General features: G+C 47.3%; 235 protein-coding genes, 8 pseudogenes and 3 riboswitches (2 of these 246 cut by a window edge). Of the genes and pseudogenes, 174 read left to right on the top strand and 69 right to left on the bottom strand.

From position 1 onward, the window contains the following. The 20 genes and pseudogenes from AC2CGA_RS10775 to AC2CGA_RS10680 form a co-directional block, all read left to right on the top strand. Positions 1–6,171: the 3' portion of a DNRLRE domain-containing protein gene (locus AC2CGA_RS10775; RefSeq protein WP_349686197.1), read on the top strand. The gene continues 858 nt to the left of window position 1, outside the view; only the last 6,171 of its 7,029 coding nucleotides appear in the window; its start codon lies beyond the left edge, outside the window; its stop codon occupies positions 6,169–6,171. A 52-nt stretch (positions 6,172–6,223) separates the two neighbouring features. After that, entirely contained in the window at positions 6,224–7,072 is an 849-nt protein-coding gene (locus AC2CGA_RS10770; protein WP_044052783.1) for a hypothetical protein, read from the top strand. Continuing rightward, positions 7,065–7,619 (top strand): DUF4240 domain-containing protein, encoded by a 555-nt coding sequence (locus AC2CGA_RS10765; RefSeq protein WP_025853670.1) that lies wholly within the window; start codon positions 7,065–7,067, stop codon positions 7,617–7,619. Before AC2CGA_RS10770 ends, AC2CGA_RS10765 begins: the two co-directional genes overlap by 8 nt. A 143-nt stretch (positions 7,620–7,762) precedes the next feature. Next, a pseudogene (locus AC2CGA_RS10760) lies at positions 7,763–8,193 on the top strand (YxiF family protein). 72 nt (positions 8,194–8,265) lie between these two features. Next, positions 8,266–8,489 (top strand): annotated as a pseudogene (locus AC2CGA_RS10755) (hypothetical protein); the annotation flags it as partial. A 61-nt stretch (positions 8,490–8,550) separates the two neighbouring features. Further along, positions 8,551–8,997: a hypothetical protein gene (locus AC2CGA_RS10750; protein ID WP_044052784.1), complete on the top strand. Its 447-nt coding sequence runs from the start codon at positions 8,551–8,553 to the stop codon at positions 8,995–8,997. A gap of 163 nt (positions 8,998–9,160) precedes the next feature. Then, positions 9,161–9,559: a WapI family immunity protein gene (locus AC2CGA_RS10745; RefSeq protein ID WP_117614728.1), complete on the top strand. Its 399-nt coding sequence runs from the start codon at positions 9,161–9,163 to the stop codon at positions 9,557–9,559. Between the two features lie 15 nt (positions 9,560–9,574). Next, complete coding sequence (locus AC2CGA_RS10740) at positions 9,575–9,982, top strand: YxiG family protein (protein ID WP_025853667.1); 408 nt, start codon at positions 9,575–9,577, stop codon at positions 9,980–9,982. Between the two features lie 236 nt (positions 9,983–10,218). Beyond that, positions 10,219–10,530, top strand: a complete 312-nt coding sequence (locus tag AC2CGA_RS10735) for a hypothetical protein (protein WP_223151813.1) — start codon at positions 10,219–10,221, stop codon at positions 10,528–10,530. Positions 10,531–10,572: 42 nt separating this feature from the next. After that, positions 10,573–11,391 (top strand): hypothetical protein, encoded by an 819-nt coding sequence (locus AC2CGA_RS10730; RefSeq protein ID WP_484480190.1) that lies wholly within the window; start codon positions 10,573–10,575, stop codon positions 11,389–11,391. A 61-nt stretch (positions 11,392–11,452) separates the two neighbouring features. Further along, on the top strand, positions 11,453–11,962 hold the full coding sequence (locus AC2CGA_RS10725) for a YxiF family protein (protein ID WP_003150746.1): 510 nt from the start codon (positions 11,453–11,455) through the stop codon (positions 11,960–11,962). Further along, positions 11,944–12,549: a hypothetical protein gene (locus AC2CGA_RS10720; protein ID WP_003150748.1), complete on the top strand. Its 606-nt coding sequence runs from the start codon at positions 11,944–11,946 to the stop codon at positions 12,547–12,549. The genes AC2CGA_RS10725 and AC2CGA_RS10720 overlap by 19 nt, the downstream gene beginning before the upstream one ends. A 1-nt stretch (position 12,550) precedes the next feature. Beyond that, on the top strand, positions 12,551–12,712 hold the full coding sequence (locus AC2CGA_RS10715; RefSeq protein WP_003150751.1) for a hypothetical protein: 162 nt from the start codon (positions 12,551–12,553) through the stop codon (positions 12,710–12,712). Next, positions 12,706–13,086, top strand: a complete 381-nt coding sequence (locus AC2CGA_RS10710) for a YxiJ family protein (protein ID WP_014306112.1) — start codon at positions 12,706–12,708, stop codon at positions 13,084–13,086. The genes AC2CGA_RS10715 and AC2CGA_RS10710 overlap by 7 nt, the downstream gene beginning before the upstream one ends. Then, a complete protein-coding gene (locus AC2CGA_RS10705; protein WP_015387502.1) occupies positions 13,083–13,361 on the top strand; it encodes a hypothetical protein in 279 nt (92 codons plus the stop codon). The genes AC2CGA_RS10710 and AC2CGA_RS10705 overlap by 4 nt, the downstream gene beginning before the upstream one ends. After that, complete coding sequence (locus tag AC2CGA_RS10700; protein WP_015387503.1) at positions 13,349–13,726, top strand: DUF2716 domain-containing protein; 378 nt, start codon at positions 13,349–13,351, stop codon at positions 13,724–13,726. Before AC2CGA_RS10705 ends, AC2CGA_RS10700 begins: the two co-directional genes overlap by 13 nt. A gap of 49 nt (positions 13,727–13,775) precedes the next feature. Beyond that, positions 13,776–14,141, top strand: coding sequence for an SMI1/KNR4 family protein (locus tag AC2CGA_RS10695; protein WP_003150757.1), 366 nt, complete (start codon positions 13,776–13,778; stop codon positions 14,139–14,141). Then, entirely contained in the window at positions 14,128–14,472 is a 345-nt protein-coding gene (locus AC2CGA_RS10690) for a hypothetical protein (RefSeq protein ID WP_015387504.1), read from the top strand. The genes AC2CGA_RS10695 and AC2CGA_RS10690 overlap by 14 nt, the downstream gene beginning before the upstream one ends. After that, positions 14,453–14,827: a hypothetical protein gene (locus AC2CGA_RS10685; protein ID WP_046560151.1), complete on the top strand. Its 375-nt coding sequence runs from the start codon at positions 14,453–14,455 to the stop codon at positions 14,825–14,827. The genes AC2CGA_RS10690 and AC2CGA_RS10685 overlap by 20 nt, the downstream gene beginning before the upstream one ends. 54 nt (positions 14,828–14,881) lie before the next feature. Continuing rightward, positions 14,882–16,321: a DEAD/DEAH box helicase gene (locus AC2CGA_RS10680; protein WP_014306105.1), complete on the top strand. Its 1,440-nt coding sequence runs from the start codon at positions 14,882–14,884 to the stop codon at positions 16,319–16,321. Positions 16,322–16,351: 30 nt separating this feature from the next. Here AC2CGA_RS10680 and AC2CGA_RS10675 read toward each other — a convergent pair whose 3' ends face one another. Further along, positions 16,352–17,602: an MFS transporter gene (locus AC2CGA_RS10675; RefSeq protein ID WP_103695219.1), complete on the bottom strand. Its 1,251-nt coding sequence runs from the start codon at positions 17,600–17,602 to the stop codon at positions 16,352–16,354. Positions 17,603–17,773: 171 nt separating this feature from the next. Here AC2CGA_RS10675 and licT point away from each other — a divergent pair. Together licT and bglS are read left to right on the top strand one after the other, a co-directional pair. Next, positions 17,774–18,569 (top strand): annotated as a pseudogene (gene licT, locus AC2CGA_RS10670) (BglG family transcription antiterminator LicT). 247 nt (positions 18,570–18,816) lie between these two features. Beyond that, on the top strand, positions 18,817–19,548 hold the full coding sequence (gene bglS, locus AC2CGA_RS10665; protein ID WP_003150769.1) for a beta-glucanase: 732 nt from the start codon (positions 18,817–18,819) through the stop codon (positions 19,546–19,548). 41 nt (positions 19,549–19,589) lie between these two features. Here the strand turns inward: bglS and citH are convergent, their stop codons facing one another. Next, a complete protein-coding gene (citH, locus tag AC2CGA_RS10660; RefSeq protein WP_003150770.1) occupies positions 19,590–20,870 on the bottom strand; it encodes a citrate transporter CitH in 1,281 nt (426 codons plus the stop codon). A 200-nt stretch (positions 20,871–21,070) separates the two neighbouring features. Here citH and AC2CGA_RS10655 point away from each other — a divergent pair, with 200 nt between their 5' ends. The 3 genes from AC2CGA_RS10655 to AC2CGA_RS10645 all read left to right on the top strand — a co-directional run bounded on the left by AC2CGA_RS10655 (position 21,071) and on the right by AC2CGA_RS10645 (position 24,471). Beyond that, positions 21,071–23,122: a catalase gene (locus AC2CGA_RS10655; protein ID WP_032857206.1), complete on the top strand. Its 2,052-nt coding sequence runs from the start codon at positions 21,071–21,073 to the stop codon at positions 23,120–23,122. A 286-nt stretch (positions 23,123–23,408) separates the two neighbouring features. Next, on the top strand, positions 23,409–23,657 hold the full coding sequence (locus tag AC2CGA_RS10650) for a hypothetical protein (protein WP_046376745.1): 249 nt from the start codon (positions 23,409–23,411) through the stop codon (positions 23,655–23,657). A 139-nt stretch (positions 23,658–23,796) separates the two neighbouring features. After that, positions 23,797–24,471 carry a DUF3298 and DUF4163 domain-containing protein gene (locus AC2CGA_RS10645; RefSeq protein WP_003150773.1) on the top strand — a complete coding sequence of 225 codons (675 nt, stop codon included), beginning with the start codon at positions 23,797–23,799 and terminating at the stop codon, positions 24,469–24,471. Between the two features lie 47 nt (positions 24,472–24,518). Here the strand turns inward: AC2CGA_RS10645 and AC2CGA_RS10640 are convergent, their stop codons facing one another. Continuing rightward, a complete protein-coding gene (locus AC2CGA_RS10640; RefSeq protein ID WP_139885492.1) occupies positions 24,519–25,712 on the bottom strand; it encodes a NupC/NupG family nucleoside CNT transporter in 1,194 nt (397 codons plus the stop codon). A 139-nt stretch (positions 25,713–25,851) separates the two neighbouring features. Next, positions 25,852–25,952: riboswitch (purine riboswitch) on the bottom strand. Between the two features lie 362 nt (positions 25,953–26,314). Between AC2CGA_RS10640 and AC2CGA_RS10635 the strand changes: the two genes are divergently transcribed. After that, positions 26,315–27,196, top strand: coding sequence for a methyltransferase domain-containing protein (locus tag AC2CGA_RS10635; RefSeq protein WP_139885491.1), 882 nt, complete (start codon positions 26,315–26,317; stop codon positions 27,194–27,196). 33 nt (positions 27,197–27,229) lie between these two features. Here the strand turns inward: AC2CGA_RS10635 and AC2CGA_RS10630 are convergent, their stop codons facing one another. The 4 genes from AC2CGA_RS10630 to pepT form a co-directional block, all read right to left on the bottom strand. Continuing rightward, a complete protein-coding gene (locus AC2CGA_RS10630) occupies positions 27,230–28,366 on the bottom strand; it encodes a 5-methyltetrahydropteroyltriglutamate--homocysteine S-methyltransferase (protein WP_139885490.1) in 1,137 nt (378 codons plus the stop codon). Between the two features lie 78 nt (positions 28,367–28,444). Continuing rightward, positions 28,445–28,531: riboswitch (SAM riboswitch) on the bottom strand. Positions 28,532–28,615: 84 nt separating this feature from the next. Further along, a complete protein-coding gene (locus AC2CGA_RS10625) occupies positions 28,616–29,092 on the bottom strand; it encodes an LURP-one-related/scramblase family protein (protein WP_003150780.1) in 477 nt (158 codons plus the stop codon). Positions 29,093–29,194: 102 nt separating this feature from the next. After that, positions 29,195–29,362, bottom strand: a complete 168-nt coding sequence (locus AC2CGA_RS10620) for a hypothetical protein (RefSeq protein ID WP_003150808.1) — start codon at positions 29,360–29,362, stop codon at positions 29,195–29,197. A gap of 576 nt (positions 29,363–29,938) precedes the next feature. Beyond that, positions 29,939–31,171 (bottom strand): peptidase T, encoded by a 1,233-nt coding sequence (pepT, locus tag AC2CGA_RS10615; RefSeq protein WP_003150810.1) that lies wholly within the window; start codon positions 31,169–31,171, stop codon positions 29,939–29,941. A 210-nt stretch (positions 31,172–31,381) separates the two neighbouring features. On the opposite strand from pepT, the gene galE reads away from it, so the two are divergent. Continuing rightward, a complete protein-coding gene (gene galE, locus AC2CGA_RS10610) occupies positions 31,382–32,398 on the top strand; it encodes a UDP-glucose 4-epimerase GalE (RefSeq protein ID WP_003150811.1) in 1,017 nt (338 codons plus the stop codon). Between the two features lie 46 nt (positions 32,399–32,444). Here galE and AC2CGA_RS10605 read toward each other — a convergent pair whose 3' ends face one another. Next, on the bottom strand, positions 32,445–32,984 hold the full coding sequence (locus AC2CGA_RS10605; protein WP_119834765.1) for a DUF4352 domain-containing protein: 540 nt from the start codon (positions 32,982–32,984) through the stop codon (positions 32,445–32,447). Between the two features lie 346 nt (positions 32,985–33,330). After that, positions 33,331–33,432: riboswitch (guanidine-I (ykkC/yxkD leader) on the top strand. Positions 33,433–33,497: 65 nt separating this feature from the next. Between AC2CGA_RS10605 and AC2CGA_RS10600 the strand changes: the two genes are divergently transcribed. The 4 genes from AC2CGA_RS10600 (at position 33,498) to AC2CGA_RS10585 (ending at position 37,553) form a co-directional block, all read left to right on the top strand. Continuing rightward, the gene (locus AC2CGA_RS10600) at positions 33,498–34,334 is read left to right on the top strand and encodes a YitT family protein (RefSeq protein WP_003150818.1); all 837 of its coding nucleotides are present in this window, start codon (positions 33,498–33,500) and stop codon (positions 34,332–34,334) included. 165 nt (positions 34,335–34,499) lie between these two features. Continuing rightward, on the top strand, positions 34,500–35,393 hold the full coding sequence (locus AC2CGA_RS10595) for a PucR family transcriptional regulator (RefSeq protein WP_201489118.1): 894 nt from the start codon (positions 34,500–34,502) through the stop codon (positions 35,391–35,393). A 117-nt stretch (positions 35,394–35,510) separates the two neighbouring features. Then, positions 35,511–36,611, top strand: a complete 1,101-nt coding sequence (locus AC2CGA_RS10590) for an ABC transporter ATP-binding protein (protein ID WP_014306096.1) — start codon at positions 35,511–35,513, stop codon at positions 36,609–36,611. A gap of 99 nt (positions 36,612–36,710) precedes the next feature. Further along, on the top strand, positions 36,711–37,553 hold the full coding sequence (locus AC2CGA_RS10585) for a polysaccharide deacetylase family protein (protein WP_014306095.1): 843 nt from the start codon (positions 36,711–36,713) through the stop codon (positions 37,551–37,553). A 35-nt stretch (positions 37,554–37,588) separates the two neighbouring features. On the opposite strand, the gene cimH is transcribed toward AC2CGA_RS10585, so the two are convergent. Continuing rightward, the gene (cimH, locus tag AC2CGA_RS10580) at positions 37,589–38,932 is read right to left on the bottom strand and encodes a citrate/malate transporter CimH (RefSeq protein WP_320291681.1); all 1,344 of its coding nucleotides are present in this window, start codon (positions 38,930–38,932) and stop codon (positions 37,589–37,591) included. Positions 38,933–39,434: 502 nt separating this feature from the next. Here cimH and AC2CGA_RS10575 point away from each other — a divergent pair. From AC2CGA_RS10575 to AC2CGA_RS10555, 5 genes are all read left to right on the top strand, one after another. After that, complete coding sequence (locus AC2CGA_RS10575; RefSeq protein WP_014306093.1) at positions 39,435–40,841, top strand: cytochrome ubiquinol oxidase subunit I; 1,407 nt, start codon at positions 39,435–39,437, stop codon at positions 40,839–40,841. Then, positions 40,825–41,841 carry a cytochrome d ubiquinol oxidase subunit II gene (cydB, locus tag AC2CGA_RS10570; protein WP_015387513.1) on the top strand — a complete coding sequence of 339 codons (1,017 nt, stop codon included), beginning with the start codon at positions 40,825–40,827 and terminating at the stop codon, positions 41,839–41,841. Before AC2CGA_RS10575 ends, cydB begins: the two co-directional genes overlap by 17 nt. Then, positions 41,841–43,544, top strand: coding sequence for a thiol reductant ABC exporter subunit CydD (cydD, locus tag AC2CGA_RS10565; protein WP_024085966.1), 1,704 nt, complete (start codon positions 41,841–41,843; stop codon positions 43,542–43,544). Before cydB ends, cydD begins: the two co-directional genes overlap by 1 nt. Continuing rightward, complete coding sequence (gene cydC / locus AC2CGA_RS10560; protein ID WP_003150835.1) at positions 43,541–45,271, top strand: thiol reductant ABC exporter subunit CydC; 1,731 nt, start codon at positions 43,541–43,543, stop codon at positions 45,269–45,271. The genes cydD and cydC overlap by 4 nt, the downstream gene beginning before the upstream one ends. Before the next feature lie 90 nt (positions 45,272–45,361). Next, positions 45,362–46,192, top strand: a complete 831-nt coding sequence (locus AC2CGA_RS10555) for an NAD(P)H-hydrate dehydratase (RefSeq protein WP_044052793.1) — start codon at positions 45,362–45,364, stop codon at positions 46,190–46,192. 13 nt (positions 46,193–46,205) lie between these two features. Here AC2CGA_RS10555 and AC2CGA_RS10550 read toward each other — a convergent pair whose 3' ends face one another. Next, positions 46,206–47,564 (bottom strand): purine-cytosine permease family protein, encoded by a 1,359-nt coding sequence (locus AC2CGA_RS10550; protein WP_014306090.1) that lies wholly within the window; start codon positions 47,562–47,564, stop codon positions 46,206–46,208. A gap of 316 nt (positions 47,565–47,880) precedes the next feature. Between AC2CGA_RS10550 and AC2CGA_RS10545 the strand changes: the two genes are divergently transcribed. After that, the gene (locus AC2CGA_RS10545; RefSeq protein WP_139885488.1) at positions 47,881–48,867 is read left to right on the top strand and encodes a choloylglycine hydrolase family protein; all 987 of its coding nucleotides are present in this window, start codon (positions 47,881–47,883) and stop codon (positions 48,865–48,867) included. A 39-nt stretch (positions 48,868–48,906) separates the two neighbouring features. Here the strand turns inward: AC2CGA_RS10545 and katX are convergent, their stop codons facing one another. The 13 genes from katX to AC2CGA_RS10480 form a co-directional block, all read right to left on the bottom strand. Further along, positions 48,907–50,520, bottom strand: a complete 1,614-nt coding sequence (katX, locus tag AC2CGA_RS10540) for a catalase KatX (protein WP_117614722.1) — start codon at positions 50,518–50,520, stop codon at positions 48,907–48,909. Between the two features lie 77 nt (positions 50,521–50,597). Beyond that, positions 50,598–51,680, bottom strand: a complete 1,083-nt coding sequence (locus AC2CGA_RS10535) for a glycosyl hydrolase (protein WP_014306088.1) — start codon at positions 51,678–51,680, stop codon at positions 50,598–50,600. Positions 51,681–51,699: 19 nt separating this feature from the next. Further along, positions 51,700–52,644, bottom strand: a complete 945-nt coding sequence (manA, locus tag AC2CGA_RS10530; protein ID WP_072588355.1) for a mannose-6-phosphate isomerase, class I — start codon at positions 52,642–52,644, stop codon at positions 51,700–51,702. Next, the gene (locus tag AC2CGA_RS10525; protein ID WP_014306086.1) at positions 52,641–53,522 is read right to left on the bottom strand and encodes an ROK family protein; all 882 of its coding nucleotides are present in this window, start codon (positions 53,520–53,522) and stop codon (positions 52,641–52,643) included. The genes manA and AC2CGA_RS10525 overlap by 4 nt, the downstream gene beginning before the upstream one ends. Positions 53,523–53,541: 19 nt before the next feature. Beyond that, positions 53,542–54,942, bottom strand: coding sequence for a glycoside hydrolase family 1 protein (locus AC2CGA_RS10520; RefSeq protein WP_139885486.1), 1,401 nt, complete (start codon positions 54,940–54,942; stop codon positions 53,542–53,544). Between the two features lie 29 nt (positions 54,943–54,971). Then, entirely contained in the window at positions 54,972–56,291 is a 1,320-nt protein-coding gene (celB, locus tag AC2CGA_RS10515) for a PTS cellobiose transporter subunit IIC (RefSeq protein ID WP_015387520.1), read from the bottom strand. An 18-nt stretch (positions 56,292–56,309) separates the two neighbouring features. Next, on the bottom strand, positions 56,310–56,627 hold the full coding sequence (locus AC2CGA_RS10510; RefSeq protein ID WP_014306083.1) for a PTS lactose/cellobiose transporter subunit IIA: 318 nt from the start codon (positions 56,625–56,627) through the stop codon (positions 56,310–56,312). A gap of 14 nt (positions 56,628–56,641) precedes the next feature. Continuing rightward, positions 56,642–56,953: a PTS sugar transporter subunit IIB gene (locus tag AC2CGA_RS10505; protein ID WP_015387522.1), complete on the bottom strand. Its 312-nt coding sequence runs from the start codon at positions 56,951–56,953 to the stop codon at positions 56,642–56,644. Positions 56,954–57,106: 153 nt separating this feature from the next. Continuing rightward, complete coding sequence (locus tag AC2CGA_RS10500; protein WP_014306082.1) at positions 57,107–58,405, bottom strand: arsenical efflux pump membrane protein ArsB; 1,299 nt, start codon at positions 58,403–58,405, stop codon at positions 57,107–57,109. A gap of 13 nt (positions 58,406–58,418) precedes the next feature. Continuing rightward, positions 58,419–58,769, bottom strand: a complete 351-nt coding sequence (locus AC2CGA_RS10495; RefSeq protein ID WP_484480189.1) for an ArsR/SmtB family transcription factor — start codon at positions 58,767–58,769, stop codon at positions 58,419–58,421. 100 nt (positions 58,770–58,869) lie between these two features. Beyond that, on the bottom strand, positions 58,870–59,766 hold the full coding sequence (locus AC2CGA_RS10490; protein WP_014306080.1) for an ABC transporter substrate-binding protein: 897 nt from the start codon (positions 59,764–59,766) through the stop codon (positions 58,870–58,872). Between the two features lie 16 nt (positions 59,767–59,782). Continuing rightward, entirely contained in the window at positions 59,783–60,796 is a 1,014-nt protein-coding gene (locus AC2CGA_RS10485) for a FecCD family ABC transporter permease (RefSeq protein ID WP_025853649.1), read from the bottom strand. Beyond that, complete coding sequence (locus tag AC2CGA_RS10480; protein ID WP_042635747.1) at positions 60,797–61,795, bottom strand: FecCD family ABC transporter permease; 999 nt, start codon at positions 61,793–61,795, stop codon at positions 60,797–60,799. A gap of 241 nt (positions 61,796–62,036) precedes the next feature. Between AC2CGA_RS10480 and AC2CGA_RS10475 the strand changes: the two genes are divergently transcribed. From AC2CGA_RS10475 to licH, 7 genes are all read left to right on the top strand, one after another. Further along, positions 62,037–62,627, top strand: a complete 591-nt coding sequence (locus AC2CGA_RS10475; RefSeq protein ID WP_003150858.1) for a DNA-3-methyladenine glycosylase — start codon at positions 62,037–62,039, stop codon at positions 62,625–62,627. Positions 62,628–62,678: 51 nt separating this feature from the next. Beyond that, a complete protein-coding gene (locus AC2CGA_RS10470) occupies positions 62,679–62,813 on the top strand; it encodes a hypothetical protein (protein WP_369719122.1) in 135 nt (44 codons plus the stop codon). Positions 62,814–62,959: 146 nt separating this feature from the next. Further along, a complete protein-coding gene (licR, locus tag AC2CGA_RS10465; protein WP_003150860.1) occupies positions 62,960–64,915 on the top strand; it encodes a transcriptional regulator LicR in 1,956 nt (651 codons plus the stop codon). Between the two features lie 98 nt (positions 64,916–65,013). Continuing rightward, the gene (gene licB, locus AC2CGA_RS10460; protein WP_003150863.1) at positions 65,014–65,322 is read left to right on the top strand and encodes a PTS lichenan transporter subunit IIB; all 309 of its coding nucleotides are present in this window, start codon (positions 65,014–65,016) and stop codon (positions 65,320–65,322) included. 15 nt (positions 65,323–65,337) lie between these two features. Further along, positions 65,338–66,696, top strand: coding sequence for a PTS cellobiose transporter subunit IIC (celB, locus tag AC2CGA_RS10455; RefSeq protein WP_003150865.1), 1,359 nt, complete (start codon positions 65,338–65,340; stop codon positions 66,694–66,696). An 18-nt stretch (positions 66,697–66,714) separates the two neighbouring features. Beyond that, positions 66,715–67,047, top strand: a complete 333-nt coding sequence (gene licA / locus AC2CGA_RS10450; RefSeq protein WP_003150867.1) for a PTS lichenan transporter subunit IIA — start codon at positions 66,715–66,717, stop codon at positions 67,045–67,047. Then, a complete protein-coding gene (licH, locus tag AC2CGA_RS10445) occupies positions 67,044–68,372 on the top strand; it encodes a 6-phospho-beta-glucosidase LicH (protein ID WP_014419213.1) in 1,329 nt (442 codons plus the stop codon). The genes licA and licH overlap by 4 nt, the downstream gene beginning before the upstream one ends. A gap of 41 nt (positions 68,373–68,413) precedes the next feature. Here the strand turns inward: licH and AC2CGA_RS10440 are convergent, their stop codons facing one another. From AC2CGA_RS10440 to AC2CGA_RS10415, 6 genes are all read right to left on the bottom strand, one after another. Next, positions 68,414–69,505, bottom strand: a complete 1,092-nt coding sequence (locus tag AC2CGA_RS10440) for a branched-chain amino acid aminotransferase (protein WP_032857213.1) — start codon at positions 69,503–69,505, stop codon at positions 68,414–68,416. 183 nt (positions 69,506–69,688) lie between these two features. Further along, entirely contained in the window at positions 69,689–70,867 is a 1,179-nt protein-coding gene (gene dltD / locus AC2CGA_RS10435) for a D-alanyl-lipoteichoic acid biosynthesis protein DltD (RefSeq protein WP_484480188.1), read from the bottom strand. Continuing rightward, positions 70,868–71,104, bottom strand: coding sequence for a D-alanine--poly(phosphoribitol) ligase subunit 2 (dltC, locus tag AC2CGA_RS10430; protein WP_003150875.1), 237 nt, complete (start codon positions 71,102–71,104; stop codon positions 70,868–70,870). It abuts the gene before it with no gap. A 16-nt stretch (positions 71,105–71,120) separates the two neighbouring features. Next, positions 71,121–72,302, bottom strand: coding sequence for a D-alanyl-lipoteichoic acid biosynthesis protein DltB (gene dltB, locus AC2CGA_RS10425; RefSeq protein WP_003150877.1), 1,182 nt, complete (start codon positions 72,300–72,302; stop codon positions 71,121–71,123). Next, positions 72,299–73,810 carry a D-alanine--poly(phosphoribitol) ligase subunit DltA gene (gene dltA, locus AC2CGA_RS10420; protein WP_003150879.1) on the bottom strand — a complete coding sequence of 504 codons (1,512 nt, stop codon included), beginning with the start codon at positions 73,808–73,810 and terminating at the stop codon, positions 72,299–72,301. The genes dltB and dltA overlap by 4 nt, the downstream gene beginning before the upstream one ends. A gap of 15 nt (positions 73,811–73,825) precedes the next feature. Further along, positions 73,826–73,975 carry a teichoic acid D-Ala incorporation-associated protein DltX gene (locus tag AC2CGA_RS10415; RefSeq protein ID WP_003150882.1) on the bottom strand — a complete coding sequence of 50 codons (150 nt, stop codon included), beginning with the start codon at positions 73,973–73,975 and terminating at the stop codon, positions 73,826–73,828. Positions 73,976–74,418: 443 nt separating this feature from the next. On the opposite strand from AC2CGA_RS10415, the gene AC2CGA_RS10410 reads away from it, so the two are divergent. From AC2CGA_RS10410 to AC2CGA_RS10400, 3 genes are all read left to right on the top strand, one after another. Beyond that, entirely contained in the window at positions 74,419–75,354 is a 936-nt protein-coding gene (locus AC2CGA_RS10410; protein WP_003150884.1) for a 1,4-dihydroxy-2-naphthoate polyprenyltransferase, read from the top strand. 131 nt (positions 75,355–75,485) lie between these two features. After that, positions 75,486–76,118, top strand: a complete 633-nt coding sequence (ywaC, locus tag AC2CGA_RS10405; protein ID WP_003150885.1) for a GTP pyrophosphokinase YwaC — start codon at positions 75,486–75,488, stop codon at positions 76,116–76,118. Between the two features lie 259 nt (positions 76,119–76,377). Then, positions 76,378–77,238 (top strand): glycosyltransferase family 8 protein, encoded by an 861-nt coding sequence (locus tag AC2CGA_RS10400; protein WP_003150888.1) that lies wholly within the window; start codon positions 76,378–76,380, stop codon positions 77,236–77,238. Between the two features lie 57 nt (positions 77,239–77,295). Here the strand turns inward: AC2CGA_RS10400 and AC2CGA_RS10395 are convergent, their stop codons facing one another. Continuing rightward, positions 77,296–79,041: a S8 family peptidase gene (locus AC2CGA_RS10395; protein ID WP_048367921.1), complete on the bottom strand. Its 1,746-nt coding sequence runs from the start codon at positions 79,039–79,041 to the stop codon at positions 77,296–77,298. 161 nt (positions 79,042–79,202) lie between these two features. On the opposite strand from AC2CGA_RS10395, the gene celB (AC2CGA_RS10390) reads away from it, so the two are divergent. Continuing rightward, positions 79,203–80,537, top strand: coding sequence for a PTS cellobiose transporter subunit IIC (gene celB / locus AC2CGA_RS10390; RefSeq protein ID WP_003150892.1), 1,335 nt, complete (start codon positions 79,203–79,205; stop codon positions 80,535–80,537). Between the two features lie 27 nt (positions 80,538–80,564). Here the strand turns inward: celB (AC2CGA_RS10390) and glxA are convergent, their stop codons facing one another. Beyond that, on the bottom strand, positions 80,565–80,948 hold the full coding sequence (glxA, locus tag AC2CGA_RS10385) for a glyoxalase GlxA (RefSeq protein ID WP_003150894.1): 384 nt from the start codon (positions 80,946–80,948) through the stop codon (positions 80,565–80,567). Positions 80,949–81,042: 94 nt separating this feature from the next. On the opposite strand from glxA, the gene AC2CGA_RS10380 reads away from it, so the two are divergent. After that, complete coding sequence (locus AC2CGA_RS10380) at positions 81,043–82,230, top strand: class I SAM-dependent rRNA methyltransferase (protein WP_003150896.1); 1,188 nt, start codon at positions 81,043–81,045, stop codon at positions 82,228–82,230. 184 nt (positions 82,231–82,414) lie between these two features. On the opposite strand, the gene AC2CGA_RS10375 is transcribed toward AC2CGA_RS10380, so the two are convergent. From AC2CGA_RS10375 to AC2CGA_RS10360, 4 genes are all read right to left on the bottom strand, one after another. After that, positions 82,415–83,176, bottom strand: a complete 762-nt coding sequence (locus tag AC2CGA_RS10375; RefSeq protein WP_484480187.1) for a MerR family transcriptional regulator — start codon at positions 83,174–83,176, stop codon at positions 82,415–82,417. Positions 83,177–83,331: 155 nt separating this feature from the next. Next, on the bottom strand, positions 83,332–83,526 hold the full coding sequence (locus AC2CGA_RS10370) for a YwbE family protein (RefSeq protein ID WP_003150901.1): 195 nt from the start codon (positions 83,524–83,526) through the stop codon (positions 83,332–83,334). Positions 83,527–83,655: 129 nt separating this feature from the next. Beyond that, the gene (locus AC2CGA_RS10365; RefSeq protein WP_014306070.1) at positions 83,656–84,336 is read right to left on the bottom strand and encodes a CidB/LrgB family autolysis modulator; all 681 of its coding nucleotides are present in this window, start codon (positions 84,334–84,336) and stop codon (positions 83,656–83,658) included. After that, positions 84,318–84,704: a CidA/LrgA family holin-like protein gene (locus AC2CGA_RS10360; RefSeq protein ID WP_003150907.1), complete on the bottom strand. Its 387-nt coding sequence runs from the start codon at positions 84,702–84,704 to the stop codon at positions 84,318–84,320. Before AC2CGA_RS10360 ends, AC2CGA_RS10365 begins: the two co-directional genes overlap by 19 nt. A 106-nt stretch (positions 84,705–84,810) precedes the next feature. On the opposite strand from AC2CGA_RS10360, the gene cidR reads away from it, so the two are divergent. The 6 genes and pseudogenes from cidR (at position 84,811) to AC2CGA_RS10330 (ending at position 89,561) form a co-directional block, all read left to right on the top strand. Continuing rightward, complete coding sequence (gene cidR, locus AC2CGA_RS10355; RefSeq protein WP_003150908.1) at positions 84,811–85,719, top strand: cidABC operon transcriptional activator CidR; 909 nt, start codon at positions 84,811–84,813, stop codon at positions 85,717–85,719. 2 nt (positions 85,720–85,721) lie between these two features. Continuing rightward, the gene (gene thiM, locus AC2CGA_RS10350; protein ID WP_032857184.1) at positions 85,722–86,540 is read left to right on the top strand and encodes a hydroxyethylthiazole kinase; all 819 of its coding nucleotides are present in this window, start codon (positions 85,722–85,724) and stop codon (positions 86,538–86,540) included. Further along, the gene (gene thiE / locus AC2CGA_RS10345; RefSeq protein ID WP_014306068.1) at positions 86,537–87,211 is read left to right on the top strand and encodes a thiamine phosphate synthase; all 675 of its coding nucleotides are present in this window, start codon (positions 86,537–86,539) and stop codon (positions 87,209–87,211) included. The genes thiM and thiE overlap by 4 nt, the downstream gene beginning before the upstream one ends. A gap of 63 nt (positions 87,212–87,274) precedes the next feature. Then, positions 87,275–87,596: pseudogene (locus tag AC2CGA_RS10340) on the top strand (Efem/EfeO family lipoprotein); the annotation flags it as partial. An 18-nt stretch (positions 87,597–87,614) separates the two neighbouring features. Next, a complete protein-coding gene (gene efeB / locus AC2CGA_RS10335) occupies positions 87,615–88,871 on the top strand; it encodes an iron uptake transporter deferrochelatase/peroxidase subunit (RefSeq protein ID WP_003150912.1) in 1,257 nt (418 codons plus the stop codon). Positions 88,872–88,958: 87 nt separating this feature from the next. Further along, complete coding sequence (locus tag AC2CGA_RS10330) at positions 88,959–89,561, top strand: DsbA family oxidoreductase (protein WP_003150913.1); 603 nt, start codon at positions 88,959–88,961, stop codon at positions 89,559–89,561. A 20-nt stretch (positions 89,562–89,581) separates the two neighbouring features. Here AC2CGA_RS10330 and AC2CGA_RS10325 read toward each other — a convergent pair whose 3' ends face one another. The 3 genes from AC2CGA_RS10325 to AC2CGA_RS10315 all read right to left on the bottom strand — a co-directional run bounded on the left by AC2CGA_RS10325 (position 89,582) and on the right by AC2CGA_RS10315 (position 91,315). Beyond that, positions 89,582–90,256, bottom strand: a complete 675-nt coding sequence (locus AC2CGA_RS10325; protein WP_024085947.1) for a glycosyltransferase family protein — start codon at positions 90,254–90,256, stop codon at positions 89,582–89,584. Continuing rightward, positions 90,256–90,936, bottom strand: a complete 681-nt coding sequence (locus AC2CGA_RS10320) for a class I SAM-dependent methyltransferase (RefSeq protein ID WP_044052801.1) — start codon at positions 90,934–90,936, stop codon at positions 90,256–90,258. The genes AC2CGA_RS10325 and AC2CGA_RS10320 overlap by 1 nt, the downstream gene beginning before the upstream one ends. Before the next feature lie 217 nt (positions 90,937–91,153). Further along, entirely contained in the window at positions 91,154–91,315 is a 162-nt protein-coding gene (locus AC2CGA_RS10315; RefSeq protein ID WP_003150917.1) for an anti-repressor SinI family protein, read from the bottom strand. A gap of 335 nt (positions 91,316–91,650) precedes the next feature. Here AC2CGA_RS10315 and AC2CGA_RS10310 point away from each other — a divergent pair, with 335 nt between their 5' ends. The 5 genes and pseudogenes from AC2CGA_RS10310 to galT all read left to right on the top strand — a co-directional run bounded on the left by AC2CGA_RS10310 (position 91,651) and on the right by galT (position 94,530). After that, positions 91,651–92,274: a TetR/AcrR family transcriptional regulator gene (locus AC2CGA_RS10310; RefSeq protein ID WP_003150919.1), complete on the top strand. Its 624-nt coding sequence runs from the start codon at positions 91,651–91,653 to the stop codon at positions 92,272–92,274. A gap of 79 nt (positions 92,275–92,353) precedes the next feature. Next, on the top strand, positions 92,354–92,740 hold the full coding sequence (locus tag AC2CGA_RS10305) for a GtrA family protein (RefSeq protein ID WP_032857211.1): 387 nt from the start codon (positions 92,354–92,356) through the stop codon (positions 92,738–92,740). A gap of 47 nt (positions 92,741–92,787) precedes the next feature. Further along, a pseudogene (locus AC2CGA_RS10300) lies at positions 92,788–92,898 on the top strand (galactokinase family protein); the annotation flags it as partial. Beyond that, positions 92,898–92,999: pseudogene (locus AC2CGA_RS10295) on the top strand (hypothetical protein); the annotation flags it as partial. The pseudogenes AC2CGA_RS10300 and AC2CGA_RS10295, both read left to right, overlap by 1 nt. Next, positions 92,989–94,530 carry a UDP-glucose--hexose-1-phosphate uridylyltransferase gene (gene galT, locus AC2CGA_RS10290; protein ID WP_003150925.1) on the top strand — a complete coding sequence of 514 codons (1,542 nt, stop codon included), beginning with the start codon at positions 92,989–92,991 and terminating at the stop codon, positions 94,528–94,530. The pseudogene AC2CGA_RS10295 and the gene galT, both read left to right, overlap by 11 nt. 16 nt (positions 94,531–94,546) lie before the next feature. Here the strand turns inward: galT and AC2CGA_RS10285 are convergent, their stop codons facing one another. Further along, on the bottom strand, positions 94,547–94,792 hold the full coding sequence (locus AC2CGA_RS10285; RefSeq protein ID WP_003150926.1) for a GlsB/YeaQ/YmgE family stress response membrane protein: 246 nt from the start codon (positions 94,790–94,792) through the stop codon (positions 94,547–94,549). Between the two features lie 502 nt (positions 94,793–95,294). Here AC2CGA_RS10285 and qoxA point away from each other — a divergent pair. From qoxA to qoxD, 4 genes are read left to right on the top strand one after another with little or no spacing between them, the layout of a single operon-like run. After that, positions 95,295–96,260, top strand: coding sequence for a cytochrome aa3 quinol oxidase subunit II (gene qoxA, locus AC2CGA_RS10280; RefSeq protein WP_014306059.1), 966 nt, complete (start codon positions 95,295–95,297; stop codon positions 96,258–96,260). Positions 96,261–96,287: 27 nt separating this feature from the next. Continuing rightward, positions 96,288–98,237, top strand: a complete 1,950-nt coding sequence (qoxB, locus tag AC2CGA_RS10275) for a cytochrome aa3 quinol oxidase subunit I (protein WP_012118743.1) — start codon at positions 96,288–96,290, stop codon at positions 98,235–98,237. A gap of 14 nt (positions 98,238–98,251) precedes the next feature. Further along, positions 98,252–98,866 carry a cytochrome aa3 quinol oxidase subunit III gene (gene qoxC / locus AC2CGA_RS10270; RefSeq protein WP_003150930.1) on the top strand — a complete coding sequence of 205 codons (615 nt, stop codon included), beginning with the start codon at positions 98,252–98,254 and terminating at the stop codon, positions 98,864–98,866. A gap of 1 nt (position 98,867) precedes the next feature. Further along, entirely contained in the window at positions 98,868–99,236 is a 369-nt protein-coding gene (gene qoxD / locus AC2CGA_RS10265; RefSeq protein ID WP_003150932.1) for a cytochrome aa3 quinol oxidase subunit IV, read from the top strand. A gap of 43 nt (positions 99,237–99,279) precedes the next feature. On the opposite strand, the gene ywcE is transcribed toward qoxD, so the two are convergent. Further along, the gene (gene ywcE / locus AC2CGA_RS10260) at positions 99,280–99,540 is read right to left on the bottom strand and encodes a spore morphogenesis/germination protein YwcE (protein WP_003150937.1); all 261 of its coding nucleotides are present in this window, start codon (positions 99,538–99,540) and stop codon (positions 99,280–99,282) included. Between the two features lie 293 nt (positions 99,541–99,833). Here ywcE and AC2CGA_RS10255 point away from each other — a divergent pair, with 293 nt between their 5' ends. The 4 genes from AC2CGA_RS10255 to AC2CGA_RS10240 all read left to right on the top strand — a co-directional run bounded on the left by AC2CGA_RS10255 (position 99,834) and on the right by AC2CGA_RS10240 (position 103,699). Then, the gene (locus tag AC2CGA_RS10255) at positions 99,834–100,292 is read left to right on the top strand and encodes a GNAT family N-acetyltransferase (RefSeq protein ID WP_024085944.1); all 459 of its coding nucleotides are present in this window, start codon (positions 99,834–99,836) and stop codon (positions 100,290–100,292) included. A 201-nt stretch (positions 100,293–100,493) separates the two neighbouring features. Beyond that, positions 100,494–101,681, top strand: a complete 1,188-nt coding sequence (locus AC2CGA_RS10250; RefSeq protein WP_007614568.1) for an FtsW/RodA/SpoVE family cell cycle protein — start codon at positions 100,494–100,496, stop codon at positions 101,679–101,681. A 103-nt stretch (positions 101,682–101,784) separates the two neighbouring features. Then, positions 101,785–102,534 carry an oxygen-insensitive NADPH nitroreductase gene (gene nfsA / locus AC2CGA_RS10245; RefSeq protein ID WP_003150944.1) on the top strand — a complete coding sequence of 250 codons (750 nt, stop codon included), beginning with the start codon at positions 101,785–101,787 and terminating at the stop codon, positions 102,532–102,534. A 163-nt stretch (positions 102,535–102,697) separates the two neighbouring features. Then, positions 102,698–103,699: an LLM class flavin-dependent oxidoreductase gene (locus AC2CGA_RS10240; protein WP_015387532.1), complete on the top strand. Its 1,002-nt coding sequence runs from the start codon at positions 102,698–102,700 to the stop codon at positions 103,697–103,699. A gap of 41 nt (positions 103,700–103,740) precedes the next feature. On the opposite strand, the gene AC2CGA_RS10235 is transcribed toward AC2CGA_RS10240, so the two are convergent. Continuing rightward, positions 103,741–106,152 (bottom strand): S8 family peptidase, encoded by a 2,412-nt coding sequence (locus AC2CGA_RS10235; RefSeq protein WP_484480186.1) that lies wholly within the window; start codon positions 106,150–106,152, stop codon positions 103,741–103,743. A gap of 525 nt (positions 106,153–106,677) precedes the next feature. Here AC2CGA_RS10235 and AC2CGA_RS10230 point away from each other — a divergent pair. From AC2CGA_RS10230 to AC2CGA_RS10210, 5 genes are all read left to right on the top strand, one after another. Beyond that, positions 106,678–106,992, top strand: a complete 315-nt coding sequence (locus AC2CGA_RS10230; RefSeq protein WP_003150952.1) for a hypothetical protein — start codon at positions 106,678–106,680, stop codon at positions 106,990–106,992. Between the two features lie 23 nt (positions 106,993–107,015). Further along, a complete protein-coding gene (locus tag AC2CGA_RS10225; RefSeq protein WP_024085942.1) occupies positions 107,016–107,846 on the top strand; it encodes a PRD domain-containing protein in 831 nt (276 codons plus the stop codon). Between the two features lie 217 nt (positions 107,847–108,063). Continuing rightward, the gene (locus AC2CGA_RS10220; protein ID WP_003150956.1) at positions 108,064–109,446 is read left to right on the top strand and encodes a sucrose-specific PTS transporter subunit IIBC; all 1,383 of its coding nucleotides are present in this window, start codon (positions 108,064–108,066) and stop codon (positions 109,444–109,446) included. Continuing rightward, entirely contained in the window at positions 109,443–110,882 is a 1,440-nt protein-coding gene (locus tag AC2CGA_RS10215) for a sucrose-6-phosphate hydrolase (protein WP_024085941.1), read from the top strand. The genes AC2CGA_RS10220 and AC2CGA_RS10215 overlap by 4 nt, the downstream gene beginning before the upstream one ends. 63 nt (positions 110,883–110,945) lie before the next feature. Beyond that, positions 110,946–111,221: an LOG family protein gene (locus AC2CGA_RS10210; RefSeq protein WP_046341456.1), complete on the top strand. Its 276-nt coding sequence runs from the start codon at positions 110,946–110,948 to the stop codon at positions 111,219–111,221. A gap of 35 nt (positions 111,222–111,256) precedes the next feature. On the opposite strand, the gene AC2CGA_RS10205 is transcribed toward AC2CGA_RS10210, so the two are convergent. Beyond that, positions 111,257–112,069, bottom strand: coding sequence for a bifunctional hydroxymethylpyrimidine kinase/phosphomethylpyrimidine kinase (locus tag AC2CGA_RS10205; RefSeq protein ID WP_095318324.1), 813 nt, complete (start codon positions 112,067–112,069; stop codon positions 111,257–111,259). Between the two features lie 149 nt (positions 112,070–112,218). Between AC2CGA_RS10205 and AC2CGA_RS10200 the strand changes: the two genes are divergently transcribed. The 8 genes from AC2CGA_RS10200 to AC2CGA_RS10165 all read left to right on the top strand — a co-directional run bounded on the left by AC2CGA_RS10200 (position 112,219) and on the right by AC2CGA_RS10165 (position 117,600). After that, positions 112,219–112,557 (top strand): PadR family transcriptional regulator, encoded by a 339-nt coding sequence (locus AC2CGA_RS10200; RefSeq protein WP_326233392.1) that lies wholly within the window; start codon positions 112,219–112,221, stop codon positions 112,555–112,557. Continuing rightward, positions 112,550–113,185 carry a permease prefix domain 1-containing protein gene (locus AC2CGA_RS10195; RefSeq protein WP_326233410.1) on the top strand — a complete coding sequence of 212 codons (636 nt, stop codon included), beginning with the start codon at positions 112,550–112,552 and terminating at the stop codon, positions 113,183–113,185. The genes AC2CGA_RS10200 and AC2CGA_RS10195 overlap by 8 nt, the downstream gene beginning before the upstream one ends. Positions 113,186–113,229: 44 nt before the next feature. Next, positions 113,230–113,757, top strand: a complete 528-nt coding sequence (locus AC2CGA_RS10190) for a hypothetical protein (protein WP_003150962.1) — start codon at positions 113,230–113,232, stop codon at positions 113,755–113,757. An 84-nt stretch (positions 113,758–113,841) separates the two neighbouring features. Further along, positions 113,842–114,648, top strand: coding sequence for a glycosyltransferase family 2 protein (locus AC2CGA_RS10185; RefSeq protein ID WP_014306052.1), 807 nt, complete (start codon positions 113,842–113,844; stop codon positions 114,646–114,648). A gap of 14 nt (positions 114,649–114,662) precedes the next feature. Beyond that, the gene (locus tag AC2CGA_RS10180) at positions 114,663–115,346 is read left to right on the top strand and encodes a uracil-DNA glycosylase (RefSeq protein ID WP_003150965.1); all 684 of its coding nucleotides are present in this window, start codon (positions 114,663–114,665) and stop codon (positions 115,344–115,346) included. Between the two features lie 58 nt (positions 115,347–115,404). Then, a complete protein-coding gene (locus tag AC2CGA_RS10175) occupies positions 115,405–115,827 on the top strand; it encodes a YwdI family protein (protein WP_003150966.1) in 423 nt (140 codons plus the stop codon). An 18-nt stretch (positions 115,828–115,845) separates the two neighbouring features. Next, complete coding sequence (locus tag AC2CGA_RS10170) at positions 115,846–117,165, top strand: purine/pyrimidine permease (protein ID WP_003150968.1); 1,320 nt, start codon at positions 115,846–115,848, stop codon at positions 117,163–117,165. 63 nt (positions 117,166–117,228) lie between these two features. Beyond that, entirely contained in the window at positions 117,229–117,600 is a 372-nt protein-coding gene (locus tag AC2CGA_RS10165) for a DUF423 domain-containing protein (protein WP_003150969.1), read from the top strand. A gap of 46 nt (positions 117,601–117,646) precedes the next feature. Here the strand turns inward: AC2CGA_RS10165 and gerQ are convergent, their stop codons facing one another. Next, a complete protein-coding gene (gene gerQ, locus AC2CGA_RS10160) occupies positions 117,647–118,189 on the bottom strand; it encodes a spore coat protein GerQ (RefSeq protein WP_043867528.1) in 543 nt (180 codons plus the stop codon). Between the two features lie 280 nt (positions 118,190–118,469). Here gerQ and AC2CGA_RS10155 point away from each other — a divergent pair, with 280 nt between their 5' ends. The 16 genes from AC2CGA_RS10155 to AC2CGA_RS10080 all read left to right on the top strand — a co-directional run bounded on the left by AC2CGA_RS10155 (position 118,470) and on the right by AC2CGA_RS10080 (position 135,722). Further along, on the top strand, positions 118,470–119,240 hold the full coding sequence (locus AC2CGA_RS10155) for a glycosyltransferase family 2 protein (RefSeq protein WP_484480185.1): 771 nt from the start codon (positions 118,470–118,472) through the stop codon (positions 119,238–119,240). A 4-nt stretch (positions 119,241–119,244) separates the two neighbouring features. Continuing rightward, positions 119,245–120,669, top strand: a complete 1,425-nt coding sequence (locus AC2CGA_RS10150; protein WP_484480184.1) for a capsular polysaccharide export protein, LipB/KpsS family — start codon at positions 119,245–119,247, stop codon at positions 120,667–120,669. 22 nt (positions 120,670–120,691) lie between these two features. After that, positions 120,692–121,861, top strand: a complete 1,170-nt coding sequence (locus tag AC2CGA_RS10145; protein ID WP_003150976.1) for a DegT/DnrJ/EryC1/StrS family aminotransferase — start codon at positions 120,692–120,694, stop codon at positions 121,859–121,861. Continuing rightward, positions 121,862–122,725, top strand: a complete 864-nt coding sequence (locus tag AC2CGA_RS10140) for a GNAT family N-acetyltransferase (RefSeq protein WP_283002458.1) — start codon at positions 121,862–121,864, stop codon at positions 122,723–122,725. Continuing rightward, the gene (locus AC2CGA_RS10135; protein WP_024085936.1) at positions 122,725–123,846 is read left to right on the top strand and encodes an N-acetylneuraminate synthase family protein; all 1,122 of its coding nucleotides are present in this window, start codon (positions 122,725–122,727) and stop codon (positions 123,844–123,846) included. The genes AC2CGA_RS10140 and AC2CGA_RS10135 overlap by 1 nt, the downstream gene beginning before the upstream one ends. Continuing rightward, the gene (locus AC2CGA_RS10130; RefSeq protein ID WP_015387540.1) at positions 123,839–124,579 is read left to right on the top strand and encodes a cytidylyltransferase domain-containing protein; all 741 of its coding nucleotides are present in this window, start codon (positions 123,839–123,841) and stop codon (positions 124,577–124,579) included. Before AC2CGA_RS10135 ends, AC2CGA_RS10130 begins: the two co-directional genes overlap by 8 nt. A gap of 1 nt (position 124,580) precedes the next feature. Further along, positions 124,581–125,585 (top strand): PseG/SpsG family protein, encoded by a 1,005-nt coding sequence (locus AC2CGA_RS10125; protein WP_024085935.1) that lies wholly within the window; start codon positions 124,581–124,583, stop codon positions 125,583–125,585. Between the two features lie 27 nt (positions 125,586–125,612). After that, positions 125,613–126,350 (top strand): sugar phosphate nucleotidyltransferase, encoded by a 738-nt coding sequence (locus AC2CGA_RS10120; RefSeq protein ID WP_015387542.1) that lies wholly within the window; start codon positions 125,613–125,615, stop codon positions 126,348–126,350. A 2-nt stretch (positions 126,351–126,352) separates the two neighbouring features. After that, positions 126,353–127,300 (top strand): dTDP-glucose 4,6-dehydratase, encoded by a 948-nt coding sequence (gene rfbB, locus AC2CGA_RS10115; protein ID WP_014306044.1) that lies wholly within the window; start codon positions 126,353–126,355, stop codon positions 127,298–127,300. A gap of 20 nt (positions 127,301–127,320) precedes the next feature. Further along, a complete protein-coding gene (gene rfbD, locus AC2CGA_RS10110) occupies positions 127,321–128,169 on the top strand; it encodes a dTDP-4-dehydrorhamnose reductase (protein ID WP_069449083.1) in 849 nt (282 codons plus the stop codon). After that, entirely contained in the window at positions 128,166–128,621 is a 456-nt protein-coding gene (locus AC2CGA_RS10105; RefSeq protein WP_015387544.1) for a dTDP-4-dehydrorhamnose 3,5-epimerase family protein, read from the top strand. The genes rfbD and AC2CGA_RS10105 overlap by 4 nt, the downstream gene beginning before the upstream one ends. 215 nt (positions 128,622–128,836) lie before the next feature. Continuing rightward, entirely contained in the window at positions 128,837–129,298 is a 462-nt protein-coding gene (gene bslB / locus AC2CGA_RS10100) for a biofilm surface layer hydrophobin BslB (RefSeq protein ID WP_024085933.1), read from the top strand. Positions 129,299–129,483: 185 nt separating this feature from the next. Next, on the top strand, positions 129,484–130,770 hold the full coding sequence (locus tag AC2CGA_RS10095; protein ID WP_015387545.1) for a Glu/Leu/Phe/Val family dehydrogenase: 1,287 nt from the start codon (positions 129,484–129,486) through the stop codon (positions 130,768–130,770). Between the two features lie 207 nt (positions 130,771–130,977). Further along, complete coding sequence (gene pruA / locus AC2CGA_RS10090; protein ID WP_003150992.1) at positions 130,978–132,525, top strand: L-glutamate gamma-semialdehyde dehydrogenase; 1,548 nt, start codon at positions 130,978–130,980, stop codon at positions 132,523–132,525. A gap of 71 nt (positions 132,526–132,596) precedes the next feature. Continuing rightward, entirely contained in the window at positions 132,597–134,279 is a 1,683-nt protein-coding gene (locus AC2CGA_RS10085) for a M20 family metallopeptidase (protein ID WP_255764075.1), read from the top strand. Positions 134,280–134,303: 24 nt separating this feature from the next. Then, positions 134,304–135,722 (top strand): amino acid permease, encoded by a 1,419-nt coding sequence (locus AC2CGA_RS10080; protein ID WP_014306038.1) that lies wholly within the window; start codon positions 134,304–134,306, stop codon positions 135,720–135,722. Positions 135,723–135,754: 32 nt separating this feature from the next. Here the strand turns inward: AC2CGA_RS10080 and AC2CGA_RS10075 are convergent, their stop codons facing one another. After that, on the bottom strand, positions 135,755–136,957 hold the full coding sequence (locus AC2CGA_RS10075; RefSeq protein ID WP_069473630.1) for a multidrug effflux MFS transporter: 1,203 nt from the start codon (positions 136,955–136,957) through the stop codon (positions 135,755–135,757). Between the two features lie 222 nt (positions 136,958–137,179). Between AC2CGA_RS10075 and AC2CGA_RS10070 the strand changes: the two genes are divergently transcribed. From AC2CGA_RS10070 to bacF, 7 genes are all read left to right on the top strand, one after another. Then, positions 137,180–138,418: an MFS transporter gene (locus AC2CGA_RS10070; protein ID WP_044052810.1), complete on the top strand. Its 1,239-nt coding sequence runs from the start codon at positions 137,180–137,182 to the stop codon at positions 138,416–138,418. Between the two features lie 161 nt (positions 138,419–138,579). Further along, entirely contained in the window at positions 138,580–139,194 is a 615-nt protein-coding gene (locus tag AC2CGA_RS10065) for a bacilysin biosynthesis protein BacA (RefSeq protein ID WP_003150997.1), read from the top strand. Then, positions 139,184–139,894, top strand: a complete 711-nt coding sequence (gene bacB / locus AC2CGA_RS10060; protein ID WP_003151000.1) for a 3-((4R)-4-hydroxycyclohexa-1,5-dien-1-yl)-2-oxopropanoate isomerase — start codon at positions 139,184–139,186, stop codon at positions 139,892–139,894. The genes AC2CGA_RS10065 and bacB overlap by 11 nt, the downstream gene beginning before the upstream one ends. Continuing rightward, positions 139,891–140,652, top strand: a complete 762-nt coding sequence (bacC, locus tag AC2CGA_RS10055; RefSeq protein WP_003151003.1) for a dihydroanticapsin 7-dehydrogenase — start codon at positions 139,891–139,893, stop codon at positions 140,650–140,652. Before bacB ends, bacC begins: the two co-directional genes overlap by 4 nt. 17 nt (positions 140,653–140,669) lie before the next feature. Then, positions 140,670–142,088 carry an alanine--anticapsin ligase gene (gene bacD, locus AC2CGA_RS10050; protein WP_014306034.1) on the top strand — a complete coding sequence of 473 codons (1,419 nt, stop codon included), beginning with the start codon at positions 140,670–140,672 and terminating at the stop codon, positions 142,086–142,088. Continuing rightward, complete coding sequence (bacE, locus tag AC2CGA_RS10045; RefSeq protein ID WP_107994190.1) at positions 142,085–143,266, top strand: bacilysin exporter BacE; 1,182 nt, start codon at positions 142,085–142,087, stop codon at positions 143,264–143,266. Before bacD ends, bacE begins: the two co-directional genes overlap by 4 nt. Positions 143,267–143,278: 12 nt before the next feature. After that, on the top strand, positions 143,279–144,478 hold the full coding sequence (gene bacF, locus AC2CGA_RS10040; RefSeq protein WP_208557954.1) for a transaminase BacF: 1,200 nt from the start codon (positions 143,279–143,281) through the stop codon (positions 144,476–144,478). 16 nt (positions 144,479–144,494) lie between these two features. Here bacF and bacG read toward each other — a convergent pair whose 3' ends face one another. Both bacG and hemQ read right to left on the bottom strand, forming a co-directional pair. Further along, positions 144,495–145,274, bottom strand: a complete 780-nt coding sequence (bacG, locus tag AC2CGA_RS10035; protein WP_484480183.1) for an NADPH-dependent reductase BacG — start codon at positions 145,272–145,274, stop codon at positions 144,495–144,497. A 119-nt stretch (positions 145,275–145,393) separates the two neighbouring features. Continuing rightward, positions 145,394–146,158: a hydrogen peroxide-dependent heme synthase gene (hemQ, locus tag AC2CGA_RS10030; protein WP_003151011.1), complete on the bottom strand. Its 765-nt coding sequence runs from the start codon at positions 146,156–146,158 to the stop codon at positions 145,394–145,396. A 262-nt stretch (positions 146,159–146,420) separates the two neighbouring features. Here hemQ and pta point away from each other — a divergent pair, with 262 nt between their 5' ends. Continuing rightward, positions 146,421–147,392 (top strand): phosphate acetyltransferase, encoded by a 972-nt coding sequence (pta, locus tag AC2CGA_RS10025; RefSeq protein WP_003151012.1) that lies wholly within the window; start codon positions 146,421–146,423, stop codon positions 147,390–147,392. 36 nt (positions 147,393–147,428) lie between these two features. On the opposite strand, the gene AC2CGA_RS10020 is transcribed toward pta, so the two are convergent. Further along, a complete protein-coding gene (locus AC2CGA_RS10020; protein WP_182275219.1) occupies positions 147,429–148,406 on the bottom strand; it encodes a YeiH family protein in 978 nt (325 codons plus the stop codon). Positions 148,407–148,521: 115 nt separating this feature from the next. Between AC2CGA_RS10020 and cysL the strand changes: the two genes are divergently transcribed. Together cysL and lipL are read left to right on the top strand one after the other, a co-directional pair. Next, the gene (gene cysL, locus AC2CGA_RS10015) at positions 148,522–149,421 is read left to right on the top strand and encodes a cysJI operon transcriptional regulator CysL (RefSeq protein WP_003151014.1); all 900 of its coding nucleotides are present in this window, start codon (positions 148,522–148,524) and stop codon (positions 149,419–149,421) included. A 46-nt stretch (positions 149,422–149,467) separates the two neighbouring features. Further along, positions 149,468–150,331, top strand: a complete 864-nt coding sequence (gene lipL / locus AC2CGA_RS10010; protein WP_057080302.1) for an octanoyl-[GcvH]:protein N-octanoyltransferase — start codon at positions 149,468–149,470, stop codon at positions 150,329–150,331. Here the strand turns inward: lipL and AC2CGA_RS10005 are convergent. From AC2CGA_RS10005 to AC2CGA_RS09990, 4 genes and pseudogenes are all read right to left on the bottom strand, one after another. Next, positions 150,312–150,599, bottom strand: a pseudogene (locus tag AC2CGA_RS10005) (ATP-binding cassette domain-containing protein); the annotation flags it as partial. The gene lipL and the pseudogene AC2CGA_RS10005 overlap by 20 nt on opposite strands. Positions 150,600–150,696: 97 nt before the next feature. Next, on the bottom strand, positions 150,697–151,251 hold the full coding sequence (locus tag AC2CGA_RS10000; RefSeq protein ID WP_139885475.1) for an HAAS signaling domain-containing protein: 555 nt from the start codon (positions 151,249–151,251) through the stop codon (positions 150,697–150,699). After that, on the bottom strand, positions 151,252–151,566 hold the full coding sequence (locus AC2CGA_RS09995; protein WP_014306027.1) for a PadR family transcriptional regulator: 315 nt from the start codon (positions 151,564–151,566) through the stop codon (positions 151,252–151,254). 261 nt (positions 151,567–151,827) lie between these two features. Beyond that, positions 151,828–152,601, bottom strand: a complete 774-nt coding sequence (locus tag AC2CGA_RS09990; protein ID WP_032857136.1) for an RsfA family transcriptional regulator — start codon at positions 152,599–152,601, stop codon at positions 151,828–151,830. A gap of 204 nt (positions 152,602–152,805) precedes the next feature. Here AC2CGA_RS09990 and AC2CGA_RS09985 point away from each other — a divergent pair, with 204 nt between their 5' ends. The 3 genes from AC2CGA_RS09985 (at position 152,806) to AC2CGA_RS09975 (ending at position 155,032) form a co-directional block, all read left to right on the top strand. Further along, a complete protein-coding gene (locus tag AC2CGA_RS09985) occupies positions 152,806–153,030 on the top strand; it encodes a YuzB family protein (RefSeq protein ID WP_003151034.1) in 225 nt (74 codons plus the stop codon). A gap of 160 nt (positions 153,031–153,190) precedes the next feature. Beyond that, positions 153,191–154,492: an HD domain-containing protein gene (locus tag AC2CGA_RS09980; RefSeq protein ID WP_003151035.1), complete on the top strand. Its 1,302-nt coding sequence runs from the start codon at positions 153,191–153,193 to the stop codon at positions 154,490–154,492. A 39-nt stretch (positions 154,493–154,531) separates the two neighbouring features. Further along, positions 154,532–155,032, top strand: a complete 501-nt coding sequence (locus tag AC2CGA_RS09975) for a YwgA family protein (RefSeq protein ID WP_003151036.1) — start codon at positions 154,532–154,534, stop codon at positions 155,030–155,032. A 63-nt stretch (positions 155,033–155,095) separates the two neighbouring features. Here the strand turns inward: AC2CGA_RS09975 and AC2CGA_RS09970 are convergent, their stop codons facing one another. Further along, positions 155,096–156,475, bottom strand: a complete 1,380-nt coding sequence (locus AC2CGA_RS09970) for an amino acid permease (RefSeq protein WP_003151037.1) — start codon at positions 156,473–156,475, stop codon at positions 155,096–155,098. Between the two features lie 400 nt (positions 156,476–156,875). On the opposite strand from AC2CGA_RS09970, the gene AC2CGA_RS09965 reads away from it, so the two are divergent. After that, the gene (locus AC2CGA_RS09965) at positions 156,876–157,295 is read left to right on the top strand and encodes a MarR family transcriptional regulator (RefSeq protein ID WP_003151040.1); all 420 of its coding nucleotides are present in this window, start codon (positions 156,876–156,878) and stop codon (positions 157,293–157,295) included. Positions 157,296–157,332: 37 nt separating this feature from the next. On the opposite strand, the gene AC2CGA_RS09960 is transcribed toward AC2CGA_RS09965, so the two are convergent. Continuing rightward, entirely contained in the window at positions 157,333–157,521 is a 189-nt protein-coding gene (locus tag AC2CGA_RS09960; protein WP_003151042.1) for a 2-hydroxymuconate tautomerase, read from the bottom strand. 105 nt (positions 157,522–157,626) lie between these two features. Between AC2CGA_RS09960 and AC2CGA_RS09955 the strand changes: the two genes are divergently transcribed. From AC2CGA_RS09955 to AC2CGA_RS09945, 3 genes are all read left to right on the top strand, one after another. Then, on the top strand, positions 157,627–158,286 hold the full coding sequence (locus tag AC2CGA_RS09955; protein WP_003151043.1) for a site-2 protease family protein: 660 nt from the start codon (positions 157,627–157,629) through the stop codon (positions 158,284–158,286). Between the two features lie 12 nt (positions 158,287–158,298). Continuing rightward, positions 158,299–158,817 (top strand): YwhD family protein, encoded by a 519-nt coding sequence (locus AC2CGA_RS09950; protein WP_003151045.1) that lies wholly within the window; start codon positions 158,299–158,301, stop codon positions 158,815–158,817. Between the two features lie 143 nt (positions 158,818–158,960). Next, positions 158,961–159,392, top strand: coding sequence for a hypothetical protein (locus AC2CGA_RS09945; protein ID WP_103695198.1), 432 nt, complete (start codon positions 158,961–158,963; stop codon positions 159,390–159,392). 23 nt (positions 159,393–159,415) lie between these two features. Here AC2CGA_RS09945 and AC2CGA_RS09940 read toward each other — a convergent pair whose 3' ends face one another. Beyond that, positions 159,416–161,488 (bottom strand): transglycosylase domain-containing protein, encoded by a 2,073-nt coding sequence (locus AC2CGA_RS09940; protein WP_048367772.1) that lies wholly within the window; start codon positions 161,486–161,488, stop codon positions 159,416–159,418. Positions 161,489–161,687: 199 nt separating this feature from the next. Between AC2CGA_RS09940 and speE the strand changes: the two genes are divergently transcribed. The 3 genes from speE to AC2CGA_RS09925 all read left to right on the top strand — a co-directional run bounded on the left by speE (position 161,688) and on the right by AC2CGA_RS09925 (position 163,838). Further along, complete coding sequence (gene speE / locus AC2CGA_RS09935; protein ID WP_003151052.1) at positions 161,688–162,518, top strand: spermidine synthase; 831 nt, start codon at positions 161,688–161,690, stop codon at positions 162,516–162,518. Between the two features lie 59 nt (positions 162,519–162,577). Next, positions 162,578–163,450: an agmatinase gene (gene speB / locus AC2CGA_RS09930; protein WP_484480182.1), complete on the top strand. Its 873-nt coding sequence runs from the start codon at positions 162,578–162,580 to the stop codon at positions 163,448–163,450. Positions 163,451–163,619: 169 nt separating this feature from the next. Beyond that, entirely contained in the window at positions 163,620–163,838 is a 219-nt protein-coding gene (locus tag AC2CGA_RS09925; protein ID WP_003151056.1) for a helix-turn-helix transcriptional regulator, read from the top strand. 590 nt (positions 163,839–164,428) lie between these two features. Here AC2CGA_RS09925 and AC2CGA_RS09920 read toward each other — a convergent pair. From AC2CGA_RS09920 to AC2CGA_RS09895, 6 genes are all read right to left on the bottom strand, one after another. Then, positions 164,429–164,941: a stage II sporulation protein M gene (locus tag AC2CGA_RS09920; RefSeq protein WP_032859656.1), complete on the bottom strand. Its 513-nt coding sequence runs from the start codon at positions 164,939–164,941 to the stop codon at positions 164,429–164,431. 43 nt (positions 164,942–164,984) lie between these two features. Continuing rightward, complete coding sequence (locus tag AC2CGA_RS09915; protein WP_003151060.1) at positions 164,985–165,266, bottom strand: hypothetical protein; 282 nt, start codon at positions 165,264–165,266, stop codon at positions 164,985–164,987. Positions 165,267–165,674: 408 nt separating this feature from the next. Then, positions 165,675–165,878: a hypothetical protein gene (locus AC2CGA_RS09910; RefSeq protein WP_003151062.1), complete on the bottom strand. Its 204-nt coding sequence runs from the start codon at positions 165,876–165,878 to the stop codon at positions 165,675–165,677. Between the two features lie 13 nt (positions 165,879–165,891). After that, positions 165,892–166,095, bottom strand: coding sequence for a helix-turn-helix transcriptional regulator (locus AC2CGA_RS09905; RefSeq protein WP_003151064.1), 204 nt, complete (start codon positions 166,093–166,095; stop codon positions 165,892–165,894). Between the two features lie 198 nt (positions 166,096–166,293). After that, positions 166,294–166,413: a PhrC/PhrF family phosphatase-inhibitory pheromone gene (locus AC2CGA_RS09900; RefSeq protein ID WP_003151066.1), complete on the bottom strand. Its 120-nt coding sequence runs from the start codon at positions 166,411–166,413 to the stop codon at positions 166,294–166,296. After that, positions 166,397–167,542 (bottom strand): response regulator aspartate phosphatase, encoded by a 1,146-nt coding sequence (locus AC2CGA_RS09895; RefSeq protein ID WP_484480181.1) that lies wholly within the window; start codon positions 167,540–167,542, stop codon positions 166,397–166,399. The genes AC2CGA_RS09900 and AC2CGA_RS09895 overlap by 17 nt, the downstream gene beginning before the upstream one ends. 291 nt (positions 167,543–167,833) lie before the next feature. Here AC2CGA_RS09895 and AC2CGA_RS09890 point away from each other — a divergent pair, with 291 nt between their 5' ends. The 4 genes from AC2CGA_RS09890 (at position 167,834) to fnr (ending at position 172,068) form a co-directional block, all read left to right on the top strand. After that, the gene (locus AC2CGA_RS09890) at positions 167,834–168,262 is read left to right on the top strand and encodes a YwiB family protein (RefSeq protein ID WP_003151069.1); all 429 of its coding nucleotides are present in this window, start codon (positions 167,834–167,836) and stop codon (positions 168,260–168,262) included. Next, complete coding sequence (argS, locus tag AC2CGA_RS09885) at positions 168,259–169,929, top strand: arginine--tRNA ligase (protein WP_003151071.1); 1,671 nt, start codon at positions 168,259–168,261, stop codon at positions 169,927–169,929. Before AC2CGA_RS09890 ends, argS begins: the two co-directional genes overlap by 4 nt. Positions 169,930–170,063: 134 nt before the next feature. Further along, positions 170,064–171,254 carry a nitrate transporter NarK gene (narK, locus tag AC2CGA_RS09880; protein WP_345759035.1) on the top strand — a complete coding sequence of 397 codons (1,191 nt, stop codon included), beginning with the start codon at positions 170,064–170,066 and terminating at the stop codon, positions 171,252–171,254. 97 nt (positions 171,255–171,351) lie between these two features. Continuing rightward, entirely contained in the window at positions 171,352–172,068 is a 717-nt protein-coding gene (gene fnr, locus AC2CGA_RS09875) for a fumarate/nitrate reduction transcriptional regulator Fnr (RefSeq protein WP_014306017.1), read from the top strand. 31 nt (positions 172,069–172,099) lie between these two features. Here the strand turns inward: fnr and AC2CGA_RS09870 are convergent, their stop codons facing one another. Further along, a complete protein-coding gene (locus tag AC2CGA_RS09870; RefSeq protein ID WP_003151076.1) occupies positions 172,100–172,819 on the bottom strand; it encodes a YwiC-like family protein in 720 nt (239 codons plus the stop codon). 142 nt (positions 172,820–172,961) lie between these two features. Between AC2CGA_RS09870 and AC2CGA_RS09865 the strand changes: the two genes are divergently transcribed. The 8 genes from AC2CGA_RS09865 (at position 172,962) to AC2CGA_RS09830 (ending at position 184,179) form a co-directional block, all read left to right on the top strand. Beyond that, on the top strand, positions 172,962–173,438 hold the full coding sequence (locus AC2CGA_RS09865; protein WP_060658338.1) for a cyclic nucleotide-binding domain-containing protein: 477 nt from the start codon (positions 172,962–172,964) through the stop codon (positions 173,436–173,438). A gap of 176 nt (positions 173,439–173,614) precedes the next feature. Beyond that, on the top strand, positions 173,615–177,301 hold the full coding sequence (locus AC2CGA_RS09860; RefSeq protein WP_073982075.1) for a nitrate reductase subunit alpha: 3,687 nt from the start codon (positions 173,615–173,617) through the stop codon (positions 177,299–177,301). Then, on the top strand, positions 177,291–178,754 hold the full coding sequence (narH, locus tag AC2CGA_RS09855; RefSeq protein ID WP_073982076.1) for a nitrate reductase subunit beta: 1,464 nt from the start codon (positions 177,291–177,293) through the stop codon (positions 178,752–178,754). The genes AC2CGA_RS09860 and narH overlap by 11 nt, the downstream gene beginning before the upstream one ends. Before the next feature lie 25 nt (positions 178,755–178,779). Continuing rightward, the gene (gene narJ, locus AC2CGA_RS09850) at positions 178,780–179,337 is read left to right on the top strand and encodes a nitrate reductase molybdenum cofactor assembly chaperone (protein WP_046560128.1); all 558 of its coding nucleotides are present in this window, start codon (positions 178,780–178,782) and stop codon (positions 179,335–179,337) included. Continuing rightward, on the top strand, positions 179,334–180,005 hold the full coding sequence (gene narI, locus AC2CGA_RS09845) for a respiratory nitrate reductase subunit gamma (RefSeq protein WP_024085917.1): 672 nt from the start codon (positions 179,334–179,336) through the stop codon (positions 180,003–180,005). The genes narJ and narI overlap by 4 nt, the downstream gene beginning before the upstream one ends. 138 nt (positions 180,006–180,143) lie before the next feature. Then, on the top strand, positions 180,144–180,773 hold the full coding sequence (locus tag AC2CGA_RS09840) for a YitT family protein (RefSeq protein ID WP_003151082.1): 630 nt from the start codon (positions 180,144–180,146) through the stop codon (positions 180,771–180,773). Between the two features lie 95 nt (positions 180,774–180,868). Next, the gene (gene cls / locus AC2CGA_RS09835) at positions 180,869–182,371 is read left to right on the top strand and encodes a cardiolipin synthase (protein ID WP_043867509.1); all 1,503 of its coding nucleotides are present in this window, start codon (positions 180,869–180,871) and stop codon (positions 182,369–182,371) included. A gap of 80 nt (positions 182,372–182,451) precedes the next feature. After that, positions 182,452–184,179, top strand: a complete 1,728-nt coding sequence (locus AC2CGA_RS09830; RefSeq protein WP_484480180.1) for an ABC transporter ATP-binding protein — start codon at positions 182,452–182,454, stop codon at positions 184,177–184,179. Positions 184,180–184,246: 67 nt separating this feature from the next. Here the strand turns inward: AC2CGA_RS09830 and AC2CGA_RS09825 are convergent, their stop codons facing one another. The 3 genes from AC2CGA_RS09825 to cls (AC2CGA_RS09815) form a co-directional block, all read right to left on the bottom strand. Beyond that, positions 184,247–184,519 carry a hypothetical protein gene (locus AC2CGA_RS09825; RefSeq protein WP_003151087.1) on the bottom strand — a complete coding sequence of 91 codons (273 nt, stop codon included), beginning with the start codon at positions 184,517–184,519 and terminating at the stop codon, positions 184,247–184,249. A gap of 68 nt (positions 184,520–184,587) precedes the next feature. Continuing rightward, positions 184,588–185,550: a UV DNA damage repair endonuclease UvsE gene (gene uvsE / locus AC2CGA_RS09820; protein WP_017418723.1), complete on the bottom strand. Its 963-nt coding sequence runs from the start codon at positions 185,548–185,550 to the stop codon at positions 184,588–184,590. Between the two features lie 12 nt (positions 185,551–185,562). Beyond that, a complete protein-coding gene (cls, locus tag AC2CGA_RS09815; protein WP_043867508.1) occupies positions 185,563–186,762 on the bottom strand; it encodes a cardiolipin synthase in 1,200 nt (399 codons plus the stop codon). Positions 186,763–186,900: 138 nt separating this feature from the next. Here cls (AC2CGA_RS09815) and AC2CGA_RS09810 point away from each other — a divergent pair, with 138 nt between their 5' ends. The 3 genes from AC2CGA_RS09810 (at position 186,901) to pyrG (ending at position 191,612) form a co-directional block, all read left to right on the top strand. Further along, complete coding sequence (locus AC2CGA_RS09810) at positions 186,901–189,009, top strand: (Fe-S)-binding protein (protein ID WP_043867507.1); 2,109 nt, start codon at positions 186,901–186,903, stop codon at positions 189,007–189,009. 227 nt (positions 189,010–189,236) lie between these two features. Then, a complete protein-coding gene (gene rpoE, locus AC2CGA_RS09805; RefSeq protein ID WP_015387570.1) occupies positions 189,237–189,764 on the top strand; it encodes a DNA-directed RNA polymerase subunit delta in 528 nt (175 codons plus the stop codon). 240 nt (positions 189,765–190,004) lie between these two features. Beyond that, positions 190,005–191,612, top strand: coding sequence for a glutamine hydrolyzing CTP synthase (gene pyrG, locus AC2CGA_RS09800; RefSeq protein ID WP_003151098.1), 1,608 nt, complete (start codon positions 190,005–190,007; stop codon positions 191,610–191,612). Positions 191,613–191,659: 47 nt separating this feature from the next. On the opposite strand, the gene AC2CGA_RS09795 is transcribed toward pyrG, so the two are convergent. After that, positions 191,660–192,181, bottom strand: a complete 522-nt coding sequence (locus tag AC2CGA_RS09795; protein WP_014306009.1) for a DUF2529 domain-containing protein — start codon at positions 192,179–192,181, stop codon at positions 191,660–191,662. A 164-nt stretch (positions 192,182–192,345) separates the two neighbouring features. Between AC2CGA_RS09795 and spo0F the strand changes: the two genes are divergently transcribed. The 11 genes and pseudogenes from spo0F to AC2CGA_RS09740 all read left to right on the top strand — a co-directional run bounded on the left by spo0F (position 192,346) and on the right by AC2CGA_RS09740 (position 202,817). Beyond that, a complete protein-coding gene (gene spo0F, locus AC2CGA_RS09790) occupies positions 192,346–192,720 on the top strand; it encodes a sporulation initiation phosphotransferase Spo0F (RefSeq protein WP_012118670.1) in 375 nt (124 codons plus the stop codon). A gap of 175 nt (positions 192,721–192,895) precedes the next feature. Further along, positions 192,896–193,753, top strand: a complete 858-nt coding sequence (locus tag AC2CGA_RS09785) for a class II fructose-bisphosphate aldolase (protein WP_003151102.1) — start codon at positions 192,896–192,898, stop codon at positions 193,751–193,753. Positions 193,754–193,871: 118 nt separating this feature from the next. Beyond that, the gene (gene fsa / locus AC2CGA_RS09780; RefSeq protein WP_003151103.1) at positions 193,872–194,510 is read left to right on the top strand and encodes a fructose-6-phosphate aldolase; all 639 of its coding nucleotides are present in this window, start codon (positions 193,872–193,874) and stop codon (positions 194,508–194,510) included. A 310-nt stretch (positions 194,511–194,820) separates the two neighbouring features. Continuing rightward, positions 194,821–196,110, top strand: coding sequence for a UDP-N-acetylglucosamine 1-carboxyvinyltransferase (locus AC2CGA_RS09775; RefSeq protein WP_015387571.1), 1,290 nt, complete (start codon positions 194,821–194,823; stop codon positions 196,108–196,110). Between the two features lie 33 nt (positions 196,111–196,143). Next, positions 196,144–197,109 (top strand): class II fructose-bisphosphatase, encoded by a 966-nt coding sequence (gene glpX, locus AC2CGA_RS09770; protein ID WP_003151105.1) that lies wholly within the window; start codon positions 196,144–196,146, stop codon positions 197,107–197,109. A 201-nt stretch (positions 197,110–197,310) separates the two neighbouring features. Further along, positions 197,311–197,519: pseudogene (locus AC2CGA_RS09765) on the top strand (hypothetical protein). Beyond that, positions 197,516–198,802 (top strand): transcription termination factor Rho, encoded by a 1,287-nt coding sequence (gene rho, locus AC2CGA_RS09760; protein WP_003151107.1) that lies wholly within the window; start codon positions 197,516–197,518, stop codon positions 198,800–198,802. The pseudogene AC2CGA_RS09765 and the gene rho overlap by 4 nt, the downstream one beginning before the upstream one ends. A 122-nt stretch (positions 198,803–198,924) precedes the next feature. Continuing rightward, a complete protein-coding gene (rpmE, locus tag AC2CGA_RS09755; RefSeq protein WP_003151132.1) occupies positions 198,925–199,125 on the top strand; it encodes a 50S ribosomal protein L31 in 201 nt (66 codons plus the stop codon). An 84-nt stretch (positions 199,126–199,209) separates the two neighbouring features. Next, positions 199,210–199,800 (top strand): thymidine kinase, encoded by a 591-nt coding sequence (locus tag AC2CGA_RS09750; protein WP_014306007.1) that lies wholly within the window; start codon positions 199,210–199,212, stop codon positions 199,798–199,800. 276 nt (positions 199,801–200,076) lie between these two features. After that, positions 200,077–201,774 (top strand): oxaloacetate-decarboxylating malate dehydrogenase, encoded by a 1,698-nt coding sequence (malS, locus tag AC2CGA_RS09745; protein WP_003151135.1) that lies wholly within the window; start codon positions 200,077–200,079, stop codon positions 201,772–201,774. A gap of 86 nt (positions 201,775–201,860) precedes the next feature. After that, the gene (locus AC2CGA_RS09740; protein ID WP_003151136.1) at positions 201,861–202,817 is read left to right on the top strand and encodes an AEC family transporter; all 957 of its coding nucleotides are present in this window, start codon (positions 201,861–201,863) and stop codon (positions 202,815–202,817) included. A 33-nt stretch (positions 202,818–202,850) separates the two neighbouring features. Here AC2CGA_RS09740 and racA read toward each other — a convergent pair whose 3' ends face one another. Further along, the gene (gene racA, locus AC2CGA_RS09735) at positions 202,851–203,414 is read right to left on the bottom strand and encodes a chromosome-anchoring protein RacA (protein WP_003151137.1); all 564 of its coding nucleotides are present in this window, start codon (positions 203,412–203,414) and stop codon (positions 202,851–202,853) included. A 110-nt stretch (positions 203,415–203,524) separates the two neighbouring features. After that, positions 203,525–203,908 (bottom strand): SMU1112c/YaeR family gloxylase I-like metalloprotein, encoded by a 384-nt coding sequence (gloA2, locus tag AC2CGA_RS09730; RefSeq protein WP_139885467.1) that lies wholly within the window; start codon positions 203,906–203,908, stop codon positions 203,525–203,527. A 111-nt stretch (positions 203,909–204,019) separates the two neighbouring features. Here gloA2 and prfA point away from each other — a divergent pair, with 111 nt between their 5' ends. The 3 genes from prfA to AC2CGA_RS09715 all read left to right on the top strand — a co-directional run bounded on the left by prfA (position 204,020) and on the right by AC2CGA_RS09715 (position 206,301). Further along, positions 204,020–205,090 (top strand): peptide chain release factor 1, encoded by a 1,071-nt coding sequence (gene prfA / locus AC2CGA_RS09725; protein WP_003151139.1) that lies wholly within the window; start codon positions 204,020–204,022, stop codon positions 205,088–205,090. Between the two features lies 1 nt (position 205,091). Next, positions 205,092–205,952: a peptide chain release factor N(5)-glutamine methyltransferase gene (prmC, locus tag AC2CGA_RS09720; RefSeq protein WP_003151141.1), complete on the top strand. Its 861-nt coding sequence runs from the start codon at positions 205,092–205,094 to the stop codon at positions 205,950–205,952. 70 nt (positions 205,953–206,022) lie between these two features. Next, complete coding sequence (locus AC2CGA_RS09715; protein ID WP_021734081.1) at positions 206,023–206,301, top strand: DUF5316 family protein; 279 nt, start codon at positions 206,023–206,025, stop codon at positions 206,299–206,301. On the opposite strand, the gene AC2CGA_RS09710 is transcribed toward AC2CGA_RS09715, so the two are convergent. Next, complete coding sequence (locus AC2CGA_RS09710) at positions 206,288–206,662, bottom strand: UPF0715 family protein (protein WP_003151143.1); 375 nt, start codon at positions 206,660–206,662, stop codon at positions 206,288–206,290. The two genes, AC2CGA_RS09715 and AC2CGA_RS09710, sit on opposite strands and share 14 nt — an antisense overlap. Before the next feature lie 160 nt (positions 206,663–206,822). Between AC2CGA_RS09710 and spoIIR the strand changes: the two genes are divergently transcribed. The 18 genes from spoIIR to AC2CGA_RS09620 all read left to right on the top strand — a co-directional run bounded on the left by spoIIR (position 206,823) and on the right by AC2CGA_RS09620 (position 221,000). After that, a complete protein-coding gene (spoIIR, locus tag AC2CGA_RS09705) occupies positions 206,823–207,503 on the top strand; it encodes a stage II sporulation protein R (RefSeq protein WP_003151144.1) in 681 nt (226 codons plus the stop codon). A 70-nt stretch (positions 207,504–207,573) separates the two neighbouring features. Then, positions 207,574–208,017 carry a GNAT family N-acetyltransferase gene (locus AC2CGA_RS09700; protein ID WP_117614710.1) on the top strand — a complete coding sequence of 148 codons (444 nt, stop codon included), beginning with the start codon at positions 207,574–207,576 and terminating at the stop codon, positions 208,015–208,017. Positions 208,018–208,173: 156 nt separating this feature from the next. After that, positions 208,174–209,214 carry an L-threonylcarbamoyladenylate synthase gene (locus AC2CGA_RS09695; RefSeq protein WP_003151146.1) on the top strand — a complete coding sequence of 347 codons (1,041 nt, stop codon included), beginning with the start codon at positions 208,174–208,176 and terminating at the stop codon, positions 209,212–209,214. A gap of 68 nt (positions 209,215–209,282) precedes the next feature. Beyond that, the gene (locus AC2CGA_RS09690; RefSeq protein WP_003151147.1) at positions 209,283–209,840 is read left to right on the top strand and encodes a manganese efflux pump MntP; all 558 of its coding nucleotides are present in this window, start codon (positions 209,283–209,285) and stop codon (positions 209,838–209,840) included. Positions 209,841–209,913: 73 nt separating this feature from the next. Further along, positions 209,914–210,369, top strand: a complete 456-nt coding sequence (locus AC2CGA_RS09685) for a low molecular weight protein arginine phosphatase (protein WP_029325731.1) — start codon at positions 209,914–209,916, stop codon at positions 210,367–210,369. Positions 210,370–210,502: 133 nt separating this feature from the next. Continuing rightward, positions 210,503–210,952 (top strand): ribose 5-phosphate isomerase B, encoded by a 450-nt coding sequence (gene rpiB, locus AC2CGA_RS09680; protein ID WP_003151149.1) that lies wholly within the window; start codon positions 210,503–210,505, stop codon positions 210,950–210,952. A 13-nt stretch (positions 210,953–210,965) separates the two neighbouring features. Further along, positions 210,966–211,508, top strand: coding sequence for a TIGR01440 family protein (locus AC2CGA_RS09675; RefSeq protein WP_003151151.1), 543 nt, complete (start codon positions 210,966–210,968; stop codon positions 211,506–211,508). 146 nt (positions 211,509–211,654) lie between these two features. Then, complete coding sequence (glyA, locus tag AC2CGA_RS09670) at positions 211,655–212,902, top strand: serine hydroxymethyltransferase (protein ID WP_003151153.1); 1,248 nt, start codon at positions 211,655–211,657, stop codon at positions 212,900–212,902. A gap of 134 nt (positions 212,903–213,036) precedes the next feature. Continuing rightward, positions 213,037–213,666, top strand: a complete 630-nt coding sequence (upp, locus tag AC2CGA_RS09665) for a uracil phosphoribosyltransferase (RefSeq protein ID WP_015387576.1) — start codon at positions 213,037–213,039, stop codon at positions 213,664–213,666. Positions 213,667–214,086: 420 nt separating this feature from the next. Continuing rightward, entirely contained in the window at positions 214,087–214,470 is a 384-nt protein-coding gene (gene atpI / locus AC2CGA_RS09660) for an ATP synthase subunit I (RefSeq protein WP_003151155.1), read from the top strand. Between the two features lie 7 nt (positions 214,471–214,477). Continuing rightward, entirely contained in the window at positions 214,478–215,212 is a 735-nt protein-coding gene (gene atpB / locus AC2CGA_RS09655) for a F0F1 ATP synthase subunit A (RefSeq protein ID WP_003151158.1), read from the top strand. A gap of 45 nt (positions 215,213–215,257) precedes the next feature. After that, positions 215,258–215,470, top strand: coding sequence for a F0F1 ATP synthase subunit C (gene atpE / locus AC2CGA_RS09650; RefSeq protein ID WP_003151167.1), 213 nt, complete (start codon positions 215,258–215,260; stop codon positions 215,468–215,470). Positions 215,471–215,612: 142 nt separating this feature from the next. Continuing rightward, entirely contained in the window at positions 215,613–216,125 is a 513-nt protein-coding gene (gene atpF / locus AC2CGA_RS09645) for a F0F1 ATP synthase subunit B (protein WP_003151168.1), read from the top strand. After that, positions 216,122–216,667 carry a F0F1 ATP synthase subunit delta gene (locus tag AC2CGA_RS09640; protein ID WP_003151169.1) on the top strand — a complete coding sequence of 182 codons (546 nt, stop codon included), beginning with the start codon at positions 216,122–216,124 and terminating at the stop codon, positions 216,665–216,667. The genes atpF and AC2CGA_RS09640 overlap by 4 nt, the downstream gene beginning before the upstream one ends. A gap of 16 nt (positions 216,668–216,683) precedes the next feature. Continuing rightward, positions 216,684–218,192, top strand: coding sequence for a F0F1 ATP synthase subunit alpha (gene atpA, locus AC2CGA_RS09635; RefSeq protein ID WP_003151170.1), 1,509 nt, complete (start codon positions 216,684–216,686; stop codon positions 218,190–218,192). 75 nt (positions 218,193–218,267) lie between these two features. Next, complete coding sequence (gene atpG / locus AC2CGA_RS09630) at positions 218,268–219,131, top strand: ATP synthase F1 subunit gamma (protein ID WP_003151172.1); 864 nt, start codon at positions 218,268–218,270, stop codon at positions 219,129–219,131. Positions 219,132–219,156: 25 nt separating this feature from the next. Further along, positions 219,157–220,578, top strand: coding sequence for a F0F1 ATP synthase subunit beta (gene atpD / locus AC2CGA_RS09625; RefSeq protein WP_003151173.1), 1,422 nt, complete (start codon positions 219,157–219,159; stop codon positions 220,576–220,578). A gap of 23 nt (positions 220,579–220,601) precedes the next feature. Next, positions 220,602–221,000 (top strand): F0F1 ATP synthase subunit epsilon, encoded by a 399-nt coding sequence (locus AC2CGA_RS09620; protein ID WP_003151176.1) that lies wholly within the window; start codon positions 220,602–220,604, stop codon positions 220,998–221,000. A 44-nt stretch (positions 221,001–221,044) separates the two neighbouring features. Here AC2CGA_RS09620 and AC2CGA_RS09615 read toward each other — a convergent pair whose 3' ends face one another. Beyond that, the gene (locus AC2CGA_RS09615; protein WP_003151179.1) at positions 221,045–221,515 is read right to left on the bottom strand and encodes a hypothetical protein; all 471 of its coding nucleotides are present in this window, start codon (positions 221,513–221,515) and stop codon (positions 221,045–221,047) included. 172 nt (positions 221,516–221,687) lie between these two features. Between AC2CGA_RS09615 and AC2CGA_RS09610 the strand changes: the two genes are divergently transcribed. From AC2CGA_RS09610 to AC2CGA_RS09565, 10 genes are all read left to right on the top strand, one after another. After that, positions 221,688–221,918 carry a DUF1146 family protein gene (locus AC2CGA_RS09610; RefSeq protein WP_003151181.1) on the top strand — a complete coding sequence of 77 codons (231 nt, stop codon included), beginning with the start codon at positions 221,688–221,690 and terminating at the stop codon, positions 221,916–221,918. 141 nt (positions 221,919–222,059) lie between these two features. Further along, the gene (locus tag AC2CGA_RS09605) at positions 222,060–222,800 is read left to right on the top strand and encodes a YwmB family TATA-box binding protein (protein WP_003151183.1); all 741 of its coding nucleotides are present in this window, start codon (positions 222,060–222,062) and stop codon (positions 222,798–222,800) included. 33 nt (positions 222,801–222,833) lie between these two features. Next, a complete protein-coding gene (gene murA / locus AC2CGA_RS09600; protein ID WP_003151185.1) occupies positions 222,834–224,144 on the top strand; it encodes a UDP-N-acetylglucosamine 1-carboxyvinyltransferase in 1,311 nt (436 codons plus the stop codon). A 200-nt stretch (positions 224,145–224,344) separates the two neighbouring features. After that, positions 224,345–225,376 carry a stage II sporulation protein D gene (spoIID, locus tag AC2CGA_RS09595; RefSeq protein ID WP_014306003.1) on the top strand — a complete coding sequence of 344 codons (1,032 nt, stop codon included), beginning with the start codon at positions 224,345–224,347 and terminating at the stop codon, positions 225,374–225,376. A 264-nt stretch (positions 225,377–225,640) separates the two neighbouring features. Further along, a complete protein-coding gene (locus AC2CGA_RS09590) occupies positions 225,641–226,327 on the top strand; it encodes a VWA domain-containing protein (protein ID WP_003151188.1) in 687 nt (228 codons plus the stop codon). Between the two features lie 309 nt (positions 226,328–226,636). Further along, positions 226,637–227,317 carry a VWA domain-containing protein gene (locus AC2CGA_RS09585; protein ID WP_015387578.1) on the top strand — a complete coding sequence of 227 codons (681 nt, stop codon included), beginning with the start codon at positions 226,637–226,639 and terminating at the stop codon, positions 227,315–227,317. 86 nt (positions 227,318–227,403) lie between these two features. After that, positions 227,404–227,568, top strand: coding sequence for a hypothetical protein (locus AC2CGA_RS09580; RefSeq protein ID WP_003151191.1), 165 nt, complete (start codon positions 227,404–227,406; stop codon positions 227,566–227,568). 94 nt (positions 227,569–227,662) lie between these two features. Beyond that, the gene (fdhD, locus tag AC2CGA_RS09575; RefSeq protein WP_014306001.1) at positions 227,663–228,451 is read left to right on the top strand and encodes a formate dehydrogenase accessory sulfurtransferase FdhD; all 789 of its coding nucleotides are present in this window, start codon (positions 227,663–227,665) and stop codon (positions 228,449–228,451) included. Positions 228,452–228,468: 17 nt separating this feature from the next. Beyond that, positions 228,469–229,494: a GTP 3',8-cyclase MoaA gene (moaA, locus tag AC2CGA_RS09570; protein ID WP_015387579.1), complete on the top strand. Its 1,026-nt coding sequence runs from the start codon at positions 228,469–228,471 to the stop codon at positions 229,492–229,494. A gap of 190 nt (positions 229,495–229,684) precedes the next feature. After that, positions 229,685–230,686, top strand: the 5' portion of a protein-coding gene (locus AC2CGA_RS09565) for a response regulator aspartate phosphatase (protein ID WP_003151195.1). 129 nt of this gene lie beyond the right edge of the window; 1,002 of the gene's 1,131 nt are visible here — the first part of the coding sequence; it begins with the start codon at positions 229,685–229,687; the stop codon falls past the right edge of the window.

Here is a 230,686-nt window from a genome sequence, read left to right as displayed (position 1 = left end):
AGCGAAGGCTACTTGCTGCATGTAACGGCCGATGAAAAATGGCTGAAAGATCCCAAGCGGGTTTATCCGGTATCTATTGATCCTTCCACATCAGTATCCGTGTCATCCGATACCTTTGTCATGAGTGCGTACCCGACGACAAACTACTCTGCCGCGTCGCAGAAATGGGACGCCGGATTGAAAGCGTACGTGCTGAAAACAGGTTATTATGACGGCACAACCGGAACGAACTACGCATTTATGAAGTTTGATAATCTAAAGCCGATCAAAAACATGACGGTGACAAAAGCGACGCTTAAAGCATACACAGCCCACTCCTATTACGGATCAAAGGCGACGGGGCTTTGGCTCGACACCGTAAACAGCAATTACGACAATGCCAAGATCACGTGGAAAAACAAGCCGGGCTCCAAAAACATCGGCAAAGCCGAGGTCTATAAAGGCCAATGGGCAAGCTTCGATGTCACATCCGCAGTCAAGTCGTGGAACAGCGGCGGCGCCAATTACGGCTTTAAGCTTCACACAAACGGCAACGGAAAAGAATATTGGAAGAAGCTGATGTCATCAGCAAACTCTGCTAAAAAACCATACATTGAAGTGACATACACGATTCCGAAGGCGGACACGCCGTCTGTCAAAGCGTATCATAACGGAGATTCGACAGGATTTTTCAATATCAGCTGGAAAAAAGCTGAAGGCGCCAAAAGCTATAAAGTGTGGCTTTATAACGGGAAAGAATATCAGGCCATTTCTGTCGGCAATGCAACCTCTTGGAGCACAAAAGGAAAAAACATCTGGCCGACAAAAGCGGAAATCGACTCCGGCAAATATAAGCTGCATACAGACGGAAAAGGCGGAACTGAATTAGCGCTTAATCCTTCGCCGGTCTATAAAAACGCCGGCGGCAGCTATCCGGCAAGTAAAAATTACTGGGTCGCGGTCAGCGCGGTGTTTGACCAGGGAGAGGGCGCCATGTCTGCGGCCGCCAAGCCCGTCATTCCGAATATTGGCAGAGTTCAGAAACCAAGCACGAAAGGCTTTAATAACAACAACGCCACAGGCTGGTTTGATCTTTCCTGGAAAGCCGTATCAGGCGCAGCCGGGTATAAAATGCAAGTCTTTAACGGCAAAAGCTTTGAAACGCTTGACCTCGGAAATAAAACATCCTGGTCCACAAAAGATCAAAACATCTGGCCGACAAAGGCGGAAATCAGCGCCGGAAAATATGCGCTTCACCTGAAAGACAAAAAAGGCGCGGAATTGCCGATCAACCCGGGCCCCGTTTATAAAAACGCCGGCGGAGATGCGAACCGGAAAACCTACGGATTTAAAGTCATTGCTTATAACAAAGACGGAGAAGCGATCGCCTCACCGGAATCAAGTCCGGCGCTGCCTGATATCGCAAAGCCGAAAAACCTGACAGGCTACGTCTATACGAACACGAAATCGAGCCAAACGGGTTATGTCAATCTCATATGGGATAAAGTCAAAAAAGCCAAAGGCTACAAAATCAACATCTACAACGGAAAAGACTATCAATCATTCGATGTCGGGGATACCGATCATTGGACGACCCAAAACAAACACATCTGGCCGTCAGCCGATGAAGTGAAAGCGGGAAAATTCCAGCTTCACACGGACGGAAAGGGCGGCGAACTGGCGCTTGACCCTTCACCTGTTTACGAAAACGCAAACGGCAATTACAAAGGGAAGAAGAACTATTCCTTTACGCTGACCGCCTATGACGCAAACGGTGACAGCATATCGACGGCACCTTTTAACCCTGTTTTCCATGAAGGTGCGGAATTCCTCGGAACGGAAGAATTCTGGTCTATTATCGACATTCCGGACGGACAGCTGAACGGCGCGACGGGAAATGTCATCGTCAATGAAGAAGATATGTCAATCGACGGACGCGGACCGGGGCTCGGACTCTCCCGGACCTTTAACAGCCTTGACAGCTCTGACCATATGTTCGGCCAAGGCTGGTATGCCGATGCGGAAACGTCGATTCTTTCTGAAGACGGCAGAGCCGTTTATATTGATGAGGACGCGACAACACATGTCTTCACGAAAAAATCTGACGGCACGTATCAGCCGCCGACGGGTGTTTATCTCGAACTGACAGAAACAAGCGACCAATTTGTATTAAAAACAAAGGATCAGACGAACGCTTATTTCAGCAAAAAAGGCGGCAAGCTTCAAAAAGTCGTTGACGGACACAACAACACAACCGTATACGAATATAACGACAGCAATCAGCTGACCGCCATAACAGACGCATCAGGGCGCAAGCTGACATTTACCTATGATGAAAACGGCCATGTCACATCTCTTACAGGGCCGAAAAACAAAAAGATTTCGTATTCATATGACAAAGACCTTCTCAAAAAGGTGACGGATACTGACGGCAGCGTCACAAGCTATGACTATGATGCCGAAGGGCGCCTCGTCAAGCAGTATTCCGCAAACAGCACGGAGGACAAACCGCTGTTCACTGAATACCAATACAGCGGCCACCGTCTGACCAAAGCCGTCAATGCGAAAAAAGAAACGTACGACTACAGCTATGACGCGGACAAAAAAACGCTGCTCATGACGCAGCCGAACGGCCGCAAAGTGCAGTACGGCTATAATGAGGCGGGCAACCCGATTCAGCTGATCGATGATGCCGAAGGGCTGAAAATTACGACCAACACTGTATACGAAGGCAACAACGTCATTCAGGACACCGATCCGAACGACGCGGATGCGGGCAAAGCGACAGAAAGCTATCAATATGATAAAGACGGCAACGTCACAGCCGTAAAAGACAACTACGGCACCGAAACGTATCAGTACAACAAAAACAATGACGTAACGAAAATGAAGGATACCGAGGGGAATATCACTGATATTGCGTACGACGGACTGGATGCCGTTTCTGAAACGGATCAAAGCGGAAAATCCTCATCGGCCGCCGTGTATGACAAATACGGTAATCTTATTCAATCAAGCAAAGAGCTGGCAGCTTCGGCAAGCCTGCTGAAAGACGGCAGCTTTGAAGGAACAAAGCTGGGCTGGAATCTCACCGCTACGAGAGACAGCGGAAGCATCGCGTCTGTAAAAGCAAGAAGCGGCGCGCTGTCCGGACAAAAAGCACTGGAGATCACCTCACAATCCGCTTCAGCCGGAACAGAGCACGGCCATGCGTCCGCAACGCAGGAAGTGCAGCTTGAGCCGAATACGACGTATACACTCAGCGGCCAGATCAAAACGGATCTGACAAAGGCGAGAGCGTATTTCAACATTGATCTGCGTGACAAAGACCAAAAACGCATTCAATGGATTCACAATGAATCAGGCGCATTAGCCGGAAAGAATGACTGGACGAAACGGCAGATTACCTTTACAACACCGGCCAATGCAGGAAAAGCCATCGTCTATATGGAAGTGGATCATAAAGACAAGGACGGCAAAGGAAAAGCGTGGTTTGATCAGGTTCAGCTGGAAAAAGGCGAAGTCTCTTCAAGCTATAACCCGGTTCAAAACAGCAGTTTCACGGCTAAAGCAGATGGCTGGAGCACAAGCGGAGCCGCCGCTGACCTTGATGAAGGCTTCGATGATGACAGCTCATTAAAAGCGTCCCGCACAAATGCATCACAAGCCAATGCGGCCGCAAAACAAACCGTTACATTAGGCCAAAGCGCGGACGATAAGCCGGTATATATCACGCTGACAGGGATGTCCAAGGCTGACGGCGTAAAATTAACGAACGACAATGATTACGCGCTTCAAGCCGGCGTCACCTATGCGGACGGCACGACAGGCGTCTACACCGCCAAATTCCCGCAGGGGACACAGGAATGGAACCGGGCGGCGGCAGTCATTCCGAAAACAAAGCCGATCAATAAAATCGAAATCAGCATTCTATTCCAAAAAAGCGCCACGGGAACGGCGTGGTTTGATGACATCCGATTAATCGAAGGAAGCATCCTGACGAAAAACACCTATGACGAAAAAGGAAACTACGTCACAAAAGAAGAAGACGAACTAGGTTATGCAAGCACTGCTTCATATGACGAGACTGGCAAGAAAATGTCTGAAACCGACGCGAAAGGCGAAACAACCGCCTACGAATACGATCAGGCCGACCAGCTGACAAAGCTGACCCTGTCAAACGGCACATCCATCCTTCACAGCTATGACAAGGAAGGAAATGAGCTGACAAAAACGATTCGGGCCGGCGCAGACCAGACCTATCAATATGAATATGACGTCATGGGCAAGCTCGTCAAAACAACCGACCCGCTCGGCAATGTACTGAAGAGTGAATATGACGCCAACAGCAACCTGACGAAAACCGTTTCCGCCAACGGCAATGAAGTGTCGCTGACCTATGACGGCACCGACCGGGTTAAGTCAAAAGCGTATAACGGCACTGAAAAATACAACTTTACCTATGACAAAAACGGCAATGAAACGTCAGTCACAAACAAAGAACAAAATACAACGAAAAAACGCACCTTTGACAACAAAAACCGCCTGACCGAATTAACCGACCGCGGCGGCAGCCAAAGCTGGACGTATCCGGCTGATTCAGATAAGCTGAAAACTTTCTCATGGAGCCACGGCGGCCAAAAAGGAACAAACAGCTTTACGTACAACAAACTTGATCAAATGATTGAAATGAAAGACGGCACTTCAGCCTATACATTTGATTATGATGAAAACGGCAATGTCCAGACATTCATCAGCGGCAATGAAGTCGGCACGAGCTTCTCGTATGATGAGCGGAATCTCGTCAGTTCTCTTCATATCGGAGCCAAAAACGGCGGCAGCATCTTCCGGGAAAGCTATGAATACGACGCCAACGGCAACCGCACGGTCATCGACAGCTCAGCCGGCGGAAAGGTGCAGTACGAATACGGCAAGCTCAACCAGCTCGTCAAAGAAACTCATGAAGACGGCACTGTCATTCAATATACGTACGACGGCTTCGGCAACCGGACAAACGTCACCACCACAAAGGACGGCGCAAGCAAATCAGTCAACGCATCATTCAATATCATGAACCAGCTGACGAAGGTGAATGACGAAGACCTGTCCTATGATAAAAACGGCAACCGCACATCTGACGGCAAATACACATATACGTGGGACGCGGAAGACAACCTGACCGCCGTTACAAAAAAAGGCGAAGACAAGCCGTTCGCAACATACAAATACGATGAAAAAGGAAACAGAATCCAAAAAACCGTCAACGGAAACGTTACGAACTACTTCTATGACGGAGACAGCTTGAACGTTCTGTATGAAACAGACGCCGACAACAACGTCACAAAATCATACACGTATGGTGACAGCGGCCAGCTGTTATCCTATACAGAGAACGGCAAGAAATATTTCTATCACTACAACGCACACGGCGACGTCATCGCCATCTCAGACAGCACGGGAAAAACCGTTGCCAAATATCAGTACGATGCGTGGGGAAATCCGACAAAAACCGAAGCAAGCGACGAAGTAAAAGACAACCGCTACCGCTACGCAGGCTACCAATACGACGAAGAAACCGGCCTGTACTATCTCATGGCCCGCTACTACGAACCAAGAAACGGTGTATTCTTATCACTAGACCCAGACCCGGGCAGCGATGGGGATTCTTTAGATCAGAATGGATATGCATACGGAAACAACAACCCGGTGATGAATGTTGATCCAGATGGGCATTGGGTGTGGCTAGCCATTAACGCCGGCTTTGCGGCTTATGACGGATATAAGGCATATAAATCAGGTAAAGGATGGAGAGGTGCAGCCTGGGCAGCGGCTTCGAACTTTGGTCCTGGGAAGTTATTTAAGGGTGCTAAAAGGGTTTATAGGTTTGCTAATAAGGCAAAAAGAGGTTGGTTTAATAAAGAGTCTTGGCATCATATAAAAGATAGACACGGTCCAAAGCGTTCCGATAAAAAGTATGGAAACAAAGGGAAATTTAAGAGTAACAGAGCTTTAAAAAGAACAACAAGAAGTACATTAAGGTCAGGGAAAGCGCGTAAAGGAAAATATGGACGTACAGTTTACGAAAAGACTTTTAAAAGATATGTTGGAGTGAATGGTAATAAAAGAAAAACTAAACGTGTTAGAGTTATTAGAGATAGGAATGGAAGAATAGTAACAAGTTTTCCATATTAAGTTGTGATAGAACTGCTTTTAATGGCAGTTCTTAACGTACTAGGGGGATATAATGAAAAAATTAATAATGAACAAGATAAAAAAAGAAGTAAATGAAGGTTGTTTTTTTCATGTGGATAATCATGAACGCATGTACATCGGGAAAAAGGGTAAAACAGGAATTATAATTTCGATCTTTGATTTGTCCGGCGATATCCGGAGATTTGAAACCAATGAACAAATCCTGTGCGAGGATATTATATTGTTTCAACAGAGTTCGGATGACCGTTATGTATTTGTTTACTCTAAGCTGCATGAGTATAAAGTTAAGGTGTTTTCAGCAAATGGAAAAGAACAAAGTGTATTTTCTCTGCCTTCAGGGGCTTCATGCAGTCTTCTGGATGAGAAACAAAACCTATGGGTTGGTTTAAGTGATGAAGGCATTTATGATGATGAAAACTCAAATGGTCAAAGTGTGCTGTGCTTCACTTTAGATGGACAATTAAAGGAAACGCATATTGATCAACAGCTTTCAGAAATATATGCGCCCGTTGTAGATGACTGCTATGCGCTTGCAGAAAAAGATGGACTCATCTACATGCTGTATTACGCTTATACAATCATTGCTGCGTTTGATGAAACCGACGTGAAACGAGTTTGGATTGTTTCTGATAAAGCATATTCCGGGGTTTACGACCAGCTAGCGATTTCAGATGACGGGTTTTGGATATGCAAAGATGAACAATCACTGTCCCTCATACCGGCTGATGTCAGTCTGCCGATGCAAGAGGTGAAGTGCTGTGATCCAGACGGGCGAGAGCTCTCGATACAACAGCTGAAACTAACAAGTAATGCTATTTATGCAATATCAGACTCGGGGATCTATAAGAGGGATATCCGAGGGGGAAAATCAAATGAATGAATCATCTTTTTGGCAGCTTATTGACCAAGCTGCCAACCAGGAAGAACCTAACGAGTGGCTGTGTAATATATTATCGGAAAAAGATACCAATGAGATCCTTGATTTTGAGTTTATGATTCAGACTTTGATTCAAAAAAGCTACCAGTCTTCCCTATGGGCAGCTGCATACATTCTCATGGACGGTTGCTCAGACGATACGTTTGATTATTTTCGCGGCTGGCTAATTGCTCAGGGAAAAGAAACTTTTGAAAAAGTACTTGATGATCATGAGTATTTGGCAGCCTACATCACAGAAGAGAAGCTTGACGAGGAAGGCCATCCGCAAAATGAAGACTTGCTGTCAGTGGCAATCAAGGCGTTGACATATAAGAAGACTAGTGACGATGAATGGAATGATAAAGTACACGACGATCTTTTAGATGCACTTGAACAAAAGGGACTTGCCGAATCGGACGGTATTGAATTGGATTGGGAAGAAGAAGATTTGACTGATAGGTTTCCAAAACTGTGGGAGCGTTTTGGGGATAATCCGCTGGGTGATTTTTAAATAGTAGAATATGAAAGCTTGTATCAATAAGCGATACAAGCTCTTTTTAGATCAAATCTGAAGGGTGAATGACAAAGAAAACAAGAGAATGGATAATCAATTTAAAAGAACTTGAGAAAGTGCCGGCGGAGGGTATGCAGCTCATTCAAAAAAGATTAATCGAAAAACTCGCCGATTGAAGAGCCAAATCAAAGAATAACTAGTCCCTTGTGCAAAAGTTATCGCTTTATTGATCTGGTCAAAGCAAGCAATTGCTTGAGCTGGTTTTATCAAATTCAATACCAGCCGACATCCGTGAGGTTGATGCTCCCGGAAAAATGGAAGCGAACATCTGATCTTGAAAACAACTCAGCAATATGTTGCTTGTGATGACCGGGACGTCCTGCTATTTCATCAACACTGTAGCGAAGTTTGTGCTTTTGGAAAATGTCTCGAGCACCTTGAGGGCTTATTGGAATGTATTGAGTTCGACGAAGGTTTTCCCAATCATAGTTTTATCTTGGTTGAGCCTGAGTGTCAGTTTGGTTTATGTATATTGCACACGGAATATGGGTGCGATCTTGTATATTGGTAGATTGCTTTCCTAGGAGGAAATCTTTGTGGAAAAGCTTCAATATTATAGGGTGCTTTGTATACTAGAAACAAATTAGAATATGTGGTGATCAAATTGAGCGAGCCAAAGCTAATAGAATGCACAAATAAAATCAAAAGTGTCTTAAATGATCAAACAACAAGATAAGAAGTGTCAGATTGGTTTATGCGGATAACCCCGGAATAGAAGATGATAGAGTCTGGGATATGTTAATCCTTCAATACGGGACTGATTTTAAATACTCTCCTGAAACTTATTTGCATAAACAGATGATTTAATGGAAAAGGGGCAGTCACAATGGCGGTTTACAGTGTATAAAAGATAGAAGGAGAGAATTAAATGTACTATTTTTATGAAATATCAACTCTCAATGACTATGATTGGGTTGAAAAAGAGTATAAAACAATAGAGGATTTAATATTTGTTATATTAAAAAATATGGAAAATAAACAATATGCAATGTATTCTTACTCTCTTTCAAATAAAGATACTGATGATTGTATTTTCTCAGCGAGCTTAAAAACAAATACTTTGTTTAATAAAAAAGTCTCTTTTATGAAAACTTCAGCAGAAGATTACAAAAATACAATAGTTGCACATGAAATTATAATCTTATTGGAAAAAGGTGTTGAGTTAAAAGATATATTTAAAGGAGCCCGTTTAGCAGAAAAAACAATCATTAAAGATTTACTGGACTATGTTCTTTATCATATAGAAATAACAGATTCTGAGACAATCAGAATAGGATCTAGACATAGAGAAAATATTATAAATATTATTAAATAACGACATTAAGTAAAAAATAGATGAGCCTGTTGAGTAAGTGGATAGGGATTAGAACCGAGACAGTAAAACGTGAACAATCGGTAGAACTTAGCTTGAATTCCAGAGCGCTATTCAAATCATTACTAATAAATTAGAACTTTTGAGTGGAGTACGAGGAGACAGCATGGCCAGAATTGGAGACGGCTGTCTGGAACTTGAAATAACACCGAGAAGGTATTACGAGGCGGAGGATGATCCTTTTATCTCAACAATGTTTGAACTGTTGGAACCTAATAAAGTAATCGCCCGCGATTACTCTGCCGTTTTATTAGAAAGTGAATATAAAATGCTGACATCAGGGATTGAAGCATTATTAGCGGGGAATCAAGACAGGATACGTTTAGAAACAATTGAACCATTTTTTATTTTGAGTATTGATAAAGAAAACGAATATTACAGATTTATCATTAGATTTGTGGAAAATCACTTAAATACGACTTTCTATAAAGTGAACTGTAATGAAGAGAAGCTAGAACTTTTCGTGAAGACTTTAAAATCAGATCTCAAAGACTCCAAAACGTAATTGGGGAGATAAACGATGTACAAAACAATTAATGAATGGGTAGATTACATAGATGGGGGGTGCGCTGTCCTTCATTTTGATTTTCAAGTGTTTAAAAAAGAACTTTCACTTAAGATTCAGGTCGTTGAAAATAAAGCCGAATATACGCATAACATTCTTTTTCAAAATGCAGCATCTGTTTATTTTAGTGCAGATATTGGTGATATGAGATTAGAAAAAATAGATCCCGAAGAATACAATTGGCAAGTATTTGAGATGAGTTACCACCCGGAAGGAATCGGTAATCTATCAAATGCTGTAATTCCGGAGTATCAATCAAATGCTAATTTTCTCATTGACATGAACAGAATGCTGATTGCTATAGAAGCTGAAACAGTTCGCTTTGACGACCAATCATTTTATGCGTATCATTCGAAATCATAAATAAACAAATAAGAGAGGTTCCCAGCCTCTCTTTTCTTACATAACGAAATCGTTCGCGGAGGCAAACATGAACACTCCTTTAAATTTACAAAAAGAATCATTGAGGGCTATAGGGAATCTGGATGTGATTAATCCGCTTAAATACAATTCGATTTATTCATGTGATCTAGTGAGTAAAGATACTTTTTCTCAAATTAATGAATGACTTAGAGTTCGAAACAGCTCTAATAGAAGTAATGGCATTCCCTTCTTTTATTGAAGAATGGAAGAAGAAGGTTGAAAAGAAAATGATAAATATGAATACTGTATCGAAAAAGTTCATTCATATTGAATGTGTCCTAACCAAAGAAGAATTGATGGCAGATTACTTATTAGATGAATTATATTTTTTAGCATCGATCAATGATTTTGTTGTTATAATAGCAAACCCTGCCAAAAATAAGTCCTGCATGAACCTGAACACTCAAAAGGTTGATGTAACTACTGAAAGTAATGAAAAAATCATTTGGTTTGAATACGATGCAGCAGATTTATATATCATTGATTAATTTAATATAAATTTCAGGTTCCTATTCAACGGAGTGTTGCTGATGTTAAAACTTACCGCGGAGCGTGTTGGGTCATATGAAAGGGAAAATATCATTTATTTCAATGCGGATCGGGATGATCAAGTATTTATTGTGTCGGTGCACGATCACAAAGTAATATTGGAGGTTATGAAAGGCAGCTCTCTTTTAATCAAAAAAGAGTTACACGGATTTTCTGAAGATGCCCATTTCTATCTGATTGATTCGTATGATGACACTATCGTGATCGTTTACCTGGAGAATCATACGTGTCAATTGGCTGCATACTGCGTAAACAGTAATAAAATCAATCCGATTTGTTCTTTTCTATTAAGCGCCAATGTATTTCATCTGGGTGAGGATGGATTATTATGGATCGGATTAACGGACGAGGGTATGTATGATGAGAGAAATCCTCAAGGAAAAGCGATATTTGCTTTTCATGCAGAAGACAGAACGTTTTATTTTGAAGACGATTTTAAAGAAATGATGCACGAATGCTATGCCGTACAATCGATCAAATCTGATTTGTATGTATGTTTCGAGGGAGAGGATTGCTGTGTCATCGGGCATTATCAGATTGGACGGGACAGAATTCGTACTGTTGCAGAATATGTGCTGGACGGCGATCAATACTCCTATTGTGATCAGCTATCCGTTTCGAAAAAAAGGGTGCTGCTGATTCAGAGTCACGATGATACCCTATTTGCATTTCATGAAGAGCACAAAGAGACTGACGTCATGATACACGGTATTGATAGAAAAGGAGAAACAACGTACAGAGCCGTACAGGATCGCATGTTTATCTTTAGTGATAACGATTTATATCTGGTGAAGTATTGATTACTTCTATGCAGCATACATGCCGGCAGAATGAAAATATCCTGTAAGGAAGTGTTCAGTGATGAGAGAAAAGTTAATTGACAAGCTTGAGGAAAACAAGAGGCATTTTTTAATGAAACAGGTGCGTGCCTCGCTAAGATCTTGTGAAGAATCAGGGTTTGTTTATCAATTAGCTGAGGCAGAACAAAGCAGGCAGATATTTGAGACTATATTATCGAATTCTTTCCCAAGTGCAGTGCGTGAAGTTGATATAAGCGACAAGGAGACAGCCATATCGCTTATTTTAGAAAACATTGCGGATACGGGGGTTGAACGGATGAATGATATTGTTTATCTGTTTCATCCGTATAGTAATGAAGTCGGTGCTATCAAATGTGCGCTGAAGGATTGTGCAAGTCATCTGCACTGTCTCATGGATTTTATAGATTTTGAAGGCCGGCTGCTTTCTAACAGCTGTATTTTAGTGGAGCCGTCCTTCTCATTTTCTGTCTGTTTATTTCACACAGAATACGGCTGTGAGCTTGTGTGTAAACCGCCGAAAAGAGGTACAAGATGCATCCCTTTTTTATAAAGAACACAAAGGAATCGGCAGTCTTTCAATTTCAAATATATTCTTTATTTCATGAAGACAAAGCGTTGCCCGAACAAGTTTTTAAACAACGAAAACATTATTATCTATTCGAAGAATTCCACTGGGTCTTGTCTGAAGAAGGCTGGGAAATGCTCAAAAGTTTGGCGCATCATCATCACGATGAATTTATCTTAATGGCTGTTCTGACACAACCGGATGATATGAATCGGTTTTACGAGGAATTCGGATATTTTAACTGGTTAAAGATTCCTTTAAATATAACCGAAGATGAATATCTTTCAATCTTAACTGATTATCCAAAGCACAGTAAAAATGACAGCATAATGAATATTGCATCCCGCGTCGTATGGGCTTCACCGACTTTAAAGTGGGCGATTTACGGAGAGAGAGATTTTGAAATCTGTATTCTAGGTATTGATCAGGAGATTGCGGGAAAAACGTTAGGGTCATGGAGGCCCTTAGACGACCGTGTTTTAGACTGGGTATCTGTTGTATTCCCGGATCAGATTGTTTCGGATGAATTTCAAAAAAAGCTCGCGGCGCATTATAAATACAAGGGGCAATGACATGAAAATAAAAATGAACAAGATACATGACGAATCAATAAAAGGACGTTTCTTCCATTTTGATAACTGCGGGCATCTGTATCTCGGACGGCATCAGAATGACGGGCTTTCGTTTACGATTATCGATGAATTAGGTGATATTCGAGTGATTCTGAGATGTTAAGATCCAACAGATATTCTTTAAATGATGACGTCATCCAAAACCTGAAATTACACAAAAAAGAATTAGAGGGTCCGCTGCCTTCGGATGCTGGGAGATTCGAAGAAGACTTTGAGGGGGCTGCCTGCGCGGGGGATTTTTATGAGTATTTCGCGCTTGTCTGCGGCAGCTTAGATTTTGTTTTGGCGAATAAACAAATGCCTAAGCGCCAGCGTAAAGCCTTATATAAATCCTTTTTTGAGCTGTATCCGCAATATGCGCAGCTGAAAAACGCTTTAACAGATTATCCGGAGCTCAGCCGGGAAATCGGGCGGCACGAACGGGTAAGAGGGCTGTTGGTCAGCATTTTAAACAAGAAAGGCAGGCTTCTGACGTGAAAGAACCCACAATAGCAGAATGTCTGAAGAAGGCTGATCTGATCCTGAACGGTCAAGCGGCGAGGGAAGAAGTGTCGGATTGGGCATGCGAGTACGTGGCTGCAGATGATCCGGAGGTTGAGGATGAAAACGTTTGGGAGATGCTCGTGTATTTGAGCGGGTTTGATCTGAAAGATTCGCCTGATTCGTATCTGCATACGATTGAAGAATTAAAAGATTGGGTGCAGGGTTATATGAAAACGCATGAAGAAAGGGTGCGTTCATGTCGGAATTAGTCTTTACAAAAATCAATACAAAAATAAACACAAGCGACCCAATCATTCTGACCATGAATGCAGTGGAACTCATCGTACTGCAGATACTAAAGGCACTTCAATCTTGTACCTTAAAGCAAGAGTTTATATATGCGCTGGACTGGCAGCATGAATGTTATCTATTTAATCCTCATGCGCCAATTGATAAAGATGAATTCGGTGAATGGCTGGTCTCCGTTATTCCAAATGGAGACTATTGTTTCTTTATTCATCAGGACTTCCAGTGGGGGCTGCTGGGGGATCCGCGGCAGCAAACCATTACGGTTTTTGGCTCACCGCTAATAAGGGCGATAGAAAGAAACTCTCCTGTCTTATTTCAAAAGTGAAGACCGCTTGCAAATGAATCTCATGTTTTTACGGGGGAGGAATAACAGGATGACAGAAGAAGAGTTCAGGGCTGCGGAAAAAAGCTTGAGAGCGTCTTTTCCGAAAGCGTATAAACGGCTGCTTCATAAAAAGAACCCTGCGGAGATCGGAGAGTGGATTTTTTTCGCTATCCGTGAACAAAGCCGTTTGCAGAAAACCTGGGATGATGTGATCAGGCAAAACAGTGTGTGCAGAGAAGAGAGTATGCCCGACGATTTGATCGTAATTGCCGACAACGGAACCGGGGATAAGCTGTGCTTGAAAAAGACGGACAGTGTAATGGAGGAGACTGTCTATCTGTGGGATCATGAGACTGCCGATGTTGAGTTGTATGCCGCTTCTATAGGAGAATTTATAGAAAATGAAAAAGAATAAGTGGCTGATTCAGGAGCTTTTAGAATTCCGCCTCCTTCGGGGACGAGAGATTTCTGTAATTGAGCTGGCGTTTTCCTCTGAGTATGAACATCAGCTCATTCGTGTAAGGCTCACATGCAAAGACGTTTCTTCCGTTCAAATAAAAGAAATGGAGAGTCAAACGGCTGGCTCAGGCATTGTAGCAATTGATCCTGCTGACGGAGATGATGGACAGCATTTTCTCGTGGAGGAGTGGGAGAACCAAACGTTCCGTTTTTACTGCCGTCAATATGAAGCAGCAGAGAAGAAGGTGTTAAGTAAGGAGGCGCAAAATGGAATGGCACAAACATGAGAAAGCAGTTCTGCCGGGGCCGGGTTCGCCGGGTTGTTTTGAATTGACGGAGTTTACGTTCTATACCGGGTATAACGAGTATTATGATAAAATCCCGGTGTTTGAGCTGAAGCTGACTGACGGACAGTATGATGCCGTACTGCGGTTTGAGGATGTGAGGTCTGCCCGGCTGGATGATCTTGAAAGCATCACCGACATCCATCTGGATATCAGCCCGGTCGACGGCGGCTGGGAATCGATCCGCTACTATGTCGATGACGGGGAAGGAAGCATGAGCTTTTATTGCGCCAAATGGGTCGTGCTCGACATGAAGAAAAAGCAGTCCCCCGAACGGCCCGGCAAAACGTCAGGGTAAAGCGGCGGCATTTCGCGTATAATGAGGGGAGCCGGACAGAGAAGGAGTTTAGTCATGAATGAGTTTAATGAATATGCGATCAGCCCCGAGATCCGACGGGCGCTGAATGGCTTGCAATACACCGAGCCGACTGAAGTGCAGCGGCGCGTCATCCCCGCCGCGCTGCAAAAAAAAGACCTCGTTGTCAAATCGCAGACGGGCAGCGGCAAAACCGCAGCTTTCGGCATTCCGATCTGCGAGCTTGCGGAATGGGAGGAAAACAAACCGCAGGCGCTGATTTTAACGCCGACCCGCGAGCTTGCGGCGCAGATTAAAGAAGATATCACGAATATCGGCCGTTTCAAACGGATAAAAGCCACGGCGGTTTTCGGAAAAGCTTCTTTTGACAAACAGAAAACCGAACTGAAGCAAAAAAGCCACGTCGTTGCCGGAACGCCGGGACGTGTGCTTGATCATATAGAAAAAGGGACGCTGCCGCTCGAACGGCTGGCGTATGTGGTGATTGACGAAGCGGATGAAATGCTGAATATGGGATTTATTGAACAGGTGGAAGCCATCATTCAGCATCTGCCGAAAAACAGAGTCACCATGTTGTTTTCAGCGACGCTGCCGGATGACGTCGAGAAGCTGAGCCGCACATATATGAAAGACCCTGAATTGATTGAAGTAAAAGCGGAAGGCCTGACGACAAAAGACATTGAGCATTTTGTCACCAGAACAGAAGAAGAGGATAAATCATCTTTGCTGCGTGATGTCCTGATCACCGAAAACCCGGACAGCTGCATCATATTCTGCCGGACAAAAGAAAGAGTTATCCAGTTAACCGATGAGCTGGACAGGCTGGGCTACCCTTGCGATAAAATTCACGGCGGAATGGTGCAGGAAGACCGCTTTGACGTCATGAATGAATTCAAGCGCGGCGAGTTCCGCTATCTCATTGCGACCGACGTTGCCGCCAGAGGAATTGATATCGAAAACATCAGCCTCGTCATCAATTATGATATTCCGCTTGAAAAAGAAAGCTATGTGCACCGCACCGGCAGAACGGGGCGCGCCGGACACCGCGGACTGGCCGTTACGTTTGTGACGCCTTCTGAATCGCGTTTTCTGAATGACATTGAGACATATATCGGTTTCCGCATCCAAAAGCGGGAGGCGCCGTCCGAGAAAGAAACAGCGGAACGGAAAGCGGCTTTTGCGGAAAAACTGAACGCCCGCCCCGATGTCAAAACAGACAAAAGCGAACAGTTAAACAAAGACATCATGAAACTGTACTTTAACGGCGGGAAAAAGAAGAAACTCAGAGCGGTCGATTTTGTCGGAACGATCGCGAAAATCGACGGCGTTTCAGCCGATGATATCGGGATTATCACGATTCTGGACAACGCATCATACGTCGAAATTCTGAACGGAAAAGGCCCGCACGTTCTTGACATCATGAAAAATACGACGGTCAAAGGCAAAAAACTGAAAGTCCATAAAGCCAAGAAATAAAATAGAAAGCCTGCCGCGCGCAGGCTTTTTTTACGCCGTTTCCTCAGGCACAAACGCAAGGATGGCAATGCCGATCACAAATAACAAAATCAGGCTGAACACCGCGGCTGACGAATTTCCGGTCAGCTGGGCGGTGACGGCAATCAAAAGCGGGCCGATAATTGAAGCGAACTTGCCGAAGATATTATAAAAGCCGAAAAACTCATTGGCGTTCTGTTTAGGGACAAGCTTGGCAAAGTAAGAACGGCTCAGCGCCTGAATACCGCCTTGGGAAGTGGCGACAAGCATAGCCAAAACCCAGAAATCAAAAGCGGAATCCATAAAATAAGCATACGTGCAGACAATCATATACACGCCGATCCCGGCATAAAGCATCGTTTTTCCCTTAAACCGTTCGGCCAGCCGCCCGTACAAAATTGAAAAAGGGGCGGCGACGACCTGAGTGACAAATAAAACAATCAGCAGATTTGCCGCGCTGATACCGAGGTCAGCCCCGTATGACGTGGACATCGTAATGATGGTGCCGACCCCGTCGATGTAGAAGAAATAGGCGAGCAGAAACAAAAACAGCGCCCGGTGCTTCCTGATCTGCTTCAGCGTGCCGGCCAGCCGTATAAAACTGCTGATCACAAGCCGCGGCTCCCTCTCGATATAATAGCGCTGGCGGACGCGGAGAAGGAGCGGAATCGAAAACAGTCCCCACCATGCCGCCGTAATCAAAAAGGCAATGCGGCCCGCAGTCTTGGCGGACAGCGGAATCACCTCCGCTTGTGCTGACAGAATCACGGCAATGCTGAGGAGAAAAGGGATTGTACTGCCGATATAGCCCAGTCCAAACCCCCTGGCGGACACCATATTCATCCGCTCCTTTGCGGCCACATCAACGAGAAACGCATCATAAAACACATTAGATCCGGCAAAGCCGATCGTGGAAATCGTATAACAAATTAATAACAGCATCCAAGATTCGCCGGGAATCAAAGCCAGCGCGGCGGTGCCCGCCACACCGATCAGAAAAAAGAAGGCAAAAAACCGTTTCTTGCATCCTTTGTAGTCGGCAATCGTTCCTAAGACGGGGCTGAGCATCGCCAAAATAAAAGTCGCGGCGGCAATCGTATAGCCCAAATAAGCGGTGGAATCAGCTGCGCTGACGCCGTTTTCCGCCGCCGCCGCTTTAAAAAACAAGGGGAACACCGCCGTCATAATAATGACCGAATAAGCTGAATTGGCCCAATCATACAGCATCCAGCTGCTTTCTTCTTTCGAAAACCGTTTCATCACACACGCTCCTTCCCAAAAACCGGTTCTCTGCATTATATGCGCCTCTGCCTCATCGTTGGACAATGATTTCTGAACGGCGTTTTCTGATTGACCTGGAGATATTGACCTGGTACAAAAAGGATGTACAATCAAGGTGTAGCAGGTAAATGGTCAGGCGGGAGGGAGACGGAATTGAAGATTGCGAAAGTCATTAATAATAATGTCGTCAGTGTGCTCAAAGAAGGCAATCAGGAATTGGTCATCATGGGCCGGGGCATTGCTTTTCAAAAGAAAACGGGAGATCCGGCAGATGAAGCCCGCATTGAGAAAGTGCTCACCCTCGATAACAAAGATGTATCCGAAGTTCAAAACCCTTTTGTATGATATTCCGATCGAGTATATGGAAGTATCCGAGGAGATTATCAGCTATGCGAAATTACAGCTTGGCAAAAAGCTCAACGACAGCATCTATGTGTCGCTGACCGACCATATTAACTTTGCCATTCAGCGCAATAAGAAAGGGCTGGATATCAAAAACGCCTTGCTGTGGGAAACGAAGCGGCTCTACAAAGACGAATTTGCAATCGGAAAAGAATCGCTGATCATGGTAAAAAACAAGACTGGCGTGTCTCTGCCGGAGGATGAAGCAGGTTTTATTGCGCTGCATATTGTAAATGAGGAGATGCCCAATATCATCAGCATTACAAAAGTCATGCAAGAGATTTTGAGTATCGTAAAATACCATTTTAAGATTGAATTCAACGAAGAATCGCTTCACTATTATCGGCTTGTCACCCACTTAAAGTTTTTCGCGCAGCGTCTTTTTAACGGCACACATCGACTTTTTGCTGGAGAAAAATACCGTCGGGCGTATGAATGCACGAAGAAAATCCAAACTTGCATTGAGAGGGCGTATGAGCACAAGCTCACCAGTGACGAGCTGCTGTATTTAACGATTCACATAGAAAGGGTAGTCAAACAAGCATAATGAAAGCGTTGGCATTATTGTTCTTGGATTCATTTTTTCTTACATTCACATATGATCTTGTTAGGATTGTTGCTGATAAGCATGCAAAACCTAAATTACAATGAGCGCGGATCATTTCTGTTTGTGCTGATGGTAATTTAGGTTTTTTTAAGATTCGTTATTATCATTATTCTGACCGATGTTCCCTTTTAACAGAATCATGTATGATCGATAAAGAAATCGCTCTCAAAGAAAGGGGAATGCCGACATGTTTTATCGTATGAAACGAGTGCTGCTCATTCTTGTCACTGGATTGTTTTTGAGTTTGTGTGCGATCACTTCTGCTGCATCAGCTCAAACAGGCGGATCGTTTTTTGAACCTTTTAACAGCTATAACTCCGGTTTCTGGCAAAAAGCAAATGGTTACTCCAATGGAGATATGTTCAACTGCACTTGGCGTGCAAATAATGTATCCGTGACGTCATCAGGTGAAATGCGTTTGGCGCTGACAAGCCCGTCTTATAACAAGTTTGACTGCGGGGAGAACCGCTCCGCTCAAACCTATGGCTATGGACTTTATGAAGTCAGAATGAAACCGGCTAAAAACACGGGGATCGTTTCATCGTTCTTCACTTATACAGGTCCAACGGATGGTACCCCTTGGGATGAGATTGATATCGAATTTTTAGGAAAAGACACGACAAAGGTTCAATTTAATTATTATACAAATGGCGCGGGAAACCATGAGAAGGTTGCGGATCTCGGATTTGACGCGGCCAATGCCTATCATACGTATGCGTTCGATTGGCAGCCGAACTCTATAAAATGGTATGTCGATGGGCAATTAAAACATACTGCGACAAGCCAAATCCCGACAACACCGGGAAAGATCATGATGAACTTGTGGAATGGGATAGGTGTCGATGACTGGCTCGGTTCCTACAATGGTGTAAATCCGCTATACGCTCATTATGACTGGGTGCGCTATACAAAAAAATAATGTACAGAAAAGGATTTCCGCCAGCGGAAATCCTTTTTTAATTAAAACGAAATAATCCCAATCAAAAGCGCCGCAATCGTCATCACAATCGTTGTCCCCACGGCCCATTTAATAGTGAATTTTTGATGGTCGCCAAAGCTGACGCCTGCCATTCCGACCAATAGATAGGTGGATGGCACAAGCGGGCTGAGCAGATGCACAGGCTGTCCCAGCAAGGAGGCTCTTCCGATTTCAGCGGCGTCTATTCCGTAAGCGGAAGCGGCTTCGGCGATGATGGGAAGAACACCGAAGTAAAAGGCGTCATTCGACATGAAAAAGGTGAAAGGCATGCTGGCAATCGCCGTGATCAACGGCAGATGCGGACCCATGGCATCAGGGATGAGGGAAACGAGAGAATGCGCCATCGCATCGACCATTTTTGTGCCTGAGAGAATGCCTGTAAATATGCCTGCCGCAAACACCATTGAGACAACGTTTAACGCATTACCCGCATGCGCCGAAATCCGTTTCTGCTGCTCTTTGACATTTGGATAGTTAATCATCAAGGCGATGGCGAACGCGATCATAAAAAGAACAGGGATGGGAAGCAGGCTGGTGATCAGCGCGGCCATCAGAGCGACAGTCAGCAGCAGGTTAAACCACTGGAGAGCGGGACGCTTCAGCGGCGCCGCCTCCGGATCAGAAGACGGCGCGTGTTCAATCGAAATGATGCCGAGACGCTTCCGTTCTTTTTTTCCAAGGAGATAAGCAACGGCGATCACCCAGAGAACGCCGGCGATCATAGCGGGAATCAGCGGCGTAAAAACTTCTGACGTGTCCAATTTCAAGGAAGCCAAAACCCTCGCCGTCGGTCCGCCCCACGGAATAATATTCATGACGCCCGAACCGAGCATCGCAATCCCCGCCAGCACCAAACGGTTCATGCCGAGCCGTTTGTAAAGGGGCAGCATTGCCGCAATCGTAATCATATACGTTGTTGTCCCATCTCCGTCCAGCGAAATGGTCATCGTCAGAACCGCTGTGCCTACGGCGATTTTTAACGGGTCTCCTTTGACAAACGATAAGATTTTGGCAATGAGAGGATCAAACAGGCCTGAGTCGATCATAATGCCGAAATACAGGATGGCGAATAACAGCATAATCCCGGTAGGAGCGAGGTCTGTAACACCCTGAATCATCATCCCGCCAAGATCTTTGCCAAATCCGCTGATCAGGGCAAACACAACAGGAACGACAATCAAAGCAATAAGTGCGGAAAGCCGGTTAGACATAATAAGGTACATAAAAACAATCATCATCACAAAACCGAGTATGGCAAGCATGATATGACCTCCCCTGTTCAACAGCTGTTTTGGTAAGCGCTTTCACTTTTTGTTTCTGTGAAAATGGCTTATTTCAAAATGTGTATGACCGCATATGTAAATACAGACCTAAAATCCTAATGAGCGGATCAGCAGTTTATTTAAAGAACGCCGCGGGTAAATGTGCTGTAGAATGTTTCGTTTTAGAAGGGGGAACTGACATGAGTGATGATCAAAACAAACGAGTAAATGAACACTCAAAGGACGAACAGCTTGAGCAGTACCGATCTGATAACAGCGGCAAAAAAATGACGACCAATCAGGGGCTTCGCGTGTCTGAGGATGAGCATTCTTTAAAAGCGGGCGTCCGCGGCCCCACGCTGATGGAGGATTTTCATTTTCGTGAAAAAATGACGCACTTTGACCACGAGCGGATTCCGGAACGGGTTGTTCATGCACGCGGGTACGGCGTTCATGGGCATTTTCAGGTGTACGAACCGATGACGGAATATACACGGGCGAAATTTTTGCAGGACCCGTCTGTCAAAACACCTGTTTTCGTCCGTTTCTCAACAGTGGCAGGCTCCAAGGGGTCAGCCGACACCGTCCGTGACGCCAGGGGATTTGCGACGAAGTTTTATACTGAAGAAGGGAACTATGACCTCGTCGGAAACAATATTCCGGTGTTCTTCATTCAGGACGCGATCAAATTCCCGGATCTCGTTCACGCCATAAAACCGGAACCGCACAATGAAATGCCGCAGGCTGCGACGGCTCATGATACGTTCTGGGATTTTGTCGCAAACAATCCTGAATCCGCGCACATGGTCATGTGGACGATGTCTGACCGCGGCATCCCGCGAAGCTATCGGATGATGGAGGGCTTCGGTGTGCATACGTTCCGTTTCGTCAACGAGGAAGGAAAAGCGCGCTTTGTCAAATTCCACTGGAAACCCGTGCTCGGCGTTCATTCCCTCGTATGGGATGAAGCGCAGAAAATTGCCGGGAAAGATCCCGATTTCAACCGCCGCGACCTGTGGGAAACGATTGAAAACGGCGGCAAAGTCGAGTATGAGCTCGGTGTTCAGATGATTGACGAAGAAGATGAATTTAAATTTGATTTCGATATCCTTGATCCGACGAAGCTGTGGCCGGAGGAGTTGGTTCCCGTCAAGCTGATCGGAAAAATGACCCTCGACCGCAATCAGGACAATGTCTTTGCGGAAACGGAACAGGTCGCCTTTCACCCGGGAAATGTCGTGCCGGGCATTGATTTCACCAATGATCCGCTTCTTCAAGGCCGGCTTTTCTCTTATACAGATACACAGCTCATCCGTCTTGGCGGGCCGAATTTTCACGAGATTCCGATCAATCGGCCGGTCTGCCCGTTCCATAACAACCAATACGACGGCTACCACCGGATGACGATTAATAAGGGTCCTGTCGCCTATCATAAAAATTCCCTGCAGAACAATGATCCGTCGCCGGCCTCAGAAGAAGAAGGCGGATACGTTCATTACCAGGAAAAAGTAGAAGGCAGAAAAATCCGCCAGCGCAGTGAGAGCTTCAATGACTATTTTTCTCAGGCCAAGATGTTCTGGAACAGCATGTCTCCCGCCGAGAAAGAACATATCATCTCCGCATTCTGTTTTGAAGTCGGAAAAGTGAACAGCAAGGATGTGCAGCAGCAGGTGGTTGATGTCTTCAGTCACGTCGACGCCGGGCTTGCCGAGCGTGTTGCGAAAGGAATCGGGGTGAACCCGCCGCCGAAGGACCGTGAATCTGATGAAACGTTCACTTCCCCGGCCTTAAGCCAGGAAAACACGGTGAAGACGGCAGCGACAAGGCAGGTTGCGGTTTTAACCGACTACGGGTTTTCTGATGAGAAAGTCAAACAAGTGCTTGACGCATGCAAACAGGCGGGAGTCAGAGCCGATATCATCAGTCCTGTGCTTGGAACCGTCAAGGGAGAAAACGGCACGGAGCTCGAAGCGTCAGCCACGTTCCTGACAGCGGATTCCGTCCTGTACGACGCTGTTTTCATTCCGGGCGGAAAACAAAGCACAGACAGCCTCAAAGCCCAAAAATCGGCCAGAGACTTCGTCAACGAAGCTTTCAGCCATTACAAAGCGATCGGCGCCTCCGGTGAAGGAAAAGAACTTCTCGCCCTCGCCGCCGGAACAGAAAGCGGCCCCGGTCTTGTTCCGGACGGAAACCATGAACAATTTCTGAAAGCCGTGGCTGAGCATCGGCATTGGGACAGAAACATATAAGAATGAAAAAGCGCCTTTTTATGAGAGGGGCGCTTTTTTCTTGTGAAAGAATATTGGGAGAAAACGAAATTGCTACCGTGCAAATCCGTACCTTCCGCTGTCCGGGACAGTCAGGGCATTGCATTATTTAAAGCAGGCGGGTTGATGAAATAATATGTTTCACCCTCTTTGGTTTACTTCCGCTCTGTGTTTGTGTATCTTAGGGGTAGATTTTCTGGAGGAGCGATTGATAGTGAAGCCGTTTACCGAAAAACAACTCGAAGAATATTACCGGCGTGACGAAAACATGATGATTTTGGTGTTTGCCCAATGGTGCGTCAATCATGACCTTGATCCGATGGCCATTTACAGCAAAGCTTACCCCGGACAGCCTTTAAACAAAGAGCTGCGAAAAACGGCTGAAGAGCTTGTCGTGCCGAAGGAGGAATCAGAACCGATTCCTGATCAAACCGTCATCGGCGTTTTGGAGATGTTCGGCAACTCCGATTTGGCGGAAGCCGTTTATGAAGCCATTGCGCAAAGACCTTCACGGTAAAAGAGGCGTGGATTATCCATGTCTCTTTTTTCATGGAGAAAATGTGAAAGAAGGCCCAGAAACAATTTGCTGATCTGCGCTGTCTATAGAGTGTAAACCGTTTTCAAAAAGGGAACGGTAATGAAAAGGAGGAGTTGTGATGAAAAAAGCATTCAAAATGATGGCGGCCGTGCTCTTAACCGTGCTGACAGCCGCGCCGTTCGGAGGTTTCGCGCCTTCAGCCGAGGCCGCGCAAACCGCAAAGCCCGTCGTCAAAAGCCAGACGTATAAGCATGTAAAGCAGCTGACGTACCCCGAGGTCACAAATACGGGAAATGCATCTTTTGAAAAGAAAATCAATCAGGACTTCAAACGCTATATTGAAAACTCGTACAAAGAATATGTAAAAAACAAAAAAGACGGTGAAAAACAAGGCTACAAAGCGGAATACCAGGCAGATTTCAAGGTGAAGTATAATCAAGGCGGCAAGCTCAGCATTCAGACGGAAAACTACAGTTACACAGGCGGCGCACACGGGCTGACAGCCGTTCAGACCTTTAATTACGACCTGGCCGCAAAAAAACGGGTCACACTCAATGATGTGCTGAATACAAAAACGAAAGCCAACAAAACGAGAGACTATCTTTACGGCTACATTAAGAAACATAACGATCTGTTTGACCAGGACGTCAAAAAACAAGAGATCATCCTCAATAACGAAAGACCTTTCTTCTTTACGAAAAACGGCATTGCCGTTGTGTTCGGACAATATGATCTCGGACCGTACGCGGCAGGAATCCGGGACGTTTTCGTGCCTGCATCCGTCTATCAATAAAAAAAAGCGATATCACTCCAAAACGGAGCGGTATCGCTTTTTTTCTTTTACCAGACAAACAATCCGACAATCGCCGCGCTCAATAAGGAAACGGCAATTCCGCTGACAAGCAGCTTCCAGACGTTTTTCCCGATGATGGCTGATTTTTCACCATCAAGCAGAGATTGATAAGATCCGTAGATCATACCGATGGTGCTGAAGTTTGCGAATGATGTCAGGAATGTCGTAGCCACGGCAATCGTGTGCGGCGGAAGTGATTTCAGCTGCCCTTTCAGATCGGCCATTGCCACAAATTCATTCGTCGCGAGCTTGATGCCCATCAGCTGTGCGACATACATCGCGTCATGTACACCTAATCCGAGAAGGAAGGCAAACGGACTGAAGATGTATGAGAAAATCTTTTGAATGGTCAAACCGTGCATGAACAGTCCGAGTACGCCGTTTAACGCAGCCGTTAACGCCACATATCCGATTACCATCGCTAAAATAACAATGACCATGTTCATGCCGACAAGCATACTGTTAGAAATCGTGGAGAAGAAGTCTTTTTTCTCCGCTTTTGAAGGAACGTAAATAATATCATCCTCTTTAGAAACGTCCGCGGGATTCAGCATATTGGCGATTAAAAGCGCGTTTAAGCAATTCAGCGGGATGGCTGTAAACACATAAGTGGACGGAACCATCGTCAAGTACGATCCGATGATCGAACCGCTGATGCTGCTCATGCTCATCAGCCCGAATGTCAGAAGCCGATTGTTGCTGACGGCGGCAAGCTGCTGGCGGATGACGGCTAAAGCTTCCGTATTTCCTAAAAACATCATCTGGATGGAGAAAAAGCTCTCCAGCTTCGGCAGACGGGATATTTTAGAAATCAGCCAGCCGATTTTATCAATGAGCCACGGCAGAATACCGAAATACGACAGCATATCAAAGAAGGTCACGACGAAGATAATCGGCAGCAATGCGCTGAAGAAAAAATCAACCGTCGGGTTCGCCATGACAGACGGAAAGGCGAAGGCAATCCCTTGACTGGCACAGGAAATCAGCCATGTAAAGAACGCGCCGATCTTCCCGATGACAAAGCCGCCGACTTTTGTCCCTAACATAAACCAAGTAATCAGAAACTCAAAGACGAGGAGCATGACAATCGGACGCCATTTAATCTTCTTCTTGTTGGGTGAGCATAAGAAAACAACAGCCATGACAACAATGAGACCGACAATGTTCAATAAAAAGTACATGTGAGCAACTCCTATAAGGGTATTATGGAAATAAAAAAAGCTCTTATTCGTCACAAATTCCTGAAAGCCAGAAAGTGTGATAAATAAGAGCCAAAAGAAAAGAATAGACTGACAGCATCATATGCTTTTCACTCGTTCAAATTTATGCAAACTTTCTTGTAGTCTAGTCTTTTACGGCACTAGGTAGAAACAATCAGACCATATTACTGATCATATACAAGAATAACGATATTACATGAGATAGCAGTATTTTATCGTTTCAATTTTTGAAAATCAACCTTTTTAGATATTTTCAAAATAATAAATTTATATTATAAATAAAGAAAATAAAGGATGTTCACAAGTAATTGGATAATAAAGGTATAAAAGCCCCCGAAAAACAGTTCCGGTTCATTGTAAAGACGGGATGCAGCTGATAAAATGGATCTGAGGGCACCGCCTTCAAAAGACGGCAGAAAAGGGGTCATTTTCATGATCATTCAGTTCATTCGTTACAGATAATGAGAGGTATAGATAAATAGGTTAAACTTCCAATTTTGCGAGGTTTATTTGTCTATGCCTTTTTCATTTCATCGGAATAACGAATGAATGAGGTGTTTTTATTGACGTCTATAAAAAGAAAACGCGCGGAATTACTGCAATCATGCCAGTCCGTATTCAGGTGTCCGCTATGCAGTTCGGCCATGGCGGTCTCACAATACAAAAGCTTGATGTGCGGACACGGGCATACATTTGATATATCAAAGCAAGGATATGTGAATTTCCTCAATAAATCGTTCAAAACCCGCTATGACAGGCGGCTGTTCGAAGCGAGACGCGCTCTTTTTGACAGCCGGGAATTTTTTGTCCCGGTTCAAAAGGAGATCGCCGCAATCATCAGCCGCATTCAATCTCCGCAAACAACGGCGGCGATATTGGATGCGGGATGCGGAGAAGGCTCTCATTTAGCCGCCGTATGCAAATGGCTTCAGCCCGCTTTTTCCGTGACGGGAATCGGTATTGATCTCTCGAAAGAAGGTGTGCTGCATGCCGCAAAGGCCTTCGGGGATCATTTGGTTTTTGCCGTCGCTGATGTGGCGGATGCGCCGTTTGCCGACAGCTGTTTTGATGTCGTGATGTCTGTTTTATCACCTTGGAATTACAAGGAATGCAGCAGGCTTTTACGAAAGGGCGGCACAGTCATTAAAGCGGTGCCGCGGCGTGATTATTTGAAGGAAGTAAGGGAATTCTTCTTCGGAGACAGTCCTCGGCGGAATGACACCGCCGATTCTGCGGCCGGACGATTCCAAGCGGGCTTTCAAACTTTTGAGCGCAAACGGCTGTGTTACACGAAGACCTTATCGCAGCCTGACCTCGAGCGGCTTGTGAAAATGACGCCCTTAACATGGAAATGTACTGATGAAAGCATCCGGCGGTTTATCAGCCGAAAAGCGGCGGATATTACGATAGATATCGATATTTTAATCGGAACCGGTCCTCTGTAAACAGAAAAGACACGCTGATCGCGTGTCTTTTTTTTATTTCCAGACTTCACCGGCAATGCTGACGACATGACGCAGTTTCGCCCATTGCTGTTCTTCTGTGATCAGGTTTCCTTCCTCAGTGGAGGCGAATCCGCATTGCGGGCTGAGGCAAAGCTGATCCAGGCTGACATATTGTGAAGCTTCTTCAATCCGGCGTTTAATCGCGTCCTTGTCTTCAAGTTCGCCATGTTTTGATGTAATCAATCCAAGCACAAGCTGAAGATCAGAGCGTTTGACATAGCGGAGCGGTTCAAAGCCGCCGGAGCGGGAATCATCATATTCCAGGAACAATCCGTCAAGGTCAAGCCCGTCAAAAATCGTTTCAGCCGCTGCATCATAGCCGCCTTCAGCCGTCCATGTGGATTGGAAGTTGCCGCGGCAGATATGCATCGTAACCTTCAGATCGTCAGGGCGGTCCTTGATCGCGTCATTAATGGAAGCGGCAAACAGCTTGCGCAGCTCATCCGGCGTTGTGCCGAAATCTTCAATCTGACGAAGCCCCGCTTCAGATAAGAAAACGGCCCATGCGGTGTCATCAAGCTGAAGGTAGCGGCACCCGGCGTCATAGAAAGCCTGAATCGCTTTTTTATACGCTTTTGACACATCGTGCTGAAATTGTTTGTAATCATTCTGGTAGGCCGCTTTTTCCAATTTTCCGCGGAAAAACAGCATATTCGGACTTGGGATGGTCATTTTCGGAACAGCATTGCCGGCAATGCTGTGCAGGAATTTATAATCTTCGAGCATCGGATGCTGAGAAAAATCAATATCTCCCGTTACTTTAATGCCGCGCGCTTTCGTCTGTACGTTGTGAAACTGAATGCCGCTTTCAGGCGTAAATGCCTCAACCCCGTCTAAATTTTCGAGAAAATCAAAATGCCACCAGGCACGGCGGAATTCGCCGTCAGTCACGACATTGAGGCCGGTTTCTTTCTGCTTTTCCACGCTGCGGATGATTTCTCTGTTTTCGATTTCGCGCAGCTGTTCTGCCGAAATCTCACCCGCCGCTCTTTGCAGGCGGGCTTGCTTCACAGCCGCCGGCCGCAGCAGGCTTCCGACCTGATCCGCGCGAAACGGCGGGTTTTTTCTTAGAAGAGTATGCGATGGTTGTTCTGTGTTTTGCTGTGACATGAACGATTCCTTCTTTCCTGATGAAATATAAAAAAACTCTTCCCTCGGATAGGGAAGAGCTTGCGTCCGCAAATCTCAACCTTATCTTCAGGATTTAGCACCATTCTGCTGAACAGCGGTTGCCGGGTATCATAGGGCCAGTCCCTCCACCTCTCTTGATAAGGAAATATGCTATTTTTCAGAATAAACTGTAATACTCTTAATCTTAGTATGTTTTCTTATATTGTCAATATATTTCGATAAATATTTTTATTTGTCACCCTCAAATAGAATCATATCTATCACGATGGCGATCGCAAGACAAAGAGCAATATCCTCTTCCTTTTCAATCTGCAAATGATAGGAATCGCCCCAGCTCATCCATGATTTGGTGACGGTCATCCGGTTTGATTTTCCGTCTGTCACTTGAAAATTCCGGCCCCACACATCGCCGGTAAGATTCCAGCCGAGTCCGGAAATTTCAAATTTCGGTTTGAAAAACGTGACTTTCTTGATGACTTGGCAGACGGGTTTGCCGCTGACGGAAATCTCGTAACGGGGAACGAGCGACATCAGTTTCTGATTGACGCTGGCGAGCGTGCGGCCGTCCAAATCAGTCAGCTTCAGTTCATCACCGAATGAAAACAGCTTTCCTTCAACATTGTAGACTTCTTTTCCGCTTTCAAGAAACACTTGAAAACGATTCTTAAACGTAAACATTCGCTCTTTGATGTAAAAATGGTACATAAAAAAACTCCTTTTTTATGTTTTACGAAAAAAGGAGGCGGAAGGTTTCATATCGGCCGGGTGCATAAAAAAAGGCTGCCGATTTTGCGGCAGCTGTCGTTTTTATGATAGCGGCATCCGGCGTTTTTGACGGATCGCATTTAAATCAATGATGTTATTCGTGTCGGCAGCTGTCACCAGCGGGCTTGTCTTTGGCGTTTTCCGGCGGTTGTCCTTACTGAAAGAGAAAACAAGATACCCTGTCAAAGCAGCGAAAATAAGTAGCATCATTTTACATACCTCCCAAAAAAAGTTTTGGTATTATTATTGTACGAAAAAACAAACGAAAAGTATTCAAACAATTGTCACTTTTTTAAAAAATAACGTCATTTTCCGTAAAAATAACTATGGGTTGAAGAAATTTTGCTCTTGTTGTGGTTCTATAGATTGTATCGGCTGATAAATGATGATCGTTTATATAACTTTATTACTATTTTTTGTAAGTGTCTAATTAACTACTTCGGTGTTTTCGTTTGCCTTGTGTTATTCAGTACCCTAAAAAACCTTATGATATGCAAAATAACTGCTTCTAACAGATGACTGCGAGTTGACAGCGCTTTCTTTATTTTTTTGAAGAAAACGAGATGTTATCTTAAAAAAATCGTTTGAACATTTTCCGCAGTTTTTTAAAAGGGTTTGATTTTGTCTCCAGTACACGCGGGTCTTTTAAGGTTTTTTTCAATTCTTTCGCTACAGTCCCTCTTGCCATAGTCTTCACTCCTTCTTTCCATTTCATACCTTATATACGGAAAGAAAGAAGGAAAGGTTTCATGTGAAAGAAAAAAACCAAAGCAGGGGGCTTTGGTTTTAAGCGCGCTCTTCAAAGAGCCTGGCGATTTCAACAATGACGTTTACCGCCTTTTCCATATGATCGACGGAAATGTATTCATATTTTCCGTGGAAGTTTTGGCCGCCCGTGAAAATGTTCGGTGTCGGCAGTCCCATGTAAGAGAGCTGTGAGCCGTCGGTTCCGCCCCGGATCGGTTCGATAATCGGTTCGATGTCGAGGTTTTTCATGGCTTGATACGCGACATCGACTATCTCTTTGACCGGTTCGATTTTTTCTCTCATGTTGTAATATTGATCACGCAGTTCAAGCTTGATGCTTTCCTTCCCGTATTTGGCCGCCAGCGCATCGGCGGTTTTCTGCATATATTCTTTTCGTTCTGCGAAGCGGTCTCTGTCAAAATCTCTGATGATGTACGACAGGGCGGCTTCAGAAACGTCTCCGTCCATGGAAAGTAAATGATAGAAGCCTTCATACCCTTCCGTATATTCCGGCGCTTCTTCTTTCGGCAGCGCGTGATGAAATTCCATCGCGATTTTTGAAGCGTTGACCATTTTGTTTTTCGCCGTTCCCGGGTGGACGCTTTTTCCGTAACAAGTAAGCTTTGCGGCGGCTGCGTTAAAGCTTTCATATTGCAGTTCGCCGAGGGGGCCTCCGTCTATCGTGTAGGCGAACGCGGCGTTGAAGCGGCCGACATCGAATTTGTGAGGGCCTCTGCCGATTTCTTCATCAGGCGTGAACGCGACTCGGATCGTTCCGTGCTTGATGTCCGGATGTTTGATCAAGTACGCCATTGCCGTCATGATCTCGGCAATGCCCGCTTTGTTGTCGGCTCCGAGCAGCGTCGTGCCGTCTGTTGTAATCAGCGTCTGGCCTTTATAGCGGGAAAGCTCCGGGAATTGCTCAGGCGACAGGACGACATTGAGTTTGTCATTCAGAACGATATCATGCCCGTCGTAGCTTTCAATAATCTGAGGATTCACATTTTTTCCGGTAAAATCGGTCGCGGTATCCACGTGAGCCAGAAAACCGACAGTCGGCACGTCTTTATCCGTATTCGCCGGCAGAGTCGCCATGACGTACCCGTTGTCATCGACTGTAATTTCTGTCATGCCGATCGACTTTAATTCATCTGCCAGCATGTTGGCCAATGTCAGCTGGCCGGGGGTTGAAGGGCAGTTTTCATTGTTTTCGTCAGACTGTGTATCGACTTTTACGTAAGAGGTAAAGCGTTCAATGATTTCATTTTTCATACCGTCATCTCCTTTGTCTTATCTTACCATGCGCGGGGGAGGGATTTCTATTTCACAACCCGTTTGAATCGAGGGCTCTGTTTTTTACGCGAATGAAAATAAATTATGAAGAAACGATGACTAAACGATTAAACTTTTTGGAAATGGATGATTGAGGAAGAAAAAACCGATATAATATGGTCAATTCATTCAATAGGGGAGGCTTTCTTCATGGCGATTTTAGTGACAGGCGGAGCGGGTTATATCGGAAGCCACACATGTGTCGAGCTGTTAAACGGCGGCTATGACATCGTGGTTCTGGATAATCTGTCAAACAGTTCACCGGAAGCATTGGAGCGTGTGAAAGACATTACCGGAAAAGGGCTTGTGTTTTATGAAGCGGATCTCCTTGACCGTGCCGCCGTTCACCGGGTGTTTGCTGAAAATGAGATTGAAGCCGTCATTCATTTTGCGGGATTAAAAGCCGTCGGTGAGTCTGTGGCTGTTCCGCTCCGTTATTATCATAATAATCTGACGGGAACGTTTATTTTATGTGAAGCCATGCAGGCACACGGTGTGAAAAAAATCGTCTTCAGTTCTTCAGCGACGGTTTACGGCGTTCCGGAAACAACGCCGATCACTGAGGATTTTCCTTTAAGCGCCACCAATCCTTACGGGCAGACAAAGCTGATGCTGGAACAGATTTTACGCGATCTGCATAATGCGGACTCTGAATGGAGCATTGCGCTGCTCCGCTACTTTAATCCGTTCGGCGCGCACCCGAGCGGCCGGATCGGAGAAGACCCGAACGGCATCCCGAATAATTTAATGCCGTACGTCGCACAAGTCGCTGTGGGCAAGCTTGAGCGATTGCAGGTGTTCGGCAATGATTATCCGACAAAGGACGGCACCGGCGTGCGGGATTACATCCATGTCGTTGACCTTGCCGAGGGCCATGTCAAAGCGCTCGAAAAGGTGCTGAACACAACGGGCGCCGACGCCTATAATCTCGGCACAGGAAGAGGCTACAGCGTTCTGGAGATGGTCAAGGCGTTTGAAAAAGTATCAGGAAAAGAAGTGCCGTACCGTTTTGCCGACCGGCGCCCGGGAGACATCGCCGCATGCTTCGCAGACCCGGCAAAAGCGAAGGCTGAATTAGGCTGGGAAGCAAAGCGCGGGCTTGAAGAAATGTGCGCCGACTCTTGGAAGTGGCAGTCCTCCAATGTGAACGGGTACCAAAAGGTGTAAAAAGAAAGAGACCTTCAAATGATGAGGGTCTCTTTTGTTATGATGATTATTTAATTTTCACTTCAACATCGTTGCTGAACTTTAATTTCCAAGTGCCTTTAGAGTATGCGTTTTTATCCACTTCAAAAGCTTTTACGTCAGTCACTTTAATGTTCGGGTTCAAGTCACTTAAAATTTTACTGTTGTCTACTTTTGTTTCTGTTGCATAGCTTGAAGAAGCATCAATATCTGAATCATAAGATGTTCCTTTAGAATCTACTAATTTCGCTCTTGGAATGGAGAAAGAGCTTAACGGCTTGTTTGAAACATTTTTAACCGTGTATTGAACAGCTACGATAACGCCGCCGTCAGACGCTTTTTTCTCGACAAATTGAGAGCCTACTGAATCTCTTTTTTCCACTTTCGTAACAGTAACTTCAGTTTTCTCAGTCTTAACAGTGTCACCGATGTTATACAGTTTTTCTTTAGATTCCGCAGCTTTTGAAGACGCAGTTTTAGATGATGAAGAACCGCCTCCGCCGCCGATGTTTACGAGAATGATAATAACCACCACTGCCAGAAGCAATGTGATGATTTTATGTCTCATGAAAAAGTTTCTCTGATCTTTACCGCAGTTTGGGCATTTTTTAACGCCTTTAGCGATTTCTTTGCCGCACGCCTTACAAGACACCAGGTTGCCTGCCATAATATTTCCTCCTATGTAAACTATTTCTTAAAAACTACATACTATAATGCCTGTAAAATAACCTATAGTCAATAATATTTTGAGAAAAAAAGTATTTTAATGATTTTTTAGTCATGTATTTTAAGGTCCTTTTTAGTATCGGCAGATCGTTCGCATTTTCCATAGGTTTATTGAAAAAAGAGTGGTTGAACATGTTCATGATTTCCCGTATAATCTTGAAAGATAATATAAAAACTGAACATAAAAAACAGTGGTTTTCTAGGGTTCCGCAATGCTGAATTGGTCTGGACCGAGAGAAAACACACAGCAGGTTCCTGCTGTGACACGTTGGGATAAAAGCCCGGGAGTTTCTGCTCTTTTAATGAAGAGTGCTCTCCCGGGCTTTTTTGATTTTATAAAAAGGGAGTGTCTGGGATGAAAAAGAGATTGCTGGATGTGCTGATGCTGATTATTGGAGCTTTTATCTTTGCTTTGGCCGTTAATTTATTCGCCATTCCGAATGATCTTGGAGAGGGCGGGGTAACGGGAATCACCCTGATCTTGTACTATGTGTTTGAATGGTCGCCCGGGGTGACGAATATCATTTTGAACGGGATTTTATTGATTATCGGATATAAATTTTTAGACGGAAAAACAACGCTTTATACGATCATTACTGTTGTCGCCAACTCACTGTTTCTGCATCTGACGCATGATTGGCACTCGCCTTCACATGAACTCATTATTAATACTATTTTTGCGGGTGTGTTTGCCGGTGTCGGAATCGGGATCATTATTCGAGTCGGTGGCACGACTGCGGGTTCTGCCATTTTGGCGAGGATTGCGAACAAATATCTCGATTGGAATATCAGCTATGCGCTTTTGTTCTTTGATCTGATTGTCGTCTTCAGTTCTTATTTCATCATCGGTGCGGAAAAAATGATGTTTACCATTGTTATGCTGTACATCGGAACGAAGGTGATGGACTTTATCATTGAAGGCCTGAATACGAAAAAAGCGGTGACAATTATATCTGAGCATAAGCACGAAATCGCTGAACAGGTCAACACGCTGATGGACAGAGGGGTTACGCTGCTGTCGGGTAAAGGAAATTACACGGGGCAGTCGAAGGAAATTTTATATATCGTCATCCAGAAACAAGAGCTTTCCATGCTCAAAAAAATTATTAAAAGCTGTGATACAAAAGCGTTTGTCATTGTTCATGATGTGCGTGATGTCTTTGGTGAAGGCTTCGTCGATATCTCTAAATAAAAAGGATCCCTCTGCCGGCGCGGAGGGTTTTTTTCTTATGCCGGCAGAAGCGGTTATATCCGTTTCCCGGGAAATAGCCTGAAAGCTGTTTCTTAAAACGAAGTGGATACAATCGGCCGGACGTTTTATACTGAAAATATGATAGAGCGATAGAAAGGAGCGCATATGAACCCGTTATTGGCAATTTACCCGAGGGCTGTGTTGTCTGATACGTGCTGTACGGCGGAGGATGTCTTTTGCTTTTATGATGAGAAAAGGCGGGTCTATGTCGCCATTCCGAAGGAGGATATCACCCCGAAGGAGAAACTGCTTCTGGAATCATTTTTGACGCCCGCTGAAGAAAAAGGCGTTTTTTTTCCGGAGACGGCGGCAGCAAAGAGGTGGCGGCGTTTTCTGCTGGAAGAAGGTCCGGTGCCTGATGTCAAGGAGCCGCGTGTCCGTTTTATCCATTATGACTTATTGGGAGAACGGGACTTGGGGGCATTTACGGAAGCGCTGCGCCATTTCTGGCCGGTTTCATATACAGTTGTCCGGACGGGGAGGGATCATGGCGTGATTGTGGAGGAAGAAAAGCTGGAAGCGCCAGATTCGGATGACATCGCATCTTTTGTGAAGATTCTCGAAGGCGATTTTTATTTCAGTGTCCGTTTTTTCGTCGGAAGGTATTACTGCAAGGGGGAACGTCTGCGCCTTCATTATCAGAGAGAACAGCAATATTGTCAGATCGGCCGGCGTCATCTCCCGCAGCTGAGCACGCTGACCGCGGAAACGGTATTTCCGGCCATGCTCACGGAGGAAAGCAGAGAAAAGCTCTCAGCCTTGCTTCACGAAGAAGCGGCGCTGCTGTTTCAGAAAGAACCGGAGCTGAAGCATACGATTCAGACTTTTATTGAACATAACTCGAACATGTCGCTCACATCGAAAAAACTGCATTTGCACCGCAACAGTCTTCAATATCGGATTGATAAATTTGCGGAACGCTCAGGTATTGATATTAAGACATATCGGGGCGCCCTGCTGGCTTATTTCATTTGTCTGCAATATGAAAAATCACATTAAATGGGAAATGTGCACGAAGGCAGCGGACTTTTTTTATGAACATTGCCTATATCCGCCGCCGTCTGACGCTGTTACAATCCTATTTAAGAAAGCGTTTACAAATAAAGGGGGATATACATGGCGGAACTTCGGCTCGAGCATATTTATAAGTATTACGATCAAAAAGAAGCGGCTGTCGATGATTTTAACCTTCATATTAAAGATAAAGAGTTTATCGTGTTTGTCGGTCCGTCGGGTTGCGGCAAGTCGACAACTTTGCGGATGGTAGCCGGGCTGGAAGACATTACGAAGGGCGATTTCTATATCGGTGACACGAGAGTGAATGACATCGCTCCTAAAGACAGGGATATCGCCATGGTGTTTCAAAACTATGCGTTATATCCGCACATGACGGTCTATGATAATATCGCATTCGGTCTGAAGCTGAGGAAGATGCCGAAACCGGAGATTAAAAAACGGGTTGAAGAAGCGGCGAAAATGCTGGGGCTCACAGAGTATCTGCACCGCAAACCGAAGGCGCTCTCCGGCGGACAGCGTCAGCGGGTTGCATTAGGGCGGGCGATTGTCAGGGACGCCAAAGTGTTCTTAATGGATGAGCCGCTGTCAAATCTGGACGCAAAGCTTCGGGTGCAGATGCGGGCAGAAATTATTAAGCTCCACCAAAGGCTGCAAACAACCACAATCTATGTGACGCACGACCAAACAGAAGCACTGACGATGGCGACACGCATCGTAGTCATGAAGGACGGAAAAATTCAGCAGATCGGCACCCCGAAAGAAGTGTATGAACATCCTGAAAACGTATTTGTCGGCGGGTTCATCGGCTCCCCGGCGATGAACTTTTTCAAAGGAAAGCTGACGGACGGCGCCATTCAGATCGGTTCAGCCGCTCTCAGCGTGCCGGAAGGGAAAATGAAAATGCTCCGGGAAAAAGGGTATGCCGGCAAAGATATCATCTTCGGCATCCGCCCGGAAGACATACATGACGAGCTGATTGTGGTAGAATCTTATAAGAATTCATCCATCACAGCTAAAATCAATGTCGCGGAATTGCTCGGGTCAGAAATTATGGTTTATTCCCGGATCGGGGATCAGGATTTTATCGCCCGGATTGACGCCCGCCATGACATTCGTGCCGGTGAGGAATTGACCGTCGCTTTCGACATGAATAAGGCTCACTTTTTTGACAGTGAAACAGAAATCAGAATCCGCTCATAACGCAAAGCCGGACAGCTGGATGTCCGGTTTTTTTGATGTAACAATTTATGACGCATATCCGATATAAAAAGTAAATAGAAGACAGAAAGCAGGAAAACGATGAAACGCATGATCATGTGCATGTGCCTTTTGGCTGCCGTGTTTACACTTGCCGCCTGCTCGGGTCATGAGGCAAGCGCCGAACAAAGCATTCCGAAGGCAGAAGCGCACAGCGAAAAAAAGTCCGTAAAGCGGCAAATCAAAAAAGAGCCGGATACGTCCGCCTGGGTTCAAACGAAAGGGACGGCGAGACTGCCGATTCTGATGTATCACAGCATTTCAGAGGGAAACAGCCTGCGTGTGCCGAAGGAAGAATTCCGGCAGCATATGAAGTGGCTTCATGATCACGGCTATTATACGATGACTCCTGAAGAAGCCTATCTGATGCTGACGGAGGATAAGGAGCCGCGTGAAAAATGTGTTCTGATCACATTTGATGACGGCTATACAGACAATGTGAAAGCGGCCTATCCCATTTTAAAGAAATACAAGATGAAAGCGACAATCTTTATGATCGGAAACTTTATCGGGCATAAGAATCATCTGACTGAGAAGCAGATGAAGGAGATGGCCGCCCACGGCATTTCCATTCAGAGCCATACGATGAACCATCTCGAATTGAACGGGCTCACACCGCAGCAGCAGCGACGTGAAATGAAGGACTCTAAGCGTTTATTTGATCAAATGTTCGGGCAGCGGACGTCTATGATCAGCTACCCTGTCGGACGATATAATAAAGAAACATTTAAAGCCGCCGCCTCGTCAGGCTACCGTATGGCGGTCACGACAGAGCCGGGAGCGGCGTCTAGAGATCAGGGGCTTTACGGGCTTCACCGCGTCCGTGTGTCGCCGGGCATGTCCGGCGCGGCATTCGGCTCTTATATTCAAAATGTGATGAAATAACAAAGCCTCCGCATATGCGGAGGCTTTTTTTCAGTTTAATAGAATTGATGAAGCAGCAGAAGGGTGACGCTCACGGTAATCGCTCCGCCGATTCTGGTCGACACTTGGGCGAACGGCATAAGCTCAAGCCGTTCAGCGGCGCTCAAGATCGCGACGTCGCCGGTGCCGCCCTGGCCGGAATGGCAGGCATTAATAACCGCCGTCTCAATCGGGTACAGATTCAGCCATTTTCCGGTCAGAAAACCGACGGCCATCATCGTGACGACGATTGATAAAATGGTAATGATGTTGCTGATCGTAAACGCCGCAATCAGCTTGTCCCACGGTGTCATTGAAACGCCGATCGCAAATAAGAGCGGATAGGTCACGGCTGTCGAGAAAAAGCGCGAGACGCCGAAGGCTCCGTTTTCAATCGAAGCCGGCGCCAGCCTGAACAGCTTAATGAGAACGGCAAGGACGAGCATCACGACTGGAGCCGGAAGCTGAAAGAAATCATGCGCCAGCATGCCGACCAAATAAAGGGAAACCGCTAAAATACCGCCCGAAGCGAAAAAGGACAAATCAAACGTTTTATCATCGGCCGGCTGTTCCAATGCGGGAGCGGAATGATCAGACTTATCAACCTTCCCGTTGCCCGTCCATTCCGGTTTGCGTTTCCCGATGACATTCAGCAAACCCGATAACATAATGGCGCACAGGCTGCCGAGCATGATGGACGGCAGCACAAGCGCAAAGGCGTCTCCCTGGGACATCGGCATAATATCGGAGTAGCCGATGGATAAAGGAATCGCGCCTTCACCGACACCCCCCGCCATAATCGGAACGACGATATAAAGCAGCGTGTGCTGAAAGCCGAGCCCGAGCAGCGTCCCGACGCATAAGCCGACGATGGCGGCCGCGATAGAGCCGGCGATCAGCGGAATAAAAATCTTAACGAAAGCTTTGACGAGCGTCTCTCTTTTCATCCCGAGAATACTGCCGACGACGATACCGGCAATAAATAGATAGAGAAAGTTGGAGCTTTCCGTGAATTCTGTTGTTGAAGTAATAATGTCTTTCGGAAGCAGGTGGTAGTAGACGACAGCGGATGGAATAAAGGTTGCGAGAATCGCAGGGCCGCCGATGGACCGCACGATCGGAATGGATTTTCCGATCTGGCCGAAGGTAAATCCGAAAAAACTCATGACGGCAATTGATGTCAGAATGTCGCTTTTTACATCACGGCTCATGACAAACACCGTAATAAGCAAGAAAAGCAGGATATAGATAGGAAGAGGAATAATGCCGATTCTTATATTCATTGTTCTGGCAAACCAGTTATCAGTCCGTTCCTGTTTTTGGATTGAATCCGTTTGCAATTTTGGTTGAAGTTCTCCCATGCTTGTTCCCCCAGTCGTTATGTAGTGAAAAAATATCCCCATTTAAAGTATACTAAAAAATTTAAATTGTTCATATATTATGAATTTACTAGAGGACATGCTTTCTTCACATTTTCTTTCTCAAAATGGTGATTTGGCGGGCTTTTTCACCGAGAAAAGCATTTTGTTCGCCACACGAATAAAAAAGAGGTACGATATCAAAGGGACAAATATCCTAGGTGCTGACATAAAATCTCTACAAATCCGACAATAATCAGTCACAATTTCAGCCTTATTTTAGGTATATTGATCTTTTTTTTTAGGCTGAATCGTTGTAAAGTAATGATATTGAATCATTTCTATGACAGCCGCTGTCCCCCAGGGTGTACAGGCTGATATTTCAATAGTTTTGACGAATTTGTGAAACATTGAGCAAATATATCATTTTTTGTGAAATACCGAGCAATGATTTCACTATGTTTGTGAAATGTTGAGCAATTTACCAGATTGGAGGAAAAACATCATGAGTGAGTTGGTATTAGCCCGCATTCAATTTGCATCTACAACATTGTTTCACTTCTTGTTTGTGCCTATGTCTATCGGGCTTGTGTTTATGGTTGCTTTGATGGAGACGCTTTACGTTGTCAAAAAACAAGAGACCTATCTCAAAATGGCTAAATTTTGGGGGCATCTCTTTTTAATTAACTTTGCTGTCGGCGTCGTCACAGGGATTCTTCAGGAATTCCAGTTCGGATTGAACTGGTCTGATTATTCCCGTTTTGTCGGGGACGTATTTGGGGCTCCGCTTGCGATTGAAGCGCTTTTGGCGTTTTTTATGGAGTCTATTTTTATCGGATTATGGATTTTCGGCTGGGACCGTTTATCTAAAAAAGTGCATTTGCTTTGCATTTGGCTTGTATCCTTCGGAACGATTATGTCATCTTTCTGGATTTTGACGGCAAACTCATTCATGCAGGAGCCGGTCGGCTTTACGATTAAAAACGGCCGCGCGGAAATGAATGACTTCGGAGCGCTTTTGACAAACCCTCAGCTTTGGGTTGAATTCCCTCACGTCATTTTCGGAGCGCTTGCGACGGGTGCTTTCTTTATCGCCGGTGTCAGCGCATTTAAATTATTGAAGAAAAAAGAAGTGCCTTTCTTCCATAAATCTTTCAAGCTTTCGATGATTGTCGGTCTGATCGCCGGTATCGGCGTTGCGTTCAGCGGACACATGCAGGCTGAGCATTTAATGGAATCGCAGCCGATGAAAATGGCCGCCAGTGAAGCGCTTTGGGATGACAGCGGTGATCCTGCCGCGTGGACGGCTTTTGCGAATATTGATACGAATAAAGAAAAAAACACATCAGAAATTTCAATTCCTTACGCACTGAGCTACTTGGCTTACCAGAAGTTCAGCGGCAGTGTGAAAGGGATGAAAACACTTCAAAAAGAATATGAAAAAACGTACGGAAAAGGCGACTATATCCCGCCTGTTAAAACGACGTTCTGGAGTTTCCGCATTATGGCGGGAGCGGGTGCGCTTATGATTTTTGCCGCGATTGCAGGCTTTATTCTGAACCGCCGCAAAAAGCTTCATACGAGCAAGTGGTATTTACGGGGCATGATCGCACTGATCGCATTCCCGTTCATTGCGAACTCTGCCGGATGGATTATGACTGAAATCGGCCGCCAGCCGTGGACGGTTATGGGGCAAATGACAACCGCACAATCCGTTTCGCCTAACGTAACGACGGGATCTCTGCTGTTTTCAATTATCGGTTTCGGCGTCATGTACTTGATTTTAGGCGCGCTGCTTGTCTTCCTATTCGTTCGTGAAATTAAAAAAGGTGCGGACCATGATGATCACAAGGATGTTCCTGTATCAACGGATCCGTTCAGTCAGGAGGTCTACCATGGGGTCACTTCATGATCTTTGGTTTGTACTCGTTTCAGTTTTGTTTGTCGGATTTTTCTTTTTAGAAGGTTTTGATTTCGGTGTCGGCATTTCGACCCGATTTCTTGGCCATAATGAATTAGAACGCAGAGTGCTGATTAACACCATCGGCCCGTTCTGGGATGCGAATGAGGTATGGCTGCTGACAGGTACGGGAGCGATCTTCGCGGCATTCCCGAACTGGTATGCGACGATGCTGAGCGGATATTATATTCCGTTTATCATCATCCTTCTTGCTTTAATGGGCCGCGGGGTGGCGTTTGAATTCCGCGGAAAAGTGAATCATTTAAAATGGGTCAAAACATGGGACTGGGTGATTTTCTTCGGCAGCCTTATCCCGCCGTTTGTATTCGGCCTTATCTTCACAAGCTTGTTCCGCGGCATGCCGATTGACGGCCATATGAATATGCATGCGGGTTTCTCAGATATTGTGAACGTGTATTCCGTCCTTGGCGGAGCAGCCGTCACCCTTCTTTCATTCCTGCACGGTTTAATGTTTGTCACACTGCGCACGATCGGTGATTTACAAGAGCGTGCGAGAAAAATGGCAAAACGCGTAATCGGTGTTATCTTTCTTGTTGTACTTGCTTTCTTTGCGATGTCTGCATACGATACGGATATGTTTACACGCCGGGCAAACATCACGATTCCGGTATTCGTGCTGATTGTCATCTGCAACGTTCTTGCTGTTGTGTTCATGAGCAAGAAAAAAGACGGCTGGGCATTCGGTATGACCGGCGCGGGTCTTGCTTTGACAGTTGCGATGATTTTTATCTCTCTGTTCCCTCGCGTCATGGTCAGCTCGCTGAAAAGCGCGTATGACTTAACAGTAGCTAACGCGTCTTCCGGTGATTATTCACTTAAGGTCATGACAATTGTTGCACTGACTCTGCTGCCGTTTGTCATCGGCAGTCAGATCTGGAGCTATTATGTCTTCCGGAAACGCGTCAGCCATAAGGAGCCTATGACTTATTAATGGGAAAAGACCTGTTTCTTTATAAAGGAATGAAGCGGATTCTTGCGATCATTACGGGATTAACGATTATACAAACGGCCGCCATCATCTTGCAGGCGGAATGGCTGAGCCAGGCGGTAACCGGATTATTTAACGGGAAGCGGATTGCTTCTCTTTATCCGGTTATCGGCTTTTTCCTGCTTGCGTTTTTGGTCCGGCATGCGGTAACCGCGGTCCGGCAGAAAATCGTGTACCAATATGCCGCGCAAACCGGCGCAGACTTAAGAAAAAGATTTCTTGAGCAATTGTTCCGTCTCGGCCCCCGCTTTGCGAAAAAAGAGGGGACGGGCCGGATGGTGACGCTGGCGATGGAAGGCATCAGCCAGTTCCGCCGTTATTTAGAGCTGTTTCTGCCGAAAATGGTCAGCATGGCGATTGTGCCGGCGGCCGTTGTTATTTACGTGTTTTTTCAGGATAAAACATCGGCTTTGATTCTGATTCTTGCGCTTCCGATTTTGATTGTATTTATGATCCTGCTCGGACTTGTCGCACAGAAAAAAGCCGATCGCCAATGGAAGTCCTATCAGACGCTTTCCAATCATTTCGTGGATTCGCTCCGCGGACTGGAGACATTGCGGTTTTTAGGGTTAAGCAAATCACACAGTAAAAACATCTTTCATGTCAGTGAGAGATACCGCAAGGCGACGATGAGCACGCTCCGGGTCGCGTTTTTATCATCATTCGCCCTGGATTTCTTTACGATGCTGTCGGTGGCGACAGTGGCTGTGTTTCTCGGCCTGCGGCTGATAGACGGACAAATTCTGCTCGGTCCGGCATTGACAGCGCTGATTCTCGCGCCTGAATATTTTCTCCCGGTCCGCGAAGTGGGAAATGATTACCACGCGACGTTAAACGGGCAGGAGGCGGGGAAAACCATTCAAGCGATTTTGGCGCAGCCCGGTTTTAAAGAAGAAAAGCCGCTCGAACTTGATACGTGGACTGACGGGGATGAATTACAGCTTACGCGTTTGTCCGTCCGAGAATCGATGTCTGAATTTCATCTGTCCTTTAAAGGGAAGAAGAAAATCGGAATTATCGGGGAAAGCGGTGCGGGAAAATCGACACTCATTGATGTGCTGGGCGGCTTTTTAGAGCCTGCGTCCGGTGAGATCAAGGTAAACGGTGAATCCCGCTCGCATCTGCAGTCAGACGGCTGGCAGAAGCAGCTGCTTTATATCCCGCAGCATCCGTACATTTTTGATGACACGCTTATGAATAATATCCGGTTTTATCATCCTGATGCTTCCCGTGAGGAAACGGCGCGCGCTGCTGATTCAGCGGGTCTTTCCGGACTGATCCGCGATCTGCCCGGCGGCCTTGACGGCCGGATCGGCGAGGGCGGACGGGCGCTCAGCGGAGGGCAGGCTCAGCGTGTCGCGCTGGCCAGAGCCTTTTTAGGAAACCGGCCGATTCTCCTTTTGGATGAGCCGACCGCTCACCTTGATATTGAAACAGAATATGAAATAAAAGAAACGATGAAAGACCTGTTTGAAAACAAACTTGTCTTTCTGGCCACTCACCGTCTTCACTGGATGCTTGAGATGGACGAAATTATCGTGCTTGATGACGGCGCGGCGGCGGAAATCGGCACCCACGACGAATTGATGGCGAAACAAGGCGTATATGCCAAACTTGTAAAGGCGCAACTGGGGGAAAGAACATGAGAAAAGAAGAATGGATTCTGCCGTATATAAAGCAAAATGCCCGTTTGTTTGTTCTTGTGATTTTTTTAGGCGCGGTGACGATTTTTTCGGCGGCCTTTCTCATGTTCACTTCCGGTTTTTTGATCTCTAAGTCGGCGACAAGGCCTGAGAATATCCTGCTGGTGTACGTTCCGATTGTGGCCGTGCGCACCTTCGGGATTGCCCGTTCAGTCTCACGGTACGCCGAGCGCCTGACGGGGCACCATATCATTTTGAAAATCGTGTCCGATATGAGGGTGCGGCTTTACAATATGCTGGAGCCGGCCTCGCTCATGCTTTCATCCCGTTTTCGGACGGGCGACATGCTCGGCATTTTGGCTGAGGATATTGAGCATTTGCAGGATGCGTTTTTAAAAACGATTTTCCCGGCGGTTTCCGCTTTGCTGCTGTATGCGGCATCCGTTATCGGACTCGGCTTTTTTTCCTGGCCGTTTGCCGCTTTTGCGGCGATTTACCTGTTTATATTGGTTGTATTGTTTCCGGTTGTGTCGCTTCTTGTGACGAGAGCGAAAAACATGAGGCTGAAAAGCGGCCGGAATACGCTCTACAGCCGGCTGACAGATGCCGTGCTCGGCGTGAGCGACTGGATGTTCTCGGGACGACAGGCGGCCTTTATTTCCTCTTATGAAGAGAAAGAGAAGGCATGGTTTGACCTTGAAAGCAAGCGTCAGCGGTTTACGAGATGGCGTGATCTCGCCGCGCAATGCCTTGTCGGCGGCTTCATATTGATCATGCTGTTCTGGACGGCGGGTCAGTATGCGGACGGCAGCATCGCCAACACGATGATCGCAGCCTTTGTGCTTGTCGTATTTCCATTGACGGAGGCGTTTCTGCCCCTTTCGGATGCGCTGACGGAAGTGCCTTCTTATCAGGATTCCATCAAAAGAATGAGTAAGGCGGCTCCGGAGCTGCGAAGTCGTGAGGTGAAGCAGACAGATGAGATACTGGATGTATCCGATGTGACACTTACATTTGATAACGTGACGTTTTCTTATGATCAGCACAGTCATGTGCTTGACCGTTTTTCCTTCACTCTCCGCCAGGGGGAAAAAATGGCGCTGCTCGGCAGGAGCGGCTCCGGTAAGTCGACCTCTCTCGCTTTAATTGAAGGCGCCTTAGTTCCCGATTCGGGCAAGGTGATGCTGAACGGGCTGGAAACTGCGGCCGTGCAGGAACAGATTTCCTCAGCGGTGGCCGTTTTGAATCAGAAACCTCATCTCTTTAACACGAGCATTATGAACAATATCCGGCTCGGAAACGGCAAGGCGAGTGATGAAGATGTTAAGCGTGCGGCTCGGCAAGTGAAGCTGCATGATTATATTGAATCACTGCCTGACGGATATGAAACGTCCGTGCAGGAGACGGGGATTCGTTTCTCAGGAGGAGAACGGCAGCGGATCGCGCTTGCCCGTATTCTGCTCCAAGATACGCCGGTCATTATCCTTGATGAACCGACGGTCGGCCTTGATGCGGTCACTGAACGTGAATTGCTTGATACGATTTTTGATGTTTTTAAAGAGAAAACGATCCTCTGGATTACACACCATTTAGCGGGTGTGGAAACAGCTGATAAAATCGTCTTTTTAGAAAATGGAAAAGCAGAAATGGAAGGAACCCATCAAGAGCTGCTTGCAGAAAACGAACGGTACCGAAAGCTTTACCGTCTTGATGTTCCGATCAGAACATAAACAGCCGCAAACGAGCGGCTGTTTTTTTGTGCGGTTTAAAATCTCTTCTTGTTTGGAATATAAATAGGAGACAGAAGAGGAGGTACAGAGATGAATATAATGGATTGGACGGAACAGGATGTGAAAGATACGCTGCCGAAACGGGAGGCGGACAGCCATAAAGGAACGTTCGGGACGGCGTTATTGCTGGCCGGGAGCGATGACATGCCGGGAGCCGCCCTTCTGGCCGGATTGGGTGCGATGAGAAGCGGTGTCGGCAAGCTCGTCATCGGTACATCGGCAGGCGTCATTCCGCTTATCGTCCCGGTGCTGCCGGAAGCCACGTACTGGCGGGACGGGTGGAAAAAAGCCGCGGCGGGCCAGCCCGGGGAAACCATCCGCGCCGCTGCCATCGGGCCGGGCCTTCCCCAAACAGACGAAGTGCAGCAGGCGGCTGATCAGCTGCTTTCTGGCGATTATCCCGTCTTACTGGATGCGGGCGCCATTACGAAAAGAACCTATCCGAAGAGGAAAGCTCCCGTGATCTTGACGCCTCATCCCGGCGAATTTTCCAGAATGACAGGCCTTCCGATTCAAGAGATTCAGCAGAACAGAGCGGAATATGCCGCGGAATGGGCGGAGCGGCTTCATGTCGCGATTGTCCTGAAAGGAAACGAAACCATTATCGCTTTTCCCGACGGGGAATGCCGCAGGAATACAACCGGAAACGGCGCGCTTGCAAAAGGCGGGACCGGCGACACGCTGACGGGAATGATTCTCGGCATGCTGTGCTGTCATCAAGACCCGAAGCACGCCGTATTGAACGCCGTCCGCCTTCACGGCGAATGTGCGGAATTATGGACGAAAGAGCGCTCCGCCCATACCTTATTGGCGCACGAACTTTCTGAACTGCTGCCGCGTGTATGGAAGGAATATGAATAAAGAAAAGGCGTCTTCATAGGGAAGGCGCCTCTTTTTGTTTTAACCTTGATTTCATCAGGACATAATACAGCAGCGACGGAACGGCCAGGCCGATGACCCAGGCAATGTCGCCTCCGCCGAATATTTCAGCGAGCGGCCCGATGTAAAAGGATGTATTGATGAACGGGATTTCTAATATAATCGACAAAACGAAGGCGGCCGCTGTAATCCAATTGACCCTGCCGTATTGCCCGTTGACGTCAAACATCGATTTGACGTGGTATTTTCCGCGGCGGATAAAATAGTAATCCACGAGGTTGATCGCCGTCCATGGAATTAAGAAATAACTGATGAAAAAGATGAAATTTAAAAACAGTTCCATGAAATTGCTTTGGCCCAAGAGACTTAATACAGTACCCGCTGCCGTCACACAAAGGATCATTACCACTCTTGTTTTCGGCGTCACCTTCAGTTTTAAAAACGGCTCCAAGGTAGTCGTGGTTGACATAAAGGCTCCGTATAAATTAAAGACGTTGATCGCCATTTGCCCGAACAGGACGATGATCAGCATAATAAAGGAAAATGGACCGAACAATCGGACAATCTCATTTCCTGCATTAGCGGTAAATTCCGGGAGCGCCGTCGTCAAAATGGCGCCGAGAAGCATCATCCAGATGGAACTGACTGACGTACCTGCATAGCTGTACCAAAAAGTATGCGATGCCGGTGTTTTGACCGGCAGATAACGGGAATAATCTGCGACATATGGCGCGTATGCCAGCTGCCATGTGGCCACCGCGCTGACCGCCACTAGAAAAACAGGCAGATCTAATGAGCCGGGCACCCAGCTTCCTGAAGGAATCGGCAGTTGAAAAATAAGAATTGTTGCAGCAAAAAAAACGGCAAAGGAGGTCCAAGAGAGGATTTTCTGCATTTTGTGAATCAGATCATGACCGTAGATCGTGAGTAAAAAACAGATGGCGCTTAAGCCGATAATACACCATGAAGCCGGAATCGGGACAAAGCTGCTCAGTGTACCGGCTGCGAGAATCGTACTGCTCGCAAAGAAGCCCAGGTAGATAAACATGACCAAAAAGAGGGGCAGAATCGCTCCGATCACGCCGAATTGCGCGCGGCTTTGAATCATTTGCGGAATTCCGAGCTGAGGTCCTTGTGCGGAATGAGACGCCATAAAGATTGCGCCGATAAAGGTTCCGATTATAATGGCGGCGATACTCCAAAAGAGATCGAGTCCCATTGTAACGGGCAGTGTGCCTGTGACTAACGTCGTAATATGCATATTAGCCCCGAACCAGACGGGGAATAAATCTTTAGCCTTTCCGTGTCTTTCGTCATGCGGAATATGTTCAATCGTTCGCCTTTCTACTTTCAATAGATAATCTCCTCCGTATGTTCTTCTTTAACATAAAGACATAGCTTAACAGATTGACCTTCCGTTTACAAATTCCAGCATGCAGGAAAAACATTGTAAAGCCTCGCTGACAGCCGTTCAAAGTTTTTTTTGAAAAACGGTACAAACACTGCCGCCAAAACGATTTGCCAGGGTTTAAAAGGCATGGATACGCTTACTGACTAATATGTATGAAGGAGAAATGTGTCAATCTTTTGACGAATGGAACCATTATTCGTTAAGCTGAAAGAATAGTTTACTTTGTGTAAATTTCATTAATGAAAAGGGGATTGATGATATGTGTACAAGTCTTACATTGAAAACGACAGACGGTAATCACCTATTGGCGCGAACGATGGATTTTGCATTTCAGCTCGGTACGGACGTCGTGCTTTACCCTCGTCAGTACAGCTGGAAAAGCGAAGCTGACGGCAGGATGCATAAGACGAAATACGCATTTATCGGCATGGGGAGAAATCTCGGCAATGTTCTGTTTGCCGACGGCGTAAATGAAAAAGGGCTGTCGTGTGCGACGCTGTATTTTCCGGGCTTTGCGGGATACGAGAAAGCGGAACGGGAGGGCACCTGTCACATCGCTCCTCATGAGTTTGTCACCTGGGCCTTATCAAACTGTGACTCTCTTGAAGACATAAAGGAAAAGCTCTCAATGCTGACGATTGTAGAGAAGAAGTTAATGTTATTGGATACGGTGCTGCCTCTTCATTGGATTTTATCAGACCGCACGGGCAGCTGCATTGTCATCGAGCCGACACCGGAGGGAATGAAAGTATATGACAACAAACCCGGAGTGATGACCAACAGTCCGGAATTTCCTTGGCATGTGACCAATCTGCGCCATTATATCGGAATCAGGCCGCAGCAGTCAGAAAGCAAAACATTGGGCGGAATGACATTAACCGCTTTCGGCCAAGGATCTGGAACGATCGGGCTTCCCGGTGATTACACGCCGCCATCCCGGTTCATCAGAGCCGCTTATCTGAAAGAGCATTTAGAGCCTGCCGCCCATGAAACGGATGGCGTTACGGCCGCTTTTCACGTGCTGTCCAATGTGAATATTCCAAAAGGCGCGGTGATCACAGAGGAGAATGAAATTGATTATACGCAGTATACGTCGGTCATGTGCTGTGACACCGGGAACTACTACTTTCATCTGTACGACAACCGGCAGATTCACAAAGTAAGTCTATTCCATGAAGATCTTGAACGTCCGGAGCCGAAAGTATTTGCGGCCGCGGCGGAGCAGAATATACAGGAGCTGAATTAGCTCAAAAAAAAACAGGACGCGATTGTCCTGTTTTTTTATTTAATACGGATCAGACGGATGGCTTTCCTGTTCAGCCTGTTTTGCGGCTTGTGCCGTATCAGTAGTGCCGATCGGCCCGCCGCTGCTGCTTTCGGAGGCTTTTTTCAGCCCTTCCGCAACACGTTTTCCGTAGTCCGGATCTGCTTTTGTGAAATTCTCAATCATTTGATCCTGAATGTCTTTCCGGCAGGAAGAAAGCGTATTGACCAGGTTTGTGATCAATTCGTTCCGTTCAAATTCCGAAAATCTGCGGTATGTTTCACCGGCCTGGCCGAAGTTATTCGGCCGGTCGATCGCTTCCCGCTTCACATCGCCTTCGACATGAGGTATATGGTCTTTCCCATCCTGCTTTGCTTCGGTGAGTCCTCCCATAATGGACGGCTCATAGTTGACGTGCGGGTTTTGTCCTTCTGCCCGATCGACCCGATACTGCATTTGCCCGCCTTCCTGGTTGGTGGCGACATGCTTTTTCGGCGAGTTGATCGGGAGCTGCAGGTAATTTGCGCCGACGCGGTACCGCTGGGTATCTGAATAGGCGAATGTCCGTCCCTGAAGTAATTTGTCATCTGAAAAATCAAGGCCGTCCACAAGCACGCCCGTTCCGAATGATGCTTGTTCCACCTCGGCATGGTAGTTTTCCGGGTTTTTGTTCAGAACCAATTTGCCGATCGGCTTCCAAGGGAAATCGTCTTTATACCACAGCTTGGTCGGATCAAGCGGATCAAAATCCAGCTCGGGATGCTCGTCATCAGTCATGATTTGCGCATACACTTCCCATTCAGGGTAATCGCCTTTTTCAATCGCCTCATACAAATCCTGTGTCGCATGGTTAAAGTTTTTCCCCTGAATCTCTTCCGCTTCCTTCTGTGTCAGGTTGCGGATGCCCTGTTTCGGTTCAAAGTGATATTTGACGAGCACGGCTTTTCCTTCTTCATTGACCCATTTGTAGGCATGGACGCCTGAGCCCTGCATCTGCCGGTAGTTGGCCGGGATGCCCCACGGCGAAAACAAGAAAGTGATCATATGAGTCGCTTCCGGTGATTGGGAAATGAAGTCGAAAATACGCTCGCCGTCCTGAATGTTCGTAACGGGATCAGGCTGAAATGCGTGCACAAGATCCGGGAACTTCAGCGGATCACGGATAAAAAAGATTTTCAGGTTGTTGCCGACCAGATCCCAGTTGCCGTCTTCGGTATAAAGCTTAACGGCAAAACCCCGGGGATCACGCAATGTTTCCGGGGAATGCTTCCCGTGGTTGACGGTAGAGAACCGCACAAACGCCGGAGTTTTCGTTCCTTTCTTTTGAAACACTTTCGCTCTTGTATATTTAGAAATCTCCTCGTCTCCAAAACTTCCGTACGCCTCAAAGTATCCGTGTGCGCCGGCGCCGCGCGCGTGAACGACGCGCTCGGGAATCCGTTCGCGGTCAAAGTGGCTGATTTTCTCCAAAAAATCATAATTCTCCAATGTCGTCGGTCCTCTATTGCCGACTGTCCTGACATTCTGGTTGTCAGTGACCGGATGGCCCTGCCGGTTTGTCAGCGTGTCTTCTGACTCGCCTTTACCGGTCGTCTTACTGGAAAGCGTTTCTTCGCTGTTTTTGTTATTTGCCATTGTTGAACCCTCCTTTTTGAACGGTAACAATATGCCCAGCAGAGCCGTTTTTTAAAACCGATTTTCAAAAGAAGCGGTTATTCCGCGATCGGCGTCAAGGACCCGCCGTTCCATATTTCGCCCTTGTTCAGCGTCCAGCTGTTTTGATAAAGGCTTTGCGCGCCTTGATTGGCCGCCGGACTTAATTGTTCATCCCATGTCAAAAAGTACGCGGTCTGAGGGTATTTTTGCCTGATCGCATTAATAAAAGCAGCATAATCAAAGCTTCCGATATTGCCGGACGGACCGGTTTCGGCAAAGGCAAACGGTTTTTTCAGAGACAGCATTTCATCATAGCCTGATATCGCATACGGATCAGTGAAGTAAGCGTCCAGACCGGTAATATCCACATAAGATGAGCCTGGGTAGAAGTCTGTTTTAAAGTCTCTGTTGGCATCCGGCGAATACACCCACAAAAGGTTATCCAATCCTCTTGTCTCTGTCATATAGCGGTATATCTTCTTGTAAAGCTCTTTGTACAGCGAGATTCTCTCATTGTCTTTTTGGTTGTAGCCTGTCAGCCCCCACCAGAACCACTCGCCGTTCATTTCATGCAGCGGTCTGAACAGAACGGTGACGCCTTGATTTTTCAGCTGAGTAAGGCCGTCGGCAATTTTGCTGAGCAGCGCCTCAAGCCGTTTTCCTTCCACAGTTGAAGGGTCAAGGATGTTTTTGTACTGGCTGTTTGAGATGGCCGTTTTATAGTTTCCGGATGGAAAGGCCGGATTTGCGAGATGCAGGCTGACCTGAGGGAGGCCGCCGCTTTTCCAGTATGAGATTAAGCTGCTGTTGCAGCTGTAATCGATAGTATCGGTGATATCCGCTGTTTCCAGCCACCCTCTCCCATAGTCACAGCCGTAGATGGCGGGAGACTGTCCCGTCGCGTTTTTCAAGCGGTTTTCCTCTGTCATTGAAAAAGTGACATCGCTGTACCCGCCGAACGCTCCGGACATGACCCTGTTTTCTGAACGGTTGGGCAGGTGGGCCAGCCAGTTCATGATATCTTTTGTCGTCTGCTGGGCATTTGGGTTGACGGGATAAACGGTGTGAGCCGATATCGGACTGGCGGCTCCTAAGAGTAATAAAACGATAGACAGGCAGACTGCTAATTTTTTAAGCATATAAAAGACCTCCTGATTTTTAAGATGATGAAGGATGTGAAACGATAACCTCACAATCTCCTTCTATAACAAAATCTCCGGAATCCGCCGGCACGATAAAGTGATCGCCTTTGTGAACGGGGCATCCATCCAGTTCTCCGCGTCCTTTAATGACGCTTGCGAGTAAATACCGGCCGGGTGCGGGCAATGATGCTTTCCCGCTCACATCCCATTGATAAACTGAAAAGAAAGGTGTTTCGGCGAGTATCGTAATAAGAGCATCTCCGATCCGATGCTTAGTGCTTTTTACATTTTCATCGGTATGGGGAATGTCTGTTACGTCAATTACTTTCTGAAGATGAAGCTCGCGTTTATTCCCGTTCCCATCCGTCCGGTCATAGTCGTAAAGCCGGTAGGTGGCATCAGAGCTTTGCTGGATTTCAAGGACGAGCGTACCTTCACATAAAGCGTGCAGTGTGCCGCTCGGGACATAGAAAAAGTCGCCGGGCTTAATGGGGATGCGGCGGAGCAGGTGATCCCACTCGTTTCGTTCAATGAGCCGAACGAAATCTTCTTTTGTTTGGGCGCGGTGCCCTAAAATGAGCTCCGCGTCTTTTTTGCAGTCCAACACGTACCAGCATTCCGTTTTTCCGAGTTCTCCGTTTTCATGCCGATGTGCATATGCGTCATCCGGATGAACCTGCACGGATAAGTCCATATTTGCGTCAAGAATTTTTGTGAGCAGGGGAAAAGCGTCTTCTTTCGGATGTCCGAACAGGTCAGGGTGTTCATTCCAGAGACGGTGTAATGATGTTCCGGAAAAAGGCCCGTTCCGCACGATGGATGTACCGTGCGGATGAGCTGAAATCGCCCAGCACTCTCCCGTCCGCTCAGAAGGAATCTCATACCCGAATGTATCGCGCAGCTTCGTCCCGCCCCATAATCTTTCTTTAAAAACCGGTTCCAAAAATAAGAGTTTCATCATTTTCCCGCCTCCCGGTTTGCCGTCTCTAATGCGCGCTCCGCCAATACGAGCGAACCGGCCGCGCCGGAGTGAATTCCTAATTGAGGGGGAACGATGAAGTGTTCAATGTCGGGCAGATCAATATATTGATTCAGCCGCTTTTTCACGTGCTGACGGATATAAGAGAACAGCTGATGCTGCTTCATGACGCCCCCGCCGAGAATGATCTTTTCCGGCGAAAGTATGAGAATATACTGCACAAGCGCTTCGGCAATATAATAGCCTTCAAGCTCCCACACTTCCTGCTGATCCGCCAGCAGATATGCTTTTTTCCCCCAGCGTTTCTCAATGGCGGGACCTGCCGCGAGGCCTTCCAGGCAATCTGTATGGTAAGGGCAATTGCCTTTGTAGCCGTCGTCCGGGTGTCTTCTGACATAAATGTGGCCCATTTCAGGATGAGACAGCCCTTGAACAAATCTGCCGTTCATGATGGCGCCCGCTCCGATGCCAGTGCCGACCGTCAAATAGAGGCAGCTGTCCGTGTTTTTGGCCGCGCCGAAAGAAGCTTCTCCGAGCGCCGCCGCATTAACGTCGGTGGTGAAGCCTGCGGGAATATGCAGTGCGCTTTTGATCGTTTGAAGAATAGGGCAGTTCCGCCAGGCTGTCTTCGGCGTCGCGGTGATGCACCCGTATGTTTGACTGTCGGGGCGGATGTCAATCGGTCCGAACGACCCGATGCCGATGGCTTCTATCGGGAAATCTTTAAAGTAACGGATGACTTGTCTGAGTGTGTCATCCGGTTCTCCCGTCGGAAACTCCGCCCTGTCCAGAATGGTGCCGTCTTTTTGTCCGGCGGCACAGACAAATTTCGTGCCGCCGGCTTCAATACCTCCAAGCATGGCTGTACCTCCTCATCTGTTAAAATCCGTTTTGATCGGAAACGGCTTTGAACCAGCGGCCGCTTTTTTTGACGGTCCGTTCGCCCCCGTTTTCCAGATTGACAGATACAAAGCCGTAGCGGTTTTTATAAGCATTTGTCCAAGACCAGTTGTCCATGAAAGTCCACAGGTGATAGCCTTTTACATTTGAACCTTCTCCGATGGCCCGATGCACCCATTTGAGATGTTCCCGGATAAATTCAATCCTGTAATCATCCTGAATGATGCCGTTTTCATCGCGGAAGCGTTCCTCGCCTTCAACTCCCATGCCGTTCTCGGAAATAAAACATTCGATATTTCCGTAATGTTCTCTGAGATTGGTGAGAATGTCATAGATTCCTTTTTCGTATATTTCCCACCCGCGGTGAGGGTTCATTTTCCGTCCGGGCATAACATACGGATCGAAGAAACGCTCAGGCAGGAAAGGGGCGTGCGGATTCGGAACATGTTCTTTTGCCTTGACGCGTCTCGGCTGGTAGTAGTTCACGCCTAAGAGGTCAACCGTATGCTCCTGAATGAGGCGGAGATCTTCTTTCTCGTAACGCGGCAGAAAGCCTTCCGCCTTGAGAATCTCGACAAGCTCCTCAGGAAATTCGCCCTTTACGGCGGGATCTAAAAATGAGCGGTTGAAAAAGGCGTCGGCAATCCGGGATGCTTTCAGATCTTCAGGGTGTGAGCTTCTCGGATAAGAAGGCGTCAGATTCAGAATGATTCCGATTTGTCCGTCCTGTTTCAATTCTCTGTAGGCTTTGACAGCCCTTGCATTCGACAGCAGGGTATGGAAGCCGGCCTGCACCGCTTCTTGAAAATTAACGTGATTCGGGTAGTGAAAGTCGTATAAGTAGCCGCCTTCAATCGGCACAATCGGCTCGTTGTGAGTGAACCATTTTTTCACTTTGTCACCGAATAGCGAAAAGCAGGTTTTGGCGTAATGTTCAAACGCGTCAACGGTGTCCCGGCTGACCCAGCCTCCCTTACGCTGAAGGGCGAGAGGCATGTCAAAGTGAAACAAATTGACAAACGGCTCAATGCGATGGGCAAGCATTTCATCGATGACGTCCTGATAAAACGCGACCGCTTTCTGATTGACCTCGTCAGTTCCGTCCGGAATCAATCTTGACCAGGAAATAGACAGCCGGAAGGAGTTGTGGCCGATTTCTTTCATCAGCCGGATATCCTCCTTGTATTGATCATAAAAACGTGACGTGTCGCCGGGGCCGACGCCGTTAAAAAAACGGCTCGGCTCTTTTTCATACCAGTAATCCCATATGTTTTGGCTTTTTCCGTCTCTGTCAGCGGCGCCTTCTGTTTGGGTGGCGGAGGCGGAAGACCCCCACCAGAATCCTTCCGGAAAACGATATTGAATATTAGATTCAGTCAATTGATTTCTCTCCCTTACTGCGATTTTGATTACATACTCATGCTGTCATCCCGTGCATGCTGCTCGGCCTCGGCTTCTTTTTCCTTTGCCATGTTTAATTTGTCCAGCGCTTTAAGAAACGGGAACCAGATAATAAACACAATACAGAGGTTGACCAGCTGCATAATGCCGCCCATGACGGAATTGGTCGCCATAATCCCGTTAATGAAAAGGGGGACGGTCCAGGGCACGGTCACGCCGGTAGGAGGGGGCACGATCCCCGCCGACATGGCCAGGTAGGTGACGAGCGTGACAACCATCGGTGCGATCACCCACGGAATGATAATGATCGGGTTCATCACGATCGGCAAACCGAAAATAACCGGCTCATTGACGTTGAAAATGCCCGGCGCGAGACCGAGTTTGGATATCTGTTTCATCTGTTTGCTTTTCATAAAAAGCAAGATGGTGATCACTATGGCCAAAGTCATTCCGGTTCCGCCCATTCCGACGGTGTAAATCTCCATAAACGGCTTAGAAATAATATGGGGAATCTCTTTTCCCGCTGTATACGCAGCCAAATTTTCGACCTGTAATGTATTCCAGATCGGGTCCATCACGGAATTGATAATGATCTGTCCGTGAAGTCCGAAAAACCATAAAATCTGAATAAAGAAAACAGCGATTAATGTAGGAATGATGCCGCTTCCAAGTCCGACAAGCGGGGCTTGAACCGTATGATAAATGACATCATGCAGATTGGTGTGAAAGATCTGGGTGACAGCCGCATTGATCAAGAGGAAGACGGTAAGCGTGATAAAAGCCGGAATCAATGCGGCGAACGATTTAGCAACAGCCGGAGGAACACCGGCAGGCATCTTAATCGTTAAGTTTCTCTGGACGATTCTTCTGTAGATTTCACCCGACAAAAAAGCGGTTATCATGCCGAGAAACATCCCTTTTGCTCCAAGCCGGTCAACCGGAATGACGCCTGCGACCGCTTTGCCCGTTTCCGGCTCTAAGACGAACGGGGTGAGCAGCAGAAAAGAAACCAATGCAATCGCTCCGCCGAATACGGCCTCCACTTCGTAGCTTTTTGAAAGGTAATAGCCGATCCCGAAGACGACAAAAATGGACATAATCCCCATCGTCGCCGTCGAAGCGCCGCCAAATCCGGATTGAAAGACAGACAGGGCGGAGCTGCTCATGATTTTGTTTAAAAACGGCAGGTTCGTCAGCACGACGAACACCGAACCGAAAATGGTCAGCGGAAACGCCAGCATAAAAGCATCCCGTAAGACTTGCAGGTAGCGGTTATTGTTTAATTTGCCCGCGATCGGAACAAGGAATTGGCTGATTTTCTCAAACACGTCTTCACCCCCGGCTTTTTATAAATTCTTTGATTGAAATAAGTCGAGCATTTCTTTGACGATCTCTTTCATTGAGAGCGCTGACATTAAGTGGTCTTCAGCATGCATAAAAAGCAGGGAGACATCCGTCTTGGCGCCGCCGGCTTCTTTTTGAATCATCTGAAAATGGATGTCGTGCGCTTTTCCCAGTTCTTCTTCAGCCTTTGTCAGAAAGGTGTCTGACTCATCTGGCCGGCCGTCTTTATAAGCGCGTATCGATTGAATAATACAGCTGCGGGCATTGCCGCTGTGAAGAATCAGCTGAAAACTGATCTGTTCATCCGTGTACGTTTCCATGCTTATCGCCTCCTTTATTTGTTCTCTATCAAGGAAACGGCCTGTTCGTATGCTTTTTTGCCGTCTCCCATGCCGTATGCCATCATATCAATCACATCAACGGTGATGTGAAGCGGGTCCGCCTCTTTCTGAAGCTCGCCTTTTAAAAAACTCATCTGCGGGCCGATCAGTACGACGTCTGCGTCTTTCATCGCTTCTTTTGCTTTATCCTGTCCGACTGCCCAAATCTCGGCCTCCTCACCGATGGAGCTGGCGTAATTCTGCATTTTCGTGACAAGAAGGCTGGTGGACATGCCTGAGCTGCAGGCTAATAAAATTCTTTTCATGAGGAATCCCTTCTTTCATAAAGTTAAAACGTTTTCATGAATATTATAATCTTTTGAAATTAAATGTCTATACTTTTAAAATATAAAAGTTTTACTTTTCGGATTTTTGACACAAAAAAACCTTTTAAGATTCAACTTAAAAGGTTTTTCATCTCAAGCGAGCCATAACAGCCATAAATAAAGTCCGATCAGGGTGATGAATAACGTCGGAATGGTTAATATCAGACCTGTTTTGAAATACATTCCCCAGGAAATTTTCACGTTTTTCCGGCTCAGCACGTGGAGCCATAACAATGTCGCCAGCGACCCGATCGGCGTGATTTTCGGCCCGAGGTCAGAACCGATAACATTCGCGTAAATCAATGCTTCTCTCAGCAGCCCGTGAGTGTCCGTTCCGCTGATGGCTATGGCGTCAATCATCACCGTCGGCAGGTTATTCATAACGGAGGAGAGGATCGCAGCGATAAAACCCATTCCGAGTGTGCCCGCAAACAATCCGTGATCCGCCGCTTTCTGAATAAGCTGAGAAAGAAGATCCGTCAGTCCGGCATTCCGCAAGCCGTACACGACAACATACATGCCGACAGAAAAAAACACGATGGCCCACGGGGCGTCCTTGATGACTTGTTTCGCAGGGACGGCGGGGCTTCGCTGCGCCAGAATGAGAAAAATGACCGCGATGGAGCCGGCAACGAAGGAAACGGGTATCGACAGCAGTTCGCTGACGAAATATCCGATCAATAAAACGGCCAGCACAGCCCATGATAACCGGAAAAGGCGCTCATCCTTAATGGCGGATGCCGGATGTTTCACAAGACCGGTGTCATACCGTTTCGGAATGTTTTTTCTGAAATAGAGATACAGCACCAAAATGCTTGCCGCCAGAGAAAAAAGGTTGGGCACCAGCATGCGTGATGCATATTCAATGTACCCGATATGAAAGTAATCAGCGGATACAATATTGACCAAATTGCTTACAACGAGCGGAAGCGAGGTGGTGTCGGCGATGAATCCCCCGGCGATAATAAACGGAAAAACCAGCTTTTCAGGTAAATTCAAAGCCCGCACCATCGCCAGTACGATCGGCGTCAAAATGAGCGCCGCTCCGTCATTGGCAAACAGGGCGGAGACAACAGCCCCTAAGACCGACACATAGAGAAACATCCGCAGCCCGCTGCCTTTGGCCGCCATGGCCATATGCAGCGCGGCCCACTCAAAAAAACCGATACTGTCAAGAATTAATGAAATGATAATAATGGCGATAAAGGCGAGTGTCGCATTCCAGACGATCCCCGTCACTTCCGCGATATCGTGCAGGCTGACTGCTCCGGCGATCAAAGCGAGGACCGCTCCGCCGCAGGCAGACCAGCCGATTGATATATGTTTCGGCTGCCATATGACAAACACAAGTGTCAGCACAAAAATCAGCGCTGATAAAACCGCAACTCCCAAGAATATATCCCCCTTACCGGCATGTAACAGTGACTTCTTTTTGCCGCAATGTCTGTAAAACTTCGTCCTTTTCATCTATCTGCTGGAGAATCGAGCAGACCAGCGCGTATTCCGGTCCGGACGGATGAATGGCATAGTACCGCCACTGGCCCTCGCGTCTTTCGCGCACAAGGCCGGCGTTCTTTAATTTCCGCAAGTGCTGGCTGATGCTGGGCTGACTTATATGAAAAATAGCCGTCAGCTCGCAGACACAATATTCCTTATCCTCCAGAAGCTTCAGCATCAAAAGCCTCGTCGGGTCGCTTAGAAGTTTGAGGCACTGGCTGATCCCTTCGGAACTTAAAGCATTATGCCGCCGTTCCATGCGCTCACTCCTTTTTTACACTATTATATAAGCGAATGTTTATATAAGTAAATGGTATAAAAAAAGCCGGTCTTGCACTTTTTGCAAAACCGGCTCATGTTTATTTTTGGAACAGTTTTTTCGCTTCATCCATTGCTAATTTATTTCCCAGTGCCGAATAATCAAGCCAAGGCTGATCGGCAATTTTATAGACATGGTTTGCTTTCACGGCCTTAAGCCCTTTCCAGACAGCGCTTTTTTGCAATTCTTTATAGGCTTGCTGTGACTTGTCGTCTCTGTTAACGACCACGAAAATCGCATCTGCGTTGTAATCAGGAAGCACTTCTTGAGAAATGACTTCATAAGGGCGGGAGGTGTTCATTTCTTTAATGCCGTCAGCTGGTTTCAGCTTCAGATCGTCAAACAGAATCGGTCCCATCGGGCGGCGTGTGCTGAAGACGCGAAGCTCTTTTGCGTTCACGCGGATCGCCATGACTTTGGCGTTTTTCCCTAATTCCTTATTCATCATGGATCTGACTTGTTTTGTTTCATCTTCGTAATCTTGAATAAATGTTTTCGCTTCTTTTTCACGGTTGACGATTTTTCCGATGTCTTTTAAATGATCGCGCCATGTGCCTTTATCAAGGTCGAAAACGTGTGTATTTCCGATTTTCTTGTATTTTGATACATCTTTTCCCGCAAATTCTTTATCAAGATAAATGTTGTCTGGATTCAGCTCAAGTAAAGCTTCCATATCCGGGTCTGAGGCAGGTCCGAGTTTTTTCGTGTCTTTCAGCTGATTTTTCACATGAGGGAGAAAATCTTTTAATTCTCCGCCCACGACGGAACCGGCAGGTGTAACGCCGAGAGCCAGCAGATCATTTGTCAGGTGAATGGACATCGAAGCGATTTTATGATCGCCGGATTTCTTTTTTGACTCCGGCTGTGATGAATCGGATTGGCAGGCAGCCAGTAAGAAAATACACATGAAACTGATGAGCGCAATTATTTTTTTCATGGGAATACTCCTTGTTTTATGATTTGATTTTCATGACGAGATAGAGAAAATACGGCGCGCCGATGGCTGCCGCAACCACGCCGGCCGGAATGGCGTTCGGCTGAAACAAAGATCGGCCGATGGTGTCTGCCGCGACAAGAATGACAAGGCCGATTAATCCAGCAATCGGAATAATATGCTGATGCATGGTGCCGACGAGCCGTCTTGCCAAGTGAGGGGCGGCAAATCCGATAAAGCCGATTCCGCCGGCCATCGCGACGCTCGCGCAGGACAAGCCGACCGCTATGGCGATCAGCATGATCCTTTTTCTCTGCACGTGTGCGCCGAGCCCCGCGGCTGCCTGGTCACCGAGCATTAAAATATTCAAAGACCGGGCGTTAAGCCATGCAAGCGGTGCGAGAATGCCGATCCAGGGCAAAAGCGACCACACGTGAATCCAATCTCTGCCCCAGACGTTTCCCACCAGCCAGCGGGAAGCGAAGGTATAAGTTTCTTCATTCAGGCGCAGCGACATAAACAATGTAACGGCGCTGAAGCCCGCGGAAACGGCGATCCCGACCAACAGCATGCGGATCGTTAAAAAACCGTTCAGCCTGTCGTACGTAAGCACTACGATCAGCAGGGCGGCGAGTGTTCCGCCCGCAAACGTAAACAGCGGGATGAACATCGACGCCTGCGCCTCCAGGGAATGAAAGAATGTGATATACATCATCAAACCGAAGGAAGCGCCGGCATGCAGTCCGAGAATGCCCGGATCGGCAAGCGGATTTCGGGATACACCCTGCAAAACAGCGCCCGACACGCCTAAGCCGATACCGGCCAGCATCGTCACCAGTATCCGGGGGAGCCGGTAATCGAATAAAACGGTTGTGCTTTGAAACGTGCCGTATCCGAACAGCGTTTTTCCCACGGTGAGGGGAGAAAGCCGGAATGAGCCCGTGTGCAGCCCGATCAGAATAATGCAAACGGCGATGACCAGCAGAACGAGACCTGCCGCCGCCGCTTTTTTTGTTTCTTTCTGCACTTTCATTTATAAGTCTCTCCCTTCCTTGCGGGCAATATAAAGAAAGAAAGGGACACCGACAAGTGCCACCATGATGCCTATCGCCAATTCTCTCGGGGGACTGACCGTGCGTGAGGCCAAGTCGGCCAAAATCAAAAGAATCGCGCCGAGCAACGCGGACATCGGAATAATCAGCCTGTACGTAACGCCGACGATCTTGCGGGCGATATGAGGAATGACCAGCCCGACAAAGCCGATCGCGCCGGCAGCGGAAACAGACACACCGGCAAGAACGACGGCGATCATTAATCCCGCGGCACGCGTCAGAGCCGTGTTCACCCCTAAATTCGCCGCCACGTCATTTCCCATTGAGAGAAGGGTGACGGACCTGCCCATGAATGTCGCGAGAATGATGAAGACCGCAATCACGGGAACAAGGACTTGTAAATGAGCCCACTTGATCCCCGACACCCCGCCGGCGTACCAGAAGGCCAAATCCTGGCTTAAATCGTAATAAATCGCTACACCGGTACTGAGTGAATGTAAAAGCGCGGCCACGACCGCCCCGGCAAGCGTCACCTTTAAAGGTGTCATGCTGCCTTTTCCCGCCGCACTGATAAAGAAAATCAAGCCGGTGCTTGCCAGTGCTCCCAAAAATGACATCACCATCAGCAGGGCGTATGACAAATGAGGGAAAAAAGCAAAGCTGAGCGCAACAACAAACATGGCGCCCGCGTTTACGCCTAAGACACCCGAATCGGCAAGCGGATTTCTCGTGACACCCTGCATGAGGGCGCCGGCTGCGGCAAAAGCGGCTCCTGTAACGGCCGCGCCGAGCACTCTCGGAAGACGCAATTCATGAATGATCTGCTGGCCCGTTATGTTCGGATTGTAATCAGCAACAGCCGACCAAACCGTATGTAAAGTAATGTCTTTCGCGCCGAATGAGACGGCGAAAAAAATAGAAACAAGCAGCCCGATCACCGCGATCAGGAAGAAAACCCCGTTTTTTAAGATGCTGATCAGACGGCTTGCGGACGTGACAGAATCGCTCAAAAATCAATTCACCTACTTTTATGATCATTGTCCGGCATTTATTGAATATGAGAATCATTTTCATTTGAACCATCATATTATACCGGGCCGATTTTCAAAACGCAATAGAGTGTTCAACAATGATGCCCTTTTTTCTTTCATGTTTATATTGTAAAAAAGAAGTGAAAAACGTGAAAGAGGAAATCGCTATATTCAGAAAGGAGGGAGGCAAATGGCGGGAGAAGGAAAGCCTTTGCCGATTGAATTTTACCAGAGACCGTCAGTGGAGCTTGCCCCTTTATTGCTCGGCTGTCTCCTTGTGAAGGAGACGGATGAGGGAACGGCTTCAGGTTTTATCGTGGAAACGGAAGCTTATATGGGAGCGGATGACCGGGCGGCGCACAGTTTCGGCAACCGGCGCACGAAACGGACGGAAATTATGTTCCATGAGGCGGGCCGCATTTATACATACGTCATGCACACTCATACATTAATGAACGTCGTCGCCGCGGACATCGGCATTCCGCAGGCCGTGTTAATCAGGGCGGCGGAGCCTCATGAAGGACAGTTCCTGATGGAGAGCAGGAGACCGGGCAGACCCCCGAGAGAGTGGACAAACGGCCCGGGAAAACTGACGAAGGCGATGGGCATTTCAATGAACGACTACGGCGGCATGATCACGGAACCGCCGCTGTATATTACGGAGGGCTTTACGCCTGAACATATATCAACAGGCCCGAGAATCGGGATTGACAACAGCGGAGAAGCCCGGGATTATCCGTGGCGCTATTGGGTGACGGGGAACCGGTATGTCTCACGCTGACCATGTTTATAAACGCTGATAACAGGGGAAAGACAAGGTAAAAGAAAGGGGATTCAGACATTGAAAAAATTTTTCAAAACGATTATCAAATGGGCGCCCGTCATCTATCCGATTATCAGAAAAATCATAAAAGAACGGAAGGCATCTAAGCGGAACCGCATGTCCGCATCCCGAACAGCCGGCTGATCCGGCTGTTTTTTTACGGTCTTGGCATCGGATTGCCGCATTGACTTGAAATCCTCCCCAGTATAGAATTTACATACATTTACCCCTTCCTCATTCTTTTTGCCCATTTTTCACATCTGCATCTGATCTGATAGGAGGTTTTTCTCATGCTTCATGGGCGGCTTCGTGAACTTCTGCGCTTGCTTTTAGCTGCTGAAACACCGGTTACAAGCTCAGTCATCGCTGCAAATGTAAAGGTAACGACGCGGACGGTCCGCAATGACATAAAGGAACTGCAAACCATTGTAGAAAAACACGGCGCATCCATTCAATCTGTCAGAGGGAGCGGCTATAAGCTGCTGATCCGGAATGAGCAGCCGTTTAAAAACTGGCTTCAGGACAATTTCCAGCAGAACAGCACCGTGCCGATTTTTCCAGATGAACGGATAGATTACCTGATGAAAAGAATGCTTCTGGCCGACGGCTACCTCAAGCTGGATGACTTGGCGGAAGAACTGTTCATCAGTAAATCCACACTTCAATCTGATTTAAAAGAAGTCAAAAAACGGCTCCGCCCCTATGACATCATTTTGGAAACAAGGCCGAACTACGGCTTTAAGCTGCGCGGCGAAGAGCTCCGCCTCCGTTATTGTATGGCGGAATACTTAGTGGACGACCGCGAGCCCGAGCCTGATCTCCTGAGTGAAAAGGCCGGTATTCTGCCGAAAGACGACATTCATGTGATCCGCACAGCCATTATGAAGCAGGTTCGAAACCATAAGATCCCGCTTTCTTTCTTCGGCCTGAACAATCTCATCATCCATATCGCCATTGCCTGCAAACGAATCCGGACAGAAAACTATGTATCTCTCATTCCGGAAGATCTTCATGATATTAAGCTCGAAACAGAATATCAGTCAGCGGAAGCCATTGTAAAAGAGCTTGAATCTGCGCTTTCGGTCACCTTTCCCGAACAGGAAACCGCCTATATCGCCATTCACCTGCTCGGGACAAAGCGCATGACCCAGTCACAAATGGAAGGAAAAGAGCTTACAAGGCTGATAGACGGGGAAACCAGCCGTTTGACGGAGGCCATGATTGAAGCCATTGAGCGGGAGCTGAAGCTCGGAATCACGGACGACAATGAGCTGAAAGCGGGTCTTGCGCTCCATATCAAGCCGGCGATTAACCGAAACCGGTACGGAATGAACCTGAGAAACCCGATGCTCTCCGCCATAAAGGAGAATTATCCGCTCGCATTTGAAGCGGGAGTGATTGCGGGAATCGTGATCAAGGAGCAAACCGGCATTGATATTCATGAAAATGAGATCGGGTATTTGGCGCTTCATTTCGGAGCCGCCATTGAAAGGAGAAAGACGGAACGGCCGCCTAAACGCTGTCTGATTGTCTGTGCGTCCGGCGCCGGCAGCGCGCAGCTTTTAAGAGAAAAGCTCCGTTCCCGGTTCGCAAAACGTCTTGAAATCGTCGGAACGGCTGATTACTGCAGCCTTGACCAGCTTTCCTTTGAGTCGATTGATTTTGTGGTCAGCACAGTGCCGATCAAAAAAGACCTGCCCGTTCCCGTATTGAAGGTTCATACGCTGCTGGGCGGCGGGGATTTTACAAAAATCGACGCCATGCTGGAAGAAAATCGGGAACAATTGAACTTTCTGAAACCGGAGCTGGTATTTTTGCAGCAGGATCTGGAGACGAAGGAGGACGTCATCCGTTTTCTCGGACAGCAGGTTGCAGAAGCCGGCCTCGCTTCTGATTCTCTGACCGATTCTATTTTTGAAAGGGAAGCGATTTCTCCTACGAGTTTCGGCAATCTTACGGCGATTCCGCACCCGCTCGTTCCGCAGACAGACACGACGTTTTGGGCGGTATGCACGCTGAAGAAGCCGATTGACTGGGCGGATAAGCGTGTCCAATTTGTCTGTCTGCTCTGCGTCGAGAAAGAAAGCAAAGCCGACCTCCAGCATATGTACAAATGGCTCGGCGGCATGTTGGATGATCCGGCCGCGGTAAGCCGTCTCTTAAAATGCACAACCTATCAGGAGGTTTTACGAGTATTCAGAGACAAACGATCAGAGAAAGACCGGGATACACCTTTTTTCCGTTAGCAGCGGAAAAAGCCTGAGTAGTTATGAAAGCGATTTCATAATATGATGTTACTAACATCGAGACATACAAAATATCAAACTTTCAGGAGGTCTTTTACATGAATATATTACTCGTTTGTGCAGCAGGGATGTCAACAAGCTTACTCGTCACCAAGATGGAAAAAAGCGCGCAGGAACAAGGAAAAGAATATAAAATCTGGGCGGTGTCAGGCGATTCAGTCAACCAGCATATTGATAAAGCGGACGTATTGCTGCTTGGGCCTCAAGTCCGTTATTTGCTTCCGCAGCTGAAAAAATTGGGTGAATCAAAAGGAGTGCCGGTTGAAGTCATCAATACCGTCCATTACGGCACTTGTAACGGAGCGGAGGTTCTGAAATCAGCGGAACAGCTCGGAAACGCATCGTAGAAAGGGGCGGGCCGTGTGAATAAGGTGAACCAGTTTTTAGAAGAGAAAGTCATGCCCATTGCCGGAAAAATTGCCTCCCAGCGGCATCTTCAAGCATTGCGTGACGGAATCATCCTCACCATGCCGCTTATCATCATCGGTTCGTTTTTTCTGATCATCGGCAACCTGCCGATTCCGGGATATGCGGATTTCATGGCGAAGACGTTCGGAAGCGCCTGGTCTCAAAAACTGCAATATCCGGTTGATGCGACCTTTGAAATCATGGGCCTTGTCGCCGCTTTCGGAATCGCCTACCGCCTGGCTGAAAAATACGGGGTGGACGCATTATCGGCCGGTGCGATATCTTTGGCGGCGTTTCTCTTGGCAACGCCGTACAAAGTTCCGTTTCTGCCTTCCGGCGCAAAAGAGGAAATCATGGTGGGCGGCGGCATCCCGCTGTCTCTCATGGGAAGCAAAGGGCTGTTTGTCGCGATGATCATCGCCATGCTGTCGACGGAAATTTACCGCCTGATCATCCAGCGGAATTTCGTCTTCAAAATGCCGGACGGCGTGCCTCCGGCGGTCAGCAAATCATTTGTCGCTTTAATTCCCGGCTTTGCCGTCATCTTTCTGATCTGGGGTGCGCGTTTAATTGTCGAAGCGACGCCGTTTGAAAGCCTTCATAACATTGTAAGCGTTGTACTGGGGACGCCCCTCTCGATTCTTGGGGGAAGTCTCGGCGGAAGCCTGGTAGCCGAAGCGGTTCAAATGCTTTTGTGGGCGTGCGGATTACATGGGGCGAACATTGTCGGCGGCGTCATGGCGCCGATCTGGTTCGGAGCGATGGATGCCAACCGGGTTGCGTTTCAGGCAGGCGATGCGCTGCCGAATATTTTCACCCAGCAGTTCTTTGAAATCTGGATCAACATCGGCGGAAGCGGCGCGACACTGGCGCTCGTGGTCACCATGTTTCTCCGTTCGCGAAGCAAGCAGATGAAGCAGCTTGGGAAACTCGCCATCGGGCCGGCTGTCTTTAATATTAATGAGCCGATTATTTTCGGAATGCCGATCGTCATGAACCCGATGCTTCTCATTCCGTTCATCATCACACCGCTTGTCACACTGGTCTTTACCTATATCGGCATGAGCACAGGCCTCGTCGCCAAACCTGCCGGCATTGCCGTCCCATGGACGATGCCGCCGATTTTCTCCGGCTATCTTGCCACGGGCGGAAAAATATCAGGGGCTGTCATGCAGGCGATTAATATCATCACAGCCTTTATCGTGTACTATCCGTTCTTCAGAATGTGGGATTCGCAAAAGCTGAAAGAAGAAAACGAACTTGAACAATCGCAGGCGCCAGCCGTACAGGGAGACGAAAAAGCCGTGCTGTAGAGAAAGGGAGTGAAACACATGAATGAAAAAATGGAACAGACCATTTTTCAGATCATCCTGCATGGCGGCAACGGCAGAAGCGCATCAATGGAAGCCATTGCCGCCGCAAAGCGGGGGGACAGAGCCATGGCCGAGGAAAAGCTTCAGGAAGCCGCAAGGGAACTGACCGAAGCCCATCATTACCAGACAGAATTGATCCAAAATGAAGCCGGCGGAGAAAAAACAGACATGACGCTTTTAATGGTGCATGCGCAGGATCATTTAATGAATGCCATGACCGTGAAAGACTTGGCCGCTGAGTTAGTCGAGATTTACGAAAAAGTGAGTCTGCAAGGGGGAGCAAAAATATGACAAAAGGAATTAAAATTGTAACGATCGGCGGAGGTTCAAGCTATACACCGGAGCTTGTGGAAGGCATCATTAAGCGCTATGAGGAACTGCCTGTCAGAGAATTATGGCTCGTCGACATTCCCGAAGGCGAGAAAAAACTCAATATCGTCGGCACGCTTGCAAAACGCATGGTCGAAAAAGCGGGTGTTCCGATAGAGATTCACCTGACGCTTGACCGGAGAGAAGCCTTGAAGGATGCGGATTTCGTAACGACTCAATTCCGCGTCGGTCTCCTTGAGGCCCGCGCCAAAGACGAACGGATTCCGTTAAAATACGGCGTAATCGGCCAGGAGACAAACGGTCCGGGCGGTTTATTCAAAGGGCTGCGCACCATCCCGGTTATTCTGGAAATCGCGAAAGACATCGAAGAGCTTTGTCCGAATGCGTGGCTTGTGAATTTCACAAACCCTGCCGGCATGGTTACCGAGGCCTTGCTCCGCTACTCGAATCTCACAAAAGTCGTCGGCCTCTGCAATGTGCCGATCGGCATTAAAATGGGCGTCGCAAAAGCATTGGATGTGGATGTCAGCCGGATCGAAGTGCAATTTGCCGGACTGAATCACATGGTCTTCGGGTTAGATGTTTTCTTAGACGGCGTCAGCGTGAAAGATCAAGTCATTGAAGCCATGGGAGACCCGAAAAACGCCATGACGATGAAAAATATTTCCGGAGCGGAATGGGAGCCTGAATTCCTGAAGGCGCTCGATCTGATTCCTTGCGGCTATCACCGCTATTATTTCAAAACGAAAGAAATGCTCGAGCATGAAATAGAAGCTTCACAGACGGAGGGCACACGCGCCGAGGTCGTGCAGAAGGTTGAGAAAGAACTGTTCGAACTGTACAAAGATCCGAATCTCGCCATCAAACCGCCGCAGCTGGAAAAACGGGGCGGAGCGTACTACAGTGACGCGGCCTGCAACCTGATCAGCTCCATCTATAACGACAAACATGATATCCAGCCCGTCAATACGATAAACAACGGCGCGATCGCCAGCATTCCGAATGACTCAGCGGTCGAAGTGAACTGCGTCATGACGAAAGACGGTCCGAAACCGATCGCCGTCGGTGATCTGCCGGTGTCTGTCCGCGGACTCGTCCAGCAAATCAAATCATTTGAGCGCGTCGCCGCTGAAGCAGCCGTCACGGGAGATTATCAAACGGCGCTTCTTGCGATGACGATCAACCCTCTTGTCCCGTCAGACTCCGTGGCAAAGGCCATTCTGGATGAAATGCTTGAGGCTCACAAAGAACATCTGCCCCATTTCTTTAAGTCGATTGAAGCATAAGAGCAATAAAAAAAACCCGGATTTGCTTCCGGGTTTTTTGCTTATTTTGATTCGCTTAGTGAGGCGACTTTCGTCGTCCAGCCGAACACGTCGGCTTCCGCGCCTTTTTGAATGCCTGTAATGGTATCGTACAATTTCTTCGAGATCTCTCCGGTTTCACCGCTGCCGATGACAAGACTTTCATCATTCCAGATCAGTTCGCCGACCGGAGAAATGACCGCCGCCGTACCGGTTCCGAATGTTTCTTCCAATCGGCCGTCACGATGCGCCTGGATGATTTCATCGATCGAAATCTTCCGCTCGGACACAGTCAGTCCCCAATGTTTGAGAAGGGTGATGACGGAATTTCTCGTAATTCCTTCAAGAATGCTTCCGTTCAGCTCCGGCGTCACGATTTCGCCGCTGATTTTGAAGAAGATGTTCATGCTGCCGACTTCTTCGATGTATTTTTTCTCAATGCCGTCAAGCCATAAAACCTGGGAAAATCCCTTCTCTTCCGCAACCTGCTGCGCTTTCAGGCTTGATGCGTAGTTGCCGGCGGTTTTCGCGTTTCCGGTGCCGCCTTTGACGGCGCGCACGAATTCGTTTTCCACGGCGATTTTTACCGGTTTAATGCCTTCTTTGTAATAAGAGCCGACCGGGGAAAGGATGATAAACAGCTTGTACGTATGGGATGCCGCTACACCGAGGAAAGGCTCAGTCGCAATAATAAACGGACGGATATAAAGGGAAGTGCCTTCCGCTTTCGGAATCCAGTCTTGGTCGATGGCTACGAGCTGTTTCAGGCCTTCAAGAACAAGCTCTTCATCAATGAGCGGGATGCAAAGGCGGTCATTTGACTGGTTCAGGCGCTCCATATTTTTCTCCGGTCTGAACAGAAGCACTTCCTGATCCTTCGTTACATACGCTTTAAGCCCTTCAAAAACGGTTTGGCCGTAATGATAAACCATGGCCGCAGGATCCATTGAGATGGACTGATAAGGGATAATTCTCGGATCATACCAGCCTTGATCGGCGTCGTAATCCATAACAAACATATGGTCGGTGAAAATTCTGCCGAACGCAAGGTTATGGGGGTCCGGTTTCGGTTTTTTGGCTGAAGTCAATTCAACACGAATGTCTTGTTTCATAATGTTCTGTCTCCCTATTGGTGTTATTGTCAAACTTATTTGAAAATAATTTATATTCTATTGTATACCTTCAACAAATATTCGCAATAGTTTTCCTCAAATTTGTGAAAAAATCAAATCACATAAAAAGCAGGGGAGAGAATGCCCCCTGCGTGTTCGTTTTTACATATTCTGTCATCACTGTGCTCAGTGAACCGTCACCTTGCCGGTTTTGTAAAACTGCTCCATTGCTTTATCGACGTACACCCAGCCCTTCCAGGCGATATGGATGGTGTCTTTCATAAAGTACGGATCATATTCGTGCCCGGATAAGTCGGCAACCTGAAAGCCCTTCGCTTTAATTTGCTTAGTGACTTTTTTGTAGTAATCAGTCCGGCCTTTTTTCGGGAAGCCGGTGTAGTCATACCATTTTCCGTTGACCGGAATAACCACGAACATCGGTTCAGCGCCGGCATCTTTCAGAATGTTCAGCATATCCTCAAAGTCGTGGTATTCGACTGATTTGGCGTACGTTCTTCCTTTGTTGATTCCTTTCACTCTCTTTACTTTCTTCTTAATCTTTTTATAAGAAGCGTCATCGATATAGAAAGGATTGGACGTGGAGCTCCGTTCTCCTAATTGAGCGGCGGCTGTTTTTAACTCTGACCACGATTTCCCTTTCAGGTTTTCAGAGATCGTCCGTTCAGGGCCCTTGGTTTCTCCCATTGAATAATAAAGATCTTTTTTCTCAAGCAGAGAATAATAAGCTTTGGCAGCCGGCATGACCGCTTTCACTTTCCATGATTGTCCGTTGACCATTCCCTTGTATAATTCAGAAAGGACGGCATCATGCTGAACAACTTTAAAACGGAGCATGCGCTTCATCATGTTCTTTTTGACCGCGGGATCAATCTGGTTATTAAATGCTAAATCCAATGCTTGAAGTGATGAAAAATTCGGCGCAAAGTGCTGTTCATCAGAACCTTTTTTGATAAACCATTGCGGAGAAACAATGAATACCAGCTTTTTGCCCTTCAGCTGCTGATAATGCGCCGCAAAGTTCACGGCGTGTATCAAGGATTGGTCCCCGCCTTTTCCGACAAGATAAGGCGTAAAGCCTTGGTTGTTCACTTGGAAATAGTTGGACGGGTGAAACTCATCCAGTCTTGAAAGCTCGGAAGAACCGAAAATCGGCATATACTTCGAGTCTTCGAACATTTTGTTTTGCAGATAGAGCCCCTGGAACATATTCGGATTTAAGGCCTCCGCCGACTCTTCGACACGTTTTTCAGGAATGAAGCGCGTAAGCCATGAAGCCGGAACTGCGATAGCTCCGACAAACAGGACAAACGCTAAAATAATTGGTCCAAAGAAACGCTTTTTCATTTACTTCAACTCAGTCAGTTTGTTTACAATGTTGTTTGGCGTATTCCACTCGTCACGGTCAAATTCAGTGATCGGCACTGTAATGCCGAAGCGATTTTCGATGGCGACAAGCAGTTCTACAGTTCCGAAAGAATCAAGCAGTCCTTCTTCAAAGATTTCAATATCAGGATTTTCTTTCACAGCGTCCTCCTGACAAACTTCAGCTAATACGTCTAATACTTCCTGTTTAAATTCCATGTGTTTTCAATCTCCTTTAGTGATGAAATGGTTTTCCTGAGAAAATATAAAATCCGAAACATACGAAATGGAATGTGATGACGATGGCTAAAAAGGCCGTAAAACGATTGGCGGGCAGCCACTTGTATTTCTTATTCCATTTCTCAAAAAAGTTATACCCGGTCATTAATACGGCGTGGTAAAGGCCGTATATAATATATTGCAGGGCGAGTCCGTGCCAGACGCCCATCAGCATGAACAGCAGGAAATACCCGATGTTCGAGACGGCCATCCGGTTCTTTATCCATTTTTTCTTTGTCATCCAGAATACAAAGCGCATAAATACGTAGTCTCTGAACCAGAAGGATAAGGACATGTGCCAGCGGTTCCAGAAGTCTTTAATGTTTTTGCTGATAAACGGCTTATTAAAGTTTTCCGGAGATTTGATACCCATGATATAGCTTACACCGACGGCAAACATCGTGTAACCCGCAAAATCAAAAAACAGGTACAAGCTGTATCCGTACATGTACAGCACATTACCCCACAGTTTACTGTGGGTGATATGAGACAGATTCATAATGAAATACGTGTTAATCGCATATCCGATAATGAATTTGTACAAGAAACCGATAAAAATTTTATGAATGCCGGTATACAGTAAATCAGCGTATTCTCCCTTTGTCCATACTTTCTGTTCGTCCTTGGCAAATCTGCGGTATCTGTCGATCGGACCGGAAGAAATGGTCGGGAAAAACATAATAAAGTACAAAAGGCGGTGAAGCGGCATTTTTTCTTTAATCAGTCCGTCTCTCGTTTCCATGATCAGCTGGACGCCTTTAAATGTCAAATAAGAAATTCCTAAGAAACTGATCAGGTTATGAACCGGATGATGAGGCGCCGGCGGGAAGAAAAACGGCCATAATTTAGATAAAAACAGGGGTAAAATGGACGCGATCACGGCCATACTGAAGACAAAGCCGCTGTTGGCTTTCAGTCTGTAAGCGAGATAACCCCTGATTAAAAGCACCTGCCACAGCGTAAAGATACATAGTGCGATCACGCCGTGCAGATCATGCGCGAAAATCAAAGCCAATACGATGATGGATATAAACATGTTGTATCCTTGGAATCTCTTGCCGTTCAGCCCTAAAATAATCGTCGGCAAAAGAAGGATTCCAAGTAAGATAAAGAAGAAAAACGAGCTGTAAGGCGTCATACAAGAACCTCTTCGCCAATGCGTTTACGGTCGATTTTTCCGTTCGCAGTCATTTGAATGTGATCCTGATAAATGAATTTTCTCGGAATCATGTAGGCCGGAAGCGAAGCGGCCAGTTCTTTTTTAATGGCGCTTGTCAGCTGGAATTCTTTTTCAAAATCATGTTTTTCAGGCACGATGGCGGCAATTAAATATTCGACTGGTCCGTTAGGCTGATACGGGATGACAACCGCCGTCTGCACATATTGAGACTGCCTTACATGTACTTCGATTTCCTCCAGCTCCATGCGGTAGCCGTGAAGCTTAATCTGGAAATCAAGGCGTCCTTGGCAGAAAATCTGACCATCCTGAACATAACCGGCATCACCCGTGTGATATGCCCACTGGCCGTCAATTGAGAAAAACGCTTTTTCCGTCAGAGACGGTTCACCGAGATAGCCTTTGCTCACGCTCGGGCCGGCGATGATGATTTCCCCTTTTTCTCCGTCCGGAAGCTTATTCCCGTTTTCATCCATGATGAAGATATTCATATCGGGTTTTGCAAAACCGACGGGCAGAGATTCATTTTCATCGATAATCTGCTGCGTAATTTCAACGGAGGTGACGGCAACCGTTGTTTCAGTCGGGCCGTATGTATTGAATACGCGGGCCTTCGGAAAACGGTTTAACAGTTCCTGTGCCACGGCAGCCGGAAGCGCTTCTCCGCAAAACATAAATACTTCTGCCTCAGGCAGGAGCTCCTGCGTAAAGCCGGGATCCATCAGACACATTTGGACGAAAGACGGCGTCGATGTCCAGACGTTCAGTTTGGATTTCTCCAGCTCTTCAAATAGTACTTTCGGTTTATTGATTTTGTCTTTCGTTACGCAGTGCAGCGTACCTCCCGTTTGAAGCGACGGGAAAATGTCCATAACAGATAAATCAAAAGAAAACGGAGCTTGGTTTAAGAATGTCTTACCCCCGCCCACAGGAAAATCCCTGCAGATCCAGTCAGTGAAGCTTTGCAGGTTATCAGCCGATATCTGCACGCCCTTCGGATTTCCCGTGCTGCCGGACGTGTAAATAATGTAAAACGTATCCAGCTCTTTTACCCAGTTCTCACGGCTGAGGTCTGCATCTCCGTCAGCTGCAAGCTCTTCGGGCGTAACGGTTTTAATCAGATTGCTTCCCGTATCGACTGCATCGCCCGATACGCTGATAAGCAGCTCTGCGCCTGAGCTTTCAATGATTTTGACGATCCGCTCCGCCGGAATGGAAACATCGACAGGGATGTAAGGGCGGCCCGCTTTGACGCTTCCCAAGAAAGAAACGATCATATTCGGCTCCATATGTCCGTAAACCAGGACAGGCGCTTTCGAACCGTCAGCTGTATGTTTTTGAATGCCGGACGCAACCCGCTCCGACAAATCCCATAATTCCCCGTAAGTGAGGGAATGATCTAAGGAACGAAACGCTTCGGCCTGCGGCTTGGCGTCTGCGTATGTTTTTATAGCATCAAGTAGTTTCATAGTTATCCTCCCCGATTAGAAATCGTTGTAAATATAAGTGCCGGTATTCGCTGTATGAAATCCATACATCCAAAAGAGCAATACTAATATCAGAAAATAAAAGCCCGTATGAAACGTCCATTTGATCAATGTATTTTCATAAGCACGTTTTAATTTTTGCATCATATTCAAAATTCCTTCCCCGCGTATTCAATAATTACACCAGTATATGACGATTAGATTAACAAAAAGTTTCAAAATATGTCTAATATCCTAAGCTTAAAATTTCCTTAAAAATGAATGAGAAACAAAAGGATGGAAAACACGCATGTATAAATTGGCAAATGATCATACTAAAAAGGCGCTGTTCAGGCGGGATTTTTAACTTATCGTAAATATAAACGAGGTAAAAAAATTTTGGCGGCTTTTTCTTAAGCAGGCTTGTGCCGAACCCCAATGGAGAAGGGCGAAAAGCCGTTTCCGGCAGGATAGCTGATAAAGCGCCGCATCTTGTGAAATGAGGAAGAAATTATTATGATAGATAAGGTAGCAGAAAACGTGAAAACCCCAATTCAACACTACTGTTATCGGCTGACTGTGAAAGCCTTTTAATAGAAAGGAAGAGGAAAATGAATCAAAACAATATGGGGGGCAGCCAAAAGACGCCCGAGAAAGAAAGCATGGGCCGCATTTTGTGGCAGCTAACCCGCCCTCATACATTGACGGCATCGTTTGTGCCCGTACTTCTCGGCACCGTATTGGCGATGTTTTACGTAAAGGTTGATTTCCTGCTGTTTTTGGCCATGCTGTTTTCCTGCCTTTGGATCCAGATCGCCACGAACTTATTCAATGAATATTACGATTTTAAACGCGGTTTAGATACCGAGGATTCCGTCGGTATCGGCGGAGCGATCGTCCGCCACGGCATGAAGCCGAAAACAATTCTGCAGCTGGCGCTCGGCTCTTATGCGATTGCTCTCGTGCTCGGTGTTTATATCTGCATGAGCAGCAGCTGGTGGCTTGCGGCTATCGGCCTTGCCGGCATGCTGATCGGCTATCTGTATACAGGCGGCCCGCTGCCGATTGCGTATACACCGTTCGGGGAACTGTTCTCCGGCATTTGCATGGGCTCTGTATTTGTCCTTATTTCTTTCTTCATTCAGACAGGCAGAATTAATGAACAGAGCATTTTGATTTCCATCCCGATCGCCATTCTGGTCGGAGCGATTAACCTGTCCAACAATATCCGTGATATTGAGGAAGATAAAAAAGGCGGACGTAAAACGCTGGCCATTTTGATGGGGCATAGAGGGGCCGTTATGATACTGGCGGCATCTTTTGCCATCGCTTACATCTGGATCGTCGGTCTTGTCATCATGGGTTACACAAGCCCGTGGCTGTTCCTGGTCTTTTTGAGCGTGCCGAAACCCGTTCAGGCCGTGAAAGGCTTTGTGAAAAACGAAATGCCGATGAACATGATTATTGCGATGAAATCAACGGCGCAAACCAATACATTCTTCGGATTCCTGCTTTCAATCGGACTCCTGATCAGTTATTTCCGCTGATCAAATGAAAGGGCAAATGCCATAACCGGCATTTGCTTTTTTTTATGACATAATCTTCACGATATTGTAAAGAACCTGACCGCGGATTGACCCGTCTCATATATGGACAGCAAAGCAAGGAGATGAAAAAAATGGACTTGTCAACAGCCCATATGGATGATTTAAAAACGGTCATGGAAGATTGGAAAAATGAATTATTAGTTTATAAATTCGCTTTAGATGAGCTGGATACGAAGTTTTCTATCATCAGCCAGGAATATAATCTGATTCACGGGCATAACCCGATCGAGCATACAAAATCACGCGTGAAGAGTTTTGAAAGCATTGTCAATAAACTGATGCGCAAAGGCTGCGATGTGACGACGCAGGAAATGAAAGAGCATATTCATGATATCGCGGGTGTCAGGATTATCTGTTCCTTTATTTCCGATATTTATAATGTCGCTGAGGTTTTGAAGCAGCATAAGGACCTGAAGATCGTAAAGGTGAAGGATTATATCAAAAACCCGAAGCCGAACGGCTACCGCAGCCTGCATTTGATTATTGAAATTCCCGTTTATTTGACGAATCGTGTGGAATATGTGAAGGCGGAAATTCAAATCCGCACCATCGCCATGGATTTTTGGGCGAGCCTTGAACATAAAATTTATTACAAATTAAATAACGAAGTCCCAAAGCATCTGACCGACGAGCTGAAGGAAGCGGCGGACATCGCCCATTATTTAGACGAAAAGATGCTTGGGATTAAGAAAGAAGTCGATTAAACGATTGACCCGTCACAACCAGCCGGACCGCTATTATACGCAGTCCGGCTGGTTGTTTATATGTTTAGGTGTTTTCGCTTTCCCGCGCGATGTATTCTGACGATGATTCAGGCTGAAATCCTGATTGAATTTGAATAGAGAATGCAATAGATATCAAATCGCAAACAGCACATTCCCGCAGAAAAAATGTGTAAGATTGAGGTTTACTTTTTAAAAAAAGGGAAAGACATTTGTACAACAAAAAGGGAGATGAATATCAGTGGGAAAGAATGAAACAATGCATATCGTATCATGTGCCGATGATAATTATGCTCGTCATTTGGGTGGGATGTTCGCTTCTTTATTGATGAATATGGATAAAACAAGGAATGCCAAATTATATGTGATCGACGGCGGAATTACTGCCGAAAACAAGGACAAGCTTGAACAGACTGCGATGTCATTCGGGACGCCGCTTGAATTTTTAGAAGTAGACGCTGATCAATACAAGCATGCAGTCGAAAGCAGCCATATTACAAAAGCGGCTTATTACCGCATTTCTATCCCTGATTTAATTAAGGATGAGTCCGTAAAGCGGATGATTTACATCGATTGCGATGCAATTGTGATGGAAGATATTTCGGTTTTATGGGACTTGGATATTTCCCCGGCAATAGTTGCGGCGGTAGAAGATGCCGGACAGCATGAAAGACTGAAAAAAATGAATATCAGCGACACTGCCAAGTATTTTAATTCCGGTATTATGATTATAGATTTCGAACCTTGGAGAAAACAGAATATTTCCAAAAAAGTGATTGATTTTATCAATGATAACAGCTCGGAGGATTTTCTCGTGTTTCATGATCAGGACGCGCTTAACGCGATCTTATATGATCAATGGCATGAACTGCATCCGCGCTGGAACGCGCAGACGCATATTATCATGAATGAGAAAACGCCTCCTGAACTGATCGACCGTATACGTTACAGAGAAACACGTGCCGAACCGGCCATCGTCCATTTCTGCGGCGGGGACAAGCCTTGGAATACAGGCACCTCGCACCCGTATCGTGATCATTATTTCCGATATATGTCCTTTACGAAATGGAACACGATTGACCGCCCGGCCATGAACCAATAGGCAGGTGTGATGAAAACGCTTGTGAAGCCGTTGACCGGCTCACAAGCGTTTTTTTTATTATTTCACCCGAATCGCACGCACGCGTTTTTGCAGGCTGGTCTTTTCGGCAGACGGCTTCAATCGGCTGACTGCCGTTTGCGCCGCTGATTTTGCTTTTTTCGTCTTGGTTTTTTCCGCCGTTTTTACTTTGTCCCTTGCCTGCTGCCGGTTGAGTTTATCTTTTATCCGGCCAAGCCGTTTTTCCAGAGCGGTTTTTTCTTTTCCCGGCTGGATTTCGCTGACTGCTTTTTGGGCTTTTGCGGTGTTGGCCTCAGAAGTCTTTTTTTCCGCCTGCTTGACGCTGGCCTCAGCTGTTCTCAAAAGGCTTGAGTTGACAGCGTTCAGCCGCTTTTGCAGCCCTTTTTTCTCTGAACCGGCCGGTAATTTGCGAATGGCGCTTTGTGCGGCATTGACGGCGGTTTTTTTCTTTTGTTTTTCGGCAGTCCGGACTTTGTCTCTTGCGTCCGTCACATTTCTTGCCGTCTGAACTTTATTGATCCGCGCCTCGAGAGCGGTTTTTCCCTTTGACTTGGACAGTTTGCTGACTGCCGTTTTTGCTTCATTGATATCTGCCTGCTTTTTCGTCTTTTCCGCTTTTATTACGGCCCGTTCGGCAAAGCTCTTTTGTTTTGTGTGATATTGCGCCAGTCCGTACCCGAATCGGCTGTCACGTCCGGGAGCGCCCAGATCTTTGACGTTTTGCTGCATCTGCTGCCGGAGCTGTGTATTTGTTTCCTCCGGATATTTCTGCCTGAGCAGCGCGAACATACCGGTGACGTGCGGCGCGGCTTGAGATGTGCCGTCAGCCGTGGCGTACATTTGATTCAGATACGTGCTCGTAATATTAGTGCCGGGTGCGGCAAACTCAATTTGTTTTCCGGTCGTGGAAAAAGCCGCGAGCCCGTTTTTTTCAGTTGACGCTGAGACTGCCGTTACGCTGCTGTAGGCGCCCGGATAATTGACGGGTTTTTTGTTGCCGTCGTTTCCTGCGGCGGCTACGATCACGATTCCTTTTTTGTAAGCTTTGTCAACGGCGTCGTGAAGACTTTTGCTGTCTGCGTTTGTCCCGAGGCTCATATTGATGATGTCCATTTTATTGGCGATCGACCAGTCGATCGCTTTAAGAAGGCTTTTGAGATCTCCCGCTCCTTTTCTGTCTAATGCTTTAACCGCATATAACCGGACATCCGGCGCGATGCCGTCGATGCCGTATCCGTCATGTTTGGCCGCAATGATTCCGGCGACATGCGTCCCGTGTCCGTTGTCATCTTTGTATGAGGGAGTATAGCTGACTGCGGAATAGCCTCCGGCAATGGAGAGATCATCATGAGGGTAAATGCCGCTGTCAATGACAGCCACTTTCACCTTTTTTCCCGTCAAGCCTTCTTTCCACGCCTGCTTAACCTGAGTCGGTTCGATATCCCATTGCGGCAGCACGTAACTGCTGCTTTGGGCCGCTGATAACGGGCGGATATCAGAACCGCCTGCTGCCTGAAAGGATACATTCTCTTCTACATATAAGATGTCAGGGTCCTGTTTCAGGTCTTTCACCGTTTGCGAATCGGCTGACACGGCGACTGCCGGAAGATGCTGATAGGTCTGTTCCACATCCGCTCCGCTGTCTATGGCGGATTCCTTGCCGTTTTGATTTTTGTACACCACGATAACGTCCCGGTCATGCGTCTCGGCGTGCGCGGGCGCCGCGGCGGAGAACAGGCTGATGCACAAGGCCGCGGCCATTATCGGTTTCAGGGTGTGATACATTGCAATTCCCCCTTTTTCTTTATATATCGGCAGTGCGGAATTCTTTTTTTCCTGAGGGATAAGGAAAATTTCTGTATGCAAATGTAAGCGTTTCCAAAATATGATGGAGAAAATGCTTTAAGACATCTGCGCAATGAACTCAAAAAGGGGGTTTTTGATAAATGAGTACGTTCAATCGGGTCATGGAAGAAAAAATCATGCCTGTCGCCGGAAAAGTCGCCGGCCAAAGGCACTTAAGAGCTTTGCGGGACGGCATTATTTTGACTATGCCGCTTATCATCATCGGATCGGTTTTTCTGATTCTGACGAGTCTTCCGATTCCCGGTTATGCCGATTTTATGGCTGGTCTTTTCGGTGAAAATTGGGTTGAAAAACTCGGGTATCCCGTGAATGCGTCCTTTGACATTATGGCGCTTGTCGCCGCCTTTGGGATTGCTTACCGGCTTGCGGAAAGCTATGAGGTGGATGCCCTGTCGTCGGGAGCCATTGCCCTTGCCGCCTTTTTATTGGCGACGCCGTATCAGATTCCGTTTATCCCTGACGGCTCGTCAACAGAGATTATGGTGGGAGGCGGCATACCGATTTCGCTGCTCGGAAGCAAAGGTCTGTTTGTCGCGATGATCATTGCAATGCTGTCTACGGAAGTGTACCGGTTTATTATACAAAGAAATATCGTCATTAAGATGCCTGACGGAGTGCCGCCTGCGGTCAGCAAATCGTTCGTTGCGCTCATCCCCGGTTTCATTATTATTACGCTTGTATGGCTGGCCCGTCTGTTTATTGAAATAACTCCTTTTAAAAGTCTCCACAATGTCGTAGGCGATCTGCTGGGCACCCCGCTGTCTATTTTGGGCGGGAGTCTCGGCGGAAGTCTTATCGCCGAATTCGTGCAAATGCTGCTTTGGTCGTGCGGCATACACGGCGCGTCCATAATCGGCGGCGTCATGTCGCCGATCTGGTACGGGGCGATGGACGCCAACCGTTTGGCTTTTCAGGCGGGAGAAGCGCTGCCGAGCATTTTTACGACACAGTTCTTTCAAATATGGATTAATGTCGGCGGAAGCGGAGCGACGCTTGCCCTTGTGCTGACCATGCTTGTGCGCTCCAGAAGCAAACAGATGAAACAGCTCGGCCGTCTCGGCATCGGGCCCGCGATTTTTAACATTAACGAACCGATTATTTTCGGGATGCCGCTCGTCATGAATCCGCTGTTAATCGTGCCCTTTATCATCGCGCCGCTCTTGACCATTACGGCGACGTACATCGGGATGAGCACGGGGATGGTGGCAAAACCGGCGGGAATCGCCGTGCCGTGGACGATGCCGCCGCTGATTTCCGGTTATTTGGCGACGGGCGGGAAAATCTCCGGTTCGGTCATGCAGCTGATCAATCTCCTGATTACATTTATCATTTATTATCCGTTTTTCCGAATTTGGGATCTTCAAAAATGGAGAGAGGAACGGGCGGCGGAACAAAACGTCACAGAAGAAACATAAAAAAAACGGGCGCTTTCGCCCGTTTTTTTAACGCTGGAAAAATTCGATCCATTCGCCGTCAGGTCCTTCAATGTAAAAGTAGCGGTATCCGTTCGGAAGCGTCGTGATTTCTTCATCAATGAATACGGCGCCCTGACGCTTCGCATGCGTGAACTCCGCCGCGATATCTTCAGTCAATAAAGCGACATGGTGCACTTTTCCTTCTGCGGGAAGCTCGCTGCTGTAGCCCTGGATCAGCTCAATTTCTGTCTCCGGCCCTTCTTGAAAGCCGAGAAAGGCAAGTTCAATAATGCCGTTCGTATGAGTGATACGATCCTTTAACTGCATACCGAGAACGTCTTGGTAAAAGGCGATGGATGTTTCAATATCTTTGACCATAATGCCTGTATGGTCGATTCTTTTGGCTGTCATGGTTTTCCCCCTGTTTTGAATTTTTCGGGACAATGCGGTGTTGATCATGTTTTATGGTACGATAAGAGAAAGCAAAACGAAAGAGGAATGCACAATGAAGCTACTTACAGTGAAAGATACATTTGCCGGAAAGCTGAAAAAAGGATTCCCCCTGATTGAAAAAGACGCTCTGTCCGGAAGCTCGGCTCATTTAACAGAGGGCGATCTTTTTGATGTGACATCCGAGAAGGGCGAGTTTATCGGAAAAGGCTATTACGGTTTGCAGAATAAAGGAGTCGGCTGGGTGCTGTCCCGCGCGAGAGATGAACGGATCGACGGACGTTTCTTTCTGGACAAGCTGAAAAAAGCGGCTGAAGCAAGAGCCCATCTGTTTAACGCGCCCGATACGACGGCGTTCCGGCTTTTCAACGGTGAGGGCGACGGCATCGGCGGCGTCACGATTGACTTTTATGACGGTTATCTTCTGATTCAATGGTACAGTAAAGGCATTTACGCTTATAAGGACAGCATGATTGAGGCGATTGACGGACTGGAGCTTTCTTATAAAGCGATCTATGAAAAGAAACGATTCGATACTGCCGGGCAATACGTGGAAGACGACGATTTTGTCAAAGGCGAAAGAGGAGATTTTCCGGTCATTGTTCAAGAAAACGGCATACGGTACGCGGTGGATTTAAACGACGGGGCGATGACGGGCATTTTCTTAGACCAGCGTCATGTACGCAAAGCGATTCGGGACAAGTATGCAAACGGCAGACGGGTGCTGAATACGTTCTCTTATACGGGGGCATTTTCCGTTGCGGCGGCGCTTGGCGGAGCTGAGAAAACGACAAGCGTCGATGTCGCCAACCGCAGTCTCGCAAAAACGATTGAACAGTTCAGCGCCAACGGAATTGATTATGAGGCGCATGACATTAAAGTCATGGATGTTTTCAAATACTTCGGCTATGCGGAGAAAAAAGGGCTGGCGTTTGACCTCATCATCCTTGATCCGCCTTCTTTCGCCCGCACAAAAAAACGGACGTTCAGCGCGGCGAAAGATTATAAAAACCTGCTGAAGGAAACGATCGCCATCACCGCAAAAAACGGCATCATCGTCGCTTCGACAAACAGCAGCGCCTTCAATATGAAGAAATTTAAAGGTTTTATAGAGACCGCCTTTAAAGAAACAAATGAGCGTTACGACATTTTGGAAGAATACACGCTTCCGGAAGATTTCAAAACGATTCCCGCGTTTAAAGAAGGGAACTATTTGAAGGTTGTTTTCTTGCGGAAAAAATAGGATATCATTTATAGCGTGGAAAGAGGGGGAAAAGAAAACCCTCTTCCATCGCTTTAATACGGGACAAAATAATCTTCATATCTTACTGTTTAAAGAAAAAAACCGCTATTACTTAGTATCTCATCTGTGCCGAGTAAAGTGGCCTCACTAATCCCTCCGCCCAATTGTATCCTCGATAATGATTTTAATGGGCACCACCCTTTTTTTGAGTATCTATATAAATTGTAATGGCATCACTCATGAGCTTCGCCAACCCTTCACCATACCGGTCGATGTTCTTAGTGAAGCGTTCATCTTCAATATAGAGTTGACCTAATCCGTAAAAGGCATCAAAAGAATATTCACCAAAATTTTCATTGAGAAAATCAAACCACTCTTTGATAGCTGTTTGTACGTCTGGGGAATCGGGAGATTGGTTAATAAGGAGTGCAAATTTATTGAACATTGCAGTCCACTTATCAGATAAATCTTTTTGCTCACCATCAGTCATGTTTTTCAATCTAATATTTACCTTATCGACAGGTTGATCACCCCACCGTTTGCGGGCTTCTTGCTCATAAAGATTATGATTGAAGTTCATTCCCTCAAACCGCTCTTTGTTCGTCATGCAAATCTCTCCCATCATATGTTTGATTGATTTATCGATGGTTTCAATCATCTTATCGACTCTATTCCGTTTCTCAATCAACATTTTCTTTTGTAAAATGAATGCTTCCCTTCGGTTAAATGAAGGATTAGTAATGATTGCTTTAATCTCTTTTAAGGAGAAATCGAGCTCCTTGAAAAATAGTATCTGCTGCAGCTGTTCAAGATTCTCTTCAGAATAAAGCCGATAACCGGAATCGGTCGTTTCCTGAGGAGTCAATAATCCAATTTGATCGTAATGATGGAGAGTGCGTATGCTTACTCCAATCAGGTCAGCTACTTCTTTTACTTTCATACCCATTACGTTTGCCGCCTCCTTAATGGCTACTTTAAAGTATTACGCAACGTAAGAGTCAATAGTTGGTTAAAAATTTTTTGTATATAAAGGGAGAACATATGAGGATTTCATTGCTGAAATTAAAGAAAAAAAGCCGGGCGTGAAGCTCCGGCTTTTTTCTATTCAATAATGTGCTGCACCCGGCCGATTCGCCCGTCTTCAAGGCGGACCTTAATGCCGCGCGGGTGGAAGCTTGAGTTCGTCAAAATATCCTTCACGATTCCTCTTGTCAGCTTTCCTGAACGCTGATCGGCTTTCAGGACGATATCGACTTCAAGTCCTTTTCTGATGCTGCTTCGCTGCTGGCCGTTCATATGACACATCCGTTCTTCAGTCTTTTCACTTCATGTCTTATCATATCGTGTTTTCGTCTTTTTATGAAGGACAGACAAATCAATTCTTTATGGCAACTAAAAAAAGACCGCTCTGTAAGGAGCAGTCTTTTATGACATAAACGAAAGCAAAATCGGGGCCGCGCACAGTGTCATAATCGCGGCGAGAATCATGGACACGCTTGAGATCGTTCCTGATACGGAGCTGAGCTCAAATGCTTTAGATGTTCCCGCTCCGTGCGCGCTAGTTCCGAGCAGCACGCCCCGGGCAATTTCGTTATCAATGCGGAAATAGCGGATGACCATCGGCCCGATGATCGTTCCCAATAAAGCCGTTAAAATGACGAAAACCGCTGTAACGGCCGGCATCCCGCCGATCATTTCTGAAACGTTCATGGCAATCGGCGTCGTCACGGATCGCGGCACGAGACTGTCGACTAAGCTGCTGCCGAGATTGAACCATTTTGCGATAAAGGCTGTTGACAAAATGGCGATACATGAACCGACCGCTACGTTCAAAATAATTTCCACGGCGTATTTCTTTAAAATCGGGAAATATTTATAAAGCGGGATGGCGAACGCCACTGTTGCCGGCTGAAGCATATCGGTCAGCAGTCCGCCGCCGAGATTGTATGTCTGATACGGGACATTGACAAGAAGCAGCAGGACGACCAAAACAGCGGGCGTAATCAGAAGCGGCGACGTATACACCCGCGGAAAACGAATGTAGAGTTTTTTCGCGCCCAAATATACTAAGACAGTTAAGAATAAACTTATGATTCCGATGAACACGTTTGTTTTTTCTCCTTTCTTTTTGCTATCAGCTGTGTAAGCGTACCTGTTGAAACCATCACGACAAATGTGCTGATGACGACAACAAGTAAAATGCTTACGCCGAATTTAGACATAATATCTCCGTATTCAATCACTCCGACGGCAGACGGGATGAAAAACAGCAGCAGCTCACCGAGGAGCCATGCTGCGCCAAGCTCAATCCATTCAAGTTTGATAATCTTGAAATGCAATAATGTGAAAAGAATCACAATCCCGATTATACTGCCGGGAATATTTATATGAAGAGCCGCCGTGACCCAATTGATCAGACGCGCAAATATAAACAGCAGAGCGATTTGAATAGCGGTAAGCAGCAATTTTTTCATAATGATGCCTCCCTTATATTTATATTGTACAGAAGGTTTTGCTATAGGTAAAATACATATAAAGAATAATGTGTATTCCTTTTGTCTATAGAAAGGATGAAATGTAATGGATATCCGGCACTTAACGTATTTCTTGGAAGTGGCCCGTTTGAAAAGCTTTACGAAGGCTTCACAGTCTCTGTATGTTTCACAGCCGACAATCTCAAAAATGATTAAAAACCTGGAGACGGAGCTCGGCATTAAGCTGTTTTACCGCAATGGCCGGCAAGTTGAACTGACTGACGCCGGGCAGAGCATGTATGTGCAGGCGCAGGAAATCACAAAGTCATTCCAAAACCTGACGTCAGAGCTGAACGATATTATGGAAGTGAAGAAAGGGCACGTCCGCATCGGTCTTCCGCCGATGATCGGTTCCGGCTTTTTCCCGAGAGTGCTCGGTGACTTCCGCGTCACATACCCCGATGTGACGTTTCAGCTTGTTGAGGACGGCTCTATTAAAGTGCAGCAAGGGGTGGAGGACGGCTCGCTTGATATCGGGGTCGTCGTGCTTCCCGCGAATGAAGAGATTTTTCATACCTTCACAATCGTCAAGGAAACCCTTATGCTTGTCGTCCATCCGTCACATCGGCTCGCTGACGAGAAAGAATGCAGTCTTCATGAATTGAAAGAAGAGCCGTTCATATTTTTCAGGGAGGATTTTGTCCTTCATAATCGAATTATGACGGAATGCGTGAAAGCCGGATTCAGGCCGCATGTCATTTATGAAACATCACAGTGGGACTTTATCAGCGAAATGGTATCCGCCAATCTCGGTATCGGCCTGCTGCCGGAAAGAATCTGCCGCGGTCTTGATCCTGACAAAGTCAGAACCATTCCGCTCGTTCATCCGGTCATTCCGTGGCATTTAGCCATCATTTGGCGGAAGGACCGCTATATGTCCTTTGCCGCCAGAGCCTGGCTGGAGCATACGAAATCGTATTTATGGAATCCGAAAAAGAGAAAAAAGGATGATTAAGCATGGACGCACAAACCGCAGCTCAACACTTGAGTAAAGTGCGGGATCAAAACCCGCTCGTTCACAGTATCACCAATAATGTCGTCACGAACTTCACCGCTAACGGACTGCTCGCGCTCGGCGCATCGCCCGTTATGGCTTATGCAATTGAGGAGGCCGCCGACATGGCGAAAATCGCCGGAGCGCTCGTCCTGAACATAGGCACCCTCAGCTCGGCATCGGTTGAAGCTATGATCGCAGCCGGAAAATCGGCCAATGAAAACGGTGTTCCGGTCATTTTAGATCCGGTAGGCGCCGGCGCCACGCCGTTTCGGACGGCATCAGCCCGCAAGATCATACAGGAGGTCCGCTTGTCCGTTATTCGCGGAAATGCCGCGGAAATTGCCAATATTGCCGGCGCCCCTGATTGGAAGATAAAAGGCGTGGATGCGGGGGAAGCCGGAGGAGATGTGGTTCAGCTCGCTAAGACGGCTGCAAGCGGGCTGAAGACGGTCATTGCGATTACCGGAAAAACCGACGTCATCTCCGACGGCACCGACACATACGCCGTACATAACGGTGATAAACTGCTGACGAAGGTGACGGGGGCGGGATGCCTGCTGACGTCTGTAATCGGAGCCTTCTGCGCAGCGGGGCAGGACGTTCTGCAAGCGGCCGTTTCAGCCGTTTCTGTATACGGAAGCGCCGCTCAGCTTGCCGCTTTGGACACCTCCCATAAGGGGCCGGGCAGCTTCCAGATTGAGCTTTTAAACAAGCTGGCAAGCATCTCAGAACAAGAAGCGGCTGAGCTTGCCGCAATTGAAAGGGTGATAGAAAAATGACGCGTATTTCTCGGGAAATGATGAAGAATATGTTATCGGTTTATTTTATTATGGGATCAAACAATACAAGCGCAGACCCGGTTTCCGTGGTGAAAAAAGCAATTGAGGGCGGCGCTACGCTTTTTCAATTTCGGGAAAAGGGGAGCGGTTCTTTAACAGGGGATGAACGTGTCCTGTTCGCGAAGCGGGTGCAGGATGTCTGCAGGCAGGCCGGGATTCCTTTCATCATTAATGATGATGTCGAATTGGCCTTGCGCCTTGAGGCGGACGGAGTGCATATCGGACAGGATGACGCAGACGCCGAAGAAACGAGAGCGGCAATCGGCGATATGATTCTCGGTGTGTCAGCACATAACGTCTCCGAGGTGAAGCGGGCGGAAGAAGCCGGAGCCGATTACGTCGGAATGGGCCCGGTCTATCCGACCGAAACAAAAAAAGATGCTGAAGCCGTGCAGGGCGTTACATTGATTGAAGAGGTAAGGCGTCAGGGCATCACCATTCCGATTGTAGGAATCGGCGGCATTACGGCTGACAACGCGGCGCCCGTCATTGAAGCGGGTGCAGACGGCGTCAGCATGATCAGCGCCATCAGCCAAGCCGAAGATCCAAAAGCGGCGGCGCGGAAGTTTTCAGAGGAAATTCGGCGCTCCAAAGCAGGGCTGTCCCGATAGGGCGGCCCTTTTTCTGTGTGCGCAAAAAGGCGTGACGGACTGGGGGAATATAAGCCGTATGTCAAGAACAGAGCAATCAAGCTTGCAATATCGACCGAAACGTTTGACGGCTCTATCGCTTCTCTCAAAGTGACGCCTGAACCAATCAGCGCAGGCTCAAAAGCCCTCTATAAAACAGTGAATAGCGCGCAGTGAGAGACCATTTCGAGGTCACGGAAAAACTTAATGCGGAATTCAGCGAATTTGAAGTTTTGATGTCGAAATACAAAACGTGCGATCAATGTATACGTCTTGTGATACATTAAGTACAGATCAAATCAGAGAGATAAGCACGAAGCTGACGGCCCTTTCTGAAACCATGTCGAAGATTGCCGATGTGCTTTAAAAGGAGTTAAGACACAGCATGAGCGATGAACATAACAAGGAAAAACAGATCCACAGACGGGACGTCCTGAAGTGGGGCGCCGTCGCGGGCGCAGCCGTCGCTGTCGGAGCGAGCGGCCTCGGAGGACTCGCGCCGCTCTTCAAACCGGCGGCCACCGCTTCAAAGAAGAATGATGAAAAACGTGATCGTGATCAAATCGTTCCTTTTTACGGAAAGCACCAAGCAGGAATCACAACGGCGCATCAGACGTATGTGTATTTTGCGGCGCTTGATGTTATGTCAAGCGACAAAGCCGATGTCATCTCCCTTTTCAAACAATGGACAAGCTTGACGCAGCTGCTGACTTCAGGCGCCGTCCCGTCAGGCGAACAGAAAAATAAATATATGCCTCCGCAGGATACCGGGGAGTCGCAGGATCTGGCACCGGCGAATTTGACCGTTACCTTCGGCTTCGGCCCCGGGTTTTTCGAGAAAGACGGGAAGGACCGCTTCGGACTGAAAGATAAAAAACCGAAGCACCTCGCCGATATTCCGCCGATGCCTAACGACAAGCTCGATAAGAAACAAGGCGGCGGTGATATCGTCATACAGGTCTGCGCGGATAATGAACAAACGGCGTTTCACGCGGTGCGCAACCTGATGAAACAGGCATCGGGTGTGTGTGAAGTCCGCTTTCTCAATAAAGGTTTCTTAAGCGGCGGAAAAAACGGAGAAACACCGCGCAACCTCTTCGGATTCAAAGACGGCACCGGCAACCAAAGCACGAAGGATGAAAACCTGATGAATTCGATCGTTTGGGTTCAATCAGGAGAGCCGGACTGGATGACGGGCGGCACGTACATGGCGTTTAGGAAAATTAAGATGTTTTTAGATATATGGGACCGTTCATCCTTGAAGGAACAAGAGGACACGTTCGGGCGGGTGAAAAGCTCGGGCGCGCCTTTCGGACAAAAAAAGGAAACCGATCCCGTGAAGCTGAATCAAATTCCCGCCGACTCGCATGTCAGCGTGGCAAAATCAACCGGCAGACAGATTCTGCGCCGGGCATTTTCCTATACGGACGGAATTGATCCGAAGACGGGCTATGTTGACGCAGGCCTGTTGTTTATCTGCTTTCAAAAAGACCCGGACCGCCAATTTGTCCCGATGCTGAAGGCTTTGGCGGCAAAGGATGCGCTGAATGAATACACACAAACGATCGGCTCTTCCTTATTCGCCTGTCCCGGCGGCTGTAAAAAAGGAGAATATATCGCCCAAAGGCTGCTGGAATCGTGACACCTTCCATATGGAGGGTGTTTTTTTAAAAAAACACTTGTAACTATAAAAGTTACAACTTAAAATGATAAGGAAAGGAGACTTACAATGACACTGCAGATTAAAGTATATTCTGATTATGTATGTCCGTTTTGCTATGTCGGCAAGGCGGCGTTTGAAGAAGCAATCAAGGACAAGGACGTACAGGTGGAATGGATGCCGTTTGAATTGCGTCCGAGCCCCTCGCCGAAACTTGATCCGGTGAATGATCCCGCCAAGCGGCAGATGTGGAAAAACTCCATTGAGCCGATGGCGCAGTCGTTAGGCGTTGAAATCACGTTCCCCCGCGTGTCACCGCATCCATACACGGATTTGGCATTTGAAGGCTTTCATTTCGCAAAGGAACACGGGAAAGGAAGCGAATACCATACACGCGTTTTTCAGGCGTTCTTTCAGGAAGAACAAAATATCGGTGACGTTGGCGTGCTGACAAAGCTTGCGGAAGAAGCCGGACTTGACGGCGCTGCCTTCAAAGAGGCGCTTGAGACAAGAGCGTACAAGGACGTACAGCGGGAAGCGCTCCGCCATGCTTATGAGGAAGCCGGCATTACGGCAGTGCCGACGTTTATCATCGGCGATGAGAGAATCCCTGGCGCGGCGGGAAAGGAAACCTTTGAACAAATCATTGAGCGGGAACTGAATAAACGTTAACCCGAAAAAAGCCCTCTCGATCAGCGAGAGGGCTTTGCCATATAGTGTTTGACAAATGTTTGTCTGTCCGCTTCATATGCCGCGGCGTCAAAGGAGTCGCCGCAAAAATGAAGGCACCAAGGGTCTTTCTGGCAGGCGACGCCGACTTGATAGCCGTGTTTTTGAAATTCGAGCGACTGTGATGTGTCGTAAAAATGAAAGCCGCGAAACAAATCCTCCCGCCACTCCACGTCATATTGAGCCGCCATTAACAAGCCGTCAATGGCGTCAGCGGGCGTAAACAGGCCGTCTTCATCACCGTGCTCAAAATCCAGCGGGTGATAAGCATTCCCCCGGTATTCAATCACTTTTCCCATCCGCTGTCCGCTTTCCCACCAAATGCCGTTCGGCGGCAGGGTTTTGCAGCCGGCGACACCGAGAAGGCCGAGCTCCTGATGAGATTGAAAGATATGAAGCATGTCATGAAGGAAATGCTGATGAATGATAAAAGTATCCTGATGCAGATAAATTTTATATTTGGAGGGGTGTTTCAGCGCTTTGTTGTAGGACGAGGCCATGCTTGCTGAATCGTATATCGGCATGATATCAACGGAGTATGAAGGGGGGACGGTAAGCTGCATGATATGGCTCTTGCACCGGGAGTACAGCGACTCATCATTCACACAGACGACAAACAGAAATGAATGTGAATCCATTACATGCTCCTCTCGGCCTCAATCACATATTGATAGGCCGATGCTTCTGTCATAAAGTCATGCCTTATGCCAAGCTGTACGCATACTTCGTGCAATGATGCGATGGCTTTGTGGTAAGAAGGGTGATCAACGCGGATCGCCTCAATGCGTTTGACCTCATAGCCGGCGGCTTTAAATAATGAAAGAGTCTCTTCCCGGGTAAAAAAACGCAGGTGGGTCTGATCCATTAATCCGGCGTCACTGTAAGTCCATTTGCCGGCTAAAAGCTCCAACACGACTGAGATGTGGCCGACATTCGGTATGCATGCAAGCACAGTGCCGTCTTTTTTTACATAAGGACGAAGCTTTTTCAGCACTGTCCACGGGTCGACAAGATGCTCAAGAACGTCTCCGAACAGCATGCAGTCGAATTGCTCTGATTCGTACGGAAGAATGGCGGATTCAATGTCGCCGCAAAGCACGTGGCTCAATTTGCTTTCCGCCTTTTTTGCGGCTTCGGGATACGCTTCAATGCCGTAAACCGTTATTCCGCGGTCTTCGATCGCCGCTCCTAAATTGCCCGTGCCGCAGCCGACATCAAGCACTGTCCGCCAGTTTTCGTCTATTTTGTTCAATAAATAAGGATTCAGGCCTTCGTAGTAGTTCTGTTGTTTTTCATCATAATAGGGATTCGTATCCATCTGTGTATCACCTCATAAATGGGCATAATACACAAGATATGCAGCGGGGGGATCTCATATCACCATGTTTGGCTGTTCAATTGCGGAATGCGGACGGGAATGGTTGTCCGGTATACGGTTTGTTCTCTGATTCCCCTCTTATTGCGGGTGTTCCTTTGAAAACTCGGGTGCGGGCGGACTGTGGCAGGTCATATAGTAAAAGGATCCGCCTGTAATCTTACCGCTGGCGGATGGTGTTTTTCATTGGTGTTTTTTTCTTCACCGCTTTTTCAGTATTTAAGAAGCGCCTCACATCGTCAATGTGCAAACCCATGATTCTAGCCTCTTGAATTAACAATTGCCAATCTTGATCTATATCTTTCATTACATGAGTTTTCATAAGAACCTCCAATTGAAAAATTGATTTGCCCAGCTACAGCAGCCAATGTATAACAAATATCACACATAGTTGGCCGGTAATCCCAAATTGAAGATGAATTCACCTACCTATTCCCTAAGAAAATGACTGAAATAACCAAAATCCTTCAAGAATTCTTACATATAATAATAAACAAATAAATACTGACTGGATAGTATGCAAATAAAAATAAACCATATGACCTATTAACATTTACCCTCAAAACGTCGATTAGCATATTCTTTTTGCATAAAAAATACCGCAAAAGAATGATTCGGTGTAAGATAAAGTGAATGATCAAACAGCTGGGGTAAAAAATGAAAAAAAACAAATTTCAAATTAAGAGAGAAGAAACATTTGAAAGTTTTATTGACGCAGGCCTTCATCTCCTGATTGAAAGAGCTTACGATTCAGTCTCAATCGATGACATCAGTAAAGCGGCGGGTTTCAGCAAAGGGGCGTTTTACGTTCATTTTGAAAGCAAGGAAGATTTTCTGAAGCATTTGTTAGAGAGGCGTCAGATTAAAAAAAGGATCATCACTGGCTATCTCGACGAATTAGAAAAGCAAACAGAGCGGCCGTTGACGCTTTGTGAAGCCGCGGCCAGCGCGGCCAGCCTGTTGATGCGGTTTGTAAACAGCAAGCCTGCCTGGAATGTTGTGTCTTTTGCCGTTCATATGCCTACTTACAAAGTCGTCAGTGAATATGAAGCTTATATCCGCCTGTATAAGTTATGGATAGAAGAAAGCACCATGTACATAAATTGGCTCAAATCGAGAAATTTAATAGAAGACCATATAGATACCGAGCATACCGCTAACATGATGTGCGCGCTCATCGACGGGATGATTAAGCAATCTAATGTGCTGGGAAGGCCGGTTACTTTCCGCAGCATGTTTGACGCGCTCTATGTTTTTGTCAGCGGCAGAAAATCAGGGTAACGTTCTTCTTGATTTGACAAAAGGTTTAGAAAAGTCTTTCAGAAAGCGAGGAACTGCCATGCGCTACAGAGAAATTATGATGTATATCATTATGGGGATATTCACGACCATCGTGAATATCGTCAGTTTTTACATTCTGACGTCGGCATTTGAGATGGATTACAAGGCGGCGACTGTCGCCGCTTGGATTCTGTCCGTTCTATTTGCTTATGTTACGAATAAACGGTATGTCTTTCAGCAAAAGACCGCGGGGATGCGGAGTCTGATGAAAGAATTAACGGCCTTTTTCAGCGTGCGGGTACTGTCTCTCGCCATCGATCTCGCCATGATGATTCTTCTGGTCAGTCAATTTCATATGAACGAAACATTGGCGAAAATCGCCGATAACGTCATTATTGTAGTCGTCAACTATGCGGCCAGCAAGTGGATTGTCTTCAGAAAAGCGAAAGAAGAGGGCGTGTCATAACCGTTTCTTTCCGCGTCCCGGGGGGGAAAGTGTAATGGTGGAAGGGGATGCGTTTGAAGCGCAAAATAAAGAAAGCGTTTGCTGATGTATTCGGGGAATCCGAGGACCTGCGCGTTTTCTTTGCGCCCGGCAGAGTGAATCTCATCGGAGAGCTAACGGGGGCCGCTATGAGGAGGAGACAGGGAGAAAAGCTGACTTTTACACGGCGGATATCGGAGCCGGAGCAAGAGAACTAAAGGGGGATGACGATGGCAATTGAGCGGCACGTGGAACGTTTAATCCGGTACGGATTGCAAAAAGAGCTGATTTCATTTCTTGATATTGAATATACAAGAAACCGTTTATATGAAACTTTGCATATTACCCATCCGGAGGCTTCAGAACAGAAAGAAAATGAATCGTCGGCATCATTGCCGGACATATTGGCCCCGATTTATGAATGGGCGGCAGAAACGGGCCGGATTGCAGCCGATACAGACACCTATCGCGACCTGCTGAGCGCGAAGATCATGGGCTGCTTTGCCCCGCAGCCGTCCGAGATTGTCCGTCGTTTTGAAGAAACAAAGGCGGTGCACGGGCCGGAGCAGGCGACAAAGGCGTTTTACCGATTTTCAGAGGATGTGTATTATATCCGTTCGGACAGAATACAGCGGAATGTCGGATGGACGGCTGAGACGGCTTACGGAAAGCTGGACATCACGATCAACCTTTCAAAACCGGAAAAAGATCCGAAAGCAATTGCCGCTGCCAAAGAGCAGCCTCAATCCGATTATCCGGGATGTGTTCTTTGTAAAGAAAATGTCGGGTACGAGGGGAGACCGGATCACCCGGCGCGTCAAAACCTTCGTGTCATTCCGGTCATTCTCGGCGATGAGCAGTGGTTTCTGCAATTTTCTCCGTATGTGTATTACCGGGAGCATTGCATCGTTTTGAAAGACCGGCACGAACCGATGAAGATCAGCAAAAAAACGTTTGACCGGCTGCTGTCGTTCGTCAGCCAGTATCCTCATTATTTTCTCGGTTCCAATGCTGATCTGCCGATTGTCGGCGGCAGTATTTTAAGCCACGACCATTTTCAGGGGGGCCATTATGAATTCCCGATGGCGCGGGCGGAGACAGAAAGCCGGTACAGGCTGCCTGACTATCCGAAAACGGTGCTGGGAATTGTGAAGTGGCCGATGTCGGTCATCCGCCTGCAGAGCGAGAGCGCGTCTGAGCTTTCCGGCGCGGCGGATGCCATCCTGCGGGCATGGCGCGGTTATTCCGATGAGGCGGCTGATCTCCTCGCCTGTTCAGGAGAAACACCGCACAATACAATTACGCCGATTGCCCGGCGGAGAAACGGTTTATTCGAATTAGATCTCGTCCTCAGAAATAACCGCACCTCTGATGATCATCCGCTGGGAATTTTTCATCCCCATCAGGAAGTTCATCACCTGAAAAAAGAAAATATCGGACTGATTGAGGTAATGGGGCTTGCGATTCTGCCGGGCCGCCTTGAACAAGAAATGAAATACACGGCTGAAGCGCTGTGCTCACCGGACCCGGAGGCGGTCTTAACGGCAGACCCTTCTGCGGCAAAGCATAAAGATTGGGCGCTCAGTGTGCTGCATAAGCGGAAGGTAACGAAAGAAAATGCGGAACAGATTCTGAAAGAGGAAATCGGCCATGCCTTTGCGCGGATACTGGAGCATGCCGGCGTCTTTAAACAGACAGAAGAAGGCAGAGCGGCTTTCCGGCGGTTTATCCGCCATTTGGGCGCTCTACCGGAAAAAAGCCCCATCCCATAAGGGACGAGGCTTTTTTTTATCCTCTGCTTCTGGCGATCAGGCTGAATAAGAATACCACGATCGCAGCTCCGATGATTGCCGGAATGATGGCAAAGCCGGCAAGGTGAGGCCCCCATGTGCCGAGCAGTCCGTGCCCGATCCATGCGCCGATCAGACCGGCGATCATTGACCCGATGATTCCCCCGGGCATACTGCCTTTTACAAATAAACTTCCGATCCAGCCGATAATAATAGCGACAATCAGAGATACGATAAAACCCATAAATATCACTTCCTATTTTTTATTATTTATGCCTATATGTTTCCTTCGTTTTGTCCATATTAAACATATGAATGCGTTTTTTATAATGAACATATCAAGGCGCGTTCCGGTCTTTTTTTTCACAATGCGTTGCGTTAAAATGGAAACCGTGTGAAAAGGTGTGAGCAAAGGAAAAAATAATTCTTTTGTAGAATGTTTAACAAAATGAAACTTTTTGTTGACCAGCGATTTTTATTATGGTAAACCTTTATTTGGTATTATTCGTTCTCGCTATCTTTTTTCTCTATATATGCTAAATGATCTAAAACTTTTTATGTTTGATTTACGCAAGTGGAAAAAGTTCATGCATTTTTTGACGATTTTGTGACATTAGGTCGAAAAAAAGATGAACTTTAGAAAAAAATAAAGCTAATAAGGGCAGATTTTGATAGCATAACAAGGTAGATAGAGAAAAGATTTTGAGAAAGTACATTTCAGATTCACTACATCAATAGGAAGGATGGTGATCTTCTTGTTCAGAGCATTTAAACCGTTACTTTTATTAGCGATGTTGGCTGTTGTTTTCGTACTGGGCGGATGCAGCGACATTTCCGTTTTAGATCCGAAAGGACCTGTAGCAGACCAGCAGAAAGATCTGATTCTCTTGTCAATCGGATTTATGCTGTTCATTGTCGGCGTCGTATTCGTACTATTTACAATCATTTTAGTGAAATACCGCGACCGCAAAGGCAAAGACAGCGGAAATTACAAGCCCGAGATGCACGGCAACACGTTCTTAGAAGTAGTCTGGACAGTGATCCCAATTTTAATTGTTATTGCACTTTCTGTGCCTACCGTACAGACGATATATTCGTTAGAAAAAGCGCCTGAAGCGACAAAGGATAAAGAGCCTCTTGTTGTTTATGCTACTTCGGTAGACTGGAAATGGGTATTCAGCTACCCTGAGCAGGATATTGAGACGGTTAACTACCTGAACATTCCTGTAGACCGTCCGGTTTTATTTAAAATTTCTTCAGCAGATTCAATGGCATCGCTATGGATTCCTCAGCTTGGGGGACAAAAATACGCGATGGCGGGAATGCTGATGGATCAATACTTACAGGCTGACAAAGTGGGAACATATGAAGGCCGCAACGCGAACTTCACCGGCGAACACTTTGCCGACCAGAAATTCAACGTAAAAGCTGTTACGCAAAAAGACTTTAACAGCTGGGTGAAAAAAGCCCAAAGCGATTCTCCAAAGCTGACGAAAGAGAAGTATGACGAACTGATGCTTCCGGAGAATGTCGGAAAATTAACGTTCTCTTCTACACACTTAAAATACGTTGACCACGGCCAAGATGCCGAATATGCGATGGAGGCGCGCAAACGCCTTGGCTACAAAGCCGTATCACCGCACTCTAAAACAGACCCGTGGGAAGATGTAAAGAAAAACGAATTTAAAGTATCCGACGATAAACAAGATTGAAATTGAACAAGAAAGGAGGAAGCCCGAATGAAATTGAGATGGGATGAATTTTTTGTAACAGGTGACCCATTAATTCTGGGCGCACAAGTTTCCATTGCGCTTTCCACTATTGCTATCATCGTTGTACTCACATACTTCAAAAAGTGGAAATGGCTCTGGTCTGAATGGCTGACGTCTGTAGACCATAAGAAACTTGGAATCATGTACATTATCTCTGCTGTTATCATGCTGTTCCGCGGCGGGGTCGACGGCTTGATGATGCGCGCCCAGTTAGCGCTTCCTAATAACAGTTTTTTAGACTCAAACCACTATAATGAGATCTTTACGACTCACGGTACGATCATGATTATCTTCATGGCGATGCCGTTTTTAATCGGTCTGATCAACGTTGTCGTACCTTTGCAGATCGGTGCGCGCGACGTAGCATTCCCTTACTTGAACAACCTGAGTTTCTGGACGTTCTTCGTAGGTGCGATGCTTTTCAATATTTCTTTCGTTATCGGAGGTTCTCCGAACGCAGGATGGACGAGTTACATGCCGCTGGCAAGCAACGACATGAGTCCCGGGCCTGGTGAGAACTTCTACCTGCTCGGTCTTCAGATTGCCGGTATCGGTACGCTGATGACGGGTATCAACTTTATGGTGACGATCCTGAAAATGCGTACAAAAGGCATGACGCTGATGCGTATGCCGATGTTCACATGGACGACGCTGATTACAATGGTTATTATCGTATTCGCCTTCCCTGTTTTGACAGTGGCATTGGCGCTGTTATCATTTGACCGTTTGTTCGGCGCTCACTTTTTCACGCTGGAAGCCGGCGGTATGCCGATGCTTTGGGCTAACTTGTTCTGGATTTGGGGACACCCTGAAGTATATATCGTTATCTTACCGGCATTCGGTATTTTCTCTGAAATTATTTCAGCGTTTGCAAGAAAGCAGTTATTCGGTTACAAAGCGATGGTCGGCTCAATTATCGCCATTTCCGTCCTGAGTTTCCTTGTATGGACCCACCACTTCTTCACAATGGGGAACAGTGCGTCCGTTAACTCTTTCTTCTCGATTACAACGATGGCGATTTCGGTTCCGACCGGGGTTAAAATCTTTAACTGGCTCTTTACGATGTATAAAGGCCGGATCAGTTTTACAACACCGATGCTGTGGGCGCTTGCGTTCATCCCGAACTTCGTTGTCGGCGGGGTAACAGGGGTTATGCTTGCGATGGCTGCAGCGGATTATCAATACCATAATACGTACTTCCTCGTATCTCACTTCCACTATGTGCTGATCGCGGGTACGGTATTTGCATGTTTCGCAGGATTTATTTTCTGGTATCCGAAAATGTTCGGCCACAAGCTGAACGAAAGAATCGGAAAATGGTTCTTCTGGATCTTTATGATCGGATTTAATGTATGTTTCTTCCCTCAATACTTCTTGGGGCTGCAAGGTATGCCTCGCCGTATTTACACTTACGGACCGAATGACGGATGGACTGCATTGAACTTTATTTCAACTGTCGGAGCCTTCATGATGGGTGTCGGATTCTTAATCCTTTGCTACAACATCTACTACAGCTTCCGCTACTCTACTCGCGAGATCAGCGGAGATTCATGGGGCGTGGGACGTACGCTTGAGTGGGCGACTTCATCTGCGATTCCGCCGCATTACAACTTTGCGGTGCTTCCAGAAGTGAAATCTCAAGATGCGTACCTGCAATTGAAAGAAGACAAAACGGATATTCATCCGGAAAGCAAGTTCAAGAAAATCCATATGCCGCACAACTCCGGAAGACCGCTTATTATGTCAGTGGCGTTCGGTATTGCTGGCTTCGGACTTGTATTTGAATGGTTCTGGATGGGCATTGTCGGCTTGATCGGCATTCTGCTTTGCATGGTGCTTCGTTCATTTGAATATGACAATGGCTACTATATACCTGTTGAAGAAATAAAAGAGACGGAAAGAAAGATTTCCGAATAAAGGAGGCGTGATTTATGGAACATGCAGAACACGGCAATTCTAACGCGCCTATGGAATATCAATCTGAAACCGGCAGACTCAATATTCTCGGGTTTTGGATCTTTTTAGGGGCAGAGATTGTGTTGTTCTCAACACTATTTGCAACCTTCTTCGTTCTTCAAAGAAGAACAGCAGGAGGAGTCTTACCGGCTGAATTATTTGAAGTGAAGCTTGTCATGATCATGACATTCCTGCTTCTGATCAGCAGTTTCACCTGCGGGATCGCTGTTCATGAAATGCGTCGCGGAAGTTTAAAAGGCGTCGTCATTTGGACGATCATTACGCTTCTTCTCGGTGCGGGCTTCGTCGGATGTGAGCTTAACGAGTTCATCCACTATGTACATGAAGGAGCATCTCTCGGTACAAGTGCTTTCTGGTCTGGATTCTTCGTCCTTCTGGGAACGCACGGAACGCACGTAACGATCGGTATCTTCTGGATTGCCGGCATCTTACTGCAATTGAAGAAACGCGGATTAACGCCGCAGACGTCTTCAAAAATCTTTATCTCAAGTTTATACTGGCACTTCTTAGACGTTGTTTGGATCTTCATCTTTACAGGCGTCTATCTCATCGGATTGGGGGGACTATAATATGGCAAACAAATCTGCTGAACACAGCCACTTTCCGTGGAAGCATATCGTAGGTTTTGCGTTGTCTATTATTCTGACCCTGCTGGCCCTTTGGGTTGCGGTATATACGGATTTAAGCTCATCAGCAAAACTGTGGATCATTTTCGGATTCGCATTTATCCAAGCCGGTCTTCAGCTTCTCATGTTCATGCACATGACAGAAAGCGAAAACGGCGGGATTCAAGTCGGAAACACGCTCTTCGGATTTTTCGGAGCGATTGTTATCATCCTTGGTTCCATCTGGATCTTTGCGGCGCACTACCATCACGGTGACCATATGGATGGAAACCCTCCTGGCGGTGCGAAGCAACATTCCGAACATCAGGAATAAAAAGAAACCCTCTTCGTTCAGGCGAAGAGGGTTTTTTGTGCCTTTATTGGCTTCTTCTCCGGCGCAGGCGCGGAAGGCCGTAAATGATAAAGGCGGCGATATGGGCAACGATGACGTTGACGGCAAACAGGATGATCATGAGTGTGTGGCCGAGAGGGGACAGGCTGCTGGTTGCGTAAAAATAGAAGAAAACCCACATGAGAATAATTGGCGGTATGGCCGAAAGAGCGACTTTTTTGTTATCCAGCCAGATAAAGAGGGGTGTTGCGCTTGCGACCAGTAAATAAGCAAAAAACATGTCCATCTTACATGTCTCCTTTCATTTTATGGGAGCGTTTCCAAAATGAAATACAGAGAATAAAATGTGTCTGTTTTGTGGTCGTTTTTTGAACATTTTGTTACAATTATTATACCATGTTTTCCAATTTTTGATACCGCTTTTTCGAGAAATGTATTGCAACTATTGCCTCATTTTTGGATAGGTACAAGAAACCGGAAAGGTCAAATACCCTGTCACATTTCCGGACAAGGGAATGGCACAGGCTGTGAACCTTTGCTATGTTCAAAGAAAACATGCACAGCAAGGGTGGTTTTGAAGTGGACATAACAAAAGACGATGTCACAGCGCCGGACGTCATTGCGCTTTTGCAGGAGCATCTGAAGAGCATGACCATGCATTCTCCCCCGGAAAGTATACACGCGCTCAATGCGGACCGGCTGCGTCAGCCTGACGTTACGTTTTGGAGTGCGAGGGAAAACGGCGTCCTGCTCGGCTGCGGCGCCTTAATGGAGCTAAACAGCCGGCACGGTGAGATCAAATCAATGAAAACGGCTCCGCATCATGTCAGAAAAGGCGCAGCCAACCGGATCCTCCGCCATATGCTTGAAGAAGCAAGGCGGCGGGGCTATCAGCGGATCAGCTTAGAAACCGGTTCTATGGAGGCTTTTCTCCCCGCCAGACGCCTGTATGAAAAAGCAGGGTTTCAATATTGTGATCCGTTTGCACATTATAAAGAGGACCCGAACAGCTTGTTTATGACGTTAAACATAGACTGAAACCCCTTTTCTGACGAGAAGGGGTTTTTTATCGGAAAAGTTTCATCATGACCGAAACATTTCCTTTTCTGACACGTCATATGTCGTGTAGTCCCCAAACCGTAAAAAATAAAAAGGAAGCAACCTCATCATGTTTTCTTGAACGGTGTTCATGTATAATAAACAATAGTGACTTCCGATGAAAATGTAAGGCGGGATAGAATGAGTCGATATAAGAAACAGCAAAATCCCTATTATCAGGGGGATTTGATTTTTATATTTGGTGTGTTTTTAATAATTAGTGTTGCGGCGATTTATGCGGCCGGACAGTTCGGGCAGTATGGAAGTGATGCCTGGATGAGACAGATCGTCTTTTATGTCATCGGAGCCGGTCTTATGGTCAGTATCATGTATTTTGATTTAGAGCAGCTTGAAAAACTGAGTCTGTACGTATTGATTGCCGGCGTGCTGTCGCTGCTCCTTTTGCGTGTGGCGCCGGAATCCATCGCGCCGATCAAAAATGGAGCGAAGAGCTGGTTTAAAATCGGCAGCTTTACCCTCCAGCCCTCTGAGTTTACGAAAATAGGAATTATGATGATGGTCGCGTCCATTATATCGAAGGCGGGCCCGAAAGATCAAAGATCACTTCGGGAAGATGTCAATCTGCTTTTGAAAATTGCGGCATGGACGGTTATTCCGATCGGGATGATCGTTTTGCAGGATGCCGGAACGGGTGCGATCTGTCTGTTTATCGTTATGGTGATGGTGTTTATGTCAGGTGTAAACTGGAAGCTGATCACCATTATCGGCGGTTCGGCCGCGCTTGTGCTTGGACTATTCTTAGTGCTTGTAATTGAATTTCCCCATGTGGCGAATTCGATCGGTATTGCGGATTATCAAATTAACCGGATTACATCGTGGATGTCTGACTCCAGTGCGGCAACGACTCAGGCCGAGAGCGATAAAAGCTGGCAGGTGGATCAGGCCGTTATGGCGATCGGATCGGGCGGCATTACCGGAAACGGCGTTCATAATCTGAAAGTGTACGTACCTGAGGGACAGACCGACTTTATCTTTGCGATTTTGGGTGAAAGTTTTGGATTTTTAGGCTGCGCCATTGCGGTTGTCATGTTTTTCTTTTTAATTTACAGGCTTGTGGTGCTGATTGACCGCTTGCATGCGTTTAACCGATTTGGTGCGTTTTTTTGCGTAGGATTTACTGCACTTATCGTGATTCACACCTTCCAGAACATCGGGATGAATATCGGCATTATGCCGGTTACCGGTATTCCGCTGCTGTTTGTCAGCTATGGGGGGAGCTCGGTGCTTTCTACATTAATCAGCTTCGGGATCGTATATAACGCAAGTGTGCAGCTGACGAAATATAAAAGCTACTTGTTCAATTCTTAATGTGAGACGGCTCGTTTTTCGGGCTGTCTTTTTTTGTTTAGAGCATTTCGCTTTTGGCATGATACTCTTTCGGATATGATATATAGAGAAGGAGGCTTTATATATGAACAATACCATCGAAACCATACTTAATCATCGGTCGATCCGATCATTTACTGACGAGCTTCTGACAGCAGAAGAGATAGATACATTAGTGAAAAGCGCCCAGGCGGCGTCAACGTCCAGTTACGTGCAGGCTTACTCCATCATCGGCGTAACCGATAAGGAGAAAAAGCGGAAGCTGGCGGCACTGGCCGGAAACCAGCCTTACGTCGAAAATAACGGGCACTTGTTTGTGTTTTGCGCTGATTTGTACCGCCATAAAAAACTTGCTGAGGAAAAAGGAGAAAACATTACCGAGCTTCTTGAGAATACGGAAATGTTTATGGTCAGCATCATTGATGCCGCACTTGCCGCACAAAACGTAAGTGTTGCCGCGGAATCAATGGGACTCGGCATTTGTTATATCGGAGGCATTCGAAATGAACTTGATCAGGTGACAGAAGTGCTTGGTACACCTGACCATGTGCTGCCGCTGTTCGGCTTGGTAGTCGGTCATCCCGCTCATCCGTCCGGTCAAAAGCCGCGCCTGCCGAAACAAGCCGTATATCATGAAAACACGTACGATACGAATGAAGAAAACTTCCGCAGTTATATGAAGGAATATGATGAAACCATTTCCGATTATTATGATAAACGGACAAACGGCAAGCGGGTTGAAACGTGGTCTGATCAAATCCTGCAGTTCATGAAACAAAAACCGAGAACCTATTTAAATCAATATGTAAAAGATAAAGGTTTTCAAAAGAATTAAGAAAAAACCTCTCCTGACCGGGAGAGGTTTTTTTATGTTTCACGTGTAACATATTTCGACAAAATGGAACAAGGTATATAAATGTTTATCATCAGGGATGCTTATAAGCATACAGAAAGAAAAAACGGCTTAGCAGTGGTACGATGTTGATGAGGTGACAGTGATGATTTCATTAAGTATATTGGATCAATCTCCTGTATCAGAAGGTTGTTCTGCGGAAAGTGCACTGCGGAATACAGTAAGATTGGCGCAGGAGGCGGAAAAGCTCGGATATAAGAGGTTTTGGGTGTCAGAGCATCATTTTTCAGAGCGGTTGGCGGGCTCAAGCCCTGAAGTGCTGATCAGCCATATTGCGGCGAAAACGAATGACATTCGGGTAGGATCAGGCGGTGTGATGCTTCCGCATTACAGCGCATATAAAGTGGCGGAGAATTTCCGCGTGCTCGAAGGGTTGACGCCGGGCAGAATCGATCTCGGATTAGGGAGAGCGCCGGGCGGAATGCCGATCGCATCATGGGCGCTGAATGACGGCGGGAAGCGTAATGCTGATCAATATCCGCAGCAGCTTCGTGAGCTGGCGATGTATTTGCATGATGCAGCTGATGACAATCACCGTTTTCCGAATCTGACCGCATCACCCCTTATTAAGACGGCGCCGGAAGTCTGGCTTCTCGGTTCTTCGGGGGAAAGCGCGCTTCTGAGCGCAGAAATGGGAGCAGGCTATATGTTTGCCCATTTTATTAATGGAGAAGGCGGAGAGAGCACGACAGCACAATATAAGCGCAGATTTAAACCTTCTCTATTAGGAAAAGAACCAAAAACGGCCGTGGCGGTGTTTGTGCTGTGCGCGGATACGGAGGAGAAAGCGGAGGAACTCGCGGCTGTCATGGATTATACGCTGCTTGCGGGTGAACAGGGGATTCCGCTTCACGGCGTACCGTCTTACGAAACCGTCCGCGGCAATACGTATACACCGTATGAACAAAGACGAATTGCCGATAATCGGAATCGGATGATCATCGGAACGAAGCAGCAAGTGAAAGAACAGATTCTGGCTCTCAGTAAAGCATACGGAACAGAAGAAGTGATGGCTGTAACCATTACTCATCATTTTGAAGATAAACTTCAGTCATACCGTCTGCTTCGAGAAGCTTTTGCCGATTAATCAGAAAGAAACCCTGCTGATGCTCCAGCAGGGTTGTTCGGTTATTCAATGATAAAAGGTTTTTCAGTCAGCACCTGGCTTGATTTCCCTTTGTTCGCGGCATAGGCCAGCATATAATATTCTCCTGCCGGCAGTGCGGTGTCACCATTGACTTTGCCGTTCCAGTCGAAATATTGATAGCCTTTATCCTGCTTTTTGTAGATGCCGGCTTGGCCGACAAAGTCAAGATTACTGTCATATACAAGGAAGGCAAGCTCTTCGGCTCCCGCCGGAAGATAGGTTTCAATTTGGTAGGTTCCCTGCGTTGTGCCGTCCTGTACGTCGATTGACGTTACGCGCGGATAGTCCGGCTCTTTTACAATCAGCAGCGTCGGCACTTTTGCGACTGTTTTTCCGCCTTCACGCACTGTGACGGTTCCCTCATAGGTGCCTGCCTTTACTTTTTTGGCATTGACCTTTACTTTGGCATTGACCTTTCCGGTTTGATGAGCGGGGATCACGACCCGGTCTGTGCCCGAAACGGTAATGCCCGTGCCGTTGAAAGAGTACTCGAGCTGATATGATTTTCTGATGGACGATTGGTTTTCAATCGTAAAGGTTTCTTTTTTCGTTTCATTGCCTTTGTCTTTCATAAACGTTCCGTAAGAATAACTTCCCGGGGTGACAAGGGAGTCTGCTTTGATCGCCTTCATGATTCTGATGCTTCCGGCGCCTTGCGCATTATGCGGGTATACGTCACCGTCCGCGTCCGTTAAGGTTTCCGCCGTGTTCATAAGAGCGGCTTTTATTTGTTCCGGGCTCCATTTCGGTTTGGCCTGCTTGATGACGGAAGCTGCGCCGGCTACATGCGGGGAAGCCATGCTCGTTCCCTGCTTCGATCCGTAGCCGTACGGGTCGGCCGGATCATGGGTCGGAATGGTGCTGACGATGTTTACGCCGGGAGCGGAGACGTCAGGTTTAATCATCCACGTGTCCATAACCGGACCGCGTGACGAAAAGTCTGCCATTTGTTCAGTGAGCGATTTAGCCACGGATAAATGGAATGTCGCTTTTGTGCCGCCCGCTTTTAATTGGCTGACGAGTTTTTCGCCGTCTTCTGATGAAAGCTTAACCGTCGGCACGGACATGCCCGGTACGTTGGCTTCAATTTCTCCCGGGGCATTGTTATACACAACCATACCGATCGCGCCCGCTTTTTTGGCGTTGTCTGCTTTATCCACAAAGGCGATGCTGCCCCGTTTGACGACCGCGACTTTTCCTTTCAGATCTTTGCCTTCAAAATCCTTTTGCTCGCCGATACCCGCCTCTATGAGCTCTGTTTCTTTTTTATTCAGTGCTTTTATGTCATCTTCTTTGTTATACCCCATTACTTTCGCTGAGGAATAGGAACCGAAGGAGACGGCGTACTCGTTCAGCGGCAGCTGTGTCGCTCCGACGGAGATAGCTTCTCTGGACGTTCCCGGAGAGCCGACGGTCCAATTGTTCGGCCCGCTGTTTCCGTTTGATGTAACGGCCGTGACGCCTTCTGACATCGCCCAGTCAAGCGCCGTGCTTGTCGCCCAGTCTGGGTTATTCACAGAATTGCCGAGAGAAAGGTTCATGACATCCGCTCCGTCCTGTACGGCGCGTTCAATGCCGGCGATGACGTTCTCCGTTGTTCCGCTTCCGCCCGGACCGAGCACACGGTAGGCAAGGAGTGTAGCGTCCGGCGCTACGCCTTTAATCGTTCCGTTTGCCGCTACCGTGCCCGCGACATGGGTTCCGTGGTCAGTCGACGCGCCTCTCGGATCACCGGACGGCGTTTCTTCAGGATCGTAATCGTTATCCACAAAATCGTATCCTTTATATTGTCCGAAATTTTTCTTTAAGTCAGGGTGTTTATATTCGACACCGGTGTCAATAATGGCCACCTTGACGCCTTTCCCCGTATAGCCGAGCTTCCACGCGTCATTTGCCCCTATATAAGGCGCGCTGTCATCCATCTGCGGAGACACGGCATCCTTAGATAGGGTGATGTCTTTATCTTTCAGCTGATCGGTATGATAGGTGACGTTCGGATAAACCGCTTTGACATCCTGATCACTCAGCAGTTTCGGAATTTCATTTGCCGGGAGTTTCATGGAGAAGCCGGAAAACACTTGCTCATATTCCCTGTTGATTTTTCCGTGTTTAATGGTTTTGAGCGCTTTCTTTTTCACTTTTGAGCGTTCGCTTTTCAGCTTGCTTTTTGTCTGTGCTTTGCCGAGTTCCTTTGCTTCCGCCAGTGACTTTTCCTTCAGCTCGACGATGACTGTCGTTTGTTTGCCGGTGGTCATATCAATGTCACCAAATACCTCAGCCTTCTCAAGATCAGGAGTTTGCGGTTTTGTTGCCGGCGCAGCCTGTGAACTTGTGGATAAGGTAAAGGATAAGACAAAAGCCGGAAGCAGATAACGGATGATTCCTTTTTTCAATCGTGTTTCCCCCTTTTTCTTTATCTAAATTAGAAATCTAGTATATATTTCTTGAAAATTCAAAATAATCCTTGTGACATATGACTCATTTATGGAAATTGGTCTGTGAATAAGGAGGGAGTTATACACAGAATCCTGTGCATAACTGAATAAAATTGTGTATATATATTGTTGGGAACGAGTGTTCCTATACAAAATATAGATCGAGTTTGTGGATATGTGGATATGCCCTGTGTTTAAGCTGTGCTTAACCAAGGGATAAGGTGTGTATAACTTTTTTTATCGGCTTTTCCATTTTTCAGGTCATTTCCATCAGCTTTCAACAAAACTTCTGAAAACTAGTTTGTTTTTTCACTCATATTGTGACAAACAATTCGCCCTGCCGCGTCTATCATAGAGTCATAGGGTTGCTAGACCCGCTAGTTTTTAGCGGAGAAGGATCGGCCGCCTTTTCCGTTAAAGCGGAGAGAAAAACAGGCCTGCGAACAAGCTGTCTGTCAAAAAGAAGCGGAGGGATGATTTGCAATGAAACGTTTGCTAGTATCTTTACGGGTGTGGATGGTCTTTCTGATGAACTGGATGGCGCCGGGTAACGGAAGATATCCATTAGCCGCCGTGTACGGAAACCAAGCGGCTTATCATAAGAAAGCGAAGCGGACGGCTGGTGCTTTTTCGTTTGTGAGCCGAGTCCGATCGGCGGATTTGACCGATGAAACGAAATCGGCCCGCGGCAGGCTGGATAAAAACCGATGGATGCCTGTCCGCAAAGAATTGCCGAAACGGGAGCGCGCGGGTCCGGCACCTTTACATCATATGAAAAAGAGGGTACAATCCCACTAAACATATGAACGGGAGCGAACCTCTTGAGAATAGACAAAGTATTAAATAACAATGCGGCGTTAATAAAAGAAGACGGACGGGAAAAGATCGTAATGGGTCCCGGAATCGCTTTTCAAAAGAGAAAAAATGATGTGATTCAAAAACATAAAATTGAAAAAATATTTGTCGTGCACGACGAAAATGAAAAGTTCAAACAAGTGTTAGAAACGCTTCCCGAAGAGCATATAGAGGCGGCTGAAGATATCATCAGCCATGCGGAGGGAGAGCTTGCGGCGCCTTTGAACGATCACATCCACATTGCGCTGGCGGACCATTTATCCTTTGCGATCGAAAGGATTCAAAACGGCCTTCAGGTGCACAACCGATTGCTTCATGAAATTAAGGCGCTTTATAAAAAAGAATATGAAATCGGCCGCTGGGCGGTTGAACACGTGAAACAAACCCTCGGTATATCATTGCCTGATGATGAGGCGGGGTATATCGCGCTTCATATCCACACTGCCAAGGCGGATGCCAAAAGCATGTATTCGGCGATGAAGCATACAACCATGATCAGAGAAATGATCGAAAAGATCGAATCCTTTTTCGAACAGAAGGTGGATGAAGACAGTATTTCCTATCAGCGCCTCGTCACGCACTTGCGGTATGCGGTCAGCCGGTTGGACTCAAATGAAGCACTCCATTCCATGGACGAGGAGATGCTTTATTTCATCCAAAAAAAGTATCCGTTTGCTTATCGGTGTGCGCTTGAACTGGCGGCGTTTTTAAAAAATGAATATGATTTGGAACTGCCGGAATCCGAGGCCGGCTATATTACGCTGCATGTCCAGCGTCTGCAAAAAAACCCGGAATAACGCGTCTGTTTCGAGAAACAGACTTTTTTTTTGAAAACATATTGACGAAAGCGCTATCATGAAATAAAATGAAAGCGCATTAAAAAACTGAATCGGCGGGATTGTGACTGGTAATGCAGGCAAGACCTAAAATTTGCGTACATGAAAAAGGGATCATGCTGACCTTTTTCGTTGGCGAATTTTAGGTCTTTTTTGATTTTAGAAAGGGGGATACATCATGAATTATCAAGAAACGGCAAAACAGCTTATCAAACATATCGGAGGGAAATCAAATATCATCAGCGCGACACATTGCGCCACACGGCTCAGGCTCGTCATTCAAGATGAACAGAAGATCAGCCAGGCCGATATTGAAGAGACAGAAGGAGTAAAAGGGGCTTTCAGCAGCTCGGGGCAATATCAGATTATATTCGGTACCGGCCTTGTGAATAAAGTGTATGACGCTTTTTCAAAAGAAGCCGATTTGGGGCGCGAGGATCGTGAGACACATCAGGACGCGGCGAAAAAAAAGCTGAATCCGGCCGCAAGATTTGCGAAAACACTGTCTAACATATTCGTTCCCATCATTCCGGCTATCGTGGCAAGCGGACTTTTAATGGGGCTGCTCGGTATGATGAAGGCTTTCCACTGGGTGTCTGAACAATCATCGCTGTTTAAGCTTTTAGACATGTTTTCAAGCGCGGCGTTTATCTTCCTGCCCGTATTCATCGGGTTCAGTGCGGCGAAGGAATTTGGCGGCAATGCCTATCTCGGTGCAGTGCTCGGGGGGATTATGATCCATCCGGCGCTTTTGAATCCGTGGGGGCTTGCGGATGCATCGCCTGATTTTATGCAGCTCTTCGGCTTCGACATTGCGCTGCTCGGCTATCAAGGGACGGTCATCCCCGTACTGTTAGCCGTTTACATTATGAGCAAAGTGGAAAAGGGCACGAGAAAAATGGTGCCTCACGCATTCGATTTATTGGTCACGCCGTTTGTCACGGTGATTGTCACAGGATTTATTACCTTTATCGCAATCGGTCCGCTTGGCAGGGCGATCGGATCGGGCATTACCGTCTCGCTGACATATGTGTATGATCACGCGGGCATTGTTGCCGGACTTCTTTTCGGCGGTCTTTATCCGCTTATTGTGCTCACCGGTGTGCATCACAGCTTTCATGCGATTGAGGCCGGCCTCATCGCTGATTTGGGCAGAAACTATATCCTTCCTATCTGGTCGATGGCGAATGTCGCTCAGGGCGCGGCGGGACTGGCTGTATTTTTCCTGACAAAAAAAGCGAAAATGAAAGAAATCGCTCTGCCTGCCGCATTTTCCGCTTTTCTCGGCGTAACCGAACCAGTTATTTTCGGTGTGAACCTAAGGTACCGGAAGCCGTTTATCGCGGGAATGATCGGCGGAGCGCTGGGAGGGGCCTATGTCGTGGTGACCGGTGTCGCAGCCAATGCTTACGGTCTGACCGGAATTCCGATGATTGCCATCACGGCTCCGCTCGGTTTAGGAAATCTTATAAACTATCTGATCGGAATGGGCATCGCCTCTGTCTCGGCGTTTATTGCCGCTTACATTATGGGAGCTAAAGAAAAGGAGGCCGTCAAATGAGGACACCGGATCAAGAGCTGCGCCTGCAGGCTGAGGAAGCGAAAAAGAAGCGGCAAGAAACAGCCGCGTCAGATCCATACCGCCAGAACTATCATGTTATGCCGCCGGTCGGGCTTTTAAATGATCCGAACGGCGTCATCCAATGGAACGGCGTATATCACTTGTTTTTTCAATGGCAGCCATTTCATACGGGGCACGGCGCGAAATTTTGGGCGCATGTGACGACGAAAGATTTCGTTGAGTGGAAAGAGGAAGAAATCGCGCTTGCGCCGGGTGAGTGGTATGACAAAAACGGCTGTTATTCCGGAAGCGCCATCGAAAAAGACGGGCGGCTCTGCCTGATGTACACAGGCAATGTCCGTGACGGAGAAGGAAATCGGGAAACGTATCAATGCCTCGCCGTATCCGAAGACGGGATCGTATTTGAAAAAAAAGGAATCGTCGCGCGTCTCCCAAAAGGCTATACCGCTCATTTCCGTGATCCGAAGGTTTGGAAGAAAGACGGAGCGTATTACATGGTGCTCGGCGCGCAGACAGAAAAGCTCACCGGAAGCGCTGTATTGTTCACATCAGAGAACCTGACGGATTGGACGTTTCTCGGTTCGATTGCGGGGGCGGACTCGGGCGGTCTCGGGTCATTCGGCTATATGTGGGAATGTCCCGACCTGTTTTCCCTTGACGGAACCGACGTGCTGCTCGTATGTCCGCAGGGGCTTGAAGCCGACGGGATAAAATATCATAACAGCCACCAGGCGGGCTATTTCCTCGGCAGGCTGCATACAGAGCCGCCAGAATTTAAGCACGGTGAATTTACGGAGCTTGACAGAGGATTTGATTTTTATGCGGCGCAGACGCTGGAAGATGATAAGGGACGGAGGATTCTGTTCGCGTGGATGGGCGTTCCGGATCAGCATGAGGACAAGCATCCGACACATGCGTATCACTGGATTCACTGCTTAACGATGCCGAGACAGCTGTCACTGTCCAACGGCAGAATCATACAGCGCCCGCTTCCGGAAATGAAATCGCGCCGCACGGATGAACAAAAGCGCCGTCTTCAATTGAATTGCTCGTCTGTAAGCCTCCCGGTGAAAGATGCGTCCCGGGCTGAAGTGCTGCTGGAAGACATTACTTGCGAATCCGGTTTTGAAATCTCAATTCGGGGCGCGGCCCGGTTTATATTTCATCAGGAAGAGGGGCTGGCTGTGCTGGAGCGCACCGCTTTCAGCGGAGAAGAAAAAGAAAAGAGAAGCTGCGCCATCAGCGAGCTGCATTCCGTCCAGCTCTTTCTGGATGCATCCTCCATCGAATTATTTTTGAATGATGGAGAAGAGGTATTCAGCGCCAGATATTTTCCTTTCCCGGGAAATGATGACGTAACCGTCACTTCGGTTGGAAAAACGGAAATAAATGCCTCAATTTGGACACTTTTGTAGAAAATCGTTCTTTTTTCTTATGTGAAACCTATGCCATCTGTGCTATTCTTCAAACGAAAGCCTATGATTCCAGGAATAAAAGGAGTTGTTTTCTCAGTTTTGAAAAATCAGAAGATGACGCCGAAATGTTTACTTGTCAAAGCCGCAGAGCAAGTGGAAGATAAACGGGAAGAATATAAAGAAGTATTGCTTCAGCTGAATCGCATGCTCAAGAGGGCTGAGCCGCACAATGAATGGAGTGATCGGCTGAGGCATACATATGAACAGATGAAGGAATATGCGCTGTTTGTGCAATCGATTGAGATGTTTTTGCGGTCATCCGCGAAAAAAATGAAATAATCCCCCTCGATCATGAGGGGGATATTTATTTTATTTTATTTTCCGCTAAGACGCATCGCCGAATGTTTAGTCGGTCCGATGTATTGGTTCAGCGGGAAGGATCCTTTGATTGCCGCAGTGATAAATTCTTTTGCCGCATAGATGGCTTCCTTCACTTCAGCGCCTTTGGCCAGTTCTGCCGTCACGGCGGCGGAGAATGTGCATCCGGCTCCGTGCGTGTAAGGTGTATCAATCATTTCGCTTTCTAATACTTCCGCGGTTTCTCCGTCATACAGCACGTCGATCGCTTTTTCATGTTTCAATTTGCCGCCGCCTGTAATCAATACATATTTCGCGCCGAGTTCGTGAATTTTCTTGGCCGCTTCTTTCATGTCTTCCACCGTTTTTAATTCATCCATACCGCTCAGCTGGCTTGCTTCAAACAGGTTTGGCGTGATGACGGTTGCCAGCGGCGCCAATTGGGTGCGAAGCGCTTCGGCATGCTCCGGATACAGCACTTCGTTCGCTCCTTTGCAGACCATGACAGGATCAATAACGACATTCTTCAGCTGTTTTTCTTTAATCGTTTTCGCCGCAAGCTCGATGATCTCCACGGTAGGGAGCATTCCCGTTTTCATGGCGTCTACGCCGATTCCGTCAACAATCGTCGCCAGCTGTGCGCGAATCGTATCGGCATCAATCGGAAATACTTGATGATCCCAGCTGTTCTCCGGGTCCATCGCTACGATCACGGTCAAAGCCGTCATTCCGTATACGTTTTTTTCTTGAAATGTTTTTAAATCGGCCTGGATTCCCGCGCCGCCGCTGGAATCAGAACCGGCAATAGTAAGTGCTTTGTGCATTGACATATCAATGGCCTCCATCAGTGTTTTATATCTCATTATAGTTAGATTTTCTCCCGATCACAATACGGAAGGCTTGGAGGAATGATTTGACAGCCGCGGGGGATGTGCGTACAATACCTACATAAGATTACTAGGTAAGGGTGAGAAAATAAATGCTCAACAGGGAGCTTGTAAAGGGAAGCACGGTCATTCTGGTGCTGACGCTGCTGAATGAACGGCCCATGTACGGGTATGAACTTGTGAAAGAAATGGAGAAAAGAAGCGGGAATGAACTGCAAATGAAGGAAGGCACGCTGTACCCATCGCTTCATAAGCTTGAACGCCAAAGCTATATTTCTTCTTACTGGGAAAAGCAGACCAAAGGGCCCGACCGAAAATATTACCGGATCACCGATGAAGGAAAAAACATTCTAGCCGAACGGACGAAGGAATGGAATCTGTTCTCCGCTCTGATGGACCGGATGCTGAAGGGGGGCGGGCAGAATAGATAAAGACCTTTATGTGCACGAAATCAGAAAAGGGCTGGAAGGCAAGGCCGGAAGCCGTGAATTATTAAAGGAAATCGAAAGCCATATTCATCATGCCATTTGTGTTCATCTGGAAAAAGGCAAAACCGAAAGCGAAGCGATGGAGCTTATTCTGCGGGAAGTGGGGACTCCGTCTGAAATTATCTCTGCTTTTCAAAAAGCTTCGACGGTGCCCGCGCGGACTTTTATGCTCTTTTATCTGTTCTGCAACTGCGCTCTTTTTGTGATGGGGGCGATGATTACGATGATGCACGCGTGGAGGATTCATCCCGCAGTTGACGCGCTGTGGAAAGGGATTTCCGTGTCAGTATGGCTGATTATGATCGGTTATGTGCTGTATTGGTTCCAAATCGGCTATCAAGCTGGCAAAGAGTTCGGGGCTGGCGGCAAAAAGCTTGCAGAGCGGACGGTATGGGCTTCAATGGTGCCGAATCTATGTTTTATGTTTGTCTTTTTGTTCAATCTGGTTCCGGCTGGGCTGTTTCCTTCGGCGGTCACACCGAGTTTTGCGGCAGTATGCGCCGTTGTGACGGTATGTTTTCCGTTTTGCGGCAAAATGGGTTTTTACGCAGGCAGGCAGAGACTTGCCTGATCTTTTTTACTATATACATAGAGTATCTATATAGGAGTGTTTATATGAGATTAGGTTCGTGGATGTACGGCGCGTGCGCCCAAATAGCCGTTACCGTATTTACCGTCTGCGGCTTGGTTCTTGCATTGCCCGTTGTGAGTCTTTTTATTATGGTTCTGAATGGGATGCAAGACGCTACTTTTGTTGTTTTCAGTATTTTGCTTCTTCTATTGTTTTATGCGCTGGGATGGATTTGGGCTGTTTCGTTTGCGCGTGAGTGGAAGGTGAAACTTTTCGAGCTGCAGGTCAGCTCGCTCATTCCGCTGGCGGGTATATTATACTTGTACATTGACAGCGGGGTGAGTATACCGGAACTGATTCATGATTGGCATGAGGATGGATGTGCGCTTGTCCCGCCGGCTTTTGTCTGCTTGTGCACATGCTATGCGATGGTGTTGGTGCCTGTTTATCAATCAAAACTGTGGAATGCCATGGAGGCGGGCAGACTTAATGCCAAGGCGGTATGCACTGTTTGGGGAGACCTTCTGATCATTCTGGTTTTGCTGGCGGGGATGACGTGGATTTGTTTCTGAATGGGCCGAAATCAAAAATCCCCCCTGATCTCTCCGCCGCTTTATGTTTTAATAGAACATGAGAAAAAGCAGAAGGAGCGGGTCATGAATATATCAATTGTCATAGTCACGTATAATCGGATTCCGGCTTTGTGTGAGCTGCTGGAGTCGATTTCCAGGCAGACCATTAAGCCTTATGAAGTGATCATCGTAAATGATGCCGGGGAATCGGTCGAACACGCGAAGCAGCTGTACAGCGATCTGCCGATTCAGATTATTGATTTAGAACAGAATGCCGGACATGTGGAAGCGCGGAACGCAGGTGTGAAAAAAGCGTCGGGTGATTATATCATGCTGTGCGATGATGATGATTTCATTACGCCGGGCCATTTGGAAAGAATGACGGCTGCACTTGCTGATGCGGATTTTGTCCATTCTGACGCGGAAATTGTGTCATTTGAAGAACGGGGCGGCACGAGATACCCGGTGTCACGAAAGCCGTTCGCCTATACGGCGGATTATGCGGATATGCGGGTATTTTCCACGTACGTTCCGTCAGGCAGCATGTACAGACGTTCTCTGCATGACACGTTAGGGTATTTTGATCCGGATGTCCATAATTATTGGGACTGGGACTTTTATTTGCGCGCCGCGAAACAGCACCGTGTGAAGCGTGTGCCTTGCGCGAGCGTCATATATGCGTTTTTTGAGGGAGGCGGCAATCAGTCCGCGGATCTCGGCGGCAAACGGAAGCGGTACTTAGACCGGTTAAGCGAAAAGCACGGGCTTGGGGAGCTCCCGACGAAAAACTTCGCGGTTCTTCTAGAAGAGCCGGACATGAAGAGGCGGGAGGCGCCGACTGACATTGTGTGGGACGGAAAGCCCGTCCATTCAAGACTGCACAGTTCATAAGGGGGACGGACAGTTTGAAACAGCTTTTAAAAGACAGCTGGTGGAATCAGCTGAAAGATGAATTTGACAAACCGTATTATCAAGAGCTGAGAGAGATGCTGAAACAAGAATACAGCAGCCAAACGATTTATCCTGACAGCCATGATATTTTTAACGCCTTGCATTATACGCCCTATGAGGATGTAAAAGCGGTCATTCTCGGACAGGACCCGTATCACGGGCCAGGACAGGCGCACGGGCTTAGTTTTTCCGTTCAGCCCGGGGTCAGACAGCCGCCGTCTTTGAAAAATATTTTCATAGAACTTCAGGACGATATCGGCTGCCCCGTACCGAACCACGGATCGCTCGTCAGCTGGGCGAAGCAGGGAGTGCTTTTGTTAAACACAGTGCTTACGGTTCGCCGCGGTCAGGCCAATTCCCACAAAGGCAAGGGGTGGGAGCGGCTCACTGACCGCATCATTGATGTGGTGAATGAAAGAGAGAAGCCGATTGTCTTTATCCTGTGGGGGCGTCACGCGCAGATGAAAAAAGAGCGCATTGACACATCGAAACACATTATTATTGAATCGACTCATCCGAGCCCGTTTTCGGCAAGGAACGGTTTTTTCGGGAGCAGACCGTTTTCCCGTACAAACGCCGCCCTTGAAAAAATGGGGGAGCAGCCGATCGATTGGTGCATCCCCGACCTGCCGCAATAAACGGTTTTTTGAGACGCTTCCGCCCGGCGGAAGCGTCTTTTTTGATGTTCCGGGCGGTATGCCGTCAGAAAAAATAACAAACTCAATTCTGCGATCCGCTCAGAAATTTGATAAAATGCAGGAAGAAGACAAATTACTGCTGGAGGATTTACTCATGAACATACATATCTCTGCTTTAATTCAGAAGATGGAAGAAGAACTGAGGCAGGCGAAAACGGCGACCCGCACCGAGGAGGTCAAAATGCACGCGGCCGCCATCCGCTCTCTGTGTGATGTCGTGCTCGGCACTCAGACGCACACCGCTCCGGCGCCTGTGCAGAATCCGATTCCGAAAGCGGCGCCGAAACCTTCCGCGTCTCCTTCGACAGACCCGCTGCTGCTTGAAAAAATGATGGGCAGCGCCGGGCTGAACCAATATCAGAAAAAAGCGAAAGACGAACGTGAGGAAGACGGAAACGGGGATTCCATTTTCGATTTTTAACAGGAGAGGTTGATTGACTTGAAACTGATACTCGGGGGTTTGCAATGGACGGCATTTATGATTGCGGCTGCGATTGTAGTTCCTGTCGCCATCGCACAATCATTTCACTTGAACCATGCCGATTCTGCCGCATTGATTCAGAGCACATTTTTTGTGCTTGGCGTCGCTGCGGTCATCCAATGTCTCCAGGGACATCGTCTGCCGATTAATGAAAGCCCGGCAGGCTTATGGTGGGGCGTATACACGATTTACGGCGGACTGACGGGCACGGTGTTTGCGACATTCGGCGAGACGCTGCGGGCGCTGCAGGGGGCGCTGTTATTAAGCGCTGTCTTTTTCTTTTTGTTCAGCCTTTTTAAAGTGATTGAACGGCTGGCCGTGCTGTTTACGCCGGTTGTGACCGGTGTGTATCTGCTGCTGTTGGTCATGCAGCTGAGTCAGCCGATTGTGAAAGGCCTTTTGGGCATCGGCTATTTAAAAAACAGCGTCGACGGCCTTGTATTCGGGCTCGCCATGGTTGTGACGGCGGCGATGTTCATCATGTCCCGATCGAATGTTACGTTCTTAAGACAGTATGCGATTCTCCTTTCGCTTGCCGGCGGATGGATCTTATTCGCCGTCTTCGGCGCTGCCAAACCGATTCAAATACCGGATCGCGTGATTCAGCTGCCGGTTCTTTTTCCGTTTGGAAAACCCGTGTTTGACAGCGGCCTGATCATTACGTCACTCTTCATTACCGTGCTTTTGATTGTCAACATGCTCGCGAGCATCCGGGTTGTAGAAGCGGCGGTGAAAAAATTCGGCGGCACCGTTGGGAAACGGCGTGAGCGTCCGGCAGGGTTTGCGGCTTCGATCAGCCACCTTTTGAGCGGGCTGTCAGGGGGCATTGCGCCTGTGCCGATTTCAGGGGCGGCCGGTTTTATTGAGACGACGAAGCTTCCTTCGAAAAAGCCGTTTCTTTTGGGAAGTGTATTTGTCATGATCATCAGTATGATCCCGCTATTTATGAATGCGTTTGCGAGTCTGCCCTCACCGGTCGGCTTTGCGGTAAACTTCGTCGTTTTCTCCACGATGGCGGGTCTTGCCTTTACGGAGTTTGACTCTTATGAGAAAGCGGAGCAAAAACGAATCCGTTCCATTATCGGTCTGGCGCTCCTCACGGGGGTCGGCGTAATGTTTGTGCCGGAGAGCGCGTTATCAGGGATGCATCCGATCCTGATTTCGCTCTTAAGCAACGGCCTTGTGCTCGGAACGCTGCTGGCGATAGCGATTGACCGAATCCAGCTTATCAAAAAGAAAAAATCCGACAATCTCGTGTCATCGGATGACGGACGTTGAATTTTGCCGATGTTGGGTTATGATTGAATTGGAAACTTTAACGAAAAGGCGGGAGAAAAATAGATGAAAGTGTTTATTATTCTTGGTGCGATTAACGCTTTATTGGCCGTGGCGCTGGGCGCTTTCGGCGCGCATGGGCTTGAAGGGAAAATCCCCGATAAATATTTGCAGGTGTGGCACACAGGCGTGCAATATCATATGTATCACGCGCTCGGTCTTCTGGCTGTCGCGTTTTTGGCTGAAAAGCTCTCTGGCGCAGGCAGTGTTTCTGTTGCGGGCTGGCTGATGTTTGCGGGCATCGTTCTGTTTTCAGGAAGCCTGTACGTATTGAGCGTGACGCAGATTTCCATTCTCGGCGCGATTACACCGCTCGGCGGCGTGGCGTTTATCATCTCTTGGATTATGATTATCGTCGCGGCCGTCAAATATTTATAAAGAAAAAAAGCCAATCCTCTGTCAAGTGAGCGATTGGCTTTTTGATTTATCTCGGAGAATAAGAAGACATGGAGTACGGATAAGTATAAGCGATTTCCTCATCAAATGTGATGTAATCAAGGTAAATGGTCAGAAGCAGATAGCGGGTGCCCGTTTTCGGATCGCTGATGATGATATGGTCACGTCCCGCCGCCTCAATCACACCGCGGAAAATCTTTGAATTCCATTCTTTGCTGTTTTCAAATGTCATATAAATCGTCGCCGTTTTGCCCCGGTTCAACCGCAGAATATTTTCAATGTATGACTCTTCAATCGGCAGCATGCCGGGAACGTTTTGTGACGATGATGGACCTGACGGGATTTGAAAGCTGCCGCCGCCCTGCTGCTGCGGCTGGCCGGGGAACCCCCCGCCGAACTGCTGGCCTTGCTGCATCGGCATTGTCATTTGCTGCTGCATCGGCATCATTTGTGATCCTTGGCCCTGAGGCTGCGGATAAGGATTAGGCCCGAGCTGCGGCTGGAATCCCTGCATATCCATTCCCATCCCCATCCCCTGCATTTGCTGATATTGATTCTTTTTCGGTTTCATATTGTTCCTCCTTTGATGAAAACCTCTTGATGCTGAAACCTCCTGACAAGTATCAGACAGCCGACAGAGCGGCTGCTGTTTTTATCTATTCCACCATATGAGCCCAAAGAAAGATTTATGCGAAAAAAGAAAATACGATCCAATGTTTCCGGATATCAGAGCCGGCTTTTTTTGTGCGCGCAATGCTGACTTTTCACATAATAGTCTGTATTCCTAGCGCATCTTCCGCATAAGGAACATATGATAGCGGTAGTTTCAGGTGCGAAAAGGGGGTGACGAGTTGCCTAAAGTGTCAGTGATCATGACGAGCTATAACAAAAGTGACTATGTGGCCCGCTCTATTAAAAGTATTCTGTCTCAGACGTTTACGGACTTTGAGCTGTTCATTATGGATGACAACTCAAATGAAGCGACATTGGCGGAAATACGTCCTTTTCTCACGGATGACCGCGTCCGGTTTTATCAAAGCGATGTATCGGGCGTCAAAGAAAGAACGGAAAAAACACGCTACGCCGCCTTGATTAATCAGGCAATAGAAATGGCGGAGGGCGAGTACGTGACGTATGCGACCGACGACAACACGTATGTGCCGGAACGGCTTGAGAAAATGGTGAAAGAGCTTGATGAAGACCCGGAAAAAGCCGTCGTGTATTCAAGTTCCAAAACCTATTATCTGAATCAGCGGAAAGAGACGGTGAAGGAGACGGCCAGGCCCGCCGAACGGATCGTGTGGAACGCGCCGTGCGCCATTGACCATTGTTCGGTCATGCACCGGTTTTCCGTGCTGGAACAGGTCAAATCGGCATTCGGTTCCTATTGGGATGAAAGCCCCGCGTTTTACCGTATCGGTGACGCCCGTTTTTTCTGGAGAGTGAATCATTTTTATCCGTTTTACCCGATTTCTGAGGAGCTTGATATCAATTATATTACCGATCAATCCATCCATTATCAGCTTTTCGCGGCGGAGAAAAACGAGTTTGTGAACAGCCTTCCGCAGCAGACCACGTGCCGGGAGCTGAGGGAATCATTAAAAAAGCTTGGAAAGGAGTGAGGGCTTGTCGGCATACTTAGCGAACTATTGGGTGCTGTACCGGCAGTATATTGACCTTTTTCAGTCACTTCGCTACAAAGACATCCCGCTCGCATTGATCAGTAATTTTTATCAATATATCAGTCCGGCGCTTCGGGAGAGCATGGAGCAGAACCCGGAGCTTTTCGGTCCGGCGGATCAGCATATTCCTGAAGCCGGTATTCAGCCTTATTATTATCAAAAAAGGCAAAACATTAAGAAAACAGATGAGAAACCGGTAAACGGAAAAGTCATTCTGCATTTCGATCATCTTCGGTTCACCGAGGGAAATTACCGGCAGTTTGATCCGGCAAAAACAGCGGTACTGGCCAGATGGAGTCTGCCTGACCATCATGGGCTGCCCGTTATCTGCAAATTGGAGCTGACGGGAATGGGGCAAAAAGGGAACCCCGTCCCTTATATTGAAAAAGCCCATTCCATTTTGAAAGAGCTTCACAGCCATCCCGCTTTCGGAAACAGAGAATTTCAGGAACGACTGTATAAAGACATCCCGTTATTTATTGAAGCGATTGACGCCGTTGATATTTTGTTTACGGCCGAGAAGATTTCCGCCGTTGTAGTCGGCACGACGGAGGATATTTACAGCCGTGTGCTGGCGCTGATGTCCGCGAAAAAAAACGCCGTCAGCATCTGTCTTCAGCACGGGGCGCTCATGGGAGATGAAGCGTTTCTGCCCGTATTTACGGACTATCAGGCTGTATTCGGGGCTTATGAAGCGGAGTGGTATAAAGCAAAAGGCTGCAGGGAGGAACAAATCATCATCACGGGGCATCCCCGTTTCGACGAGATTTTCTCAAGAGAGCCGATAGATCGGGACACGTTTTACCGCAAACTTTCTTTTCTCCCGTCACAGCGGACGGTGCTGATCGCCACGCAGCCGTTTTCTGATGAATTTTATACGGGAGTGCTTGAAGAGCTTGCCGGCCAAAAGAACATGCAGCTCATTATTAAACCGCATCCGTGGGAAATCGGCAAAAACAAGCTGGATGCTTACAATCAGGTGCTGCGGAAATATAAAGCAGGAAAAATCATCAAAAAAGAGATGGAGCTGTATGATATTCTCCCGTTTGTTGACGCTGCGGTGACACAGACATCAACAGTCGGTCTTGAAGCGATGCTGTTTCAAAAGCCCGTGCTGATCGGAAAATCAGCGGGAACCCGCCGATACCCTTATTATCATTCACTTGGAGAATTTGTTTTTGAGGACCCGCAGGCACTCGCTCAGGAATTAATCCGGATATGCGAAAGCCCCGCAGAATATCAAAAAGCGGAACAGGCGCGCCGTGCTTTTGTCGCCGCGAACTACCCGGTTCAGGATTCGCTTGCCGCTTTATGTCAAGTGCTTCAGGAAAAAACCGGAGTCAGCTTCAGACGGGTTGACCCTTCATAAAAAAGATAGGAGCGCAAAAAAAATGGTGCAAAAAAGATCAGCTTTTCTTCCCTATTCATTGCCCATGATCGGGAAGGACGAAATTCAGGAGGTTATTGATACACTTGAATCGGGCTGGCTTTCAAAGGGACCGAAAGTAGAGGCGTTTGAAAAAGCCTTTGCCGCCTGGACGGGGGCAAAGCATGCGATCGCGCTGAACTCATGTACCGCCGCTTTGTTTTTGGCCCTGAAAGCGAAAGGGATCGGTCCCGGCGACGAGGTCATCACGTCTGCCGTGACGTTCAGTTCAACAGCCAATACAATCGTGCACACAGGCGCCGTTCCGGTGTTTGCTGACATCGATCCGCTTACGCTGAATGCAGACCCTGAAAAAATTGAAGCGGCCGTCACCCCGCGGACAAAAGCGATTGTACCCGTTCATTTCGCCGGGCAGTCGTGTGATATGGATCAAATTCTGGCCATTGCCGAAAAGCATCAGTTATTTGTCTTAGAGGATGCCGCACATGCCGTGTATACCACTTATAAACAGAAAATGATCGGATCAATCGGTGATGCGACGGCATTCAGCTTCTACGCGACAAAAAACCTGGCAACCGGTGAAGGCGGCATGCTGACGACGGACGATGACGGGCTTGCCGATCAGATCAGGGTGCTCAGCCTTCACGGCATGAGCAAAGGCGCGTGGAACCGCTATTCTTCAAACGGAAGCTGGTACTACGAGGTCGAAACGCCCGGCTATAAAATGAATATGTTTGATCTTCAGGCAGCGCTTGGGCTTCATCAGCTGAAACGGATTGACAGCATGCAGCAAAGAAGGGCTGAAATTGCTAGCCGCTACCAGGACGCTTTCAGAGACATGAAAGGGCTCACCGTCCCATATGTCAGTGATGACGGGCGGCATGCATGGCATCTGTATGTTCTTCAAATAGAGGAGCAGGAGGCCGGGATCAGCCGGAACGATCTGATTTCCGCTTTGAAAGACCAATATAATATCGGCACAAGTGTTCATTTTATTCCGGTTCCGTTCCATCCGTATTATCAAAAAACGTACGGATATAAGGAAACTGATTTTCCGGCCGCGGCCGCGTATTATCACCGCACCGTATCACTCCCTCTTTATCCGTCAATGACAGATGATGACGTTGAATACGTCATTGCAGCCGTTACGGATATCGTCAAAGGGGCTGATTAGGTGTACAGACTGAGAGAAAATCTTGCACAGGACATGATTCATGCCTTCCTGCATCAGAAGGGCATTCAGCCGGAAGCCTATGAATCGTCGCTCTGTTTATTGGAAGAAAACAGCCTTCAAGGCGTGATTTTATATGAAAACTCTTCGTGGGAAAGTCAATTGTTCCGAAAAAATATCATCAATGTGAAGCTTGCAGCCGCAAACAGCACCGGACAGCTCAAAAGGCTGTTTCAGGAATTTTACGCGGCAAGGCGGGCGGACGGCACTGATTTTATATTTATTAAAATACCGGCTGAAGATATCGGCGCGATGCAGGTCGTGCAGTCGCTTCCGAACGCTTATTTTGTAGGGAGTCTTCTCAAGCTCGTCAGTCCGGTGCGTGTATATAACAGCACGCCGCCGTTTGAGATTACAGAAGCCGGACCCGGCGACACGGAAGCGATCAGCCGGCTGGCCCGCGACGCCTTTACAAAAAGCAGGTATTATCAGGACCCCCGTCTCAGCTATGAAAGTGCAAACCGCCTGTTTGAAGAGTGGGCGCGGAATAACGCGGAAGGAAGAGCTTCGTTACAATTCCTCGCCAAATATAAGGGAGAGACCGCGGGCTTTGTTCAGGGGCTGTCTAAAGGCGATGAATTCGTCCTTGATCTGATGGCGGTAAAGCCGGGATTTGAAGGAAAAGGAGCGGGATTCCATTTAGCGGCGCACGTGATTGAACAATCATTGCGCTTTCAGCATAAGACTGTATCAGCGGGAACGCAGCTCCACAATGTAAGAGCCATCCGCCTGTATGAAAGAATGGGATTTAAAGCGGATGCGTCCTTTTACTACTATCATGTGTGGCCCGGGAAGGAGGCGGACTGATGGCATCATGCAAAATCGGAACGAAGTCAATCGGCGAAGGTTCGCCCGTATTCATCATCGCCGAAGCCGGAATTAATCATGACGGAAAACTGAGCCAGGCGTTTGAATTGATAGATGCGGCCAGTGAGGCCGGCGCGGACGCGGTCAAGTTCCAAATGTTTCAGGCTGACAAAATGTATCAGAAAGACCCCGGCTTATACAAAACCGCTGCGGGAAAAAACGTCTCTATTTTTTCTTTGGTGCAATCAATGGAAATGCCCGCTGAGTGGATCGAACCGCTGCTTGAATATTGTAAGAAAAAAGGCGTGCTGTTTTTAAGCACGGTATGTGACGAAGGCTCTGCCGACTTACTGTATGCGACTTCCCCTTCAGCCTTTAAAATCGCCTCCTACGAGCTGAACCATCTGCCGTTATTGAAATATGTCGCGGGGCTGAAGACCCCGATTATCTTTTCCACCGCGGGCGCTGATATTTCAGATATTCAGGAGGCTTATCAAACCATTACCGGCGAGGGGAACAAAGAAATTGCGATCATGCATTGTGTGGCGAAATATCCCGCGCCGCCTGAATACAGCAATCTGAGCGTCATTCCCATGCTTGCCGCCGCATTCCCGGATGCAGTGATCGGTTTCTCCGATCACAGCGCCCATCCGTATGATGTGCCGTGCGCGGCTGTCAGGCTCGGAGCGAAACTGATTGAAAAGCATTTTACGATCGATAAAAACCTGCCCGGTGCTGATCACTCCTTCGCCCTCAATCCGGATGAATTAAAAGAAATGGTTGCGGCGATCCGCTCAGTTGAAGCGGAGCTGCGGCAGGGGCATCACGCTCCGGTGCCGGAAGTGCTGTCGGGAAGCTCCCATAAAACGACGACACCGATTGAAGGGGATATCAGAAGGTTTGCTTACAGAGGCATTTTTTCAACAGCGCCGATTCAAAAAGGCGAATGTTTTACGGCGGAAAACCTTGCCGTCCTTCGTCCCGGTCAAAAACCGCAGGGGCTTCACCCGAGATATTTTGAGCTTTTAACTGACGGCGCGCGCGCGGTCAGGGATATCCCCGCCGACACGGGCATCACTTGGGATGACCTTTTGACGAAAGGCAGCCCATATGATGACTGACATTTTGTTTATCATTCAGGCGCGGATGGGAAGCGGGCGTCTTCCCGGCAAAGTGCTGAAACCGATCGGCGGGTATACGATCCTCGATATGATTGTCAAAAGGGTTCGTCAAAGTGCGTTTTACGATCAATCACGGGATAATCTGATCGTCGCCGCGTCTGACAGCAAGACCGACGACATTCTGTCTGCGCACTGCCTCAGCAACCGCTACCGTGTCCACCGCGGCAGCGAACAGCGTGTGCTTGACCGGTTTGCACAAGTCATCGAACAAGTAAAACCGGACATCGCAGTCAGACTGACGGGGGATAACCCGTTTGTCGACCCTTCGCTGCTTGATTTTCTGATTCAATCGCATTTAGATCAGCACGCAGACTACACGTATATCTGCGGTACACCGCTCGGGATCGGCGGCGAGGCGGTGAACGCGCGCCTTTTAACGGAGATCAATGCGGACAAAACGCTGGCGGACAAATATCAGGAGCATGTCACCCTTTTGATAAGAGAATCCCCTGAGAGGTACCGGCTTCTCTTTCCTGAGCCCCCGCAGGAACTCCGGGCTCCTCACTTGCGGATGACCGTCGATACAGAAGAGGACTACAGGCTGGCCCGCGAGCTGTACGTAAAAGCGGGCTCGCGTCCTGATATTCCGGCAAAAGAATTGATCCATCTGCTGAATCGTGATCCGGAGCTCAGGGCTATTAATCAAATGATCCGGCAAAAAGAGGCTGATTAGCATGCGGGTTTTGATTTTCGCGGACGGGGGCCGTGACATCGGCATGGGGCACGCGGTTCGGATGAAGCTGCTTGCCGGTGCCATTAAGAACAACTGCTCAATAACGTTCTACACAAATAAAGAGGCTTCTTCTTATCTGTCATCTGATCAATGGGAAGTGATCATCAAGCCTGACAAGGGACAGAAGGAATTTATTGTCCGGGAAATAAACACGCGGGCTCCCGACCTTCTCATATTCGATCTGCTCGATATGCCGTGTGACTGGCTGGAGGAAATCAAAAAGCATTCATCGGCTCGTATCGTCTTATTTGAAGAAAAGAGGGAACATGTCATTCATTTATGCGATGCCGTTATAAACGGCATTTACGGCGGGCTGAAAAGCCGGACGGTTCAAATGGGCAGCGCCGCGGTATATGAAGGCCCGGATTATATGATTCTTCATCCGGGTTTTGAAAAAGCAAAGCAGCTCTATCAGCTGAGAAAAGAATGCCGAACCATATTGGTCTCTTTAGGAGGAAGCGACCCGAAGAAGCTTGTCTTTAAAGTGATGGAAGCATGCCGCCGCATCCCTGATATTCAGCGGAAACGAGTGATCATCGTCATGGGCGGCGCGGCGCCTCATGCTGATGACGTGCGCGCGCATCTCACACAAATGCCTTATGCCGAGATGGTAAGGCAGACAAATGACATGGCCGCGCTTCTCACGAGGACTGATATGGCCGTCGTGTCCGGCGGGATCACTTTATATGAGACCATTTGTACAGGTGTGCCCTGCATCGTTCTTTCTCAAGTGGAGCATCAAACTGAGACGGCGGAAAAATTCGCCGCACGGGAGGCCGCCGTTCATCTCGGCCTGGGAGAACACACCGCGGCGGGCGTTCTCGCTCGGCATATGTCTGAGCTGGCTGCTGATTATCCGAGACGGCTCGGGCTTCATCAGAACGGAAAGCCGCTGCTTGACGGCAGGGGCATCAAACGGGCGGCGGCGATTCTTTATGATTTGTGATAAAACCACACGTAAGGAAGTGTTCATGTGAAAGGTGTTATCTTAGCCGGAGGCACCGGCTCACGCCTTATGCCGCTGACAAAAGCGGTCAATAAGCATTTACTCCCTGTCGGTCCATATCCGATGATTTACTGGTCGATCATGAAGCTGGAAGAAGCGGGGATTACGGATATCTTGCTGATTACGCAAAAAGAATATATTCCGCAATTTCATAAACTTCTCGAAACCGGAGAAGAGCTCGGCGTCTCAATCACATATCAGGTTCAGCCAGCCGCATCCGGCATTTCCGACGGTTTATCATACGCAAAGCGGTTTACCGGGCGCGATCCGTTCGTTCTGCTTTTGGGAGATAATATTTTTGAAGATTCATTAAAACCTTATACGGAGCGTTTCGCAAAGCAGGGAAAAGGAGCGAAAGTGCTGCTGAAAGAAGTGGACGATCCGGAGCGCTTCGGCATCGCAGAGATTGATGAGGAAAACAAACGGATCAAGTCGGTCATTGAAAAGCCGGAGCAGCCGCCGACCAGACTATGCGTCACAGGGATCTACATGTACGATGCAGAAGTGTTTTCTTATATTGAACAAATTTCCCCTTCAAAACGCGGCGAACTGGAAATTACGGATGTCAATAATTTATACATTGAACACAGTGAGCTGACGTATGATGTGTTAACGGGCTGGTGGGTGGATGCGGGCACGCATGAATCGCTCTACCTCGCCGGAAGCCTGGCGCATCAGGCATTACAGAAAGGACAGGAGCATTAATCATGCCAAAATCATATTTAATTACAGGGGGCGCCGGATTTATCGGCCTTACCTTCACAAAGATGATGCTGAAAGAAACAGATGCGCAGATTACCGTCCTGGATAATCTCACGTATGCAAGCAGGCCGCTTGAAATAGAAGCCTTAAAAAAGAACGGCCGTTTCCGTTTTATCAAAGGTGACATTTCGGAAAAAGAGGACATTGACAAAGTCTTTTCCCAAATGTATGACGCTGTCATTCATTTTGCGGCTGAATCCCATGTGGACAGAAGCATAAATCAGGCAGAGCCGTTCATCACAACAAATGTGATGGGCACATACCGACTGGCCGACGCGGTGTTACAGGGAAAAGCCGGCAGGCTGATTCACATTTCCACAGATGAGGTGTACGGAGATTTGGCGCCGGATGATCCCGCTTTTACAGAGACGACGCCGCTTTCTCCGAACAATCCGTATTCCGCCAGCAAGGCAAGCTCAGACCTGCTTGTCATGTCTTATGTGAAAACCCATAAGCTTCCTGCCATCATTACGAGATGCAGCAACAATTACGGGCCGTACCAGCACCACGAGAAAATGATTCCGACCATTATCAGGCATGCCGTAAACGGTACGCCGGTTCCGCTGTACGGCGACGGGATGCAGATCAGAGACTGGCTGTTTGCCGAAGATCATTGCCGCGCCATTAAGCTCGTGCTGGAAAAAGGAACACTAGGCGAAATTTACAATATCGGCGGAGGAAATGAACGGACGAATAAAGAGCTTGCGTCATTTATCATGAAGGAGCTCGGTGTCGAGGAACGGTTTGCTCATGTCGAAGACAGAAAAGGGCATGACCGCCGTTACGCCATCAATGCTTCAAAGCTGAAAAATGAGCTGGGATGGCGGCAGGACGTCACATTTGAAGAAGGAATGAGAAGAACCATTCGCTGGTATACAGACAGCCAAGACTAATCGGAAAGAAGGGGATCCGATTGACGAAGGTATTAGTAACCGGAGCGGCCGGTCAGCTGGGGCGGGAGTTATGCCGCCAGCTGAAGCGGGAAGGGTATGAAGTGATCGCCTTGACAAAAGCGATGATGAACATATCCGACCAGCGTTCGGTGCGGCACTCGTTCAGCCATTACAAGCCGGATATCGTCGTCAATACGGCGGCATACACCTCCGTTGACAAATGTGAAACGGAGCTCGACAAAGCGTATTTAATAAACGGAATCGGCGCTTATTATGCTGCGCTTGAGGCTGAAAACACCGGCGCGAAATTCATTCACATCAGCACCGATTACGTCTTCAGCGGCAAAGGAACACGGCCATACGAGACCGATGATCCCGCAGATCCGGGCACGATTTACGGAAAAAGCAAAAAACTCGGCGAAGAACTGATCCGGTTAACGGGAAAAAACCACACCATTATCAGAACGTCGTGGGTGTACGGCAGCGGCGGGCACAACTTTGTCAATACGATGCTGAAACTTGCGGATACACATGATCAGGTTCGTGTCGTTAACGATCAAGTCGGAGCGCCGACGTATACAAAAGATTTAGCCGAAACGGTGATCGGTCTGTTTGACAGGCCGCCGGGCTTGTACCACGCCGCAAACAGCGGAGTGTGCAGCTGGTATGAATTTGCCAAGGCTATTTTTGAAGAAAGCGGCAGAACCGCCGCCGTGCTGCCCGTCACGACGGAGGAATACGGAAATGAGACGCCGCGCCCCGCTTACTCGGTGTTGAGCCTTGAGTCGATTGAACGGCAGGGGCTCGGCATGAGGCATTGGCGGGAAGCGCTGCAGGATTATTTACAAAGGGAGGGACAGTGCAAGTGATCGAAGGCGTAAAAATTAAAAAGCTGATCAAACACAGCGATGACCGGGGTTTTTTCTCAGAACTCGTCCGTGACGATGAACATCTCTTAGAGCGTTTCGGGCAGGCTTCCTGGTCCAAAAGCTATCCCGGCGTCATTAAAGCGTTTCACTATCATGAGAAACAGGATGACCTGTGGTTTTTCCCGACGGGCCACGCCCAGGTCGTGCTGCATGACCTTCGCGAAGAGTCGGCAACCAAGGGAGAAACGGATGTCTACTACATGGGAGAAGACAATCCGATGCTCCTTCTCATTCCCAAAGGCGTCGCACACGGGTACAGAGTGCTGGGCGAAACCCCGCTGACCATTATTTATTTCACGACAATGTCCTACAATCCGGATCAGCCTGACGAAAAAAGAATCCCGTGGAATGATGAGAGCATCGGATTTGACTGGCAGACGGCTCATCGGTAGCGCACAAGACGAAGACAGCGGATGTCTTCGTTTTTTGTGCTGGTTCATCTCGTGAAAAATAAATGATTGAATATTCCAAAAAATAATTTACTTCCATGGATAAAGGTGGTAGATTATTCTCAGGAAAAGAGAAACCCAATTCGCGAATGGAATCATCAGACACGCTTTTCCGGCAGAGGACGCTCTGAATCCTATATGATCTGGAGGAATTCATGATGTTAAAAAGAAAATCATTTTCTGCCTTTCTCATCAGTGCTGCGGTATTTTCAGCTGTGTTCTTGCCATCTTTTCATGCGAACGCCCAATCTGCCGTTATTGAAGCGAAAACCGTCAATAGTACGAAAGAATACGCGACGTCTGATATTGAAGTCACATACAAGCCGAATGCGCTGCTTGCCGTCGGCGCCGTTGAATTTCAATTTCCTGACGGGTTCAACGCCACTGTGAGGGACTCTGTAAACGGAAGAACACTGAAAGAAACGCAAATTCTCAACTGCGGAAAAACGGTCAGACTTCCGCTTACCCTTGACTTATTGGGCGCGTCTGAATACAATCTCGTCCTGGTGCGTAAAAACCTTCCGCGCGCGGGCACGTATACAATTAAAGGCGATTACGTAAACGGTTTGGGGGCCGGCAGTCTCTACGCCGAAACAAAGCTGGTTATTGACCCGCGTTAATCCGGGATGAAAGAGGCTGACAACAGCCTCTTTTTTTATGCGCAAAATCCTGGCATGAATCTTGCATATAAAAAGGGGTGTAACGACAATGTGAAAGGGATTGATGGGTTTTGGTGTAAAAGCGCTTACATTTCGTTCTGCCGGTAATTGAAGCTTACACGTAAAATACGATGAGGTGATAAAACATGTCAGCCAACCCGCTTTCTAAAAGCACTCAGAAAGATGAAGAAAAAGAAGTTCTTAATTTGTTCTTGTCCACACAATCGATCATAAAAGAAGCCCTGCGCAAACTGGGCTATCCTGACAATATGTATGAACTGATGAAAGAGCCGATGCGGCTTTTGACCGTACGCATCCCCGTCAAAATGGACAATGGCTCAGTACAGGTTTTCACGGGCTACCGCTCACAGCATAATGACGCAGTCGGCCCGACAAAAGGGGGCGTGCGGTTTCACCCGGAAGTCAGTGAAGAAGAGGTTAAGGCGCTTTCCATCTGGATGACTTTAAAATGCGGCATCACAAATCTTCCTTACGGGGGCGGAAAAGGCGGCATCATCTGTGATCCGCGGACGATGTCATTCGGAGAGCTGGAACGGCTGAGCCGCGGATATGTGCGCGCGATCAGCCAGATCGTCGGCCCGACAAAGGATATTCCGGCTCCCGACGTATATACCAACTCGCAGATTATGGCATGGATGATGGACGAATACAGCCGCCTGAGAGAATTTGATTCACCGGGATTCATTACGGGCAAACCGATTGTTCTCGGCGGTTCACAGGGGCGGGAGACGGCGACCGCGCAAGGTGTCACGATTTGTATTGAGGAAGCCGTTAAGAAAAAAGGGATTCCGTTGGAAAATGCGCGGATCATCATTCAGGGGTTCGGAAACGCGGGGAGCTTTCTCGCTAAATTTATGCATGACGCCGGCGCCAAGGTGATCGGCATCTCAGACGCCCACGGGGCTTTGTATGACCCTGACGGCCTTGACATTGATTACCTGCTGGATAAGCGGGACAGCTTCGGCACGGTGACGAATCTCTTCTCTGATGTCATAACGAACCGGGAGCTGCTGGAAAAGGACTGTGATATTCTCGTGCCTGCCGCAATCTCCAATCAGATAACGGCTGAAAACGCCCATCACATTAAAGCCTCAATCATTGTGGAGGCGGCGAACGGCCCGACAACGATAGACGCCACGAAAATCCTGAATGAAAGAGGCGTGCTTCTCGTGCCGGACATTTTGGCAAGTGCCGGCGGCGTGACGGTGTCTTATTTTGAATGGGTGCAAAATAATCAAGGCTTTTACTGGTCTGAGGAAGAAGTCGCCGGAAAACTGCGCAGCGTCATGGTGAATTCGTTTGAATCCATTTATCAGACAGCGCATACCCACAAAGTCGATATGCGTTTGGCCGCCTATATGACGGGCATCAGAAAGTCGGCTGAAGCGGCCCGGTTCCGCGGCTGGGTATAAGTGTTATCCGCAAAGAGATTTTGCATCAGTTATATAGCGGATCGCAAAATTTCTTTGCGTTTTCAGATTGCAGCTGACAGGTTCGGACAAGCTTCGTCCGCTTTCGGCAAAGATTTTCCTATTTTTATCACAAATTGCTATGCTGGTATGCTTCTTGCATCTTCATTAAGCGTGAGCACACATTACAAAATACGGGGAGGAATTCTAATGACAGTTTCATACGCACACGAACCATTTACAAATTTTCAGGAAGAGACAAATAAACAATCGTTTCAGGAAGCGCTGGCTTATGTGAATTCACAGCTCGGCAAGCATTATCCGCTTATCATCAACGGTGAAGCGATTGAAACGGATAAAAAGATCATTTCCGTCAATCCGGCAGATAAAAAAGAAGTGATCGGTTCTGTATCGGCAGCCGGAAAAGAACTTGCGGAAAAGGCCATGCAGGCTGCGCTGCAGGCATTTCAAACATGGAAAAAAGTACGGCCGGAACACCGCGCGAATGTGCTGTTTAAGGCGGCGGCGATCATCCGCAGAAGAAAGCACGAATTCTCCGCGTACCTGGTGAAAGAAGCGGGGAAACCGTGGAAGGAAGCGGATGCGGATACGGCGGAAGCGATCGACTTTTTAGAGTATTACGCCCGTCAGATGCTGAAGCTGAAAGACGGTTCTCCTGTAAAGAGCCGTGACGGAGAATATAATCAGTATCACTATGAGCCGCTTGGGGTGGGAATTGTCATTTCTCCATTCAACTTCCCGCTTGCGATTATGGCCGGAACGGCGGCAGCCGCCATCGTAACAGGCAACACGATACTGCTGAAACCGGCGGATGCGGCGCCTGTCGTGGCGGCGAAATTCGTAGAAGTGATGAAAGAAGCGGGCCTGCCGGACGGCGTGCTCCAATTCATACCGGGCGACGGAGGAGAAATCGGCGACTATCTCGTTGAGCATCCGAAGACGAGATTTGTGTCGTTTACAGGCTCCCGCGCGGTCGGATGCCGCATCTATGAACGCGCCGCAAAAGTACAGCCGGGCCAAAAGTGGCTGAAACGGGTCATTGCCGAAATGGGAGGGAAAGATACGGTGCTTGTAGACAGAGATGCTGATCTTGATCTTGCCGCTTCCTCAATCGTGTATTCCGCCTTCGGATTCTCAGGCCAAAAATGTTCAGCCGGTTCGCGCGCGGTCATTCATCAGGACGTCTATGATGAAGTTGTTGAAAAAGCCGTCGCTTTAACAAAATCACTCACCGTCGGAAGTCCGGAAGATTTTGATACATACATGGGGCCAGTCATCCACGAAGCATCTTATAATAAAGTCATGAGTTATATCGAAATCGGCAAAACAGAAGGAAAACTCCTGACGGGAGGCGAAGGTGATGATTCAAAAGGATACTTTATTCAGCCGACCATTTTTGCGGATGTTGATGAAAACGCCCGCCTGATGCAGGAGGAAATTTTCGGGCCGGTCGTCGCGATTTCAAAAGCCCGTGATTTCGACCATATGCTTGAGATTGCCAATAATACCGATTACGGACTGACGGGCGCTCTGTTATCGAAAACCCGCGCGCACATTGAACGCGCCCGCGAAGATTTTCACGTCGGAAATCTATACTTCAACCGCGGCTGTACGGGAGCGATTGTCGGATACCAGCCGTTCGGCGGCTTCAATATGTCAGGAACCGATTCGAAAGCCGGAGGACCTGACTATCTGATTCTTCATATGCAGGCAAAAACAACGTCTGAAGCCTATTAATCTTTCGGAAATAGCGCGATGAAAAAGAGAGTCGCGCTATTTTCTCTATATGAGGGTAAGGAGGATGGAATATGTATCAGCAGCTCAGCAAAATGCTTCCGGAGGAGAAAATAGAAGCCATTACGAAATCACTGGTGGCGTTAAACAGCATCAACGGCACATTGGGAGAAGGAAAAAAAGCCGACTATATCAAAGATATGATCAAGAGCTTTCCCTACTTTCAGGAGAATCCGTCACATGTGTGGGAGCAGGCGATTCCTGAGGACCCTTACGGCCGCAAAAATATTTTCGCATTTATTGAGGGAAACGGCGAAAGCCTGAATACGGTCATTTATCACTCTCATCTTGATACGGTCGGCATCGAGGATTTCGGCCCTTTAAAAGATATCGCTTTTGATTCCGACCGTCTCGCGGAATATTTCTCAAACTATGAATTTGATCGGGATGTGCAGCGGGACGCCCGCTCAGGCGAGTGGATGTTCGGAAGGGGTTCGGTTGATATGCAGAGCGGTATTGCCGTTCATCTCGCCAATCTGCTTCACTTTTCTGAACGGCGCGATCAGCTGCCGGGCCATATTCTGTTCATGGCAAACCCGGATGAAGAAAGCCAGCATTCCGGCATTTTAACCAGCATTTCTGAATTAAAACGGCTGAAACAAGAAAAGCAGCTTCGTTATTTAGCAGCAATTAATAACGATTTTATCACGCCGCTGTATGAGGGTGACACGACAAGGTACATATACACGGGTGCGGCAGGGAAGCTTTTGCCTTGCTTTGCGATTTACGGGCGGGAGGTGCATGTCGGAGATACGCTGTCCGGCATCGATCCGAATTTGATCGCGTCAGAAATCACCAGAAGAATTCACAACAATATTCATATGGCGGAAAACATTGAAGGGGAGCTTGTGCTTCCGCCTACCTGCCTCTACCAGCGTGACAATAAGGAAGCGTATAACGTGCAGACCGCCGTCAGCAGCTATGTCTATTTTAATTATTTTATTTACGAGAAAACCGCCAAAGAAGTCATGGATCAGCTGACCGCCGTGGCTGACGAAGCCTGCAAAGAGACAGAACAAAAATTATCTGATTATTACGACGAATACTGTGAGAGAACGAGCCTGCCGAAAAAAGAGATGTCATGGAACGTTCAAGTGTACAGTCTGGAAGATTACCTGAAAAGGCTGAGAAGCCGCGGGATAGACCCTGCACAGTGTATAGGGCAGGCATTTAAAACATATGAACATCTTGAACTGCGGATGAGATGTTTTAAAGCCGTCGAAGAACTGCAAAAACTCGATCCTGAGCAGGGAGCCAAGGTCATTATTTTCTATGCGCCGCCTTACCTTCCGCACAATTATCTGAAGGAAGAAAGCACACGGGACCGGCTTTTGCAGCATGTCATTCAAGAAGCGGTCGATAAAACAGCGGCATCAACCGGAGAAACATTCGTCTTTAAAAAGTTTTTCCCTTATTTAGCGGACGGAAGCTTTTTATCGCTGCATGAAACAGATGAGGAGGTCTCCGCCTTTACCGATAATTTTCCGGGCTGGGATGTCATCGGGACGATTCCTTTTAATGAAATCAGGGAATTGAATATTCCGTCGGTCAATATAGGGGTATACGGAAAGGACGGCCATAAATGGACGGAACGCGTGTACAAACCGTACACATTCCATGTGCTGCCGGAACTCATTCAGCAGACGACAATGCACCTTTTGCACAGCTGCCGATTAGACATACGCACAAATGGCTGACATAACGGAATAAGGGGGATGTATATGCAGGGAGATACCAATCAAAATGAATTGCAGCGCACGATGAAGGGCCGGCATTTGTTTATGATCGCCCTCGGCGGCGTGATCGGGACGGGGCTTTTTCTGGGCTCCGGTTTTACGATCAGTGAAGCGGGACCGATCGGCGCGATATTGGCTTATGTGATCGGCGGATTTTTAATGTACCTGGTGATGCTTTGTTTGGGGGAGCTCGCGGTTGCCATGCCGGTCGCAGGATCATTTCAGGCGTATGCCGCAAAGTTTCTCGGGCCGTCGACGGGATTTACGATCGGATGGATGTACGCATTCAGCTGGGCCAATACAGTGGGGCTTGAGCTGACGTCGGCGGGGATTTTAATGCAGCGATGGTTTCCGGCCGTTCCGATTTGGGTGTGGTGCCTGGTATTCGGCGTCGTCATTTTTTCCATTAACGCGCTGTCTGCGCGGAGTTTTGCGGAAATGGAATTTTGGTTTTCCAGCATTAAGGTCATGGCCATTGTATTGTTTATTATTCTCGGCTGCGCTGCGGTATTCGGCTTTGTCGGTTTTAACGGCGGGCAGACGGCTCCGTATCTGTCAAACTTTACGACGGACAAAGGGCTTTTTCCGAACGGCGCCCAAGCCGTGCTGTTTACCCTTGTTATGGTGAATTTTTCATTCCAGGGTACCGAACTGGTCGGAATCGCCTCGGGAGAAAGCGAAAATCCGGAAAAGACGCTTCCCCGCTCGATCCGAAACGTCATATGGCGGACGCTTTTTTTCTTCGTGCTGGCGATGTTTGTTCTCGTGTCCATTTTGCCGTATCAAACGGCAGGCGTCATCGAAAGCCCGTTTGTGGCTGTGCTGGATAAAATCGGCGTTCCTTATGCGGCTGATATCATGAACTTTGTCATTCTGACCGCCATGCTGTCGGTGGCGAATTCCGGGCTGTACGCTTCGTCCAGAATGATGTGGTCCCTGTCAAAAACTAAGATGGGCCCCGCTTCCTTAACGAAACTGACGAAAAAAGGCGTGCCTCTGAAAGCTCTTTTCATCACCATCGCCATCTCCGGTTTATCCCTGCTGACAAGTGTAGTCGCGGCTGAAACGGTGTATGTGTGGCTCATTTCCATCTCCGGTATGATTACCGTCGTCGCGTGGATGTCAATCTGCGCTTCACAATTCGTTTTCCGGAGACGCTTTCTCGCTGAAGGAGGAAATCTGAAGGACCTGGCATTTAAAACGCCTCTTTATCCGATCGTGCCGATTCTCGGATTTTCGGTTTACGGTCTTATCTTAATCAGTCTCATCTTTATCCCCGACCAGCGTATCGGTCTGTACTGCGGTGTCCCGCTGATGATCATCTGTTACGCGTATTATCACTTCGGTATCAAAAAACGCCTGAAGCGTGAGCCGGCTTCTTCGGAAAAAGGCGCTGCCGGATAAGAAAAAAAGCCCTTCGCTTAAAGCGGCGGGCTTTACTTTGTGTTTCGTTTGGCCGACAGAACATAGGATAGAACGGCACAGAACTGAAAACCGAAAATGCTGACGGCCATCGGCCAGGCATTTTCTTCTCCGGCAATACCGACAAGGGGAGCGGCAGCCGCACCGCCGATAAAGGGCAGGAGTCCGAGAAGAGCCGCAGCGCTTCCCGCGCCTTTCTCCTGTTTCTGCATAGCCAAAGAAAATCCCGTCGTCGTGACGATCCCGACAGAAGAAACAATGATGAATAAAGAAATGCAGACGGCCGCCAGGCCTAAACCAAACGCAAGTGATAAAAGCAAAGCGATGCTCCCGATGACGGCAATCATCAGACCGGAGACAAACAGCTTCCGTTCATCATGTGTTTTGGCCATCCGTCCGGTGATTTGGGTGGCGCATATGATCCCCGCACCGTTTACGGCGAACAGCAGGCTGAACATTTGCGCCGATACGCCGTAGATGTTTTGCAGTACAAACGGCGACCCGGCAATATATGCGAACATGCCGGTCATCACAAATGCCTGGCTGAGCGCAAATCCCATAAACATCCGGTCGCCAAGCAGGCCGCGAAACGTCATCAGCGTCTCCCGGAGTCCGCCGCTTGTCCGCTTTTCCGGAGGGAGTGATTCAGGCAACGCCGTAAGCACGGCGGCAGAAATGATACAGCCGATCACCGCCAGCACGATAAATACGATTTTCCAGCCGGCGAACTGTAGGATAAATCCCCCTGTAATCGGCGCTAAAATCGGCGCCGCCCCATTGACGAGCATCAGTAATGAGAAAAAAGCCGTCAATTCTTTTCCGGAATACATATCGCGTGCGGAAGCCCGTGCGATGACGATTCCGGCCGCCCCGGTGAATCCTTGAATAAACCTCATGACAATTAAAAACGAAACAGAAGGGCTGAAGGCGCATAATAAAGAAGACAGCGTATAAAGCAGCAATGACAGAATCAGCGGCTTCCGGCGCCCGATCATATCACTGAGCGGCCCGACAACGATCTGCCCGACCGCCAGCCCCATAAGACAAAACGTCAGGCTCAGCTGCGCAAGTGACGCTGTCGTATGAAGATCGGCCGCCACCTCAGGCAAAGCGGGCAGATACATATCGAGCGAAAGCGGCCCGAATGAAGCGAGCGTCCCGAGAATCAGTACCATGCCGAGGCCTGCGCGGGCGGCCTTTGAATCAGCGTTATTCATTTCATGACCCCCACCTTAACAAATGATTCTATCACTATAGCATAACCAGACGTCGTATTTTATATCATTTATTGAATATAAACTAAATATTTTATTTAAAATCTGAATGTAAATAAAAAATCAAAATTAGTTTTCATGTGAAATGTAAAATGAAATATAAGGATGCTAAACTATAAAACAACAAAAGGTAGAAAAGTTTTACGGAAGAGGTGTTCAAAGAGCATGAACAGCAAACAAACCGATCACATCGAAACGAAACGCCGATTTCCGGTCTGTCTCGCGCTTGCTTTGACATTAGGCGTATTTGCCGCGGGTTCTGAAGAGCTGGTGATTTCTCCGCTGCTTCCGGATTTAGCGCGGGCTTTCAGCTCGGATGTCAGTGTGCTGGCGCTTTCCATCAGTATTTACGGAGTGATGATTTTTATCGGGGCGCCGCTTCTCGTTCCGCTGGGAGATAAATATTCCCGGGAACTCAGTCTGCTGGCGGGACTGCTTATATTTACGGCCGGCACGGTGATCTGCGCGCTGGCGCACAATCTCTTTTTCTTCTTTCTGGGCAGGGCGCTTTCCGGGCTTGCGGCGGGTGCGTTTGTGCCGACAGCATATGCGGTGGTCGGCGACCGTGTGCCTTATGCGTACCGCGGCAAGGTTATGGGTCTGATCGTGTCAAGCTGGTCGCTCGCTTTGATTTTCGGCGTTCCGATCGGCTCTTTTATCGGCGGCGTTTTGAATTGGCGGTGGACGTTTTGGATTTTCGCCCTCATGTCTGTCCTCGTTGCTTCGCTCATTTTCATTGAGGCGCGCCGCAGCACGGCGGATGGGAATAAAACAGAAGAGGAAAACGGACGGCAGGCAGGCACTTTACGGGATGCGCTGAAGGTGCCCCGTGTCCCTGTATACCTCACGATCACTTTTTGCAACATGATCGGTTTTTACGGCATGTATTCCTTTCTCGGTACATATCTTCACCGCGTGCTGCCGGGTGGGAATACAGCTTCAGGGCTGCTGATCATGGTGTACGGAATCGGTTTTTCCATGAGCGTGTTCACCGGAAAAATCGCAGATAAGGCGGGGAAAATGCGCTCTTTGATCGCGGCATTGGCCGTGATCAGCATATGGCTCTCCTGTCTCGCCTATGCGCCGTCATCAATGCCGTTTTTGGTCATCGGGTTATTCGTCTGGGGATTGATGCAAAGCCTGACGGTGACCTTGCTCAGCACTATTTTAAGTGATTGCTCACAGAGCCGCCGGGGCAAAATCATGGCATTTTACAGTCTGGCGTCCAATTTGGCCGTCACCTTGGGTTCTGCTGTCATGGGTCCGGTCTATGTCGGATACGGATATGCAGCTGTCGGATTTATCTGTGCGGCCGTCACCCTCATCGGCTTTGTCCTCAGCGTTTTCGCATACAGAAGGTATGGAAAATATGAGCATAAGACCGACCAATCATTGTATCGGTAAAATAAAGTTTCTATAATTTTATAAATGTAAATTTTTAACACCTTATATCATAAGGTGTTTTCTAATATATAGGAATAATTATCAATATTTTCAAATAATATTGACAGCTTGAACGTCTATGGATAATATTTACTTAAAATTTAACAGATTGGTTGGTGCTCATGATTATATTGGATAATAGCATTCAAACAAAAAGCAAGGCTTATTCAATATCTAAACTGATTACGATCAACACGCTCGGTCCTGAAGGGACAAGCAGTGAGTACGCAGCAAAAAACTTCATCACCAATTTCACCCTTCTCCAAGGGGTGAACAGCAAATTATCATTGCATGATACATTTGAATCGTGCATTGAAAAAACGCTTCAAAGTCCGCTGGAATACACAATTGTGCCTCACGCGTATGACGGCATTAAGCACTTCTACATGAGACCGGATCTGCAGCTTCTGCAAATTTTCAGGTGCGACACCCCGATGTACGGCCTGGCTGTCCGGCCCGGTTTTGAATATACGGATGACATGCTTGATAAGACTGTCATCGTATCCCACCCGTCTCCTATCAATTTGATTAAGTATTTTACCCGTAAAGATGTCACGTTTGATCTGGTGAACTCAACGAGCGCAGCCGCGAAAAGAGTGAAGGACGGTTTGTCCGACATCGCGCTGACAAATGAGCTGGCCAGACAAAAGTACGGCCTTCACTTTGTCAAAACATTTAAAAGCATTCCCATGAGCTGGTCATTATTCGGAAAAGGAGAGATTCATGATGAAAACTGAACAAGATTTGCAGGAACTTTATTTCCCGACGCCTAAATTAATAGAATGGGATAACGGAGTAAGACAATATTCGTCCGTCAGAGGCGATACGGAAGTTCTGCTTTCTTACGTTCCGCCGCATACAAACGTGGAACCGCATCAGCATAAGGAAGTCCAAATCGGCCTTGTCGTTTCCGGCGAGCTGTCCATGACTGTCGGAGATGTCACAAGAAAGATGACAGCGCTGGAATCAGCCTATATCGCGCCTCCTAACGTGCCTCACGGCGCAAGAAATGAGACGGATCAAGAAGTGATCGCCATTGATATTAAACGCCTGAAAGCCGGTGAAACCTATACAAGCCCTGAGGATTATTTTTTGAATATTTTTAAAACGAGAGACTTATTGCCTGGGATGGAAGTCACGTTCTTCGTGGAAGACTGGGTGGAAATCATGCTTGCCAACATTCCGGGCAACGGAGGAGAAATGCCGTTCCATAAACACCGCAATGAACAGATCGGCATCTGCATCGGCGGCGGCTATGATATGACCATTGAAGGCTGCAAAGTGGATATGACATTCGGCACAGCTTATTTCTGCGATCCGAGAGAAGATCACGGCGCCATCAACAGATTTGAAAAAGATTCAAAATCAGTCAATATCTTTTTCCCTCCGCGCTATAACAGAGCAAAAGCGAAAAAATTAGAGGCGAAAGAGTCATGAACCTGACGGATAAAACCGTCCTCATCACAGGGGGCGCATCAGGCATCGGTTATGCCGCGGTTCAGGCGTTTCTGAATCAAGAGGCGAATGTGGTCGTCGCGGATATTGATGAGGCGCAGGGAGAAGCGATGATCCGGAAAGAAAACAATGACAGGCTGCATTTTGTGCAGACGGATATTACAGATGAACCGGCCTGTCAAAATGCCATCCGGTCAGCGGTTGACAAGTTCGGCGGATTGGATGTGTTAATCAATAACGCCGGCATCGAAATTGTCGCCCCGATTCATGAGATGGAGCTGAGCGATTGGGACAAAGTGCTCAACGTCAATCTGACGGGCATGTTTCTTATGAGCAAGCACGCGCTCAAGTATATGCTCAAAAGCGGCAAGGGCAATATCATTAACACGTGCTCCGTCGGAGGAGTCGTCGCATGGCCCGACATTCCCGCGTATAACGCCTCTAAAGGCGGCGTATTGCAGCTGACGCGTTCGATGGCCGTCGATTACGCCAAACACAACATCCGCGTCAATTGCGTGTGCCCGGGAATCATTGACACACCTTTGAATGAAAAGTCGTTCCTTGAAAACAACGAAGGCACGCTTGAGGAAATCAAAAAAGAAAAAGCGAAAGTCAATCCGCTGCTGAGACTCGGCAAGCCTGAAGAAATAGCGAACGTCATGCTGTTTCTCGCTTCGGATTTATCAAGCTATATGACCGGAAGCGCGATCACCGCAGACGGTGGATACACCGCACAATAGAGAAGGAGTGTTTACATATGGAGAGAAAAACAGTATTGGTTATCGCTGACCTTGGGGGATGCCCGCCGCATATGTTTTACAAAAGCGCAGCCGAAAAATACAACCTCGTCAGCTTTATTCCGAGACCTTTTGCAATTACAGCCTCTCATGCGGCATTAATTGAAAAATACTCGATTGCGGTCATTAAAGATAAAGACTATTTTAAGAGTCTGGCTGATTTTGAGCATCCCGATTCGATTTACTGGGCTCATGAAGATCATGACAAACCTGAGGAAGAAGTCGTCGAAGAAATCGTCAAGGTGGCTGACATGTTCGCGGTTGACGCCATTACGACCAACAATGAACTGTTTATCGCTCCGATGGCAAAAGCGTGTGAACGTCTCGGCCTGCGGGGAGCGGGCGTACAGGCCGCTGAAAATGCCAGAGATAAAAACAAAATGAGAGCCGCCTTCAACCGGGCCGGCGTCAAGTCTATCAAAAATAAACGGGTGACGACGCTGGAAGATTTCCGCGCCGCGCTTCAGGAAATCGGAACGCCGCTTATTCTGAAGCCTACATATCTGGCGAGCTCCATCGGCGTGACGCTCATCAAAGAGAGGGAAACGGCAGAAGCAGAATTTAACAGAGTCAATGAATACCTGAAGTCGATTAACGTACCGAAAGCGGTCACGTTTGAAGCGCCTTTTATCGCGGAAGAATTTTTGCAGGGCGAGTATGACGACTGGTATGAAACAAGCGGTTATTCCGACTATATCAGCATAGAAGGCATCATGGCCGACGGGGAATACTTCCCTGTGGCGATTCATGATAAAACACCGCAAATCGGATTCACGGAGACATCCCATATTACGCCGTCCATCCTGGATGATGACGCAAAGCGGAAAATCGTCGAAGCTGCCAAAAAGGCGAATGAAGGACTCGGCCTCGAAAACTGCGCGACACATACAGAAATTAAATTAATGAAAAACCGGGAAGCCGGACTGATTGAATCAGCGGCACGATTTGCGGGCTGGAACATGATTCCGAATATTAAAAAGGTCTTCGGCGTCGACATGGCGCAGCTGTTATTGGATGTTCTCTGTTTCGGAAAAGAAGCCGATCTGCCGAAAGGATTATTGGAGCAGGAGCCATGTTATGTCGCCGACTGCCACTTGTATCCTCAGCATTTCAAAGAGAACGGCCAGCTGCCTGAGACAGCTGTCGATTTCGTCATTGAAAGCATTGACATTCCCGACGGCGTCTTAAAGGGAGACACCGAACTCGTTTCTTTCTCGGCTGCCGAGGCGGGTACATCCGTGGATCTGCGGCTGTTCGAAGCGTTCAACAGCATTGCGGCGTTTGAGCTGAAAGGAAGCAATTCGGGTGACGTGGCCGAATCAATCAAACAAATTCAGCAGCAGGCGAAGCTGACTGCAAAGTATGCGTTACCGGTATGAAACAGCTGAAACCGAACTCGAAGTATTTGCTTTTCGGGCAGGCGCTTTCGTTTATGGGAGACTATTGCGTTCTCCCGGCCCTGCTCATTTTGTCTACATACTATCATGACTACTGGGTGACGTCCGGCGTTATCGCGGTCCGCAGTATTCCGATGGTGTTTCAGCCGTTTTTAGGCGTGCTCGTGGACAGGCTCGACAGGGTGAAAATCATGCTGTGGACGGATGTGATCAGAGGTGTCATCTTTTTGGGGCTGACATTTCTCCCGAAAGGCGAATATCCGCTGCTTTTTCTGGCGTTGCTGTTTGTCTCGTACGGAAGCGGCGTGTTTTTTAACCCGGCACGTCTAGCGGTCATGTCGTCTTTAGAAGCGGATATTAAAAATATCAACACTTTGTTTGCAAAAGCCACGACGATTTCGATTATTGTCGGCGCTGCAGCCGGCGGACTTTTTCTGTTAGGCGGTTCTGTGGAGCTTGCCGTCGCGTTTAACGGGGTGACCTATCTTGTCTCCGCGTTTTTCATCAGCCGCATTAAGCTTCAATACGTGCCGATTCAGTCAGAAAACGTAAGGGAAGCTTTTCAGTCGTTTAAAGAAGGCCTGAAGGAAATCAAAACAAATGCTTTTGTGTTAAACGCCATGTTCACGATGATTACGATGGCGCTTTTGTGGGGTGTCGTCTACAGCTATTTCCCGATTGTCAGCCGCTTTTTAGGCGACGGGGAAATCGGCAATTTCATCCTGACGTTCTGTATCGGCTTCGGCGGCTTTATCGGCGCCGCTCTTGTCAGCAAATGGGGCTTTAACAACAATAAAGGGCTGATGTATTTTACAGTGTTATCGATCGTCTCGCTTGCGCTGTTTTTGTTTACCCCGATTTTCGCCGTGTCAGTCATTGCCGCCATTCTTTTCTTTATCGCAATGGAATACGGTGAAGTGCTGGCAAAGGTCAAAGTTCAGGAGAACGCGGCGAACCAGATTCAGGGCCGGATCTTTTCGGTGGCGGAGGCGTCCATCGGATTGTGCATCGCCGCCGGTTCCATGCTGATCAACATTGTAGACGCGGCAGTCATCATGGCGTTTATCGTCCTTTTGATCAGCGGGCTGTTTCTGCATACAAAACTGGTCAATAAATCCTTTTCAGAACGGAATAACGAATCAGAGCAAATCCATTTATAAGGAGCCTTTCAGATGGAAATCATACCGTCCGATGTCATCAAGACACTTCCGAAACAGGAATTTTCGCTCGTTTTTCAAAAGGTAAAAGAGATGGAGAAAACGGGAGCCCAGATTATTAATCTCGGCCAGGGGAATCCCGATCTCCCCACTCCGCCGCATATCGTTGAAACATTGAGGGAAGCTGCGCTGAATCCTTCGTATCACGGATACGGCCCGTTCAGAGGCTATCCGTTTCTGAAAGAAGCCATCGCGGAATTTTATGAGAGAGAGTACGGGGTATCGGTCAATCCGGAGACAGAAGTCGCGCTGTTCGGCGGAGGGAAGGCTGGTTTGTACGTTTTGACGCAATGCCTGCTGAACCCCGGCGATATCGCCTTAGTCCCGAACCCCGGCTACCCTGAGTATTTATCGGGAATCACAATGGCCAGAGCGGAGCTGCATGAGATGCCGCTTCATCCGGAAAACGGCTATCTGCCGGATTTTGAGCGGATTGATCCCGCCGTCCTGAAAAAAGCCAAGCTGATGTTTTTGAATTACCCGAATAACCCGACGGGCGCGACTGCGGATCAGGCGTTTTATGAAAAAGCGGCTGCGTTTGCAAAAAAACATGACATCCATCTTATTCACGATTTTGCATACGGCGCGTTCGAATTTGATCAGAACCCGGCCAGCTTTCTTCAGGCGAAAGAAGCGAAAACGGTCGGCGCGGAGCTTTATTCATTTTCGAAAACCTTCAATATGGCAGGCTGGAGAATGGCATTTGCCGTGGGGAATGAGAAAATCATTCAGGCGGTCAATGAGTTTCAGGATCACGTCTTCGTCGGCATGTTCGGCGGCCTTCAGCAGGCGGCAGCGGCGGCGCTGTCAGGAAATCCTGAGCATACGGAGCGTCTGAAGCGCACATATAAAGAACGGATTGATTTTTTCACGGCGTTATGTGAAAAGGAATTAGGCTGGAGCATTGAAAAACCGAAAGGGACTTTTTATGTCTGGGCTGAAATTCCGAATGAATTCGAGTCTTCACACCAGTTTTCAGACTATCTGCTGGAGCATGCCCATGTTGTCGTGACGCCCGGCGAGATTTTCGGCAGCGGCGGAAAGCGTTATGTCAGAATATCAATGGTGGCAAAACAGGGCGATTTAAGGGAATTCGTGCTGCGGATTCAAAAGCTAGATTTGTCCTTTCCTTCATTACAAGAAACATCCCGCTGAGAGCGGGATGTTTTTATTATATGCTTTTCATGCTGCCGCCGTCGGCTGACACTTGCTGTCCGGTAATATAGGAGGCTTCTTCAGAGGCAAGAAAGGCAGCCAGCGCCGCGGTTTCTTCCGCAGTTCCGACACGCTTCATCGGGACGCCTGAGGCAATCCGTTCCTCCGCTTTCGCTTTAGAAATGCCGTTTTGCTTCATGACATTCTTTACGAATTGGTGATAACGGTCTGTGGCGATAAATCCGGGATTCAGACAGTTGACAGTAATGTGAAAAGGCGCAAGCTGAATGGCGATGTTTTTGCTGGCATTAATTAAAGCGGCGTTCATCATGCTGTTGGTAAACATATTGGCGCCGGGTTCTTTCCATAGGTTTCCGACGATATTAATGATTCTGCCGAATTCGTGCTGTTTCATGATCGCTGCGGCCGTTTTCATAGAGTCGATATAGGCGATCGTTTTATTCGTAAAGGTATTGGTCATATCCTCTATATCGCAGCTTTCAAAGGTATCCGGCGAGCCGCCCGGAATGTTGTTGATCAATACATCAAGCCGTCCGCATTGTGATCTGATCTCTTCAAAAATGCCGGCTCTCGCCTTCTGGTCCGACATATCGCCGGCCAGAACGGTGACGCCCGCATCCGGATGTTTGGTGAGGATCTCTTCTTTTACCGATTCGATATTTTCGGGAACTCGTGAATTAATGACGGTATAAAAGCCATTGTCCGCCAGTTTCAGAGCGATCGCTTTGCCGATCCCCTGGCTGGCTCCCATAATAAATGCGGTTCGTTTTGACAACTGTCTGCACCCCTTTACCAAAATGGAATCTCCTTTACATCGTAAAAAAAAATGATAAAAATAGCAAATTTTATTTAAATTCTGACAAAGAAAAAAACCGCCGGACAGGCGGGTGGGTGTTACACGTGCAAAAACTTCGGAAGCGTGTCAAGAGACAAGCGGTTTCCGACAAAAAATGAACCGAATTCTCCGTAGCGCGCGCTGACTTCATCAAAGCGCATTTCATAAACAAGTTTTTTGAACTGAAGCACATCATCGCTGAAGAGCGTGACGCCCCATTCGTAATCGTCAAAACCGACAGACCCCGTGATAATCTGTTTGACTTTGCCGGCATAGCTCCGTCCGATCAAGCCGTGGCTTCTCATCAGGTTTCTGCGTTCATCCATAGAAAGCATGTACCAGTTGTCGTTGCCGCTTCTTCTTTTATCCATCGGATAGAAGCAGACGTATTTCGCTTCCGGCAGCTCAGGATACAGGCGTGCGCGGACATGCGGGTTTTCATACGGATCGCCTTCTCCGCTTGCGAGGTAGTTGCTCAGCTCAACCACGGACACGTAAGAGTAAGCCGGGATCGTAAATTCAGCAAGCTTTGATTTGTTAAATTCAAGCTCGATTTCGTTCAGCTCTTCCATTGTCGGGCGAAGAATCATCAGCATGAAATCAGCTTTCTGTCCGACGATGCTGTAGATGGTTTGCGAGCCTTTGCCTTCTTTTTGGGCGACGCCCCATTTTTCAAGCAGTCCCGTAAATTCGTGAATAATCGACAGGCGCTCATCGCTGGATAACATCTTCCATGACGTCCAGTCCATTGTGCGGAAATCGTGAAGCGCGTACCAGCCGTCAAGTGTTTGGGCGGCTTCGTTCGTTTTTTGCTGCTCACTCATGTATCTTCACTCCTATATCTTTTCATTACATTGATGCCTTCACTATATCACAGTTTAACCGTTTCGGCTGTGGAGAAACCTTGAATAATCCGAAACCTTGTGTCAGAAACTAAGCCGTGAAACAAACCGTCAATTAAATTAGTTAGAAAAATAAGATTTCTTTTTGAAAGCGCTATAATAGAAGTTGGTTATTTGAATTTAGCTGGAAGAAGAGTATGCTGTAAAAGTAAGCGTTTTTTGTCAACATAGAGGAGGGAATATCGTGGCAGATTTATTTACAAAAGTACAAGAAAAAGTCGCAGGAAAAGATGTGAAAATCGTATTTCCTGAAGGGTTGGACGAACGTATCCTGGTTGCGGTCAACAACTTGGCGGGCAACAAGGTATTAAAGCCGATCGTAGTCGGCAATAAAGAAGACATTCAAGCAAAAGCGAAAGAATTAAATCTTACGCTTGACGGCGTGGACATTTTTGACCCGCATACATATGAAGGCATGGAAGAACTCGTTCAGGCTTTCGTAGAACGCCGCAAAGGCAAAGCGACGGAAGAACAGGCCCGCAAAGCTTTGCTGGACGAAAACTATTTCGGCACGATGCTTGTGTACAAAGGTCTCGCGGACGGACTTGTCAGCGGAGCCGCACATTCTACAGCCGATACGGTGCGCCCTGCACTGCAAATCATCAAAACAAAAGAAGGCGTGAAAAAAACATCAGGCGTCTTCATCATGGCCCGCGGTGACGAGCAGTATGTGTTCGCTGATTGCGCGATCAACATTGCTCCTGACAGCCAGGACCTTGCCGAAATCGCCATTGAAAGCGCCAATACGGCTCAAATGTTTGACATTGACCCGCGCGTTGCCATGCTCAGCTTCTCTACAAAAGGATCGGCGAAATCAGACGAGACGGACAAAGTGGCTGAAGCCGTGAAAATTGCGAAGGAAAAAGCGCCTGAGCTTACGCTTGACGGCGAGTTCCAATTCGACGCTGCATTTGTGCCGTCTGTCGCGGAGAAAAAAGCGCCGGACTCCGACATTAAAGGAGACGCGAATGTATTTGTATTCCCAAGCCTTGAAGCAGGAAACATCGGCTACAAAATCGCTCAGCGCTTAGGCGGCTTTGAAGCGGTCGGACCGATTCTGCAAGGATTGAATATGCCTGTAAACGATCTTTCCAGAGGATGTAATGCGGAAGACGTCTACAATCTTGCGTTAATTACGGCTGCTCAAGCGCTGTAATCCGCAAAAGCCGGTCTTTACGAGGACCGGCTTTTTTTATAGAAAGAATGTCACTGCGGCCCAGCCGAACAGGGACAAACAGAGAGAACCGATCAAGCCTGCTGCGAGCGCCCGCCAGCCGCTATGACGAAACGCCGATATATGGACTTTCAAACCGAGACCCGCCATCGCCATGCCGATTAAAACATAAGACACTTGAACAAGAAACGCGGAAGACGAAGCTGAAATAACGCCTGATGTATGGATGGCGCTCATTCCGAGAAATCCGAAGATAAACCAAGGGATGGGGAGCGAATCGGCAGAAGCCGTCTTTGACTTTCCGCTGCGGCGCGCCCGCATTCCGAGCATGAATGCGGCCGGGACGAGCAGCGCGACCCGGGTCAGTTTGACGATCACCGCCATCTCGACGGCTGCTTTTCCTCCGGCGCTGCCGGCCGCCGCCGCATGCGCCACTTCGTGAAGCGTTGCCCCGCAAAAGGCTCCGTAAGCCGCGGGAGAAAAGCCTAATCCATGATAAGCAAGAGAATATACAACAGTAAAAACGGTTCCTAATAACGAAACGGCGGCCGCGCTGATGGCGGCTGCATTTTCATTTGATCTGATCTGCGGCGCGATCGCGGCAATGGCAGCCGCTCCGCAGATCGCTGTGCCGCAGGCTGTCAGCGTGCTGAGTGTCTGATCTATACGGAACAGCCGGGACAGTCCGTATACAACGGCACCCGCAAACATCATACAGCAGACGGCAATTGCAAATACGTGCCAGCCCGCATGATAGATATCCGCCAGATTCAGTCTCATGCCAAGCAGGATGATGCCTGCTTTCAGCAAGTATTTGCTTGAGAACGCGATCCCCGGCTCTAATGCCGCCCGCTGTCCGAATACGGCGCGCCAGAGCATGCCGATCAGCATGGCAAGGACAAGCATTCCGAGCATATGCAAAAACGGCAGGCGGCTGACATAGAAAGCCGCAAACGCAATTCCTGCGGTAACTGAAATACCCTTTATCATCTTCATCTCAGTCACTTCCCATTATCTTGATAACTCCACTTTACTGCGGTCTTAATCATTAGTAAAATATATTTATATGATCTAAACGATTAGGAAAAATAATGATTAGGGGCGATGCTTTTTGTATTATGGGGAACTGAAAACATTCATTGCCGTCGTGGAAGAAAAAAACTTTACAAAGGCGGCGCAGAAGCTGATGATTTCTCAGCCAAGCGTCAGCCTTCACATTAAAAACCTGGAGAAAGAATTTCAAACCGCTTTGCTGAACCGCTCTCCGAAGCACTTTACGACGACGCCGACGGGGGACATTCTCTATCAGCGCGCCAAGCAGATGGTCTTTTTGTACGAACAGGCGAAATCTGAAATTTACGCCCACCATCATTATGTCAAAGGGAAGCTCAAAATCGCCGCGAGCTTTACCATCGGCGAATATATTCTGCCGCCGCTTCTCGCAAAGCTTCATGACGAGTATCCCGAGCTGAACCTGGACGTCATGATCGGAAACACGGAGGAGGTCAGCGAAGCGGTTCGGATGCTTCAAGCCGATATCGGATTAATTGAAGGGCATACGGGGAAAAACGAGCTCGACATTCAGCCGTTTATGGAGGATGAATTGTGCATTGCCGCACCGAACGGACACCCGCTCGCCGGCAGAAAAAACATCCCGGCTGCCGAATTGCAAAATCAAGCGTGGGTGACAAGGGAGAAGGGTTCGGGAACGAGGGAATATTTAGACCACGTCCTTCAATCAAACGGACTGCGGCCGAAATCCATGATGACGATCAGCAGCAACCAGGGCGTCAAGGAAGCCGTGATCAGCGGAATGGGTCTTTCCGTTCTGTCAAAAAGCGTGCTGCAAAAGGATCTGCTTCACGGCAGCATTTCCGTGCTTGAGATAAAAGGATTCTCCTTAAAACGGAAACTGTCTATCATCCAATCTTCCATTATGGAGAACACAAAAAACAAAGAAATCTTCATCGCTCTTTTGAAAAGCCAATTTCAATCATCTCAAGCGGAGTGATATAATAAATGCATGGAAAGCCTATGACGAAAGGGATTTAATATAGATGGGAAAGCAACCGATTGATTTACTGATGCAGCCGAGCTGGAGAATCATTGACCAATCCAGCCTCGGCCCTTATTTTGATGCGAAGCAGTCATTCGCAATGGATGATACGCTGTGCGCCTCCGTAGGCAAAGGGGAATCGCCTGCGACGGCACGCACTTGGGTGCACCACCGGACGATCGTGCTCGGCATTCAGGACACACGCCTGCCGTTTTTAGAGGACGGCGTGAAATTGCTGGAGGGCGAAGGCTACCGTGTCATTGTCCGCAATTCCGGGGGCCTCGCGGTCGTTCTCGATGAAGGCGTATTGAATATTTCTCTTATTTTTGAAGATGAGAAAAAAGGCATCGACATTGACAGAGGCTACGAGGCGATGACAGAGCTGGTGCGGCGGATGCTGCGTCCGTACAATGCCGAAATTGAAGCATATGAAATTAAAGGATCGTACTGTCCGGGCAGCTATGATCTCAGCATCGGCGGCCGAAAATTCGCGGGAATCTCACAAAGACGCCTGCGGGGCGGAACCGCGGTTCAGATTTACCTCTGTGCCGATAAAAGCGGAAGCGAACGCGCCGATCTGATCAGACGTTTCTATCAAGCCGCTTTAAAAGACAAAAGCAACGATACAAAAAGCGTATATCCCGATATCCGGCCCGAAACGATGGCTTCATTAAGCGAATTGCTGCAAACGGACATTACCGTGCAGGACTTAATGCTGGCGCTTTTGACTGAACTGAAGGAACTCAGCGGACGCCTGTATGCAGCCGAATTATCGCCGGAAGAGGAAATGGTATTTGAAAAAAATCTGATCCGAATGCTGGAACGGAATGAGAAGGTGTTCGGCACGCAGGAAAGCTTGGACTGAGTCCGGGCTTTTTTGTTTCAATGATAACCCCGATATGCCTCATAAAATATTCAAAGTCGCTGTCCGGTCTGCCTCTGAATGAAATGGCTCCTTCTGTTTTTTTAATAAGCTGTACGATCATTCTGAAAATAGTGGTTTTACCTGAGCCGTTCGGCCCTAAAAGGCCGAAAATCTCACCTTTCCTCACATCGAAAGAAATTGACTGTACAATAGGGGTATGATTGATGGTTTTAGAGACATCTTTTAATATCAGGGCTGGTTCACTCATGCTACTTGCACACCTTCCTTATGATTTAGGGTAAAAGCCGTCAAAACCGAAGAACATGCTTCCGATCAGGCCGGCAGCGATTAAAATGAGAGCAATGCTATACCACATTTTTCGATTCAATGGTTTCCCTCCTTACAATGCTGACATTCCATTTGAAATAGCGCAAAAAGATGCGGAATATCAGTTTCGAAAGATCAAATCCGGCCATAAACACCGCCATACCCGCTCCGAGGACCATACATCCGTTAAAAATGGCTGTTACAATCGGAACTTTTACGAGGAGAAAGAATGATCCGGTCATCAGCATCAGGCCGATTGCCATCAAACTTAACACCGCAACAGAGGCAAAAAGAAACGGTGTCAGCATAAACATGAAGTTGAACATGCCCATACCCAGCATCAGGCCGAATGCTTTGAAAAAGGAGCGCCATGTTTTCTGCTCCTCGGCATCACTGATGAAAATATCCGCTTTTAAGGCGTGCGCAAGTGTTTTGGGGTTTCCTAAATTGCCGGCGATTTGTTCATCGCTTTTTCCTTCAGCGACGCCCATTTGGAATATTTCGCCGATATCGGCGAGTATCTCTTTTTGTTCAAGTTCCGGCAGATCTTTTATTTCCCGCCGGAGATGTTTTAAATATTGGTCTTTACACATTCATTTTCCCTCCTTAATGATGCTGTTCACTTTTTCGGACAGGTCAAGCCATTCCGATTTTAATGTGTGATGATAAAAGGCGCCTTCTTCTGTTACTTTGTAATATTTGCGTGACGGGCCTTGATCTGAAGCTGCTGTATACGTTTTTAAATAGTTATTTTTCGTAAGTCTTCGTAATATGGGGTAGATGGTGCCCTCCGATACAGGGAACGTTTCACTTATGACCTTGATTAATTCATAACCATATAAATCTTCATAAAGAAGCAGGGACAACACACAAAGTTCCAATGCTCCTTTTCGTAATTGGCTACTCATTTACTATCATTCCCATCATATCTAATAATTGTATTCTCTGTACAGTGTATTGCACAGTAGCTAATCGATCAATAATTCCCAAGAACCATTTGGGATGAGGAATTGAATCTTTATGCTTATGTGCGGGCGGGGACCGAGATGCGCAGCCCTTGCGGGAAGAAGGCCTCCTGAACAATGTTTACATTAATATAGATCAGGATGCGCGTCATTGACAAATGGCAAAAACCCCTTTTTCCATGACAAGGAAAGGGGTTTTTTGCGTTATTCGGCCATTTTTTCTAAATTGCCGTTTCGGTCCATTTTAAAGGACGGAGACGCATGCTCGTCGTCTTCAAATAAAACTAGTTTTCTGGCTCTGTTCATAATTTTCACCAAGGTTTCGTAGTCTTCCTGAATGGTTTTTTGATCTTTTTCAAGCTTTTCGACGGCCGCTTCCAGCTGCTCGGTTTGAGACTGAAGTTCTTGGTTTTCCCGTTTTAAACGGTCATTTTCCATCTGCAGGGCGGAAGTTTGCTTTCCGCTGCCTTCATAGCTCTGCAGAAATTGAATGACGTCTGCCATTGTGAGCTCCGCCTTTTGGCTCGGCTGCTGAGGCGCCAGCAAATGTGATAAACTAGCTAACTCTTCCTTGAAGCTTTCATCGACATAAGGCATATGTTCGCCGGACATGACGGCTTGCCGATCCTCTTTTGGCGCTTCCGTTTGAACCGTCTCTTCGGCTGCGGTTTCTTGAATGATGTCCGCATCCGGTGCAGGCGGCTGGTATAATAGTTTCTTCTTGGCCGGCTGGCCGTTTCCGAGCGCGCGCATCCGCTGTTTCCGCTGTTTTTTTGCAAGCTGAAGCGCTTTTTCATATTGATGGCGCACGACGGCATTCCATCTGAATCCGCACGCTGCCGACGTTCTGTTTAATTTATCGCCTACCTCTTCAAAGGCGTTCAGCTGCGTGCTTCCTTCCCGGACGTGCCGGAGCACGGTTTCCGCAAGCAGCAGGTCATTTTCCTCCGACCAGGCGTCCTGTCTTTGCTTTGTCAATGTTCTCAACCCCCAATAATCTTTGATGGTATTAGAATGTCCAGATTGGAAAATATTTATACAAATTGGCTGAAAGAATGAGAGATACGCAGAGCCTTGCAGGATAAGATGAATCCTTGTACAATAAAACGTGATGTGATTTTTTTCGTTTTTAAAAATTAAGATTTAACATAGAGGAACATTGAATGAAGGGAAGCGTACATCATGGCTAATGAATTCCGAGTGTGTGATGATTGCCAGGCCACCAATATTAAGACATTGCTGCCGCGTTTGAAAGAAGCTGACCCGGATGCAAAAGTGGAGGTCGGATGTCAGTCATATTGCGGGCCCGGACGCAAAAAATCGTTTGCTTTCGTAAACAACCGCCCGCTGTCGGCGCCGACTGAGGACGAGCTGATTGAGAAAGTGAAAAAGAAGATCAAAAAGTAAATGTGCATTTTTACGACAGCCTCGCCCGATGGGTCAGGCTTTTTTGCTTCAAAAAATCAATGATTGAAAACTGGAACAAAACGCCGGACAAATTCAAGGATGTTTTCAAATTACAGAGCCGATATAATAGAATCACGGCTAAAAAAAAGAGGGAATGACGATGGCGTATCCAAACGGAAAATTATCAGAAGAAAAAGTGTTTAAAGATCCCGTTCACCGCTATGTTCATGTGCGGGACAAGCTGATCTGGGATTTGATCGGCACCCGTGAATTTCAGCGGCTGCGCCGGATCAAACAGCTCGGTACGACGTATTTGACGTTTCACGGCGCGGAACACAGCCGTTTTAACCATTCTCTCGGCGTCTATGAGATTGTCAGACGAATGGTTGATGATGTTTTTAAAGGGCGTCCTGAATGGGATGACAATGAACGCGAACTCTGTCTCAGCGCCGCGCTTTTGCACGATTTGGGACATGGGCCGTTTTCGCATTCCTTTGAAAAGGTTTTTCATCTGGATCATGAAGACTATACGAGGGAAATCATTCTCGGCGACACCGAGGTGAATCAGGTTCTCAGAAAGGCGGGACCGGGATTTCCGCAGGATGTTGCCGAAGTCATTGCCAAAACATACAAAAACAAACAGGTGGTCAGCCTGATTTCGAGCCAGATTGACGCCGACAGGATGGATTACCTTCAGCGGGACGCATACTATACGGGCGTCAGCTACGGACATTTTGATATGGAACGGATTTTAAGGGTCATGCGTCCGCGAGAGGACCAGATCGTCATTAAGCAAAGCGGCATGCACGCCGTCGAAGACTATATTATGAGCCGCTATCAAATGTACTGGCAGGTGTATTTTCATCCCGTGACGAGAAGCGCTGAAGTCATTTTGACGAAAATTCTCCACCGTGCGAAGCAGCTCCATGAAGAAGGGTATATATTCACTCATGCTCCCGTTCATTTTTATTCCATTTTTGAAGGGAAGCTGACGCTTGCGGATTATCTGAAGCTTGATGAAGCCATCATTTTATATTATTTCCAGGCTTGGGAGGAAGAAGAGGACCCGATTCTGTCCGACTTGTGCCGCCGCTTCATTAACCGCCAGCTGTTTCAATATGCCGAATTTAATCCGAATGAGGAAATGTCGGCTTATTTTGAACTGACCGCTCTCTTTAAAGAGGCGGGAATTGATCCCAATTACTATTTAGTGGTCGATTCTTCATCGGATCTGCCGTATGATTTTTACCGGCCGGGTGAAGAGGAGGAGCGTCTGCCGATTCATCTGTTAACGCAGAACGGCCAGATCAAAGAGCTGTCCAGGCAGTCCGCCATTGTCGAATCCATTTCGGGCAAACGCCGGACGGACCATAAGCTCTACTATCCGATGGACCTCATTTGCGACGATTCAGAAAACCCTGAAGCAAAATTAAAAATCCGGCAGCTGCTGGGACTGACATAGAAGGATTTTGGTAAAGAAGGAAAAGGAGATGTCGGGAATTTGTTGAAAGAACATGCAAAACTGATGAAGGTGTTCTCGGATTCTGGAGAAATCATCGGGCGGAAAAAGCTGCAGAAAATCATTTATATCGCGAAGAAAATGCAGTATCCTTTCTACGAAAAATATGATTTTCATTTTTACGGCCCGTATTCCGAAGAACTGACGCTTCGAATTGAAGAGCTGTGCAATCTTGGGTTTCTGGATGAGGTGAAGGAAAAAAAGGGCGGCTACTTTCAATACCGGTACTCGCTGACGGAGACGGGAGCCGAGTTTTTACATCATGCGGAGCTTAAGATGCCGGATATGAAGAAGTACATCGACAGCGTCAACAGCCGCTCATCCCGGTTTCTGGAGCTGGTGTCTACGATTTTGTATTTTGACGGCCTTGAAGCTGAGGAAAAGAAAGAGAAAGTGTTTACGATAAAAAGCAAACAGAAATATACGGATGAAGAATATGATGAGGCGCTTCACTACATAGAAGAGCTGAAACACATTTGTTAAAGGCGATGCTTTCGTCTTTTTTTATGAAAAAACCAGGCCGCGATGAAGCGGGCCTGGTTTTGTTTATTGTCTCAATTTGCTGTGCTTGTACGAATATAAAAAGTAAACGATGACGCCGATGATCAGCCAGACGGCAAAATAAAGCCACGTTTTCAGCGGCAGATTGACCATTAAAAACAAACAGCAGATAATGGCCAAAATCGGCAGTACGGGTACAAAAGGCACTTTAAATCCCCGTGGCAGATCCTTATGGGTGCGGCGCAGAATCAGTACGGACAGACTGACCATGGCAAATGTCAATAGCGCGCCGATGTTTGAGAGATCCGACAGCTCTTTCAGATCAACAAAACCCGCGATGCATGCGCTGATCAGTCCGATCAGCCACGTATTAAAGATCGGCGCTCCCGATTTCTTTCCGACAATGGTAAAGACTTTCGGCAGCATTCCGTCTCTTGCCATCGCAAAAGATATACGGGTCGCCGCATAGGTATGAGCGAGAACGACAGCCATCAGTCCGATCACCGCACCGGCAGCGATAATGCCCGCCACCGCGTTTTGTCCGACAGTCTGCAGCACATAAGACATGGCTTCCGGCACATTAAGCTGTGAATACGGAACCATACCCGTCATGACGAGACAGACGATGACGTATACCAATGTACAGATCACCAGTGAACCGATAATACCGATCGGCAGGTTGCGCTGCGGTTTTTTGACTTCTTCAGCCGAAGCCGAAATCGCGTCAAACCCGAGAAACGCAAAAAAGACGGCAGAAGCCCCCGTAATGACGCCTTTGATTCCAAAAGGCATAAAAGGATGCCAATTGCCCGGCTTTACAAAAAAGCTTCCTGTGATGATAAACAGCAAAACAATTCCGATTTTTACGAGAACCATTATATTATTAAAGGTTTTGCTCTCTTTAGAGCCGCGTGACAGAACGACGGCAATTAATAGAGTAATGATGATGGCAGGAAGGTTGACGATCCCCCCCTGGCTCGGCACGTGCAGCAGACTGTCCGGCAAAGGCATGCCGATTTCGGCTAACAGATTATTAAAATAACTTGACCAGCCGCTTGCCACCGCTGACGCCGTCACCATATAAACGGATAAGAGCGTCCAGCCCATTAAATGGCCGACAATTTCTCCCATGGTGGTATAAGAGTAAATATAGGCGCTTCCGTAAACCGGGAGAACAGAAGCGATTTCGGCGTAACATAATGCTGCAAGGCTGCAGACAACGGCTGCAATGATAAAAGAAAAGATTACGGAAGGCCCGGCGTTTTTCGCGGCTGTAATGCCTGTAAGAACCATGACGCCCGTCCCGATGACGGCGCCGATGCCCAGTAATGTTAAATCAAATCCACCCATCGTTTTGGCAGTCTGCCTTTTTCTGCTTTGTTCAAGCAGCTGGGTGATGTCTTTTTTTTGTAGGATATTCCGCAACACGCATCCCTCCATCCAAAAGCAAAAGCCAAGAGGGACTCTTTGGCTTTTACCCGTGTCACATCTTCTGTGTAATCGACAATCCTGTGTTCTGTTTCCCCGTCTGTTCCGTTTCTTTTCTTTTCTTTTCTTTTCCAATCATATTGTCTGCCGCATCCGATCAGATTATCCTTTCCGTCAAACGCAGTCACCCTTAATGATTTTACCTGAATCGTGTCTATAAAACCAGCATTGCATAAAAGGATATGGTAAAAAAGAGGGAGACAAAAGTCTGTGCAGGGCAGGATAAAAGTTGCGGGCATTCCGGCCGGAATTTTGACTTTCTCCGTAAGGTATCAGTAAAATGTAATAAAAAACAAACAAATGATGATGGATGCATCTTGAAATGGGGAGTTTCTGCATGAAGCACGATAACTTGCAAGCAAATGTACTGGATTACGCGCTCACGAAATATTTAAAGAGCACGAAAAAGCTTGATGAGGCGACAATTCCAAAGAGTATAAACAATATCAGAGGATTTATTCTGAGGATTATTTACCGGCACGGCACGTGCACGATTAAAGATATATTGCAGGAGGTCACATTATCGCCTTCCGCCACGACAACCGCTCTCAATCATTTAGAAAAAGAAGGATTCGTGGAAAGGTCGAGAAACAATGAAGACCGCCGCACGGTATGGATGACGCTTTCCGAATCGGGAAAAATGGCGGCCATGCAAATGATTGAAAACCGGCAGCTGCTCATTGACGAACTGTTCGAAGCATTGACAGAGGAAGAAAAGAAAATCTTTTTCAGCCTGGTTGAAAAGGTTGTGAAATAAGCCGGCCTGACATAGCAGCGCCGGCCATTATCAAGGATTACTCCGTATCGCTGATCCGTTTGCCGGCGACGGCGTAATGATCCTTTCTCATTTCTTCAATCATGACAATGATCTTTTCTTCGGCTGCGCCTGTCGTTTCTTTTACGGCTTCTGTCACTTTTTCAACCAGATTCCGTTTTTGTTCATCTGTGCGGCCTTCAAGCATTTTAACGGTTACGAGCGGCATGGTGCTGATCCTCCTTTATCGTTTCCTCTCTTTGGAAGAGAGATCACTTATAGTATACTGAATGAAGGACAATCTTGCATTTTTAAAAAAAGGGGATTTTGACATTTGGACAGATTTTTATATTATCCGCTGGAGCTTATGCCCTATGTCGTGATTACGCTGATCGTGGCATTTACGATGCATGAACTGGCGCACGCGTATGTCGCGTATCGGTTCGGAGACGATACCGCGGCGAGACAGGGCAGATTAACGCTCAATCCGATTAAACATCTTGATGTTTTCGGAACGATTCTAATTTTGGTCGCGGGTTTCGGCTGGGCCCGTCCGGTGCCGGTGAACCGCCGCGCCTTTAAAAGACCGCGGCTGGCGGGAGTGCTGGTTTCCGTCGCCGGGCCCGTAAGCAACCTGCTTCTTGCCTTTATCGGTTTCTTTTTGCTAGTGTTGATGCATGCTTACGGAATGGAGCTGCTTTCTGCATTCAGCATGGGGCTTGACCGCTTTTTCTCTATTTGGATTCAGCTGAATCTCGCGCTGTGTTTATTCAACCTGCTGCCGCTTCCTCCGCTTGACGGCTACCGGATTATTGAGGATCTCGTGCCGCCGCGGGTGCGCGCCAAAATGACTCAGTTTGAGAGCTACGGGATTATCGTGTTTCTCGTGCTGTTTGTGACACCGGTCGGCTCCTATGTCGTGTGGCCGCTGTTAAGCGAGGGGAGAGACTGGATTCTCAAGGTATTTGCCATTATATTTCAACCGCTTTTGTAGGAGGGTATTTTCATGGAAGAAAAAAAGAAGAAAACAATCGGATTTAATATTATTAAAAGTGATCCGACCGACGGACATGGCGGTTTTGGCGCCGGGTCGCTGAGCCTTGACAATATTTCTCCGGTATTTGTCGATGTGGAAGAGAAGGAAGCTTTCGTAGACATCGGCGCAATGCATGCCCGCAGTGTCGTTGAAAAAGGCATCAAATTCCTGCCGAACAAAGATGAAGTGCCGAACGGAAAACCGTACTGGCTCGTGTGGGTCACCATCGACAGAAAAGAAGAAGGCCCTTATTACGCGGGTGTGACGGCTTGTGAAATGACCGTGGACAGAAGTATCCGCAGAGGCTATAAGTCATTGCCGGAGCATGTGAATTTAATGGATAAATCAATGAAGCGCCGCATTATCGTGGACAAAATGGACGCCAGCTCAAAGCAGGTGCTTGCTGAATTTCTGCAGAAGCATGACCAAGGGCTCTGGGAACGTTCATCCGATGAATTGAAAACGGGTCTGCTTCCGGACGAAAAATAATTTGTGAACTTTTTGTGAACTTTATAAATATTTGCACTAATTTGCAATTGTACTGAGTAAACTGTTGATACAGAATCAGGACATGGAAAGTCCCGAGCCGAACCAAGACTCGGGGTTTTTCATGTTTACGCGGAGGTTTCATCATGTTCACCGTCTTTGACATCGGGCCTTGGATCATTGAAGCAGATACGGCGGAAACGAGAAAACAATATGAAAAATCATGGCCTGATCCCTGCGATTGCGGGAGCTGCCGGAACTTTTCCGAGGCGGTGAATCTCCTTCCCGCCGAGAAAACAAGACTGTTTACGCGGTTTGGGATTCGTCCGGCTGTCTGTCACGACTTGGGGGAGCATGGAAAGGAAAACGGCCTGCATCATTATGCGGGCAGCTATCCGATTGTCGGCAGGCTTAGGGAAGGCTGGCCGAAGTTTCATATTGAGAGAGAGGGAGATATCCGCTTTTCGTTTTCTTTGCCTAGTACAACATTTTTTATACCGAAGGGTTTTCCTGACCCTATTATCCATCTCGACTTTTCACTCTTGCTCCCATGGGTGCTTGAGGAAGACGCGGATTAAGCCCGGCGCGCAATGCACCGGGCTCAGTCTTTTTTGCCGAGCCACTTATCCCACCACTTTTTGCGCGGAGCTTCTTTACGGGCGGGGACGTGTTCCTTTTCTTTTTTAGACGGTTCCGGTCCGTAGCACACATCCGCGGGCTCAGTGCCTGCGATGAAATACGTGTAATGCTTTGCGGCGCATCCGGGTCCCGAAGTGTAGCCGGAAGCGGGGTCAATATAGACGCCCGTGACGCCCTTCGGCGGTTTAAGCGCTATTTCCGGTTCTCCTTCGAGCGCCTTCTCCATAAAGTCCGCCCAAATCGTCTTCGCATAGCTTTTTTCTTCTACTGAATCAATCGTGCTGCTTTTGTCATAGCCTGTCCACACACCGGCGGCAAGAGCCGGATTAAAGCCGATCATCCAGCTGTCTGCGCTGGTCGTGCCTGATTTCCCGCCGTACGTCCGGGTCAGCCGGTCTGAAATGGTGCGTCCCGTGACGGAAGTATAGCCGTTTAAATCCTCATCAAACATGCCCGTCATCATGCTCGCCGTCACAAAAGCGGCTTTTTTATCAAGCGTCTGCTGATGTCCGCGCGGCTGTTCATACAAGATGTTGCCGGCGGTATCCGTCACTTTTGTGATAAAGGAAGGGGTGATTTGTTTTCCCCCGTTTGCGAGCATCGCATAGGCATTAACCATCTCAATCGGGCGCACGGGTTCAGTCCCGAGCGCCAGAGACGGAAGGGGCTTTAAATGTTCGCTGATGCCGAATTCCTTTGCCGCCGACACGAGCTTATTCATGCCGAGAAAGAGATGGGTCTTCACGGCATAAATGTTGTCTGATAACGCAAGCGCCTGAAGCAGCGTAATCGGTTTATTGGCGTAGTAGCCGTTGTAATTGCTTGGAGAATAGGTATCTCCGTTGTCGTCAATCTGGAACTCTGTGGCTTCGCTTTTCATCAGCGTGACCGGTGTAAAGCCGCTTTGAATCGCTTTGTAATACAAAAGCGGCTTGATCGTGGAAGCCGGCTGCCGTTTCGCCTGTGTCGCCCGGTCAAACGGGCTTTTTTCGTAGTCACGTCCGCCGAGAAGCGCAAGAACGCGCCCTGTTGCCGGGTCAATCGCGGAAAAGCCGACCTGAATGTCAGAGCCGGTACGGATCGTATGTGCCACAGTGTTTTCCGCAATCCGCTGCATGCGCTTATCAAGCGTTGTATAAACACGCAATCCGCTCGTTGCGAGCTGTTCGCGCGTCATGCCGAGCTTTTTCTCGAGTTCTTTCATCGCATCATCGTAAAAATAAGGCGCCGTTTTCGCTGCGGTTCTGCTTTTCAGCGGCTGATAGGCAAGCGGCGTTTTCTTAATCCTTTCCGCCTTTTCTTTTGAGATCATTTTTTGTCCGGCCATCAGACGGAGAATGGTTTCCTGACGCTGTTTGGCCTTCTTTTCACTGACATATGGCGAATAGCCGGACGGGCCTTTCGGTATGCCCGCCAGAAGCACGGCTTCCGCATCGTTCAGATCTTTGGCGTGTTTGCCGAAATACAGGCGGGAGGCGGCTTCAATTCCGTATGCGCCGTGGCCGTAATATATCGTATTTACATAACCTTCTAAAATCTCGTTTTTAGAATAGTTCTGTTCAAGGCGGATCGTGTAAAATGCTTCGTTCCATTTTCGTTTCCATGTTTTATCATGCTCAAGGTAGAGATTTCTCGCGTATTGCTGGGTGATGGTGCTGGCGCCCTGAACCTTGGCCATTGCCTTTATGTCAGCCAGCGCGGCGGCGGCCATCCGCCGGTAATCAAAACCGTGGTGATTGTAAAAGTTTTGATCCTCCACCGCAATCGCGGCCTGCACCGCTGTCGGATTGATATCTTTTAACCGGACCCAGTAGCGCTTTTCCCCGAAATCGGTCTCACCTAGCTTTGAGCCGTCATTTGCATAAAGAATCGTAGACTGAGGAACCCGGACGGAGGGGGCGCCCTGCCATTTCGCTGCAAGAAGAACGGATGTGAAGCAGACGCCGGCCAGCATTCCGCCGATCAGTGTCAGAAAGATGCAGGCGCGGATGATTTTGAATGTGATTCTGAGCTGATTTCCAGATACTTTATCCACTTTTGGGAACCCCCTTTTTCATGATTCTATTATTATGTGAAAAAAGGGGGTTTTTTAAACATATCAGACCGGACACTTCTTTACTTTTTCCCCTCCATCCTCTATACTTTTTCCTTAGGTGAAAATGAGATTTTAACCGGAATAAAAGCGATACAGACGCTTACAATAAATGAAATAAGCCTTGAAAGGGAGATGACAATTGAGCGAGCTTTGGTATACGGAGAAGCAGACGAAGAATTTCGGCATTACATTAAAGGTGAAACAAACATTACATACGGAACAGACGGAATTTCAGCATCTGGAAATGGTGGAGACAGAAGAATTCGGCAACATGCTGTTCTTAGACGGAATGGTCATGACTTCTGAAAAAGACGAATTCGTCTATCATGAAATGGTTGCGCACGTCCCGTTATTTACGCATCCGAATCCGGAAAACGTTCTCGTTGTCGGCGGCGGAGACGGCGGTGTCATCAGAGAGATTCTGAAGCACCCAAGCGTAAAAAAAGCGACGCTTGTCGACATTGACGGCAAGGTTATTGAATACTCTAAAAAATTCCTTCCGTCCATTGCGGGCAAGCTTGATGATCCGCGCGTCGATGTGAGAGTCGATGACGGTTTCATGCACATCGCGAAATCAGAAAATGAGTATGACGTTATCATGGTTGATTCAACAGAACCGGTCGGACCGGCCGTCAATTTGTTCTCAAAAGGCTTCTATGCCGGAATTTCCAAGGCGTTAAAAGAAGACGGCATCTTCGTCGCGCAGACGGACAACCCGTGGTTTACACCGGAGCTGATTACAAACGTACAGCGTGACGTGAAAGAAATCTTCCCGATCACCCGTCTGTATACGGCTAATATCCCGACGTACCCGAGCGGCCTGTGGACATTTACGATCGGTTCTAAAAAGTACGATCCGCTTGAAGTGGAGGACAGCCGTTTCTTCGACATCGACACGAAGTATTACACGAAAGAGCTTCACAAAGCAGCATTTGTTCTTCCGAAATTTGTGAGCGACTTAATCAAATAAAAACGTACGGCGCAGGAGCGAATCTTGCGCTTTTTTACAGGAAAGCGAGGGTATTATTGATGAGATTTGATGAAGCATATTCAGGAAAAGTATTTATCGCGAGCCGCCCCGACTGGAAAGAGGCGGACGCCATCCTTTACGGCATGCCGATGGATTGGACGGTCAGCTACCGTCCGGGTTCACGGTTCGGCCCGGGGAGAATCCGCGAGGTGTCTATCGGTCTTGAAGAATACAGCCCGTACCTCGACCGTGACTTGGCTGATTTGAATTTCTTTGACGCCGGAGACATTCCGCTTCCGTTCGGCAATCCGCAAAGAAGCCTTGATATGATTGAAGAATACGTGGACGGCATCCTAGAAAAAGGCAAGTTCCCGCTCGGCATGGGGGGGGAGCACCTTGTATCATGGCCTGTCATAAAAGCCATGTATAAGAAGTTTCCGGATCTTGTCATCATTCATTTTGACGCGCACACCGACCTGCGCACGGATTATGAAGGCGAACCGCTTTCCCACTCTACTCCGATCCGCAAAGCGGCCGAGCTCATCGGGCCGCAAAACGTATTTTCATTCGGCATCCGCTCCGGAATGAAGGAAGAATTTGAATGGGCGAAAGAAAACGGCATGCACATTTCTAAGTTTGAAGTGCTTGAGCCGCTGAAAAAAGTGCTGCCGCAGCTTGCGGGACGCCCTGTTTATGTCACGATCGATATCGACGTTCTTGACCCCGCTCATGCGCCGGGAACGGGCACGGTTGACGCGGGAGGCATCACGTCTAAAGAATTGCTCGCGTCCATCCATGAAATCGCGCGCTCAGAGGTCAGCGTAAAAGGCGCCGACCTCGTAGAAGTGGCACCGGTCTATGACCACTCAGAACAAACCGCAAACACGGCAAGCAAGATGATCCGTGAAATGCTGCTTGGGTTTGTGAAATAGAAAGAATTTCCCCCGCTTGAAACATGGCGGGGGATTTTTATATTGTATATAAACTACTTAGAAGTTAGTAAAAGAAATATATTATTTTACTATTAATAATTGATGTTATTGATAAAAATTATATAATAGGGTATTATTTAGTAAATACATCTTTAGAAAGGAAGTTAGAATGAAAACAGCAGTAGAAAATGAATTGGAATTAAAAAAGATTGAAATTTCAGTAATTAAACTGATAATTGCTGAAAAGCCTAATAAAGAGATCGCTAAGTCATTAAACTACTCGCAGCGTAATGTCGAATATATCATAGCCGGTCTTTGTAAAAAGTGGAATGTAAGTACTAGAGTCGGTATTGTTTCGGAAGCATATAAAAGGAATTGTATACAGTGAACGAAATGAAAGAAAAACCCCTATTGAGGGGGTTTATTTATATATGCTAAAAAAACATTCTATACAGGAATGCCGTAAAAATAAAAACTGAGATTGTCAGGTAGTTCAAATTTGTTCTCCATTTCAGAAGAATAAACAAAAGAAATAAGTATGCAATATTGAACAAATCAAAGATAGAAAAAATCAAATGATTACTTGTGAAAAATAAACTAGTGTTTGGATGTTGTGCGAAAATATTTTTGAATGATATAAGAAAAAACTTAATCGCGACCGGGATGTTAGAAAACATAAATAGGGAATAAAAAGTTTTGATCTTAATCTGAGCGCCAAGAAAATTTATAATGAGAAATAATACGAATCCTTCAAAAATGACCCCGAACATTAAAAGAAACAGTGCGGCTATTGCAATGATGTAATCTAAATGTTTTACTTGCTCAACAACTTGTATAGGGATGTTTTTGGGAATTAAACTTTTCATAAAAGGTAAAAGGGAACTTAAATAAAAAGCTAACCCGATAATATAAAACAAAAACGAGGACAAAAAATTAATGTTTCGTTCCTTAAATGAAGATAATTCAATTTGCATAATCCTAAGAGGCTCCTTTTATAAAGATAGGTGTAATAAATGTTTCTAACATAGCTGCTATCATTAAACCGAGAAATATAATACCAATATATTTAAAAGTGAATTTCAAATTTATTTTGAGGAGTAATAAATCTAAAGTTAATTTCATTCCTACAGAGGCTGCAAGAAGCAATACCGGCACTTCAATTATTCCATGGGGTATAACAAGCAGTAAAAGGTTTAAATTGTCTTTAATGTTTCCTATCGCATTTCCTAAAATTAATCCATTAATAATTAAAACAGCAACCGTGCCAAGCGACAGCGTTAACGGGCCTAAAAAAACAAGCAGACTCGCTACTTTAATATTATTAAAGAAAATCTGAAAAAAATCCGGACGGATATTTCGATTTAGATTATTTACATTTGAAGCGGAATCTGTATAAAAATATGCTGTAAATAAAGCAATTAAAAATAAGATCAGACAGAGTATGTACAATTTGACTAAAACATTCTTTTTAAACAATGTATTTTCATCCATTCGTTAAAGGGACTGCCAGGGATATTGAATTTAATGTTTTATATTATGCTGCTGCTGTACTTGCTGCAGCCAATTGTTCTAAAACGGCCAATGGCAAGCCTGCACCAAGAGATCCTAAAACAGTAATGATAGCCAGAACTGATCCCGTTGCGGTGATAGCACTGACAATCCAACTAGGAGCGATAATTCCAGCTCTGTTTAAAATATCGATAACATCCATGTTTAAATGATTATGTTTCATACTGAAAAGAGCGAGAACAATGATTCCTGATGCTACTAATGTAAAAATCGCTTTACTATTTTGTGTTTTTAAAAGTAGATTCATTTTTTCCTCCAATTTTTTCAATATCCCCAGCAAGTTAAATAATAAAATATATTGGAATCTATTTGAATTGCGGATTTCCGAAAAAATAATAGTTAAGAGGTGAAATCCGTAAAAGTATCTGCTGGCTTATTTCGTACAAAGAAAGCCGGACCATATGTATGATCCGGCTTTCTTTGGTACTGAAACATTATACTTTTTTTTCAAAAATAATATCAAAATGATCAGCTGCCCCATGAGCCTGAAATAGCAGGAGCAAATATTTGAACCAGCTTTCACCCTTGCTGCGAATACTTTTCAATAATTTATTTATAGTCTTCTTTAGGCTTTCCTTTCCATCGGTTTACTTCTGCTTTTATGAACTTGTATTCGTACATTGCTGTATAATCCTCCGGAAGTGTATTGAAATCGTTACCTTGTTTTTCGATTTTGATAAACTTGAATCCATAAATAGAGCGCGCAGCCTATTAAAAGAATCGGAAATTGCCATCCTGTATTTCCGTTTTTAAAATAATCTATTAATGACCATATCAGTAAAACGACAGTATAAAAACTAAATGCTATTCTGGCGGCTGTGCCCGATTGGTGTTTTTGCATCTCATCCATTTTCTTCATAAGAACCGCTCCCTTAATTTTTTTTGGCGTTATAGTTGAATACTTTATCTATTCCCGTATTTAAAGCGTGAGCTATCGAAAAAGCCAGACTTAAAGTCGGGTCATATTTATTATTTTCAATTGCATTGATGGTTTGCCTGGTCACATTGCAGAGCTTAGCCAGATCATTTTGTGAAATATCAGCTGCTGTTCTAAGTTTTTTTATATTGTTATCCACTAAAACCCTCCTTAACTTATTTTGTTTTTTATTTTAAATTTTCAAATTTATATATATTTATTTTAAATAATATATGTATAAGTGTCAAATACTTTTTACACATTTGAGTTCTAAGGTATGTTTTTTGTTTTTATAAATTAGTTGTTTATATAAAAAACGGCTTGCAGTTTAACCTGCAAGCCTAAAAGTAATTATCATTTAAATCATAGCTCTTTGTGCTACTTCGAATTGGTGTGAAGGTGTATTCGTCATATCTGCTGTTATAAAAACTGAGGTTACAGCTAAGCAAGTGAGTAAGACCTTATACTTCAGCTTCATAAAAAGTTACCCCCCCTTGAATATGCTGTCTTGCTTCTTCAACTTTTAAAAAGTATGTTGAAGCTTTTTTATAATCTTCAAGTTTGTGATAATATTTAGCTGCATCAAGAGCAAAATCTTCTATATCTGCATACATCATCTTACTTTCCAAAAAGTCAAAACTCCGTTTCATTGCATCCTCATCAGGTCCGTTCACATACAAAGATTTTAAAAATTCGAATTCGTGTAAATAAACTGAATCTGCTGACTCTTCGGAATAGATAACTCCTTTTTTATGATACTCGAGCGCTTTGTCGTATCTTTCTAATTTATAATGAATCTGTGTCATTAAAAAATATGCTTGGGGCAAAGAAGGGGTCATTTTAGCACTTTCAAAAACATCAATGGCTTTTTCAACATAAGTTATAGCTGCTTCATAGTCGTTCAGGCTTTGTTTGCAAAGTGCGATGTTATACAGCGTCCTGCCCATTAATTGAGGCTGTTTTTCTGTTTCTGCCAAAGAAAAAGCCTTTTGAAAGTGAGTAATTGCCCGATCATATAGTTTTAAATCCAGGAAATTTGCTCCGAATAAGGATTGGCATTGTATGAGCCTGATATCGTATGACGACTGAGCTTTATATATTTCATATGCCTGCCTTGCGTAATCGGTAGATACATACGTTTGTTTCAAATAGTAGTAGACTTCAGACATCTTGAAAAAGTACTCGGCTTTATCAATAGTATCCTTAATAAATGAGAGTTTCGTCTCAGCCTTTTTAAAAAATTTTATAGCCGACAAATATTCCCGCTGATCCAGCTCATACATCCCCCGGAAAAAATTAAAATAATAATCAAGCCGTCCGGTCAGCCGGGCCTGCTTTTTATCAATATCCGCGAGCAGATCCGATAGTCTCGGCTGTTCTTCTATCCGCTGCGATTCCAGCGGTTCGAGGTATTCGAGCATCAGATTGTGGCGGAATTCCATGAGAGAATAGTACAGATGAAGATCCTGGTCATCTTCCAGGCCTGCAAGTTCTTCTTTGATTTCTCTCCGCAAATACTCGGCGTCCGGGATGCTGAACCTTCGAATGTACATATACCATTCGTTGATTTTTTCTCCAATCGCTGAAGACGATAAAACACTCGCCACTATTCCGAATCCCTCCCTTCCACGTTATGTATATGACATATTTTATCATTTTCATTCGGAAGGATAGCGCAAAAATACCGCAAACTTTTCCCCTTTGACAAAGCCGTCCGCCGAAGGAACCGCATTTATCCCGCAGCCTAGGTTTTCCGGTTTTTTCATTTTCCTTAAAAATCATGTTTATCTTCAAAACCAATCAGCAAAGATGGTAAGATAGGAGGAAGCGGTTGAACTTTTTCCCTTAAAAACTTATACTATTCAGGTTAAGCGGGATGATGAAAAGGAAGTGTCAGCATGAGACAGGAGACACCAGTAGCCATTCATGTGCAATCATTCATTCATAACGGCTCTGAAGAAGAGTCGGTTGAATTTACATCGAGTGGATTCTATTACGTGAGAAACGGCAAAACGTATCTTTCCTATCACGAAGAGCATGATTTGGGCAAGATTAAAACGGTCGTCAAGATCACAGAAAAAGAGATTCTCGTAATGAGATCGGGCGCCATCCAAATGAAACAGCGGTTCATTCCGGGGGCATCGACACTCACTCAATATAAACTGCCGTTCGGACAAATGGAGCTCCGTACGGAAACGAAAAACATTCAATCTGATGTCGGCGGTTCGGAAGGCTCCGTCAAACTGACATATAACATGACTGTAGGCGAAAACCAAGAACATGTACATAACATGACGATCCAATATAAGGAGGAAACAAAGGCATGAATATTGCGGAACAGATGAAGGACGTGCTGAAGGAAGAGATCAAAGCGGCCGTTCTGAAAGCGGGCCTGGCGGAAGAAAGCCAGATTCCAAGCGTACTGTTAGAAACGCCGAAAGACAAAACACACGGTGATTATTCCACAAACATGGCGATGCAGCTGGCGAGAATCGCAAAAAAAGCGCCGCGCCAAATCGCTGAGGAGATCGTGGCGTCATTTGATAAAGGCAAAGCTTCCATTGAAAAGATGGATATTGCGGGGCCCGGCTTTATCAACTTTTACATGAACAACAGCTACTTAACAAAACTGATTCCGTCCGTGCTTGAAGCGGGTGAACATTACGGAGAGACAAACATCGGACAAGGCGAAAAGATTCAGGTCGAATTCGTATCGGCCAACCCGACGGGAGATCTTCACTTAGGCCATGCGCGCGGCGCGGCGGTAGGTGACGCGCTGTGCAGCGTGCTTTCTAAAGCGGGCTATGATGTGAGCCGTGAATACTATATTAATGATGCGGGCAACCAGATTAACAACCTGGCGCTTTCCGTTGAAGTCCGTTATTTTGAAGCGCTCGGCCTCGAGAAACCGATGCCGGAAGACGGTTACCGCGGCGAGGATATTATCGCCATCGGGAAAAAGCTTGCCGAAGATTTCGGCGACCGTTTCGTACATGAAGAGGAGAGCGAACGTCAGGCGTTTTTCCGTGAATACGGCTTAAAGTACGAGCTTGATAAACTTCGCTCCGACCTGGAAAATTTCCGCGTGCCGTTTGACGTATGGTATTCTGAAACGTCACTGTACGAAAACGGAAAAATTGATCAGGCGCTCGAGGCGCTTCGCGAAAAGGGCCATGTATACGAAGAGGACGGCGCGACATGGTTCCGCTCCACAACGTTCGGTGACGATAAAGACCGTGTGCTGATCAAAAAAGACGGCTCATACACTTATCTGCTGCCGGATATCGCATACCATAAAGACAAACTTGACCGCGGATTCGACAAGCTCATCAATGTATGGGGCGCGGATCACCACGGGTATATTCCGCGTATGAAAGCGGCGATTGAAGCGCTCGGTTACAAGAAAGGCACATTGGAAGTTGAGATCATTCAGCTCGTTCATTTATACAAAAACGGCGAAAAAATGAAGATGAGCAAACGTACGGGGAAAGCCGTAACGATGCGCGACCTGATTGAAGAAGTCGGCTTGGATGCCGTGCGTTATTTCTTCGCGATGCGCAGCGCTGATACGCATATGGATTTTGACTTGGATCTTGCCGTATCCACATCTAATGAAAACCCTGTGTATTATGCGCAATACGCACATGCACGTATTTGCAGCATGCTTCGCCAAGGGGAGGAGCAGGGACTTAAACCGGCGGCAGATCTTGATTTCAGCCATATTCAATCAGAAAAAGAATATGACCTGCTGAAAACAATCGGCGGCTTCCCTGAAGCAGTGGCAGAAGCGGCGGAAAAACGCATTCCTCACCGTGTCACAAACTATATTTATGATCTGGCTTCCGCTCTGCACAGCTTCTACAATGCGGAGAAAGTCATCGATCCGGAAAATAAAGAGAAGAGCCGCGCGCGTCTCGCTTTAATGAAGGCGACGCAAATTACGCTGAACAATGCGCTTCAGCTGATCGGCGTATCCGCTCCGGAAAAAATGTAATGATGATCAAAGGACAAAGTCTTCGGGCTTTGTTCTTTTTTTTGCATATAAAGCGTGTGATGTAATTCACAATCCAGCACACTGAGTTTTTGTATGATAAGACTGATATTGAATCAGTGAAAGGGGCAAGCCGAATGATCAATCGTCAACATATTCAATTATCGCTGCAGTCTTTAAGCTTAGTGGCAGGGTTTATGGTGTGGGTGCTGATTTCATCGCTCATTTCTCAAATGACATCAGATATTCATTTAAGCAAAGGCGAGATTTCATTGGTGACGGCGATTCCCGTTATTCTCGGATCGCTTCTCCGTATTCCTTTAGGATATTTAACGAACAGGTATGGCGCGCGGCTGATGTTTATGATCAGCTTCATCCTGCTTTTGTTTCCCGTATTTTGGATCAGTATCGCGGATTCTTTATTTGATTTAATTGCGGGCGGCTTTTTCTTAGGGATCGGCGGAGCGGTATTCTCCATCGGAGTGACGTCCCTCCCGAAATATTATCCGAAAGAAAAGCACGGTGTCGTCAATGGGATTTACGGTGCCGGAAACATCGGGACCGCCGTTACTACCTTTGCGGCGCCGGTTATCGCTCAAGCCGCGGGATGGAAAGCAACCGTGCAGATGTATCTTGTTTTGCTGGCTGTTTTCGCATTACTGCACGTTTTGTTCGGCGACCGGCATGAGAAGAAAGTCAAAGTTTCCATAAAGACACAAATGAAAGCCGTTTACCGAAATCATGTGCTGTGGATGTTGAGCCTGTTTTATTTTATTACGTTCGGCGCCTTTGTCGCCTTTACCATCTATCTTCCGAATTTTTTGGTTGAGCATTTTGGGCTGAGCCCTGCGGACGCCGGTCTGCGGACGGCCGGCTTTATTGCGGTCTCTACGCTGCTCAGGCCTGTGGGAGGGTTTCTTGCAGATAAACTGAGCCCGCTCCGCATTCTGATGTTCGTTTTCGCAGGGCTTACGCTGTCAGGCGTCATGCTGTCATTCTCCCCGGCGATCGGCCTTTATGCGTTCGGATCGCTGACGGTGGCAGTCTGCTCAGGGATTGGAAACGGGACGGTATTTAAACTGGTGCCTTTCTATTTTTCGAAGCAAGCGGGGATTGCCAACGGTATTGTGTCTGCCACGGGCGGATTGGGCGGTTTTTTCCCTCCGCTGATTCTGGCAAGTGTATTTCAGGCAACGGGTCAATACGCGATCGGGTTTATGGCGCTGTCAGAGGTCGCGTTAGCCAGCTTTGTCCTTGTGATCTGGATGTATTGGCAGGAAAGAATGAAAACACATACGGAGAGAAACAGTCATAGCCTTGATTCATAATGATCCATTCACAAGATTGTTAGTTTTTTCTGGGTGAGTGCAAATCAAGTCACGTTACAATATACATACGCAACGTGACTTTCTTCGAGGTGAGCTCATGAATATTCTTTCTGTCCGAAAATCTGATAAAGAACTTCTTTCCCGCGAACTGCATGAATTGCTGGAATCGATCAGTACGAAAAGGAAAATGAAAAAACACACGTATTTGTTTCAAGAAGGAATGGATGCAGAAGAGCTTTATCTGATTCAATCAGGACTCATTGAAATCGGCAAGCTGACATCTGACGGAAAAGACCTGACACTTAGAATCTGCCAAAAACACGATATTGTCGGAGAATTGACGCTATTCACAGATGAGCCGAGATATATGCTCAGTGCGAAAGTGTTAGAGGACGGGGAGGTGCTCGTCATTAATAAAAACAGGCTGGAAAAGGAATTGATCCAAAACGGTGTTTTGACGTTTGAATTTATGAAATGGATGAGCACCCATCTGCGAAAAATCCAGTCTAAGATCAGGGATCTGCTTCTTCACGGCAAAAAAGGGGCGCTCTATTCCACCCTTATCCGCTTATCAAACAGCTACGGGGTGGAACGAAGCGACGGGATTCTGATTAACATTGTGCTGACAAATCAGGATTTGGCTAAGTTTTGCGCGGCGGCAAGGGAGAGCGTCAACCGCATGCTGGGCGACCTCCGCAAACAAGGGGTTATTTCGATAGACGAAACCGGAAAAATTATTTTGCACAAGCGGGACTATTTACGATGCGAGATCGAGTGTGAAAATTGTCCGCTTGAGATCTGCAATATTGACTGAAAAAAACAAGGGCAGCCGATGTCCTTGTTTTTCAGCTTGTGATACATATACACATGACGGCGAAAAAGAAGCCGGCATTTACGATTTCCAGAATGCCGATCGTTTTCACCGGCCAGTCTCTTCCGTGAAAAAACCAGGCCCGCAGACTGCTTGGGATAAAAGCAAGAAACGCCCAGCCTGCCCCGAGAAGAGCCGATAAAAAGGGGAGCAAGAGGTGATATCCCCACGACCAGTAAGCAAACCTTCTGTTTTTTCTCTCCCGTATGACCGATTTCACATAAAAAGAACTCCCGACAAAAAATAAAGCGGATTGCAAGAATAGAAACCAAGCCCAGCCGTCAAGGATTCCCGTTCCCAGCCAGCAGCTCGCAAGCCCGCCTGAACAAAAGAACAAGACTCCCGCAATATCATTCGTGAGCGCCCGTTCGTTTTTTCGGCGGGCATAATGCGTATGTATGAGAAACAGCGGCAATAAAAAAACGCCGATCCAGACGAGCTGCGGTTTATGAAAGACAGAAATGATCAAAAAGCAGCAGGCCGGAAAACCGTAATACCATATCCACTTTTGATAAGGCTGAAGCTGTTTCTTTTTCAAAGCGAGCGAAACGGGATAAACCGTCAAGTAAAGGAACAGCCAGCCCAGAAAGAGCGGAATATGCCATAAAACCGGGCCTCCCTTGACCATGCCGAGTAAAAATGGAATCAGCAGCATCGCCCATGCGCCGTGCTGCTTCGGAATCATCGCTTTCATCGAAACCCTCCTTTTTATTTCATTATAAGTGCAGTCATCCTTCCGATAAGTGACATTCATCATACAAGCTGTGAAATATATCACTGCTGTACAGGCTCAATCGGGCTACACTAAAGCTATCAATAGCACAGGAGGCTTTCCTATGAATCAGTGTGACTATTTATTATTTCTGAAACAACTTCCTATGTTTAATGAAGTGCCTCTGTCCATTGTCGAAACCTTGCTGAAAAACGGGACGTTTATCCGCGGCTCATCTGACCAATCTCCATCCTTTCTTCATTCACAATACGTTTATATTGTATTAAAAGGCAATATCCGTTTTACGGACAGCAGGCTCCCTGAAGGGTCGCAAACCGTTGCGCTGTGGGAAAAAGGCGATGTGTTTCCGATTGATGAAAAAGGCGGGCTCTCTTTATCGCCTTTTATTTCAGTCAATGCCTCACCGGATATTCTGGTACTCCATATTCCATATTCCGTATTTAAGCAAATGATGTCTTACCATCCGCGGCTGCAAATGAACTTTTTGGCGATGCTTCAGCAAAATGTCTTCTGTTCCTATCAGTTGTTTTTGCGGTATCTGCATACATCACTGGATGAAAACGCCGAACCCGGTTCTTAAACAGAACCGGTTTTTTTGATGACGCGGGCGTCCTCATATCGTTTGAAAATCCTTCCTGCTGCTCTGTGTGAACGTTTTGTGAAAAAAGCAGAGTGTGTGACATAGTTCACAAGGTGATGCGCCGTCTCTGTTTATAGTGTACATAGCATCACCTGACTCGGAAGGAGTGAACGATCATGAAGAAAAAGAAAATGAGTCCGTTGCTCAGGAGATTAAACTATTTTTCTCCTATCGAACATCATTCAAATAAACATAGCCAAACGACAAGCGAAGATCGTGATTGGGAGAATGTATACAGAAACAGATGGCAGTACGACAAAGTCGTTCGCTCCACCCACGGCGTCAACTGCACGGGTTCTTGCAGCTGGAATATTTATGTAAAAAACGGAATTGTCACGTGGGAAGGACAAAACTTGAATTATCCATCAACAGGCCCGGATATGCCTGATTTCGAACCGAGAGGCTGTCCGCGGGGGGCCAGTTTTTCTTGGTACATCTACAGCCCGCTCCGTGTGAAATATCCATACGTGCGCGGTGTGCTGATCAATTTGTGGCGGGAAGCATTGCAGGCGCATCAAAATCCGCTGGATGCCTGGAAATCGATCGTTGAAAACCCTGAAAAAGCGAAGTCCTATAAACAGGCAAGAGGGAAAGGCGGCTTTGTCCGCGCGGAATGGCCGGAAGTGCTGAAGCTGATTTCAGCCTCTCTGCTGTATACAGTCATGAAATACGGGCCTGACCGGAATGTCGGCTTTTCTCCGATTCCAGCTATGTCCATGATCAGCCACGCGTCAGGTTCGCGATTCATGTCTTTAATCGGCGGCCCAATGCTCAGTTTTTATGACTGGTATGCGGATCTCCCGCCGGCGTCCCCGCAAATTTGGGGCGACCAGACGGACGTTCCGGAAAGCAGTGATTGGTACAATTCAGGCTATATCATCACATGGGGCTCCAACGTTCCGCTAACGAGAACGCCTGATGCGCATTTTTTGGCGGAGGCCCGCTATAAAGGCGCCAAGGTGATTTCAATCAGTCCCGATTTTGCGGAGTCCTCAAAGTTTGCGGATGACTGGCTCAGTATCCGCCAAGGGACTGACGGAGCCCTGGCGATGGCGATGGGTCACGTCATTCTGCAGGAATTTTACGTGAATCAAGAGACGGAACGTTTCATGGAATACGCGAAGCAATACACGGATTTTCCATTCCTCGTCACCTTATCAAAAGAAAATGGCGTATACACAGCGGGACGGTTTCTGCATGCGAAGGATATCGGACGGCAGACAAAGCATGATCAATGGAAGCCGGCGGTCTGGAATGAACAGACAGGTGCGTTTGCCATACCGCAAGGAACAATGGGCTCCCGCTGGGACGGGCAGCAGAAATGGAATCTGCACATGATCGACGAAGACACCGGGGAACAGATCGAGCCCCGTCTCTCCGTGCTCGGAATAGAGGACGAAATCAGTACGGTGCGCATTCCGTATTTTTCAAATGACGGAAACAAAGTGCTTGAGCGGAATCTTCCTATTAAAAAACTGGAACTGAACGGCGAAGAGGTGTGTGTCACGACTGTATTTGACTTGATATTGGCCAACTACGGCGTGAACCGGGGCATCGGCGGACAATCAGCCGCATCTTATGATGATCCCCGTCCGTTCACACCTGCCTGGCAGGAACAGATCACGGGAATTAAAAGAGAAGCCGTTATACAGATTGCCAGGGAGTTTGCCCAAAATGCGATTGATACAGACGGCAGATCGATGATTATCGTAGGGGCGGGAATCAACCACTGGTTCAACTCCGACACGATTTACCGCGCGGTGTTAAATCTTGTTTTATTGGTAGGCGCCCAAGGTGTAAACGGCGGAGGCTGGGCTCATTATGTCGGTCAGGAAAAGCTCCGTCCTGCTGAAGGGTGGCAGACGATCGCAAATGCAAAGGATTGGGAAGGCGTGCCTAAACTGCAAAACGGCACCTCATTTTTTTACTTTGCGACAGACCAGTGGCGTTATGAAGACCAGCCGATCAGTGACTTGGCTTCACCGATCGCTTCTTCGTCCCGCTACAAGCATCACGCCGATTACAATGTGCTGGCGGCCCGATTAGGGTGGCTGCCGTCCTACCCGACATTCAATCAAAACGGCATTGATCTGTACAAAGAAGCTGAGAAGGCGGGGGCGGCGACATCTGAAGACGTAGGTGCGTACGTGGCCTCACGGCTTCAAGAGAAAAAACTGAAATTCGCGATTGAGGACCCGGACAATGAAGTGAATTTCCCAAGGAATCTCTTCGTATGGCGGGCAAATCTGATCTCAAGCTCAGGAAAAGGGCATGAATATTTTCTTAAGCATCTGCTGGGGACGACGAACGGTTTGATGAATGACGACAGCGACAGCATCCGCCCTGAAGAAATCAAATGGCGGGAGCAGGCGCCGGAAGGCAAGCTCGACTTGTTAATCAATCTCGACTTTCGAATGGCCGGTACGGCGCTGTATTCCGATATCGTGCTGCCGGCGGCGACATGGTATGAAAAACACGATCTCAGCAGCACGGATATGCACCCGTTCATTCATCCATTCGCTCCGGCGATCTCGGCGCCGTGGGAATCGAGGTCAGACTGGGATATTTTCAAAGCACTGTCAAAAGCCGTTTCCGACCTGGCGGAAGAAGTCGATATGGAGCCGGTGAAAGAGGTAGTCGCGACGCCGCTCCTTCACGACACGATGCAGGAATTGGCCCAGCCGTTCGGAAAAATCAATGACTGGAGCAAGGGCGAATGTGAAGCCATTCCGGGAAAAACGATGCCGAACATCCATGTCGCTGAACGGGATTACAAACACATTTTTCATAAAATGACCGCGCTCGGCCCTCATACGGCTTTAAAACCGAGCGGAACAAAAGGGATGATCTGGTCGATTGCGGATGAATATGAATCACTCAAAAAGAGACTGGGAGAAACCGATTCAGACGGCGTTGCCAAAGGATGCCCGAATATAAGTGAAGCAAAGCAGGCGGCAGAAGCGATTTTAACCCTGTCGTCCACCTCAAATGGAAAGGTCGCCGTAAAAGCATGGGAATCGCTTGAAAACATCACAAACCTGAAGCTGAAAGACCTGGCGGAAGAACGCGAGGAAGAATGCTTTACGTTCGAGCAAATTACAGCCCAGCCGAAAACGGTCATCACGTCTCCGGCTTTTACCGGCTCAGAAAAAGGAGGGCGCAGGTACTCGCCGTTTACGACGAATGTGGAAAAATTAATCCCGTGGCGGACACTGACCGGCAGACAATCCTATTATGTCGATCATGAACTGATGATGGAATTCGGTGAAACGATGGCGACATTTAAACCGATCCTCCAGCACCGTCCGTTCCTGAGCAAGCGGCCTGATCAAGAGGGCAAAGAGATCGTTCTTAATTATTTGACGCCGCATAATAAATGGTCCGTCCACAGCATGTATTTTGATTCCCTGCCGATGCTGACGCTGTTCCGGGGCGGGCCGACCGTGTGGATGAATAAAGATGACGCAAAGGACACGGATATCAAAGACAACGATTGGATTGAATGCTTCAACCGAAACGGCGTTGTCGTGGCGAGAGCGGTTTTGTCTCACCGGATTCCTAAAGGAATGGCGTTTATGCACCATGCCCAGGACCGCCACATCAATGTGCCCGGCACAAAACTGACGAATAACCGCGGAGGCACCCATAACAGCCCGACAAGGATTCACGTCAAGCCGACCCAGATGATCGGGGGCTATGCCCAGCTCAGCTACGGCTTTAACTATTACGGTCCGACGGGGAATCAGCGCGATCTGAATGTCGTCATCCGCAAGCTGAAGGAGGTCGATTGGCTTGAAGATTAAAGCGCAGATCGGAATGGTCATGAACTTGGATAAATGCATCGGCTGCCACACGTGCAGCGTCACCTGCAAAAACACATGGACAAACCGTTCCGGTGCGGAATATATGTACTTCAATAATGTTGAAACAAAGCCCGGTATCGGCTACCCGAAGCAATGGGAGGACCAGGACAAATATAAAGGCGGCTGGACGTTGAAAAAAGGAAAGCTTGAACTGAAATCAGGCCCGAAAACAAACCGGCTTGCAGGCCTTTTCTATAACCCGAACCAGCCGACGATTGATGATTACTATGAACCTTGGAACTATGATTATGAAACATTAACAAACAGCCCGCAGAAAAAGCACCAGCCGGTGGCGCGGCCGAAATCGTCCTTGACGGGCGATTTTATGAATATCGAATGGGGCCCGAACTGGGAGGATGATCTCGCTGGCGGCCACATTACGGGTCTTGAAGATCCAAACGTGCAAAAGATGGAGGAATCGATCAAAACAGAATTCGATGAAGTCTTTATGATGTATCTGCCGCGTATTTGTGAGCACTGCATCAATCCGGCGTGCGTGTCCTCCTGCCCGTCCGGCGCCATGTACAAACGCGAGGAAGACGGCATCGTTCTCGTTGATCAAAACGCATGCCGTTCATGGAGATATTGCGTCTCATCCTGTCCTTATAAAAAAGTCTATTTTAACTGGCAAACGAACAAAGCGGAAAAATGCACACTCTGCTTTCCGCGCTTGGAGGCGGGGCTGCCGACCATCTGCTCCGAGACGTGTGTAGGCAGAATCCGCTATCTTGGTGTCATGCTGTATGACGCGGACAAAGTGGAGGAAGCGGCATCTGTTGAAAATGAAAAGGATCTCTACCATTCTCAACTGGACGTTTTTCTTGATCCGAATGATCCTGAGATTGCCAAACTGGCAAAAGAACAAGGCATCCCGGCTGAATGGATAGAGGCCGCGCAGCAATCGCCGATCTACAAAATGATCATTGACTGGAAGATTGCGCTTCCGCTTCACCCTGAGTACCGTACGCTGCCGATGGTTTGGTACATTCCGCCGCTCAGCCCGATTATGAATCTCTTTGAAGGAAAAGGCAGCCGGCAAACGGCGGAAGATATTTTTCCGGCTATCGACCAAATGAGAATTCCGATTGACTATTTGGCCCAGCTATTAACAGCCGGTGATACGGATCATATTCGGTCAACGTTAAAGAAAATGTCTGTCATGCGCCAGTATATGAGGGCGGTTCAGACGAATAAATCCATCGACCCGGCACTGATCTCCGGTGTCGGCTTAACAGAAAAGCAAATTGAAGACATGTATCGGCTGCTTGCGATCGCCAAATATGATGACCGCTTTGTGATCCCGAGCAGCCATCGAGAAGAAGTGTCTGATTTATACGCTGAACAAGGAAGCTGCGGCTTGTCATTTTCAGGCGGCCCCGGCTCTTGTTTCTAACTTTTGATAAATGAGGTGGAACAAGATGAACACCACAGACCGGCAAATGACGTTCGCAGCTCTTTCCATTCTTCTCTCTTATCCGGATGAAGAGTGGAGAGCCGGGCTTCCCGATTGGAAGGCTCTTATCCATGACGTCACCAATCAGCAAATCCGTGAGAAACTGCTGCACTTTTTAGAGGCGGCAGCCGGCTTTTCTCCGCAAGCGCTGATTGAACACTATGTGTATACGTTCGACTTCGGGAAAAAAACGAATATGTACGTCACGTACTTTAACTCAGGCGAGCAAAGGGAGCGCGGCATCGAATTGCTGCATTTAAAAGACACCTACCAGCAATCCGGTTTCCTGCCGACAGAGAAAGAATTGCCTGATTACCTGCCGCTGATGCTGGAATTCGCCGCGGTTGCGGAGATTGAAGCGGCGAGAAGCGTGTTTGAGAAATACCTGTCCAATGTGCGGGAGCTGGCTTCCCGCCTCGAAAAAAATGACAGCCTCTATGCTGAGCTGCTGCACGTGCTGCAGGCCGCGCTGGAAAGCATCGGTGTACGTGAAAGCACTGAAGAAGGGGCTGTTCAGGCATGAGCGGGCAGATCCTGTGGGGGATTATGCCGTACATGGTATTGACGATCTTTATCGGCGGGCATATTTACCGCTATCAGCATGACCAGTTTGGCTGGACGGCGAAATCAAGCGAGCTGTTAGAAAAGAAAAAACTTGCGGCGGGCAGCACACTTTTTCACTGGGGACTGCTGTTCGTTGTCGGCGGACATGTCATGGGAATTCTGATCCCGGAAGGCGTGTATACTGCACTTGGCATTTCAGAGCATACGTATCACAAAATGGCGATCGGCGCAGGCCTGCCGGCGGGGATCGCGGCTTGTGCCGGACTAGTGATCCTGACATACAGAAGGCTGTTTGACAAAAGAATCCGCAAAACCAGCTCGCCATCGGATATCCTGACGCTTATTCTGCTGCTGTTCATGATGCTGTCGGGCGTTGCGGCCACGTTTCTCAACATTGACTCGAAAGGATTTGATTACAGGGCAACAGTCGGGCCGTGGTTCAGGGAAATTGTTTTGTTCCGGCCTGACGCTTCTTTGATGGAGAGTGTCCCGCTATGGTTTAAGTTTCATATCATCATAGGGTACGTCGTTTTTATCCTCTGGCCGTTTACAAGATTGGTTCACGTGTTCAGCCTGCCCCTCAAGTATTTGACCCGCAGCTATGTTGTCTATCGGAAACGCACGTAAAAATCCCCCTGCAAGAGGGGGATTTTTTATGGTGAAAAAATAAAAACATAAGATATTTTCTGCCAAGGTAATGGCTGGGCGGCGGTGATTCCTGTTATGTTTTATGTGGAAATAATATCAACAAAAGGAGAGTGAAGAATGAAGCGGATTTTCCTCATTTTAGCCGCCTGTCTGATGACAAGCGCCGGCGTCCTGACACTCAGACATTCTCATGTATTAACCGGCGGCACAGCGGGACTGTCACTAAGCCTGTCGTACTTGTTTCATTCCTCATTTGCGATTATCTTCTTTCTGATCAATATCCCGTTTTATATATTTTCTCTCATCAGAATGGGAATCAAATTCACTCTATCCACCGTTTTTGCAGTCACTGTGCTGACTCTGTTTACCGGCGCGGATCACTGGCTGCCGCCGGTCTCTGTTTCACCGCTTGCCGGGGCGATTTGCGGCGGGGCGCTGATCGGGTTCGGCCTGTCGCTCATGTTTTATCATCAGGCATCGCTCGGCGGCGCCAATATCCTCGCTTTATTTCTGCAAAAGCGCTGCGGATGGAATCCGGGTGCCGTTAATTTCCTCTTCGATTTTGGCGTCGTGCTGGCCGGCATTTTTTCCGTCGGATTGCTGAAAGGGCTCTTCTCCTTAGTGTCGATAGCGGTCACCGGTCTGATCATCGGCATCTTCAAAAATAAAATCAAAGGCAGCTGCTCGCTCAATCCGGCATTGCTTCAGAACATCACAACCGGCCAGTCACAGGAAGTGTCATCATAATCCTTTCCGCTCGTGCGGAGAGGATTTTTCATATGTTTACAGGCCGGAAAACAGAGGGTATACAGAGATATCGGATCAGATGGGAGAGAGTCGGGATGCTGAAAAGGAGACTGGAATTTTGCTTTTTATATATGATGCTTATCGGAGCATATGTCATATGGTTTTTTCCGGTTTCCAGGCTTGAGTTTTACGGAGGGTTGCTTTGCTACGCAAGCATTATTTTGTTCAGCATCTATTCGTTAATTCTTGAAAACCGCACCTCGCAGCACACGCTGTTATGGATTCATATTCTTGTGTTTTTTCCGATCGCCGGGTACTTATTTTACCTTTTTTCCGGCCAGCTTTATGAAAAAGGCAAGCTGTTCAGGTCGAAACGGACATACAACCGGGAAAAGCTGAGAACGATATTTGATATGGAACAGACGCCCGATCTGTCCGGGCTGAAAGGAAATCAGAAGCGTTTCTTTCAATATTCAATCAAGGCGTCTCATATGAATATCAATACAAAAAGCAGGCTGAAGGTGCTCAAAAACGGGGATGAAACATTTCCGGAGCTGTTTGAAGCGCTCCGGTCGGCAGCATCATTTATACATATTGAGTATTACATGTTCAAATCAGACATGCTTGGGCACAAGATGATGGACATTATGATGGAAAAAGCGCGTCAAGGCGTGGAAGTGCGGTTTTTGTTCGACGCGGCCGGCAGCCTGAAGCTGGCCGGAAAAGACATTAAAAAACTGAAACGCGCGGGCGTGAACATCGTCCCGTTTCTGCCGCTGAAATACGGTTTTTTCAACCAAAAATTCAATTTCAGAAATCACCGCAAGATCGTCATCGTTGACGGGAAAACCGGTTTTGTCGGCGGGCTGAATGTCGGCAAGGAGTATATCGGCAAAGACCAAAGTGTCGGTTTTTGGCGGGACACCCATATGAAAGTCGAAGGAGAAATCGTTCAGACGCTCCACAGCATTTTTATGCTTGATTGGGAATACGTTTCGGATGAGGTGCTGATTGATCAGAAAGCATACAGCCGCCCGGTCCCTGCAGAAAGCGGCGGCGTCTATCAAGTCGTTCCGACGGGACCCGATATGAAGGAGCGGATGAGCGATCTGTATTATGCCATGATAGCGGCGGCCGAATCATCTGTATGGATCGCGACGCCTTATTTCGTGCCGAATGAGCCGATCCGCACAGCGCTAAAGGAGGCTGCTGCCAGAGGCGTCCGGGTGCGAGTCATGGTGCCGGAAACCAATGACGGATTTTTAACCCAGTACGCGACGAGATCGTATTTCCCCGAGCTTCTTCGCGAAGGAATCGAAGTCTATTCCTATCAAAAAGGCTTTATGCATCAAAAGGTGCTCATCACTGACGGAAACCTCGCCTCTGTCGGGACGGCGAACATGGACATGAGAAGCTTTCAGCTGAACTTTGAGGTCAATGTCTTTTTTACAGATCAAAAGGCGATCAAAGATCTTGAAGCGCATTATCTTGAGGATATGAGAGAGTCTGAGAAAATCAGCCCCGTCCGTTTCTATAAGCGCACATTATGGGAAAGAACGAAGGAATCCTTCGCGCGGTTATTTTCCGGCGTTTTATAAAAAACGCTTTTAAAACTCCTTGTGTATAGTATAATTGAGAAATATTATCATTAGGAACGAGGCACAAGGAGGACGGAATCGTGCTGCGACAATTTTTTTCTTATTATAAACCGTACAAAAAGCTGTTTTTTCTCGACTTCTTTTCTGCCATCGCCGGCGGATTGATGGAGCTGAGTTTTCCTCTGATTGTTAATTACTTTATCGATACATTGCTCCCGGGGCGGGATTGGCGTCTGATTATTTTGACTTCCGCTGCTTTATTCGGAGTCTACGCCCTCAGCTCGGCTCTTCAGTATGTTGTGACGTATTGGGGCCATATGCTCGGCATTAACATTGAAACCGATATGCGTAAAAAGCTTTTTGACCATCTGCAAAAGCTTTCGTTCAAATTTTACGATAACAACAAAACGGGCAGTTTAATGTCCAAGCTCACCAATGATTTGATGTATATCGGAGAAACCGCCCACCACGGGCCTGAAGACCTGTTTATCGCGATCATGACGATTTTGGGCGCGTTCGGTGTGATGCTGTTCATTAACTGGCAGCTCGCGCTGTTGACCTTTATCATTATGCCGGTCGTCATTTGGCTTGCTTTGTATTTTAATAAAAAAATGACCTCTGCGTTTACAAAACTGAACAAAGACGTCGGAGACTTCAGCGCGAGGGTCGAAAACAATATCGGCGGCATCCGTCTTGTTCAGGCTTTCAGCAATGAAGCGTTTGAAAAGCAGCGGTTTGACGTGAACAATCAGCGTTTCCGCAAAACAAAGCTGAGGTCATATAAAATCATGGCGAAAAACGGCTCGATCAGTTACATGCTGACAAGATTCGTCACGCTGTTCGTCCTGTTGTGCGGGACATGGTTCGTGATCCGCGGATCGTTATCTTACGGGGAATTCGTCGCTTTTGTGCTGCTGACGAACGTTCTGTTCCGTCCGATTGATAAAATCAATGCGATTATTGAGCTGTATCCGAGAGGCATAGCCGGTTTTAAAAGCTTTATAGAAATAATGGAAACGGAGCCTGATATCAAGGACGCCCCGAACGCGAGACATGTGTCCGGTTTAAAAGGGAATATCCGTTATGATGGTGTGTCATTCGGTTACGAAGAAAACAGCCCGGTTCTGTCGGGAATCAATTTGTCCATTCATGCAGGGGAGACAGTCGCATTCGTCGGGCCTTCGGGAGCCGGAAAATCAACGCTGACAAGTCTGCTGCCGCGTTTTTATGATCCGTCTGAAGGCGTGATTTCCATCGATGGAATTGATATTAAGGACATGACGCTGTCATCATTGCGCGGACAAATCGGCGTCGTCCAGCAGGATGTCTTTCTGTTTTCCGGCACATTGCGGGAAAACATTGCGTACGGGCGGCTCGATGCGTCTGAGGAGGAAATCCGGCAGGCCGTCCGCCAGGCGCATTTAGAGGAGCTGGTAAACGGGTATCCCGACGGTTTAAACACGGTGATCGGCGAGCGCGGCGTGAAGCTGTCAGGCGGGCAGAAGCAGCGGCTTTCCATCGCCAGAATGTTTTTGAAAAACCCGTCGATCCTAATTTTAGACGAGGCTACATCAGCCCTCGATACAGAAACGGAAGCCGCCATTCAAAAATCGCTGCAAGAGCTGTCTGAAGGACGCACGACGCTTGTGATCGCCCATCGGCTGGCTACGATTAAGGATGCGGACAGGATCGTCGTCGTCACGAAAGAAGGCATCGCTGAACAAGGTCATCATAAGGAACTGCTGGCATCCGGCGGCATATACCAGAGACTCCATCAGGCCCAATTCGGCGAGCTGATACATGAATAATGGAAAAAGGATAGACGAGCGGGGGCCGGGCAGCCTCCTGTCTATCCTTTTTTTATGTAGTCCGTATTTAATGGGCTTCTTTTTGCGCAGGTTCGATGATATGTTTGAAACGGTCAACAAGCTGCACCGCTTTCTTTCCTTCCACTACAATTAAATATTCTTGTTCTTTATGAGCCATTCTGAACGTTTCCAGCTCAATGATATCTTTGATTTTGCACATTGTTTTTTTAGAGTAGATATACAGCTCGTGGCCTCCCGTGTGGCAAAGCTGATAAAGCTGAAGCATGTTTCTTAAAGTGAACTTCTTAGCGGCTATTTTCAAAGATGTAATGTTTTTCATGTGTTTTCTCCTCCGTCTGATGGTCTGTTATTTCGGAAATTCCCCATATGAACGGGTGATAAACCTGGTTATGCCTTCCACCTCAGCACTCCGCCCGCCAGGCGTTTAACTCCGCGGATGGCGCTTAATTCTTCGACGAGCCGGAGCAGCGCCCGGTCTTTCTCTTTCGCCTCAATCATAAAATCGATGTCCGCATCCCATTGTCTGAACCGCTCCAGCACCGGCAGAATAAAATTCGCGTCCACATAGTCCGCATGACTGCGTACGGCTGATTCTGATTTTGGCGAGGAGAGATGGACCTTCGGCTTTAAGCCGATCCGCTGCCATGTTTTGATCATCCGCGGAAGAATGTCATCTAAATCAGCGTCATCGGCCGGATTGGCGTAAAAATGGTGATAATCAAACACAAACGGAATGCCTTCTTGCTCACATACACTGAGTGTTTCCTCGGACGTATATGTTTTATCATCGTTTTCTAAAGTCATCCGCTGTTTGATGACATCGGGAAGTTCTTTCAGATTCACGCGGAAACGGCCAAGCGCGCTTTGTTTGTCACCGTAAGCGCCTCCGACATGGATGTTGATGACGGAACGGTCCGCGATGCCCATTGCGTCCAGCATGTCATAATGATAGGCCATATCCTTGACCGCATTTGCGGTAATCTCCCGTTTCGGGCTTGTAAAAAGCGTGAATTGGTTCGGATGAAAGCTCGTTCTGAGGTCATATTTTCTGACCAGCCCGCCGATCTCACGAAACTCCTGGCGAAACGGCGTGACAAAATCCCACAGTACATCAGGGTGCGTGGCGAGCGGCACAATTGAGCTTGAGAACCTGTACAAAGGGATGCCGTGGCCGACCACATAGTGGAGGGTGCGCAGCGTATTGGTAAGATTTGCTTTCGTCACAGAAAGCAGAGCGTCTTTCCGCTCACTGCGGGAAAGCTTGGTATAGCGCGCATATGTTAAGGTTTTGGCGGGGGACGCGTCCCAAAGGCACATGGCGTTTGCGACGAATCCGAATCTGAACAGCATATGGTTTCTCCTTTATAAAAAGTAAGATATGGCCTTTCCCAGCCATTCTGCAGGAAGCTGTCTGACGGAGCGCTGTTTCACTTTTTCTAATGTGAGAAGCTCGGATTTTTCGATGTCCTGCTTTATGGTTGAAAGCACTTCCTTTGTAAAGGCCTCATCATGAATGATGACATTTACCTCCTCATTCCAGAACAGGCTCCGTTTATCAAAATTCGGCGTGCCGATAATGCTGATGCGGTCATCTATAATGAAGGCTTTAACATGATAAAAGCCTTGATAATACCGATAGATGAGGCAGCCGGCCTTCAGGAGCTCGGGATAATAGGTAAAAGCTGTTTCCCGAACGAGCGGGTGATCTGATTTCATCGGAACGATCAAGATGACTTTGACGCCTTTTCGGCAGGCTGAAATAAGCGCTTCCTGAAGCTTTTTGCTCGGTACATAATAAGGCGTGCCGATGATGATTTTTTTCTCCGCCTTACGGATGCAGTTTTCATAATGCGATTCAAGCGAAAAACCGTCAGATGCATATGTCCTATGAGAGATATTCCCTTCGGATAATGCCGGATAAACCCCGGATGATTCGGGTGTTTTTCCGGTGTTTCGTTTCAGGTCGCTTACAAAAAGAGTCTGAAGATCCGCCGTGCCTTCGCCGGTCATCCGCAGGTGATAATCCTCCCAGTTTCCGAACTTCGCTTTTTTTCCGAGGTACTCTTCAGCGATATTAAAGCCGCCGACATAGCCGATTTTGCCGTCAATGACGGTCACTTTCCGGTGATTCCGTTTTTGCAGCCTGAAAAAAAGAAAGGGAAATGCCGGTTTATTTAGAAAATGAACGTGAACGCCGGCTTTTTTCATCGTTTGAATGGAAGGCTTTTTCACTTGGCGGCTGCCCGCCCAATCGAGCAGCAGATATACGGAGACGCCGGCCCGGGCCTTTTCTTTCAATAAATCAAACATCTCATGGCTGACTTGGTCGTTCTTCATAATAAAAAACATCATATGAATAGAAGAGACGGCTTGGCGGATATCAGCCGTCATCTGCTGCACAAGCTCGCTGCCGCAGTGAATGAGTGTGATATCACTTTTTTTGGGGTCAAAAACGGGCTCATACGCCTGTTTTTTGTACGCCGCCCGGCCAAGCAGCATATCAAGCAGCATAAGTGCGATCAATATGATAAAAATGACAAGCAACACAAAAATGACCTTCATACCGACGCTCCTTTCCGAAGTATCCGTAGTGTGCCCTGAGAATGTGAATTTAATTATTGACTGAACACTCATTCATTATTTATGATAAAGTAAAGATATGACAATGAAGAGGGGAATCAGAACAAAGGGGGAGACAAGATGAACGCATTTCTCATGGTAAACGCGCTGCTGTTTTCAGCTGTAACCGCTTACGCCGTTTATTTATTCGTTTACCTGATCAGAACGAGGATCGCTTATATTAAGCTCGGCCAAAGGGAAGAATTTGATAAACGCCTGAAAGAACGTCTTCAGAAGATATGGGTGAATGTGTTCGGACAGAAAAAATTGCTGAAAGATAAAAAGAGCGGAATCATCCACGTTCTGTTTTTTTACGGTTTTATACTCGTTCAGTTCGGCGCAATTGATTTTATTCTGAAAGGGCTGCTTCCTGACCGGCATCTGCCGTTCGGCCCGCTTTATCCGGCATTTACCTTTTTTCAGGAAATCGTCACGTTTCTGATTTTAATCGCCGTAGTCTGGGCGTTTTACCGGCGCTACATTGAAAAGCTCGTCAGATTGAAACGCGGGTTTAAAGCGGGGCTTGTCCTGCTGTTTATCGGCGGACTGATGGTGACGGTGCTGCTCGGGAACGCCATGAACCTTTTATGGCACGATCATTCTCTGTCTTGGACGGAACCGATCGCTTCCTCCATTGCGTTTGTGCTCGGCAGTCTTTCAGCGCCGGCGGCCGCCGCCGTATTTTATGTTTCATGGTGGCTTCATCTGTTGTTTTTGCTCAGCTTTTTAGTGTACGTGCCGCAATCAAAGCATGCGCACTTAATTGCGGGTCCGGCGAATGTGTTCCTCAGCAGGCTGGATTCAAAAGGAAAGCTGGAAAAAATCGATTTTACCGATGAGACGAAAGAAAGCTACGGCGTCGGAAAGATTGAAGACTTCCGCCGCTCTCAGCTTGTCGACCTTTACGCCTGCGTCGAATGCGGCCGCTGTACAAATATGTGTCCGGCCTCCGGTACGGGCAAGATGCTCTCGCCGATGGACCTCATTTTAAAGCTCAGAGACCATTTGACGGAAAAAGGCGCTGCCGTGACGTCAAAATCTCCGTGGGTGCCCGCGCCCGTTTTTCAGCACACGAAGGCGAATCAGCTCGCCGCGGCTTCCTCTGGGGGAGGATCGCGTGAAGCGGCGGCAGCCATTGATTACAACCCGAGCTTAATCGGCGAGGTCATCACGGAAGAGGAGATTTGGGCGTGCACCACTTGCCGCAACTGTGAAGATCAATGTCCGGTCATGAATGAACACGTTGATAAAATTATCGATCTGCGCCGCTATCTTGTGCTTACGGAAGGGAAGATGGACAGCGACGCGCAGCGGGCCATGACAAGCATTGAAAGACAGGGAAACCCGTGGGGCTTAAACCGGAAAGAGCGGGAGAACTGGCGGGAGCAGGCTGATACAGAGATTCCGACAGTGAAAGAAATGAAAAAACAAGACAAAGAGTTCGACTATTTGTTTTGGGTCGGCTCAATGGGTTCCTACGACAACAGGAGCCAAAAGATTGCCGTTTCATTTGCAAAGCTGCTCAATGAAGCGGGCGTATCCTTTGCGATTCTCGGCAATAAGGAAAAAAACTCAGGCGATACGCCGCGCCGTTTGGGCAACGAGTTTCTGTTCCAAGAGCTGGCGGAACACAACATCGGCGAATTTGAAAAACACGGAATCAAAAAAATCGTCACAATTGATCCGCACGCCTATAATATGTTCAAAAATGAATACCCTGATTTCGGATTCCGGGCCGAAGTCTATCATCATACTGAATTATTAGCCGAGCTTGTGTCACAGGGGAAACTAAAACCGCTTCACCCGGTCAATGAAACGATTACCTTCCATGACTCGTGCTATTTAGGAAGATACAACGAAGTGTATGAGCCGCCGAGAGCGATCTTAAAAGCCATTCCGGGCGTTCAATTGAAGGAAATGGAGCGCAGCCGCGAAAACGGGATGTGCTGCGGCGCCGGGGGAGGGCTCATGTGGATGGAAGAAGAAACGGGAGCGAGGATCAACACGGCCCGGACTGAGCAGGCGCTTTCTGTCAGTCCGACGGTCATCAGCTCCGGATGTCCGTACTGTCTGACCATGCTCGGTGACGGTACGAAAGCGAAAGAAGCCGAAGACGCGATCGGCACTTATGATGTCAGTGAATTGCTCGCCATGTCTGTATTCGGCGCCGAAAAACAAGAGTCTTTATAGAAAGAAGCGGGCCGCCGGCGCATATGCCGGCGGCTTTGTTTTCGCACATCAGCCGATTTATGAAGGGAAGGCTCTAAAATTTCTTAAATTACGCTGTTTAGGGTAGCATATTCTGTTTTAATTTGTTTATAATGAGAGGTATGGTTTATGAACAAAACAATACAAATTCGTTCTTATTATAGGATAGAAACAGATACATATAAGTAATAGAAAGGGAGTGTCCGACCTTGAGTATCAAACAATATTCTCAGGAACAGCTGAAGCAGATGGCTTTAGTTGAAATCGCTCACGAAATTTTCTCAGAACATAAAAAACCGGTTCCGTTCCAGGAGCTGCTGAATGAAATGATCTCCTTGCTCGGTGTTACGAAAGAGGAACTGGGCGACCGTATCGCCCAATTTTATACAGACCTCAACATTGACGGCCGCTTTATTGCTCTGTCAGATCAGACATGGGGGCTCCGCAGCTGGTATCCGTACGATCAGCTGGACGAAGAAACACAGCCGACTGTAAAAGCGAAAAAGAAAAAAGCGAAAAAAGCCGTTGAGGAAGATCTCGACCTTGATGAATTCGAGGAAGTTGATGAAGATGACATCGATCTCGATGAAATGGAAGAAGATATTGACCTTGACGCAGACAGCTTTGACGACGAAGATATCGATGAAGAAGATGACGACGAGCTTGAGATTGAAGATGAGATGATTGAAGAAGATGAGGAAGATTATGATGATGAGGAAGAGGATCGCAAAGACTGATTTTATATCAGCAAAACGATCTTGACTTTCATTGTCGAACTATGTAGTATGTATTTTGGGCTCTTCAAAAAGAAGAGAATTCATAAGAGTGCTACGCTCCCTTTCAAGAAATTGAAAGGGAGCTTTCTTATTTTCATCTCCCAAATTCTTTTACACATCATTTGTTTTTAGTGAAATGATTTTCTATAAAACGGCACATTTTAAGGAATGTAGCGCAGACCGAAGAGAGGAGCAAACGAAATGACGAAATATATTTTTGTAACCGGGGGAGTTGTATCATCACTCGGAAAAGGAATTGTGGCAGCATCACTTGGCCGCCTTTTGAAAAACAGAGGCATGAGCGTCACCATCCAAAAATTTGACCCTTATATCAACGTTGACCCGGGAACGATGAGCCCGTACCAGCACGGTGAGGTATTCGTTACCGATGACGGCGCTGAGACTGACCTTGACTTAGGGCATTATGAGCGGTTCATTGACATTAATCTGAACAGATTCAGCAACGTGACGACAGGTAAAATCTATTCTGCCGTATTGAAAAAAGAGCGCCGCGGGGACTACCTCGGCGGAACGGTTCAGGTCATTCCGCACATCACAAATGAACTGAAAGACCGTGTTTACCGTGCAGGCAAAGAAACAAACGCAGATGTAGTCATTACTGAGATCGGCGGAACAGTGGGAGACATCGAATCTCTTCCGTTCCTTGAAGCCATCCGTCAAATGAAAAGCGACATCGGCCATGAAAACGTGATGTACATTCACTGTACGCTTGTTCCGTACATCAAAGCGGCGGGCGAGCTGAAAACAAAACCGACGCAGCACAGCGTAAAAGAGCTGAGAAGCCTCGGTATTCAGCCTAATATCATCGTTGTGCGCACGGAAATGCCGATTTCTCAAGATATGAAAGATAAAATTGCGCTCTTCTGCGATATTGACACGAAAGCGGTCATCGAGTGTGAAGATGCGGACAACCTTTACTCCATCCCGCTTAACCTTCAGGAGCAGGGACTCGATAAGCTTGTCTGCGATCATATGAAATTAGAATGCAAAGACCCGGATATGACGGAATGGAAAGACCTTGTCACGAAAGTGAAAAACTTGTCTAAAACCATTACAATCAGCCTTGTCGGTAAATACGTCGAGCTTCAGGACGCTTACATTTCAGTCGTTGAATCACTGCGCCACGCGGGCTATGCGTTTGACGCTGATGTGAAGATCAAATGGATTAACGCCGAAGAAGTGACAGAAAGCAATATTCAAGAGCTGACTGGCGGCACAGACGGAATCATCGTGCCCGGCGGTTTCGGGGACCGCGGCGTAGAAGGGAAAATCATCGCCGCCAAGTATGCGCGTGAGAATAAAATTCCGTTCTTCGGCATCTGCCTCGGTATGCAGATTGCATCCATTGAATATGCGCGAAACGTATTAGGCCTGGAAGGGGCTCACTCTGCGGAGATCGATCCGTCCACTCCTTATCCGATCATCGACCTTCTGCCAGAACAAAAAGATGTCGAGGATCTTGGAGGAACGCTTCGTCTCGGACTGTACCCTTGTAAGCTTCAGGAAGACACGAAAGCCTTCGAAGCGTATGCGGATGAAGTGGTATACGAACGCCACCGCCACCGTTATGAATTCAACAACGAATACAGACAGCAAATGGAAGAGAACGGTTTTGTGTTCTCAGGAACAAGCCCTGACGGCCGTCTTGTGGAAATCATCGAGCTGAAAGACCATCCTTGGTATGTCGCTTGCCAGTTCCACCCTGAGTTCAAATCAAGACCGACAAGACCGCAGCCTTTATTCAAAGACTTTATCGGCGCTTCCGTACAAGCTGCAGAACAGAAGTAATAAAAAAAGACTTGCCTCCTTTAAAAGCGGCAAGTCTTTTTTCTGCATCAGGCATATTCCTGCATCATTTCCTTTAACGTAAAGGACAGCGCGTGATAGACATACAGGCCTGTCATTAATGAAGGAAAGCCGTATCTTGTCCCGTCTTCATCGGGCAGAAGCGGCATTTTTAATTTGCTGTCAATATGAACATCACAAAATTCCTCAATCCCGGTTTGATCTTTGATGACAGGAGATACGCAAACGAGGCCGACCCCTTTTTCATAAAGCTTTTGAGCCAGCACCTGTTCTTCAGCCGTGCCCGGACCTGAACAAAACATCAGCACCCTGTCGCTTTCTGTAATCGAATCAGCTGTATCCGGAAACGCTTTGACAGAAGGCATCGGTTCTGAGCCGAGCTCCGCCTCGCACAAAATGCCCTGCATCTCATTTGCGCCGTATAAATAAATGGTATGACCGCTGACGGCTGCCTGCGCCAGCAGGCGCGCGCCGTCTTCTATTGCATCGGACTCCTTATCCTGAATGCGGGAAAAAATGCCTGCAAGCTGCGTCGTAAATATCTTTAACATGAGTGAAACCTCCTTTACACATACAAGAACAGTATACAACAAAAGAGAAAATGCTCAGAAAATGTCGGAAAGTAGACTATTATAATTAAAGGAAATGTGAAAATCAAACAGAATACATAAACAACTGCTTCCTTTTGACGAAAATGATAATATTGGGGTGTAAAATGATGAATGAAAAGATTTTAATCGTAGATGACCAATACGGTATACGCATATTGCTCAATGAAGTGTTCCATAAAGAAGGGTACCAGACGTTTCAGGCCGCCAACGGCATACAGGCGCTGGACATCGTAACGAAAGAACGGCCTGATCTCGTGCTTTTAGATATGAAAATCCCCGGCATGGACGGAATCGAAATTCTCAAGCGCATGAAGATGATCGACGAATCCATCCGCGTCATTATCATGACCGCTTACGGAGAACTCGATATGATTAAGGAATCAAAAGAGCTCGGAGCGCTGACTCATTTTGCGAAACCTTTTGACATTGATGAGATCAGAGACGCGGTGAAAAAATATTTACCTCTAAAATCGAATTAATAAAATTAGAAACAATTATGTCATTGTGTTGCCGATTTGTCGAAAAGTTGGTATCCTAGAGATGGAGAAAAAGCGATCTGTTGTTTTACATATGACAGGTTTTTATGGTCATGCTATAGGTGGAAAGCTTTTTTCGAGAAGAAGCAAATCAGGCTACATAAGGAGGACTTTCGACATGCCTTTAGTTTCAATGACGGAAATGTTGAATACAGCTAAAGAAAAAGGATATGCTGTTGGACAATTTAACTTAAATAACCTTGAGTTCACTCAAGCTATTTTACAAGCAGCAGAAGAGGAAAAATCCCCGGTTATTCTTGGTGTTTCAGAAGGCGCGGGACGCTACATGGGCGGCTTCAAAACAGTGGTTGCCATGGTTAAAGCTCTTATGGAAGAATACAAAGTGACAGTTCCTGTCGCGATTCACTTAGACCACGGTTCAAGCTTTGAATCTTGTGCGAAAGCGATTCATGCAGGTTTCACTTCTGTAATGATCGACGCATCTCACCATCCGTTTGAGGAAAACGTAGCAACTACAGCTAAAGTGGTTGAGCTTGCTCATTTCCACGGCGTTTCAGTTGAAGCTGAACTTGGAACTGTAGGCGGACAGGAAGATGACGTGATCGCTGAAGGCGTAATCTATGCTGACCCTAAAGAGTGTCAAGAACTTGTAGAGCGCACTGGCATCGACTGCCTTGCACCTGCACTGGGTTCTGTTCACGGCCCTTACAAAGGCGAACCGAACCTCGGTTTCAAAGAAATGGAAGATATCGGCAAATCAACCGGCCTTCCGTTAGTACTTCACGGCGGTACAGGAATTCCGACTGCCGACATTAAAAAATCAATCTCACTTGGTACGGCTAAAATCAACGTAAACACTGAAAACCAAATTTCTTCTGCAAAAGCTGTCCGCGAAACATTGGCAGCTAAGCCGAACGAATACGATCCTCGTAAATATCTTGGACCTGCTCGTGAAGCGATCAAAGAAACGGTTATCGGCAAAATGCGTGAGTTCGGTTCTTCAAACCAAGCTTAATCCAATGTAACATCCATAAACCGCCTGACAGCATTGACAGGCGGTTTTATGTCTTACCTTTAGAAAGCGCAATCATGTTTTACAGTTCTGAAAATTTATTACTGGGGAGGCTTTCCTTATGTTATTTTTCATTGATACAGCAAACATTGACGAGATTAAAGAAGCTTATGAACTTGGCGTTCTTGCCGGAGTTACGACAAACCCTAGTTTAGTGGCGAAAGAAGCTGACGTGTCTTTCCATGACAGACTTCGTGAGATTACGGAAGTCGTGAGCGGATCAGTAAGCGCGGAAGTCATTTCCCTGAATGCTGAAGAAATGATTGAAGAAGGTAAAGAACTTGCGAAAATCGCGCCGAATATTACGGTGAAAATCCCGATGACGTCTGAAGGGTTAAAAGCCGTAAAAGCGCTGAGCGACCTGAACATTAAAACAAACGTAACGCTCATTTTCAGCGCCAACCAGGCGCTTTTGGCGGCAAGAGCCGGGGCGACTTATGTATCTCCGTTCTTAGGCCGTCTGGATGACATCGGCCATAACGGTCTTGAACTGATTTCAGAAATAAGACAGATTTTTGATATTCATGACATTGATACACAAATCATCGCAGCTTCCATCCGTCATGCGCAGCACGTGACTGAAGCCGCTTTACGCGGTGCGCATATCGGTACGATGCCGCTGAAAGTCATTCACCAGCTGACGAAACATCCGTTAACGGATAAAGGCATCGAGCAATTCTTGGCTGACTGGAATAAATAAGGGGCGAAAAGGGCGGCAAACCGGTTGCATCCGTTTGCCGCACCCTTATGTTTTCCTGTTTGGCAGCGGGCCTTCAGTATCAAAGTGAAGAGTGTGTTTCCCCGGAATATGAACCCGGCGGGCCTCTGTGCATCCTGTGTTAAAAATGCCCCGCAAAGCTTCGCTATTTTCTTCCTGTTATTTTATAATGTCCTTGTATTCTTTCTCTTCGAATTGGCTACATTTTGGACAAGAGCTTTATTTGCAGAGACAGAATAAAATGCCATTTTATTTACGCTCCGCAGCTATCTTCTTATGGAAGGAGACTATCATGGAAAAGTTGAATATTGCCGGCGGCGATCCGTTAAACGGAACCGTACATATCAGCGGTGCGAAAAACAGCGCCGTCGCATTGATACCCGCAACCATTCTGGCAAATTCCGAAGTAACGATCGAAGGGCTTCCGGAGATCTCAGATATTGAAACGCTGCGTGACCTGCTGAAAGAAATCGGCGGAAACGTCCATTTTGAAAAAGGAGAAATGGTCGTTGACCCTTCCCCGATGATCAGCATGCCGCTTCCCAACGGCAAAGTGAAAAAACTCCGCGCTTCCTATTACTTAATGGGCGCGATGCTCGGCCGCTTCAAACAGGCGGTCATCGGACTGCCGGGCGGATGCCATCTCGGTCCGCGGCCGATTGACCAGCATATCAAAGGGTTTGAGGCGCTTGGAGCGGAAGTCACCAATGAACAAGGCGCGATTTATCTGCGCGCCGAAAGGCTGAGAGGCGCACGGATTTATTTAGATGTCGTCAGCGTCGGAGCGACGATTAATATCATGCTTGCCGCTGTACTGGCTGAAGGTAAAACCGTGATAGAAAACGCCGCCAAGGAACCTGAGATTATTGATGTTGCCACATTGCTCACCAGCATGGGCGCAAAGATCAAAGGTGCGGGAACCAATGTAATCAGAATCGACGGCGTAAAAGAGCTGCACGGATGCAGGCATACGATCATTCCGGACAGAATTGAGGCGGGCACCTTTATGATCGCCGGCGCCGCGATGGGGAAAGAAGTCATTATTGATAATGTTATACCGACTCACCTGGAGTCTTTAACGGCGAAGCTCAGGGAAATGGGTTTTTACATTGAGGCGAGTGACGATCAGCTTCTTATGCTCGGCGGGCAGAAGCAGATAAAACCGGTCGACGTGAAAACGCTTGTTTACCCGGGATTCCCGACAGATCTTCAGCAGCCGATGACATCTCTGTTAACGAGAGCCAGCGGCACGAGCGTCGTAACCGACACCATCTACTCGGCCCGATTTAAACATATTGATGAGCTGAGACGGATGGGGGCCAATATGAAAGTGGAAGGCAGGTCGGCCATTATCACCGGTCCTGCCGAGCTTCAGGGCGCAAAAGTAAAGGCGAGCGATCTGCGTGCAGGCGCTTGTCTGGTCGTCGCCGGGCTCATGGCTGACGGCGTAACCGAAATTACCGGTCTTGAGCATTTAGACCGCGGCTACAGCAATCTTGAGAAAAAACTCGAAGGTCTGGGCGCCACAATCTGGCGGCAAAGGCTGACGGACGAAGAGATAGAACAGCTCCAAAATTCATAGAAATGCGGACTTTTGAGAGGAGATCGTGTTGAAATGGAAAGAAGCTTATCGATGGAATTGGTTCGAGTCACTGAAGCGGCGGCTTTAGCATCTGCCAGATGGATGGGCCGCGGGAAAAAAGATGAAGCTGATGATGCGGCGACAAGCGCAATGCGTGACGTGTTTGACACGGTGCCGATGAAAGGCACGGTCGTGATCGGGGAAGGCGAGATGGATGAAGCGCCGATGCTTTACATCGGCGAAAAGCTCGGAAACGGATACGGCCCGCGCGTCGATGTCGCCGTCGATCCTCTTGAAGGCACAAACATCGTAGCGAGCGGCGGCTGGAATGCGCTGACGGTGATCGCGGTCGCCGACCATGGAACATTGCTGAACGCCCCGGATATGTATATGGAAAAAATCGCGGTCGGTCCCGAAGCGGTAGGCTGCATCGATATCGAAGCGCCTGTCATTGATAACTTAAAAGCCGTTGCGAAAGCGAAAAACAAAGACATTGAAGATGTCGTGGCAACCATTTTAAATCGTGACAGACACGAAAAAATCATCTCTGAATTGCGTGAGGCGGGCGCCAGAATCAAACTGATCAACGACGGCGATGTCGCGGGCGCCATCAATACGGCCTTTGACCATACGGGAGTAGATATTCTCTTCGGTTCAGGCGGGGCTCCTGAAGGCGTGCTGTCTGCCGTTGCGTTAAAAGCGCTCGGCGGCGAAATCATCGGCAGGCTTCTGCCGCAAAGTGCGGAAGAGCAGGCCCGCTGTGAGCGAATGGGCCTTGATGTATCCAAAGTGCTCCGGATGGAGGACCTTGTGAGAGGGGATGACGCCATTTTTGCCGCAACGGGCGTCACGGACGGAGAGCTGCTGAAAGGCGTTCAGTTCAAAGGCTCCGTCGGCACGACTGAAAGCCTGGTCATCCGGGCGAAATCAGGAACGGTCCGATTCGTTGACGGAAGACACAGCCTGAAGAAAAAACCAAATCTTGTGATCCGGCCATAAATAGAGAAAAGCGGGACGGAAAGTCCCGCTTTTCTTTTGCAAAAAAGAGTCAACCCTATCATTTATATGTCAAAGCATTATTTAAGTTGAATAATTTTTTGAAATGAGGTAAAAATAAAGAGTGCTGCGATTTTTCTGTGTCATTCCTTCTTTTGAGTACTGGGAAATTTTCAAATTCTACCGCATACAGACGATATAAATATTGATCTTCTCAAGTTTTTGTCCTCGCTTCCTTCAAAACTCATTAAGACATTCCTTTTTTAAAAAAGCGCCGATCATGGGTGGAAGTGTTACCGATAGAAGTTCCTGAACGTTTTATAAAAGAATGTGCTTTGGCGGAATCATGCGAAGCAGCCGATTTGAATGAAAACAGCAATACATTGACTATGAAAAGCGTGGTGTTTTTATGAAAGACGTATCTATTTCCTCTTTGGAAAATATGAAATTAAAAGAACTATATGAACTGGCCAGACATTATAAAATCTCCTACTACAGCAAACTGACTAAAAAAGAATTAATCTTTGCCATCCTGAAAGCCAACGCCGAGCAGGAGGATCTTCTGTTTATGGAAGGCGTGCTCGAAATCATCCAATCGGAAGGATTCGGCTTCCTCAGACCGATTAATTACTCGCCAAGCTCAGAAGACATCTACATTTCTGCTTCCCAGATCCGCCGCTTTGATTTAAGAAACGGTGACAAAGTATCCGGCAAGGTGCGTCCTCCGAAAGAAAACGAACGCTATTACGGACTTTTGCACGTTGAAGCGGTAAATGGAGACGATCCGGAATCTGCGAAAGAGCGCGTTCATTTTCCCGCGCTGACTCCGCTTTATCCGGACCGCCAAATGGTGCTTGAGACGAAACCGAATTATCTCTCAACAAGAATTCTCGATATGATGGCTCCCGTCGGTTTCGGCCAGCGCGGTCTGATCGTGGCGCCGCCGAAAGCCGGTAAAACCATGCTGTTAAAAGAAATCGCTAACAGCATTACGACAAATCAGCCTGACGCTGAATTGATCGTTCTCTTAATTGATGAAAGACCGGAAGAAGTAACGGATATTGAACGTTCCGTAGCGGGCGATGTCGTCAGCTCGACGTTCGATGAAGTGCCGGAAAATCACATTAAGGTAGCGGAGCTTGTGCTTGAACGGGCGATGCGTCTCGTTGAACACAAAAAAGACGTTATCATTCTGATGGACAGCATTACCCGCCTGGCACGGGCCTACAACCTCGTTATCCCGCCAAGCGGACGTACGCTTTCCGGCGGGATTGACCCGGCTGCGTTCCATCGTCCGAAGCGCTTTTTCGGTGCCGCGAGAAACATTGAAGAGGGCGGCAGCCTGACCATTTTGGCGACGGCGCTCGTAGACACGGGCTCCCGGATGGATGACGTCATCTATGAAGAGTTTAAAGGAACGGGCAACATGGAGCTTCACCTTGACCGTTCTCTTGCGGAAAGACGGATTTTCCCGGCGATCGATATCCGCCGCTCCGGCACGCGGAAGGAAGAGCTGCTCGTGCCGAAAGAGCATCTTGACCGTCTATGGGCGATCCGCAAATCGATGTCTGATTCTCCGGACTTCGCAGAGAAGTTTATGAGAAAAATGAAAAAAACAAAAACGAATCAGGAATTCTTCGATCTGATCAACCAAGAATGGAAGCAGGCAAACCTTTCATCATCAGCCCGCCGCTGATAAAAAATGTATTTGCAAATGCAGTAAATGACTGATATAATTCTCTCATATGCGTTCCGGATTCGCTCCGGAATAATAACTCTGTTTCCACACGGGATTCAGGGCGGAAGGAGATGGATACAATGAAAGCAGGAATTCATCCTAATTTCAAAAAAGCAACAGTTAAATGCGCTTGCGGAAATGAATTTGAAACAGGCTCAGTAAAAGAAGAGGTACGCGTTGAGATTTGCTCTGAATGCCACCCATTCTACACTGGACGTCAAAAATTCGCTTCTGCTGATGGTCGTGTTGATCGCTTTAACAAAAAATACGGTCTTAAGTAATAATAGATTTTACAGGCAGGCAAGAATTGCTTCTTGCCTGTTTTTTATGTCCATAAACAGGAAAAAAAGGGGAGCGGATAGCCTATGTACATAATGAAGCAAAGCGGATGGCTTGAGCTGATATGCGGCAGCATGTTCTCTGGGAAATCAGAAGAGCTGATCCGCAGAGTGAAAAGAGCGACATATGCGAAGCAGGAGGTCAAGGTGTTCAAACCTGCCATTGATAATCGCTACAGTGAGGAGGCTGTCGTTTCTCACAACGGCACATCCATGACAAGCCACGTCATCTCGTCTTCGGCTGAAATATGGGATCATATCAGTGAAAGCACGGACGTCATCGCGGTAGATGAAGTGCAGTTTTTCGGCGAATCGATCATCGGCGACTTATCCTTGCTTGCGGATAAAGGCTATCGTGTCATCGCGGCCGGACTTGATATGGATTTCCGGGGAGAGCCGTTCGGCGTGGTGCCGAATCTGATGGCGGTTGCCGAATCAGTGACGAAGCTGCAGGCGGTCTGCTCCGTTTGCGGGTCGCCGGCAAGCCGTACGCAGCGTTTGATTGACGGGAAGCCCGCTTCCTATGATGATCCGGTCATTTTAGTCGGCGCGTCGGAGTCATACGAAGCGAGATGCAGACATCACCACGAAGTGCCGAAAAAACAGACTGATAAATAACCCTTTTCATGAAAACATCGGTAAAAAATCCGGTGTTTTTTTGACGGTTTTTCAAAAATTGTAGTTAATTAACTTAAAAAAGAGTATGAAAAAATTAAGTAATTTTCATCTCTTGAATTTTCATTTTTACAGGCATAAAATGACTAAGTAATGTAAATAGTTATGAGACATTGTTCGAATAATTGTCAAAAAAAGATATAGCAGATCGCGATCACACTAGCCAAAATGGGTAATTACTTAACTTTGTTAACTATTTGAAGAAAGAAGGAGATTTTCTTGAATAATATTAAAGTAACGAAGGAAGGCAACTTAGAAACTACTTTAAGAGGAAAAGAAGTTCTATCTATCCCTACTTTAAATAAAGGTGTTGCGTTTTCAGCAGAAGAAAGAAAAAGCCTTGGATTAGACGGGCTGCTTCCTCCGACCATTCTGTCTCTTGATGAGCAGGCAAAACGCGCATACGAGCAGTTTCAAGCTCAGCCGGACCGCCTTCGCCAAAACGTGTATTTGAATGATTTGCAAAACCGTAACGAAGTTCTTTTCTTTAAATTGCTTCAAAACCATCTTCGTGAAATGCTGCCGGTTGTTTACACACCGACTGTCGGTGAAGCGATTCAAGAATACAGCCATGAGTACAGAAGACCTCAAGGGATTTACCTTTCTATCGACAATGTAGAAGGAATCGAAGAGGCATTTGAAAACCTTCATGCCACTGCCGGAGATATTGATCTGATCGTTGCGACAGACTCAGAAAGCATCCTCGGAATCGGTGACTGGGGTGTAGGCGGTATCAACATCGCCATCGGTAAATTAGCCGTATACACAGCTGCTGCCGGTATTGACCCAAGCCGTGTTATTCCTGTCGTTCTTGACGTCGGTACGAACAATGAAAAACTTCTGAACGATCCTTTATACATCGGTAACCGCCATGAACGTATCCAAGGCGAACGTTATGAAGCTTTCATTGACGCTTATGTAAAAGCTGCGCTTAAATATTTCCCTAAAGCTCTTCTTCACTGGGAAGACCTTGGAAACAAAAACGCGCGCAATATCATGAAGAAATACAACCATGAAATTCTTACATTCAACGATGACATTCAAGGAACAGGCGCGATTACGCTTGCAGGTGTGCTTGCGGCTATGAAGAAAACAGGCGCGTCTATTAAAGACCAGCGTGTGGTTGTCTTCGGTGCGGGATCTGCCGGAATCGGAATCGCTGACCAAATCCGCGACACTATGGTGCTTGCCGGTCTTTCTGAAGAAGAAGCCAACAAAGCGTTCTACACAATGGACTACAGAGGCTTGTTAATTGAAGGTATGGAAAACATTCTTGATTTCCAAGAGCCGTACCTGCGCACAGCTGAAGAAATTAAAGATTGGAAACGCGATGAAAACGGACAAATTCCTTTCATTGAAGTGATCCGTCAAGCGAAACCGACAATCTTAATCGGTACATCAGGCCAAAGCGGCGCGTTCAGTGAAGAAATCGTCAAAGAAATGGCAAAACACGTTGAGCGTCCGGTCATCATGCCGATGTCTAACCCGACACCGCTTGCTGAAGCCGTTCCTAGCGATCTATTCAAATGGACTGACGGCAAAGTGCTTGTGGCGACAGGAAGCCCGTTTGACAATGTAGAGTACAATGGCGTTTCTCATGAAATCGGACAATCTAACAACGCATTCGCGTTCCCTGGACTTGGTCTCGGTTCAATCGTTGTAGAAGCGAAAGTGATTACTCCTGCAATGTTTGCGGCAACTGCTGACGCAATCGCAGAAAGCGTTGATTTTGAAACACCGGGTGCAGGCCTTCTGCCGAGCATGAGCGACTTACAAGAAGTTTCAATTAAAGTTGCGATCGCCGTAGCGGAAACTGCCATTAAAGAAGGCGTGGCAAACCGCATTCCTGAGAATGTAGAACAAGCCGTTCTTGATGCAATGTGGAAACCGCAATATAAACAAGTTATCGCTAAATAATTTTTACGATTAATTTTACAGTCCGAGGGAAAGCTTTTATGTAAAGGCTAAAGTATACGGACATTAAGGATTTGGAGGAGAATATTTTGAGCTTCTTAGATATTTTAATCCTCCTGGCGCCGATCTTTTTCGTGATCGTGCTGGGATGGTTCGCAGGTCGCTTCGGAAGTTATGACGCGAAGTCAGCAAAAGGGGTAAGCACCTTAGTTACGAAGTACGCGCTTCCGGCGCATTTTATCGCAAGTATTTTAACCACTTCAAGAAGTGCGTTTTTATCACAGGTTCCTTTAATGATCGCTTTGATCATTGGGATTGTCGGATTCTTTATCGTCATTTTGTTGGTTTGCAAATTTATCTTCAAGTATGATTTAACGAATTCATCTGTATTTTCTTTAAACTCTGCACAGCCGACATTTGCATTTATGGGTATTCCGGTACTCGGAAGCTTATTCGGAGCAAACGAAGTAGCGATTCCTATCGCCGTTACGGGTATCGTGGTTAACGCCATCCTTGACCCGCTTGCGATCATTATCGCTACTGTCGGAGAGTCATCTAAGAAACAAGACAGCGAAAACGAGAACTTCTGGAAAATGACTGGTAAGTCTATTCTTCACGGTCTTTCCGAACCGCTTGCGGCTGCACCGCTTATCAGTATCATCCTGGTACTCTGCGGTGTAACACTCCCTGGCTTGGGTGAAAAAATGCTTGATCAGCTCGGAAGCACAACATCAGGTGTTGCACTCTTTGCCGTCGGTGTAACTGTCGGTATCCGCAACATCAAGCTCAGTCTGCCGGCTTTCGGTATCGCTTTGTTAAAAGTTGCCGTTCAGCCTGCGCTGATGTACTTGATCGCTCTTGCAGTCGGACTTCCGGCTGACCAGATCACTAAAGCGGTATTGCTCGTCGCATTCCCTGGATCTGCGGTAGCGGCGATGATTGCCACACGTTTCGAAAAACAAGAGGAAGAAACTGCGTCCGCGTTCGTGATCAGTGCGATTTTATCTCTTATCTCACTGCCGATCATCATTGCGCTGACTGCATAATGAAAAGCTCCCTGTTTCAGGGAGCTTTTTTGATTAGAATTGAAATTTAAAAGGCGAAAATCTCGTTTTTTTTCTGGGTTTCTTATGTTCTGAAGAAGCGGCTGTTTCTGAGAGGGGAGCTGTCTGGGCAAGTTCCTGGATGCGGGAGGCCAATGTCTGCAATTCGGTATTGAGGTCGTCAATTTCCCGTCTGTGCTGAAGAAGCTGATAAGACACCCCTTCATCCGCCTTTTGTTTCAGCTGGCGTTCAAGCTCCTCTATCCTTGAAAGCAGATGGTTCTCATCCTGTTTCTCTTTCGTGAGAATGTCCAGTTTACGCTCCAGCTCTGCCAACCTTTGTTCAGCGCCGCCATTGATTTTCGGACGCTGCAAAATGAAGCCCGTCCGTTTTTTCGGCTGCCGGGGCACTTGAACGTCCAGAAGGGCAGTGCCTTCAGAAATTTGCCGTTTGACCGATTTCAGCACATCAAGATCCTCAGGTGTAAAGGAATAATGTCCGAGCTCATTCCGTTCAGCCGGAAGATTCAGCTGCTTGACCCACCTTTGCACCGTTTTTGCGGAGACGCCGAGCTCTTTCGCGGCCATGTTTGTATTCATGATCACATACCTCCTTTTTGCTAGGTATTCGACCATGAGGCGGCGTTCCCTTCATGTTAGACAAAACAAGAAGGAATTCGCCAAAGAAAGCGGCATTTCTTCAAAAAACGTTACGCTTCATACAATTCAAGCGGAAGCTTGTCGGGATCGAAGAAAAAGGTAAACCGTTTCCCCGTCAGCGGATCGGTTCTGATCGGTTCTGTGCCGACGTCCTTTTCCTTTAACTCCCTGACGGCTGCTTCAAGATCGTTTACGGTGAAGGCGAGATGCCTGAGACCCGCGGCTTCCGGTCTGGTCGGCCGTTCGGGCGGATCGGGAAAGGAAAACAATTCAATCGCATACGCGCCGTCCAGCGCCAGATCGAGTTTATAAGATTCCCGTTCCTTTCGGTATGTTTCTTTTATAATGCCGAAACCGAGTATCTCGGTGTAAAAAGCTTTCGACTTTTCATAATCAGAGCATATGATTGCTATATGGTGGATGGATTTCAGCATATCCGCCCCTCCTTTTTTGCTTCAGTATAACAGAGGCGAATTGCTTTTGACTGGTGATAAGCCCTATACTATAATGAGAATGTTACGCACAGGAAAACAGAGGTGAAGACCGTGTTAGACCGTTTACAGTCAATTGAACAACGATACGAAAAATTAAATGAGCTTTTAAGTGATCCGGAAGTGGTCAACGATCCGAAAAAGCTTAGAGAATATTCGAAAGAGCAATCTGATATACAAGAAACCGTTGAAGTCTATAGACAATACAGAGACGCATCAGAACAGCTTGCCGATGCGAAAGCGATGCTTGAGGAAAAGCTTGATGCCGATATGAGAGAAATGGTGAAGGAAGAAATCTCCGAACTGCAGGGAGAGACGGAAACCTTATCAGAGCGTTTGAAAGTGCTCCTCATCCCGAAAGACCCGAACGATGACAAAAACGTAATCATGGAGATCCGCGGAGCAGCGGGAGGAGAAGAAGCCGCGCTGTTTGCGGGAAATCTCTACAGAATGTACTCCCGTTACGCCGAAATCCAAGGCTGGAAGACTGAAGTCATGGAAGCAAACGTGACCGGAACGGGCGGTTACAAAGAAATTATCTTTATGATTACGGGAAAAGGCGCATACTCCAAGCTGAAGTATGAAAATGGCGCGCACCGCGTACAGCGTGTGCCGGAAACGGAATCAGGCGGCCGTATTCATACATCCACGGCGACGGTGGCGTGTCTTCCTGAAGCGGAAGAAGTAGAAGTGGACATCCACGAAAAAGACATCCGCGTCGATACATTCGCATCAAGCGGACCGGGCGGACAAAGCGTAAACACGACGATGTCGGCCGTACGCCTGACGCATTTACCGACCGGTGTCGTCGTATCCTGTCAGGATGAAAAATCTCAGATTAAAAATAAAGAAAAAGCGATGAAGGTGCTCCGCGCCAGAATCTATGACAAATTCCAGCAGGAAGCTCAGGCTGAATATGATCAGACCCGTAAATCAGCCGTCGGATCAGGCGACCGTTCCGAGCGTATCCGCACATACAATTTCCCGCAAAACCGTGTGACGGATCACCGCATCGGCCTGACGATTCAAAAGCTGGATCAAATCCTGGAAGGCAAGCTTGATGAAGTGGTTGAAGCGTTAATCGTAGAAGACCAGTCAAGCAAGCTCCAGCAGGCGGAAAATTAAGATGAAGACCGTTTTTGAAGCCCTAAGCTGGGCTTCTTCTTATTTAACCGAAGCGGGAAGAGAAAAAAACGCGGCCGAGCTGCTGCTGTTAAATGATACCGGAATGGATCGGAGCAAGCTTCTCGCAAGTCTGCAGGAGCCCGTCGGCGAGGACGAGCTTTACCGATTCAGACGGCATGTGGAAATGCATAAAGAAGGCGTTCCGATTCAATATATTATCGGGAAAGAACAGTTTTACGGCAGGGAATTCTTTGTGAATGACGATGTTCTCATTCCGCGTCCGGAAACGGAAGAAGTCGTCTTTCATCTGCTGGACAGACAGAAGCGGGTGTTTTCTGAGGGAGAACGCCTGAACGTCATTGATATCGGTACGGGGAGCGGAGCCATTGCGGTGACGCTCGCGCTTGAATGCGGACATTTTTCAGTATCGGCTTCGGACATTTCAAAAGAAGCGCTTCAGGTGGCGGAAAGAAATGCGCAAAACCTCGGAGCGGACGTCCGCTTTTTGCAGGGAGATCTGTTAACTCCTTTTATTTCATCAGGAATAAAAGCGGATATTATTGTTTCCAATCCGCCGTATATTTCTGAAGAAGAAATGGCGGATTTGTCGGATATCGTCCGTTTCCATGAGCCGCTTCATGCACTTACGGACGGCGGTGACGGTTTGAAATTCTACAAGCGGTTTATGGAGGAGCTGCCTCTTGTCATGAAAGATAAAGCGCTTGTCGTCTTTGAAATCGGATATAATCAGGGAAAAGCCGTGAAAGACCTGTTCCGTCATTCCTTTCCGAATGCGGAAGTGGAAGTCGTACAGGACATCAACGGAAAAGACAGAACCGTATCCGCGGTCATCACATCATGAAAAAAGCCCGCCGGTGACGCACACGGCGGGCTTTTGTTACAATGGAAAGAAAATGAAAGGGGCATCCGCCTTGAAAAAAGCGTTCGCCTTCGGATGTATACTCGCCGCCGCAGCTTATGCGGCTGGATTTGTCCTGCCGTTTGGCTTTGACATCATTCTCGGCGCCGTTACGGCTGTTCTTATCGTCGCAGCGGTCATCGTTTCCGGGCTGGCCGTAAGCGGAGCGGAGCAGCGGGCCAATTATCATTCTGAAACAGAAGAAGGACGGCGCGCCCGTTTAAAGATGGCCGCCGTTTTCTTTTGCGCCGCTCTCCCTTCAGCCGGCTGTCTGCTGATTACGCTTCTGTAGCCGGATTTTGTCTTTGCAGCAATACGGAATCCCATACCCAATAGACGACGGCTGTTAAAACCGCAAAGATATAAAAGGCTGAATTAGAAAACAGAGATTGGCCTGACGGCTGCAAAAGACCGAAGATGATCCCGTTTGCAATGAACGACACCCCCAAATAATAAAGAAAATACAGCGGATGAAATCTCTTCGGCTTTTTATTCAGAAAGTATTGAAGCGGCAGCGCAAAAATCAAATAAGGAAACAAAAAATAAAACGCCATCGAAATGAAAGCCGCGATAATGAATTGATGAACATACAAAATAGAATAAATGACAGACATACATGCCGCCGACAGCAGCACGGTGTAATTATATTTCATCTGAAAACCTCCTATCAAAATAATATCGTACCATATTTTGAATCTGTCAATGCAGATTATCAGCTTGCTAGATTTTTTTCTTCCCGCCGGTTTAAACCTTTTCCGTCATGTCCATAATGGGACTAGATAAAAAAAGCACGGAGAGGAACGGTGGGGACCGATGAAACAGACAATGATGATCTGCATATATATTTTTCTTTTATTATCAGGAGCGCTTGCGGGTTTGACAAAAGAAGAAACGGCGCGGGCATCAGCCGATGAGCCCGTCGTCATACCGGATGAAGCGATCCGGCTCAGAATTTTGGCCAACAGTGATAACGATGAAGATCAAAAGCTCAAGCGCCAGATCAGAGATGCTGTAAACAAGCAAATCACAGACTGGGTGAAAGATATCACTTCCATTGAAGAAGCGCGGCGGCTCATTCGTTCGAAGCTTCCTGAAATTAAAGAAATCGCCAAACAAACGATGAAAGAAAAGGGTGCGCATCAATCCGTTTCAGTTCAATTCAATAAAATCTCGTTTCCGACAAAGCTGTACGGCAATATGGTCTATCCGGCCGGAAAATATGAAGCCATTTTAATTACACTCGGCAATGGCGAGGGCGCCAACTGGTGGTGCGTCTTGTTTCCGCCGCTGTGCTTCCTTGATTTCTCAAACGGCGAAGCGGTGAAAGATCAGGAAGACGGCGGACAGAAGCAGGAAGAAACGCAGAAACAGACAGAAAAAGTGCTGGATGACGTAAAAGCAAAGGCTGATAAAGCGAAGAAAGAAAATAAAGATGACGATGATACCGAAGTGAAGTTTTTCCTCGTCGATTGGATTTCAGATCTATTTTCCTGAAGCAAAAGGCATAAATCCGGATTCGATTCATAGATTGGAAGAAAGAGTTGATCGAAACGGAGGGAAATATATGTTTTATCAGCTGAGAGTGGCAAGAGATCAAGATACGGAGGCGCTGGAGGCCTTTTTGAAAAAGTCTGATACGGCACATGCGAAAATCGATCAGCAGATCAGCCGGTTTATCGTGCTGGAAGACAGCGAAAAAAAGATTGCCGCCTGTCTCGGGATCGAAAAATTCAGCGGCGGAAAAGGGCTTCTCCGTTCACTCGTCATGTCGGACAGGCTGAATCAAAGCCATATCGTTACGCTGTTTCAAAGTATGGATGTACTGTGCAAAAAACATGAGATTCAAGATGTCTACTTAGTCGCCAATCAGCCCTCATCTGCTGAGTTTCTGAATGTGATGGGATTTGAAGCGTGCGCCGATGCGCCTGATGAACTGTATACGTCCGAACATTTCCGCAACTCGTTATGCACAGAAGGTTCGTTTTTAATGGTGAAAACCTCTGCCTGATCTAACTTATACACAAGGTTATCCACTTATTAAAAAGTGTTGTCCACAGTTTGTGGATAACACTTGTTTTATTAAAGGACATCTTTTATACTTTCAAAAGGAATACATGAGAGAAAATAAAGTTTTACCGCTTTAAAATAAGGAGTTTGGTTATACATGAAAACAAGAAGATGGTTTGTGGATTGTTCCGCAGAATTATCCACAACCGATCCCCAAATTACACAAGCCGCGGAATTGCTCCGGCAGAATGAGGTTGTGGCTTTTCCGACAGAAACCGTTTACGGACTGGGCGCTAACGCTGAAAATACGGAAGCCGTAACGAAAATATATGAGGCGAAAGGAAGGCCGAGCGATAACCCGCTGATTGTGCATATATCCCATATCAGCCAGCTTGATCGTTTTATCAGCCATATTCCTGAGACGGCGAAAAAGCTTATGGAGCTATTCTGGCCGGGGGCGCTGACCCTTGTCCTGCCGTGTAAGCCCGGTGTGCTGTCACCCCGTGTCACCGCGGGACTTGAGACGGTAGCGGTCAGAATGCCTGATCATCCGGCAGCATTAGCCCTCATCAGCTCGGCCGGACTGCCGATCGCCGCGCCGAGCGCCAATTTATCAGGAAAACCGAGCCCGACGAAGGCCGAGCATGTAGCTCATGATTTAAACGGCCGCATTGCCGGTATTGTTGACGGCGGCGCGACGGGAATCGGAGTGGAATCAACCGTCCTGTCCTGTACGGGGAAACAGCCCGTGCTGCTTCGTCCGGGCGGCGTGACAAAAGAGCAGATTGAATCCGCCGCCGGTCCGGTTCTTGTGGATAAAGGGCTGACCGAAGAAGATGAGGTTCCTATTTCTCCCGGTATGAAATATACACATTACGCGCCTTCTGCGCCGATGGCTATTGCCGACGGCGGCGCCCGGAGAATTCAAGAACTGGCAGACGCATATAAAAGCCGGGGAAAACGAATCGGCATTTTGACAACAGAAGAGAACGCCGATAGTTACCAGGCTGATTATATCAAGGTCTGCGGCAGACGCGCCGACCTTGAAACAGTGGCGTCCGCCTTATACGATGCGCTCCGCAGCTTTGATGAAGCGGAAGTGGATATGATTATTTCTGAGTCCTTTCCGGATACCGGAGTGGGGCTCGCCGTTATGAACAGGCTGATGAAAGCCGCAGGCGGCACCGTTATCCATTAACTTGTTCTACCCCTTATCGGACATGCATAAGCTAAACAAGCGGGCACGTCCAAGGGGGGTTTTTATTCATGTCGAATCTATTCATCGGGGAACTTGTCTCCTTAAGCATCATGGCATTTGCTTTGGGGACGGATGCCTTTTCCGTCGGGCTCGGAATGGGAATGATTCAGCTGAAGAAAAAACAGATTTTTCATATAGGGGTTGTCATCGGGCTGTTTCATGTCATGATGCCGCTTGTGGGAATGGCGGCCGGGCATCTGCTGTCCGGTTTTCTGGGGATGCTCGCCGTTTACATCGGCGGATCTCTTCTTTTCATTTTAGGGGTGCAGATGATGATCGCCGCGTTTAAACAATCAGACGGGCCGCTCATATCTCCGGCAGGCTCGGGACTGTTGCTGTTTGCGGTCGGTGTCAGTCTGGACAGCTTTTCTGTCGGGCTCAGTCTCGGGATGAACGGCTCCAATCCGTTTCTGGCCGTTACGCTGTTCGGGGTCTTCAGCACCGTTTTAACATGGGCGGGTCTTTTGGCGGGAAGAAAGGTGCAGTCGTGGCTCGGCTCCTACAGCGAAGCGCTTGGCGGAGCCATTTTGATCGGATTCGGGCTGAAACTGCTTTTACCGATATAAGATACGTAAAAAAAGAAACGAAGATGCCGTTTCTTTTTTCTTCATTTATAATAGGCAGTAAGAGGTGACGGACATGAAAATAATCTTTGTTTGTACAGGCAATACGTGCCGCAGTCCCATGGCTGAGGCTCTTTTTAAATCCATAGCAGAAACGAAAGGGCTGGATGTCAGCGTAAGCTCGGCCGGCGTATTCGCGTCTCCGCACGGAAAAGCGTCGGCTCATGCCGTAGAAGCGCTGTTTGAAAAACGGATCGCCCTCAATCACAGTTCATCTCCCTTATCGGAAGAACATATCGAGACGGCCGACCTGGTGCTGGCGATGACCGAACAGCATAAACAGCTGATTGAAGGCCGATATCAAAACAGTCAGGGCAAAGTTTTTACCATTAAAGAATACGTGACGGGGGAAAGCGGCGATATCTCTGACCCGTTCGGCGGTCCGCTTGATGTTTATAAACAGACGCGGGACGAACTGGAGGAGCTGCTGACCCTTTTGGCTGATCAATTGCTTGACGGGAAAAGCAAGTAATCTGTCAGAAAATCTGCAAACAGGTCATTTGCAAAACGAATGTGAAAGAGTAGAATGAAATCAACGGATTTCGTAATAAAAAGGACAAGCACACTGGGCTGTCTTCGCCCAGCCACACCTAGGAGGTAAATGAATGAAAGTAGCTATTGCGTCAGATCACGGCGGCGTCCATATCCGCGAAGAAATAAAAAGTCTTTTGGATGAATTGCAGATTGAATACATTGATATGGGCTGTGAATGCGGCGCCGGCTCTGTCGATTATTCAGACTACGCTTTTCCGGTAGCGGAAAAAGTGGTGAACGGCGAAGCTGACAGGGGAATTTTAATTTGCGGCACAGGCATCGGCATGAGCATCTCCGCAAATAAGGTAAAGGGCATACGCTGTGCGCTTGCCCATGACACCTTCAGCGCAAAAGCGACGCGTGAACACAATGACACGAATGTTCTTGCGATGGGCGAACGCGTCATCGGCCCGGGGCTGGCGCGCGAAATCGCAAAAGTCTGGCTGACGACTGAATTTACGGGCGGCCGCCACGAACGGCGGATCGGCAAAATCGCAGATTACGAAGAAAAAAATCTGTAAGAGGTGCTGGACAATGGAAGAGATGAAGCAAAAATGGACGGACATGCTGACTGAGTTTCAAGAGCAGGCAGGACTGACGGACGGCAGTCTGCTGGTGATCGGGTGCAGTACAAGTGAAGCCGCCGGAAGCCGGATCGGCACCGCCGGAAGCGGGGATTGGGCTGAATTGATATACGGCGGACTTAACCGGTTTAAGGAAAAAACGGGTGTGCATCTTGCTTTTCAATGCTGCGAGCATTTAAACAGGGCGCTTGTCATTGAAGCGGAAACGGCCGAGCGGTTCAGGCTCCCCATTGTTTCAGCCGTCCCCGTCCCGAAAGCGGGCGGAGCGATGGCCTCTTATGCATACCGGCAGATGCGTTCTCCAGTGCTCGTTGAATCGATTCAGGCTGACGCCGGGATTGACATTGGTGATACGTTCATCGGCATGCATCTGAAACCCGTTGCCGTCCCTGTCCGGATATCGAGCCGTGAGCTTGGAGAAGCACATGTGACGATGGCCCGGACAAGACCGAAGCTGATAGGCGGAATTCGCGCCGTTTATGAATGCGAATGATGAAAATACTTTTCCTCTATAATGTTCGTGTTTTCTAATTAAATTTTGTGATTTTTTTAAATAAGCTGTTACATTCACCTGAAAAACCATGTACAATAAGGTGGTAAAAATAAAGAACAGGAAACGGATAGGAGAGGATCTCGCTGATGAAACATTTACCTGTACAAGATAAACAAGTGTTTAACGCCATCAAAGATGAGCGTAAGCGTCAACAGACTAAGATCGAATTAATTGCTTCTGAAAACTTCGTGACGGAAGCGGTAATGGAAGCACAAGGCTCTGTTTTAACAAACAAATATGCTGAAGGCTACCCCGGCAAACGCTACTACGGCGGCTGTGAGCATGTTGATGTCGTTGAGGACATCGCCCGCGACCGCGCGAAAGAGATTTTCGGAGCTGAGCATGTAAACGTTCAGCCGCACTCAGGCGCTCAGGCGAACATGGCTGTTTACTTCACGATTTTAGAGCACGGCGACACGGTGCTCGGGATGAACCTCTCCCACGGCGGCCACTTAACACACGGAAGCCCGGTTAATTTCAGCGGCGTTCAATACAACTTTGTAGAATACGGTGTCGATAAAGACACGCAATATATAGATTATGAAGATGTGCGTGAAAAAGCGCTGGCGCATAAGCCGAAACTCATCGTTGCCGGAGCGAGCGCATACCCCCGCACGATCGACTTTAAAAAATTCCGTGAAATCGCTGATGAAGTCGGCGCTTACTTCATGGTAGACATGGCGCATATCGCGGGTCTTGTCGCAGCCGGCCTTCATCCGAATCCGGTTCCTTACGCTGACTTTGTAACGACAACGACTCACAAAACACTTCGCGGACCCCGCGGAGGAATGATCCTTTGCCGTGAAGAGTTCGGCAAGAAGATTGATAAATCCATTTTCCCGGGAATCCAAGGCGGACCGCTTATGCATGTCATCGCGGCAAAAGCCGTTTCTTTCGGAGAAGTGCTTGAAGATGATTTCAAAACATATGCGCAAAACGTCATCTCGAACGCGAAGCGCCTGGCTGAGTCTCTGAACAAAGAGGGCATTCAGCTCGTATCAGGCGGAACGGATAACCACCTTGTGCTTGTCGACCTCCGTTCTCTCGGACTGACCGGAAAAGTCGCTGAACACGTTCTTGATGAAATCGGCATTACATCTAATAAAAACGCGATCCCTTACGATCCGGAAAAACCGTTCGTCACAAGCGGAATCCGTCTCGGTACGGCGGCTGTGACAAGCCGCGGCTTTGACGGTGACGCGCTTGAAGAAGTCGGCGCCATCATCGGCCTCGCGCTGAAAAATCATGAAGACGAAGCAAAACTTGAAGAAGCGAAACAGCGCGTATCTGCCTTGACTGAAAAGTTTCCTTTATATAAAGAACTGGACTATTAATAAGGAAGAAACCCGCCGGAATCTTAATCCGGCGGGTTTTTTTATGATTTTCTTGAAACTGTTTGTCTTTTTCTGTAGAATCAATAGAAGTGTGAAAAAGTCACTCGGACAACAAAAAAGGAGCTGAACACAGTATGGGAAAGGTTTACGTATTTGATCATCCTTTAATCCAGCATAAGCTGACATATATTCGGAATGAAAATACAGGCACAAAGGATTTCAGAGACCTTGTGGATGAAGTCGCATCACTGATGGCGTTTGAAATTACACGTGATCTTCCTCTTCAAGAAGTGGAAGTGAAAACACCTGTTCAAACAGCGACATCCAAAGTGATTTCAGGGAAGAAACTCGGTATCGTGCCGATCCTGAGAGCGGGTCTCGGAATGGTTGACGGCATGCTGAAATTAATCCCGGCCGCTAAAGTGGGACATGTCGGATTATACCGTGATCCGGAAACCTTAAAACCGGTGGAATACTATGTCAAGCTTCCTTCTGATGTAGAAGAACGCGAATTTATTGTCGTGGATCCGATGCTTGCTACGGGAGGCTCTGCGGTGGAAGCGATCAACAGCCTGAAAAAGCGCGGCGCGAGAAACATTCGTTTTATGTGTCTTGTAGCGGCTCCGGAAGGCGTGGAAGAGCTGCAGAAACATCATTCTGACGTTGATATTTATATCGCCGCCCTTGATGAAAAACTGAATGAAAAAGGCTATATCGTTCCGGGCCTCGGTGACGCGGGTGACAGACTGTACGGAACCAAATAAATCGGAAAACCTCATTCAGGGGGTTTTCTTTTTTTTATCCAGATTTTAGCTGAATGGGCAGAGTTCATACATTTATAGGTGAATTTGTGAACATTCTGTGTATGCTTCCGGTATAAAAAGTTTTTTAACTTTAAACAGATTGACACATGTTAGGGGCTATTGTATGCTAAACGAGGGTATTATGAGAAGGTTTTCATTCCTTTCATTTCTAGTATCCATCCTCATTTTAAATCCTCCAAAAAAACCCGTTATATGAGGATTTATCTAAGCGAATGAAACAGCATCCCGTAGCATCAGGAGGATGAGTGGTTTTTTCGAACAGGCCGTTTTGCGGACAAAAAAGGCCTTCTGCAAGGGTTAACCGCATGTTTTGCCGTATCCAGGAATTATATTACATTTTCATCAGGAGACAGATAGTTGATGGACGATCCCAATCTTACATTCAGCAGACAACGGAGATATGTATTTGTAATCTTAGCAATCTATTTGCTGGGATATGGTCTTACGGCGTATAAAACTGTTTTTTTAGGCCTCTTTTTGGGAACTGTTTTCAGTTTGTTTAATTTGTGGCTCTTGACCAGAAGAATGAATGCTTTTGACAAGGCCGTGGCGAAAGGAAAGTCCATACGATCACTCGGGAGCGCAGCGCGTTGGTGCAATGCGATACTTGCGATGGCTGTCGCCTTTAAATATCCCGATAAAGTCAGTGTGGCAAGTGTGATTATTGGATTAATGACAATTTATCCCGTCATTATGATAGATTCCATTATTCAGCTCAAACGTTCATCAATGGAAGAGAGGTGAAAACCCATTGAATCACGATTACAGAACTATTGATTTGTTTGGTCTTACTTTTAATCTGACAAACATTCTGATGATTACTGTGGCAAGTGTGATTGTGCTGCTGATTGCGATTCTTACTACAAGAACGCTGTCCATCCGTCCGGGAAAAGCCCAGAACTTCATGGAATGGATTGTTGATTTTGTCCGCAATATTATAGGCAGTACAATGGATTTAAAAACAGGGGCTAACTTCTTGGCGCTTGGTGTAACCTTGCTGATGTACATATTTGTATCAAATATGCTAGGGCTGCCGTTTTCTGTAACGGTCGGACACGAGCTTTGGTGGAAATCACCGACGGCCGATCCGGCTATTACTCTGACTCTAGCCGTTATGGTTGTGTCGTTAACGCACTATTACGGCGTGAAGATGAAAGGTTTGAAGGAATACTCTAAGGATTACCTCAGACCGGTTCCGCTTATGTTCCCGATGAAGATCATTGAGGAGTTTGCGAATACGCTGACACTCGGACTTCGTCTTTACGGTAACATTTTCGCCGGGGAAATTCTTCTTGGCCTGCTTGCGAATCTGGCGACGAATTTCTACTCAAACAGTTTCTTTCTCGGTTTGGTCGGCACAGTCGGAGCCATTATTCCGATGCTTGCATGGCAGGCATTCAGCTTGTTCATCGGTACCATCCAGGCATTTATCTTTACGATGCTGACGATGGTGTACATGTCACACAAAATCAGTCATGATCATTAAAATCATATATCCATTCGGATAACATTTTAAAGGAGGAACTTTTTCATGAATTTAATAGCAGCTGCAATTGCAATCGGTTTAGGTGCACTTGGTGCAGGTATTGGTAACGGTCTGATCGTTTCACGTACGGTAGAGGGAATCGCCCGTCAGCCGGAAGCAGGAAAAGAACTTAGAACTCTTATGTTCATGGGTATCGCATTGGTTGAGGCCCTTCCGATTATCGCTGTCGTTATCGCGTTCTTAGCGTTCTTTGGCTAAGCAAAAAAGCCTTATATGAACTAAAAATGGCGAAGATCACTCTAAGAGAACCTTCGCCATTGCTTTATGTCTGATAAGCAGGCCGTCCCGAAACGGCTTTTTATCAGCAGAGAAAACCTGCAGAAGGGAGTTGCCGTAGTAGATGTCTCAATTACCTCTTGAATTAGGACTGTCGTTTAACGGCGGAGATATCCTATTCCAATTGTTAGCTATGTTAGTTTTATTAGCGCTTCTCAAGAAATTCGCTCTGGGACCGCTATTAAATATAATGAAACAGCGTGAAGATCATATCGCCGGCGAAATTACGTCCGCTGAAGAAAGAAATAAAGAAGCGCAGAAGCTGATTGAAGAGCAGCGCGTTCTTTTAAAAGAAGCGAAACAGGAATCACAATCACTCATTGAAAATGCGAAAAAACTGGGTGAAAAGCAGAAGGAAGACATTATCCAGGCTGCACGCGCCGAGTCTGAAAGATTGAAAGAAGCGGCGAGAACCGAAATTGTCAAAGAAAAAGAACAAGCGGTTTCCGCACTTCGCGAGCAAGTCGCATCACTTTCTGTCTTAATCGCATCGAAAGTGATTGAAAAAGAGCTTGATGAACAAGCCCAGGAACAACTGATTCAGGACTATCTTAAAGAGGTAGGAGAAAGCCGATGAGTGGATCTGCTGTCTCTAAACGATACGCGTCAGCGCTTTTCGACATTGCCGTTGAGACTTCTCAAATCAATGAAATCGAAGAAGAGCTTACCGTACTAAAAGAAGTGTTCCGGAACGAAGCCGGATTACAGGAAGTGCTAAGCCATCCGAAGGTATCGGCCGCTAAGAAAAAAGAGCTGATTCAGCAATCGTTCGGCGCACTGTCTGAGTCTGTGCTGCATACGATTTTTCTTCTGATTGACCGCCGCCGGTCTTCGATTGTGCCTGATCTCACAGACGAGTTTATCAAACTTGCCAATCAGGCCCGTCAGACAGAGGACGCGGTTGTTTATTCAGTAAAGCCGCTTTCAGAAGCGGAAATGTTATCATTGTCTCAAGTGTTTGCAAAAAAAGCCGGAATCGCTTCGCTCAGAATCAGAAATGAAGTGCAGACGGATTTAATAGGCGGCATTAAAGTCCGCATTGGAAACCGGATTTATGACGGAAGCGTAAGCGGAAAGCTTGAGCGCATGGAACGTCAACTTGCCGGAGGAAATCGATAGAAGGGGTGAAACCTAAGTGAGCATCAAAGCTGAAGAGATTAGCACGCTGATAAAGCAGCAAATTCAAAATTACCAATCTGAAATTGAAGTTCATGACGTAGGTACAGTCATCCAAGTCGGAGACGGTATTGCGCGTGTACACGGCCTTGACAATTGTATGGCCGGTGAACTTGTTGAGTTTTCAAACGGCGTTTTGGGTATGGCTCAAAACCTTGAAGAATCCAACGTAGGTATCGTTATCTTAGGACCTTACAGAGATATCCGCGAAGGTGATGAGGTCAAAAGAACGGGCCGCATCATGGAAGTTCCTGTAGGTGAAGAATTAATCGGACGTATCGTCAACCCGCTCGGACAGCCGGTAGACGGACTGGGTCCGATTCTGACAAGCAAAACACGTCCGATCGAAAGCCAGGCTCCAGGCGTAATGGACCGTAAATCGGTACATGAGCCGCTGCAAACGGGTATCAAAGCGATCGACGCGTTAATTCCGATCGGCCGCGGACAGCGTGAACTGATTATCGGGGATCGTCAGACAGGTAAAACATCTGTTGCGATTGATACAATCTTAAACCAAAAAGATCAAGACATGATCTGTGTGTACGTAGCGATCGGCCAAAAAGAATCTACAGTACGCGGCGTGGTGGAAACGCTTCGTAAGCACGGCGCGCTTGATTACACGATTGTCGTGACGGCATCCGCTTCACAGCCGGCTCCGCTTCTTTACCTTGCACCGTATGCAGGGGTGACAATGGGTGAAGAATTCATGTACAACGGCAAGCACGTTCTCGTCGTATATGATGATTTATCCAAACAAGCGGCCGCTTACCGTGAGCTGTCATTGCTTCTTCGCCGTCCGCCGGGCCGTGAAGCATTCCCTGGGGATGTATTCTATCTTCACTCCCGTCTGCTTGAGCGCGCAGCCAAGCTGAGTGACGCTAAAGGCGCAGGATCAATTACGGCGCTGCCGTTCGTCGAAACACAAGCAGGAGATATCTCCGCTTATATCCCGACAAACGTCATTTCCATTACTGACGGACAGATTTTCCTTCAATCCGATCTATTCTTCTCAGGCGTGCGTCCTGCGATCAATGCCGGATTATCTGTATCCCGTGTCGGCGGGTCAGCCCAAATCAAAGCGATGAAAAAGGTAGCGGGAACATTGCGTCTTGACCTTGCTTCATACCGTGAACTTGAAGCATTCGCCCAATTCGGATCTGATCTTGACCAGGCGACTCAGGCGAAACTGAACCGCGGTGCGCGTACAGTTGAAGTGCTGAAGCAAGACTTGAATAAGCCGCTTCCGGTTGAAAAACAGGTAGCCATTCTTTATGCGCTGACAAAAGGATATCTTGATGATATTCCGGTTGCGGATATCAGACGTTTTGAAGAAGAGTACTACATGTACCTTGATCAAAACCATAAAGATCTGCTTGACGGCATTGCGAAAACAGGAAACCTTCCTGCTGATGAAGACTTCAAAGCTGCAATCGAAGGCTTCAAACGCACATTTGCACCAAGCAACTAACCCTTAGAAGATGAGAGAAAAAGGTTCTCTTTTTCTCTCTTTTTACGCAAATGAAGAATAAAGGTGGTGAAATCTTTGGCCTCATTACGCGATATTAAGTCAAGGATCACGTCAACGAAAAAAACAAGCCAGATTACAAAAGCCATGCAGATGGTATCCGCTGCGAAGCTGAACCGTGCGGAAACCAACGCGAAGTCATTTGCTCCGTATATGGATAAGATCCAGGAGGTTGTGTTTAACGTCGGAAAAGGCGCGAAAAACGCGAAACACCCGATGCTTGTCTCAAGAGAAGTGAAAAAGACGGCGTATCTCGTCATTACGTCTGACCGCGGGCTTGCGGGTGCGTTTAACAGTTCGGTTTTGCGAAACGCTTACCGCACCATTCAAGAACGCCATCAGTCTAAAGATGAATACACGGTGATTGCAATCGGCAGAGTCGGCCGCGATTTCTTCAAAAAACGGGAGATGCCGATTTTGTCTGAGTTAGTGGGGCTTGGCGACGAGGTCACTTTTGCTCAGATTAAAGATTTGACCCGTCAGACGGTTCAAATGTTTATCGACGGCGCTTTTGATGAACTGCATTTGGTGTATAACCATTTCGTCAGTGCGATTTCACAGGAAGTGACGGAGAAAAAAGTGCTGCCTTTAACGGATTTCGGAACGAGCGGCGGGAAGCGCACGGCTTCTTACGAGTTCGAACCGGATGAAGAAGAGGTGCTCGAAGTGCTGCTTCCTCAATATGCGGAAAGCTTAATTTACGGCGCGCTTCTTGACAGTAAAGCAAGTGAACACGCTGCGAGAATGACAGCAATGAAAAATGCGACTGATAATGCGAAAGAACTCATTGATTCACTTTCGCTTTCATATAACCGCGCGCGTCAAGCGGCGATTACACAAGAAATTACCGAAATTGTCGGCGGTGCAGCCGCTTTAGAATAGAAAGATTTTGTCAGGAGGGATAGCGATGAAGAAAGGACGCGTAAGTCAGGTGCTTGGACCGGTTGTCGACGTACGTTTCGAGGACGGCCACTTGCCTGCGATTTATAATGCGATTAAAGTTTCACAGCCAGCTACAGGCGAAAATGAAGTAGGCATCGACCTAACGCTAGAGGTTGCTCTTCATTTAGGCGATGATACAGTCCGTACAATTGCCATGGCATCTACGGATGGAATTCAGCGCGGAATGGAAGCCGTTGATACAGGTGCGCCGATTTCCGTTCCTGTCGGTGATGTGACTCTCGGACGCGTATTTAACGTACTGGGAGATAAAATTGATTTAAATGAACCGCTGCCTGCGGATGCTCAAAAGGACCCGATCCACAGATCAGCTCCTTCATTCGATGAGCTTTCAACTGAGGTTGAAATTCTTGAAACGGGGATTAAGGTTGTTGACCTGCTCGCTCCTTACATCAAGGGCGGTAAAATCGGATTGTTCGGCGGCGCCGGCGTAGGTAAAACCGTATTAATCCAGGAATTAATCAACAACATCGCGCAAGAGCACGGCGGTATTTCCGTATTCGCCGGTGTAGGAGAGCGTACTCGTGAAGGGAACGACCTTTTCTACGAAATGAGCGATTCAGGCGTTATCAAGAAAACAGCCATGGTCTTCGGACAGATGAACGAGCCGCCGGGCGCACGTATGCGTGTAGCACTGACGGGTCTTACAATGGCTGAGCATTTCCGTGATAAACAAGGACAGGACGTACTGTTCTTTATCGATAACATTTTCCGTTTCACACAAGCGGGTTCAGAGGTTTCCGCGCTTCTCGGCCGTATGCCTTCTGCGGTTGGTTATCAGCCGACGCTTGCGACAGAAATGGGTCAGCTTCAAGAGCGTATTACGTCTACAAACGTTGGTTCAGTTACATCTATCCAGGCGATCTACGTGCCTGCCGATGACTACACTGACCCGGCTCCGGCGACAACGTTCGCTCACTTGGATGCAACGACTAACCTTGAGCGTAAATTAACTGAAATGGGTATCTACCCTGCGGTTGATCCGCTGGCTTCCACTTCCCGCGCGCTTGCTCCGGAAATTGTCGGAGAAGAGCATTATGCGGTGGCGCGTGAAGTTCAGTCAACGCTTCAGCGTTACAAAGAACTTCAGGATATTATCGCGATTCTCGGTATGGACGAATTAGGTGAAGAAGACAAGCTTGTCGTTCACCGCGCACGCCGTATCCAGTTCTTCCTTTCTCAAAACTTCCACGTAGCTGAGCAGTTTACGGGACAAAAGGGTTCTTACGTGCCTGTTAAAGAAACGGTACGAGGCTTTAAAGAAATCCTTTCCGGTAAATATGACCATCTTCCGGAAGATGCATTCCGTCTTGTGGGACGCATTGAAGAAGTCATTGAGAATGCAAAAGAGATGGGTGTAGAAGTTTAATCTGGTCCTAGGAGGGTAAAAGCATGAAGACCGTTAAAGTCAATATCGTTACTCCCGACGGCCCAGTATATGATGCTGATATTGAAATGGTGAGTGTAAGAGCCGAGAGCGGTGATCTCGGTATCCTGCCTGGCCATATTCCGACCGTGGCTCCGCTTAAAATCGGCGCTGTCCGCCTTAAAAAAGACGGGCAGACCGAATTGGCGGCTGTCAGCGGCGGATTTTTAGAAGTCCGTCCTGATCAGGTCACTATCCTTGCACAAGCCGCTGAAACAGCGGAAAGCATTGATAAAGAGCGCGCCCTTGCTGCGAAAAAGCGGGCGGAAGACCGTTTGAACAAACGATCAGATGATACTGACATTCGTCGGGCTGAGCTTGCGTTACAGCGGGCTGTAAACAGATTGGATGTTGCAGGAAACTAAAAAAGAATCCTTCTCGGCTGTCTGAGAAGGATTCTTTTTCTATATTAACGCATAAGAGATTCATAGACGCCGATAAGCGGATGATCCTCTTCTTTTTGCAGATATAAATGTTCGCAGCAGTTGTCGGTGTGCCACGTTTTGTTTCCTCTCCGCACACCCGTCGTATAAGCGCCGTCCGTATACGGATAAGGTTTGACGACCCATTCGGCATCGTCATGATGTCTGATGGCGCAATCGATGACATACACACTGAGCATTTTCTCAAATTCGTCAATCGGCAGGTTCCAATCCGCCAAAAGCAGCTCTTTTATGCTGCGGAAGTAAAGAGCTTCCACTGCCAGCAGGCTGCCGGGTGAATAATCAAGAGAAATGTTGAAAAACTGACATAATTCTTTCAGTTCCTCTGTTTGAGACTGTCTATAATCATAGTAGAATGCTATCGCTTCCCACTCGTGGTCAAATACGGGAAGTGTTTCTCCATACTGCTTTTCCGGATGAAAAAAGGAATGATTCATATTCCCATCTCCTTTCCAAAAAAGTATATCATGCCGGAGAACGGACATTTAAGCGGGGATTGCCCCTAATTTTGGATAAAAATTCTGATGTAAAAATGATCATCTTTCTCTCTTCTTCTTATATAATAAGAGAGGATATGAGGGGCGGAAAAAATGAAAGGAGATGGAATTTGTGAATGTATTGGGGCAGCAGGCCGCAATCAGCATCCTGGTTCACCTGGTATGCATTGCGGTGACATGGTGGGCGCTTCAGGCCGTCAACTTTGATCCGCTGATCCGAAAAGGAAAAATAGTGCAGGCGAGGCTGCTGATCATTCTTCTTACCATTGCGATCGGTACGGCAGTCGCCAACTTCTTTTTAGATTATCTTACCTATTCGAAACAGCTTCCATACTTATTTTAAGATGTTTCGTCTGTTGAAATGAAGGGAATCGCTGGGTGAGAAACCAATTTTTCTTCACCCGCTTGGCGAGTTTTGACGAAGTTTTCCATGTATTGCTTTCCCCGGCTCCGGCAAAAATGGGAGTAAGGGGGAGAGATCGATATGAAGAAAAAAAGAGCAGGCCGTATCATCTTGTTTTTTGTTTTTTTAAGCGCCTTAATAGCGGTATTTCATTCCATTCATGCAAGTGAGCTGTCTCCGCTTGCCCAGATTGCCGAAGGAATGGAGCGGCAGCAGGTCACTGTGGATGAATGGACGCTTCATGCGAAAAAAAATCTGAACCTGTCACTGAGTGAATTTGATGACAAGGTAAAAGAACTGAAGACGCAGTATCCGCAATATCATTGGGAATCCGCGCGGGAAGATAAAATCGTAAAGGCCGTCGGCACGTATTCTGACAAAAAAAATCACACAACTTTTAAACTGCAGCTCGTCACTACCCTCAAAAACCAGAACCCAACTTCGTATTTATTATATGAGCAAATGAGCCCGGAGCAACCGGAAAACTGGAATGATACATATGAACAGTTTGAACGGCAGGCACATGACATATTTCAAAATAAAGTATTTATTTTTACTTGTCTAAAGGGTCATTTAAATGATAATATGAGTATTGTTTTGCAAAAAAAAGCAGAACAGCTCATGAAAGAATTTGAAGCAAGTCCAGTTGAACATGTAGTTGAGCCTCATTTCGTTTCTGTTTCTGCATTTACATATAAGTGGACAGATTACATCATGACATCGAAACATAAGATGAATGTGCAAGTTGCGCTTAGAAGTGCGGGAATGGGCGGAAAACATACCGTTACGGTTGGCACACCAATCGTGACAACTGAATATTAATATAGAGAATATAGGGACGCGGAGGGGAATACCTTGGAAAAAATCATCGTCCGCGGCGGTCAGAAGTTAAACGGCACAGTGAAAGTTGAAGGAGCAAAAAATGCCGTTTTACCAGTTATCGCTGCATCTTTATTAGCAAGTGAAGAAAAAAGCGTAATATGTGATGTACCTACGCTCTCCGATGTATATACAATTAATGAAGTGTTGCGTCATTTAGGAGCAGATGTGCATTTTGAGAATAATGAAGTTACCGTAAACGCTTCTTACGCTTTAGAAACAGAAGCACCTTTTGAATATGTGCGCAAAATGCGCGCGTCAGTGCTTGTTATGGGCCCTCTGTTAGCTCGTACGGGTCATTCAAGAGTAGCGCTTCCGGGCGGCTGCGCAATCGGCTCAAGACCGATTGATCAGCATTTAAAAGGCTTTGAAGCAATGGGTGCAAAAATCAAAGTAGGCAACGGCTTTATTGAAGCAGAAGTGGAAGGCCGTCTGCAGGGCGCAAAAATCTATTTAGATTTCCCAAGTGTGGGTGCGACAGAAAACTTGATTATGGCAGCTGCTTTAGCTGAAGGAACAACAACGCTTGAAAACGTGGCAAAAGAGCCTGAAATCGTTGACTTAGCGAACTATATCAATGCGATGGGCGGAAAAATCCGCGGAGCCGGCACAGGCACCATTAAAATTGAAGGTGTCGAGAAGCTTCGCGGCGTAAGACACAACATCATTCCTGACCGTATTGAAGCGGGTACTTTCATGGTCGCTGCGGCTATCACGGAAGGAAATGTATTAGTCAAAGGTGCGGTTCCTGAGCATCTTACGTCTTTAATTGCGAAAATGGAAGAAATGGGAGTCAAAATTACGGATGAAGGAGAAGGCCTTCGTGTCATCGGTCCTGCCCAGCTGAAGCCGATCGACATTAAAACGATGCCTCACCCAGGATTCCCGACTGATATGCAGTCGCAAATGATGGCGCTGCTTCTCCGTGCGAGCGGAACAAGCATGATTACTGAAACTGTGTTTGAAAACCGTTTTATGCATGCTGAAGAATTCCGCCGGATGAATGGCGACATTAAAATTGAAGGACGTTCTGTGATCATTAACGGTCCTGTACAGCTGCAAGGCGCAGAAGTTGCCGCTACGGACCTGCGTGCGGGCGCGGCGCTGATTCTTGCGGGATTAGTGGCTGAAGGTCATACACGCGTCACGGAACTGAAGCACTTGGATCGCGGTTATGTGAATTTCCATAAAAAACTTGCGGCTCTCGGCGCTGACATCGAGCGTGTCGTTGATGAAACGGCCGCTGAACAAGAAAGCAAAGAAGTCGTAACTGACCTAAACGCATAATGGCTGTAAAAACAGTATGTCAATCTGGCATACTGTTTTTTTATGGTTTATCATCATTATTATGCTCTGATTTTCAAAAAAGAATACGTTTTTCGCGTGAAAAATGGAATAAGATTCTCTGTCCAAAAGGAAGTCATATTAGCTTGTCCCTGCCCATAAGATGAAGTAGAGTCGAATCCCAAGCAGGAGGCAGCTGATATATGAAACCGATTGTATTTCTACTATCCGGGCTGTGTATACTTATTCTTCTTGTTCCCACCATTCTCGTTCTTCCGTTTCAGGCGGAAAAAGGAGCAGCCGTAAACAGAGAGCCCGGACACAAAACAACACACACCACACGAGAAACAAAAGGAGCAGAAACATTGAAAGAATCACCTGTATCCATTCCGGTTTATCGGACATCCAATCATTCTGTAGAGAACATTCCGCTTGAAGAGTACGTGATCGGTGTCGTGGCTTCCGAAATGCCCGCAACCTTTAAACCGGAAGCCTTAAAAGCCCAGGCGCTCGCCGCCCGGACTTTCATCGTCAGGCTGATGGTCGCTGACTCAGCCGTTCAGGCGCCGAAAGGATCACTGGTGGACGATACGCAAATGTTCCAAGTCTATCAAAGCAAAAGCCAGCTGAAAAAAGAATGGGGTTCTAAGTACGCACACAACCTCAAGAAAATCACAAACGCGGTCGCAGGCACGCAAGGAAAGATTTTAACGTACGACAACAAGCCGATTGAGGCATCTTTCTTCTCTACGAGCAACGGGTATACGGAAAATGCGGAAGCCTATTGGACAAGCGCCATTCCTTATTTAAAGAGCGTGAAAAGTCCGTGGGATAAGCATTCGCCGAAATATCTCGCCACCCAGACCTTCAGTGTGCCGGAGTTTCAGCAAAAGCTCGGCGTACAGCTCTCGGGACAAAACACGGTAGGGCAGATTACAGCCAGAACGCCGGGCCATCAAGTGGCGACGGCCGTCATAAACGGCAAAAAGCTGAAGGGAAGAGACATCCGGGAAAAACTCGGACTCCGTTCTGCCGACTTTGAATGGAAACGGAACGGCGGCAGCATCACCATTACGACAAAAGGATTCGGCCACGGCGTCGGCATGAGCCAGTACGGGGCCAATTACATGGCGGAGCAGGGGAAATCCGTGGCGGACATCGTCAAGCATTATTATCAGGGAGTGGACATATCCGAAGCAGATTCATTTTTAAACAAATATATGGCGAAAAAATAGACGCTTTCATGAGCGTCTGTTTTTTTGAAAACTATTCCATAAACGGTAAAGCAACCAACAGACTCATATAACGAAAGCCTAAAGGCTGACAAATGCCGTCTGAAGGCTGAGCGCCGGGTGAAAATCACTGATAAAAATGCCGTATCTATGTGAATATACGCAAAAATAATGAGGAACGCCGTCCTATTTATTTCCCTTTTCATCTCATTTACGATAAATATTGTTCGGCGTTGAACGTAAATCTATTGAAAAGGGGAAGAAGCAATGAAAAAAACACTTTCACTCATAATCATGCTCGGATTGATGCTGACTGCTGCATCTCCTGCTTTTGCTGCCGAGAATGCAAACGAGAAGACATTTTTATTTAAAAACAATATCGCCATTTTGCTTGATGCGAGCGGCAGTATGGCGAAACGGATTGACGGCGTTTCTAAATACAATATGGCAAAAGATGAAATCGTCCGTTTTGCAGATCGAATAAAGTCTACATCACAGGTCAGAATGACGGTTTTCGGTTCGGAAGGCAATAATAAAAACTCCGGAAAAGTTCAATCTTGTGAATCCATTCGCGGTGTATACGGATTCCAAAAGTTTGACAGACAGAGCTTCCTCAACTCTCTGAACGGAATCGGGCCTACGGGCTGGACACCGATTGCAAAAGCATTAGAAGATGCGAAGGCTTCTTTTAACGGCGTTCATAAATTCGGCTTTAAATCCGTTTACCTGTTGACGGACGGTGAGGAGACATGCGGCGGAGATCCTATTAAGACAGCGAAAGAACTTCGCAAACATCATATTAAAGTCAACGTGATCGGCTTTGACTTTAAAGAAGGCTTCAACGGACAGCTTCACGCAATTGCCGGTGCGGGCGGAGGAAAATATTACGAAGCTCACAGCCAAAAGGATATGAACCGCATCTTTACGATGGAAGCGAGTTCATTAGCGAAATAAGAAAAGGTGCCGTTTAGCGGCCCTTTTTTTTATTTTTATTTAACAAAAATTTCAAGAAAAGATGAAGAGAAAACTGTAAAAAGAATCAGATTCCGGACTTATATTACAAAAAGGGCGAAAAAGGCATTAAATCTGTCATCATTTATCCAATCTTTTTAGGATGATGCGCATAATTCTGTTCATTTTTAACGGCGTACAGCCGCTTATACAAAAGGAATCCCGCCCTATATCTTTTTGCATACTCCTCATCTAGCATAGAGAAGAGCCGGGGGCCCATCGGCCAAAAACAAACGGAGAGGAATGAAGGAAATGAAAAAAATGTTCACTGCGGGGATTGTCGGACTTTTGACGCTTTCACTCGGATCACCTGTTTTTGCAGCTGAGAAAAAGCACGAAGAAACAAACGTCGCCGTGCTGTTTGACGCAAGCGGGAGCATGATACAAAAAACAGGGGGAGAGCGTAAAATAGATGTTGCGAAAGAGTCTGTCACTTCTTTTGCGGAAGTTCTTCCTGAAGACACGAATCTGATGCTTCGGGTATTCGGGCATAAGGGCAATAATAAAAACTCAGGCAAAGCCGTATCATGTAACGCGACAGAAACGTTATACGGCCTTCAGCCGTACGCCGTGACTCCATTTGAGCAATCACTCAGCAAGATTAAACCGACCGGCTGGACACCGATAGCGAAAGCACTTTCTGATACACGTGAAGAATTTGAGCGGGCCGGCGCTAAAGGGAAAAACGTCGTATATCTGATCACAGACGGTGAAGAAACATGCGGCGGGAATCCTCAAGCCGAAATTCAAAAGCTCCGTAAAGCGAATGTCAACACGGTCGTCAATATCATCGGCTTCAACTTCGGCATGAAAGGAAGCGAAAGCCTTGAAAAAGCGGCCGAAGCGGGAGGCGGCACATACGTCTCAGCTGACAGCGCGGACGAGTTCAAACAGGCTTGGGAAGACGCCGCAAAGGATTTAGCAAAAGAATAGGTTAAAAAAGGACGCCCGCGCGGCGTCTTTTTTTGTTTAGAAAACGGAACCGCGGGAATGATACGGATAAAAGGAGATGAACGCTGTTGTTAAAAGGAGCAGGCATTATATTGGTGCTGGCGGCAGTCGTTTTTGTTCTGATAGGGATTTTTCTGAAGCTTGCCGCCTTCATATTCGTCAGTATATTGGCCATTATCGCCGCAGTTATTTTATTCACCATTCTGAGCAGACATCATCGCAATGAAACATAGAGTCCGAAGAGGGCTCTTTTTTTAAACCGCAAATTCGACAAAATACAGGGATTGTGGAAGAATAAAAGAGAAGGATACTGCGGAGGGGAAAACAGTGGATGAAAAAACAACAGCGGTAAGAGACATATACCGCTATGAAAAAGGGGTATTAACAAAGACGGCAGATCGGATGGTTTCAGAGTATCCGCTTACCGTCATGGTGAACGGGCAGGAATTTGTTACGCTCGTCTGCACGCCTGACCATTTAGAGGAACTCGTCATCGGATTTCTCGCATCAGAAGGCGTCATTCGTTTTGAAAAAGAGATCAAAAGCTTTACTATAGATGAAAGTCTCGGGTTCGCATATGTTGAACTGACGAATCCCGGAGTGCTTGAGCAAAAAGACTATACGAAGAGGGTCATCGGTTCATGCTGCGGGAAAGGCCGCCATTTTTACTTTCAGCAGGATGTGAAAACGGCCAAAACCGCCGTCAGCCGGATTACCATAACTCCTGAGACGTGCCTTCGCCTGATGAAGGAGATGCAAAGCGGAAGCGGCACCTTCCGGGAAACGGGCGGCGTCCATAATGCAGCGCTGTGCGATACGGAAAAGCTGCTCTTGATGAGGACGGATATCGGGCGCCACAACGCGCTGGATAAGCTGTACGGCTGCTGTTTGAAAAACGGAATGCCCGTCCGTGACAAGCTGATCGTCTTCAGCGGCCGGATTTCCTCAGAGGTTTTATTAAAAGCCGCAAAAATCGGCGTGTCGATTGTCATTTCAAAATCGGCGCCGACGGAGCTCGCGCTGCAAATGGCGGAAGAGCTGAACATCACCGCGATCGGTTTTGTCAGAAACGGATCATTTAACGTATACACACATCCTGAACGGGTTGAACAATAGAAAGGGGTCTTGGGCTTATGAATACAGAAACGCGCCGGGTGACAGACAAAAAGGAAAGGCCGCTCAGGGATCTTCGTATCTCTGTAACCGACCGCTGCAACTTCAGATGCACGTACTGTATGCCAGCCGAATTATTCGGACCGGATTATCCATTTTTACAAAAGACGGAATTGCTCTCCTTCGAGGAGCTTGAGCGGCTTGCGAAGCTGTTTGTCGGCCGCTTCGGCGTTGAAAAAATCAGGCTGACGGGCGGAGAGCCGCTCATGAGAAAAGATATGCCTGAATTGATCAAAAAACTTGCGCGCATCCCCGGACTTAAAGATATCGCGATGACGACAAACGGCTCTCTGCTTCCCGTGTATGCGGAAAAACTGAAGCAGGCGGGGCTGCATCGAGTGACAGTCAGCCTCGATTCTTTAGAGAATGAGCGGTTTAAGGCCATTAACGGCCGCGGCGTTTCGGTGAACAAGGTGCTTGAGGGCATTGAGGCGGCAAAAGCGGCCGGACTCGGTGTGAAAATCAATATGGTTGTTCAAAAGGGCGTCAATGAAAAAGATATCCTGCCGATGGCCCGCTATTTTAAAGAAAAGGGTCATATTCTCCGGTTTATTGAATTTATGGATGTAGGCAATACGAATCAATGGAATAAAAAAGACGTGATCACGAAGGCCGAAATTATTGATCTGATCAACCAGCACATGCCGACGGAGCCGATAGAAGCGAATTATAAAGGAGAGGTCGCTTCCAGGTTCCGCTATCTTGACGGTTCCGGCGAAATCGGCGTGATTTCCTCCGTCTCGGATGCATTCTGCGCCTCCTGCAACAGAGCGCGCCTGTCGGCGAGAGGCGAGCTGTTTACGTGCCTGTTTGCCTCAAGCGGCTATGATGTTCGGAAACTCGTGCGCGGCGGTCTGACCGATGATGAATTGACGGAATCCATCGCTTCTGTTTGGAGAAATCGCACGGATCAGTATTCAATTGACCGCGCGCTTTCTAAAACGGATGGAAAAAAGAAGGTGGAAATGTCTTATATAGGCGGATGAAGAAAAGCTTGCCCGGACAAGGGCAGGCTTTTTTATTCACATTATGAGAGCGGTCTGTTCAAAAAATACCGGTAACAGCCGAAATATATGATAGGAATTTTGATGCAGGACAATCAAGTTATGCAATTCCAAAGCCATACAATATGTTAAAATATAACCAATAGAAATTAGAAAAGGTTGTGAAAGGGGCATGACCGCATACGAGATTCCGTCATCTCAAGTTGGAGTCAAGATCAACAAATGGTACAAGCATATTTTAGCGTTTCAAGCGGCTGATGCCATAAAGCTGAAAGAGGAAATTGATGAGGATATACAACGTATGGAGGAAGACCAGCTGCTGCTGTTATATTATCAGCTGATCAGCTACCGCCATCATATTATGCTTGATTACGTCAAGCCGGAATGCACCGAACAATCACAGATTCAGTACAGCGAGCTGCAAAAGACAATCGAAAGCACGGACAGCATATCGGGACTGTCTGAGTATTATTTCCATTTGTTCAGAGGGATGTATGAATTCGATCACAATAACTATGTTGCGGCTATTTCTTTTTACCGGAAAGCGGAAAAACTTCTTTCATTTGTCGAGGATGATATAGAGAGGGCGGAATTCCATTTCAAGATGTCTGAAGTGTTTTACGTCATGAAGCAGACTCATTTTTCCATGAATCACGGGATTCAGGCGCTGGATACGTATATGAAACACGATTTTTACAGAGTGCGGAGAATTCAATGCCATTTCGTCATTTCAGGAAACTACATCGACTGCAAAAACTACGACAAAGCGCTTGAGCATTTAGACGAAGCCCTCCGCCTTTCTTTGCTTGAAGGACAGCCCCGCCTGATCGGGTCTTCGCTTTACAATCTGGGGAATTGTTATGCTGAAAAGCGGGATCTGGATGAAGCGGCCCGGTACTTTAGAAAAGCGGTTCCCGTTTTTGAAGAGCATCAGCTTGAACAGCTTCCGAAGGCGCTGTTCAGCTTAACGCACACCCTTTTCAGGCTGCATGATGACCAAGCGGCCCTCACCTATTATGAAAGAGGGATCATGATCGCGAAAGAACGCGGCGACCGATTCAGTTTAGAGAAGTATAAGTTTTTACAAGCGCTTTATTTGGAGTCACTCAATATGGATTTAATCCATGAAGTGTTTGACTATATGAATGAAAAATCGCTGTATGTGTATATTGAA

Source organism: Bacillus sp. SYZHCR11, from assembly GCF_057196865.1.
The sequence above is the reverse complement of the archived record's forward strand: the minus strand, read 5'-3'. Positions and strand labels throughout refer to the sequence as shown.

Bases quoted from the DNA above. Each gene is read 5' to 3' on its own strand.
- AC2CGA_RS10745 (WP_117614728.1), top strand. From the start codon at position 9,161: ATGGCCAGAATTGGAGACGGCTGTCTGGAACTTGAAATAACACCGAGA.
- narK (WP_345759035.1), top strand. From the start codon at position 170,064: ATGATCAATCGTCAACATATTCAATTATCGCTGCAGTCTTTAAGCTTA.
- glpX (WP_003151105.1), top strand. From the start codon at position 196,144: ATGGAAAGAAGCTTATCGATGGAATTGGTTCGAGTCACTGAAGCGGCG.
- AC2CGA_RS10205 (WP_095318324.1), bottom strand. From the start codon at position 112,069: ATGTCAATGCACAAAGCACTTACTATTGCCGGTTCTGATTCCAGCGGC.
- AC2CGA_RS10380 (WP_003150896.1), top strand. From the start codon at position 81,043: ATGAAGCTACTTACAGTGAAAGATACATTTGCCGGAAAGCTGAAAAAA.
- AC2CGA_RS10695 (WP_003150757.1), top strand. From the start codon at position 13,776: ATGACAGAAGAAGAGTTCAGGGCTGCGGAAAAAAGCTTGAGAGCGTCT.
- AC2CGA_RS10730 (WP_484480190.1), top strand. From the start codon at position 10,573: ATGTTAAAACTTACCGCGGAGCGTGTTGGGTCATATGAAAGGGAAAAT.
- AC2CGA_RS09865 (WP_060658338.1), top strand. From the start codon at position 172,962: ATGAATCAGTGTGACTATTTATTATTTCTGAAACAACTTCCTATGTTT.
- dltB (WP_003150877.1), bottom strand. From the start codon at position 72,302: ATGACGCCTTACAGCTCGTTTTTCTTCTTTATCTTACTTGGAATCCTT.
- AC2CGA_RS10085 (WP_255764075.1), top strand. From the start codon at position 132,597: ATGTATCAGCAGCTCAGCAAAATGCTTCCGGAGGAGAAAATAGAAGCC.
- AC2CGA_RS10720 (WP_003150748.1), top strand. From the start codon at position 11,944: ATGCATCCCTTTTTTATAAAGAACACAAAGGAATCGGCAGTCTTTCAA.
- atpD (WP_003151173.1), top strand. From the start codon at position 219,157: ATGAAGAAAGGACGCGTAAGTCAGGTGCTTGGACCGGTTGTCGACGTA.
- AC2CGA_RS09925 (WP_003151056.1), top strand. From the start codon at position 163,620: ATGAAAACAGCAGTAGAAAATGAATTGGAATTAAAAAAGATTGAAATT.
- gloA2 (WP_139885467.1), bottom strand. From the start codon at position 203,908: ATGCTGAAATCCATCCACCATATAGCAATCATATGCTCTGATTATGAA.
- AC2CGA_RS10130 (WP_015387540.1), top strand. From the start codon at position 123,839: ATGACTGACATTTTGTTTATCATTCAGGCGCGGATGGGAAGCGGGCGT.
- AC2CGA_RS09620 (WP_003151176.1), top strand. From the start codon at position 220,602: ATGAAGACCGTTAAAGTCAATATCGTTACTCCCGACGGCCCAGTATAT.
- dltD (WP_484480188.1), bottom strand. From the start codon at position 70,867: ATGAAAAAGCGTTTCTTTGGACCAATTATTTTAGCGTTTGTCCTGTTT.
- AC2CGA_RS10685 (WP_046560151.1), top strand. From the start codon at position 14,453: ATGGAATGGCACAAACATGAGAAAGCAGTTCTGCCGGGGCCGGGTTCG.
- AC2CGA_RS10525 (WP_014306086.1), bottom strand. From the start codon at position 53,522: ATGCTTGGAGGTATTGAAGCCGGCGGCACGAAATTTGTCTGTGCCGCC.
- AC2CGA_RS09945 (WP_103695198.1), top strand. From the start codon at position 158,961: ATGTTCACCGTCTTTGACATCGGGCCTTGGATCATTGAAGCAGATACG.
- citH (WP_003150770.1), bottom strand. From the start codon at position 20,870: ATGCTTGCCATACTCGGTTTTGTGATGATGATTGTTTTTATGTACCTT.
- AC2CGA_RS09960 (WP_003151042.1), bottom strand. From the start codon at position 157,521: ATGCCGCTCGTAACCGTTAAAATGCTTGAAGGCCGCACAGATGAACAA.
- AC2CGA_RS09825 (WP_003151087.1), bottom strand. From the start codon at position 184,519: ATGAAAAACATTACATCTTTGAAAATAGCCGCTAAGAAGTTCACTTTA.
- cimH (WP_320291681.1), bottom strand. From the start codon at position 38,932: ATGGGAGAACTTCAACCAAAATTGCAAACGGATTCAATCCAAAAACAG.
- AC2CGA_RS10410 (WP_003150884.1), top strand. From the start codon at position 74,419: ATGAATCAAAACAATATGGGGGGCAGCCAAAAGACGCCCGAGAAAGAA.
- AC2CGA_RS10075 (WP_069473630.1), bottom strand. From the start codon at position 136,957: ATGAATAACGCTGATTCAAAGGCCGCCCGCGCAGGCCTCGGCATGGTA.
- galE (WP_003150811.1), top strand. From the start codon at position 31,382: ATGGCGATTTTAGTGACAGGCGGAGCGGGTTATATCGGAAGCCACACA.
- AC2CGA_RS09640 (WP_003151169.1), top strand. From the start codon at position 216,122: ATGAGTGGATCTGCTGTCTCTAAACGATACGCGTCAGCGCTTTTCGAC.
- katX (WP_117614722.1), bottom strand. From the start codon at position 50,520: ATGGCAAATAACAAAAACAGCGAAGAAACGCTTTCCAGTAAGACGACC.
- AC2CGA_RS09950 (WP_003151045.1), top strand. From the start codon at position 158,299: ATGGAAGAAAAAAAGAAGAAAACAATCGGATTTAATATTATTAAAAGT.
- AC2CGA_RS10545 (WP_139885488.1), top strand. From the start codon at position 47,881: ATGTGTACAAGTCTTACATTGAAAACGACAGACGGTAATCACCTATTG.
- cydB (WP_015387513.1), top strand. From the start codon at position 40,825: ATGGGGTCACTTCATGATCTTTGGTTTGTACTCGTTTCAGTTTTGTTT.
- AC2CGA_RS10655 (WP_032857206.1), top strand. From the start codon at position 21,071: ATGAGTGATGATCAAAACAAACGAGTAAATGAACACTCAAAGGACGAA.
- moaA (WP_015387579.1), top strand. From the start codon at position 228,469: ATGAATACAGAAACGCGCCGGGTGACAGACAAAAAGGAAAGGCCGCTC.
- spo0F (WP_012118670.1), top strand. From the start codon at position 192,346: ATGATGAATGAAAAGATTTTAATCGTAGATGACCAATACGGTATACGC.
- spoIIR (WP_003151144.1), top strand. From the start codon at position 206,823: ATGAAACAGACAATGATGATCTGCATATATATTTTTCTTTTATTATCA.
- galT (WP_003150925.1), top strand. From the start codon at position 92,989: ATGGCAATTGAGCGGCACGTGGAACGTTTAATCCGGTACGGATTGCAA.
- pepT (WP_003150810.1), bottom strand. From the start codon at position 31,171: ATGAAAAATGAAATCATTGAACGCTTTACCTCTTACGTAAAAGTCGAT.
- AC2CGA_RS09920 (WP_032859656.1), bottom strand. From the start codon at position 164,941: ATGGATGAAAATACATTGTTTAAAAAGAATGTTTTAGTCAAATTGTAC.
- manA (WP_072588355.1), bottom strand. From the start codon at position 52,644: ATGATGAAACTCTTATTTTTGGAACCGGTTTTTAAAGAAAGATTATGG.
- AC2CGA_RS09985 (WP_003151034.1), top strand. From the start codon at position 152,806: ATGGCTAATGAATTCCGAGTGTGTGATGATTGCCAGGCCACCAATATT.
- AC2CGA_RS10320 (WP_044052801.1), bottom strand. From the start codon at position 90,936: ATGGATACGAATCCCTATTATGATGAAAAACAACAGAACTACTACGAA.
- AC2CGA_RS10605 (WP_119834765.1), bottom strand. From the start codon at position 32,984: ATGAGACATAAAATCATCACATTGCTTCTGGCAGTGGTGGTTATTATC.
- AC2CGA_RS10200 (WP_326233392.1), top strand. From the start codon at position 112,219: ATGCTCAACAGGGAGCTTGTAAAGGGAAGCACGGTCATTCTGGTGCTG.
- AC2CGA_RS09750 (WP_014306007.1), top strand. From the start codon at position 199,210: ATGTACATAATGAAGCAAAGCGGATGGCTTGAGCTGATATGCGGCAGC.
- licA (WP_003150867.1), top strand. From the start codon at position 66,715: ATGAATGAAAAAATGGAACAGACCATTTTTCAGATCATCCTGCATGGC.
- celB (WP_003150892.1), top strand. From the start codon at position 79,203: ATGAGTACGTTCAATCGGGTCATGGAAGAAAAAATCATGCCTGTCGCC.
- AC2CGA_RS10700 (WP_015387503.1), top strand. From the start codon at position 13,349: ATGTCGGAATTAGTCTTTACAAAAATCAATACAAAAATAAACACAAGC.
- AC2CGA_RS09710 (WP_003151143.1), bottom strand. From the start codon at position 206,662: ATGAAATATAATTACACCGTGCTGCTGTCGGCGGCATGTATGTCTGTC.
- thiM (WP_032857184.1), top strand. From the start codon at position 85,722: ATGGACGCACAAACCGCAGCTCAACACTTGAGTAAAGTGCGGGATCAA.
- AC2CGA_RS09870 (WP_003151076.1), bottom strand. From the start codon at position 172,819: ATGAAAGCGATGATTCCGAAGCAGCACGGCGCATGGGCGATGCTGCTG.
- AC2CGA_RS09810 (WP_043867507.1), top strand. From the start codon at position 186,901: ATGAACGCATTTCTCATGGTAAACGCGCTGCTGTTTTCAGCTGTAACC.
- bacB (WP_003151000.1), top strand. From the start codon at position 139,184: ATGAAAACTGAACAAGATTTGCAGGAACTTTATTTCCCGACGCCTAAA.
- AC2CGA_RS10620 (WP_003150808.1), bottom strand. From the start codon at position 29,362: ATGATGCTACTTATTTTCGCTGCTTTGACAGGGTATCTTGTTTTCTCT.
- AC2CGA_RS10495 (WP_484480189.1), bottom strand. From the start codon at position 58,769: ATGGAACGGCGGCATAATGCTTTAAGTTCCGAAGGGATCAGCCAGTGC.
- cidR (WP_003150908.1), top strand. From the start codon at position 84,811: ATGGATATCCGGCACTTAACGTATTTCTTGGAAGTGGCCCGTTTGAAA.
- rho (WP_003151107.1), top strand. From the start codon at position 197,516: ATGAAAGACGTATCTATTTCCTCTTTGGAAAATATGAAATTAAAAGAA.
- speB (WP_484480182.1), top strand. From the start codon at position 162,578: ATGAGATTTGATGAAGCATATTCAGGAAAAGTATTTATCGCGAGCCGC.
- AC2CGA_RS10415 (WP_003150882.1), bottom strand. From the start codon at position 73,975: ATGATGCAAAAATTAAAACGTGCTTATGAAAATACATTGATCAAATGG.
- spoIID (WP_014306003.1), top strand. From the start codon at position 224,345: ATGAAACCGATTGTATTTCTACTATCCGGGCTGTGTATACTTATTCTT.
- AC2CGA_RS10575 (WP_014306093.1), top strand. From the start codon at position 39,435: ATGAGTGAGTTGGTATTAGCCCGCATTCAATTTGCATCTACAACATTG.
- AC2CGA_RS09700 (WP_117614710.1), top strand. From the start codon at position 207,574: ATGTTTTATCAGCTGAGAGTGGCAAGAGATCAAGATACGGAGGCGCTG.
- AC2CGA_RS10485 (WP_025853649.1), bottom strand. From the start codon at position 60,796: ATGAAAGTGCAGAAAGAAACAAAAAAAGCGGCGGCGGCAGGTCTCGTT.
- AC2CGA_RS10630 (WP_139885490.1), bottom strand. From the start codon at position 28,366: ATGTCACAGCAAAACACAGAACAACCATCGCATACTCTTCTAAGAAAA.
- cydC (WP_003150835.1), top strand. From the start codon at position 43,541: ATGAGAAAAGAAGAATGGATTCTGCCGTATATAAAGCAAAATGCCCGT.
- AC2CGA_RS09860 (WP_073982075.1), top strand. From the start codon at position 173,615: ATGAAGAAAAAGAAAATGAGTCCGTTGCTCAGGAGATTAAACTATTTT.
- AC2CGA_RS09615 (WP_003151179.1), bottom strand. From the start codon at position 221,515: ATGAATCATTCCTTTTTTCATCCGGAAAAGCAGTATGGAGAAACACTT.
- AC2CGA_RS09590 (WP_003151188.1), top strand. From the start codon at position 225,641: ATGAAAAAAACACTTTCACTCATAATCATGCTCGGATTGATGCTGACT.
- glyA (WP_003151153.1), top strand. From the start codon at position 211,655: ATGAAACATTTACCTGTACAAGATAAACAAGTGTTTAACGCCATCAAA.
- AC2CGA_RS10640 (WP_139885492.1), bottom strand. From the start codon at position 25,712: ATGTACTTTTTATTGAACATTGTCGGTCTCATTGTTGTCATGGCTGTT.
- gerQ (WP_043867528.1), bottom strand. From the start codon at position 118,189: ATGAAACCGAAAAAGAATCAATATCAGCAAATGCAGGGGATGGGGATG.
- AC2CGA_RS10725 (WP_003150746.1), top strand. From the start codon at position 11,453: ATGAGAGAAAAGTTAATTGACAAGCTTGAGGAAAACAAGAGGCATTTT.
- AC2CGA_RS09910 (WP_003151062.1), bottom strand. From the start codon at position 165,878: ATGAAGAAAATGGATGAGATGCAAAAACACCAATCGGGCACAGCCGCC.
- nfsA (WP_003150944.1), top strand. From the start codon at position 101,785: ATGAACAATACCATCGAAACCATACTTAATCATCGGTCGATCCGATCA.
- AC2CGA_RS10715 (WP_003150751.1), top strand. From the start codon at position 12,551: ATGAAAATAAAAATGAACAAGATACATGACGAATCAATAAAAGGACGT.
- AC2CGA_RS10065 (WP_003150997.1), top strand. From the start codon at position 138,580: ATGATTATATTGGATAATAGCATTCAAACAAAAAGCAAGGCTTATTCA.
- AC2CGA_RS10375 (WP_484480187.1), bottom strand. From the start codon at position 83,176: ATGGGTATGAAAGTAAAAGAAGTAGCTGACCTGATTGGAGTAAGCATA.
- hemQ (WP_003151011.1), bottom strand. From the start codon at position 146,158: ATGAGTGAGCAGCAAAAAACGAACGAAGCCGCCCAAACACTTGACGGC.
- racA (WP_003151137.1), bottom strand. From the start codon at position 203,414: ATGAATACAAACATGGCCGCGAAAGAGCTCGGCGTCTCCGCAAAAACG.
- AC2CGA_RS10370 (WP_003150901.1), bottom strand. From the start codon at position 83,526: ATGAACGGCCAGCAGCGAAGCAGCATCAGAAAAGGACTTGAAGTCGAT.
- rpiB (WP_003151149.1), top strand. From the start codon at position 210,503: ATGAAAGTAGCTATTGCGTCAGATCACGGCGGCGTCCATATCCGCGAA.
- AC2CGA_RS10230 (WP_003150952.1), top strand. From the start codon at position 106,678: ATGAAACGTTTGCTAGTATCTTTACGGGTGTGGATGGTCTTTCTGATG.
- AC2CGA_RS09995 (WP_014306027.1), bottom strand. From the start codon at position 151,566: ATGAGTAGCCAATTACGAAAAGGAGCATTGGAACTTTGTGTGTTGTCC.
- cydD (WP_024085966.1), top strand. From the start codon at position 41,841: ATGGGAAAAGACCTGTTTCTTTATAAAGGAATGAAGCGGATTCTTGCG.
- licB (WP_003150863.1), top strand. From the start codon at position 65,014: ATGAATATATTACTCGTTTGTGCAGCAGGGATGTCAACAAGCTTACTC.
- AC2CGA_RS10510 (WP_014306083.1), bottom strand. From the start codon at position 56,627: ATGGAAACGTACACGGATGAACAGATCAGTTTTCAGCTGATTCTTCAC.
- cls (WP_043867509.1), top strand. From the start codon at position 180,869: ATGCTGAAAAGGAGACTGGAATTTTGCTTTTTATATATGATGCTTATC.
- AC2CGA_RS10070 (WP_044052810.1), top strand. From the start codon at position 137,180: ATGAACAGCAAACAAACCGATCACATCGAAACGAAACGCCGATTTCCG.
- cls (WP_043867508.1), bottom strand. From the start codon at position 186,762: ATGAAGGTCATTTTTGTGTTGCTTGTCATTTTTATCATATTGATCGCA.
- AC2CGA_RS10645 (WP_003150773.1), top strand. From the start codon at position 23,797: ATGAAAAAAGCATTCAAAATGATGGCGGCCGTGCTCTTAACCGTGCTG.
- AC2CGA_RS10750 (WP_044052784.1), top strand. From the start codon at position 8,551: ATGTACTATTTTTATGAAATATCAACTCTCAATGACTATGATTGGGTT.
- licR (WP_003150860.1), top strand. From the start codon at position 62,960: ATGCTTCATGGGCGGCTTCGTGAACTTCTGCGCTTGCTTTTAGCTGCT.
- narI (WP_024085917.1), top strand. From the start codon at position 179,334: ATGAGCGGGCAGATCCTGTGGGGGATTATGCCGTACATGGTATTGACG.
- AC2CGA_RS10145 (WP_003150976.1), top strand. From the start codon at position 120,692: ATGGTGCAAAAAAGATCAGCTTTTCTTCCCTATTCATTGCCCATGATC.
- atpE (WP_003151167.1), top strand. From the start codon at position 215,258: ATGAATTTAATAGCAGCTGCAATTGCAATCGGTTTAGGTGCACTTGGT.
- AC2CGA_RS09900 (WP_003151066.1), bottom strand. From the start codon at position 166,413: ATGAAGCTGAAGTATAAGGTCTTACTCACTTGCTTAGCTGTAACCTCA.
- AC2CGA_RS10600 (WP_003150818.1), top strand. From the start codon at position 33,498: ATGAAAAAGAGATTGCTGGATGTGCTGATGCTGATTATTGGAGCTTTT.
- AC2CGA_RS09675 (WP_003151151.1), top strand. From the start codon at position 210,966: ATGGAAGAGATGAAGCAAAAATGGACGGACATGCTGACTGAGTTTCAA.
- rfbB (WP_014306044.1), top strand. From the start codon at position 126,353: ATGCCAAAATCATATTTAATTACAGGGGGCGCCGGATTTATCGGCCTT.
- AC2CGA_RS09795 (WP_014306009.1), bottom strand. From the start codon at position 192,181: ATGTTAAAGATATTTACGACGCAGCTTGCAGGCATTTTTTCCCGCATT.
- upp (WP_015387576.1), top strand. From the start codon at position 213,037: ATGGGAAAGGTTTACGTATTTGATCATCCTTTAATCCAGCATAAGCTG.
- AC2CGA_RS10595 (WP_201489118.1), top strand. From the start codon at position 34,500: ATGAACCCGTTATTGGCAATTTACCCGAGGGCTGTGTTGTCTGATACG.
- narJ (WP_046560128.1), top strand. From the start codon at position 178,780: ATGAACACCACAGACCGGCAAATGACGTTCGCAGCTCTTTCCATTCTT.
- qoxC (WP_003150930.1), top strand. From the start codon at position 98,252: ATGGAACATGCAGAACACGGCAATTCTAACGCGCCTATGGAATATCAA.
- AC2CGA_RS10215 (WP_024085941.1), top strand. From the start codon at position 109,443: ATGAGGACACCGGATCAAGAGCTGCGCCTGCAGGCTGAGGAAGCGAAA.
- AC2CGA_RS10590 (WP_014306096.1), top strand. From the start codon at position 35,511: ATGGCGGAACTTCGGCTCGAGCATATTTATAAGTATTACGATCAAAAA.
- AC2CGA_RS10490 (WP_014306080.1), bottom strand. From the start codon at position 59,766: ATGAAAAAAATAATTGCGCTCATCAGTTTCATGTGTATTTTCTTACTG.
- AC2CGA_RS10475 (WP_003150858.1), top strand. From the start codon at position 62,037: ATGGCGGGAGAAGGAAAGCCTTTGCCGATTGAATTTTACCAGAGACCG.
- AC2CGA_RS09785 (WP_003151102.1), top strand. From the start codon at position 192,896: ATGCCTTTAGTTTCAATGACGGAAATGTTGAATACAGCTAAAGAAAAA.
- AC2CGA_RS10735 (WP_223151813.1), top strand. From the start codon at position 10,219: ATGGCATTCCCTTCTTTTATTGAAGAATGGAAGAAGAAGGTTGAAAAG.
- AC2CGA_RS10535 (WP_014306088.1), bottom strand. From the start codon at position 51,680: ATGCTTAAAAAATTAGCAGTCTGCCTGTCTATCGTTTTATTACTCTTA.
- qoxB (WP_012118743.1), top strand. From the start codon at position 96,288: ATGAAATTGAGATGGGATGAATTTTTTGTAACAGGTGACCCATTAATT.
- pyrG (WP_003151098.1), top strand. From the start codon at position 190,005: ATGACGAAATATATTTTTGTAACCGGGGGAGTTGTATCATCACTCGGA.
- bglS (WP_003150769.1), top strand. From the start codon at position 18,817: ATGTTTTATCGTATGAAACGAGTGCTGCTCATTCTTGTCACTGGATTG.
- AC2CGA_RS10740 (WP_025853667.1), top strand. From the start codon at position 9,575: ATGTACAAAACAATTAATGAATGGGTAGATTACATAGATGGGGGGTGC.
- AC2CGA_RS10680 (WP_014306105.1), top strand. From the start codon at position 14,882: ATGAATGAGTTTAATGAATATGCGATCAGCCCCGAGATCCGACGGGCG.
- AC2CGA_RS09605 (WP_003151183.1), top strand. From the start codon at position 222,060: ATGAAGAAAAAAAGAGCAGGCCGTATCATCTTGTTTTTTGTTTTTTTA.
- AC2CGA_RS10650 (WP_046376745.1), top strand. From the start codon at position 23,409: ATGATGATTTTGGTGTTTGCCCAATGGTGCGTCAATCATGACCTTGAT.
- AC2CGA_RS09965 (WP_003151040.1), top strand. From the start codon at position 156,876: ATGAAGCACGATAACTTGCAAGCAAATGTACTGGATTACGCGCTCACG.
- AC2CGA_RS10505 (WP_015387522.1), bottom strand. From the start codon at position 56,953: ATGAAAAGAATTTTATTAGCCTGCAGCTCAGGCATGTCCACCAGCCTT.
- AC2CGA_RS10285 (WP_003150926.1), bottom strand. From the start codon at position 94,792: ATGGGTTTTATCGTATCTCTGATTGTCGCTATTATTATCGGCTGGATC.
- prmC (WP_003151141.1), top strand. From the start codon at position 205,092: ATGAAGACCGTTTTTGAAGCCCTAAGCTGGGCTTCTTCTTATTTAACC.
- AC2CGA_RS10395 (WP_048367921.1), bottom strand. From the start codon at position 79,041: ATGTATCACACCCTGAAACCGATAATGGCCGCGGCCTTGTGCATCAGC.
- atpI (WP_003151155.1), top strand. From the start codon at position 214,087: ATGGACGATCCCAATCTTACATTCAGCAGACAACGGAGATATGTATTT.
- AC2CGA_RS09690 (WP_003151147.1), top strand. From the start codon at position 209,283: ATGTCGAATCTATTCATCGGGGAACTTGTCTCCTTAAGCATCATGGCA.
- AC2CGA_RS09980 (WP_003151035.1), top strand. From the start codon at position 153,191: ATGGCGTATCCAAACGGAAAATTATCAGAAGAAAAAGTGTTTAAAGAT.
- uvsE (WP_017418723.1), bottom strand. From the start codon at position 185,550: ATGCTGTTCAGATTCGGATTCGTCGCAAACGCCATGTGCCTTTGGGAC.
- pruA (WP_003150992.1), top strand. From the start codon at position 130,978: ATGACAGTTTCATACGCACACGAACCATTTACAAATTTTCAGGAAGAG.
- AC2CGA_RS10210 (WP_046341456.1), top strand. From the start codon at position 110,946: ATGATTCCAGGAATAAAAGGAGTTGTTTTCTCAGTTTTGAAAAATCAG.
- AC2CGA_RS10220 (WP_003150956.1), top strand. From the start codon at position 108,064: ATGAATTATCAAGAAACGGCAAAACAGCTTATCAAACATATCGGAGGG.
- AC2CGA_RS10000 (WP_139885475.1), bottom strand. From the start codon at position 151,251: ATGTGTAAAGACCAATATTTAAAACATCTCCGGCGGGAAATAAAAGAT.
- bacF (WP_208557954.1), top strand. From the start codon at position 143,279: ATGGAAATCATACCGTCCGATGTCATCAAGACACTTCCGAAACAGGAA.
- AC2CGA_RS10765 (WP_025853670.1), top strand. From the start codon at position 7,065: ATGAATGAATCATCTTTTTGGCAGCTTATTGACCAAGCTGCCAACCAG.
- AC2CGA_RS10175 (WP_003150966.1), top strand. From the start codon at position 115,405: ATGCCGTCAGAAAAAATAACAAACTCAATTCTGCGATCCGCTCAGAAA.
- AC2CGA_RS10240 (WP_015387532.1), top strand. From the start codon at position 102,698: ATGATTTCATTAAGTATATTGGATCAATCTCCTGTATCAGAAGGTTGT.
- AC2CGA_RS10250 (WP_007614568.1), top strand. From the start codon at position 100,494: ATGAGTCGATATAAGAAACAGCAAAATCCCTATTATCAGGGGGATTTG.
- efeB (WP_003150912.1), top strand. From the start codon at position 87,615: ATGAGCGATGAACATAACAAGGAAAAACAGATCCACAGACGGGACGTC.
- bslB (WP_024085933.1), top strand. From the start codon at position 128,837: ATGTTAAAAAGAAAATCATTTTCTGCCTTTCTCATCAGTGCTGCGGTA.
- AC2CGA_RS09915 (WP_003151060.1), bottom strand. From the start codon at position 165,266: ATGAATCTACTTTTAAAAACACAAAATAGTAAAGCGATTTTTACATTA.
- AC2CGA_RS09775 (WP_015387571.1), top strand. From the start codon at position 194,821: ATGGAAAAGTTGAATATTGCCGGCGGCGATCCGTTAAACGGAACCGTA.
- AC2CGA_RS09840 (WP_003151082.1), top strand. From the start codon at position 180,144: ATGAAGCGGATTTTCCTCATTTTAGCCGCCTGTCTGATGACAAGCGCC.
- ywcE (WP_003150937.1), bottom strand. From the start codon at position 99,540: ATGGACATGTTTTTTGCTTATTTACTGGTCGCAAGCGCAACACCCCTC.
- AC2CGA_RS10020 (WP_182275219.1), bottom strand. From the start codon at position 148,406: ATGAAGATGATAAAGGGTATTTCAGTTACCGCAGGAATTGCGTTTGCG.
- rpmE (WP_003151132.1), top strand. From the start codon at position 198,925: ATGAAAGCAGGAATTCATCCTAATTTCAAAAAAGCAACAGTTAAATGC.
- AC2CGA_RS10125 (WP_024085935.1), top strand. From the start codon at position 124,581: ATGCGGGTTTTGATTTTCGCGGACGGGGGCCGTGACATCGGCATGGGG.
- AC2CGA_RS09585 (WP_015387578.1), top strand. From the start codon at position 226,637: ATGAAAAAAATGTTCACTGCGGGGATTGTCGGACTTTTGACGCTTTCA.
- bacD (WP_014306034.1), top strand. From the start codon at position 140,670: ATGGAGAGAAAAACAGTATTGGTTATCGCTGACCTTGGGGGATGCCCG.
- AC2CGA_RS09685 (WP_029325731.1), top strand. From the start codon at position 209,914: ATGAAAATAATCTTTGTTTGTACAGGCAATACGTGCCGCAGTCCCATG.
- AC2CGA_RS10360 (WP_003150907.1), bottom strand. From the start codon at position 84,704: ATGAAAAAATTGCTGCTTACCGCTATTCAAATCGCTCTGCTGTTTATA.
- AC2CGA_RS10190 (WP_003150962.1), top strand. From the start codon at position 113,230: ATGAGATTAGGTTCGTGGATGTACGGCGCGTGCGCCCAAATAGCCGTT.
- AC2CGA_RS09890 (WP_003151069.1), top strand. From the start codon at position 167,834: ATGAGACAGGAGACACCAGTAGCCATTCATGTGCAATCATTCATTCAT.
- AC2CGA_RS10770 (WP_044052783.1), top strand. From the start codon at position 6,224: ATGAAAAAATTAATAATGAACAAGATAAAAAAAGAAGTAAATGAAGGT.
- AC2CGA_RS10690 (WP_015387504.1), top strand. From the start codon at position 14,128: ATGAAAAAGAATAAGTGGCTGATTCAGGAGCTTTTAGAATTCCGCCTC.
- qoxD (WP_003150932.1), top strand. From the start codon at position 98,868: ATGGCAAACAAATCTGCTGAACACAGCCACTTTCCGTGGAAGCATATC.
- licH (WP_014419213.1), top strand. From the start codon at position 67,044: ATGACAAAAGGAATTAAAATTGTAACGATCGGCGGAGGTTCAAGCTAT.
- bacE (WP_107994190.1), top strand. From the start codon at position 142,085: ATGAAACAGCTGAAACCGAACTCGAAGTATTTGCTTTTCGGGCAGGCG.
- AC2CGA_RS10165 (WP_003150969.1), top strand. From the start codon at position 117,229: ATGAAAGTGTTTATTATTCTTGGTGCGATTAACGCTTTATTGGCCGTG.
- dltC (WP_003150875.1), bottom strand. From the start codon at position 71,104: ATGGAATTTAAACAGGAAGTATTAGACGTATTAGCTGAAGTTTGTCAG.
- AC2CGA_RS09695 (WP_003151146.1), top strand. From the start codon at position 208,174: ATGAAAACAAGAAGATGGTTTGTGGATTGTTCCGCAGAATTATCCACA.
- AC2CGA_RS10305 (WP_032857211.1), top strand. From the start codon at position 92,354: ATGTATATCATTATGGGGATATTCACGACCATCGTGAATATCGTCAGT.
- glxA (WP_003150894.1), bottom strand. From the start codon at position 80,948: ATGACAGCCAAAAGAATCGACCATACAGGCATTATGGTCAAAGATATT.
- atpF (WP_003151168.1), top strand. From the start codon at position 215,613: ATGTCTCAATTACCTCTTGAATTAGGACTGTCGTTTAACGGCGGAGAT.
- AC2CGA_RS10315 (WP_003150917.1), bottom strand. From the start codon at position 91,315: ATGAAAACTCATGTAATGAAAGATATAGATCAAGATTGGCAATTGTTA.
- AC2CGA_RS10080 (WP_014306038.1), top strand. From the start codon at position 134,304: ATGCAGGGAGATACCAATCAAAATGAATTGCAGCGCACGATGAAGGGC.
- argS (WP_003151071.1), top strand. From the start codon at position 168,259: ATGAATATTGCGGAACAGATGAAGGACGTGCTGAAGGAAGAGATCAAA.
- AC2CGA_RS10625 (WP_003150780.1), bottom strand. From the start codon at position 29,092: ATGTACCATTTTTACATCAAAGAGCGAATGTTTACGTTTAAGAATCGT.
- AC2CGA_RS10585 (WP_014306095.1), top strand. From the start codon at position 36,711: ATGAAACGCATGATCATGTGCATGTGCCTTTTGGCTGCCGTGTTTACA.
- ywaC (WP_003150885.1), top strand. From the start codon at position 75,486: ATGGACTTGTCAACAGCCCATATGGATGATTTAAAAACGGTCATGGAA.
- dltA (WP_003150879.1), bottom strand. From the start codon at position 73,810: ATGAAACTACTTGATGCTATAAAAACATACGCAGACGCCAAGCCGCAG.
- fsa (WP_003151103.1), top strand. From the start codon at position 193,872: ATGTTATTTTTCATTGATACAGCAAACATTGACGAGATTAAAGAAGCT.
- AC2CGA_RS10185 (WP_014306052.1), top strand. From the start codon at position 113,842: ATGAATATATCAATTGTCATAGTCACGTATAATCGGATTCCGGCTTTG.
- AC2CGA_RS10310 (WP_003150919.1), top strand. From the start codon at position 91,651: ATGAAAAAAAACAAATTTCAAATTAAGAGAGAAGAAACATTTGAAAGT.
- fnr (WP_014306017.1), top strand. From the start codon at position 171,352: ATGAATATTCTTTCTGTCCGAAAATCTGATAAAGAACTTCTTTCCCGC.
- AC2CGA_RS10095 (WP_015387545.1), top strand. From the start codon at position 129,484: ATGTCAGCCAACCCGCTTTCTAAAAGCACTCAGAAAGATGAAGAAAAA.
- thiE (WP_014306068.1), top strand. From the start codon at position 86,537: ATGACGCGTATTTCTCGGGAAATGATGAAGAATATGTTATCGGTTTAT.
- AC2CGA_RS10135 (WP_024085936.1), top strand. From the start codon at position 122,725: ATGGCATCATGCAAAATCGGAACGAAGTCAATCGGCGAAGGTTCGCCC.
- bacC (WP_003151003.1), top strand. From the start codon at position 139,891: ATGAACCTGACGGATAAAACCGTCCTCATCACAGGGGGCGCATCAGGC.
- AC2CGA_RS10330 (WP_003150913.1), top strand. From the start codon at position 88,959: ATGACACTGCAGATTAAAGTATATTCTGATTATGTATGTCCGTTTTGC.
- AC2CGA_RS10325 (WP_024085947.1), bottom strand. From the start codon at position 90,256: ATGGATTCACATTCATTTCTGTTTGTCGTCTGTGTGAATGATGAGTCG.
- AC2CGA_RS10710 (WP_014306112.1), top strand. From the start codon at position 12,706: ATGTTAAGATCCAACAGATATTCTTTAAATGATGACGTCATCCAAAAC.
- AC2CGA_RS10555 (WP_044052793.1), top strand. From the start codon at position 45,362: ATGAATATAATGGATTGGACGGAACAGGATGTGAAAGATACGCTGCCG.
- lipL (WP_057080302.1), top strand. From the start codon at position 149,468: ATGGGAAAGCAACCGATTGATTTACTGATGCAGCCGAGCTGGAGAATC.